The organism is Pseudomonas sp. 86_A (assembly GCF_017491705.1).
Lineage (GTDB): Bacteria > Pseudomonadota > Gammaproteobacteria > Pseudomonadales > Pseudomonadaceae > Aquipseudomonas > Aquipseudomonas koreensis.
The window spans coordinates 1-229838 of record NZ_JAFGYS010000007.1 but is presented as its reverse complement, the minus strand read 5'-3'; the positions used below and the strand labels follow the sequence as shown (position 1 = coordinate 229838).

At 59.9% G+C, this 229838-nt stretch carries 200 protein-coding genes and 1 pseudogene (1 of these 201 running past the window's edge); 114 read left to right on the top strand and 87 right to left on the bottom strand.

Annotated elements, in window-relative coordinates; all coding sequences use genetic code 11:
- The 4 genes from J5M57_RS12865 to mnmC all read right to left on the bottom strand — a co-directional run.
- On the bottom strand, positions 1–319 hold the beginning of the coding sequence (locus J5M57_RS12865) for an osmoprotectant NAGGN system M42 family peptidase (RefSeq protein WP_064588644.1). The gene continues 872 nt to the left of window position 1, outside the view; 319 of the gene's 1191 nt are visible here — the first part of the coding sequence; its start codon is at positions 317–319; its stop codon lies off the left edge, out of view.
- Between the two features lie 113 nt (positions 320–432).
- A complete protein-coding gene (ngg, locus tag J5M57_RS12860) occupies positions 433–2181 on the bottom strand; it encodes an N-acetylglutaminylglutamine synthetase (RefSeq protein WP_207848087.1) in 1749 nt (582 codons plus the stop codon).
- A 3-nt stretch (positions 2182–2184) separates the two neighbouring features.
- A complete protein-coding gene (locus tag J5M57_RS12855) occupies positions 2185–3957 on the bottom strand; it encodes an N-acetylglutaminylglutamine amidotransferase (RefSeq protein ID WP_169842070.1) in 1773 nt (590 codons plus the stop codon).
- A gap of 149 nt (positions 3958–4106) precedes the next feature.
- Positions 4107–6086 carry a bifunctional tRNA (5-methylaminomethyl-2-thiouridine)(34)-methyltransferase MnmD/FAD-dependent 5-carboxymethylaminomethyl-2-thiouridine(34) oxidoreductase MnmC gene (gene mnmC / locus J5M57_RS12850; RefSeq protein WP_207848088.1) on the bottom strand — a complete coding sequence of 660 codons (1980 nt, stop codon included), beginning with the start codon at positions 6084–6086 and terminating at the stop codon, positions 4107–4109.
- 355 nt (positions 6087–6441) lie between these two features.
- On the opposite strand from mnmC, the gene pap reads away from it, so the two are divergent.
- Both pap and J5M57_RS12840 read left to right on the top strand, forming a co-directional pair.
- A complete protein-coding gene (gene pap / locus J5M57_RS12845) occupies positions 6442–7956 on the top strand; it encodes a polyphosphate:AMP phosphotransferase (protein ID WP_064588640.1) in 1515 nt (504 codons plus the stop codon).
- A gap of 103 nt (positions 7957–8059) precedes the next feature.
- Positions 8060–9244 (top strand): thiolase family protein, encoded by a 1185-nt coding sequence (locus tag J5M57_RS12840; RefSeq protein ID WP_207848089.1) that lies wholly within the window; start codon positions 8060–8062, stop codon positions 9242–9244.
- Positions 9245–9376: 132 nt separating this feature from the next.
- Here the strand turns inward: J5M57_RS12840 and J5M57_RS12835 are convergent, their stop codons facing one another.
- Complete coding sequence (locus J5M57_RS12835; RefSeq protein WP_169842067.1) at positions 9377–9565, bottom strand: DUF6316 family protein; 189 nt, start codon at positions 9563–9565, stop codon at positions 9377–9379.
- Positions 9566–9775: 210 nt separating this feature from the next.
- Between J5M57_RS12835 and J5M57_RS12830 the strand changes: the two genes are divergently transcribed.
- Entirely contained in the window at positions 9776–10729 is a 954-nt protein-coding gene (locus J5M57_RS12830) for a DMT family transporter (protein WP_207848090.1), read from the top strand.
- Positions 10730–10816: 87 nt separating this feature from the next.
- Here the strand turns inward: J5M57_RS12830 and J5M57_RS12825 are convergent, their stop codons facing one another.
- The gene (locus J5M57_RS12825; protein WP_064588635.1) at positions 10817–12211 is read right to left on the bottom strand and encodes a class II fumarate hydratase; all 1395 of its coding nucleotides are present in this window, start codon (positions 12209–12211) and stop codon (positions 10817–10819) included.
- Between the two features lie 193 nt (positions 12212–12404).
- Between J5M57_RS12825 and J5M57_RS12820 the strand changes: the two genes are divergently transcribed.
- The 5 genes from J5M57_RS12820 (at position 12405) to J5M57_RS12800 (ending at position 16863) form a co-directional block, all read left to right on the top strand.
- Positions 12405–12923, top strand: coding sequence for a DUF2059 domain-containing protein (locus J5M57_RS12820; RefSeq protein WP_003226938.1), 519 nt, complete (start codon positions 12405–12407; stop codon positions 12921–12923).
- Positions 12924–12935: 12 nt separating this feature from the next.
- Complete coding sequence (locus J5M57_RS12815; RefSeq protein ID WP_064588634.1) at positions 12936–13235, top strand: BolA family protein; 300 nt, start codon at positions 12936–12938, stop codon at positions 13233–13235.
- A gap of 238 nt (positions 13236–13473) precedes the next feature.
- Complete coding sequence (locus tag J5M57_RS12810; protein ID WP_083368269.1) at positions 13474–14415, top strand: rhodanese-related sulfurtransferase; 942 nt, start codon at positions 13474–13476, stop codon at positions 14413–14415.
- Positions 14416–14450: 35 nt separating this feature from the next.
- Positions 14451–15053: a DsbA family protein gene (locus J5M57_RS12805; RefSeq protein ID WP_169842429.1), complete on the top strand. Its 603-nt coding sequence runs from the start codon at positions 14451–14453 to the stop codon at positions 15051–15053.
- Complete coding sequence (locus J5M57_RS12800; protein ID WP_207848091.1) at positions 15046–16863, top strand: ABC transporter ATP-binding protein; 1818 nt, start codon at positions 15046–15048, stop codon at positions 16861–16863. Before J5M57_RS12805 ends, J5M57_RS12800 begins: the two co-directional genes overlap by 8 nt.
- Position 16864: 1 nt before the next feature.
- Here J5M57_RS12800 and J5M57_RS12795 read toward each other — a convergent pair whose 3' ends face one another.
- Positions 16865–21607: a hypothetical protein gene (locus J5M57_RS12795; RefSeq protein WP_243435105.1), complete on the bottom strand. Its 4743-nt coding sequence runs from the start codon at positions 21605–21607 to the stop codon at positions 16865–16867.
- A 108-nt stretch (positions 21608–21715) separates the two neighbouring features.
- Between J5M57_RS12795 and J5M57_RS12790 the strand changes: the two genes are divergently transcribed.
- Positions 21716–24175, top strand: coding sequence for an EAL domain-containing protein (locus J5M57_RS12790; protein WP_207848092.1), 2460 nt, complete (start codon positions 21716–21718; stop codon positions 24173–24175).
- A gap of 46 nt (positions 24176–24221) precedes the next feature.
- Positions 24222–25016, top strand: a complete 795-nt coding sequence (locus tag J5M57_RS12785; RefSeq protein ID WP_064588629.1) for an iron-containing redox enzyme family protein — start codon at positions 24222–24224, stop codon at positions 25014–25016.
- A gap of 138 nt (positions 25017–25154) precedes the next feature.
- On the opposite strand, the gene J5M57_RS12780 is transcribed toward J5M57_RS12785, so the two are convergent.
- The 5 genes from J5M57_RS12780 to J5M57_RS12760 all read right to left on the bottom strand — a co-directional run bounded on the left by J5M57_RS12780 (position 25155) and on the right by J5M57_RS12760 (position 30132).
- Positions 25155–26081: a GGDEF domain-containing protein gene (locus J5M57_RS12780; protein ID WP_064588628.1), complete on the bottom strand. Its 927-nt coding sequence runs from the start codon at positions 26079–26081 to the stop codon at positions 25155–25157.
- Positions 26082–26443: 362 nt separating this feature from the next.
- Positions 26444–27184, bottom strand: a complete 741-nt coding sequence (locus J5M57_RS12775) for a YciK family oxidoreductase (protein ID WP_064588627.1) — start codon at positions 27182–27184, stop codon at positions 26444–26446.
- A gap of 181 nt (positions 27185–27365) precedes the next feature.
- Entirely contained in the window at positions 27366–28037 is a 672-nt protein-coding gene (mupP, locus tag J5M57_RS12770) for an N-acetylmuramic acid 6-phosphate phosphatase MupP (protein WP_064588626.1), read from the bottom strand.
- Between the two features lie 4 nt (positions 28038–28041).
- Complete coding sequence (gene ubiG / locus J5M57_RS12765; RefSeq protein ID WP_047598712.1) at positions 28042–28740, bottom strand: bifunctional 2-polyprenyl-6-hydroxyphenol methylase/3-demethylubiquinol 3-O-methyltransferase UbiG; 699 nt, start codon at positions 28738–28740, stop codon at positions 28042–28044.
- Positions 28741–28797: 57 nt separating this feature from the next.
- Positions 28798–30132, bottom strand: coding sequence for a TRZ/ATZ family hydrolase (locus J5M57_RS12760; protein WP_207848093.1), 1335 nt, complete (start codon positions 30130–30132; stop codon positions 28798–28800).
- A 108-nt stretch (positions 30133–30240) separates the two neighbouring features.
- Between J5M57_RS12760 and mtnA the strand changes: the two genes are divergently transcribed.
- The 24 genes from mtnA (at position 30241) to J5M57_RS12640 (ending at position 62304) form a co-directional block, all read left to right on the top strand.
- On the top strand, positions 30241–31317 hold the full coding sequence (gene mtnA / locus J5M57_RS12755) for an S-methyl-5-thioribose-1-phosphate isomerase (RefSeq protein WP_207848094.1): 1077 nt from the start codon (positions 30241–30243) through the stop codon (positions 31315–31317).
- A gap of 425 nt (positions 31318–31742) precedes the next feature.
- Positions 31743–34397: a DNA gyrase subunit A gene (gene gyrA / locus J5M57_RS12750; RefSeq protein WP_007963619.1), complete on the top strand. Its 2655-nt coding sequence runs from the start codon at positions 31743–31745 to the stop codon at positions 34395–34397.
- A gap of 240 nt (positions 34398–34637) precedes the next feature.
- Positions 34638–35723: a 3-phosphoserine/phosphohydroxythreonine transaminase gene (gene serC / locus J5M57_RS12745; protein WP_207848095.1), complete on the top strand. Its 1086-nt coding sequence runs from the start codon at positions 34638–34640 to the stop codon at positions 35721–35723.
- The gene (gene pheA / locus J5M57_RS12740; protein ID WP_003226907.1) at positions 35723–36817 is read left to right on the top strand and encodes a prephenate dehydratase; all 1095 of its coding nucleotides are present in this window, start codon (positions 35723–35725) and stop codon (positions 36815–36817) included. Before serC ends, pheA begins: the two co-directional genes overlap by 1 nt.
- Before the next feature lie 12 nt (positions 36818–36829).
- The gene (gene hisC / locus J5M57_RS12735) at positions 36830–37942 is read left to right on the top strand and encodes a histidinol-phosphate transaminase (RefSeq protein ID WP_207848096.1); all 1113 of its coding nucleotides are present in this window, start codon (positions 36830–36832) and stop codon (positions 37940–37942) included.
- Between the two features lie 28 nt (positions 37943–37970).
- Positions 37971–40178, top strand: a complete 2208-nt coding sequence (locus J5M57_RS12730; RefSeq protein WP_243435107.1) for a bifunctional prephenate dehydrogenase/3-phosphoshikimate 1-carboxyvinyltransferase — start codon at positions 37971–37973, stop codon at positions 40176–40178.
- The gene (gene cmk, locus J5M57_RS12725; protein WP_015093983.1) at positions 40175–40864 is read left to right on the top strand and encodes a (d)CMP kinase; all 690 of its coding nucleotides are present in this window, start codon (positions 40175–40177) and stop codon (positions 40862–40864) included. Before J5M57_RS12730 ends, cmk begins: the two co-directional genes overlap by 4 nt.
- A gap of 119 nt (positions 40865–40983) precedes the next feature.
- On the top strand, positions 40984–42666 hold the full coding sequence (gene rpsA / locus J5M57_RS12720) for a 30S ribosomal protein S1 (RefSeq protein ID WP_207848098.1): 1683 nt from the start codon (positions 40984–40986) through the stop codon (positions 42664–42666).
- Positions 42667–42874: 208 nt separating this feature from the next.
- On the top strand, positions 42875–43153 hold the full coding sequence (locus J5M57_RS12715) for a hypothetical protein (protein ID WP_169842058.1): 279 nt from the start codon (positions 42875–42877) through the stop codon (positions 43151–43153).
- A gap of 151 nt (positions 43154–43304) precedes the next feature.
- The gene (ihfB, locus tag J5M57_RS12710; protein ID WP_003189779.1) at positions 43305–43601 is read left to right on the top strand and encodes an integration host factor subunit beta; all 297 of its coding nucleotides are present in this window, start codon (positions 43305–43307) and stop codon (positions 43599–43601) included.
- A 27-nt stretch (positions 43602–43628) separates the two neighbouring features.
- Positions 43629–43868, top strand: a complete 240-nt coding sequence (locus J5M57_RS12705; RefSeq protein WP_169842057.1) for a lipopolysaccharide assembly protein LapA domain-containing protein — start codon at positions 43629–43631, stop codon at positions 43866–43868.
- A 224-nt stretch (positions 43869–44092) separates the two neighbouring features.
- Positions 44093–45169: a dTDP-glucose 4,6-dehydratase gene (gene rfbB, locus J5M57_RS12700; protein ID WP_169842056.1), complete on the top strand. Its 1077-nt coding sequence runs from the start codon at positions 44093–44095 to the stop codon at positions 45167–45169.
- A complete protein-coding gene (rfbD, locus tag J5M57_RS12695) occupies positions 45166–46059 on the top strand; it encodes a dTDP-4-dehydrorhamnose reductase (RefSeq protein WP_169842055.1) in 894 nt (297 codons plus the stop codon). The genes rfbB and rfbD overlap by 4 nt, the downstream gene beginning before the upstream one ends.
- Positions 46056–46946 (top strand): glucose-1-phosphate thymidylyltransferase RfbA, encoded by an 891-nt coding sequence (rfbA, locus tag J5M57_RS12690; protein ID WP_169842054.1) that lies wholly within the window; start codon positions 46056–46058, stop codon positions 46944–46946. Before rfbD ends, rfbA begins: the two co-directional genes overlap by 4 nt.
- A 54-nt stretch (positions 46947–47000) precedes the next feature.
- Positions 47001–47924 (top strand): glycosyltransferase, encoded by a 924-nt coding sequence (locus J5M57_RS12685; protein WP_169842053.1) that lies wholly within the window; start codon positions 47001–47003, stop codon positions 47922–47924.
- Positions 47921–48883: an SDR family oxidoreductase gene (locus J5M57_RS12680; protein ID WP_169842052.1), complete on the top strand. Its 963-nt coding sequence runs from the start codon at positions 47921–47923 to the stop codon at positions 48881–48883. Before J5M57_RS12685 ends, J5M57_RS12680 begins: the two co-directional genes overlap by 4 nt.
- Positions 48880–49899, top strand: coding sequence for a glycosyltransferase family 4 protein (locus tag J5M57_RS12675; protein ID WP_169842051.1), 1020 nt, complete (start codon positions 48880–48882; stop codon positions 49897–49899). The genes J5M57_RS12680 and J5M57_RS12675 overlap by 4 nt, the downstream gene beginning before the upstream one ends.
- Positions 49900–50336: 437 nt before the next feature.
- On the top strand, positions 50337–51164 hold the full coding sequence (locus J5M57_RS12670; protein ID WP_169842050.1) for an ABC transporter permease: 828 nt from the start codon (positions 50337–50339) through the stop codon (positions 51162–51164).
- Positions 51154–52572, top strand: a complete 1419-nt coding sequence (locus J5M57_RS12665; protein WP_169842049.1) for an ABC transporter ATP-binding protein — start codon at positions 51154–51156, stop codon at positions 52570–52572. The genes J5M57_RS12670 and J5M57_RS12665 overlap by 11 nt, the downstream gene beginning before the upstream one ends.
- A gap of 2 nt (positions 52573–52574) precedes the next feature.
- Positions 52575–55007, top strand: coding sequence for a methyltransferase domain-containing protein (locus J5M57_RS12660; RefSeq protein ID WP_207848099.1), 2433 nt, complete (start codon positions 52575–52577; stop codon positions 55005–55007).
- Positions 55004–58822 (top strand): glycosyltransferase, encoded by a 3819-nt coding sequence (locus J5M57_RS12655; protein WP_207848100.1) that lies wholly within the window; start codon positions 55004–55006, stop codon positions 58820–58822. The genes J5M57_RS12660 and J5M57_RS12655 overlap by 4 nt, the downstream gene beginning before the upstream one ends.
- Complete coding sequence (locus tag J5M57_RS12650; RefSeq protein WP_207848101.1) at positions 58823–60079, top strand: hypothetical protein; 1257 nt, start codon at positions 58823–58825, stop codon at positions 60077–60079.
- A gap of 24 nt (positions 60080–60103) precedes the next feature.
- A complete protein-coding gene (wecB, locus tag J5M57_RS12645) occupies positions 60104–61204 on the top strand; it encodes a UDP-N-acetylglucosamine 2-epimerase (non-hydrolyzing) (RefSeq protein ID WP_169842046.1) in 1101 nt (366 codons plus the stop codon).
- On the top strand, positions 61204–62304 hold the full coding sequence (locus tag J5M57_RS12640) for a glycosyl transferase (RefSeq protein ID WP_207848102.1): 1101 nt from the start codon (positions 61204–61206) through the stop codon (positions 62302–62304). Before wecB ends, J5M57_RS12640 begins: the two co-directional genes overlap by 1 nt.
- Positions 62305–62473: 169 nt before the next feature.
- On the opposite strand, the gene J5M57_RS12635 is transcribed toward J5M57_RS12640, so the two are convergent.
- Positions 62474–63607 carry an acyltransferase gene (locus J5M57_RS12635; protein ID WP_207848103.1) on the bottom strand — a complete coding sequence of 378 codons (1134 nt, stop codon included), beginning with the start codon at positions 63605–63607 and terminating at the stop codon, positions 62474–62476.
- A gap of 256 nt (positions 63608–63863) precedes the next feature.
- Between J5M57_RS12635 and J5M57_RS12630 the strand changes: the two genes are divergently transcribed.
- The 4 genes from J5M57_RS12630 (at position 63864) to fabF (ending at position 68606) form a co-directional block, all read left to right on the top strand.
- Entirely contained in the window at positions 63864–65858 is a 1995-nt protein-coding gene (locus tag J5M57_RS12630; protein WP_207848104.1) for a nucleoside-diphosphate sugar epimerase/dehydratase, read from the top strand.
- Positions 65859–65968: 110 nt separating this feature from the next.
- Entirely contained in the window at positions 65969–66304 is a 336-nt protein-coding gene (locus J5M57_RS12625) for a helix-hairpin-helix domain-containing protein (protein ID WP_207848105.1), read from the top strand.
- A 212-nt stretch (positions 66305–66516) separates the two neighbouring features.
- A complete protein-coding gene (locus J5M57_RS12620) occupies positions 66517–67314 on the top strand; it encodes an SDR family oxidoreductase (RefSeq protein ID WP_169842041.1) in 798 nt (265 codons plus the stop codon).
- A 17-nt stretch (positions 67315–67331) separates the two neighbouring features.
- Complete coding sequence (fabF, locus tag J5M57_RS12615; RefSeq protein WP_207848106.1) at positions 67332–68606, top strand: beta-ketoacyl-ACP synthase II; 1275 nt, start codon at positions 67332–67334, stop codon at positions 68604–68606.
- Here fabF and J5M57_RS12610 read toward each other — a convergent pair.
- The 3 genes from J5M57_RS12610 to eat all read right to left on the bottom strand — a co-directional run bounded on the left by J5M57_RS12610 (position 68603) and on the right by eat (position 71086).
- Positions 68603–69160 carry a TetR/AcrR family transcriptional regulator gene (locus tag J5M57_RS12610; protein WP_169842039.1) on the bottom strand — a complete coding sequence of 186 codons (558 nt, stop codon included), beginning with the start codon at positions 69158–69160 and terminating at the stop codon, positions 68603–68605. The two genes, fabF and J5M57_RS12610, sit on opposite strands and share 4 nt — an antisense overlap.
- Before the next feature lie 172 nt (positions 69161–69332).
- A complete protein-coding gene (locus J5M57_RS12605; RefSeq protein ID WP_003226857.1) occupies positions 69333–69500 on the bottom strand; it encodes a DUF2897 family protein in 168 nt (55 codons plus the stop codon).
- Between the two features lie 221 nt (positions 69501–69721).
- Positions 69722–71086, bottom strand: coding sequence for an ethanolamine permease (eat, locus tag J5M57_RS12600; RefSeq protein ID WP_207848107.1), 1365 nt, complete (start codon positions 71084–71086; stop codon positions 69722–69724).
- A gap of 400 nt (positions 71087–71486) precedes the next feature.
- Here eat and kdpF point away from each other — a divergent pair, with 400 nt between their 5' ends.
- The 6 genes from kdpF (at position 71487) to J5M57_RS12570 (ending at position 79615) form a co-directional block, all read left to right on the top strand.
- The gene (gene kdpF / locus J5M57_RS12595) at positions 71487–71576 is read left to right on the top strand and encodes a K(+)-transporting ATPase subunit F (protein ID WP_007963673.1); all 90 of its coding nucleotides are present in this window, start codon (positions 71487–71489) and stop codon (positions 71574–71576) included.
- 8 nt (positions 71577–71584) lie between these two features.
- On the top strand, positions 71585–73279 hold the full coding sequence (kdpA, locus tag J5M57_RS12590) for a potassium-transporting ATPase subunit KdpA (RefSeq protein WP_207848108.1): 1695 nt from the start codon (positions 71585–71587) through the stop codon (positions 73277–73279).
- Positions 73280–73289: 10 nt separating this feature from the next.
- The gene (kdpB, locus tag J5M57_RS12585; RefSeq protein ID WP_064588597.1) at positions 73290–75353 is read left to right on the top strand and encodes a potassium-transporting ATPase subunit KdpB; all 2064 of its coding nucleotides are present in this window, start codon (positions 73290–73292) and stop codon (positions 75351–75353) included.
- A gap of 195 nt (positions 75354–75548) precedes the next feature.
- A complete protein-coding gene (kdpC, locus tag J5M57_RS12580) occupies positions 75549–76094 on the top strand; it encodes a potassium-transporting ATPase subunit KdpC (RefSeq protein WP_083368298.1) in 546 nt (181 codons plus the stop codon).
- Positions 76095–76216: 122 nt separating this feature from the next.
- Positions 76217–78868 (top strand): sensor histidine kinase KdpD, encoded by a 2652-nt coding sequence (locus J5M57_RS12575; protein ID WP_207848109.1) that lies wholly within the window; start codon positions 76217–76219, stop codon positions 78866–78868.
- Between the two features lie 48 nt (positions 78869–78916).
- Positions 78917–79615, top strand: coding sequence for a response regulator (locus tag J5M57_RS12570; RefSeq protein WP_003226844.1), 699 nt, complete (start codon positions 78917–78919; stop codon positions 79613–79615).
- Positions 79616–79750: 135 nt separating this feature from the next.
- On the opposite strand, the gene J5M57_RS12565 is transcribed toward J5M57_RS12570, so the two are convergent.
- Positions 79751–80788, bottom strand: a complete 1038-nt coding sequence (locus tag J5M57_RS12565) for a patatin-like phospholipase family protein (protein WP_064588594.1) — start codon at positions 80786–80788, stop codon at positions 79751–79753.
- 217 nt (positions 80789–81005) lie between these two features.
- Here J5M57_RS12565 and J5M57_RS12560 point away from each other — a divergent pair, with 217 nt between their 5' ends.
- The 3 genes from J5M57_RS12560 (at position 81006) to J5M57_RS12550 (ending at position 83145) form a co-directional block, all read left to right on the top strand.
- Positions 81006–81284, top strand: a complete 279-nt coding sequence (locus J5M57_RS12560) for a hypothetical protein (RefSeq protein WP_007963692.1) — start codon at positions 81006–81008, stop codon at positions 81282–81284.
- A 79-nt stretch (positions 81285–81363) separates the two neighbouring features.
- Positions 81364–82128 carry a CHAD domain-containing protein gene (locus J5M57_RS12555; protein ID WP_207848110.1) on the top strand — a complete coding sequence of 255 codons (765 nt, stop codon included), beginning with the start codon at positions 81364–81366 and terminating at the stop codon, positions 82126–82128.
- 222 nt (positions 82129–82350) lie between these two features.
- Entirely contained in the window at positions 82351–83145 is a 795-nt protein-coding gene (locus J5M57_RS12550; protein WP_207848111.1) for an acyl-CoA thioesterase domain-containing protein, read from the top strand.
- A 1-nt stretch (position 83146) separates the two neighbouring features.
- Here the strand turns inward: J5M57_RS12550 and J5M57_RS12545 are convergent.
- The 3 genes and pseudogenes from J5M57_RS12545 to J5M57_RS12535 form a co-directional block, all read right to left on the bottom strand.
- Positions 83147–83500 (bottom strand): annotated as a pseudogene (locus J5M57_RS12545) (terminase).
- 185 nt (positions 83501–83685) lie between these two features.
- Positions 83686–85167, bottom strand: a complete 1482-nt coding sequence (locus J5M57_RS12540; protein ID WP_083368303.1) for a methyl-accepting chemotaxis protein — start codon at positions 85165–85167, stop codon at positions 83686–83688.
- A 214-nt stretch (positions 85168–85381) separates the two neighbouring features.
- Positions 85382–86188: a TatD family hydrolase gene (locus tag J5M57_RS12535; protein ID WP_169842033.1), complete on the bottom strand. Its 807-nt coding sequence runs from the start codon at positions 86186–86188 to the stop codon at positions 85382–85384.
- 237 nt (positions 86189–86425) lie between these two features.
- Here J5M57_RS12535 and J5M57_RS12530 point away from each other — a divergent pair, with 237 nt between their 5' ends.
- The 3 genes from J5M57_RS12530 (at position 86426) to J5M57_RS12520 (ending at position 88947) form a co-directional block, all read left to right on the top strand.
- Positions 86426–87847 (top strand): transglycosylase SLT domain-containing protein, encoded by a 1422-nt coding sequence (locus J5M57_RS12530; protein WP_207848112.1) that lies wholly within the window; start codon positions 86426–86428, stop codon positions 87845–87847.
- A gap of 108 nt (positions 87848–87955) precedes the next feature.
- A complete protein-coding gene (locus tag J5M57_RS12525; protein WP_003226822.1) occupies positions 87956–88390 on the top strand; it encodes a DoxX family protein in 435 nt (144 codons plus the stop codon).
- A gap of 248 nt (positions 88391–88638) precedes the next feature.
- Positions 88639–88947, top strand: a complete 309-nt coding sequence (locus J5M57_RS12520; RefSeq protein ID WP_003226820.1) for a hypothetical protein — start codon at positions 88639–88641, stop codon at positions 88945–88947.
- Here J5M57_RS12520 and J5M57_RS12515 read toward each other — a convergent pair.
- Positions 88944–89828: an AraC family transcriptional regulator gene (locus J5M57_RS12515; RefSeq protein WP_169842031.1), complete on the bottom strand. Its 885-nt coding sequence runs from the start codon at positions 89826–89828 to the stop codon at positions 88944–88946. The two genes, J5M57_RS12520 and J5M57_RS12515, sit on opposite strands and share 4 nt — an antisense overlap.
- Before the next feature lie 440 nt (positions 89829–90268).
- Between J5M57_RS12515 and J5M57_RS12510 the strand changes: the two genes are divergently transcribed.
- The 10 genes from J5M57_RS12510 (at position 90269) to J5M57_RS12465 (ending at position 100609) form a co-directional block, all read left to right on the top strand.
- Positions 90269–91147: an acetaldehyde dehydrogenase (acetylating) gene (locus tag J5M57_RS12510; protein ID WP_207848113.1), complete on the top strand. Its 879-nt coding sequence runs from the start codon at positions 90269–90271 to the stop codon at positions 91145–91147.
- Positions 91131–92228: a 4-hydroxy-2-oxovalerate aldolase gene (gene dmpG, locus J5M57_RS12505; RefSeq protein WP_169842029.1), complete on the top strand. Its 1098-nt coding sequence runs from the start codon at positions 91131–91133 to the stop codon at positions 92226–92228. Before J5M57_RS12510 ends, dmpG begins: the two co-directional genes overlap by 17 nt.
- Before the next feature lie 41 nt (positions 92229–92269).
- On the top strand, positions 92270–92653 hold the full coding sequence (locus J5M57_RS12500; protein ID WP_169842028.1) for a cupin domain-containing protein: 384 nt from the start codon (positions 92270–92272) through the stop codon (positions 92651–92653).
- A 179-nt stretch (positions 92654–92832) separates the two neighbouring features.
- Entirely contained in the window at positions 92833–94209 is a 1377-nt protein-coding gene (locus J5M57_RS12495; RefSeq protein WP_169842027.1) for a phenylacetate--CoA ligase family protein, read from the top strand.
- Positions 94202–95071: an ATP-grasp domain-containing protein gene (locus J5M57_RS12490; RefSeq protein WP_207848114.1), complete on the top strand. Its 870-nt coding sequence runs from the start codon at positions 94202–94204 to the stop codon at positions 95069–95071. Before J5M57_RS12495 ends, J5M57_RS12490 begins: the two co-directional genes overlap by 8 nt.
- Positions 95068–96312, top strand: a complete 1245-nt coding sequence (locus tag J5M57_RS12485) for an ATP-grasp domain-containing protein (protein ID WP_169842025.1) — start codon at positions 95068–95070, stop codon at positions 96310–96312. Before J5M57_RS12490 ends, J5M57_RS12485 begins: the two co-directional genes overlap by 4 nt.
- Entirely contained in the window at positions 96312–97505 is a 1194-nt protein-coding gene (locus tag J5M57_RS12480; protein WP_169842024.1) for an aminotransferase class I/II-fold pyridoxal phosphate-dependent enzyme, read from the top strand. Before J5M57_RS12485 ends, J5M57_RS12480 begins: the two co-directional genes overlap by 1 nt.
- A 2-nt stretch (positions 97506–97507) precedes the next feature.
- Entirely contained in the window at positions 97508–98461 is a 954-nt protein-coding gene (locus J5M57_RS12475) for an NAD(P)-dependent oxidoreductase (protein ID WP_169842023.1), read from the top strand.
- Positions 98458–99405 (top strand): fatty acid desaturase, encoded by a 948-nt coding sequence (locus J5M57_RS12470; RefSeq protein ID WP_169842022.1) that lies wholly within the window; start codon positions 98458–98460, stop codon positions 99403–99405. Before J5M57_RS12475 ends, J5M57_RS12470 begins: the two co-directional genes overlap by 4 nt.
- The gene (locus J5M57_RS12465; RefSeq protein WP_207848115.1) at positions 99392–100609 is read left to right on the top strand and encodes an MFS transporter; all 1218 of its coding nucleotides are present in this window, start codon (positions 99392–99394) and stop codon (positions 100607–100609) included. Before J5M57_RS12470 ends, J5M57_RS12465 begins: the two co-directional genes overlap by 14 nt.
- 48 nt (positions 100610–100657) lie before the next feature.
- Here J5M57_RS12465 and J5M57_RS12460 read toward each other — a convergent pair whose 3' ends face one another.
- On the bottom strand, positions 100658–101104 hold the full coding sequence (locus tag J5M57_RS12460; protein ID WP_169842427.1) for a VOC family protein: 447 nt from the start codon (positions 101102–101104) through the stop codon (positions 100658–100660).
- Positions 101105–101239: 135 nt separating this feature from the next.
- Between J5M57_RS12460 and J5M57_RS12455 the strand changes: the two genes are divergently transcribed.
- From J5M57_RS12455 to J5M57_RS12435, 5 genes are all read left to right on the top strand, one after another.
- On the top strand, positions 101240–102772 hold the full coding sequence (locus J5M57_RS12455; RefSeq protein ID WP_169842020.1) for an ATP-binding cassette domain-containing protein: 1533 nt from the start codon (positions 101240–101242) through the stop codon (positions 102770–102772).
- Between the two features lie 128 nt (positions 102773–102900).
- Complete coding sequence (locus J5M57_RS12450) at positions 102901–104055, top strand: radical SAM protein (protein WP_207848116.1); 1155 nt, start codon at positions 102901–102903, stop codon at positions 104053–104055.
- Between the two features lie 30 nt (positions 104056–104085).
- Positions 104086–105453 carry an ATP-grasp domain-containing protein gene (locus J5M57_RS12445; protein ID WP_207848117.1) on the top strand — a complete coding sequence of 456 codons (1368 nt, stop codon included), beginning with the start codon at positions 104086–104088 and terminating at the stop codon, positions 105451–105453.
- A 4-nt stretch (positions 105454–105457) separates the two neighbouring features.
- Positions 105458–106186: a 2OG-Fe dioxygenase family protein gene (locus tag J5M57_RS12440; RefSeq protein WP_207848118.1), complete on the top strand. Its 729-nt coding sequence runs from the start codon at positions 105458–105460 to the stop codon at positions 106184–106186.
- Positions 106180–107418 (top strand): MFS transporter, encoded by a 1239-nt coding sequence (locus tag J5M57_RS12435; protein WP_169842016.1) that lies wholly within the window; start codon positions 106180–106182, stop codon positions 107416–107418. Before J5M57_RS12440 ends, J5M57_RS12435 begins: the two co-directional genes overlap by 7 nt.
- 45 nt (positions 107419–107463) lie before the next feature.
- Here J5M57_RS12435 and greB read toward each other — a convergent pair whose 3' ends face one another.
- Genes greB through J5M57_RS12420 form a run of 3 tightly spaced genes read right to left on the bottom strand, consistent with a single transcriptional unit; the run spans position 107464 to position 111166 of the window.
- Positions 107464–107934, bottom strand: a complete 471-nt coding sequence (gene greB / locus J5M57_RS12430) for a transcription elongation factor GreB (protein ID WP_207848119.1) — start codon at positions 107932–107934, stop codon at positions 107464–107466.
- 44 nt (positions 107935–107978) lie between these two features.
- Positions 107979–110483: an ABC transporter permease gene (locus J5M57_RS12425; protein ID WP_207848120.1), complete on the bottom strand. Its 2505-nt coding sequence runs from the start codon at positions 110481–110483 to the stop codon at positions 107979–107981.
- Positions 110483–111166, bottom strand: a complete 684-nt coding sequence (locus J5M57_RS12420; protein WP_007908572.1) for an ABC transporter ATP-binding protein — start codon at positions 111164–111166, stop codon at positions 110483–110485. The genes J5M57_RS12425 and J5M57_RS12420 overlap by 1 nt, the downstream gene beginning before the upstream one ends.
- Positions 111167–111176: 10 nt before the next feature.
- Between J5M57_RS12420 and J5M57_RS12415 the strand changes: the two genes are divergently transcribed.
- From J5M57_RS12415 to J5M57_RS12405, 3 genes are all read left to right on the top strand, one after another.
- On the top strand, positions 111177–111782 hold the full coding sequence (locus J5M57_RS12415; RefSeq protein WP_169842013.1) for an arylesterase: 606 nt from the start codon (positions 111177–111179) through the stop codon (positions 111780–111782).
- Between the two features lie 57 nt (positions 111783–111839).
- The gene (locus tag J5M57_RS12410) at positions 111840–112133 is read left to right on the top strand and encodes a hypothetical protein (RefSeq protein WP_003226812.1); all 294 of its coding nucleotides are present in this window, start codon (positions 111840–111842) and stop codon (positions 112131–112133) included.
- A 136-nt stretch (positions 112134–112269) separates the two neighbouring features.
- Entirely contained in the window at positions 112270–113241 is a 972-nt protein-coding gene (locus J5M57_RS12405) for a L,D-transpeptidase family protein (protein ID WP_207848121.1), read from the top strand.
- Positions 113242–113364: 123 nt separating this feature from the next.
- On the opposite strand, the gene oprI is transcribed toward J5M57_RS12405, so the two are convergent.
- Positions 113365–113616, bottom strand: coding sequence for an outer membrane lipoprotei OprI (gene oprI / locus J5M57_RS12400; protein ID WP_025113130.1), 252 nt, complete (start codon positions 113614–113616; stop codon positions 113365–113367).
- A gap of 634 nt (positions 113617–114250) precedes the next feature.
- Between oprI and J5M57_RS12395 the strand changes: the two genes are divergently transcribed.
- Complete coding sequence (locus tag J5M57_RS12395; RefSeq protein WP_003226804.1) at positions 114251–114532, top strand: GNAT family N-acetyltransferase; 282 nt, start codon at positions 114251–114253, stop codon at positions 114530–114532.
- 60 nt (positions 114533–114592) lie between these two features.
- On the opposite strand, the gene J5M57_RS12390 is transcribed toward J5M57_RS12395, so the two are convergent.
- Both J5M57_RS12390 and J5M57_RS12385 read right to left on the bottom strand, forming a co-directional pair.
- Complete coding sequence (locus J5M57_RS12390) at positions 114593–115669, bottom strand: 3-deoxy-7-phosphoheptulonate synthase (protein ID WP_169842011.1); 1077 nt, start codon at positions 115667–115669, stop codon at positions 114593–114595.
- Between the two features lie 129 nt (positions 115670–115798).
- The gene (locus J5M57_RS12385; RefSeq protein ID WP_169842010.1) at positions 115799–116242 is read right to left on the bottom strand and encodes a PilZ domain-containing protein; all 444 of its coding nucleotides are present in this window, start codon (positions 116240–116242) and stop codon (positions 115799–115801) included.
- Between J5M57_RS12385 and J5M57_RS12380 the strand changes: the two genes are divergently transcribed.
- From J5M57_RS12380 to cysB, 5 genes are all read left to right on the top strand, one after another.
- Positions 116241–116627, top strand: coding sequence for a thioredoxin family protein (locus J5M57_RS12380; RefSeq protein WP_207848122.1), 387 nt, complete (start codon positions 116241–116243; stop codon positions 116625–116627). The two genes, J5M57_RS12385 and J5M57_RS12380, sit on opposite strands and share 2 nt — an antisense overlap.
- On the top strand, positions 116628–117584 hold the full coding sequence (locus tag J5M57_RS12375) for a putative 2-dehydropantoate 2-reductase (RefSeq protein ID WP_207848123.1): 957 nt from the start codon (positions 116628–116630) through the stop codon (positions 117582–117584).
- A gap of 29 nt (positions 117585–117613) precedes the next feature.
- The gene (locus tag J5M57_RS12370; RefSeq protein WP_064588580.1) at positions 117614–118519 is read left to right on the top strand and encodes a 5'-nucleotidase; all 906 of its coding nucleotides are present in this window, start codon (positions 117614–117616) and stop codon (positions 118517–118519) included.
- A 98-nt stretch (positions 118520–118617) separates the two neighbouring features.
- Positions 118618–119121: a universal stress protein gene (locus J5M57_RS12365; RefSeq protein ID WP_064588579.1), complete on the top strand. Its 504-nt coding sequence runs from the start codon at positions 118618–118620 to the stop codon at positions 119119–119121.
- A 113-nt stretch (positions 119122–119234) separates the two neighbouring features.
- Entirely contained in the window at positions 119235–120209 is a 975-nt protein-coding gene (gene cysB, locus J5M57_RS12360) for an HTH-type transcriptional regulator CysB (protein WP_007908591.1), read from the top strand.
- A 9-nt stretch (positions 120210–120218) separates the two neighbouring features.
- Here cysB and J5M57_RS12355 read toward each other — a convergent pair whose 3' ends face one another.
- On the bottom strand, positions 120219–120701 hold the full coding sequence (locus J5M57_RS12355) for a GreA/GreB family elongation factor (RefSeq protein ID WP_169842007.1): 483 nt from the start codon (positions 120699–120701) through the stop codon (positions 120219–120221).
- Between the two features lie 2 nt (positions 120702–120703).
- The gene (locus J5M57_RS12350) at positions 120704–121114 is read right to left on the bottom strand and encodes a hypothetical protein (RefSeq protein ID WP_083368312.1); all 411 of its coding nucleotides are present in this window, start codon (positions 121112–121114) and stop codon (positions 120704–120706) included.
- Between the two features lie 124 nt (positions 121115–121238).
- Here J5M57_RS12350 and earP point away from each other — a divergent pair, with 124 nt between their 5' ends.
- The gene (gene earP, locus J5M57_RS12345) at positions 121239–122381 is read left to right on the top strand and encodes an elongation factor P maturation arginine rhamnosyltransferase EarP (protein ID WP_207848124.1); all 1143 of its coding nucleotides are present in this window, start codon (positions 121239–121241) and stop codon (positions 122379–122381) included.
- 48 nt (positions 122382–122429) lie between these two features.
- Complete coding sequence (locus tag J5M57_RS12340) at positions 122430–122999, top strand: elongation factor P (protein WP_003226785.1); 570 nt, start codon at positions 122430–122432, stop codon at positions 122997–122999.
- Positions 123000–123079: 80 nt separating this feature from the next.
- Here J5M57_RS12340 and J5M57_RS12335 read toward each other — a convergent pair whose 3' ends face one another.
- Complete coding sequence (locus J5M57_RS12335) at positions 123080–123499, bottom strand: organic hydroperoxide resistance protein (protein ID WP_064588575.1); 420 nt, start codon at positions 123497–123499, stop codon at positions 123080–123082.
- A 331-nt stretch (positions 123500–123830) separates the two neighbouring features.
- Positions 123831–124295: a MarR family transcriptional regulator gene (locus J5M57_RS12330; protein WP_169842005.1), complete on the bottom strand. Its 465-nt coding sequence runs from the start codon at positions 124293–124295 to the stop codon at positions 123831–123833.
- A gap of 157 nt (positions 124296–124452) precedes the next feature.
- Between J5M57_RS12330 and J5M57_RS12325 the strand changes: the two genes are divergently transcribed.
- Positions 124453–125202, top strand: a complete 750-nt coding sequence (locus J5M57_RS12325) for a sulfite exporter TauE/SafE family protein (protein WP_207848169.1) — start codon at positions 124453–124455, stop codon at positions 125200–125202.
- Here J5M57_RS12325 and J5M57_RS12320 read toward each other — a convergent pair.
- Entirely contained in the window at positions 125192–126046 is an 855-nt protein-coding gene (locus J5M57_RS12320; RefSeq protein ID WP_047295460.1) for a LysR substrate-binding domain-containing protein, read from the bottom strand. The genes J5M57_RS12325 and J5M57_RS12320 overlap by 11 nt on opposite strands.
- Positions 126047–126142: 96 nt before the next feature.
- Here J5M57_RS12320 and J5M57_RS12315 point away from each other — a divergent pair, with 96 nt between their 5' ends.
- A complete protein-coding gene (locus tag J5M57_RS12315; protein ID WP_064588572.1) occupies positions 126143–126364 on the top strand; it encodes a DUF1127 domain-containing protein in 222 nt (73 codons plus the stop codon).
- 64 nt (positions 126365–126428) lie between these two features.
- Positions 126429–127655, top strand: a complete 1227-nt coding sequence (locus tag J5M57_RS12310) for a winged helix-turn-helix domain-containing protein (RefSeq protein ID WP_207848125.1) — start codon at positions 126429–126431, stop codon at positions 127653–127655.
- An 86-nt stretch (positions 127656–127741) separates the two neighbouring features.
- Here the strand turns inward: J5M57_RS12310 and J5M57_RS12305 are convergent, their stop codons facing one another.
- Complete coding sequence (locus tag J5M57_RS12305) at positions 127742–129088, bottom strand: 3-deoxy-7-phosphoheptulonate synthase class II (protein WP_041069567.1); 1347 nt, start codon at positions 129086–129088, stop codon at positions 127742–127744.
- Positions 129089–129241: 153 nt separating this feature from the next.
- On the opposite strand from J5M57_RS12305, the gene J5M57_RS12300 reads away from it, so the two are divergent.
- The gene (locus J5M57_RS12300) at positions 129242–129997 is read left to right on the top strand and encodes a spermidine synthase (protein ID WP_169842003.1); all 756 of its coding nucleotides are present in this window, start codon (positions 129242–129244) and stop codon (positions 129995–129997) included.
- Positions 129998–130111: 114 nt separating this feature from the next.
- Here J5M57_RS12300 and J5M57_RS12295 read toward each other — a convergent pair whose 3' ends face one another.
- A complete protein-coding gene (locus J5M57_RS12295) occupies positions 130112–130903 on the bottom strand; it encodes a crotonase/enoyl-CoA hydratase family protein (RefSeq protein ID WP_207848126.1) in 792 nt (263 codons plus the stop codon).
- Positions 130904–131327: 424 nt separating this feature from the next.
- Here J5M57_RS12295 and J5M57_RS12290 point away from each other — a divergent pair, with 424 nt between their 5' ends.
- On the top strand, positions 131328–133001 hold the full coding sequence (locus J5M57_RS12290) for a DEAD/DEAH box helicase (protein ID WP_169842001.1): 1674 nt from the start codon (positions 131328–131330) through the stop codon (positions 132999–133001).
- Positions 133002–133169: 168 nt separating this feature from the next.
- Here the strand turns inward: J5M57_RS12290 and J5M57_RS12285 are convergent, their stop codons facing one another.
- A complete protein-coding gene (locus J5M57_RS12285; RefSeq protein ID WP_207848127.1) occupies positions 133170–133937 on the bottom strand; it encodes a class III extradiol ring-cleavage dioxygenase in 768 nt (255 codons plus the stop codon).
- Positions 133938–134040: 103 nt separating this feature from the next.
- On the opposite strand from J5M57_RS12285, the gene J5M57_RS12280 reads away from it, so the two are divergent.
- On the top strand, positions 134041–134685 hold the full coding sequence (locus J5M57_RS12280; protein ID WP_207848128.1) for a thiopurine S-methyltransferase: 645 nt from the start codon (positions 134041–134043) through the stop codon (positions 134683–134685).
- Between the two features lie 183 nt (positions 134686–134868).
- Here the strand turns inward: J5M57_RS12280 and htpX are convergent, their stop codons facing one another.
- Positions 134869–135756 carry a protease HtpX gene (gene htpX / locus J5M57_RS12275; protein WP_045122567.1) on the bottom strand — a complete coding sequence of 296 codons (888 nt, stop codon included), beginning with the start codon at positions 135754–135756 and terminating at the stop codon, positions 134869–134871.
- A gap of 305 nt (positions 135757–136061) precedes the next feature.
- Complete coding sequence (locus J5M57_RS12270; RefSeq protein WP_207848129.1) at positions 136062–137273, bottom strand: pyridoxal phosphate-dependent aminotransferase; 1212 nt, start codon at positions 137271–137273, stop codon at positions 136062–136064.
- A 223-nt stretch (positions 137274–137496) separates the two neighbouring features.
- Here J5M57_RS12270 and msrB point away from each other — a divergent pair, with 223 nt between their 5' ends.
- From msrB to J5M57_RS12255, 3 genes are all read left to right on the top strand, one after another.
- Positions 137497–137892 carry a peptide-methionine (R)-S-oxide reductase MsrB gene (gene msrB / locus J5M57_RS12265; RefSeq protein ID WP_169841998.1) on the top strand — a complete coding sequence of 132 codons (396 nt, stop codon included), beginning with the start codon at positions 137497–137499 and terminating at the stop codon, positions 137890–137892.
- 101 nt (positions 137893–137993) lie between these two features.
- Positions 137994–138479 (top strand): glutathione peroxidase, encoded by a 486-nt coding sequence (locus tag J5M57_RS12260; protein WP_064588563.1) that lies wholly within the window; start codon positions 137994–137996, stop codon positions 138477–138479.
- Positions 138476–138937 (top strand): MarR family transcriptional regulator, encoded by a 462-nt coding sequence (locus J5M57_RS12255; RefSeq protein WP_207848130.1) that lies wholly within the window; start codon positions 138476–138478, stop codon positions 138935–138937. The genes J5M57_RS12260 and J5M57_RS12255 overlap by 4 nt, the downstream gene beginning before the upstream one ends.
- Here the strand turns inward: J5M57_RS12255 and J5M57_RS12250 are convergent.
- Positions 138921–141242: a response regulator gene (locus J5M57_RS12250; protein WP_207848131.1), complete on the bottom strand. Its 2322-nt coding sequence runs from the start codon at positions 141240–141242 to the stop codon at positions 138921–138923. The genes J5M57_RS12255 and J5M57_RS12250 overlap by 17 nt on opposite strands.
- 166 nt (positions 141243–141408) lie before the next feature.
- Here J5M57_RS12250 and J5M57_RS12245 point away from each other — a divergent pair, with 166 nt between their 5' ends.
- Positions 141409–142299, top strand: coding sequence for an ATP-binding protein (locus J5M57_RS12245; RefSeq protein ID WP_064588560.1), 891 nt, complete (start codon positions 141409–141411; stop codon positions 142297–142299).
- Positions 142296–142778, top strand: a complete 483-nt coding sequence (locus J5M57_RS12240; protein ID WP_064588559.1) for a GAF domain-containing protein — start codon at positions 142296–142298, stop codon at positions 142776–142778. The genes J5M57_RS12245 and J5M57_RS12240 overlap by 4 nt, the downstream gene beginning before the upstream one ends.
- Here J5M57_RS12240 and J5M57_RS12235 read toward each other — a convergent pair whose 3' ends face one another.
- From J5M57_RS12235 to J5M57_RS12200, 8 genes are all read right to left on the bottom strand, one after another.
- Positions 142779–145724, bottom strand: a complete 2946-nt coding sequence (locus tag J5M57_RS12235; protein WP_207848132.1) for an HD domain-containing phosphohydrolase — start codon at positions 145722–145724, stop codon at positions 142779–142781. It lies immediately after the preceding gene.
- Between the two features lie 48 nt (positions 145725–145772).
- Complete coding sequence (locus tag J5M57_RS12230) at positions 145773–149417, bottom strand: transporter substrate-binding domain-containing protein (protein ID WP_207848133.1); 3645 nt, start codon at positions 149415–149417, stop codon at positions 145773–145775.
- Positions 149418–149424: 7 nt separating this feature from the next.
- The gene (locus tag J5M57_RS12225; protein WP_041069609.1) at positions 149425–150051 is read right to left on the bottom strand and encodes a response regulator transcription factor; all 627 of its coding nucleotides are present in this window, start codon (positions 150049–150051) and stop codon (positions 149425–149427) included.
- A 344-nt stretch (positions 150052–150395) separates the two neighbouring features.
- Entirely contained in the window at positions 150396–151724 is a 1329-nt protein-coding gene (locus tag J5M57_RS12220; RefSeq protein ID WP_207848134.1) for a deoxyguanosinetriphosphate triphosphohydrolase, read from the bottom strand.
- A gap of 76 nt (positions 151725–151800) precedes the next feature.
- Complete coding sequence (locus J5M57_RS12215) at positions 151801–152964, bottom strand: EAL domain-containing protein (protein WP_207848135.1); 1164 nt, start codon at positions 152962–152964, stop codon at positions 151801–151803.
- A 124-nt stretch (positions 152965–153088) separates the two neighbouring features.
- Entirely contained in the window at positions 153089–153427 is a 339-nt protein-coding gene (locus tag J5M57_RS12210; RefSeq protein WP_064588518.1) for a hypothetical protein, read from the bottom strand.
- Positions 153424–153810, bottom strand: coding sequence for a phage holin family protein (locus J5M57_RS12205; protein ID WP_064588517.1), 387 nt, complete (start codon positions 153808–153810; stop codon positions 153424–153426). Before J5M57_RS12205 ends, J5M57_RS12210 begins: the two co-directional genes overlap by 4 nt.
- Positions 153811–153812: 2 nt before the next feature.
- Positions 153813–154127: a YqjD family protein gene (locus J5M57_RS12200; RefSeq protein ID WP_064588516.1), complete on the bottom strand. Its 315-nt coding sequence runs from the start codon at positions 154125–154127 to the stop codon at positions 153813–153815.
- Between the two features lie 304 nt (positions 154128–154431).
- Between J5M57_RS12200 and J5M57_RS12195 the strand changes: the two genes are divergently transcribed.
- Entirely contained in the window at positions 154432–155640 is a 1209-nt protein-coding gene (locus tag J5M57_RS12195) for an ammonium transporter (RefSeq protein WP_102354008.1), read from the top strand.
- On the opposite strand, the gene J5M57_RS12190 is transcribed toward J5M57_RS12195, so the two are convergent.
- The gene (locus J5M57_RS12190; RefSeq protein ID WP_083368328.1) at positions 155637–157349 is read right to left on the bottom strand and encodes a monovalent cation:proton antiporter-2 (CPA2) family protein; all 1713 of its coding nucleotides are present in this window, start codon (positions 157347–157349) and stop codon (positions 155637–155639) included. The genes J5M57_RS12195 and J5M57_RS12190 overlap by 4 nt on opposite strands.
- Positions 157350–157550: 201 nt before the next feature.
- On the opposite strand from J5M57_RS12190, the gene J5M57_RS12185 reads away from it, so the two are divergent.
- From J5M57_RS12185 to J5M57_RS12175, 3 genes are all read left to right on the top strand, one after another.
- Positions 157551–157787 (top strand): glutaredoxin family protein, encoded by a 237-nt coding sequence (locus J5M57_RS12185; RefSeq protein WP_207848136.1) that lies wholly within the window; start codon positions 157551–157553, stop codon positions 157785–157787.
- A 164-nt stretch (positions 157788–157951) separates the two neighbouring features.
- Positions 157952–158269 (top strand): hypothetical protein, encoded by a 318-nt coding sequence (locus J5M57_RS12180; RefSeq protein ID WP_064588512.1) that lies wholly within the window; start codon positions 157952–157954, stop codon positions 158267–158269.
- 80 nt (positions 158270–158349) lie between these two features.
- Complete coding sequence (locus tag J5M57_RS12175) at positions 158350–159240, top strand: pseudouridine synthase (RefSeq protein WP_169841990.1); 891 nt, start codon at positions 158350–158352, stop codon at positions 159238–159240.
- A gap of 76 nt (positions 159241–159316) precedes the next feature.
- On the opposite strand, the gene J5M57_RS12170 is transcribed toward J5M57_RS12175, so the two are convergent.
- Both J5M57_RS12170 and mobA read right to left on the bottom strand, forming a co-directional pair.
- Positions 159317–159538 carry a YgdI/YgdR family lipoprotein gene (locus J5M57_RS12170; protein ID WP_064588511.1) on the bottom strand — a complete coding sequence of 74 codons (222 nt, stop codon included), beginning with the start codon at positions 159536–159538 and terminating at the stop codon, positions 159317–159319.
- 78 nt (positions 159539–159616) lie between these two features.
- A complete protein-coding gene (gene mobA, locus J5M57_RS12165; protein WP_169841989.1) occupies positions 159617–160219 on the bottom strand; it encodes a molybdenum cofactor guanylyltransferase MobA in 603 nt (200 codons plus the stop codon).
- 80 nt (positions 160220–160299) lie between these two features.
- On the opposite strand from mobA, the gene moaB reads away from it, so the two are divergent.
- Together moaB and glp are read left to right on the top strand one after the other, a co-directional pair.
- On the top strand, positions 160300–160839 hold the full coding sequence (moaB, locus tag J5M57_RS12160) for a molybdenum cofactor biosynthesis protein B (RefSeq protein WP_064588509.1): 540 nt from the start codon (positions 160300–160302) through the stop codon (positions 160837–160839).
- Positions 160823–162049: a gephyrin-like molybdotransferase Glp gene (gene glp, locus J5M57_RS12155; protein WP_207848137.1), complete on the top strand. Its 1227-nt coding sequence runs from the start codon at positions 160823–160825 to the stop codon at positions 162047–162049. Before moaB ends, glp begins: the two co-directional genes overlap by 17 nt.
- 56 nt (positions 162050–162105) lie before the next feature.
- Here the strand turns inward: glp and J5M57_RS12150 are convergent, their stop codons facing one another.
- Positions 162106–162414: a hypothetical protein gene (locus tag J5M57_RS12150; RefSeq protein ID WP_169842425.1), complete on the bottom strand. Its 309-nt coding sequence runs from the start codon at positions 162412–162414 to the stop codon at positions 162106–162108.
- 318 nt (positions 162415–162732) lie between these two features.
- Here J5M57_RS12150 and yegS point away from each other — a divergent pair, with 318 nt between their 5' ends.
- Positions 162733–163650 (top strand): lipid kinase YegS, encoded by a 918-nt coding sequence (gene yegS, locus J5M57_RS12145; RefSeq protein ID WP_169841987.1) that lies wholly within the window; start codon positions 162733–162735, stop codon positions 163648–163650.
- Here yegS and J5M57_RS12140 read toward each other — a convergent pair.
- From J5M57_RS12140 to J5M57_RS12130, 3 genes are all read right to left on the bottom strand, one after another.
- On the bottom strand, positions 163634–164293 hold the full coding sequence (locus J5M57_RS12140) for a response regulator transcription factor (protein ID WP_169841986.1): 660 nt from the start codon (positions 164291–164293) through the stop codon (positions 163634–163636). The two genes, yegS and J5M57_RS12140, sit on opposite strands and share 17 nt — an antisense overlap.
- Positions 164290–165183, bottom strand: a complete 894-nt coding sequence (locus J5M57_RS12135; protein ID WP_064588505.1) for a sensor histidine kinase — start codon at positions 165181–165183, stop codon at positions 164290–164292. The genes J5M57_RS12140 and J5M57_RS12135 overlap by 4 nt, the downstream gene beginning before the upstream one ends.
- A gap of 490 nt (positions 165184–165673) precedes the next feature.
- Positions 165674–166144 carry a hypothetical protein gene (locus J5M57_RS12130; protein WP_207848138.1) on the bottom strand — a complete coding sequence of 157 codons (471 nt, stop codon included), beginning with the start codon at positions 166142–166144 and terminating at the stop codon, positions 165674–165676.
- A 453-nt stretch (positions 166145–166597) separates the two neighbouring features.
- On the opposite strand from J5M57_RS12130, the gene J5M57_RS12125 reads away from it, so the two are divergent.
- Entirely contained in the window at positions 166598–167533 is a 936-nt protein-coding gene (locus tag J5M57_RS12125; RefSeq protein ID WP_025113180.1) for a chemotaxis protein CheV, read from the top strand.
- 200 nt (positions 167534–167733) lie between these two features.
- Complete coding sequence (locus J5M57_RS12120; RefSeq protein ID WP_207848139.1) at positions 167734–168540, top strand: MOSC domain-containing protein; 807 nt, start codon at positions 167734–167736, stop codon at positions 168538–168540.
- Positions 168541–168610: 70 nt separating this feature from the next.
- Here J5M57_RS12120 and J5M57_RS12115 read toward each other — a convergent pair whose 3' ends face one another.
- The 8 genes from J5M57_RS12115 to J5M57_RS12080 form a co-directional block, all read right to left on the bottom strand.
- Positions 168611–168895 carry a pyrimidine/purine nucleoside phosphorylase gene (locus J5M57_RS12115; RefSeq protein ID WP_003226701.1) on the bottom strand — a complete coding sequence of 95 codons (285 nt, stop codon included), beginning with the start codon at positions 168893–168895 and terminating at the stop codon, positions 168611–168613.
- 114 nt (positions 168896–169009) lie between these two features.
- Positions 169010–169552 carry an exonuclease domain-containing protein gene (locus J5M57_RS12110; RefSeq protein ID WP_064588502.1) on the bottom strand — a complete coding sequence of 181 codons (543 nt, stop codon included), beginning with the start codon at positions 169550–169552 and terminating at the stop codon, positions 169010–169012.
- Between the two features lie 70 nt (positions 169553–169622).
- The gene (locus tag J5M57_RS12105; RefSeq protein ID WP_207848140.1) at positions 169623–171584 is read right to left on the bottom strand and encodes an acetyl/propionyl/methylcrotonyl-CoA carboxylase subunit alpha; all 1962 of its coding nucleotides are present in this window, start codon (positions 171582–171584) and stop codon (positions 169623–169625) included.
- 119 nt (positions 171585–171703) lie between these two features.
- Entirely contained in the window at positions 171704–172501 is a 798-nt protein-coding gene (locus tag J5M57_RS12100) for an enoyl-CoA hydratase-related protein (protein WP_207848141.1), read from the bottom strand.
- Positions 172498–173655, bottom strand: a complete 1158-nt coding sequence (gene atuD / locus J5M57_RS12095) for an acyl-CoA dehydrogenase family protein (protein WP_207848142.1) — start codon at positions 173653–173655, stop codon at positions 172498–172500. Before atuD ends, J5M57_RS12100 begins: the two co-directional genes overlap by 4 nt.
- A 30-nt stretch (positions 173656–173685) precedes the next feature.
- Positions 173686–175302, bottom strand: a complete 1617-nt coding sequence (atuC, locus tag J5M57_RS12090; protein WP_083368337.1) for a geranyl-CoA carboxylase subunit beta — start codon at positions 175300–175302, stop codon at positions 173686–173688.
- 3 nt (positions 175303–175305) lie between these two features.
- Positions 175306–176175, bottom strand: a complete 870-nt coding sequence (locus J5M57_RS12085; protein ID WP_083368338.1) for an SDR family oxidoreductase — start codon at positions 176173–176175, stop codon at positions 175306–175308.
- 12 nt (positions 176176–176187) lie between these two features.
- Positions 176188–177978, bottom strand: coding sequence for an acyclic terpene utilization AtuA family protein (locus J5M57_RS12080; protein WP_207848143.1), 1791 nt, complete (start codon positions 177976–177978; stop codon positions 176188–176190).
- 183 nt (positions 177979–178161) lie between these two features.
- On the opposite strand from J5M57_RS12080, the gene J5M57_RS12075 reads away from it, so the two are divergent.
- From J5M57_RS12075 to J5M57_RS12065, 3 genes are all read left to right on the top strand, one after another.
- Positions 178162–178785 carry a TetR/AcrR family transcriptional regulator gene (locus tag J5M57_RS12075; RefSeq protein ID WP_064588495.1) on the top strand — a complete coding sequence of 208 codons (624 nt, stop codon included), beginning with the start codon at positions 178162–178164 and terminating at the stop codon, positions 178783–178785.
- Between the two features lie 92 nt (positions 178786–178877).
- Complete coding sequence (locus J5M57_RS12070; protein ID WP_207848144.1) at positions 178878–179675, top strand: transporter substrate-binding domain-containing protein; 798 nt, start codon at positions 178878–178880, stop codon at positions 179673–179675.
- A gap of 84 nt (positions 179676–179759) precedes the next feature.
- Entirely contained in the window at positions 179760–180773 is a 1014-nt protein-coding gene (locus J5M57_RS12065; RefSeq protein ID WP_207848145.1) for a GNAT family N-acetyltransferase, read from the top strand.
- 96 nt (positions 180774–180869) lie between these two features.
- Here J5M57_RS12065 and J5M57_RS12060 read toward each other — a convergent pair whose 3' ends face one another.
- The gene (locus J5M57_RS12060; RefSeq protein WP_027613402.1) at positions 180870–181424 is read right to left on the bottom strand and encodes an RNA polymerase factor sigma-70; all 555 of its coding nucleotides are present in this window, start codon (positions 181422–181424) and stop codon (positions 180870–180872) included.
- 369 nt (positions 181425–181793) lie between these two features.
- On the opposite strand from J5M57_RS12060, the gene J5M57_RS12055 reads away from it, so the two are divergent.
- On the top strand, positions 181794–194792 hold the full coding sequence (locus J5M57_RS12055) for a non-ribosomal peptide synthetase (protein WP_207848146.1): 12999 nt from the start codon (positions 181794–181796) through the stop codon (positions 194790–194792).
- A gap of 180 nt (positions 194793–194972) precedes the next feature.
- Positions 194973–195785: an alpha/beta fold hydrolase gene (locus J5M57_RS12050; protein ID WP_207848147.1), complete on the top strand. Its 813-nt coding sequence runs from the start codon at positions 194973–194975 to the stop codon at positions 195783–195785.
- A gap of 82 nt (positions 195786–195867) precedes the next feature.
- Here J5M57_RS12050 and dsbG read toward each other — a convergent pair whose 3' ends face one another.
- The 4 genes from dsbG to J5M57_RS12030 form a co-directional block, all read right to left on the bottom strand.
- A complete protein-coding gene (gene dsbG / locus J5M57_RS12045) occupies positions 195868–196638 on the bottom strand; it encodes a thiol:disulfide interchange protein DsbG (protein ID WP_169841976.1) in 771 nt (256 codons plus the stop codon).
- A complete protein-coding gene (locus tag J5M57_RS12040) occupies positions 196614–197483 on the bottom strand; it encodes a TlpA disulfide reductase family protein (RefSeq protein ID WP_064588489.1) in 870 nt (289 codons plus the stop codon). The genes dsbG and J5M57_RS12040 overlap by 25 nt, the downstream gene beginning before the upstream one ends.
- Positions 197483–199216, bottom strand: a complete 1734-nt coding sequence (dsbD, locus tag J5M57_RS12035; RefSeq protein ID WP_207848148.1) for a protein-disulfide reductase DsbD — start codon at positions 199214–199216, stop codon at positions 197483–197485. Before dsbD ends, J5M57_RS12040 begins: the two co-directional genes overlap by 1 nt.
- A 125-nt stretch (positions 199217–199341) precedes the next feature.
- Positions 199342–200025 carry a hypothetical protein gene (locus J5M57_RS12030; RefSeq protein WP_207848149.1) on the bottom strand — a complete coding sequence of 228 codons (684 nt, stop codon included), beginning with the start codon at positions 200023–200025 and terminating at the stop codon, positions 199342–199344.
- A 284-nt stretch (positions 200026–200309) separates the two neighbouring features.
- On the opposite strand from J5M57_RS12030, the gene J5M57_RS12025 reads away from it, so the two are divergent.
- The 5 genes from J5M57_RS12025 to J5M57_RS12005 all read left to right on the top strand — a co-directional run bounded on the left by J5M57_RS12025 (position 200310) and on the right by J5M57_RS12005 (position 204788).
- Positions 200310–200990: a response regulator gene (locus tag J5M57_RS12025; protein WP_007969056.1), complete on the top strand. Its 681-nt coding sequence runs from the start codon at positions 200310–200312 to the stop codon at positions 200988–200990.
- Positions 200990–202312 carry an ATP-binding protein gene (locus J5M57_RS12020; RefSeq protein WP_083368346.1) on the top strand — a complete coding sequence of 441 codons (1323 nt, stop codon included), beginning with the start codon at positions 200990–200992 and terminating at the stop codon, positions 202310–202312. Before J5M57_RS12025 ends, J5M57_RS12020 begins: the two co-directional genes overlap by 1 nt.
- Before the next feature lie 126 nt (positions 202313–202438).
- Positions 202439–202924: a GNAT family N-acetyltransferase gene (locus J5M57_RS12015; RefSeq protein WP_207848150.1), complete on the top strand. Its 486-nt coding sequence runs from the start codon at positions 202439–202441 to the stop codon at positions 202922–202924.
- A gap of 143 nt (positions 202925–203067) precedes the next feature.
- On the top strand, positions 203068–204480 hold the full coding sequence (locus J5M57_RS12010) for an aspartate aminotransferase family protein (RefSeq protein ID WP_207848151.1): 1413 nt from the start codon (positions 203068–203070) through the stop codon (positions 204478–204480).
- A gap of 83 nt (positions 204481–204563) precedes the next feature.
- Positions 204564–204788 carry an MbtH family protein gene (locus J5M57_RS12005; RefSeq protein WP_016985437.1) on the top strand — a complete coding sequence of 75 codons (225 nt, stop codon included), beginning with the start codon at positions 204564–204566 and terminating at the stop codon, positions 204786–204788.
- 145 nt (positions 204789–204933) lie between these two features.
- On the opposite strand, the gene J5M57_RS12000 is transcribed toward J5M57_RS12005, so the two are convergent.
- Genes J5M57_RS12000 through J5M57_RS11965 form a run of 8 tightly spaced genes read right to left on the bottom strand, consistent with a single transcriptional unit; the run spans position 204934 to position 211194 of the window.
- Positions 204934–205848, bottom strand: coding sequence for a zinc ABC transporter substrate-binding protein (locus tag J5M57_RS12000; protein ID WP_207848152.1), 915 nt, complete (start codon positions 205846–205848; stop codon positions 204934–204936).
- Positions 205849–206748 (bottom strand): metal ABC transporter permease, encoded by a 900-nt coding sequence (locus J5M57_RS11995; RefSeq protein WP_064588482.1) that lies wholly within the window; start codon positions 206746–206748, stop codon positions 205849–205851.
- Positions 206748–207593 (bottom strand): metal ABC transporter ATP-binding protein, encoded by an 846-nt coding sequence (locus J5M57_RS11990; protein ID WP_243435109.1) that lies wholly within the window; start codon positions 207591–207593, stop codon positions 206748–206750. Before J5M57_RS11990 ends, J5M57_RS11995 begins: the two co-directional genes overlap by 1 nt.
- Entirely contained in the window at positions 207590–208519 is a 930-nt protein-coding gene (locus tag J5M57_RS11985) for a metal ABC transporter substrate-binding protein (RefSeq protein WP_064588480.1), read from the bottom strand. The genes J5M57_RS11990 and J5M57_RS11985 overlap by 4 nt, the downstream gene beginning before the upstream one ends.
- 35 nt (positions 208520–208554) lie before the next feature.
- Positions 208555–209130, bottom strand: a complete 576-nt coding sequence (locus tag J5M57_RS11980) for a DUF6162 family protein (RefSeq protein ID WP_207848154.1) — start codon at positions 209128–209130, stop codon at positions 208555–208557.
- Complete coding sequence (locus tag J5M57_RS11975; protein WP_207848155.1) at positions 209127–209468, bottom strand: hypothetical protein; 342 nt, start codon at positions 209466–209468, stop codon at positions 209127–209129. The genes J5M57_RS11980 and J5M57_RS11975 overlap by 4 nt, the downstream gene beginning before the upstream one ends.
- Positions 209465–210007, bottom strand: coding sequence for a hypothetical protein (locus J5M57_RS11970; protein ID WP_064588477.1), 543 nt, complete (start codon positions 210005–210007; stop codon positions 209465–209467). Before J5M57_RS11970 ends, J5M57_RS11975 begins: the two co-directional genes overlap by 4 nt.
- A complete protein-coding gene (locus J5M57_RS11965) occupies positions 210004–211194 on the bottom strand; it encodes a PepSY domain-containing protein (protein WP_064588476.1) in 1191 nt (396 codons plus the stop codon). Before J5M57_RS11965 ends, J5M57_RS11970 begins: the two co-directional genes overlap by 4 nt.
- A gap of 407 nt (positions 211195–211601) precedes the next feature.
- Between J5M57_RS11965 and leuC the strand changes: the two genes are divergently transcribed.
- On the top strand, positions 211602–213020 hold the full coding sequence (leuC, locus tag J5M57_RS11960) for a 3-isopropylmalate dehydratase large subunit (protein WP_207848156.1): 1419 nt from the start codon (positions 211602–211604) through the stop codon (positions 213018–213020).
- Positions 213017–213631 carry a 3-isopropylmalate dehydratase small subunit gene (gene leuD / locus J5M57_RS11955; RefSeq protein ID WP_207848157.1) on the top strand — a complete coding sequence of 205 codons (615 nt, stop codon included), beginning with the start codon at positions 213017–213019 and terminating at the stop codon, positions 213629–213631. Before leuC ends, leuD begins: the two co-directional genes overlap by 4 nt.
- A 127-nt stretch (positions 213632–213758) precedes the next feature.
- Here the strand turns inward: leuD and J5M57_RS11950 are convergent, their stop codons facing one another.
- The 4 genes from J5M57_RS11950 to soxR form a co-directional block, all read right to left on the bottom strand.
- Complete coding sequence (locus J5M57_RS11950) at positions 213759–214709, bottom strand: LysR substrate-binding domain-containing protein (protein WP_207848158.1); 951 nt, start codon at positions 214707–214709, stop codon at positions 213759–213761.
- A gap of 23 nt (positions 214710–214732) precedes the next feature.
- On the bottom strand, positions 214733–215608 hold the full coding sequence (locus J5M57_RS11945) for an alpha/beta fold hydrolase (RefSeq protein WP_083368357.1): 876 nt from the start codon (positions 215606–215608) through the stop codon (positions 214733–214735).
- Positions 215609–215815: 207 nt separating this feature from the next.
- The gene (locus tag J5M57_RS11940; protein WP_207848159.1) at positions 215816–216274 is read right to left on the bottom strand and encodes a VOC family protein; all 459 of its coding nucleotides are present in this window, start codon (positions 216272–216274) and stop codon (positions 215816–215818) included.
- A gap of 106 nt (positions 216275–216380) precedes the next feature.
- Complete coding sequence (soxR, locus tag J5M57_RS11935) at positions 216381–216830, bottom strand: redox-sensitive transcriptional activator SoxR (RefSeq protein WP_064588470.1); 450 nt, start codon at positions 216828–216830, stop codon at positions 216381–216383.
- Between the two features lie 94 nt (positions 216831–216924).
- Here soxR and J5M57_RS11930 point away from each other — a divergent pair, with 94 nt between their 5' ends.
- Positions 216925–217290 carry an antibiotic biosynthesis monooxygenase gene (locus tag J5M57_RS11930; RefSeq protein ID WP_064588469.1) on the top strand — a complete coding sequence of 122 codons (366 nt, stop codon included), beginning with the start codon at positions 216925–216927 and terminating at the stop codon, positions 217288–217290.
- Here J5M57_RS11930 and J5M57_RS11925 read toward each other — a convergent pair.
- From J5M57_RS11925 to msuE, 4 genes are all read right to left on the bottom strand, one after another.
- The gene (locus J5M57_RS11925) at positions 217287–218390 is read right to left on the bottom strand and encodes a sigma-54 dependent transcriptional regulator (protein WP_169841963.1); all 1104 of its coding nucleotides are present in this window, start codon (positions 218388–218390) and stop codon (positions 217287–217289) included. The two genes, J5M57_RS11930 and J5M57_RS11925, sit on opposite strands and share 4 nt — an antisense overlap.
- Positions 218391–218413: 23 nt before the next feature.
- Positions 218414–219601, bottom strand: coding sequence for an acyl-CoA dehydrogenase family protein (locus J5M57_RS11920; protein WP_207848160.1), 1188 nt, complete (start codon positions 219599–219601; stop codon positions 218414–218416).
- Between the two features lie 131 nt (positions 219602–219732).
- Entirely contained in the window at positions 219733–220878 is a 1146-nt protein-coding gene (gene ssuD, locus J5M57_RS11915) for an FMNH2-dependent alkanesulfonate monooxygenase (protein WP_207848161.1), read from the bottom strand.
- Positions 220879–220888: 10 nt separating this feature from the next.
- On the bottom strand, positions 220889–221452 hold the full coding sequence (msuE, locus tag J5M57_RS11910) for an FMN reductase (RefSeq protein ID WP_169841960.1): 564 nt from the start codon (positions 221450–221452) through the stop codon (positions 220889–220891).
- A gap of 392 nt (positions 221453–221844) precedes the next feature.
- Between msuE and J5M57_RS11905 the strand changes: the two genes are divergently transcribed.
- From J5M57_RS11905 to J5M57_RS11890, 4 genes are all read left to right on the top strand, one after another.
- Complete coding sequence (locus J5M57_RS11905) at positions 221845–222102, top strand: hypothetical protein (RefSeq protein ID WP_169841959.1); 258 nt, start codon at positions 221845–221847, stop codon at positions 222100–222102.
- Positions 222103–222202: 100 nt separating this feature from the next.
- Positions 222203–222817 carry a LysE family translocator gene (locus J5M57_RS11900; RefSeq protein WP_064588463.1) on the top strand — a complete coding sequence of 205 codons (615 nt, stop codon included), beginning with the start codon at positions 222203–222205 and terminating at the stop codon, positions 222815–222817.
- Between the two features lie 205 nt (positions 222818–223022).
- A complete protein-coding gene (locus J5M57_RS11895; RefSeq protein WP_207848162.1) occupies positions 223023–224189 on the top strand; it encodes an aminotransferase class V-fold PLP-dependent enzyme in 1167 nt (388 codons plus the stop codon).
- 56 nt (positions 224190–224245) lie between these two features.
- A complete protein-coding gene (locus J5M57_RS11890; protein ID WP_207848163.1) occupies positions 224246–226054 on the top strand; it encodes an aminopeptidase P family protein in 1809 nt (602 codons plus the stop codon).
- 48 nt (positions 226055–226102) lie between these two features.
- Here J5M57_RS11890 and J5M57_RS11885 read toward each other — a convergent pair whose 3' ends face one another.
- Together J5M57_RS11885 and J5M57_RS11880 are read right to left on the bottom strand one after the other, a co-directional pair.
- Positions 226103–226699: a 2-hydroxychromene-2-carboxylate isomerase gene (locus tag J5M57_RS11885; RefSeq protein ID WP_169841957.1), complete on the bottom strand. Its 597-nt coding sequence runs from the start codon at positions 226697–226699 to the stop codon at positions 226103–226105.
- A gap of 36 nt (positions 226700–226735) precedes the next feature.
- Positions 226736–227464, bottom strand: a complete 729-nt coding sequence (locus J5M57_RS11880) for an SDR family oxidoreductase (RefSeq protein ID WP_207848164.1) — start codon at positions 227462–227464, stop codon at positions 226736–226738.
- Between the two features lie 92 nt (positions 227465–227556).
- On the opposite strand from J5M57_RS11880, the gene J5M57_RS11875 reads away from it, so the two are divergent.
- Entirely contained in the window at positions 227557–228135 is a 579-nt protein-coding gene (locus J5M57_RS11875) for a TetR/AcrR family transcriptional regulator (protein ID WP_064588458.1), read from the top strand.
- A 1-nt stretch (position 228136) separates the two neighbouring features.
- Here J5M57_RS11875 and J5M57_RS11870 read toward each other — a convergent pair whose 3' ends face one another.
- Entirely contained in the window at positions 228137–228418 is a 282-nt protein-coding gene (locus J5M57_RS11870; RefSeq protein WP_169841954.1) for a hypothetical protein, read from the bottom strand.
- A gap of 169 nt (positions 228419–228587) precedes the next feature.
- A complete protein-coding gene (gene rhtA / locus J5M57_RS11865; RefSeq protein ID WP_207848165.1) occupies positions 228588–229475 on the bottom strand; it encodes a threonine/homoserine exporter RhtA in 888 nt (295 codons plus the stop codon).
- Between the last annotated feature and the right edge of the window lie 363 nt (positions 229476–229838).

Here is a 229838-nt window from a genome sequence, read left to right as displayed (position 1 = left end):
TACCCTCGGCAAACCGGCTCGACCAGCAGCCGACCGGGGCCAAGGTCAGGCGCCCGTTATCTTTCACTGCGCGCACGGCGGCGCCAATGGTGTCGAGGTGCGCGGAGACGGCGCGGTCAGGGCTGTTTTTCTTGCCCTTGAGGGTGGCGCGGATCGTGCCGCGCCGGGTCATCTCGAAGGGGATGCCGAGTTCTTCCAGACGCTCGGCAACGTAGCGCACGATGGTATCGGTGAACCCGGTAGGGCTGGGAATGGCGAGCATTTCCAGGAGGACTTTCTGCAGGTAGTTCAGATCCGGTTCGGGGATTTGTGTGGTCATGGAAACTCCTGATGGGTTGAGCACATCGATGGTTTCGATGAGGGGATTTGTGTTGCCTGTCATGGCCTCATCGCTGGCTTGCCAGCGATGGGGCCGGTTCAGGCTCTACATGATCAAGAAACCGCCGGCTGACTGTGCGGAAACAGCAAATCGACAAAGCGCTCCGCCGTCGGCTGCGGTTCGTGGTTGGCGAGTCCCGCGCGTTCGTTGGCTTCGATGAACACGTACTCCGGTTGATCGGCCGCCGGCACCATCAGGTCGAGGCCGACCATCGGAATGTCCAGCGCCCGCGCCGCACGCACGGCGGCATCGACCAGGGTCGGATGCAGAATCGCGGTGACATCTTCCAGCGTGCCACCGGTGTGCAGATTGGCCGTGCGGCGCACGAACAGATGCTCGCCGGCCGGCAGGATGCTGCTGTAGTCATAACCGACCGCGTGCAGGGTGCGCTGGGTTTCGTGGTCCAGCGGGATCTTGCTCTCGCCACTGGTGGCCGCTTGCCGACGGCGGCTCTGGGCCTCGATCAGCGCACCAATCGAATGGTGCCCGTCACCGACCACTTCGGCCGGACGGCGAATCGCCGCCGCCACCACTTCAAAACCGATCACCAGAATTCGCAGGTCCAGCCCTTCGTGGAAGCTTTCGAGCAACACGCGGCTGTCAAAACGCTTGGCGGACTCGATGGCTTGCTGCAACTCTTCGATGCTCTGCAAATCCACCGCCACGCCCTGGCCCTGTTCACCGTCGAGTGGCTTGACCACCACCCGTTGATGCTCGTCGAGAAACGCCAGGTTGTCGTCGGCATTGCCCGCCAGTTGCTGCGAAGGCAACTGCAGGCCGGCGGCTTTCAACACTTTGTGGGTCAGGCTTTTGTCCTGGCACAGGCTCATGCTGATCGCGCTGGTAAGGTCGCTCAGCGATTCGCGGCAACGCACCCGGCGCCCGCCATGGCTGAGGGTGAACAACCCGGCTTCGGCATCGTCCACTTGCACATCGATGCCGCGCCGATGCGCTTCCTCGACGATGATCCGCGCATAAGGATTGAAGTTGGCTTCCGGCCCAGGACCCAGAAACAGCGTCTGGTTGATGCCGTTCTTGCGCTTGATGGCGAACGTCGACAGGTTGCGGAAACCGAGCTTGGCGTAGAGGTTCTTGGCCTGGCGGTTGTCGTGCAGCACCGACAGGTCCAGATAGCTCAAGCCGCGGCTCATGAAATGCTCGACCAGGTGCCGCACCAGCACTTCGCCGACACCGGGCCGCGAACATTGCGGATCCACCGCCAGGCACCACAGGCTGCTGCCGTGTTCCGGGTCGTTGAAGGCTTTCTGGTGATTGAGGCCCATGACGCTGCCGATCACCGCGCCGCTGTCTTCATCTTCAGCCAGCCAGTACACCGGGCCGCCCTGATGATGCGGGGTCAGCCGCGAGGCATCGATCGGCAGCATGCCGCGCGCCTGATACAGCAGATTGATCGCCTGCCAGTCCGCTTCGCTCTGCGCCCGGCGGATGCGGAAACCGCGAAACACGCGGGTGGCCGGGCGGTAATCGCTGAACCACAGGCGCAGGGTGTCGGACGGGTCGAGAAACAATTGTGTCGGTTCCAGACCGAGAATCTGTTGCGGCGCGGCGACGTACAGGGCGATATCGCGCTCGCCGGGCTGCTCGTTGAGCAGTTCCTGGGCCAGCGTCGCCGGGTCAGGAAAGGTGTGACCGATGAGCAACCGGCCCCAGCCGCAATGCACGGCGATCGGCTCGGCGCCGAGTTTGCTGCCGTCTTCGGCCAGGCGCGCCTGCAAGCGTTCATACGACGGTGTCTGACCGCGCAACAGGCGTTGGCTGATAGCCGTGGCGTGAGGTTTCATCGATCAGATTCCTTGTTCACTGAGCCACAGGTTCAGGGCCGCCAGTTGCCACAGTTTCGAACCGCGCAACGGCGTCAGTTGGCCTTGCGGATCGGTCAGCAGTTTGTCGAGCATGGCCGGGTTGAACAGGCCGCGATCCTGGCTCGGATCCAGCAGCAGTTCGCGTACCCAGTTCAAGGTGTCGCCTTGCAAGTGCTTCAGGCCTGGGACCGGGAAGTAGCCTTTCTTGCGGTCGATCACTTCACTTGGAATGACCAGGCGTGCCGCTTCTTTCAGCACCTGTTTGCCGCCGTCGGGCAGCTTGAACTGGCCGGGGATCCGCGCCGAGAGTTCCACCAGGCGATAGTCGAGAAACGGCGTGCGTGCTTCCAGGCCCCAGGCCATGGTCATGTTGTCGACGCGTTTGACCGGGTCGTCCACCAGCATCACCGTGCTGTCCAGACGCAGGGCTTTGTCGACCGCTGCATCAGCACCGGGTTGAGCGAAATGTTCCTTCACGAAGTCGCCGGCCGCGTCATTGGCGGTCAGCCATTTCGGTTGCACGGTGGCGGCGTAGTCGTCGTAGCTGCGGTCGAAGAACGCCGCGCGATAGGCCGCATACGGATCGGCCGCACCATCGACTTGCGGGTACCAGTGATAACCGGCAAACAACTCGTCCGCGCCCTGGCCGCTTTGCACCACTTTGCAGTGCTTGGCCACTTCGCGGGACAACAGATAGAACGCGATGCAGTCGTGGCTGACCATCGGCTCGCTCATCGCGCGGAATGCAGCGGGCAGTTGCTCGATGATCTCTTTTTCGTCGATGCGCAATTGATGGTGTTGGGTGCCGTAGTGTTTGGCGATCAGATCCGAATACTGGAATTCATCGCCACGCTCGCCGCCGGCATCCTGGAAACCGATGGAAAAGGTCGACAGGTTTTCCACGCCGACTTCGCGCAACAGGCCGACGAGCATGCTCGAATCGACACCGCCGGACAGCAGCACGCCGACATCCACCGCCGCCCGTTGACGGATCGCCACGGCTTCGCGGGTGCTGTCGAGCACGCGGTCACGCCAGTCTTCGAGGGTCAGGTTTTTCTCGTCGTCGTGTGGGCCGTAAGGCAGGGTCCACCAGGTTTTCTGCTCGGTGCGGCCATCGGCTTCAACGCGTATCCAGCTCGCTGGCGGCAGCTTTTCGATGCCAGCGAGCAAGGTGCGTGGCGCGGGCACTACCGCGTGGAAATTCAGGTAGTGATTGAGCGCCACCGGATCGAGGATCGGGTTGATGTCGCCACCCTTGAGCAGCGCCGGCAGGGCCGAGGCAAAGCGCAGGCGCTGGCCGGTGCGCGACAGGTACAGCGGCTTCACGCCGAGACGGTCGCGAGCGATGAACAGGCGCTGGGCATCGCGCTCCCAGATGGCAAAGGCAAACATGCCGTTGAGCTTTGGCAGCAGCGCTTCGCCCCAGGCGTGGTAGCCCTTGAGCAGCACTTCGGTGTCGCCACCGGAATAGAAGGCGTAACCGAGCGCTTCGAGTTCGGCGCGCAGTTCCGGGAAGTTGTAGATCGCGCCGTTGAAGGCCAGGGACAAGCCGAGTTGGCTGTCGATCATCGGCTGCGCCGAGCCGTCCGACAGGTCCATGATTTTCAGGCGACGATGGCCCAGGGCAATCGGCCCTTGGGCATGGAAGCCCCACGCGTCGGGGCCGCGAGGGGCCAGGTGATGGGTGATTCGCTCAACGGCTGCAAGGTCTGCAGGTTGATGATCAAAACGTAACTCGCCAGCTAATCCGCACATAAGTCCTTACCGGTTTTTCCGTTGGGGAGGGTTGATTCCGAGTTCGACCAAAATGGCCGGTACTCAGAAACTGACCCGCTGCAGATGTGGGAGTTTTAGAACGATGAGTTATAAGAGGGGGCGACTGACCAGCGGCCAGTCGCGATTTTTCACTTGCCGCGAATCAACTGGCGCAGCGCGAAACGGTTGGGGTGACAGGCCTCGGCGACGCTTCTGGGCAGTGGCAGCGGCTCGTTGTCCAGCCATGCCGCAAGCAGTTCGCCGGACAGCGGCGCGGTGATCAGCCCCCGTGAGCCATGACCACTGTTGACGTACAGACCGTCGAGCCACGGGCAGGCGATGTCTGGCACTTGTCGCGCATCCTTGCTCAACGCCGCGTAGGCCTGAGTGAAGGCTGCGCGGTCGGCGAGGGGGCCGACGATCGGCAGATAATCGGGACTGGTGCAGCGGAACGCGGCGCGTCCCTCCAGTGTTTCCGCCGGCAGTTCGTTGATGTGCAGGCGCGCGACCAGATCGCTGGAGATCTCTTCGAGCATCGCCAGATTGCCCAAGTGTTCGGCAGTGGTCGGGGTCAGGTCGTCGCTGTTGAAGTCGAAGCTGGCGCCGAGGGTGTGCTCGCCAAGGCGTGCCGGCGCCACATAACCTTCGGCACAGACCACGGTGGTCAGTGCCTGACTCTCGGCGGTTTGCGCCAGGCGCGTGATCTGCCCGCGAATGCGTTTGAGCGGCAGCTCGGCACTTTGCGCAAAGCGTTTGATCTCCGCGGCGCCGGCCAACACCACCACCGGGGCGCTGGCGAGCAGGCGCTCGCCGTCGAGGGCCTGCCACTGACCCTCGACCTGGCGCAGTTCCAGCGCATGGTGATGCTTGAGCAATTCGATGTTCGGTTGTGCGGCTTGCATCTGGCACAGCGCTGGCGGATGCACCCAGCCGCCTTCGGGGTAGTACAAGCCGCCGTGGCTCAGTCCGATCCCGGCCTGCGTTTCGGCTTGCGGCTGATCGAGCCAGTGCACCAAGTCTTCCGGGAATGCTGCTGCCAGTTGCGCCTGACGCTCGGCTTCCTTGGCATTGAAGGCCAATTGCAGCACGCCGCAATCGTCCCAGTCCGTGCCGCGTTGCAGGGTTTCCAGCAGCCGGCGGGTGTAGCCGAAGCCGCTGACGATCAGTTGTGACAACGCCGTGCCGTGGGCCGACAACTTCAGGTACAGCACGCCCTGCGGATTGCCCGACGCCTCCTGCGCCACGGCCTCGTGACGCTCCAGCAGACTGACTTGCCAGCCGCGCGCGGCGAGACTGGCAGCGGTCGCACAGCCGGCCAGCCCGGCGCCGATCACCAGCGCCCGCCGCTCACCGCTCAGCGGGGCAGGGCGGGCGAACCACGGTTTGTCCGGCAGCGGGGGCGCGACGTCCTGCGGCCAGCCGAGAAACGCGCCACGCAGGATTTCCCACTTGTGGCCGATGCCCGGCGTGCGCTTCATCTTGAACCCGGCGGCATTGAGCAAGCGCCGCACCCAGCCAGTGCTGGTAAAGGTGCTGATGGTCGAGCCGGGCGCGGCCAGTCGCGCGAGTTCGACGAACAGTTCGGCGGTCCACATGTCCGGGTTCTTCGCAGGGGCGAAACCGTCGAGAAACCACGCGTCGATCTGCGCATCGAGTTGCGGCAACTGCTCCAGTGCATCGCCGATCAGCAGCGTCAACGTCACCCGGCCATTGCCGAGAATGATCCGCTGAAAGCCCTTATGGATCGCCACGTATTGTGTCAGCAACTGATCGGCCAGCGGCTTGAGCTCCGGCCACAAGGCCAGCGCCCGTTGCAGATCCGCCGGACTCAGCGGGTACTTTTCGACGCTGACGAAATGCAGCCGTGCGCCGGCCACCGCGTGCTGCTCGAACAACTGCCAGGCGCAGAGAAAATTCAGCCCGGTGCCGAACCCGGTTTCGCCGATCACCAGTCGCCCGTGCGCCGGCAGCGCGGCAAAGCGCTCGGCCAGACGGTTCTGTTCGAGGAACACGTAGCGGGTCTCGTCCAGCCCCGACTGGTCGGAAAAATACACATCATCGAACACCCGCGAACGCGGGCGTCCCTGGTCATCCCAGTCGAGTTGGGCGTGGGGCAATACAGGTTTCATGGCAGGCTCGGCAACGACAAGGCGGCCATTCTAGCTGATCGCGGGGAGGGTGCTTGATCCATGGCAAGGCTTGGTTGTGCAGTCTCGAAGACAATCGATGATTTGAGACGAAAGGCGGGTTTCTTTGTGGCGAGGGAGCTTGCTCCCGCTGGGGTGCGCAGCAGCCCCGAAACCTGCGACCGCAATTTGTCTGGAGGACCGTGGTTGCAGGTCTTGCGTCTGCTGCGCAGCCGAGCGGGAGCAAGCTCCCTCGCCACAGGTTTTCATTCATTTAACTCAACTTCGTGGGGGAATTTCCCCTCCATCGCCATGCCCAATCCGCTAGTCTTGCTGAATCCTGGAAGGAGCCGTCCCCATGTTTGAATCCGCTGAAATCGGTCACGCCATCGACAAAGAGACTTACGACGAGGCTGTGCCGGCGCTGCGTGAAGCATTGCTGGAAGCGCAGTTCGAGTTGCAGCAGCAGAAGCGTTTCCCGGTGATCATTTTGATCAACGGCATCGAAGGCGCCGGCAAGGGCGAAACCGTCAAGTTGCTCAACGAGTGGATGGACCCGCGCCTGATCGAGGTGCGCACCTTCGATCAGCAGACCGACGAAGAACTGGCGCGGCCACCGGCCTGGCGTTACTGGCGGATGCTCCCGGCCAAGGGGCGGATGGGCGTGTTCTTTGGCAACTGGTACAGCCAGATGCTTCAGGGGCGGGTCCACGGTTTATTCAAGGATCCGCGTCTGGATCAGGCGATCAACGCCGCCGAGCGCCTGGAAAAGATGTTGTGCGACGAAGGTGCGCTGATCTTCAAGTTCTGGTTTCACCTGTCCAAGAAACAGATGAAGGCGCGCCTCAAGGCACTGGCCGACGATCCGCTGCACAGCTGGCGCATCAGCCCGCTGGACTGGCAGCAGTCGCAGACCTACGACAAGTTCGTCAAGTACGGCGAGCGCGTGTTGCGCCGCACCAGCCGCGACTACGCGCCGTGGCATATCATCGAAGGCATGGACGCCAATTACCGCAGCCTGGCGGTCGGCAAGATCCTGCTCGAAGGCCTGCAAAACGCGCTGAAGCGTCCACAGGTGCAGACCGAGGAAGTCAACGCCGCTCCCCTGGGCACCGCTGTCGATCAACTGAACCTGCTCGACAGCCTCGACCTGAACCAGCAGCTGGACAAGAAAGACTACGAAGAACAACTGATCACCGAGCAGGCGCGCTTGTCCGGGTTGATGCGTGACAAACGCATGCGCCGCCACGCCTTGGTGGCGGTGTTCGAAGGCAATGATGCGGCGGGCAAGGGCGGGGCGATTCGCCGGGTGGCGGCGGCGCTCGATCCGCGTCAGTACAGCATCGTGCCGATTGCCGCGCCGACCGAAGAAGAGCGCGCGCAGCCGTACTTGTGGCGCTTCTGGCGACACCTGCCGGCGCGCGGCAAGTTCACCGTGTTCGACCGCTCTTGGTATGGCCGGGTGCTGGTGGAGCGGGTCGAGGGCTTTTGCAGCCCGGCCGACTGGCTGCGCGCGTACAGCGAGATCAATGACTTCGAAGAGCAGATCGCCGACGCCGGAGTCATCGTCGTCAAGTTCTGGCTGGCGATCGACAAGGACACGCAGATGGAGCGGTTCCAGGCCCGGGAGCAGATTCCGTTCAAGCGCTTCAAGATCACCGAAGACGACTGGCGCAACCGCGACAAGTGGGACGCCTATCGCGCGGCCGTGGGCGACATGGTCGACCGCACCAGCACCGAGATTTCGCCGTGGACGCTGGTCGAGGCCAATGACAAGCGCTGGGCGCGGGTCAAGGTGCTGCGCACGATCAACCGCGCGCTCGAAGAGGCGTTCAAGAAGTCCGACAAGCATGCGAAAAAGCACAAGGACTGAGCCGATGGAGGCGCATACGCGGGGTGAATGATTGTCGCGGTCGGCGGCGGGGTGGACTTATGCTCGGTTCACTCTCTTCCGACAACAACAATTGAGGTATGCCATGCGTGAAGTGGTGATCGTCGACAGCGTGCGGACCGGCTTGGCCAAGTCCTTTCGCGGCAAGTTCAACCAGACCCGTCCGGACGACATGGCAGCCCATTGCGTCAACGCGCTGCTGTCGCGCAACGACATCGACCCGGCCAGCGTCGAGGATTGCATTGTCGGCGCCGGCTCCAACGAAGGCGCGCAGGGCTACAACATCGGCCGCAACGTAGCGGTGCTCTCGCGCCTGGGCACTGGCGTGGCGGGCATGACCCTCAATCGCTTCTGTTCCTCGGGGTTGCAGGCGATTGCGATTGCCGCCAACCAGATCGCGTCGGGTTGCAGCGACATCATCGTTGCCGGTGGCGTCGAGTCGATCAGCCTGACCCTGAAAAGCGTCAACACCGATCACCTGATCAATCCGCTGCTCAAGCAGCAGGTGCCGGGCATCTATTACACGATGGGCCAGACTGCCGAAGTGGTGGCGCGCCGTTACCACGTCAGCCGTGAGGCGCAGGATCGTTACGCACTGCAAAGCCAGTTGCGCACCGCCCAGGCGCAGGCTGCCGGCCTGTTCAATGATGAAATCGTGCCGATGGCGGTCAAGTACCGGGTCGAGGACAAAAACAGCGGTGAGGTGCAGATTCTCGACGGCAGCGTCGATCACGACGACTGCAACCGCCCGGACACCACCTATGAAAGCCTCGCCGGCTTGAAGCCGGTGTTTGCCGAGGACGGCTCGGTGACGGCCGGCAATTCGTCGCAACTGTCTGACGGTGCGTCGATGACCCTGGTGATGAGCCTGGAAAAAGCCCTGCAACTGGGGCTCAAACCCAAGGCGTTTTTCCGTGGTTTCACCGTGGCCGGTTGCGAGCCGGACGAGATGGGCATCGGCCCGGTGTTCTCGGTACCGAAATTGCTCAAGGCCAAGGGCTTGCAGGTGGCGGACATTGATTTGTGGGAACTCAACGAGGCGTTTGCTTCGCAATGCCTGTACGCCCGCGATCGGCTGGAGATCGATAACGAAAAGTACAACGTCAACGGCGGCTCGATTTCCATCGGCCACCCGTTCGGCATGACCGGTTCGCGGCAGGTCGGGCATCTGGTGCGCGAGTTGCAGCGGCGCAATCTGCGCTACGGCATTGTGACCATGTGTGTGGGCGGCGGGATGGGGGCGACGGGGTTGTTTGAGGCGGTGCGCTGACGGGCCGACACAATCCTTGTGGCGAGGGAGCTTGCTCCCACTGGGCTGCGGAGCAGACCTGGATTTTCCCGGTAAAGCCTGAAGCGAGGGCCGCTTCGCGCCCCAGCGGGAGCAAGCTCCCTCGCCACCGGTTTACGCTGTCTGCGCCTGCATCCGCGCGATATACGCTTTTATCTGCTGCTCGGCTTTCTCTGGACTGTCGAACGGCCCCTCAAGCGTGTTCTCCCGCGTACAGAAAAACAGTTCGCCATTGACCCGACACAACCGGTCGCTGCGAAAGTGCGTAGCGGGGGCGCTGTCCTGGGCGCGCATTCCGTACATGATCGGCCTCCTTGAGTGATGCGCTGAAAGGGATCCAATGAGCTTATGCCTGAAGCACTTGGCGCGCCCGGCCAGGCGATCAACGGTGATCCGTCAATTTAATGCTGCGACCTGCACAGTTTCATTAGCGGCCTGGCCCGAACTGTCCCTGTGTTGCACCTGCGTGCGGGCCTAGAATGACTGCTCTTGTCAGCAGGCATTGGGGTTCGCATGCACATTTCATCCGGTCGCTGGGTTTACGGTCTATTCCTGGCGCTGCTGACCGCTTTTCTGTGGGGCATTTTGCCGATCAAGCTCAAACAGGTATTGCAGGTGATGGACCCGATCACCGTGACGTGGTTTCGCCTGTTGGTCTCCGGCGGTTGCCTGTTCATTTATCTGGCGGCCACCCGGCGCCTGCCGAGTCGCAAGCAGCTCGGGCCCAAGGGCGGCTGGCTGGTGCTGATGGCGGTGCTCGGGCTGGTGGGCAACTACGTGCTGTACCTGATGGGCCTCAATCTGCTCAGCCCCGGCACCGCGCAACTGGTGGTGCAGATGGGACCGATCATGTTGCTGATCGCCAGCCTGTTTGTGTTCAAGGAGCGTTTCAGCATCGGTCAGGGCATTGGCCTGGCGGTGCTGTTGATCGGGTTTGTGTTGTTCTTCAATCAGCGCCTGGCCGAATTGCTTACTTCATTGTCGGACTACACCGCCGGTGTGTTGCTGGTGCTGTTGGCGTCGACGGTCTGGACTTTCTACGCGCTGGGCCAGAAGCAATTGCTCACGGTGTGGAATTCGCTGCAGGTGATGATGGTGATCTACCTGTTCTGCGCCGTGTTGCTGACGCCATGGGTGCATCCGCTCGAAGCGCTGGCGTTGAGCCCGTTGCAGGGCTGGCTGCTGCTGGCGTGCTGCATGAACACGCTGATTGCCTACGGCGCCTTCGCCGAGGCGCTGGCGCATTGGGAGGCATCGCGGGTCAGTGCGACGTTGGCGATCACGCCGTTGGTGACCTTTGCGGCGGTGGCGCTGGCGGCGTGGATGTGGCCCGAGTATGTGCACGCCGAGCAGATCAATGGTCTGGGCTACGGCGGGGCGGTCCTGGTGGTATTGGGGTCGGCGCTGGTGGCGTTGGGGCCGTCGTTGATGGCCGGGCTGAAGGCGCGGCGGATGCGAATGGCCTGAAAAGCAAAAGATCGCAGCCTGCGGCAGCTCCTACAATGGGAATGCGTTCCCCTGTAGGAGCTGCCGCAGGCTGCGATCTTTTTGCTGTTAGCCCTTGGCGCCAGCCTCGATCATGTTCTCCGGCCGCACCCACGCATCGAACTCTTCATCGGTCAGATACCCCAGTTGCAGCGCCGCCTCTCGCAAGGTCAGGCCTTCGCTGTAAGCCTTCTTGGCGATTTCCGCCGACTTGTCGTAACCGATGTGCGGGTTCAGTGCCGTCACCAGCATCAGCCCGCGCTCCAAGTGTTTGGCCATGACTTCGGCGTCTGGCTCGAGACCGGCGATGCAGTGCTGCTGGAAGTTGCTGCAACCGTCGGCGAGCAGGCGGATCGACTGCAGCACATTGTGGATGATCACCGGCTTGTACACGTTCAGTTGCAGGTGACCCTGACTCGCCGCGATGCCGATGGTGACGTCGTTGCCCAGAACCTGGCAGGCGAGCATCGACAGCGCTTCGCACTGGGTCGGGTTGACCTTGCCGGGCATGATCGAGCTGCCCGGTTCGTTGGCCGGCAGCTTGACCTCGGCAAACCCGGCGCGGGGACCGGAGCCGAGCAGGCGCAGGTCGTTGGCGATTTTCATCAGGGCCACGGCGAGGGTCTTCAGGGCGCCGGACAGGCTGGTCAGCGGTTCATGCCCGGCCAGTGCGGCAAACTTGTTCGGCGCAGTGACAAACGGCAGACCGGACAGCGCGGCGAGTTCGGCGGCAATCGCTTCGCCAAAGCCGTGCGGTGAATTCAGGCCGGTGCCGACTGCGGTGCCACCCTGCGCCAGTTCACACACGGCCGGCAGCGCGGCGCGGATCGCCCGTTCGGCGTAATCCAGCTGCGCGATAAAACCCGACAGCTCCTGACCGAAGGTGATCGGCGTCGCGTCCATCATGTGCGTGCGGCCGGTCTTCACCAGTTTCATATGGCGTGCCGCCAGTTCAGCCAGACCGCCGGACAGCTCGGCGATGGCCGGCAACAGTTGCTCCTGCACGGCTTTGGCGGTGGCGATGCTCATGGCGGTGGGGAAGCAGTCGTTGGAGCTTTGCGAGCGGTTGACGTGATCGTTGGGGTGCACCGGCGTCTTGCCGCCGCGCGGGTTGCCGGCCAGTTCGTTGGCGCGGCCGGCGATCACTTCGTTGACGTTCATGTTGCTCTGGGTGCCGCTGCCGGTCTGCCAGACCACCAGCGGGAACTGGTCGTCGTGCTGGCCGTCGAGGACTTCGTCGGCGGCCTGTTCGATCAGGCGGGCGATGTCGGCGGGCAGGTCGCCGTTGCGGTCGTTGACCCGAGCGGCGGCCTTCTTGATCAGGGCCAGGGCGTGCAGGACCGGCAACGGCATGCGCTCCTGACCGATGGCGAAGTTGATCAGCGAGCGTTGCGTCTGAGCACCCCAGTAAGCGTCGTCCGGGACTTCGATCTGGCCCAGGCTGTCAGTTTCGATACGGCTCATCGTGCACACTCCTGTTGGTCTGTTTGCGCAGTTTAGGCCCGGTCAGGCCCAGGTGGTTCCCTCGAACCGATTGTTGACCGGTAAAACCCGGCCAATCAAGCATGGCAAGGGCCGGGGGTTGAGCCACGAGGTTTTTTAGGCGCAGAATGGTCGCCCTTGGGGTTTTACCTCGCTAGCTAGAAAAGGAAACTCGATGACTCGTCTTCGTGCCATCTGTACCGCGGTTGCACTGGTTTGCGCCAGCGGCCAGGTGCTTGCCGATACCGCCAGCCACAACGCCAGTGCCGAAGCTTTCCTGACCCTGGCGCACGCTGACAAACTGGGCACTCCGGTGTACATGCAAGTGCAGCAGATGTTTGCTCAGCGCTTTGAACAGACCAAAGCCCCGGAATCCAAGAAAGCCGTACTGGAAACCTACCAGGCCAAGGCCAACGCCGCCCTGGACCAGGCCATCGGCTGGAACAAGCTCAAGCCTGACATGGTCAAGCTCTACACCAGCAACTTCAGCGAATCCGAGCTCAAGGACCTGGTCGCGTTCTACCAGTCGCCACTGGGCAAGAAAGTCCTGGAAAAAATGCCACAGCTGACCCAGCAATCGGCCCAGATGACCCAGGCCAAACTGGAAAGCGCCGTCCCTGTCGTCAACAAGCTGCTCGACGACATGACCAACGAGCTGGCACCGAAAGGCGCTGCGCCGGCCAAGAAGAAGTAAGCGGAGTTCGTGATGACCATGCAACAACGCATCGAATCGACGCTGGGTCTGCTTCAGCCTGAGCATCTGCAGGTGCTGGATGAAAGCCACATGCACAGTCGCGGGTTACAGACCCACTTCAAGGCGGTGGTGGTCAGCGCGCAGTTCGAAGGCCTGAACCGGGTCAAGCGCCACCAGAAAGTCTACGGCACGCTCGGCGAGCTGATGGGCGAGTTCCATGCGTTGGCGCTGCACACCTACACCCCGCAGGAATGGGCAGAGATTGGCGCCGCTCCGGCGTCGCCGACCTGTGCCGGCGGTAGCAAACACTGAGGATTGCGAGGGCTGTTGTGGCGAGGGAGCTTGCTCCCGCTGGAGTGCGCAGCACTCCCAAGATGCGAGTTTTGCGACTGCTTCGCAGCCGAGCGGGAGCAAGCTCCCTCGCCACAGGGTTTCGACAGATCCTAAAACCGCTGTGTTTTTGCTAGAATCCGCAACGCGCCGCTACCCGGCGCGTTTTTTTTTGAATCCGGTTCACCCTTTGCGAGGGTAGCCACCTGGAGAAATACCCATGACACAACCGATTGTCGTGGCGGCACTGTATAAGTTCGTCACCCTCGAAGATTACGTTGACCTGCGCGAGCCACTGCTGCAAGCGATGGTCGACAACGGCATCAAAGGCACGCTGCTGATTGCCGAAGAAGGCATCAACGGCACCGTGTCCGGCAGCCGCGAAGGCATTGATGGCCTGCTCGCCTGGCTGAAGAACGACCCGCGCATGATCGACATCGACCACAAAGAGTCGTACTGCGACGAGCAGCCGTTCTACCGCACCAAGGTCAAACTGAAAAAAGAGATCGTCACCCTCGGCGTCGAAGGCGTGGACCCGAACAAAAAGGTCGGCACTTACGTCGAGCCGCAGGACTGGAACGCGCTGATCAGCGACCCGCAAGTGCTGCTGATCGACACCCGCAACGACTACGAAGTGGCGATCGGCACCTTCGAAGGCGCCATCGATCCGAAAACCACCAGTTTTCGAGAATTCCCCGACTACATCAAAGAGCACTTCGACCCGGCCGTGCACAAGAAGGTCGCGATGTTCTGCACCGGCGGCATTCGCTGCGAGAAAGCCTCGAGCTACATGCTGGGCGAGGGTTTCGAAGAGGTCTACCACCTCAAGGGCGGCATCCTGAAGTACCTCGAAGAGGTGCCGCAGGAAGAAACCAAGTGGCAGGGCGACTGCTTCGTGTTCGACAACCGCGTGACCGTGCGTCACGACCTCAGCGAAGGCGACTACGATCAATGTCATGCCTGCCGCACACCGGTCAGTGTTGAAGATCGTGCCTCCGAGCATTACGTGGCCGGCATCAGCTGCCCGCACTGCTGGGACAAGCTGAGCGAGAAAACCCGTCGCAGCGCCATCGATCGGCAGAAGCAGATCGAACTGGCCAAGGCGCGCAACATGCCGCACCCGATCGGCTACAACTATAAACAAGCATCCACCGAGGCTTAATCATGTCTGCGCGCCTGCTCTATGTGATGGATCCGATGTGTTCCTGGTGCTGGGGTTTCGCTCCGGTTGCCAAGGCATTGGTCGAGCAGGCGCAGGCAGCCGGGGTGGAGCTGCATCTGGTGGTCGGCGGGTTGCGCACCGGCAGCGGTGCGGCGCTGGAGCCGACCACGCGGCGCTACATTCTTGAACATTGGCAGGCGGTGGCCGAGGCCACCGGCCAGCCATTCAAGTTCGAAGGTGCATTGCCCGACGGTTTTGTCTACGACACCGAGCCCGCCTGCCGGGCGATCGTCACCGCGCGCAGTCTGGCGCCGGATTGCGCGTGGACACTGGTGGGACTGATTCAGCAGGCGTTCTACCAGCAAGGGCGCGACGTCACCCAGGCCAGTGTGCTGGTGGAGCTGGCCGAACAGGCCGGCGTGCCGCGTATCGAATTTGCTGCGCTGTTCGATCACGCCGAACAACACAAGGCGACTCAGGCTGATTTCAGCTGGGTACAGGATCTGGGCATCGCCGGGTTCCCGACCCTGCTCGCCGAACGCAATGGCCAACTGGCGCTGCTGACCAATGGCTATCAACCGCTCAGTGAGCTGTCGCCATTGCTCGGCCGCTGGCTGGAGCGCGCAGCCTGTGCCTGACCGGGCCGATGACACGCCAGCCGTAAAGCGTGTCGACCGGCTGAGCTGGGCAGAAGTCCGGAGCCTGGCACTTCATCACAAAAAATCCCTGTGGATCGCCAACGGCGTGGCCGTGCTGGCGACGCTGTGCAGTGTGCCGATTCCGTTGCTGTTGCCATTGCTGGTGGACGAAGTCCTGCTCGGCCATGGCGACGCCGCGCTGAAAGTCATGAACCACGTGCTGCCGTCGATGTGGCAGCAGGCGGCGGGCTACATCGGCCTGATGCTGGTGGTCACCTTGACCCTGCGTTGCAGCGCCCTGTGTTTTGGCGTGTTGCAGGCGCGGCTGTTTGCGCGGCTGGCGAAGGACATCGTCTACCGCATTCGCGTGCGCCTGATCGAGCGCCTCAAGCGCATCTCCCTCGGGGAGTACGAAAGCCTCGGCAGCGGCACGGTGACCACCCATCTGGTCACCGATCTGGACACCCTCGACAAATTCGTCGGGGAAACCCTCAGCCGTTTTCTGGTGGCGATGCTGACCCTGGTCGGCACCGCCAGCATCCTGATGTGGATGCACTGGAAACTGGCGCTGCTGATCCTGTTGTTCAATCCGCTGGTGATCTACGCCACGGTGCAGTTGGGCAAGCGGGTCAAGCACCTGAAGAAACTGGAGAACGACAGCACCTCGCGTTTCACTCAGGCCCTGAGCGAAACCCTCGATGCGATCCAGGAAGTGCGCGCCGGCAACCGTCAAGGGTTCTTCCTCGGACGGCTCGGATTGCGCGCGCAGGAAGTGCGCAACTACGCAGTCAACTCACAGTGGAAGACCGATGCGTCGAACCGCGCCAGCGGTCTGCTGTTCCAGTTCGGCATCGATATCTTTCGCGCCGCCGCCATGCTCACGGTGCTGTTCTCCGACCTGTCGATCGGCCAGATGCTCGCGGTGTTCAGTTACCTGTGGTTCATGATCGGTCCGGTCGAACAACTGCTCAATCTGCAATACGCCTACTACGCGGCGGGCGGTGCGCTGTCGCGGATCAACGAACTGCTGGCGCGCGATGACGAGCCGCAGTACCCGGGCGGCGTCGATCCGTTCAAGGGCCGGGAAACCGTGGGCATCGAGGTGCAAGGGCTGAGCTTCGGTTACGGTGATGAGTTGGTGGTGGATCAGATGAACCTGTCCATTGCCCCCGGGGAAAAAGTCGCGATTGTCGGCGCCAGTGGCGGTGGCAAAAGTACCTTGGTGCAGCTGTTGCTGGGGCTGTACACGCCGTCGGCCGGCACTATCCGCTTCGGCGGTTCGACCCAGCAGGAAATCGGCCTGGAGCTGATTCGCGAAAACGTCGCGGTGGTGCTGCAGCATCCGGCGCTGTTCAACGACACGGTTCGGGCCAACCTGACCATGGGCCGCACGCGCAGCGACGAAGCCTGCTGGCAGGCACTGGAAATCGCCCAGCTCGAGGCGACCATCCGCGCCTTGCCGGAAGGCCTCGACAGCATTGTCGGACGTTCCGGCGTGCGCTTGTCCGGTGGTCAGCGCCAGCGCCTGGCGATCGCGCGGATGATCCTCGCCGAGCCGAAAGTGGTGATCCTCGACGAGGCCACCTCGGCCCTCGATGCCGCCACCGAGTACAACCTGCATCAAGCCATGGCGCGTTTCCTCAATGGCCGCACCACGTTGATCATTGCCCATCGCCTGTCAGCGGTGAAGCAGGCGGACCGCGTGCTGGTGTTCGATGGCGGGCAAGTGGCCGAAGATGGCGATCACCAGCAACTGATCGCGGATGGCGGCTTGTACGCCAAGCTGTATGGCCATCTGCAACGGATCTAGATCAACTCCACAACACCTGCAACGCGCCCGCTGAACCGTCGTGGCCGAACTCTTTCATGACCACGGCGCATGACTCGCACGGGCGCATGGTCGTGGCGACATCGACAGAGCGCAGCTCCTTGGGGTCGGGGTATTTTTCCCTGATCACCTGGATCAGCTTGCTCTCACTGTCCAGCGACGTGGGGCGGGCGGACATGGCCGGCCGGTAGGTGTCGATGTCCTTGATGGTCAGCGGCACTGCCAGCAACTGGCCCCGCGGAGTGACCGTCAGCGACGTCTTGGGAAAGCTGCTGCTGTAGTCGATGTTGATGTAGGTGGTGTCGCCGATGCGCACATGGTTGGCGCCCAGATGGCGGAATAACGGCAAGCGGGTGGTCGTGCCCTGTGTACCCGAGACACTGACATAAACCTCGCGCTGACCGCTCACCGTGGTGACTTCGGCGTAGGCAATGTTGCGCGCGTTGAGCGGCCTCTCGTATCGCGGCAGCAGGTTATGCAGCTTCTGCATCGACTGGTCGATGCGCAGCGCGGTGTCAGTGTTCTTCGGCGAGACGGTGGGTGACAGAAACAGCGTGTCGAAGATTTCTGCCGTCCGCAGGCGAAAGGCCTGCGGCGCTTCCTTGCTGCGTGTCCAGCTGCTGGCGCCATTGGGCAGGCGGGTGACGATCATGCGTGTGGAGTGATCGAACATCAGCGCCTCCCCGGGGCTGGTGTCGACTTTCAGCCATTTCAGGTTGGCCGGCGGATGGGTGGACGTACCCAGGGGAATGGCCAGGTCCTCCATGGTTTTCATCGCCCGCTCGACGGCCTCGAGGCCATGGATGCGCACGATGTTGTTGGCGTTCAACGAGCCGGTATACACCGTCAACAGTTCGGCGCCCAGCGTACCGTCTGCCATGTCGGCGGGGAGCAGGCGGGTGAAGCTCAATTGATTGCCCGGTACCTGGCCTTTTTTGATCGTCGCCTGGTAGTACTCCTGAGTATTGACCCGAAAGAACACGTAGCTGGCCGAGTCATCGATGGCGGGCAGCATGATTGCGCCGACTCGGTGCGAGTCATTCAGACGGTCATACGTGGCGCCGATGTCCAGACGTGCATAAATGCCTTTGCGAAATTGCAGCGTCGCGTTGATCTGCCGCTTGGGCACAAGTCTGCCGCCTGTGAATCCCAGCCGGGCAAGGTCGCCGCGAAACAAGGTCGAGCGGCCATCAATGATCGAGTAAAGCTTGCTGTCGACGGCCATGAACTCGCCGCGCTGGTTGGGCAGCGGAGCGGGAGTTGAAAGCCTGTCGCCGAACCATGGCGCATACCCCTTGGTCTTGTCGATGCTACCGATGGCCGGCGTCGGCGCGGGCTCGCCGGTGACGTAGCTGGCGAGGCAATCAGGCGAGCTGCCCGGCATGCGGCGCGGTCGGCAATAGGGCAGGGTCCATTGCTTGCTGTCGTCGAGCATGTCGACGCGACGCAGTTCATCGCCGTCCAGCCGATAGGGCACATCGTCAATGAATACCGTGGAACGGCCGTCAACCTCCAGCAACTGATGCACCCGTGAATCGTCTGCGAGTTCGACGAAAATCTCCTCGTCGGTCTTTTTCAGCGGGCTGTAGTGGGAGCGGCCGAAGGACACCTGATGCCGTTCTGTTGTCAGCGCTGGCCCAAAAGGCTGGCCTGATAGCGGATCGACCAGAAAGTGGCGATTTCCTGGCCCGCCGATTCGACGGACCGGGACGTCTTCAATGCCCTTGATCACGGCCAGTCGGTCAGCGTGGTTCAGCGGCTGCCAGCGTCCGGGGGCGGTGGCCTGCGGCAAGTGGCTGAGCAGGTCGTAGTCGTCTGCTCGTCCAGCCAGTTTTTTCAACTGGAACAAGGCCTGATTCTCCAGGGCAGCAACCGCGCGCCCGGCGCTTTTCACCCCACGCGCGGACAACCGCACCAGGTCGGGCAGGCCATCCAGCGGATTGAGGTTTTTCAGCGTGTCGGTAAGGAATTTGCGTGACAGCTTGGTAAATCCCGGAATCGTCGCGCGAATGCTCATTTTGCCGGCCTGGACCGCGAGCCTGATACTGCCGGCGGCGAATTTTCCCAAGGGAATGCCGAAGGACACGATATCGATTATCAGACCGATGGCGCCCATGACGCGGTCACCATACTGGTCCGACATGAGGTCCTCCAGGCTGCCCCAGAATGGAATGAAAGGCTTGATGCTGTGTAACCAGTGTTTGCGGTTACTGTCGCGTTCGAACGCCGTCACGCCGAAAGCGTCTTCGCGCATTTTCGCCTCATCGGTATAGAACCAGTGATGGGCGATATAGCTGGCAATCGCCGCGCAGCGAGCGGAAGACAACGTCAGCTCGTGGGTCATCTCAAGGTGTACAACCGGGAGTGGATGCGGCAGCTCGGGGGTGTCATTCAGGGCATCAAGAATGCCGACGCACCTTGCGTCGGGCGCAGGCTTCTTGCCTTGTTCATGGGCTTTCCAGTCGAACGGCAAGGGGCGAGCCTTGAACCGGGAAATCAATTGTTCGCGGGTTCGCCCTCGTTGCGGCTCAAGCGCTGGCGTGAATCGGCCACCTTTGAGGCCCTTGTTCAGATCCGGGCGGGGGCGGATCACGCCGGCACGGGGTATGCACTCGATGAAGCGCACGGTTGGGCCACAGGTCACTTGCAGGACAAACCCCATGCGTACTCTGAACGGCAATCTGTTCTTCGCGTTTTCAAGCAAGGCTGGAACGAGCCGGGTTGCCTTGCGCAACGTCAGGATCTGGATCTGCCCGTGCTCAAGGGCCTGGCGATCTTCCCAGGGCAGCGTCGCCAGTTGGCATTTGATCAGGTGCTCGTAAGCGGCTCTGGTCTTGGTCAGGTAGTTAGTGAACCGTTGGTCGAACAGTTTGCCGATGTCGGGCAGCGTGCGGTTTGATGGAAGCACCGACGATCGGTTGTTCGCGGTGGCAGAGGCCAAAGTGCCCGTTTGCACCACGTTTGCAGCGTTCAGACTGATCCATTCACTGGCGGTCCGACCATTGGTGGTGACGTACCATTTTGTGCCGGGCGTCAGCCCGCCGGAGGCGTAGACCTCAGGCAATGGCCAGTGTGGTTGGGGCACATCGGGGCCATCGATCAGGGCGCGCGTGCTGCGTGTTGTGGTGCGCGGAGCGTTACGCATCAAGCGTACGTTCAAAAGCAAGCTCGTCCTCACCCACAGATCATTGGACGCCGCCACCCTCAGTTGCTCTTTTGCCAGTTGCAGACGTTGGGGTGGTTCCAGGCTCAGTTGGACAATGGTCTGGTTCAGCTGCGTATTGTGTGCGTCCAGTGCCTTGATCGCTTCCAGCTGATTGTCGTGCGGCGCTGTGCCGGGTGAGTTGGTTACCGTCGCGCCAGTGGCTGCGGCCCAGCGCATGGCGGCCGGGATGCGGGTGAGGGTGATCAACTGCAGCTCGGCTTCAGTGGCGTCGGCGCTTCTTTTCAGCGGCAGATCGACCAGTTGCTGGAAGGTCAGGCGCTGCAGCAGACCCGGGTCGAGTGTCTGGGCCAGATGCACACCGTGCACGAAGTTGACCCAGACCGGTGAGGTGCAATAGGGCAGATCGGGCGGAATATCGCGCACTTGAAACTCGATGGGAAACCAGGGTACGCAGAGTCGTCCCAGCAGGGCCTGCTCGGTCGGGGTGGTGGCGCGTAACGACGTCATCAGGTGTTGCAGGAAATCCTTGCGGATACCCGCGTAGCTCCGGCCATGATTGGCAGGGTTCTGCAGATCGTAACCAACGATGCTCTGCGGTGCCTCGGCAGGCGTCAGCTCATACCAGATCCGCAAGGCTTCAAGTACCAGGCGTGCAGCGGTGTCCGGGGCGGTGGGTTCATCCGCTGCCGCGCCGTACCAGTTCAGGGTTTTCAGCAGGCGCAGGCCAGTATCGCGTGCCGTGGGCGTGGCGAGCATGGCGGCGAGGCAGGCGGTAGGGGTGGTTTGCAGTTGGTGAGCCGTCAGCGCAGGTTTTACCTCGCCGATCAGCCGTTCGATAACCGAGCCGGCTTCATCGCCAAGAAGCTCGCTGATGATCAAGCTGACGGCGTAATGCTCGCTGGGGTCGATCAGCGTGCCGAGTGGCGTGCCCTGTTCAAGATTGAGTCGGTGGATGGCGCGTTTTTCTTCAATCTCTTCCGTAAGCCGGACCAGGCTCGCCTCGGTTTGTCTGGCCGGAACGCTGAGACCATAAAACTTCAGTACCTGAGGCAAGGGCAGCAAGCTGTCGGAGCGAAGATGTCCGCCGATGCTCAGGATCGCTCGTTGAAAGGACTGAACGCTGCTAAGTAACTTTTCAGTGTCGCTGATTTTGTAGGTGGTGGTGCTGCCATCAAGGAGGGTCCCGCTAATAACGCACTGTTCGCCAATGCTGTCGACTTCCGTGGGCCTCCCTTCAACGGTTCGCAGGTATTTGGACAGTTCGTTGTCTCCCGGCGAAGTGAGCAGCGACTGCCAGCGATTTCGCGCGTGAGCGTGCTCGATGGATAACGGCGAATGGCTGCGCGGTGAAAAGTAGAAATCGCCGAGCGAGGTGGCGTGACTTTTTACGTCATGCAGGGCGCTTAACAGCGCCGTATATTCAGCCTGTTGGCCGGCCTGACGTTGTAACGGCGTGGGCGTGGGCGTGGAAGTCGTTGAGGTCGTCGAAGTCATGTAAAGGGCTCTTGAGTGAGAAAGAGCCGCAGTGTCAAACCTTCGCTTGCCGGCTGTGCGGTACATACGTATCGCAGGTTCATTCGCGTCCATGCTTGCCGGAAGGGTAATCGCCCCCTAGGCTAGCTTGAGCGGTCTCCTCTTGAAGTTGGCAGTGCGTGCACAAAGGACCTCATGAAGCAAAAAAGGACTCTCGGAACGCCACGGTTGTTGGGCATCGTCTGGCCATTTATTGCCGTCGTGTTATTTCAGGCGTTATTGGGGGGCGTGAGTCTTTACGTCCTGTCGGCCGTTCGCGGCTATGTGGCCGGTGAGAGCCTGTGGTCCAAGGGCCAGAAGGACGCCATCTATTACCTGAACCTCTATGCCGATAGCCGCGACGAGGCGATCTTTCTCAAGTACAAGGACGCGATTGCCGTGCCGCAGGGCGGTCATGAGTTGCGTCTGGCCCTCGATCGACAGCCACCGGACCTGCAGGCGGCGCGGGAGGGGATCCTCAAGGGGGGCAACCATCCCGATGACGTCTCGAGCCTGATCTGGCTGTACCTCAATTTTCGCCATTTCAGTTATCTGGAAACCGCGATCGACCGCTGGACGATTGGCGATGCCTATCTGGTCCAGCTGGACAATGTCGCGCGTGAGATGCATCAAGGCATCAGCCAGAACGTCGCGACAGCGGCTGACATCCAGCGCTGGAAAGCACGGATCTTTGCCATCAACGACGGCGTGACGCCGGCGGCCAAGGCGTTCAGTGATGCCTTGGGTGAAGGTTCGCGGATGATCCTGCGGCTGCTGCTGTTCACCAATCTGGCCACAGCGCTGGGGTTGATCGTGCTGGCACTGTTGCGTACCCACAAACTGCTCAAGCAACGCCACGCCTTCGCCCAGGCGCTGCAACTGGAAAAGGATCGGGCGCACATCACCCTGCAATCGATCGGCGACGGGGTGATCACCACCGACGTCAACGGCGCGATCGATTACATGAATCCGGCGGCCGAGGCCATGACCCACTGGAAGGCCGAGCACGCCGCGGGCCTGCCCCTGGCCGCGCTGTTCAACCTGCTGGACGACAATGCCCAGACTGAAGGGCTGACGCTGATCGAGCATATCCTCAGCGGCAAACTGGTCGGCGGCAGCGAGCACTCGAAGCTGATTCAGCGCCTGGACGGCAGCACGGTGTCTGTGACGCTGGTCGGTGCACCGATCCGCAATGCGGAAAAGATCAGTGGCACGGTGCTGGTGCTGCACGACATGACCCAGGAGCGGCAATACATCGCCAACCTGTCGTGGCAGGCGACCCATGATGCGCTGACCGGTCTGGCCAACCGCCGCGAGTTCGAATACCGCCTGGAGCAGGCGCTGCACAACCTGACGCGCCAGACTGGCCGGCATGCGCTGATGTTTCTTGACCTGGACCAGTTCAAACTGGTCAACGACACCTGCGGTCACGCCGCTGGCGATGAATTGCTGCGGCACATCTGCACACTGTTGCAGTCCGGCCTGCGCGAGGGCGACACCCTGGCGCGGCTGGGCGGAGACGAGTTCGGCATTCTGCTGGAAAACTGTGCGCCGGAGGCTGCAGAAAAAATCGCCGAGAGCCTGCGCCAGACCGTGCAGAACCTGCACTTCGTGTGGAAGGGCCGGCCGTTCTTGACCACGGTGAGTATCGGCCTGGTGCACATCGCCCAGACCCCGACCACCCTTGAGACTTCGCTGCGCGCGGCCGACATGGCGTGCTACATGGCCAAGGAGAAGGGCCGTAACCGGGTGCAGGTCTACCACGCCGACGATTCGGAATTGTCCTTGCGCTTCGGTGAAATGGCCTGGGTGCAGCGCTTGCACATGGCGCTGGAAGAAAACCGCTTCTGCCTGTATGCCCAGGAGATCGCCCCGTTGGGCGCCACGGCGGACAGTGGCGGGCACATCGAAATTCTCCTGCGCCTGCATGACGAGGCTGGTCGGATGATTCTGCCGGACAGTTTCATTCCGGCGGCCGAACGTTATGGCCTGATGAGTCAACTTGACCGTTGGGTCGTCGAAAATGTTTTTAAAGTCATTGCCCAATGTATTGCCGAACAACATGAAGGCCCATTGGCAATGTGTGCGATTAATCTTTCAGGCATTACTATCGGAGATGACGCGTTCTTGCACTTTCTGCGCGAACAGTTTGTTAATTACGCCATACCACCTGAAATGATTTGTTTTGAAATTACCGAAACCAGTGCAATTGCCAATCTCGGTAGTGCAATTAGATTTATTAATGAACTCAAAGGCTTAGGTTGTTACTTCTCGCTCGATGACTTTTGTGCCGGAATGTCTTCATTCGCTTATTTGAAACATTTGCCTGTAGACTTCCTGAAGATCGACGGGAGTTTCGTAAAGGATATGCTGGACGACCCGATTAACCGTGCAATGGTCGAAGTGATCAATCACATCGGACATGTCATGGGTAAGCAGACAATTGCCGAGTTTGTTGAAACAACCCAGATCGAGCAGGCATTGCTTGAAATCGGGGTGGATTACGCTCAGGGTTACGTCATCGAACGCCCGCAGTTGTTTACCTGCGACAGTTTGCAAAGTCGGCCCGCCAGACCGCAGCCGTTGTTGTTCAAGGCGCCTGGCACGTTCCGTTGAAATCTCTTGCCGATCCTTACAATCACAAATCAAAAGGAGCCGAACAGTGATCGACACATTCAACCGAACCGGACCACTCATGGAAGCTGCAAGTTATCCAGCCTGGGCACAACAGCTCATTCTGGACTGCAGCGAGAGCAAGCGCCGGGTTGTTGAACATGAACTGTATCAACGCATGCGCGATAACAAGCTCAGCGCCAAGACCATGCGTCAGTACCTGATCGGGGGCTGGCCCGTTGTTGAACAGTTTGCGTTGTATATGGCGCAGAACCTCACCAAGACCAAGTTTGCCCGCCATCCTGGGGAGGACATGGCGCGCCGCTGGTTGATGCGCAACATTCGTGTGGAACTCAACCATGCCGACTACTGGCTGAACTGGAGTCGCGCGCACGGGGTCAGCCTTGAGGATCTACAAGCTCAGCAAGTGCCGCCCGAGTTGCATGCGTTGAGTCATTGGTGCTGGCACACCAGTTCGGCGGATTCGCTGATCGTCGCCATCGCGGCCACCAACTATGCCATCGAGGGCGCGACCGGTGAGTGGTCGGCGCTGGTCTGCTCTACGGGTGTGTACGCTGCGGCGTTCCCCGAAGAGGAGCGCAAGCGCGCCATGAAGTGGCTGAAGATGCACGCCCAGTATGACGACGCCCATCCGTGGGAAGCGCTCGAAATCATCTGCACCCTGGCGGGCATGAACCCGAGCCAGGCGTTGCAGACCGAGCTGCGCCAGGCGGTGTGCAAGAGCTACGACTACATGTACCTGTTCCTTGAGCGCTGCATGCAGCTGGAAACTACCGAGCGCGCGATCCACGGTCGTGAACGTCTGGCGTTGGTAGAGAGCTGATTCAAGGTCTGACGCATAGCAAAAAATGTGGGAGCAAGCCGGCTCGCGAAGAAGGCGTCTCAGTCAACACGGGTTTGACTGATTCATCGCTTCGCGAGCTGGCTCGCTCCCACACTGCTTTGTACTGTCTGAAAGGACTCAGCCCGCCATCGCCAGGCGATTACGTCCCTCGCGCTTGGCCACATACAACGCGCTGTCGGCGCGGCGCAACAGGCTGTCGGCCGACTCCCCCGGCAGCAGGGTCGAGCAGCCGAGGCTGACCGTCAGGTCGATCAATTGGCCGTCGGCGAAATATTCCGCAGTCTGCGCGGCATGGCGCAACCGCTCGCCGACCATCGCCGCCGCTTCCCGGCCGGTATTGGACAGCAGGATCAGAAACTCTTCCCCGCCATAGCGAAACACCATGTCGACGTTGCGCAGCTGGCCCTTGATCGACGCCGCCACCGCTTTGAGTACGTCGTCCCCGGCGCTGTGCCCGTGGCTGTCATTGACCCGTTTGAAGTGGTCGATGTCGAGCATCAGCACCGACAACGGTTGCAGGTGCCGTCGGGACATGTCGATCTCGCGTTGCAGGGTCTGTTCCATGGCGATGCGGTTGCCGGTCCCGGTCAACGGATCGCGCAGCGCGCTTTGGGTCGCCGCGCGGTAGAGCAGGGCGTTGCGCATCGGGAACAGCAGCGACGACAGCAGCGATTCGAGATTGCCCTGGTCTTGCTCGGTGAAGCGCTGGTTGCGGCGAAATACCAGTTCGCCCAGGTGCTCGCCTTCGTGGCTGAGGCTATAGCTGACCGAATGGTGACCGCGGGCGCCGAACTCCAGGCGCAAGTCGCTGCCCGAATGCACGTAGCTCAAGGCATCCAGCGGCACCAGGCGTTGGACTTCGCGGAAAAACAGACCGAGGATTCGTTGCGGCTCAAGACTGGTTTGCAGTTGCAGGCTCATTTGTTGGCGCAGTTGCGCCAGGCTGGCCGGGCGTTCCAGAAGCGGAGGCAGCTGACCAAAGCCCAGGCGTTGCAATTTGGCACTGTCAAAGTCAATTGCATTGGTCTGGGAAGGTGATTTCATATGGCGTGAGCCCCTAAGCAGTAAGTCTGTCTTACAGGCTGGGTGAGAGCGGCTATGGGCTGCGCGTCATACTGATCCATCAGTCCCGTAGGACATTTGGCGTAAGTTTAGTCTGCCTGATGACGATTAGTCAGCTATCGAAATCGGCCTTGCCCCAGTGCCTTCACACGGCATGCTTTGAGGAAAATTAGAGCGAAAGTCATGCCATTCGGTTCATGTAAATTAAAACCGTTATAAATCAATCGGATGGCTTTTTGCTTTGAGGTTTAGTGGCGGTTATTTGACCAAAGTGTGACGGCGGGAGGCGGCAAATGTATGCCGCGACGGTAATCCGCCACGGCAACAAAAGCGACGTATGGCAGTTATTGCGCGTTGAATGCCTGGCCATTGATGCCCGTGCTGTCCGGGCCCATCAGGTACAGGTAGACCGGCATGATCTCTTCCGGGGTCGGATTGTTCAGCGGGTTTTCCCCCGGGTACGCCTGGGCGCGCATGCTGGTGCGGGTGCCGCCCGGGTTGATGCTGTTGGCGCGAACCGGCGCCACGCCGTCAACTTCATCGGCCAGGGTTTGCATCAGGCCTTCGGTGGCGAACTTCGATACGCCGTAGGCGCCCCAGTAGGCCCGGCCCTTGCGTCCGACGCTGCTGGAGGTGAACACCACCGAGGCATCCTGCGACAGCTTCAGCAGCGGCAGCAGGGTGCTGGTCAGCATGAACATGGCGTTGACGTTGACCTGCATGACGCGCATGAAATTTTCACCCGACAGCTGTTCGATCGGCGTGCGCGGACCAATGATCGAGGCGTTGTGCAGCAGGCCGTCGAGATGGCCGAACTCGGTCTCGATCATCGCCGCCAGCTCATCGTACTGATGCGGCAGGGCGGTTTCGAGGTTGAACGGGATCACCGCCGGCTGTGGATGGCCCGCCGCTTCGATCTCATCGTAGACCTGCGTCAGATTGGCTTCGGTCTTGCCCAGCAGCAGCACGGTGGCGCCGTGGGCGGCATAGGTTTTCGCGGCAGCCGCGCCGATGCCACGACCGGCACCGGTGACCAGAATGACCCGATCCTTGAGCAATTCGGGACGGGCGGTGTAATCAAACATAAAAACCTCTCCATAAGGCGAATGCTGAACTCTGTGGCGAGGGAGCTTGCTCCCGCTCGGCTGCGAAACAGTCGTAGCGTCAGCCAGTACGGTGTGCCTGAGAAAATGCGGACTCAGGTAAAAAAGGGGCCGCTACGCGGCCCAGCGGGAGCAAGCTCCCTCGCCACAGGGGTGTGTCAGGTCAGCAGCTGCAAAGTGCGCTGTCGAGCACCTTGCGCAATTCCAGCGGATGATCCACCACCACGTCCGCGCCCCAGTGCCGCGGGTTGTCGTCTGGGTGGATATAGCCGTAGGTCACGGCGCAGGTCTTGGTGCCGGCATCGCGCCCGGATTCGATATCACGCAGATCATCGCCGACGAACAGCACCGTCGACGGATCCAGATCAAGCATCTTGCACGCAAGGATCAAGGGCTCCGGGTCCGGCTTGCTGTTTTTCACGTGATCCGGGCAGATCAGCAGCGCCGAACGCTCGGCCAGCCCCAGTTGCTGCATGATCGGCTCGGCAAAGCGCACCGGTTTATTGGTGACCACGCCCCAGATCAGGTTGGCCCGCTCGATATCGGCGAGCAGTTCGCCCATGCCGTCGAACAGCTTGCTGTGCACGGCGCAACCGGCCAGGTAGCGTTCGAGAAACTCAAGACGCAGCGCTTCAAAGCCCGGCGATTCCGGATCCATTGAAAAGGTCACGGCAACCATCGCTTTGGCGCCGCCGGAGATTTCATCGCGGATGTGCTTGTCGTTCATCGGCGGCAAGCCACGGTCCGCGCGCATCGCCTGACAAATGGCGATGAAGTCCGGCGCGGTGTCGAGCAGGGTGCCGTCCATGTCGAAAAGGACTGCTCTGATGGTCATCGGCTTATTCCTCGCGCAGGGTCTGGATCATGTAGTTGACGTCAACGTCGTTGGCCAACTTGTAGTGCTTGGTCAGCGGGTTGTAGGTCAGGCCGATGATGTCCTTGACGGTCAGGCCGGCGATGCGGCTCCAGGCGCCGAGCTCGGACGGGCGGATGAATTTCTTGAAGTCATGGGTGCCGCGCGGCAGCAGCTTCATGATGTATTCGGCACCAATGATGGCGAACAGGTAGGCCTTCGGGTTGCGGTTGATGGTCGAGAAGAACACTTGGCCGCCCGGCTTGACCATGCGGTAGCAGGCGCGGATCACCGAGGATGGATCCGGTACGTGTTCGAGCATTTCCAGGCAGGTCACGACGTCAAACTGCTCAGGCATTTCCTCGGCCAGGGCTTCGGCAGTGATCTGCCGGTATTCGACGCTGACGCCGGATTCCAGCTGATGCAGCTGCGCAACCGCCAGCGGCGCTTCGCCCATGTCGATGCCCATTACCGTGGCGCCGCGCTGGGCCATGGCTTCGCTGAGGATGCCGCCGCCGCAACCGACGTCGAGGACTTTCTTGCCGGCCAGATTGACCCGCTCATCAATCCAGTTGACGCGCAGCGGGTTGATGTCGTGCAGCGGTTTGAACTCGCTTTCGCGGTCCCACCAGCGATGGGCCAGGGCTTCGAATTTGGCGATTTCGGCGTGGTCGACGTTGCTCATGATCAATTCCTCTAAAACTTGAAAAAGGCTGTAGCCGCGGAGTGTGCTCCGCGGTGTTTACGATTCGGTGTGGCCGCTGATGCGCTGGCCCCAGGCCCGGGCGGTGGCGCCCAGCTGTTGTTCGTCCATACGTGTCAGGTGCCGGTCGTCGAGCAGTTGTTTGCCGGCGACCCACAGGTGTTTCACGCAATCGCGACCGGTGGCATAAATAAGCTGCGAAACCGGGTCATAGACCGGTTGCTGGGCCAGGCCGGACAGGTCGAAGGCAACGATGTCGGCGGCTTTGCCGATTTCCAGCGAGCCGACCTGCGTTTCGATCCCCAAGGCCCGGGCGCCATTGAGCGTGGCCATGCGCAACGCGCGGTGCGCGTCCAGCGCAGTGGCCGAACCGGCGACGGCTTTGGCGAGCAGGGCGGCGGTGCGGGTTTCGCCGAGCAGGTCGAGATCGTTGTTGCTCGCCGCGCCATCAGTGCCGACGGCCACATTGACCCCGGCCTGCCACAGACGCTCCACCGGGCAGAAACCACTGGCCAGCTTCAGGTTCGATTCCGGGCAGTGGATCACGCTGGTGTTGCTTTCTACCAGCAATGCCAGATCGTCATCGCTGATCTGGGTCATGTGCACGGCCTGGAAGCGCGGGCCGAGCAGGCCCAGCCGACCGAGGCGGGCCAGTGGCCGCTCACCGCGATGCTCCAGCGCTTGCTGCACTTCGAAGGCGGTTTCGTGGACGTGCATGTGGATCGACGCGTCCAGCTCTTCGGCGATCACGCGGATTTTCTCGAGGTTCTCGTCGCCCACGGTGTAGGGTGCATGAGGACCGAAGGTGATCTTGATCCGTTCGTGATGCTTCAGATCACCGAACAGCTCAACGCCCTGACGAATGGCCTCATCGGCGCTGGCAGCCCCGGGAATCGGGAAATCGAGGATCGGAATCGCGATCTGGGCGCGAATGCCGCTGTTGTGCACGCGTTCACTGGCGACTTTCGGGAAGAAATACATGTCCGAGAAACAGGTGATGCCACCCTTGATTTGCTCGGCAATCGCCAGATCGGTGCCGTCACGGACGAAATCTTCATCGACCCATTTGGCTTCGGCCGGCCAGATGTGATTTTCCAGCCAGGTCATCAGCGGCAGGTCGTCGGCCAGGCCACGGAACAGCGTCATCGCTGCGTGGCCGTGGGCGTTGATCAGGCCCGGGGCGAGCAGCACGTCCGGCAGTTCGCGGGTTTGCGTGGCGTTACACTTGAGTGCTTCGGCGCGTGGGCCGATAAACACGATGCGACCGTCGCGGATGCCCAGCCCGTGCTCCTTGAGCACCACGCCAGCGGGTTCGACGGGTACCAGCCAGGTCGGCAGCAATAATAAGTCGAGCGCAATGGCAGGTTTCGGCATCGAGGGTCGGTTCCAGTGCTTTTGTAAAGGATGGCGAAGTATACCCGAGCGTCTTCGCGGGGGGATCGCTATAATCGGCGGCTTTTGTTCATGAGTGCGGGGTGAGGGATGCGCGATCGACTGTTGGCTGCGGAGAAAGTGAAGGCCATCGATTGGCGAGATGGCGCGCTCCACCTGCTGGATCAGCGTATTTTGCCGTTCGAGGAAACCTGGGTTGCCTACACCAGCGCCGCCGGCGTGGCTGAGGCGATTCGTTCGATGGTGGTGCGCGGCGCGCCGGCCATCGGCATCAGCGCAGCCTATGGCATTGTGCTGGCGGCCCGTGCCCGCGTGGCCGAAGGTGGCGACTGGTATGCGGCGCTGGAAGAGGATTTCGCCTTGCTGGCCGACTCCCGGCCGACGGCGGTCAACTTGTTCTGGGCGCTGAACCGCATGCACGATCGACTGGATCGTCTGAAGGACAATGCCGATCCGCTGGTGGCGCTGGAGGCCGAGGCGATCGCCATTCACGAAAGCGATCGCGAAGCCAACCTGACCATGGCGCAACTCGGCGTCGACCTGATCCGCAAACATCAGGGTAATGCCCAGGCGATCCTGACCCACTGCAACACCGGCGCGCTGGCCACTGGCGGTTTCGGTACGGCGCTGGGGGTGATTCGCGCCGCTTATCTCGAAGGCATGGTCGAGCGCGTCTATGCCGATGAAACCCGGCCGTGGCTGCAGGGCTCGCGCCTGACCGCGTGGGAGCTGGCGAACGAGGGCATCCCGGTCACGCTCAATGCTGACTCCGCCGCTGCACACATCATGAAAACCAAAGGCGTGACCTGGGTGATTGTCGGCGCTGATCGCATCACCGCCAATGGCGACGTGGCGAACAAGATCGGCACCTACCAACTGGCGGTCAACGCCATGCACCACGGCGTGCGGTTTATGGTGGTAGCGCCGAGTTCGACCATCGACATGAATCTGGCCAGTGGCGACGACATCCCGATCGAGGAGCGTGACGGCGCCGAGCTGCTGGAAGTCGGTGGCAAGCGCGTGGGGGCGGACGTCGAGGCGTTCAACCCGGTGTTTGACGTGACCCCGGCGGATCTGATCGATGCGATCGTCACCGAGAAGGGCATCGTCGAGCGTCCGGACACGGCGAAAATGGCCCAGTTGATGTGCCGCAAGCGCCTGCATTGATTGGCTGTGGCGTCTGCAAGGACGCCATCGCTGGCAAGCCAGCTCCCACAGGATTTGTGTCTTATGCAAAACCTGTGGGAGCTGGCTTGCCAGCGATGAGGCTCTAAAAGTCAATAAACATCCCCAAACCAAGCCTCAAATCTGCATTCAAAGAAGCTCAGAGCTTCTCTCGTCCCCTTTACGCCTGTCATCGGTCAACTAACTATGCTCCATGCGCATCTGGGGGATAGGTGCGTGGCGGCTCTTGTGATAACATCCGGCGTTTTCCGAGGCAGCTTCACGGAGCTGTCTTTACTGCGCAAATCCACGGTTCAATTTGTTGATTTGTCGTAAGTCGGCGCACGGCACTCGGCCTGCCCCGACGAGCTTCGTACATCCCATATGGATATGACGAAGTTTCACCAGAAAAAGGAATCAGGCTTCTCATGGGCGAACTGGCCAAAGAAATCCTCCCGGTCAATATCGAAGACGAGCTGAAACAGTCCTACCTCGACTACGCGATGAGCGTAATCGTCGGCCGTGCACTGCCGGATGCGCGCGATGGCCTCAAGCCCGTGCACCGTCGCGTACTGTTCGCGATGAGCGAGCTGGGCAACGACTTCAACAAGCCGTACAAGAAATCTGCCCGTGTTGTCGGTGACGTGATCGGTAAGTATCACCCGCACGGTGATACGGCGGTGTACGACACCATCGTCCGCATGGCTCAGCCTTTCTCCCTGCGCTACCTACTGGTTGACGGTCAGGGCAACTTCGGTTCGGTCGACGGCGACAACGCTGCCGCCATGCGATACACCGAAGTGCGCATGACCAAACTGGCGCACGAGCTGCTGGCCGACCTGCACAAGGAAACCGTGGACTGGGTGCCGAACTACGACGGCACCGAGATGATCCCGGCGGTGATGCCGACGCGCATCCCTAACCTGCTGGTCAACGGTTCCAGCGGTATCGCCGTGGGCATGGCGACCAACATTCCGCCGCACAACCTCGGTGAAGTCATCGACGGTTGCCTGGCCCTCATCGACAATCCCGAGCTGACCGTCGATGAGCTGATGCAGTACATCCCCGGTCCGGACTTCCCGACTGCCGCGATCATCAACGGTCGCGCCGGCATCATCGAAGCCTACCGTACCGGTCGCGGCCGCATTTACATGCGTGCGCGCTCGATCATCGAAGACATCGACAAGGTCGGTGGCCGTCAGCAGATCGTTATTACCGAACTGCCTTACCAGCTGAACAAGGCGCGTCTGATCGAGAAGATCGCCGAGCTGGTAAAAGAGAAGAAACTCGAAGGCATCACCGAGCTGCGCGACGAGTCCGACAAGGACGGTATGCGCGTCGTGATCGAACTGCGTCGCGGCGAAGTGCCTGAGGTGATCCTCAACAACCTCTACGCCCAGACCCAGCTGCAATCGGTATTCGGCATCAACATCGTCGCGTTGATCGACGGCCGTCCACGCATCCTGAACCTCAAGGATCTGCTGGAAGCCTTCGTGCGTCACCGTCGCGAAGTCGTTACCCGTCGTACCGTTTTCGAGCTGCGCAAGGCCCGCGAGCGTGGTCACATTCTCGAGGGCCAGGCCGTTGCCCTGTCGAACATCGACCCGGTCATTGCCCTGATCAAGGCTTCGCCGACGCCGTCGGAAGCGAAAGAAGCGCTGGTCAGCACGCCGTGGGAATCCTCGGCAGTGGTGGCGATGGTGGAACGTGCCGGTGCCGATTCGTGCCGTCCGGAAAACCTTGATCCGCAATACGGTCTGCGCGAAGGCAAGTACTTCCTGTCGCCAGAGCAGGCGCAAGCCATTCTGGAACTGCGTCTGCACCGTCTGACCGGTCTGGAGCATGAGAAGCTGCTGGCCGAGTATCAAGAGATCCTCAACCAGATCGGCGAGCTGATCCGCATCCTCAACAGCGCCGTGCGCCTGATGGAAGTGATCCGCGAAGAGCTGGAAGTGATCCGTGCCGAATACGGCGACGTGCGCCGCACCGAAATTCTCGATGCGCGCCTCGACCTGACCCTGGGTGACATGATCCCGGAAGAAGAGCGCGTCGTGACCATTTCCCACGGCGGCTATGCCAAGACGCAGCCATTGGCTGCGTACCAGGCGCAACGTCGCGGCGGTAAAGGCAAGTCGGCGACTGGCGTCAAGGATGAGGACTACATCGCTCACCTGCTGGTTGCCAACAGCCACACCACGCTGCTGCTGTTCTCCAGCAAGGGCAAGGTGTACTGGCTCAAGACTTATGAAATTCCGGAAGCGTCCCGCGCCGCCCGTGGTCGTCCGCTGGTCAACCTGCTGCCGCTGGATGACGGTGAATACATCACCACCATGCTGCCGGTCGAGGAATACACCGAAGGTCACTACATCTTCATGGCAACTGCCAATGGCACCGTCAAGAAGACCCCGCTGGAATCCTTCAGCCGTCAGCGCAGCGTCGGTCTGATCGCGCTGGAACTGGACGAAGGCGACGTGCTGATCTCCGCGGCCATCACCGATGGCGAGCGCGAAGTGATGCTGTTCTCCGACGGCGGCAAAGTGACGCGCTTCAAAGAGTCCGACGTCCGTGCCATGGGCCGTACTGCTCGTGGTGTGCGCGGCATGCGTCTGCCGGAAGGTCAGAAGCTGATTTCGATGCTGATCCCGGAAGAAGGCAGCCAGATCCTCACCGCTTCCGAGCGTGGTTATGGCAAGCGCACCGCGATCACCGAGTTCCCTGAGTACAAGCGTGGCGGTCAGGGCGTGATCGCCATGGTCAGCAACGAGCGTAACGGCCGTCTGGTCGGTGCGGTTCAGGTGCTCGACGGCGAAGAAATCATGCTGATCTCCGATCAGGGTACCCTGGTACGTACCCGTGTCGACGAAGTGTCGAGCCTGGGTCGTAACACTCAGGGCGTGACCCTGATCAAGCTGGCCAAGGATGAAACCCTGGTCGGTCTGGAGCGGGTTCAGGAGCCATCGGAAGTCGAAGGCGAAGAGCTTGAAGGTGAAGAGGGTGCCGAGTTCGAGGGAGATGTCGTGATCGACGACGTTGCCGAGGACCAGCAACTCGACGCCGCAGCTGACGAAGAGCCGCAGGAATAAGCGGACAAGCGAGGGGGCGGATGAAAATTCGCCCCCTTGTTATTTGTCCGGTATGAAACATCGGAGATCTCTTGTAGGAGTGAGCCTGCTCGCGATGCAGGCGCCGCGGTGCATCTGAACTACCGCAGTGATGCAATCGCGAGCAGGCTCACTCCTACAGGGTGATGTGCTTCAGGGCCGTTCCGGTGTCGACGATTAATGCGATTTAATGCGTGATATCAAATCAGAGCGAGATTGGATGTGAGCAAGCGAGCCTATAACTTCTGTGCCGGTCCTGCGGCGCTTCCTGAAGCTGTCCTGCAACGTGCTCAGGGTGAACTCCTTGATTGGCACGGCAAGGGTCTGTCGGTCATGGAAATGAGCCATCGCAGCGATGAGTTCGTGTCCATTGCCACCCAGGCCGAGCAGGATCTGCGTGACCTGCTGAATATCCCGTCGAACTATAAAGTGCTGTTTCTGCAGGGTGGCGCGAGCCAGCAATTCGCGCAGATTCCGCTGAACCTGTTGCCTGAAGGCGGCAGCGCCGACTATATCGATACCGGTATCTGGTCGCAGAAAGCCATCGAAGAAGCCTCGCGCTACGGCCACGTCAATGTTGCCGCCACTGCCAAGCCTTACGACTATTTCGCCATCCCGGGCCAGAACGAGTGGAACCTGTCGAAAGACGCCGCTTATGTTCACTACGCGCCGAACGAAACCATCGGCGGTCTGGAATTCCAGTGGATCCCGCAAACCGGTGATGTGCCGCTGGTGGCCGACATGTCCTCGGACATCCTCTCGCGCCCAGTGGATATCTCGCGTTTCGGCATGATCTACGCCGGCGCGCAGAAGAACATCGGCCCGAGCGGCATCGTGGTCAACATCGTTCGCGAAGACCTGCTGGGCAAGGCCCGTGCCCTGTGCCCGACCATGCTCGATTACAAGGTTGCGGCCGACAACGGCTCGATGTACAACACCCCGCCGACCCTGGCCTGGTACCTGTCCGGCCTGGTATTCCAGTGGCTGAAAGAGCAGGGCGGCGTCGAAGCGATCGCCAGGCTCAATGACGTCAAGCAGCGCACGCTGTATGACTTCATCGACGCCAGCGGTCTCTACAGCAACCCGATCAACAAGTCGGACCGCTCGTGGATGAACGTGCCGTTCCGTCTGGCTGACGATCGTCTGGACAAGCCGTTCCTCGCTGGTGCAGATGCGCGCGGTCTGCTCAACCTCAAGGGCCACCGCTCCGTGGGCGGCATGCGCGCCTCCATCTACAACGCCGTCGACATCACCGCCGTCAACGCGCTGGTGGCGTACATGGCTGAATTCGAGAAGGAACACGGCTGATGTCCGAGCAAGAACTCAAGGCACTGCGCGTTCGCATCGACGCTCTGGACAGCAAAGTCCTCGAGCTGATCAGTGAGCGTGCGCGTTGCGCCCAGGAAGTCGCGCGAGTAAAGATGGCCTCGCTGGCCGAAGGCGAAGTGCCGGTGTTCTATCGTCCCGAGCGTGAAGCTCAGGTGCTCAAGCGGGTGATGGAGCGCAATCAGGGGCCGCTGGGCAACGAAGAGATGGCGCGGCTGTTCCGCGAAATCATGTCCTCGTGCCTGGCGCTCGAGCAGCCGCTGAAAGTGGCGTACCTCGGCCCTGAAGGCACCTTCACCCAGGCGGCGGCCATGAAGCACTTCGGCCACGCGGTGATCAGCAAGCCGATGGCGGCGATCGACGAAGTGTTCCGTGAAGTGGCGGCGGGTGCGGTGAACTTTGGCGTGGTCCCGGTGGAAAACTCCACCGAAGGCGCGGTCAACCACACCCTCGACAGCTTCCTCGAGCACGATATGGTGATCTGTGGCGAAGTCGAGCTGCGCATTCACCATCACCTGTTGGTCGGTGAAAACACCAAGACCGACAGCATCAGCCGCATCTACTCCCACGCCCAGTCGCTGGCCCAATGCCGCAAGTGGCTGGACGCGCATTACCCGAATGTCGAGCGCGTGGCGGTGTCGAGCAACGCCGAAGCGGCCAAGCGGGTCAAGGGCGAGTGGAACTCGGCGGCGATTGCCGGCGACATGGCGGCAGGCTTGTATGGCCTGACGCGTCTGGCCGAGAAGATCGAAGACCGTCCGGACAACTCGACGCGCTTCCTGATGATCGGTAACCAGGAAGTGCCGCCGACCGGCGACGACAAGACTTCGATCATCGTCTCGATGAGCAACAAGCCTGGCGCGCTCCACGAGCTGCTGGTGCCGTTCCATGACAACGGGATCGACCTGACCCGGATCGAAACCCGTCCGTCGCGCAGCGGCAAATGGACCTACGTGTTCTTCATCGACTTCGTCGGCCACCACCGTGATCCGTTGATCAAGGGTGTGCTGGAAAAGATCAGTCAGGAAGCAGTAGCACTCAAAGTGCTGGGTTCCTACCCGAAAGCAGTTCTCTAAGGGCGGTAGCAAATGAGTGGCAACTTCCTCGCTCTGGCACAGCCGGGCGTGCAACAACTTTCGCCGTACGTTCCGGGCAAGCCTGTGGACGAACTGGCGCGCGAGCTGGATCTGGATCCGGCGAAAATCGTCAAACTGGCGAGCAACGAAAACCCGCTGGGCGCCAGCCCGAAAGCGCTGGCCGCAATCCGCGAGGAGCTGGCCGAGCTGACCCGTTATCCGGATGGCAACGGCTTTGCGCTGAAATCCCTGCTGGCCGAGCAGTGCCGCGTCGAGCTGAACCAGGTCACCCTGGGTAACGGTTCCAACGACATTCTGGAGCTGGTGGCGCGTGCCTATCTGGCGCCGGGTCTCAACGCCGTGTTCAGTGAGCACGCGTTCGCCGTTTACCCGATTGCGACCCAGGCCGTCGGCGCCGAGGCCAAAGTGGTTCCGGCCAAAGACTGGGGGCATGATCTGCCGGCGATGCTTGCGGCCATCGATGCCAATACCCGCGTGGTGTTCATCGCCAACCCGAACAACCCGACCGGCACCTGGTTCGGTGCTGAAGCGCTGGACGAGTTCCTGCAGGACGTACCGGAGCATGTGCTGGTGGTGCTGGACGAGGCGTACATCGAGTACGCCGAAGGCAGCGATCTGCCGGACGGTCTGGATTTCCTCGCGGCGTACCCGAACCTGCTGGTGTCGCGCACCTTCTCCAAGGCCTACGGTCTGGCGGCGCTGCGCGTGGGTTATGGCTTGTCCACCGCGGTGGTTGCGGACGTGCTGAATCGCGTACGCCAGCCGTTCAACGTCAACAGCCTCGCTCTGGCCGCTGCCTGTGCGGCATTGAAGGACGAAGAGTATCTGGCGCAAAGCCGTCAGCTCAACGAATCCGGCATGCAGCAGTTGCAGGCGGGTTTCCGTGAGTTGGGTCTGAGCTGGATCGAGTCCAAAGGCAACTTCATCTGTGTCGACCTCGGTCAGGTAGCCGCGCCGATTTTCCAGGGCCTGCTGCGTGAGGGCGTGATCGTGCGTCCGGTGGCCAACTACGGCATGCCGAACCACCTGCGGGTGACCATCGGTTTGCCGGTGGAAAACAGCCGCTTCCTCGAAGCGCTGCGCAAGGTTCTGGCTCGTGGGTGATGTCACTGCTCTGCAATCTGCTGCACCTATGATCGGTCGCCTTGTGGTGGTCGGTCTGGGATTGATCGGTGGTTCGTTTGCCAAGGGTTTGCGTGAAAGTGGGATCTGCCGCGAAGTGGTCGGGGTCGATCTCGACCCGCAATCGCGCAAGCTGGCGGTGGAGTTGGGTGTGGTCGATCGTTGTGAAGACGACCTGATCGCTGCCTGTCAGGGCGCCGACGTGATTCAACTGGCGGTGCCGATCCTGGCCATGGAGAAAGTGCTGGCCCGTCTGGCGAGTGTTGATCTGGGCTCGGCGATTCTGACTGATGTCGGCAGTGCTAAAGGCAATGTGGTGCGCGCGGCAACCGAGGCGTTCGGCGGCATGCCGGCGCGTTTCGTGCCGGGTCACCCGATTGCCGGTTCCGAGCAGAGTGGGGTGGAGGCTTCGAATGCCGAGCTGTTCCGTCGGCACAAGGTGATCCTCACGCCGCTCGAGCAAACCGATCCGGCGGCGCTGGCGGTGGTTGATCGCTTGTGGCGCGAATTGGGCGCCGACGTTGAACACATGCAGGTCGAGCGTCACGATGAAGTGCTGGCTGCGACCAGTCATCTGCCACACCTGTTGGCCTTCGGTCTGGTCGACTCGTTGGCCAAACGCAATGAAAACCTTGAGATCTTCCGTTACGCTGCCGGCGGTTTCCGCGATTTCACAAGAATCGCCGGAAGCGACCCGGTGATGTGGCACGACATCTTCCTTGCCAACCGCGAGGCTGTCCTGCGCACACTCGATACATTTCGCAGCGACCTCGACGCCTTGCGCGACGCGGTCGATGCAGGGGATGGGCACCAATTGTTGGGCGTCTTCACGCGCGCCCGGGTTGCCCGCGAGCATTTCAGTAAAATCCTGGCCCGCAGGGCCTATGTGGACGCTATGAATTCCAACGATCTGATTTTCCTGGCTCAACCTGGTGGCCGCCTGTCCGGTCGGATTCGCGTACCAGGTGACAAATCGATTTCCCACCGTTCGATCATGCTCGGCTCGCTGGCCGAAGGCGTGACCGAAGTCGAAGGTTTCCTTGAGGGTGAAGACGCCCTGGCCACCTTGCAGGCGTTCCGTGACATGGGCGTGGTCATTGAAGGCCCGCACCACGGTCGCGTGACCATTCACGGCGTCGGCCTGCATGGCTTGAAGCCTGCGCCGGGCCCGATCTATCTGGGCAACTCCGGTACCTCGATGCGCCTGTTGTCCGGCCTGCTGGCTGCGCAGGACTTCGACAGCACCCTGATGGGTGATGCTTCGCTGTCCAAGCGTCCGATGAATCGCGTGGCCAATCCACTGCGTGAAATGGGCGCCGTGATCGAAACGGCTGCCGAAGGTCGTCCACCGATGACCATTCGTGGCGGGCACAAGCTCAAAGGCCTGACCTACACCATGCCGATGGCCAGCGCGCAGGTGAAGTCCTGCCTGCTGCTCGCCGGTCTGTATGCTGAAGGTCAAACCACGGTTACCGAGCCTGCTCCGACCCGCGACCACACCGAGCGCATGCTGCGTGGTTTCGGCTATCCGGTCGGCGTTGATGGCGCTACCGCGTCGGTCGAGTCTGGCGGCAAGCTGACCGCGACCCACATCGAAGTGCCGGGCGACATTTCGTCGTCGGCATTCTTCCTGGTGGCAGCCTCGATCGCCGAAGGTTCCGAGCTGGTGCTGGAACACGTCGGCATCAACCCGACCCGTACTGGTGTCATCGACATCCTGCGCCTGATGGGCGCGGACATCACTCTGGAAAACCAGCGTGAAGTTGGCGGCGAGCCTGTGGCTGACCTGCGTGTGCGGGCGGCTAAACTCAAAGGTATCGAGATTCCGGAAGCGCTGGTGCCGCTGGCCATCGACGAATTCCCGGTGCTGTTCGTGGCAGCCGCCTGTGCCGAAGGCCGTACCGTGCTGACTGGCGCTGAAGAGTTGCGCGTCAAGGAATCGGACCGCATTCAAGTGATGGCGGACGGCTTGCTGGCACTGGGTGTGAAATGCCAGCCGACCCCGGACGGCATCATCATCGATGGTGGCCAGATCGGTGGCGGCGAAGTGCATGGTCACGGCGATCACCGTATTGCCATGGCCTTCAGTGTGGCTTCGCTGCGCGCCAATGCGCCGATCCGCATCCATGATTGCGCCAACGTCGCGACGTCGTTCCCGAACTTCCTTGCGCTGTGCGCGCAAGTCGGTATTCGTGTGGCTCAAGAGGCTCAGTCGTGAAAAACATTGCACCGGTCATCACCATCGATGGGCCAAGCGGTTCGGGCAAGGGCACGGTCGCCGGGATCCTGGCCAAGCGTCTGGGCTGGAACCTGCTGGATTCCGGTGCGCTTTATCGCCTGCTGGCGTTTGCGGCGCACAACCATGGTGTCGACCTGACCAATGAAGAGTTGCTGAAGAAACTGGCCGCTCATCTGGATGTGCAATTTATCGCGGCGACCGACGGTCAGTTGCAGCGCATCATTCTGGAAGGTGATGAAGTCAGCGACGTCATCCGTACTGAAAGCGTCGGTTCCGGCGCCTCTCAGGTGGCTGCGTTGCCGGCGGTACGCGAGGCGCTGCTGCAGCGCCAGCGTGCTTTCCAGGAGGCGCCGGGCCTGGTGGCCGATGGCCGGGACATGGGGACGGTGGTGTTTCCGGATGCCCCGCTGAAGATTTTCCTCACCGCCAGTGCCGAGGAACGAGCACGCCGCCGATATTTGCAGTTGAAGGGCAAAGTCGAGGGTGTTAGTCTGTCGAGTCTGCTAGATGAGATCCGTGCACGCGACGAGCGTGATACCCAGCGCGCAGTGGCCCCGCTCAAACCGGCGGCCGACGCGATACAGCTGGATTCCACGGAGTTGTCCATCGATCAGGTGCTTGAACGCATCATGAGCGAAATCGCCATTCGCGATATCGCCGGGTGACCAAGAAGGCCGCAGGGGACCAGTCATAGTTCTGCAGCGCTTCTTTTAAATGAAACTAACCCACACCGTCTGGGGTGTGGAGATGGGCGTATTCTTCGCCCTCATCTACAGGAATTAAAATGAGCGAAAGCTTTGCGGAACTCTTTGAAGAAAGCCTAAAGACCCTGAACCTTCAGGCAGGCTCCATCATCACCGGTGTTATCGTTGATATCGATTACCAAGCTCGCTGGGTAACCGTTCACGCTGGCCTGAAGTCTGAAGCACTCATCCCGCTGGAACAGTTCTACAACGATGCTGGTGACCTGACTATCAATGTCGGTGACGAAGTTCACGTTGCTCTGGATTCGGTTGAAGACGGTTTCGGTGAAACCAAGCTGTCCCGTGAAAAAGCCAAGCGCGCTGAATGCTGGATCGTTCTGGAAGCAGCCTTCGCAGCTGAGGAAGTGGTCAAGGGCGTTATCAACGGTAAGGTTAAAGGCGGCTTCACTGTCGACGTTAACGGCATCCGTGCGTTCCTGCCAGGTTCCCTGGTTGACGTCCGTCCAGTGCGCGACACCACGCACCTGGAAGGCAAAGAGCTGGAATTCAAGGTCATCAAGCTGGACCAGAAGCGCAACAACGTTGTCGTTTCCCGTCGCAGCGTCCTGGAAGCCGAGAACTCCGCCGAGCGTGAAGCTCTGCTGGAATCCCTGCAGGAAGGCCAGCAAGTCAAAGGTATCGTCAAAAACCTCACCGATTACGGCGCATTCGTCGATCTGGGTGGCGTGGACGGCCTGCTGCACATCACCGACATGGCGTGGAAGCGTATCAAGCATCCTTCCGAAATCGTCAACGTTGGTGACGAAATCGACGTCAAGGTTCTGAAATACGATCGCGAACGCAACCGTGTTTCCCTGGGCCTGAAGCAACTGGGCGAAGATCCATGGGTTGCTATCAAAGCCCGTTACCCAGAAAGCACTCGCGTTACCGCGCGTGTAACCAACCTGACCGACTACGGCTGCTTCGCTGAGCTGGAAGAAGGCGTTGAAGGTCTGGTACACGTTTCGGAAATGGACTGGACCAACAAGAACATCCACCCTTCGAAAGTCGTACAAGTCGGCGACGAAGTGGAAGTTATGGTTCTGGACATCGACGAAGAGCGTCGTCGTATCTCCCTGGGCATCAAGCAGTGCAAGTCGAACCCATGGGAAGACTTCTCTGGCCAGTTCAACAAGGGCGACAAGATCTCCGGCACCATCAAGTCGATCACCGATTTCGGTATCTTCATTGGTCTGGACGGCGGCATCGACGGTCTGGTTCACCTGTCCGACATCTCCTGGAACGAAGTGGGCGAAGAAGCCGTACGTCGTTTCAAGAAGGGCGACGAGCTGGACACCGTCATCCTGTCGGTTGACCCAGAGCGCGAGCGCATCTCCCTGGGCATCAAGCAACTGGAAAGCGATCCGTTCTCCGAGTACGTCTCGGTTAACGACAAAGGCGCTATCGTTAAAGGCACCGTGAAAGAAGTTGACGCCAAAGGCGCCATCATCGTTCTGGCTGACGACATCGAAGCGACCCTGAAAGCCTCCGAAATCAGCCGTGACCGCGTTGAAGACGCGCGCAACGTTCTGAAAGAAGGCCAGGAAGTTGAAGCCAAGATCATCAGTGTTGATCGCAAGAGCCGCGTAATCCAGCTCTCGATCAAGTCGAAAGACGACGCTGAAGAGAAAGAAGCTATCCAGAGCCTGAACTCCGTTCAGGATGCTCCAGCCGATACCACTATGGCTGCTCTGCTGAAGCAAGCAATGGCCAAACAGAACTAAGTTCTGCTTGATCATGAAAAAGGGCGACTTCGGTCGCCCTTTTTTGTGCCTGCGATTTGGTGCGGAACGCTTTGGGTGTGTTGGTTCTTTGGTGAAACCAATCGTTGTTCGTTGTGGTCTGTTTCTTTAATCGGATCAATCGCCTATTCGCGACTAAGCTGGGTATTAGTCGTGCAGTAGTCGGGCGTTGCCTGGCATAAGGAAGTGGATGAACAGATTTATAGTCTTCATGGCGGTGTTGGTGCTGGCCGGCTGCACAACGAGTGCGAAGACGCATGCAGTGCGTGGCGTCAGTGGTATCGAGATCGACTGCTCCGGCCTGGGTTCGGGGTGGGAGAAGTGCCAAAAGCGTGCGGCGAAGGAGTGCAAGGGGGCGGGTTACAAGGTGATCACCCGATCTGATCAGGCGAAGGATGAAGATGAATATCCGTTTGGCTTCAATCCCGCAGGCTACGTCACTCGAACCATGCTGGTCATGTGTCGTTGAGTGCGTGTTGTTCGGCTTGTGCCTTTGTGCGCTGAAAACGGGCGTGTCGGCGTCAAGGAAGATATGTCAATCCCTGGGCTGTTCAAAATCTTCCGGGCGTGCTAAAACCTTTCAAGCGCTGATCTAGCTGCTTGAAAAAGAAGGGAAAAATATGACGAAGTCGGAGTTGATCGAACGAATTGTCACCCATCAAGGGCTACTCTCATCCAAGGATGTGGAGCTGGCCATCAAGACCATGCTTGAGCAAATGTCCCAATGCCTGGCCACCGGTGATCGCATCGAGATCCGTGGGTTTGGCAGCTTCTCTCTGCATTACCGTGCGCCGCGTGTCGGGCGCAATCCGAAGACCGGTCAGTCGGTCAGTCTGGACGGAAAGTTTGTTCCGCATTTCAAGCCGGGTAAAGAATTGCGTGATCGGGTGAATGAGGAAGAGGAGGAGGGGGTTTGACAGTCGCTATCCTTCAAGGAGTTTCTGGTGCGTAACCTCAAGCGCGTACTTCTAGGTGTTTTCGCATTGTTGTTGGTGTTGGTGGTTCTGGCGTTTGTGCTTGAGAATCAGCAGTCCATCTCATTAATGTTCCTCGGTTTGGCAGGTCCCCAACTTCCAGTGTCTGTGGTGGTGGTCTTGGCACTGCTCGCCGGCATGCTGATTGGTCCGGTTCTGGGCTGGTTTTTGGGGCGTTCGTCCAGAGCTGCGCGCAAGCGTCTTGTCTAAGCGCGGCGGTCGCAAGGTATCCGTCAATTTTGGGTCGTCGCTTGTCCATATCCATTAGTAAAACGTTCATTAAGCTGTAAAATGCAACCCTTGTTCGATTGTGGTCTATTCCCGCGTCGATTCAGACTGACTCTGACAGAAGCCTCATATCTGATGGCTCTGCATTCATGGATTAGACAGTGCTCGTTGGTGCCACTGTCCGCAGCTCAAGGGTATGCTTTAGCGTGAAAATTCTAGTTACCGGCGGCGCCGGGTTCATCGGCTCGGCAGTCATCCGTCATATCATTTCCAACACTAACGACGCCGTCGTGAACGTTGATAAGCTGACTTATGCCGGTAACCTCGAGTCGTTGGCAGAAGTCAGCCTGGATCCGCGTTACGCGTTTGAACGCGTTGATATCTGCGACCGTGATCGGATCGACCGGGTTCTGCGTGAGCATCAACCGGATGCAATCATGCACCTGGCCGCGGAATCCCACGTGGATCGTTCGATCTCCGGTCCGTCCGAGTTTATCCAGACCAACATAATCGGCACCTATACCTTGCTGGAAGCTGCACGCCAATACTGGGCGGCAATGGATGATGCACGTAAGGCCAACTTCCGTTTTCACCATATTTCCACTGACGAAGTTTACGGCGATCTGGATGGCCCGGAAGAACTCTTCACCGAAACTACGCCGTATCAGCCGAGCTCGCCATACTCGGCCAGCAAAGCCAGTTCCGATCACTTGGTGCGTGCGTGGGCGCGCACGTATGGTTTGCCGACACTGGTCACCAACTGCTCTAACAACTACGGTCCGTGTCACTTCCCGGAGAAGTTGATCCCGCTGATCATTCTCAATGCGCTGGAAGGAAAACCGTTGCCGGTCTATGGCAAAGGTAATCAGGTGCGTGACTGGTTGTATGTCGAAGATCACGCGCGAGCACTGTACAAAGTCGTGACCGAAGGTGTCATTGGTGAGACTTACAACATCGGCGGGCATAATGAGAAGCAGAACATCGAAGTCGTCCATACCCTGTGTGCGTTGCTCGATGAGTTGCGACCGGATTCTGCTCACCGCCCGCACGCAAGTTTGATCACCTATGTGCAGGATCGCCCGGGCCATGATCAGCGCTACGCGATCGATGCCGGCAAGATCCAGCGCGAGTTGGGCTGGACCCCGGAGGAAACCTTCGAGACGGGTATCCGCAAGACTGTCGAGTGGTATCTCAACAACTCTGAATGGGTTGCCCATGTGAAGAGCGGCAGCTATCAGCAGTGGATCGACCAGAACTACGCCGGTCGTTCGGACAAGACATGAAGATTCTCCTGCTGGGAAAAAATGGTCAGGTCGGCTGGGAGCTGCAGCGCTCACTTGCTCCGCTAGGGGAGTTGGTTGCCCTTGATCGGCACCCGGTCGATGGTTTGAGTGGTGATCTGTCTGACCTCGATGCTCTGCGCGCGACTATCCGCAAAGTAAGGCCCGACGTTATCGTCAACGCTGCGGCCTATACAGCTGTCGATAAAGCCGAGTCCGAGACTGAACTGGCTGACCGTGTAAATGGTGAGGCCAGTCGAGTCATGGCGCAGGAGGCCGCATCCCTGGATGCCTGGCTGATCCACTATTCGACCGATTACGTATTCAGCGGCGAAGGTTCGACGCCTTGGCAGGAATGTGATGTCGTCGCACCTGTGAACCACTACGGCGCCAGCAAGTTGGCCGGTGAGCAGGCAATTGCGGCTTCTGGCTGCAGGCATCTGATCTTTCGTACCAGTTGGGTCTATGGTGCCCGCGGTAACAACTTTGCCAAGACCATGCTGCGTCTGGCCAAGGATCGCGAATCGCTGGGCGTGATTGCCGACCAGATAGGCGCTCCAACGGGGGCGGACCTTATTGCGGACGTGACTGCGTTGGCGATCCAGCAAGCGATGCATCGCCCGGCGTTGTCGGGCCTCTATCATCTGGCAGCTGCCGGTGAAGTGTCCTGGCACGGCTATGCCAGTCTGGTCATCGACTTTGCCAAGGCGCACGGTGAGGAGCTCGCTGTTACGGCCGTGAATCCGATTGATACCACTGCCTATCCAACACCGGCGCGCCGCCCTTTGAATTCGCGTTTGAATACGCAGAAGCTGCGCGACAACTTTTCTCTACACTTGCCGGATTGGCAAAGTGGTGTAACCCGAATGCTTATGGAAGTTCTGAATAAATGACCACGACAAATCGTAAAGGCATCATTCTCGCCGGTGGTTCGGGAACGCGTCTGCATCCGCTGACGCTTGGCGTGTCCAAACAGATGCTGCCGATTTACGACAAGCCGATGATCTTTTATCCGCTGTCGGTGTTGATGCTTGCGGGGATGCGCGAAATTCTGATTATCTCCACGCCGGACGATCTACCCTGTTTCCGTAAGCTGTTGGGCGACGGCAGTCTGTACGGCATCAAGCTGACTTACGCTGAACAGCCGAGTCCTGATGGTCTGGCGCAAGCGTTCATCATTGGCGAAGAATTTATTGGCAATGATCCTTGCTGTTTGATTCTGGGGGACAACATCTTCTATGGTCAGCACTTCTCCGACAACCTGCGGGCGGCAAGCACTCAGGCTGAAGGGGCGACGGTGTTTGGTTACCACGTATCCGACCCGGAGCGTTTCGGTGTTGTCGAGTTCGATGCGCAAGGGCGTGCCTTGAGTATCGAAGAAAAGCCGATGAAGCCGAAGTCCAACTACGCCGTGACGGGGTTGTACTTCTATGACAACCAAGTGGTCGATATTGCCAAAAGCATAAAACCTTCGGCTCGCGGCGAGTTGGAAATTACCGACATCAATCAGGCATACCTCGACAAGAAGATGCTCAATGTGGAAATGCTGGGTCGTGGTTTTGCTTGGCTGGACACGGGAACCCATGATTCGCTTCTTGAAGCCAGTCACTTCGTGCATACCATCGAGCAGCGTCAGGGTTTGAAAGTGGCGTGTCTGGAAGAGATCGCCTACCACAATGGCTGGATCACCGCGCAGCAATTGGGTGCTCAGGCTGATGCGTTGAAAAAAACCGGTTATGGGCAATATCTGCAGAAACTGCTGGACTCACCTTCACGCTGATTGGAAGGGAGACCCTTTCAAGATGAAGCGCTCAATCGGTGCAGCAGGGATTGCATGTCAGTAAAACATCCTCGAATTGCGGTTCTGCTGGCGGCCTATAACGGCATGCATTGGATCGAAGAGCAGTTGGCTTCGATCCTTGCTCAGGAAGACGTTGATGTAACCGTTTATATCAGCATTGATCCCTCCACGGACGGCACAGAGATTTGGTGCGAACAGTATGCGAGCGATCATGCCTCTGTGATCGTTTTGCCGCCAGCTGGCACTTTTGGTGGGGCGGCGCGCAACTTTTTCCGCTTGATCCGCGACGTCGATCTGGAGTGCTTCGACTTCGTGGCTTTTGCAGATCAGGATGATATATGGCGTCCAGGCAAGTTGGGGCGGGCGACATGTGTCATTCGCGACCTCCACATTGATGCCTATTCCAGCAACGTCACGGCATTCTGGCCGAATGGCAGTACCCATCTACTGAACAAGGCTCAGCCGCAGGTTGATTGGGACTTTTTGTTCGAGGCTGCCGGGCCGGGATGCACTTATGTGATGAGCAGGAAGCTCATTGACGCGCTCAAATCCTCAATGATCGCCAATTGGAAGCAGCTGCAGGATGTCAGTCTGCACGATTGGTACTGTTATGCCTTTGCTCGCAGTCATGGTTTTAGCTGGTATATCGATCCCGAGCCGTCCATGGAGTACCGCCAGCATCAGCGCAATCAGGTCGGCGCCAATAAGGGGCTCAGTTCCCTGATATCTCGTTACAAGACGATTCATGACGGATGGTGGTTCAATCAGGTTCAACTGATAGCCCGGTTGGTGGGGCGAGAAACCGATCCCTTTGTGCGCGGTTGGCTGAGTCTGCGCCGCACGCAACTATTGCGACTGTCATTCAACGCTTGGCGCTGCCGCCGTCGGCGGCGTGACAAGATGTTCTTCTTTTGCATTTGCTGGGCAACCGCGCTCATAGGAACGAAAGTAAAATGATGCCCCTGAATGTTTTAGTGACCGGGGCCAGCGGATTTGTGGGTGAAGCTCTGGTTATGCATTTGTTGGTCGGCAAGCGCTTTTGTCCTGTGGCGGCCGCACGAGGGCCTACTCGCTTGCAGGGATTGTGTCGCGTGATGCCCTTCGATCTGACTCGTGCCGAAGTTTTGCCTGCTTTTGAGGGGGTCCAGGTTGTGGTTCATGCTGCGGCCCGGGTACACGTCATGCGCGAAGCGGCTGCGGATGCGCTGGCCGAGTTTCGTGATGTCAATGTGCAGGGAACGCTAAAGCTGGCCCGGCAGGCAGCGAATTCGGGGGTCAAGCGTTTCATTTTCATCAGCTCGATCAAGGTCAATGGAGAGAGTACTTCTGCGGGGAAGGCTTTCAGGGCTGATGATCTTCCATCTCCTATGGATCCCTATGGTATCTCCAAATACGAAGCCGAGGAGGCGTTGATCAAGCTTGGTCGCGAAACCGGTATGGAGATCGTCGTCATTCGTCCACCGCTGGTGTACGGTCCAGGCGTCAAGGCCAACTTCATGAGTATGTTGGGTTGGCTGCACAAGGGAATCCCGCTGCCATTGGGGGGCATGCGGAATCGGCGAAGCCTGGTGTCGATAGGGAATCTGATCAGCCTGATCGTTGCCTGTATCGATCATCCTGCAGCAGCCAATCAGGTTTTTCTCGTCAGTGATGGCGAGGATCTTTCTACCTCGCAGCTATTGAGTCGATTGTCTCGGGCATTCGGGAGGCGGGCGCGGTTGCTGCCGGTGCCTGAATGGTTGCTCAAGCTTGCCGCTTCAATGTTCGGAATGCAGGCAGTCGCGCAACGCTTGTGTGGCTCATTGCAGGTCGATATCGACAAGAATCGCGAATTGCTTGGATGGTTGCCCCCGGTCAGTGTGGATCGTGCGATGCGCCAAACTGTTAATCATTTTTTGGATACCAGTGCTCAATGAATGTGTGGTGGCTGTTGGCGGCAGTATTTATTGTCTCTTGGGGGCTGACCTTCGTATTGCGCCGTTACGCGCTGTCCAAGCGTTTGATGGACATTCCCAATGAGCGTAGTTCTCACGTAGTCCCTACTCCTCGCGGAGGAGGGGTGGCGATCGTAATGTCCTTCGTTCTGGCTCTTCCTGCGCTTTACGGTTCTGGAATGCTTGAGTTCAACCTGTTTTGCGGGTTGCTTGGCTCTGGCCTGTTGGTGGCGCTGATCGGCTTTGCTGATGATCATGGGCATATCGCGGCCAGATGGCGATTGTTGGGGCATTTTTTGGCTGCTGTCTGGGCGTTGTACTGGATGGGAGGTATGGCGCCTGTTTCCATATTTGGCATGGACATTCAACTGGGATGGGCGGGAAGTGTGCTTGCAGCCATTTATCTCGTCTGGATGCTGAACTTATATAACTTCATGGATGGTATTGACGGAATTGCGAGTGTTCAGGCTATTTTTGTCTGTCTGGCAGGATGTGTAATTTCGTTGATGGCCGGAAATCAGTCTGTACTTTTTGTGAGTTTGTTTTTGGCCGGTGCAGTGGCCGGTTTCCTGCTTTGGAACTTTCCTCCGGCCCGTATTTTCATGGGCGATGCCGGAAGTGGCTTTTTGGGTGTGGTTCTGGGAGTTCTTTCGCTTTATGTGGCGTGGAGTAACTCCGCATTGATGTGGAGCTGGCTCATCCTCCTGTCCGTTTTTACAGTGGACTCAACTGTGACGTTGCTGAGAAGACTGGTGCGAGGAGAGAAGATTTACCAGGCTCATCGCAGTCACGCTTATCAATACGCTGCGCGGCATTTTGCCAGTCACAAGGTCGTTACACTGGCGGTGACTTGTATAAATGTTTTCTGGGTATTTCCTATGGCGGTTCTGGTCGCAAAGGATTATCTGGATGGTTTTACAGGTTTGATCGTAACCTGTTTGCCGTTGGTTTTTCTCGCGTTCAGATTTAGTGCCGGGAAAGCTGAATTGCAGGTTTGAAGCTTCTTGGAGCGCTTGTGGTTCGAGCCACAGACGATGCGTCAGCTTTGACCGCTGGCAGCCCTGCCATTGTCCGCAGAGGGCCAAACCTGTTAGGATTGCCGACTATTTTGATGCTGTGGATGCCCCATTCATCGGAGTTTTTATACGATGAATGACGGTTTATTTGTCGCTCTCATCGAAAAGGCGCGCGTTGGAAACGTTTCAACGAGGTTGACCCTGTTGCTCATGAGTCTTGTCGTTAAAACTGTGGGGCGTTCGAATTTTGGTCAAGGAAGCTAATGTCGGTCACATTTTATACCCGGGGACGATTCTCACGCAGGGGATGGTTTCAGGAGCTCCCGATTCCGGTGTGTTTTCGTAGCGGTTGCCGCTGTTAACTTGCCTCGATGGTCGAAAGAAAAAATGAAATTGACAGAAAACACAAAGGGCTACGCATGAACCCGCACGCTGTTCGCTCAACATCCCCCATTACATTGTTTCGTTCTATCAGAAAAAATCGTGGTTTGATATATAGCCTGGTTAAAAGAGATATTGCCGGAAGATACAGTGGCTCTGTTTTGGGGTTGTTGTGGTCTTTTTTTAACCCTGTCCTTATGTTGGCTGTTTATACTTTTGTGTTCAGTGTCGTGTTCAAGGCTCGTTGGGTTGGCGGAAGCGATTCAAAGGCTGAGTTTGCACTTGTGTTGTTTGCCGGTCTGATGGTGTTTAACTTGTTTTCAGAGTGTATGAACCGCGCTCCAAGTTTGATCCTATCGAATGTCAACTATGTTAAGAAGGTGATATTTCCATTGGAAATATTACCGATCGTGACGCTGGGGTCTGCACTTTTTCACCTGATGGTGAACTTTTTGGTTTGGCTGGTTTTCTATGTGATCTTCTACGGTGTGCCTCATCTCGGCGTACTGTTCTTCCCACTGATACTTTTGCCATTGGCCCTCATGACTCTCGGGGTCACTTGGTTCGTAGCTTCCCTCGGGGTATACCTGCGCGATGTAGCGCAGGTCATCAGTACGCTGGTACCGGTGCTGATGTTTTTGTCCCCGGTTTTTTACCCGCTGAAAAGCTTGCCCGAGCGCTTTCAGGCAGTAGTGCAAGTCAGCCCCATCACTGTCGCGGTCGAGCAAACGCGAGGTCTCATGTATTGGGGGGAATCCATGGACTGGCGGGTCTGGGGGCTCTATCTGTTGATCTCCTGTGCAATTGCATGGTTTGGTTTTGTTTGGTTCCAGAAGACACGAAAGGGGTTTGCAGATGTCCTCTGATGAGTACTCGATCCGCGTAAATGGTCTTGGTAAGTGCTACGAGATTTATGCGACGCCGCGTGACCGTTTGAAGCAGTTCATTATTCCACCGATTCAACGGTTGGTAGGACGTGAACCGTCGTCGTTTTGCCGCGAGTACTGGGCTCTGGAGAACATTTCGTTCGACATTCGCAAAGGCGAGGCTTTTGGTATTGTCGGCCGCAACGGTAGTGGGAAAAGCACGCTTCTCCAGTTGATCACAGGAACCATCGCACCGACGGTAGGTACTGTTGAAACTCGTGGCCGAGTCGCGGCACTGCTCGAGCTGGGATCGGGCTTCAACCCCGAGTTCACCGGCCGTGATAACGTCTATCTCAACGCCATGTTGCTCGGTATGACCCATGATGAGGTCGACGAGCGCTTTGACAAGATTGCAGCCTTTGCCGATATCGGCGATTACCTCGATCAACCGGTCAAGACCTACTCCAGCGGCATGTTGGTACGTTTGGCTTTCGCAGTGCAGGTTCAAATCGAGCCTGACATTCTGATCGTCGACGAGGCGCTGGCTGTTGGTGATGCGCTGTTTCAGAAACGCTGTTTTGGCCGGATCGAAAAGCTGCTTTCCGATGGCGTGACTCTGTTGTTTGTCTCCCATGATCAGGAGTCGGTTCGAACGCTGACCAATCGTGCGATCCTGCTCAAGGGCGGGCGAGAAGTTTCGATGGGTTCTGCCTCCCAGGTCCTGCTCGATTATCGCAAACTGCTGCACCAGGAAGAGTCGGATTATTTCTCCAAGTTGATGCAGCCTGCCGCAGAAACGGCGCAGGCTTCGGCTTCCAAACCTGCCGATTCGAGCGCTTCCAGCGAAGCGGAAACCGCACCTGAATCGAGCGAATCCTCTGAGAAAAGCCAGGCGCCAGCTGTCTCTGGACGCGCTGATCAGATGTCCTTCGGAGACGGGGGCGTTGAAGTGTTGTCTGTCGGCACATTCGGCACCGATGATGAGCCGTGCGCGGTTTTCTACCCCGGCGACGTCATTCGGATTCGGGTCAACTGTATTTCACATATTGATACTGACAGCATCAATGTCGGTGTTCGTATCCGCAGTCGTGAAGGGATAAAAATATATTCGTGGGGCACTTTGAACCAGGATATGCAGATTCTGGCTGGACTGCGTGAGGGCGAGCTTTTCTGGAAGCGTCAGCTCAAGGCAGGAGAGCAATTCCATGTCTGGCTGGAATGCGATTGCTCTTTAGGTTCGAACCTCTACGAGATTCAGGCATCCATTTCCTATGAAGGCAAGCCTGACTACACCGCCCAAAGAATTTTGCACTGGAAAGATGAAGCAGCATTTTTCCAGACACTGATGCGGCAGGATGAATACTTTTTCGGTGGAATATCCGACTTACATATGGCCGCCAGGTGGTAATGATGAGTCCAACTAATTCGATTGATTACAGCTCGTTCAATAACGATTACTGGGAAGACGTGATTGCCTCGGGTGAGAGCAATGGCGATTTTCGCGAGACATCCAGGTGGGTTGCGAAAACTTGCGGTGCCGGCTCTGTGCTGGATATCGGGTGCGGTCTGGGAGGGCTGGTCTCAGAACTCCTGTCGTTGGGCATCAATGCTGTTGGGGTGGATGTTTCGTCCCTTGCAGTGGCAGCCGCCAACAAACGTTTTCCCGAGCGGTTCAGCCTAGGATCGGCATTATCGTTGCCGTTCGCTGACAGCCAGTTTGACACCGTAGTTTCAACCAATTGTCTGGAGCATCTTCACGCTGAAGATGTGCCCGCAGCCTTGCGCGAGATGTACCGTGTATCTGCCCGGTATGTTTTTCTGCAGATAACAACGTCCGTTGAAGAAGGCGAGCGTTCTCTGTTGACGACCGCCAAGCGTGACTGGTGGGAGGCGCAGTGTTTCGAGGCCGGGTTCCGAAAACACGAGTTGTACTATCAGATCAATCCTTATGAAGCGCTGAACGAAGACGGGCGTCAGATATTCGTATTGCTGGAGAAGGTGCCTGCAGAGGCGCTGCGACATTACGATTTGTCGGTTCTGGTTGAAGAGCGGCTGCTCCATACGGACATGCTGCGTGAGGTCGGGCGACGTGGTGACGCGCACTGTATCCGTTATCAGAAGGCTGCCGAATTCGTGCGCCCGGGCGATCGTGTGCTGGACGTTGCGTGCGGCCTTGGTTATGGCAGCTACATGCTGTATGCCGCTTCGCAGGCCAAGTCGGTATTGGGTGTTGACCTGAGTGATTTTGGCATCGCTTATGCCAATGCCCACTATGGTCGCCCAGGCAAAGTCGAGTTCGAGGTCGGTGACGCTCAAGCGCTCAGCTCAATTGCGGATAACAGCATCGACTTCATTGCGGCATTCGAAACAATCGAGCATGTTCCCGAGCCAATGGAGTATCTGCTCCAGTTAAAACGCGTACTCAAACCGGGTGGCCGCGTGATGGTTTGCGCCCCGAATAACTGGGCGGACGAAACCGGTAAAGATCCGAATCCTCACCATTTGCATGTTTATACCTGGGAACGACTGGTGGAGGAGTGCGGTACGCATTTCCTGCTGGAACAAGGCATGTTGCAAACGGCGGGTGGCGCTATGAAGTGTCACCACTCCCCGCGAAAATGGGAGACTGTCCCGGTCGACCGCACGCCTGAGCAGGAAGCGGAGTGGGTCCTGGTGTTGGGCATGGCTGATCCGCTGGAAGGGATCTCGGTGCCGTATGAGGAAACGCAATGGGCGTTGCCTGACTCGCCTGAATTTTCGGTCAGTGCATTCGCCCGCGATTACCAGAACCCTTGGTTAGTGCGTGGAATGATTGCTCAGGGCCAACGCGCGCGTTCCGTTTCTTTGTTGCAGACCATGCAGGATCGGGTGTTGAACACCGCCGCCCCGGATTCGGTTGATTACGGTGCAGCGCTATGCGGCAAAGTTTATAACCAAGCCAAATTGGCTGATCTGCCTTTTGAACGCTATCAAGCGCTTTTGACCGACATTCGAAGTTTTGCAGCGATTGCCAATCCGTCTCCACATCAGCTGCGTTGGCAGGTCTCCCTGCTCTTTGCTGGTGGCGAACTTGCACGTGGACACGGTCGCTTCCAGGACGCAATCGAATGTTTCACTGCGTGCGCCAGCATTGATGTGATGGCTTACAGCCCATTGCTTGGTAACAAGGTCGTCGATGCGTTGTTCTGGTTGTCGGAGTTTGCTGTGGCCGACGGCGATGAGTCCGCGGCACGGAACTACCTGGTTCGCGCGATAGCCGAGGTGCAGCGTCTTGTTAGCGGGTCTTGGTTAAATATCAGTGGTGATCCTCAATCGCCACTGCCATTTGGGCTCGCGGAAGCGGCTCAGTTGCTGGACAAAGCGTCGCGAGCCGCTTACAAGCTTTCCGTTTTGGACAGTGTTGCGCTTCGCCCTGGACTGGTATACCAGGAATCCAGCGGCTTCTTCGAGCGTCAGCTCGTTGAGCATGACCAGAAACTCAACGACGTAAGCAACTCCGTCAGTCGCCTTATTGCAGCACTGGAAGAGAAAGATTCCGCGTGCCGGGGGCTGGTTGAGCAAATCAACACGCTGGAAAGTCGAACTCACGAGCTGGCTCGCGAAGTCGTTGCACAAGACAAGCATGCCCAAAGTCTTGCTCAGGAGGTAATGAGACTGGATGCGCATGCTCAGAGTCTTGCTCAGGAAGTCGTCAAGCAAGATGCCCATGCCCAGATGCTTTTAGGCGAAGTTGCCAAAAGAGATGCAGAAATCGTTCGTCTGTTGGCTCAAGGCAGCCAGGATTCGTTGCAGCCGTTATGGAAAAGAGTCCTGCGTGGGATTGTGCGGAGAGTTAGGAAATGAGTAACAAAATCACGAAAACCGGGATTGTCATTGTTTCCTACAATGCCTCCGAGGCAGTCAGGATCACGTTGGCGAGTATGCGACGTGCCTTTAATGAGTCTGCCTACAAAGTAATACTGGTCGATAACGCTTCGGAGTCTGGCGAGCGAGACAAGATTCGCGAAGCGATGTCCCATCATATTGCTGAAGTGGGGCCTTCGTGGCGCTATGTCGAGCAAGATACCAATTTGGGCTTTTCCGGCGGGAACAACGTCGGTATTTCCGAGTTTCTTGCCGACGAAGAAATTACTCATATCTGTTTGCTCAACAGCGATGTCATCGTTACGGATTTCTGGCTGGACAATCTGCTGGCAAGCGGGTCGGACCTTATCAGTGCGGTCACTAACAAGGCTGACGGCGAACAATGTGTTCCTGTCGACTATCAGTTGGAGTTTGCTGAGTGCCTGGATCATCGCACAGAGACTCTGCACGATAAGGTATATCAGCGCGTTTCCAATTTTGCCGAGCGCTGGAAATCAGCCTGGAAAGGCAATCTGGTTGAAACGGACGTAACGTTCTTTTGCGTTCTGGTGTCCAAGGCGGCCTTTGAAAAAATCGGTCTGCTTGACGATACGTTCTTCCCGGGCGGATTTGAAGATGACGATTATTGCCTGCGCGCACGTAACGCTGGTTACGAAATTCATTTGGCGCGAGATGTGTTTATCCACCACTGGGGATCGGCATCGTTTGGCCAGTTGCAATATCAGTATTTCAGCGAGCGAGCACAGCGCAACAAGGCATTCCTGGAACAAAAGCACGGCATAACCTGGCGTCGACGCCCGGAGAAGCCGATCGTCTCTTTTGCAATGGATGTCGAATTTGCGCTGTCGCATCAAGAGCTGCTTTCTTTGCAAGCTCCTTTTTTTGAGCTGTACGTAGACAATCTTGGGAAACAGATCAGCTACTTTGAGTCGGAATTCAGCAAACTGACCGAGGCGTTGGCAGCTCAGGGGCGTGTTGTGCCTGAGGCGCTCCTGAAGGCCGTGTCTTCTGCACGTTCCTATGGGGATTTGATCTCACTCTGGGATAAGGTCGTCGCGCGTATTCAGCGTGCATTGACGGGTGGGGTCGTAGGCGCCGACGAGGCTGCTGCGCTCAAAACGGATCTTGGAACCATCGCGACCGGGGTCTATGAGCGGGTGGATTGCAATTTCGCCATCCACACGTTCATCACCTCCCCAGCCGAGGACGGTACCAGCGGCGTCGACCTCCCGCCGCCGGCCACTTCTGCGGCATTTTCTGCACGCCCTGAAACCCGCCTGGGTCGGTTGCTGTGGTTCGTGCGCCGCAGCCTGAATTTCATTCTGAAGTTTGATGGCATCGTCTTCTTTGGCGGGTATTTCTACCCTGAGCGTCAAAGCGATGGTTACTTTCAGCGTATTCAGATTGTTGATCGCATGTTTGCTGATCGGTGGCGCGTCTATGTTGAAAGTGACGAGCTGAAGGGGCGCAACATTTGGTTTGATCGGCCTGAGCCTAATGTGCTGGTGCTGCGAATCAATGGTTCCAAGAAGCGCAGAATGCTCGTGCGCATGCTGGCCCTGATGGCCGTTCTGCGTTGCCGGAAAATTTACTTCCACAGTGTGTTGCGTATGTACGACAACCGCTTTGGCAAACTCATGCATCTGCCGTTCATTCGCAAGGCTATAGATATTCACGGTGTGGTGCCTGAAGAATTCCGTATGCACAACGATTTCTTCAGTGCTGTTCTTTACGAGAAGGAGGAGCGGCTTGCTGTAGAGAAGGCCGGTATCGTCATCGTTGTAACCGAAGCGATGAAGAACTATCTCCAGCAGAAGTTTCGAGGAGCACTGAAAGCACGTTCGGTTTCTTTCCCGATCTTCCCTCGCTTCACCCCGACACACGCAACCCGTCCGCTTATCGACGGCAAGCCGGTCGTGGTTTATGCGGGTGGCCTGCACAAGTGGCAGCAAGTTCCAAAGATGATTGATGCAATCATCCGCACTGCCGATCGGTGCAATCATCGCTTCTATTGCCCGGAGCCTCAGATTGTCAAAGACATGCTGCCGGCAGAGTTGCTGGGGTCTGTGGTTGTCGAGGGTAAAACCCACGCTGAACTGATGACGCTTTATCCGCAGTGCCACTACGGGTTCATCCTTCGGGAAGACATCATCGTCAACCGTGCGGCCTGCCCGACGAAGCTCGTTGAATACCTTGCAATGGGTATCGTGCCGATCGTCGACTGCGAAGACATTGGTGATTTCAAGACGTTGGGGATGCACTACATCACTCTGGAGAACTTCCTCGCCGGCAGTTTGCCTGATGAAGCAGAGCGAGTGGCGTTGGCAGAAGCGAACCTTTCGGTTTACGAGCGTTTGAAGGAGGTGCGCCAGACGGGCGCCGACCAGATCTTTGCCTATTTCACACCGCCAGTTCGTAACTCGCGCAAGCTGAATATGCGAAAAGTAAATGTGCGCCAGTTCGTTGCTGACATCGCGCGGCGCGTGCTGCCTGCGGGCACCCTCCAAGGGCGTGCTGCACGCAAGGTCTGGCGTGTTCTGCGTCCAATCCTGGGAAAGTCGCAACCGCTGGTCCAGACAGTCGACGTTAACCCTGCGTACGAAGTTGTGCATGAGACTCTGCCGACCTGTGACGTTTTGGTTCAAGTTGATAACTTTGAGGCTGGCGGTCTGGAAAATGTTGTCCTTGATCTCAACGAGACAATGATCAAGGCCGGGCTGCGTGTCGTGCTGCTTGTTCAGGGCACTCAAGGCGCGGCGGTCCAACGGGCCCGCGATACAGGTCAGATGGTGGTGTGCCGTCCTTACTCGGCGCAATCCCATGGCGAGTTGATCGACCAGTTGCAGCCCAAACTTGTCTTGGCTCATTACTCGTTTAGTGGTGCAGATGTCTACCGAGATAAAGGTATCGGGTTCGTGCAGGTCATTCACAATATTTACATGTGGCTCAACGATCAGCAGCGTCAGGAGTTTGCTTCGGTAGCGCAGAAGACAAGTGCTTTTGTTGCGGTATCGCAGCAAGTGAAGGATTACAGCGTTTCTCGTCTGGGCGTGCCCGCACAGAGCTGCGTGGTCATTCCTAACGGCATTGATTTCAAGCCATTCGACGAGCTGGACCGGGACACCGCACGTGCTCGCCTGCGTGCGCAGTACGGTATTGCTGACGATGAATTTGCTTTCATCGACATCGGTTCGATCAACCACCAGAAAAATCATCTGGGCGCCATCAAGGCGTTCGAGATTGCGGCACGCTCGACTGACAAACTTCGCCTGTTCATTCTGGGGCCGGTCTACGAACCGCAGTTGCTCGCCGAGATGCTCGCCTATGTCGAAGCGCACGGTTTGCAGGAACGTGTCACATATTGCGGCTCTGCGACCGAAGTTCATGAATACCTGGCCATGGCTGATGCTTTTACTTCCGCGACCTTTTTCGAAGGCGGGCCACTGACTTTGCTTGAGGCGATCAAAGCGAATATTCCGGTTGCCATGTCCAATGTTGGCTGTGCCTCGCACTTTGCAAAGCATGCTGGTATTGAGCTTGTCGATCCTGTTTATGACATGGCGCAATTCACCGGAAGCGTTACTGAGATGCGCTCCAACGCGCAGTTTGAACAGCGTCTGGCCGAGGCCATGTTGCGTGTCCTGAACAATGGCGTTCGTCCGCAATTCTCGGAACGTGAGCTTGAAGGACTCGACAAAGAGCGCACTTACCAACGTTACGTGAAACTCGTTCAGCAACTGATCGGTGGTCAAACACTGCAGGTGAGTGAACCTCTCTCGATGAAGCTCGGTTAAATGGCCAATCGTTCACGTATTTCAGTGCACTCACTGGCTCGCCGTTGTTTCTGGTTGTTGCCGGCTACCTTGCGTAACCGGCTGCACGGTGTTCGGCATGCGATTGTTCGATGGCTGCGCAGCCGTAGCGTGCGAACTTCGATCCGAGCCGGAGACCTGACAGGCGCCGAGTTTCAGAGCCAAGTGCTGAACGCAGCCAGCTATCGTCTTGTCGTCATTTTCGAAGCGAATGTCGACTGGGGGATAACGCTGTTTCAGCGTCCACATCACATGGCAATGGCACTGGGTCGTCTCAACTGTCTAGTTGTCTTTCAGACAACGGGTGATGACGTTCTGGGCTTCAGGCAAGTGGCCGAAAATGTATGGATCGCCAATGATGCGGCCGTGAATGCCATTCCCGGTGCGGTGCGCTGCTTTTACAGCACTTCACTTCTGGCCACTCGTGAGGCGATGGCGGTTGCACGTACTCGGGGCCGGGTGGTCTACGAATACATCGACCATATAGATGCCTCCATTTCCGGTGGCAAGGGCGCCATCCGTCGACTGCTTGATCTGAAAGCTGCTGCGTTTGAAGGGGAGGCCGATGTCATTGTCTCCTCGGCTACAGCTCTCCAGAAGGAGGCTCTGGCAGCTTGCGGGGACAGGCGTTGCGTGTGCGTCCCCAACGGCGTAGACGTGGCACATTATCGTGCGGCACAACAGGACGTCTCTGTCCCCCAGGCACTCACCGAATTCAGAGGTCGATACAGGCACATCGTCGGCTACTTTGGTGCCATTGCCCCATGGCTCTGGTATGAAATGGTCGAGCAGGTTTGCGCCGGGATGCCGGATGTGGGATTCGTGTTTATCGGGCCGGACTACAGCGGTTGCGTCCCGTTGTTGCCGCAGCGCGCGAATGTGCTTTATCTTGGTCCGATCAACTATGCCCAGCTACCTGCGTCTGCCCGCTTGTTTGACGCCTGCTTTATTCCGTTCAAGCCGGGCGATGTTGCGCGATCTACCTCTCCGTTGAAACTTTATGAGTACTTTGCGCTTGAGAAACCGGTCGTCGTGACGGCCGATATGAATGAGTGCACGGTTTATCCAGAGGTCTTCTCCGGTGGCGACGCTGCCGGGCTCACCGCGGCGATCCGCCAAGCGCTCAACGTCTGCAGCGATCAGGCGTATCGTGAGCGGCTACGTACCTTGGCTGATCAGAACAGCTGGGACGTCAGAGCGGCAGTCTATGCAGACAAGCTCCAAAGTCTCGAAAGCTAATAACTGATTTGTGGGAATACTCTTGTGAAACGAAAAATACTTTGCGTTGTTGGGACCCGTCCGGAAGCGATCAAAATGGCCCCGGTCATTCTGGCGTTGAAAAATGAGCCTTGGGCCGATGTGCGGGTTCTCGCTACCGCCCAGCATCGTCATATGCTTGATCAGGTCATGAGCTTTTTCGGTATTGAGCAAGACATCGACCTGAACATCATGCGCCCGAACCAGGCTCTGACCACGTTGACGGCGCGCCTGTTACTGGAAATGGATGATGTTCTGAGCGCCGAGAAGCCGGAGATCGTTCTGGTTCAGGGTGATACAACAACTGTAATGACCGTTGCCCTTGCCTGTTTCTACCACAGAATTCCAATTGGTCACGTAGAAGCTGGACTGCGCACCTGGGATATGCAGAACCCCTTCCCGGAAGAAGCCAACCGCGTCATCGCTGGCAAGCTCGCTCGCTGGCACTTCGCGCCGACCGAAGGCTCCCGTCAGAACCTTTTGCGCGAAGGCGTTCCAGACGCCGATATCATCGTCACGGGCAATACCGTGATCGATGCGCTGCTCATGACGGCTGCCAAGGATCTGGAATTGGGGATTGAGCTTGATCCAGGCAAGCGGCTGGTACTTGTGACCTCGCACCGTCGTGAAAACTTCGGTGAACCGTTCCTGAATATTTGCCGTGCGTTGCGCACCTTGGCCGAAAACAATCCAGACGTTCAGTTCCTGTATCCGGTGCATCCAAACCCTAACGTCAAGGATGTTGCCCATGAGTTGCTCGGCCCGGTTGCCAATTTTGTACTGTGCGATCCATTGGAATACGCCCCTTTCGTAGCGGCTATGAAGCGTGCTTATCTGATTCTGACTGACTCTGGCGGTGTCCAGGAAGAAGCGCCTGCATTGGGTAAGCCTGTACTGGTTCTGCGTGAAGAAACAGAGCGCCCTGAAGCGGTAGAGCACGGTGTCGTCAAACTGGTCGGCTCCAACTACGACGCAATCGTGAATGAAGCTCAACGTTTGCTGGACGACGAAACGGCCTATCGCGAAATGGCTCGTGGTGTTTCTCCTTACGGTGATGGGCATGGTGCAGAGCGCATCGTCAACGCGCTACGCGAGTACTTTAGCTGATGAGTTTGATTTATTTGTCGCCTGTTCCGTGGGCCAGTTTTTCCCAGCGCCCTCACAAATTTGTCGAGTGGTTTCACCGGCGCACCGGGCGACAAGTAATCTGGATCGAACCCTATCCAACCCGGTTTCCGAAACCCAGTGATCTGAAAAGAACAGGGGCAGTGGGGCAGGGAGCGCTTAAGGCCACGCCTCATTGGCTGAGGGTGATGACGCCACGTGCGCTGCCAATCGAGCCGTTGCCCGGGTCAGGCTGGTTGAACAGAGGGCTGTGGTCGACATTGATAGGGGAGGTGAAGGCTTTTCTGGGCGGACAAGAACCACTCATCGTCGTAGGCAAACCGTCAGTCTTGGCTTTGAAGTTTTTGGAGGTTTTCACTCCGAAACACTCAATCTACGATGCAATGGATGATTTTCCAGCGTTTTACTCTGGTTTATCCCGTTTGGCGATGTCTCGGCGAGAAGCTCAGTTAGTACAAGTCGTCGAAAAGGTCTGGGTATCCAGCACAGCATTGAAAGAGCGTTGGGAACAGAAAAAAGCAAATATTTGCTTCGTCCCTAATGCACTCGACGAGGCGTTATTGCCTCATCCGCGTCATTCTGGAATCGAGCGCGAGCGCAAAATTTTCGGATATGTTGGCACCATTGGCGCATGGTTTGACTGGGACTGGATTCTTGCACTGGCAAAACTCCGTGCCGGGGATATCGTGCGTTTGATTGGTCCGGTATTTACTCCTCCGCCTTTTGAATTGCCCTCAAACGTCGAGTTGTTGCCTCCCTGTGCCCATGCAGAGGCGCTGTCTGCAATGTGTGAGTTCGATGTCGGCCTGATACCGTTCAAGAACAGTGAGCTGACAGTTTCGGTTGATCCGATCAAGTACTATGAATACCGAGCCCTGGGGTTACCGGTTGTTTCGACGGATTTTGGCGAGATGAGGTTTCGCGAGGGCAGCACGGGCACATATATCAGCAAGTCACTGATGGATATTGCTCGCTTACTTGTTGTCGCTACAGAGTTTCGGGATGTCCGCGAAGCCAGTTTCACTTTTATTGCCGATAATACATGGTCTGCCAGATTCGACAGTGCAGATATCTTGCTGTAGTGCGTTAAATTCCGGGCTGTTCTGGCGATACTCCAAAATTCAAAGCTTTCTTTAAAGAGTCGCCCAGCAGGCGGGTGACTCTTCAGAGCAATTTCAAACATTCCCGACTGCTGGTGGGGCTCGTTTATTGCAAGCGCGAGAGCAGGCCAGGAATGTTTGTTCGGGTATTTTAACTATTTCTGCCTTGTTGCATGCTCGGCACAGGGTCATTGACTGATTTTGACTTGAACTTCCCAAGTGCTCGAAGAATAAGTTTTTGGGTCGGTTTTTCAATGACTCCGTGAGCCATGGCAGAGGCCACAATTGACGTTGCATAGTACGCAGCAAAAGTACCCACTGCGCTGAAACCTGCAGTCAGGAATGGATACATGTCAAAAACCCTGATGACGATCTGGTGAACCATATAGAGGGCGAAACTTATTTCGCCCAGGTAGACCAGAGGTCGGATTTGCAAAACTTTTGAAATTATTCCACGTTGTTGGGCCAGTACAACGATCAGAAATGCAAATGCCAAGGCGCCGCCACAGTTAATAGACCATATTGTTACTGGTGTATTGAGTTTGCCTGGAAGGTTAGAGAATAAGTGCAGATTTGGCGCCCACATGGCGAACCCAGCGAAGAGTACCGCAATCAATTCAAGGCCGCTAAAAAGCGCAGTAGAAGTTTGCGACTCTTTAAAGGTCTTTAGATAAATCTGATACGCCGCAATGCCAAGCATGAACTCGCTTAGTCTGGTTAACGGTGAAATATAAGTAGACCAGGTCATCAAGGCGCCATCGCTGTCCTTGAAGGAAACTAGCATGGTGGCAGTGATGGCGATTGTAATGGCGAGCTTTATTTTCCAGGTTTTTTCAATGTTCAGAATAAGCAGTGGAAAAATAGCATAGAAAAAGATTTCGTTGGATAAGCTCCAAGAAACTCCGTTCAATGAAAAGTACGTGGCCTGGTTGGGCACCCAGGATTGAAGGAGTGTGAAGTTCAGGATAGTGTCCCAAATAGGTATGCTGTAGCTGTAATGCTTCATTATGAATATCACGACTACAGCCGTGACTAAGTGCAGGGGCCAGATTCTCGCAAAGCGACTGGCGTAAAACATTCCCAGTTCACGTCCTGATGTGATGGTCTTATGCGTATGAGCCAGAATAAAGCCCGATAGTACATAGAACATTGATACCGCTTGTGTGAGCGCAAAGGTGTCGGCGAATGAAAAGCCACCGAAGCTGTGTTTTGAGTGGAATATCACAACAAGTGCGGCCGCGAAGAACCGTAAAGAGGTGAGAGTATTAATTTGTTTGGCGCGCATTTTTTCATCCTTTTTGCAGGCTGCGAAGGATGCCATGACAATGAAATCACCACAATGGCCGGGGCACTCCCCAAAACAGGAATTTACTGCTCAATCGCGATGCTGGCGTGCCGAACGGCAGCTATGCGATGAAATCGGAGAACGGATCAACCCCTTGAGTGTTAAACTTCCCAACGCAGGCGGAGGGCGATGCCTGCCAGACCTCTGACATCACCGCAGACCTATAAGCGAGATCAAACCTCGTCGGTAGAGATTTATGGATAAATTACGCACGATTTTACTGAGTCTACCTCGTCGGCATAAACGGCTGATTCAGATATCTACAGATATCCTGTTGGTCTGGGTTTCACTTTGGCTGGCCTTTATCGTCCGCCTCGGCCTGGACGATATGTACAACCCCTTGCGCGTTCACTTCTGGCTCTTCGCGTGCGCCCCTGTCATTGCCATTCCTCTTTTCATCCGATTCGGTATGTACCGTGCGGTCATGCGGTATTTTGGCAACGATGCACTTATTGCGATCATCAAAGCAGTGAGCCTTTCTTCGTTGATCCTCGCGTTGGTGGTTTACTGGTATAGCAATCACGAAACCGTCGTCCCGCGCTCTATCATCTTCAATTACTGGTGGCTCAGCCTTGTCATAATCGGCGGCTTGCGATTGTGCATGCGCCAGTACTTCATGGGCGACTGGTTTAACGCCGCCCAACATGTTCCCTTTACCAGTCGAGACGACGGGCTGACTAAAGTCGCGGTCTATGGCGCAGGTGTAGCTGGTAATCAATTGGTTGCAGCGTTGCGAATGGGTCGAGTGATGCGCCCGGTCGCTTTTATCGATGACGACCCTAGTATTGCCGATCGCTCCATTTCGGGCCTTCATGTATACAAGCCCAAGCACATTCAGCAAATGATCGACGTTACTGGAGCACAGGAGATTCTCCTCGCGCTGCCGTCCTCGACGCGTGCTCGTCGCCGGGAAATTCTCAACCTGCTGGAAGGGTTCCCGCTGCATATTCGCAGTGTGCCAAACTTCACTGATCTGGCCAGTGGTCGGGTAAAGGTCGATGACATTCAGGAAGTCGACATTGCCGACTTGCTGGGACGTGATGCGGTTCCAGCTCAAGCCGAGTTGCTCGAGCGCTGCATCAAAGGCAAGACGGTTATGGTGACTGGCGCCGGCGGGTCAATTGGATCCGAGCTTTGCCGTCAAATATTTTCACTGTCGCCAACCACGCTAATCTTGTTCGAACACAGTGAGTTCAATCTTTACAGCATCGTGTCAGAGTTGGAGCAACGCGGTTGCCGGGAGTCGCGGTCTGTTCGTCTCATTCCGATTCTTGGCTCAATCCGTTATCAGAGCAAGTTGCTTGATGTGATGAAATCCTGGAGCGTCGACACGGTCTACCACGCGGCAGCTTACAAACACGTACCGATGGTCGAACACAACATCGCCGAAGGCGTGTTGAACAATGTGATTGGAACGCTCAACACTGCTCAAGCGGCGCTGCAGTCGGGTGTTTCTAACTTTGTATTGATCTCGACCGACAAGGCCGTGCGCCCGACCAATGTCATGGGCAGTACCAAGCGACTGGCTGAAATGACACTTCAGGCACTCAGTCGTGAAGTGGCTCCAGTGTTGTTTGGCGACAAGGCCAATGTTTCCCGGGTCAACAAGACGCGTTTCACGATGGTACGTTTCGGCAATGTGCTGGGCTCGTCGGGATCAGTAATTCCGCTGTTTCACCGCCAAATCAAATCTGGCGGCCCACTGACTGTCACTCACCCGAAAATCACTCGCTACTTCATGACTATCCCTGAATCGGCGCAACTGGTTATCCAGGCCGGTTCCATGGGGCAGGGTGGGGACGTTTTCGTTCTGGACATGGGCGAGCCGGTAAAAATTGTTGAATTGGCAGAAAAAATGATCCATCTGTCAGGTTTGAGCATCCGCTCCGATCGCAATCCGCAAGGTGACATCTCGATAGAATTCACCGGCTTACGCCCGGGCGAAAAGCTCTATGAAGAGTTGTTGATCGGAGACAATGTTGCTGCAACCCCACATCCTATGATCATGTCTGCCAACGAGGATCATTTGCCGTGGGAGGTATTGAAGGTCAAATTGGGCGAACTGCTCTCGGCAGTGGACAAGGACGATTATTCCCGCGTTCGCCAACTGCTTCGCGAAACCGTCTCCGGCTACACCCCTGATGGCGAAATCGTCGACTGGATCTATCAACAGCGCCGTCTCGAACCCTGATTGTTTCACATTCTGTAATAGACGCATTTTTGACACCCGCTATCCATCGTCTAAGTTTGGAGAGCAGCTTCGGAAAAGCTGCTTTCTCAAACGATGATGGAGCGTCATTAATGCGTAACGGATTTTTCTACTCTCTGGTTTTTGCTTTGCTCACCAGTGCTTCAATCGCCGTAGTTGCGGCGCCTTCCGTTGTTCCGAACACAGATAACGCAACGATGGTGAGCGACACCGTGGCGACGTCTCCGAGTGAAAAGGTCGATCTCAACGGCGCGGATGCGGCAACGCTGCAAAAGCAGTTGTCCGGGGTGGGCGAGGCAAAAGCTAAAGCGATTGTTGCGTATCGTGATGCTAATGGGCCATTCGCCTCAGTAGATGAACTGCTGGAAGTCAAGGGCATCGGCAAGGCGATCCTGGATCGCAATCGCGACAAGCTGGAAGTGAACTAAGCTGATTGTTCAACGCCAAGGGGCCGGTCAATGACCGGCCTTTGTGTTTTCGGGGGCCTGAGATTACACAGAAGGGCGCGTTGCTACGTTTGTCGGCAAGCTTAAAATTACGGGTATCATATTGCCTTTAGATTATGCCTATAATAATTCCTGTCGCCTCCAGGCCATTGAGCCTTGGAGGCCAGATCCCAATCCGTTTCAGGAGCGCCCTCATGAGTCCAGTTCAATCTCAAGGTACAGCCCTCATCACCGGGGCTTCTTCCGGCATTGGTGCGGTGTACGCGCAGCGGCTGGCAGCGCGTGGTTTCGATTTGCTGTTGGTCGCCCGTGATCAGCAACGTCTGGAAACCGCTGCGAACCAGTTGCGCGAGGCCCACGGTGTAAAGGTCGAAGTGCTCAAAGCAGACCTGACGCAAAAGGACGATGTCCTCAAACTCCAGCAACGCTTGCGCAGTGATTCGGGCATCAGTCTGTTGGTGAACAACGCGGGCGTGGCGGCCGACGGTCTGCTGGCCAATTCTGACGCCGAGCAACTGGAGCGGCTGATTCAGTTGAATGTCACGGCCGTGACCCTGCTGGCTTCGGCGGCTGCCGCCAGTTTCACCAAAGCCGGTCGCGGCACGATCATCAACATAGCCTCGGTAGTGGCGTTGTTTCCGGAGCGCTTCAACGCGACCTACAGCGCCAGCAAAGCTTACGTATTGAGCCTGACCCAGTCGCTCAACAGCGAACTCGAAGGCACCGGCGTCAAAGTGCAAGCGGTGTTGCCCGGCGTTACCCGCACCGAAATCTGGGAGCGTTCCGGCATCGACGCCAGTGGCATTCCGGCGGAGATGGTGATGGAGGCTGGCGAGATGGTCGATGCGGCGCTGGCCGGTCTGGATCAGGGCGAGTTGATTACTATCCCGTCGCTGCCGGACGAAGGTGAATGGCAAGCGTTTGTACGTGCGCGGCATGTCATGGCGCCGAATCTGTCGCGCAGCTCGGCGGCTCAACGCTACAAAAACTGATCAGAGGTAACTGCGGTATGAGTCAGCGACGAATTGTTGTGACAGGCATGGGTCTGGTTTCGCCTTTGGGCAGTGATGTCGAAATTGTCTGGCAGCGTTTGCTGGCCGGGCGCTCGGGCTTGCGCAATTTGCCGGACGCGGTGAGCGCCGATCTGCCGACCCGGGTCGCCGGGATGGTGTCGACCGTGGCGGAGGATACCGAGGCCGGTTTTGATCCGGATCGCGCCACGCCACCGAAGGAACAGAAGAAAATGGACCGCTTCATACTGTTCGCCATGGAAGCGGCGCGCCAGGCATTGGCGCAGGCCGGTTGGCAACCGTCCGAGGAGCAGGATCAGGTACGCACCGCAACGATCATCGGCTCCGGTGTTGGCGGATTCGGTGCAATAGCCGACGCCGTACGCACGACCGACAGTCGCGGCCCACGTCGTCTGTCGCCGTTCACCATTCCGTCATTCCTGGTCAATCTGGCAGCCGGACATGTATCGATCCAGCACGCTTTGAAAGGCCCACTGGGTGCACCGGTGACTGCCTGTGCTGCCGGAGTCCAGGCGATTGGCGATGCTGCGCGGATGATTCGTGCCGGTGAAGCGGATATCGCTGTTTGCGGCGGTGCGGAAGCCTGTATTGACCGGGTCAGTCTGGCCGGTTTTGCCGCAGCCCGAGCGCTGTCCAGTGGTTACAACGACACCCCCGAACGCGCCTCAAGACCGTTCGACAGCGGTCGCGATGGGTTCGTGATGGGCGAGGGCGCCGGTCTGCTGGTGATCGAATCGCTGGAACATGCGCTGGCACGCGGGGCCCAGCCATTGGCCGAACTGGTCGGTTACGGCACCACTGCCGATGCCTATCACCTCACTGCCGGGCCGGAAGATGGCAGCGGTGCACGACGGGCGATGCAGTTGGCGCTGGCTCAGGCAGGTGTCGCGCCGGATCAGGTGCAACATCTCAATGCGCATGCGACGTCCACCCCGGTGGGCGATCTTGGCGAGTTGGCCGCCATCAAGGCGTTGTTCGGCACCGAGAATAAAATTGCCGTGACCTCGACCAAGTCGGCCACTGGGCATTTGCTCGGGGCAGCGGGCGGGCTGGAAGCGATCTTCACCTTGTTGGCTATCCGCGATCAGGTCGTGCCACCGACGCTCAATTTCGACAACCCGGACCCGGCGAGCGCAGGCGTAGACATCGTTCACGGCCAAGCACGTCCGATGCCGATCGAATATGCGTTATCCAACGGTTTCGGTTTTGGCGGAGTGAACGCCAGCGTGGTGTTCAAGCGCTGGCAGGCTTAATCCTGTGATTGCTTGAGGTGATCGCGAGTGACATCGAGGATGCGTTGGGCCAACTCGACGTCGGCGACACTGCGCGACAGCAACAGCGCGCCCACCAGCGTCGACATGATGACGATGGCCTGGTCGGCGCGGTTGTCGCCGTTCAGCGTATTTGCGATCTGATCCAGTCGACTGCTGAGCACATGATCACTGGTCGGGCTTGGCTGCCCGCGCAGGCCCAGTTCTGAAGAGATGGTCAGCAACGGGCAGCCTTCGTGTGGGGAGGTCTGATGCCATTCGGACAGGTAGGTGTCGATAAACGCGTGCAGCGGATTTTCCTGGGCAAAGATCTCGGCGCACAAGCCGTCGACTTGATCGCTCGCTGCCTGCAGGGCTTTTTCGACCAGTTCGTCCTTGGATTTGAAGTGTGAGTAGAAGCCGCCGTGGGTCAGCCCCAATGCTTTCATCAGCGGTTGCAGGCCGGTGGCGCCGATGCCGTCCTTGCGAAACCGCGCGGAGGCTTCCTTGATGATTCGCTGATGGGTCTGAGCTTTATGATCTTGCGAGTAACGCATGTGGAACTCTCCGCAACAAGACCGCCATCTTAACCAAGGAAAATGACATGGTGACTGTACTTCTACTGCTTAAAATTCGGTTGTTGAGTTCAATATGATCCTTATGTGCGAGTAACGGCAACGAAACGTGCCTAAAAAAACAAACCCCGCCGATTCAGGCGGGGTTTTTCGTTCAACGGTCTTGCGCGTCCTTGATGTCCGCTTCGGCATTGCGCTGCGCAACGCGCTTGCGTTCTTCGTCGGTCAGTTCGACCTTGTTGGCAGTGTCGCGCAGCATCATTAATCCGCCAACGATCGAGCCGATTGCAACGACCAGAATCAACCAGGCATACCAGGGCATAACGGCTCTCCTTAATGGCAGCTCGACGGGCGAGGATTTCGCCTGCAATGCTGCATACCACTTTTGAGCGAAGTCAGTTCGCAGTGGTTCCATTCTAGGCCCGAGATCCCCGCTACGCCTTAATTCCCTGTAGGCGCTGCCGAAGGCTGCGATCTGTTGACTTTGCTTTTTCAAAAACAAGATCAAAAGATCGCAGCCTTCGGCAGCTCCTACATGATGGGTTATTGGCCGGTCAGCATCGCATCGGCCGGAGCGTCAGCGCGCAACTGCCCGGTGAGCAGGAAGTAGCCGAAGCCGACTGCCATGAAACCGAGGAAAATCAGCCCGATCAGTGCGTTGAACCAGGCCATGGCGATCAGGCACACCACCGCCAGCACCAGTGCGATCAGCGGAATCAGCGGGTAGCACGGCGCACGGAAAGTACGCTCGAGATTGGGTTCGGATTTGCGCAGTTTGAACAGGCTGAGCATGCTCATGATGTACATCACGATCGCGCCGAACACGGCCATGGTGATCATCGCGGCGGTGAGGGTCATGCCGCCGAGGTTGATCAGGCCGTCGCTGTAGATCGCGGCAATGCCGATGATGCCGCCGGCGATGATTGCCCGGTGCGGGGTCTGGAAGCGCGACAGTTTCGCCAGCGAGGCCGGCAGGTAACCGGCGCGGGCGAGGGCGAAAAACTGTCGCGAGTAGCCGAGGATAATCCCGTGGAAACTTGCCACCAGACCGAACAGGCCGATCCACACCAGCATGTGCAGCCAGCCGGAGTTGTCGCCGACCACGGTTTTCATCGCCTGTGGCAACGGGTCGTTGATGTTCGCCAAGGTGCGCCAGTCGCCGACACCACCGGCGAAGAACATCACGCCCATCGCCAGCAACACCAAGGTCAGAATGCCACTGATGTAGGCCTTGGGGATTGTGCGCTTGGGATCCTTGGCTTCTTCGGCAGCCATCGCCGCGCCTTCGATGGCGAGGAAAAACCAGATCGCAAACGGAATCGCGGCGAACATCCCGGCAATCGCTGGCGCACCGAACACGTCGGAACCGGCCCAGCCATTCAGGGCAAAGCTGCTGAAGCTGAATGCCGGCGCGACCACGCCCATGAACACCAGTAATTCGATCACCGCCAGCACGCAGACGATCAACTCGAACGTCGCCGCCAGTTTCACTCCGAGAATGTTCAGGGTCATGAACACGATGTAGGCGCCGACCGCCGCGTGTTTCGGATCGAGTGCCGGAAACTGCACATTCAGATAGGCGCCAATTGCCAGGGCGATGGCCGGCGGTGCGAAGACGAATTCGATCAGCGTCGCCAGCCCGGCGATCAGTCCGCCTTTTTCACCGAACGCCCGTCGGCTGTAGGCGAATGGCCCACCCGCGTGGGGAATCGCCGTGGTCAGTTCGGTAAAGCTGAAGATGAAGCAGGTGTACATGGTGGCGACCATGAACGAGGTCACCAGAAAGCCCAGCGTGCCGGCCACGCCCCAGCCGTAACTCCAGCCGAAATACTCACCGGAAATCACCAGCCCGACGGCGATGCCCCACAGGTGCAATGTGCCCAGCGTGGGTTTGAGTTGTGTGTTCATGCGCATGCTCCCTGAACGGTTTGGAAAGCTCGGGGGAGGGCGTGTGCAGTGGGCGTGCCATTACTGTGAAACAAGTCGTAATGAGTTGAAAGCTGTCGTATCGGGGATGTTCGCGGCTGGATGCCAACATATTTGTGCGCCAGTTGGGTGCGTTGTCGCCAGTTATTGCGCTATCGCGAGCAGGCTCACTCCTACAGTTGAATGCATTCCAACTGTAGGAGTGAGCCTGCTCGCGATGGGGGTCTGAACATGCGCCGTTAAATTATGCTGTAAAGCCCGCATAAACCCACTCTTTACGCTTTCTTTATGCCCCGCTGCACCCCTCGGTCTCGTTCCTTTACAGCCTCCTTTCCGACAATGCCTCCACACGCGGCAATACGCCGTAACACGGAGATCTTCCATGAGCGTTCTGGACGGGGTGTCCCTGCTGTTGGCAGCCGGGCTGTTCATTTATCTGTTGGTTGCGCTGTTGCGCGCGGATCGGAACTAGGAGCGGCTATGCACAGTTATGACTATTGGCTGATCCTCGCGTTTTTTGCGGTGGTCTTGCTGCCGGCGCCGTTCCTCGGGCGCTTCTACTACAAAGTAATGGAAGGCCAGCGCACCTGGCTGACGCCGATTCTCGGCCCGGTCGAGCGTGGCTGCTATCGCATTGCCGGGGTTGATCCGCAGGCGGAGCAGAGCTGGCAGAAATACACGCTGGCCCTGCTGGCGTTCAACCTCGCCGGTTTCCTGCTGCTGTTCGCGATCCTGTTGTTCCAGGATCACCTGCCGCTGAACCCGCAAAACCTGCCGGGCCAGGAATGGACCCAGGCGTTCAACACCGCGGTCAGTTTCATGACCAACACTAACTGGCAGTCCTACAGCGGTGAAGCGACCCTCAGCTACCTGAGCCAGATGGTCGGTCTCACCGTGCAGAACTTCGTCAGCGCCGCCACCGGTCTCGCGGTGCTGGTTGCGTTGTGCCGCGGCATCGGGCGCAAGTCGGCCAAGACCCTGGGCAACTTCTGGGTCGACATGACCCGCGCCACCCTCTACGGCTTGCTACCCCTGTGCCTGCTGCTGGCGCTGTACCTGGTGTGGCAGGGCGTACCGCAGACCTTCGCGCAATATGTCAATGCCGTGACCATGCAGGGCGTCGATCAAGTGATCCCGCTCGGCCCGGCCGCCAGCCAGATTGCGATCAAGCAACTGGGCACCAACGGTGGTGGCTTCTTCGGTGTCAACTCGGCGCATCCGTTCGAGAACCCGACCGCCTGGAGCAACTTGTTCGAACTGGCGTCGATCATTCTGATTCCGGTGGCCCTGGTGTTCACCTTCGGCCATTACGTCAAAGACCAGCGTCAGAGCCGCGCAATCGTCGCCTGCATGCTCGCACTGTTCCTGATCGGCGGCGCGACGTCGCTGTGGGCCGAATATCAGCCTAACACTGCGCTGAATAACGTTGCCGTCGAACAGACCGCGCCGCTGGAAGGCAAGGAAGCACGCTTTGGCACCACCGCCACTGTGCTGTGGTCGGTGACCACCACCGCCGCGTCGAACGGTTCGGTCAACGGCATGCACGACAGCCTCAACCCGCTCAGCGGCATGGTCGCGCTGGTCAACATGATGGTCGGCGAAGTGATCTTCGGCGGCGTCGGTGCCGGGCTCTACGGCATGTTGCTCAACGTGCTGATCGCGGTGTTCCTCGCCGGCCTGATGATTGGCCGTACGCCGGAATACCTCGGCAAGAAACTGCAGGCGCGCGAGGTGCAATTGCTGGTGGTGACCTTGCTGGTGATGCCGGTGGGCGTACTGGTGCTCGGCGCCATCGCGGCGGTCCTGCCAGGTCCGGCGGCGACCATCAGTAATCCAGGCCCGCACGGTTTCAGCCAGTTGCTGTACGCCTACACCTCGGCCAGCGCCAACAACGGTTCGGCGTTCGGTGGCCTGAGTGCCAACACGCCATTCCACAACCTGATGCTCGGTCTGGGCATGCTGATCGGCCGCTTCGGTTACATCCTGCCGGTGCTGGCACTGGCCGGCAGCCTGGCGATGAAGAAAACCGCGCCGATTGGCCAGAACAGCTTCCCGACCCATGGTCCGCTGTTCGTGACCCTGTTGACCGTGACCATTTTGCTGGTGGGCGGCCTGACCTTCCTGCCAACCCTGGCGCTCGGCCCGATCGCCGAACACCTGAGCATGGGCTTCTAAGGAATCCATCATGAATATGCATGTTCCTGCAAAACCTGCGGTGCCGACCAAGTCGGCAGAAGCACCGAAAACCGCGATCTCGGCGCTGTGGCGCCCGGCGCTGGTGCAAGCCTTCGTCAAGCTCGACCCGCGTCAGCTGGTGCGTTCGCCGGTGATGCTGGTGGTCGAACTGACCGCGATCTTCACCACCGTGCTGTGCTTCATTCCGGACAACGTCGTGCCGACTTTCGTCGCCGCGCAGATTGCCCTGTGGCTGTGGTTCACCGTGCTGTTCGCCAACTTCGCCGAAGCCTTGGCCGAAGGTCGTGGCAAGGCCCGCGCCGACAGCCTCAAGGCGGGCAGCGAAGGTCTTAGTGCGCGGCGCAAACTGGCCAATGGCAGCTTCCAGGTGGTGCCTGCCGCCAACCTGCGCAAGGGCGATGTGGTGCGCGTTGAAGCCGGGGAGATGATCCCCGGTGACGGCGAAGTCATCGAAGGGATCGCGGCGGTCAACGAAGCGGCGATCACCGGTGAATCGGCGCCGGTGATTCGCGAGTCCGGCGGCGACCGCTCGGCGGTCACCGGCAACACGCGTCTGGTGTCCGACTGGTTGTTGGTGAAGATCACCGCCAACCCGGGTGAATCGACCCTCGACCGCATGATCGCACTGGTAGAAGGCGCCAAACGCCAGAAAACCCCGAACGAAATCGCCCTCGACATCCTGCTGATCGGCCTGACCCTGATCTTCCTGCTGGTGGTGGTGACCCTGCAACCGTTCGCCCACTTCGCCAACGGCAGCCTGCCGCTGGTGTTCCTGGTGGCGCTGCTGGTCACGCTGATTCCGACCACCATCGGTGGCCTGCTGTCGGCCATCGGTATCGCCGGGATGGATCGTCTGGTGCGCCTGAACGTGATCGCCAAGTCCGGGCGTGCGGTGGAAGCGGCCGGTGACGTGCACGTGCTGCTGCTGGACAAGACCGGCACCATCACCTTCGGTAACCGTCGTTGCAGCGCGGTGTACGCCGCGCCCGGTGTCAGTGGTCGCGATCTGGCCGAAGGCGCCTTGTTCGCCTCGCTGGCAGACGAAACCGCCGAGGGCAAATCCATTGTCGAATACCTGCGCGGTCTGCACCCGCAAACCGAGCCGGCGCTGGATACCTTGACTGCCGTGCCGTTCAGCGCTGAAACCCGCTTGTCCGGTGTCGACTATCAGGGCCGCGTGTACCGCAAGGGCGCTGTGGATTCGCTGCTGGCCTTCCTCGGTCAACAACGCTCCGATCTGGCCCCTGCGCTGTCGCGGGAAATCGACAAGATCGCCCAGAGCGGCGGCACCCCGTTGCTGGTCTGCGCCGACGGCAAACTGCTCGGTGCTATCCACCTCAAGGACGTGGTCAAGCCAGGCATTCGCGAGCGCTTTGCCGAGCTGCGCAAACTGGGGATTCGCACCGTGATGGTCACCGGTGACAACCCGTTGACCGCAGCGGCCATCGCCGCTGAAGCGGGCGTCGATGACGTGCTCGCCGAAGCCACCCCGGAGAAAAAACTGGCGCGCATTCGCCTTGAGCAGAACGACGGTCGTCTGGTCGCCATGTGCGGCGACGGCGCCAACGATGCCCCGGCGCTGGCTCAGGCTGACGTCGGCATGGCGATGAACGACGGCACCCAGGCAGCACGCGAAGCGGCAAACATGGTCGACCTCGACAGCGACCCGACCAAGCTGCTGGACGTGGTGCAGATCGGCAAGGAATTGCTGGTGACCCGTGGCGCGCTGACGACCTTTTCCATCGCCAACGACGTGGCCAAATACTTCGCGATCCTGCCGGCACTGTTTGCGGCGATCTACCCGCAACTGGGCGTGCTGAACATCATGCACCTGACCAGTCCGCAGAGCGCGATTCTCTCGGCCATCGTCTTCAACGCCCTGATCATCGTGGTGCTGATTCCGCTGGCCCTGCGCGGTGTGCGCGTGCAGGCGGCGAGTGCGGCGGCATTGCTGCGTCGCAACCTGCTGATCTACGGACTGGGCGGGATTCTGGTGCCGTTCGTGGGGATCAAGGCGATCGACATGCTGCTGACGGCGCTGCATCTGGTGTAACGACTGGCTGGCCGGGCGCTGCTTTTTGTGGCGAGGGAGCTTGCTCCCGCCGGGCTGCGAAGCAGACCCGACCCGGCCACCACGGATCGCCAGACACGCCGCATTGAACGCTTTACGACTGCTGCGCAGCCCAGCGGGAGCGAGCTCCCTCGCGACAGGTGGCGCAGCGTTGCCAATTTGGAAGAGGATTTTGCAATGTCCACAATGATACGTCCGGCCCTGAGCCTGCTGGTGCTGATGACCCTGATCACCGGCGTGGCTTATCCACTGGTGGTGACCGGCGTTGCGCAGGTCGCTTTCCCCGAACAGGCCAACGGCAGCCTGGTGCACGATGCCGACGGCAAGGTGCGCGGCTCGTCGCTAATCGCCCAGGATTTCGTCGGTGATGCGTGGTTCCATCCGCGTCCTTCGGCGGGCGCCTTCGCGACCGTTTCCAGCAGTGCCAGCAACTTTGCGCCGAGCAATCCGGCGCTGGCCACTCGCGTGATCGATGACGCCCACAAGTTGCAGGTGCCAGGCCAGGGGCCGGTGCCATTGGCGTTGCTGACCACCTCCGGCAGCGGCCTCGATCCACACTTGCCACCGGCGGCAATTGCCTATCAACTGGCGCGTGTCGCGGCCGCTCGCAACCTGCCGGTGTCGACCTTGCAGCAACTGCTCGATGCGCACATCGAACAGCCGCTGGTGGGGCCACCGGTGGTGAATGTGCTGGAGTTGAACATGGCACTGGAAAAGCTGTAGATCAAAAGATCGCAGCCTGCGGCAGCTCCTACAATGGATCGGCGTAAGCCCTGTAGGAGCTGCCGAAGGCTGTGATCTTTTAATGCCTCACCTCAATTTCAAACCGAACAAGGCAAACCCCGATGAGTGATTCCGGCCGCGCCGACGCGCTGTTAGCAGACCTGCCCCGCGACGGCCGTGGCCGGCTCAAAGTCTTCCTCGGCGCCGCCCCCGGTGTCGGCAAGACCTACGCCATGCTCCAGGCCGCGCACACGCAATTGCGTCAGGGCGTGAAAATCATCGCCGGCGTCGTCGAAACCCACGGCCGCGCAGAAACCGAAGCGCTGCTCGGCGGCTTGCCGCAGCAGCCTTTGGTGCGCTCGGAATACCGTGGCGTGATGCTCGAAGAAATGGACCTCGATGGCCTGCTTGCGGCCAAACCGAAACTGGTGCTGGTGGACGAGCTGGCCCACACCAACGCCCCCGGCAGTCGCCACGCCAAGCGCTGGCAGGACATTCAGGAACTGCTCGCCGCCGGCATCGACGTCTACACCACGGTCAACGTCCAGCACCTGGAAAGTCTCAACGATCAGGTGCGCGGCATCACCGGTGTGCAGGTGCGCGAAACCCTGCCGGACTGGGTGCTGCAGGAAGCCTACGAACTGCTGTTGATCGACCTGCCGCCGCGCGAGCTGCTGGAGCGTCTGCGCGAAGGCAAGGTCTACGTGCCGGAACAGGCGCGGGCGGCGATCGATGCGTTTTTTACCCAGACCAACCTCACCGCGCTGCGCGAGCTGGCGATGCAAACGGCGGCCGCGCAGGTCGATAACGATCTCGCCCAAGGCTATCGCCAATTGGGCCAGGCCGCCCCGGCGGTGCGTGGACGTCTGCTGGTCGGCGTCGACGGCGATGCGCAGGCTGAACGCCTGGTGCGTCACGCCAGCCGCGTCGCCCAGCGTCGGCATTTGCCATGGAGTCTGGTGCATGTCGACAACGGCACGGTGCGCGACGAGCAGTCGCGGCTGCGCCTGCAAAGCGCCCAGCAATTGGCTGAACGCCTGGGCGGCGAAGTGGTGTTGCTGCGTGCCGGTGAAGTGGCGAAGACCCTGATTCAGCATGCCGCCGAACGCCGCGCCAGTCTGGTGCTGGTCGGCCAGTCGCGGCCGAGTCTGCGTCGTCGTCTGTTCGGTGGCGGGCTCGCCGCGCGTTTGCTGCGGCAGGCTCACGGCCTGGAAATCAACGTCCTCGACAACGACCATGATCACCCGCAACCGCGCCAGCGGATCACGCCGACGCTGGTCTGGTTCGACTATGCGCTGGCGCTGGTGGCCACGGTGTTGGCCAGTGCGCTGGCGTGGGCGGTGTCGAGTCTTTTGCCGTTGCCGAACATCTCGCTGGTGTTCCTTGCGGCGGTGCTGCTGGTGGCGGTGCGCAGTAGCCTGGGGCCGGCGCTGGCCTGCGCGGCGTTGTCGTTCCTGACTTACGATTTTCTGTTCATCCCACCGAATTTTTCCTTCGCCATCCAGCGCGAAGAAGATGTCCTGACCTTGCTGTTTTTCCTGCTGATGGCGGCGCTCACCGGCAACCTCGCCGCACGCCAGCGCCGGCAGTTGCAGGCCCTGCGCGACACGCAGGAAGAAACCAGCGAACTGCTCGACCTGTCGCGCAAACTCACTGCCGCGACGGACCGTCAGGCGGTGATCAGCGCTGCCGCGCAGCACCTCAATGGCTGGAGTGATCTGCAGTTGTGCCTGCTCAATCGAGACGGGCAGGGCGGCTGGAAAGTCGAGACCGGCGGGCCGCTGGAATTTACCGAATCCGAACGTGCTGCCGCCGACTGGGCCTGGCAGCACGATCAACCGGCGGGCATGGGCACCGGCACGCTGCCTTTCGGTCGCTGGTGGTGGTGGCCGCTGTCGGTGGAGGACGGGCCGCTGGCGTTGCTCGGGGTTTGCGCCAAAGAGGGTCAGACCTTGAGCGGCCAGCGTCGACGCCTGCTCACCGCATTGAGTCAGCCACTGGCCCAAGCCCTGGCCCGGGCGCAACTGGCGGATGATCTGGAGGCTGCGCGCCTGCACGGCGAAACCGAGCAATTGCGCAGCGCGCTGCTGGCCTCGGTGTCCCACGATTTGCGCACACCGCTGACCGCCATGCGCGGCAGCATCGACAGCCTGCTGGCCCTCGGGGAAGCCATTCCGCTGGAGGATCGTCGGGAGTTGCTCGAAGGCACCCGCGATGAAGCCGAACGCCTCGACCGCTACATCCAGAATCTGCTGGACATGACTCGTCTCGGCCACGGTGCGTTGAAGCTGGCGCGCGACTGGGTGGCGCCGGCCGACATTGTCGGCAGTTCGCTCAATCGCCTGCGTGCGGTGCTGGCGCCGTTGCAGGTCAGCACCGATGTGCCGGCCGAGTTGCCGCTGCTGTTCGTGCATGCGGCGCTGATCGAACAGGCGCTGGTCAATGTGCTGGAAAACGCTGCACGCTTCTCACCACCGCACGGTCGCTTGCAACTGAGTGCCGGCGCGAAAGACGACGAGATTTTCTTTACGGTCAGCGACGAAGGCCCGGGGATCCCCGAGGACGAGCGGGCGAAGATTTTCGACATGTTCTACACCGCCGCGCGCGGTGATCGCGGCGGGCAGGGCACCGGTCTGGGGCTGGCGATCTGTCAGGGCATGGTCGGCGCGCATGGCGGGCGGATCAGCGTCGCCGACGGCATCGACGGGCGCGGCACCAGCATCACCCTGCACCTGCCATTGCAGACGCAACCGGGAATGGACAATGAAGCCTGAGCCCGGCTGCGCTACTCTCTTGCCAATCTTTTGTGTTGATGTGAATTCATGAGCCAGACCGCGACCATTTTGGTCATTGATGACGAACCGCAGATCCGCAAATTCCTGCGCATCAGCCTCGCCTCGCAAGGCTACAAAGTGCTGGAGGCTGGCACCGGTGCTGAAGGCCTGGCCCAGGCGGCGCTGAACAAACCCGACTTGCTGGTGCTCGATCTCGGCCTGCCGGACATGGACGGCCAGCAGGTGCTGCGCGAGTTTCGCGAGTGGGCCACCGCGCCGGTGCTGGTGCTCTCGGTGCGGGCCAGCGAAGGGCAGAAAGTCCAGGCGCTGGATGGTGGCGCCAACGACTACGTGACCAAGCCGTTCGGCATTCAGGAATTTCTCGCCCGGGTCCGCGCCTTGTTGCGTCAGGCGCCGGCCGGTGAGGCCCAGCAAGCGGCGCTGACGTTCGGTCCGCTCACCGTGGATCTGGCCTATCGGCGGGTGTTGCTCGACGGCGTCGAAGTGGCGCTGACCCGCAAGGAGTACGCGGTGCTGGCGCAACTGGCGCGGCATCCGGGGCGGGTGATCACCCAGCAGCAATTGCTCAAGGACATCTGGGGGCCGACGCACACCGAGGACAGCCACTACCTGCGGATTGTGGTCGGGCATTTGCGCCAGAAGCTGGCGGATGATCCGACGCGGCCGCGGTTTATCGTGACAGAAGCGGGGGTTGGGTATCGGCTGTTGAGTGAGAATAGTCTGTAGGTTTTGTATGGTCTGTTCTGGCCTCATCGCGAGCAGGCTCACTCCTACAAGGTTTTTGTGAACGACGCAGATTCGATGTAGGAGTGAGCCTGCTCGCGATGAGGGCTTTACATCCAGCAGAGACCTTTCAGTGACTCAACCCTGCTCACTGTCATACCGATCCAGCGTATCCCGCGCAATCTCGCGTCCCAGCGCGATCAATTCCGGCGCCTTGTAGAACTCGAAAAACCGGCATACGCGCTTCGGCACGTTGATCAGGATGTCCGGCGGATACCCGGCAATCTTGTATTGCGCCAGCGAGGTCTGCATCACCTCGAAACTCTGGTTGATCAGGTCCAGCAGTGACGCGGGCCCGACGTTGTCGATGATGAACGAGCCCGTAGCGGATTTCGGTGCGCCCTCACGCTCGGGCGCAGCAGCCGGTTGCTGGGCTTCGGGTTCGGCACCTTCCAGCCAAGGGTTGATGTCCGCCGCCTCGGCCCTCAAGGCTTCCTGTTCCAGGCGCAATAATTGTTCGGCCTGGGTGCGACGGAATGGCATCTTCGAACCCAGCGAACTGAGTAAACTGTCGAAGCGCGAGCGAAACGCCGGCGGACGCTGGATCACCGGCAATTTGTAATGGCGCTGGTTGGTCGAGTTGAGATTGACCGCAATGATCAGATCACAGTGGCTCGACACCACCGGGACGATCGGCAACGGGTTGAGAATGCCGCCGTCGACCAGCATCCGGTTGCCCTGCATCACCGGGGTGAACAGGCTGGGAATCGCCGCCGAGGCGCGCATCGCCTGATGCAGGCAGCCTTCCTGGAACCAGATTTCCTGCTGGTTGGTGAGGTCGGCAGCGACGGCGGTGTAGGGGATGCGCAGGTCTTCGATGTTGATCTCGCCGACAATCTTGCGGATCTGCCCGAAGACCTTTTCGCCACGGATCGCCCCGAGGCGGAAGCTCACGTCCACCAGCCGCAGCACGTCCAGATAATCGAGGGTCTCGATCCAGTTGCGGTACTCCTCGAGTTTGCCCGCCGCATAGATCCCGCCGACCACCGCGCCCATCGAACATCCGGCAATGCAGGCAATGTCGTAACCGCGTCTTTCGATCTCCTCGATGACCCCGATATGGGCATAGCCCCGGGCGCCACCGGAGCCCAGCACCAGTGCGACACGCTTTTTCATCAAACTTCCTCCCCGACAAGGTTGCACAATGCACCCATCCGGGGGCGCGCGACAATTGGCAGGGTCGTTCGAGGCGGCAGGGGCGTCGTTTTTTCGATACGCCGTGACCACTCGGCGTTATGCTTTCGTCACCGCAGATTCATGGGGCGCCAAGGCACTTTTTCCTCGCCACACCGTCTTAACTGCACGACTGTTGACCTATTTTGAGGTGTAAGTGATGAAAGCCTGGATCTGTGTGCCGTTGATCGCGCTGGCATTGGCCGGTTGCGCTGGCAAGACTGCTTATCGTGACAGCTGTGGCAGTCAGCTGGATGCGGCGTGGCATGAACTGGACCTGGCCAAGGCCGAAGGGTTTGCCGGCACGGTCAGCTACTCCAAGGCGCTGTCGTTGCTGACGGCTGCCAAGACCCAGCAGCAATTCGAAGGCTTCGAAGGCTGCAGCAACAAGGCCGAGAAAGCCCGTTTCTATATTCGCGAATCCCGCGCCGGACGCTAAGCTGCTGACGTAACGCAAGGATGCGGCTGTCTTGCAACGGCAGACTTGTGTTTCAGGCCATTGGAATCAGGAGCGAGTGATGTCGGCGTTGGTGGATCGGTTGGTGGCTCATGTCCTGAGCATGGAAGTACGGCTGCTGGCCTGTCAGGCGCGTTTGACCGCGCGGACCGACCCTGAGGCGCTGCACGACTTGCGCACCACGGTGCGGCGCTTGCGCAGCCTGCTCCGGCCACTGCGTGGTTTGCCCGGTGTCGAGCAACTGGAGGGTGCCGCGTCGGCGGTGGGCCAGTTGACCACGCCGTGGCGCGACCGTGAGGTGCTGGCGGCGTATCTGCTCAAGCACGATCAACCGCAAGCGGCGCAACGGCGCTTGGCGCAAATGGCCGAAGCCTATCCGACCCTGGCCGCGAGCGCGGAAGTGGCGTCGCTGCTGATCATCCTCGATGCCTTCCCACGATTCCTGCGCGCTTCCGAGCGCCAGGGCTTGCTCAAGGGCCTGGGCACGCGCATCGAAAAACGCCTGCACAAGCAATGGAAAAAACTCGACGAGGCGCTGCACGATCCGGCCCACGACCGACATCGTTTGCGCTTGCTGATCAAGCGCGTGCGCTATGGCATCGAAGCCTATCCGGAACTGGATCGTCTGGCCAAACCAGCGCTGGAACGGCTGAAGTCGGCGCAGGGCGCACTGGGCGACTGGCACGATTGCTGGCAGTGGCTGGCGCGGGCCGAGCAGGAAAGCGATCTGCAACCCTGCGTGGCGACCTGGCAGGCCGGCCTGATCAAGGCTGAAGCCAAGGCGGACCGGGTACTGGAAAAGCTCAGTTCAAGCTGCTTCAAATAATCCTGATATCACCTGAACCCCTGCAGGCGCTGCCAAAGGCTGCGATCTTGGCTTTTGAAGGTCAAACGATCGTAGCCTTTGGCAGCGCCTGCAGGGGTTTTTCTTTGAACAGGAAATCGGGGTAAGGCCTTTCTGTCAGTCCATTTGACCGGAATAGACGCTGCGGTGCTCTGCCATGCTGGTTAAGATCGCGGCATCCACATTTCGCTTGCTGAGGTTGTCATGCGCTTTTCCGATCTGCTCGAGGCGGTCCGTCGCCAGCCAGAACTGACCATTCCCGCCGAGTGGGGCCAGGGCCGGGCCAGCTTCGGTGGCCTGGTGGCGGCGCTGCAATACGAAGCCATGCGCGCGAAAGTGCCGGCGGAGCGCCCGGTGCGCTCGCTGGCGATCACCTTTGTCGGCCCGGTCGAGCCAGAGGTGCCAGTGAGTTTCGAAGTCGATGTGTTGCGCGAAGGCAAGGCGGTCAGCCAAGTGTTGGGCCGCGCCCTGCAGAACGGTCAGGTGGTGACGATCGTGCAAGGCAGCTTTGGTGCGTCACGACCTTCGGAGGTGGCAGTTGCCGCGTATCCGCCAGCCGAAATGAAGCACTGGGAAGAATGCCAGGAACTGCCCTATATCAAGGGCGTGACCCCGGAGTTCATGCGTCATCTGGCCATGCGCTGGAGTGTCGGCGGCATGCCGTTCACCGGCAATCAATCGCGGCAGATGGGCGGCTGGGTGCGTTTGCGTGGGGAGGTCAAGGAAGAGCCGGTCAATGAGGCGCATCTGCTGGCGCTGGTGGATGCATGGCCACCGGCCCTGTTGCCGTATCTGAAGAAGCCGGCACCGGGCAGTACGCTGACCTGGACCATTGAATTCGTGCAGCCGCTACGCGACTTGAGCACGCTGGACTGGTGTAAATACCTGGCGGACATCGAGTACGCCGCCGACGGTTACGGCCACGTCGCGGCCAAGCTGTGGAGCGCGGAGGGAGAGTTGATCGCCATGAGTCGGCAGACCGTGACCATTTTTGCCTGACTCAATGCCGACGCTGGCGCTCACGCCAGGCGCACCACCAGCCGCCGCTGAGGAAAAACCGGGGAAAGGTCAGGAACGGTTAGACCAGCAAGCGTGACACGGCATTCTGACGATCACTGGCTTGCGCTTCCAGGCTGTGGCCGTGGCGTTGCAGACCCAGCGCCGCGACGATCCCGATCACGCCGATGGCGACACTCGCCAGGCTCAGGCTGAACACCCCGGAGACGATCAACAGAAACGCGACGATGAACAACGGCACGGCAATCAGCTGCAACACCAGATTGGTCGGGTGCTGGTGATTGTTCGGGTACGCGCGCCATTGCCACGCGGGAAGATTGGGGTGACGTTTGCCCATGTTGGCTACTCCTCGATCCATGTTGAACACATGGTTGAAGAATAGGCCGGGGCGGGTGGGGCGGCGAATCAAGGTTGGCTATTGGCATCATAGTAATGATGCAAAAAAGATCGCAGCCTTCGGCAGCGCCTACATTGAAATGCGTACAGCTGCAGGAGCTGCCGAAGGCTGCGATCCTTTGATCTTCAGAGCTTCAACTGCCCGATTGCCTTGCTCAACTCCCCGGCCAGCGTCGCCAGTTCATTACTGGTGGTCGCCGAATCCACCGTCTGCTGCACGGTGTTCTCGGTCACATCACGAATGCTCACCACGGCGCGATTCATCTCCTCGGCCACCTGACTCTGCTGCTCCGCCGCCACCGCAATCTGCGTGTTGCTCTCGCGCATCTGCGCCACCGCGCCAGTAATTTCCGCCAGCGCCTCGCCCGCCTCCTGCGCCTGTTGCACGCAGTCGTCGGCCTTGTACGAACTCTCCTGCATGAAGTCCACCGCATCGCGGGTACCGGCCTGCAACGCCGAGACCATGGTGGTGATTTCATCGGTGGAGGTCTGCACGCGCTTGGCGAGGTTACGCACCTCATCGGCGACCACGGCGAAGCCCCGGCCCATCTCGCCAGCACGAGCGGCTTCGATGGCGGCGTTGAGGGCCAGCAGATTGGTTTGCTCGGCGATGCTGTGAATCACGCTGACCACACCGTTGATCTTCTGGCTATCTTCGGCCAGGCGCTGGATCATCTCCGCAGTCTGCTGCACGCCGCTGGAGAGTCCGGCAATCGACTGCTGCACGCGGCTGACCACTTGTTGGCCGCTGCCAGCGAGGCCATCGGCGGTCTGCGAAAGATCGCGGGTGGCGCCGGCGTGCTGGGCGATGTGATAAACCGTGGCAGTCATTTCATTGATCGCGGTGGCAGCCTGATCGGTTTCGCTCTGCTGACCGAGCATGCCGTGGCGCACTTCGTTCATGCTCGCCGCCAGACGCGCAGCGCCGACGTCCAGTTGCCGCGCGGTGTTGGCAACCGTCGTGACCACCCGCTGATAACCGGCCTGCATCGCGTTGAACGCATTGGCCATCTGCCCGACTTCATCCTTGCAAGCCAGCGGCACACGGGCCGAGAGATCGCCGCTTTTCTCGACATGCAGCATCACGTCTTTCAGCGTGTTGAGTTGGCTGAGCAGGAAGCGGATCAGCAACTGCGAAGCGCCGAGCATCGCCAGCATCAGGATGAACACGGCAACGGCGTAGTTGGCAAAGCGTTCACTGAACACTTGCGCCAGGCTGGGGCCGTAGGCGATGACCGCAACTTGCTGGCCGTCGGCACGGCTGAACACGTCGGCGCCCATCAACGGGTTATTACCGAACAGCGGCAGGTGATTGATCTCGTTCCAGCCGTTGTTGTCGCTGATCTCCAGCACGGGCTGGTCGTTGAGGCGCGGCGCTTCCCCGCGTTTGAACGTCAACACCTGATCGCCTTTGGGCAACGCCTGCCCGGCCGGCCAGGCCTTGAGCAATTGCGCCTGAGCCTGAGCAGAGGTTTTGGACGCTTGGCTGCGGGCCTGTTGCTCGAGTTGCACGGCATACAGCACCAGCAGCAGGGTGGTGACGAAGGCGACCGCGTTGACCGCCCAGAATTTGTATTTCAGCGAGATGTTGCTAAGCCAGGCACCCATGGAGGTCTTCTCTGATAGCGGAAACAGTTTTGGCAAGGTGCCAGCATTGTGCCGCTACGCAGTTCTGCAGATCTTGATACGGGTCAATAGACCGCACCGTGCCGCCCTTGTAGGAGTGAGCCTGCTCGCGATGGCGGTGAATCAGCTGACATCGTTATCGACTGACACACCGCCATCGCGAGCAGGCTCACTCCTACATTGGGCTTCGGCTGTGTCAGGAGAGGGATGGGAGGTTGAAGAATGCGCGAGCACAAGCGGTTGAATGCGCCGCCAGATCCTCCTCTGTCTCGCCCCGATGCAACGCCACTTCGCGCAACACTTCGGTCAGATACGCCGGTTCATTGCGGCCATTTTTCGGCTTCGGGCGCAAAGTGCGCGGCAGCAGGTACGGCGCGTCGCTTTCGAGCATCAGTCGTCCGCGCTTGATCTCTTTGACCAGCGGGTGCAGATGCGTGCCCCGGCGCTCGTCGCAGATCCAGCCGGTGATGCCGATGTGCAGGTCCAGGTCCAGATAACTGAACAGGGCTTTTTGTTCGCCGGTGAAGCAATGCACCACGGCGGCGGGCAGTTGATCGCGGAAGTCCCGGAGGATTTCCAGCAGGCGCTGGCTGGCGTCACGTTCGTGCAGGAACACCGGCAATTGCAGTTCTACCGCCAGCGCCAGATGTTCTTCGAGGACCTTTTCCTGTTGCGGACGCGGCGAGAAATCGCGGTTGAAGTCCAACCCGCATTCACCCACGGCGACCACGTTTTTCTCTTGCAGCAGGCTGCGCAAACGGCGCGCGCTGTCGCCGTTCCAGTCGCTGGCCGAATGCGGGTGAATGCCGGCGGTGGCGAACAGCCGTTGACCGCTGTCATCCAGTTGCTGGCACAGCTCCAGCGCCTGCTCGCTACCCTCGACGCTGGTGCCGGTCAGCACCAGTTGGCAGACCCCGGCAGCGTAGGCGCGGTCGAGCACGGCCTGATGTTTTTCGGCGAAACTGGGATTGGTCAGGTTGACGCCGATATCGATGAGTTGCATGGTTGCTACCTCGGGCCGAAGGCCGGAAAGCATACCAGAGCTGTAGATTCATAAGAAAAGCCAAGAACTACAAAGAGTTATAGCTGTCTCTTGATGCCGTGACGCAGTCCGGGTTGGCAGAATTGCCATCACTGTGCCAGTCTCTCGCACTTTGCCAGCGCTCCAGGCGCTCTGTTTTCGTCGGTGTTTGCGACCGTTCAGCGGTGAAAAACACCCCGTATTCTTTCCGGAGAGTGGATGCATCGTCCCTCGGTTTTGCTCCTGTTGTGTGCGTCGCTGCTGCTGCCGATAACGGCGGTTGCGCGCCTGCCCGGGCCACTGCAAGCCGTGCCGGCCGCCAAGGTCCGCGACCTCACGGAGATACGCAGCAGCCGCGTGCTGCGGGTGCTGGTCAACCAGAGCCGCAACAGCTCCGGGGAGGTCCAGGGCCAGGCCATCGGTGTCGAATACCATCGCCTGCGCGCCTTCGAGCAATACCTCAATGGCCACGCCCGCGATGGCCAGGAAATCACCCTCAAGATCATTCCCAAAGCCAAGGATCAACTGCTCGGCGCCTTGCAGCGCGGCGAAGGTGACCTGGTCGCGCCTGGAGAACTGCTCGATCTGCAGCCGGGCCATGCGGTCGCCAGCAGTGAGCCGATTGCCCGCAACGTGCCGCTGGTGCTGGTTGGCATCAAGGGCGAGCGTCGCTACACCAAGGTCGAGCAGTTGTCGGGCAAGACCTTGGCGTTGCCCACCGGCAGCGCTGCCGGCGAGGCTGTCAGCCAGCTCAATCAGAAACTCGCGTTGCACAAACTGGCGCCGATCAAGATCGAGTGGGTCGATCCCACTCTCGCGGTCGAGGATGTGCTGGAAATGGTGCAGGGCGGGATATTTCACCTGACCATCGTCGAGCAACCCATCGCCGAGCGCTGGGGCAAGATCCTGCCCAAGTTGCGTTTCGATCGGCAGTTGATGATTAGCGAGCCGGGTGAGGAATATTGGTTCGTGCGCCGCGATACTTCGATGCTGCGGTCGAGCATCGATCGCTTCCTGGTCGGCTACAAGCGGCCGTCGAACGAGGATGTTGAATTTCTGCGGATCTATCGGCGCCTCTATCAAGTGCACTATCCGTTGGCCAAGGCAGACCGCCAGCGTCTGGAAAAACTGCGCCCGACCCTGCAGAAACACGCGGATGCGCAAAACATGGACTGGCTGAATCTGGCCGCGCTGGCGTTCAAGGAATCGGCGCTGCAACCCAGTGCCCGCGGTGGCGGCGGGCCGACCGGTTTGATGCAGATCACCCCGTCCGCGGCGCAGCGGGTTGGCGTCAACAACATCCAGAATCTCGATGCAAATGTGCAGGCCGGGGCCAAGTATCTGGCGATGATCCGCCGCAAGTTTTTCAACAGTCCGAAACTCAATGAGCGCGAGCGCATGGCGTTCACCCTGGCGGCCTACAACATCGGTCCGGAGCGTGTGCAAGGCATGCGTGCCGAGGCGCGGCGACGCGGGCTGAATCCGAACCAGTGGTTTTTCCAGGTCGAGCGCATCGCCATGGAGCAGGTGGGCATGGGCCCGGTCAGCTATGTTAATAGCGTGAACAAGTATTACTTGGCGTTCGACCGGGAGCGGGAGTCGTTGGAGCCCCGGGGCCAGAAAGTTGCCTCACGTAAATGATCGAATAAGTTGATGTTGATGGCGGAATAATTGCGCTTTTAACATGAATTTAACTGATTAATATAGCGGCCAATCCCAACACACTTCTCGCACAACAAGGAATGCACCATGAGCTCTCTGATCAACAAGGTTCTGTTCACCCGCGCCGGTTACGGCCTGACCATTCTGCGCATTGCTGTCGGCGTGATTTTCGCCGCCCACGGCTCGCAGAAGCTCTTCGGTCTGTTTGGTGGTTACGGCCTGGCGGGTACCGCGCAATACATGGACAGCCTCGGTTTGCACCCGGGTTACCTGATGGCGACGCTGGCCGGCGGTACCGAGTTTTTCGCCGGTCTGGCGCTGATCATCGGCCTGCTGGTGCGTCCGGCGGCGCTGGGTCTGACCTTCCTGTCGCTGGTGGCGATCTTCACCGTGCACATCAGCAACGGTCTGTTCATGGCCAACAACGGTTACGAGTTCGCCCTGGCGCTGCTCGGTGGCAGCCTCGCCGTAATGATCGAAGGCGCCGGCAAGCTTTCGGTGGATCGCGCCATCGCCGGTTGAACGCTCTGGCTCCAGCAAAAGGCCCGCATTGTGCGGGCCTTTTTTGTTGCGGCTGATTCTTGACACTCATCGGTCACGTTATCTAGGATGTTGCTCATGCGCCGATTTAAACAGCTACTTGCGGGGCGCCAGGTGACTAAGACAGTTGCCGTCAGAAGCCGGAACAGGGCTTCGAAATACCGCTAAAGCGCTGGTTCGGTGTTGCCTCTCACCTGCCATGCAGACTTTTGAGGCAGAGACACGACACGATGAATGCACTACGCCCTCCAGCACGTCCCGCGCCGATCACGGCACATATCACCCAGCGCAATCCAAAAATCCTGCTTGGCGGCAAACACCAGCCGACGCTGTTGCGTTATCTCGATGGCTGGCCACGTCGCAGCGGCGGGCCTGCCGCGTTCCTGATCCAGTTTGTCGAAGACGGCGAGTCCCTGGCACGTTTTGCCAGCGACAGTTTCGATCTGGCGGTGATTCAGGCGCCGAGCGCGGAAGACGCCCCGGAAATGATCAAGCAACTGACCCGCGTTGCGCGGCAAGGCTTGATCACCCGCCGCTAGGCACGCCGACCGTCCGCCCAGGATTCGAAAGCGGCGTGATCCAAAGCGGTCATCGCTACAGACGAGTGCGACCTGATACCGCGCAGCTTCAACCAGCGCGCAGGTGACAATCCGAAGGTTTTGGTAAAGTGGCGCGTCATATGGCTCTGATCGAAGAACCCGGCATTGATCGTCGCTTCTGTTAATGACTCGCCATTGGCCAAGGCGGCTTTCACCAGATCGAGCCGACGCATCGTCAGATAACGATGCGGGCTGGTCCCGAACAGACTTCTGAAATCGCGCGATAACGCCCAGCGGTCGCGGCCGACACTGTCAGCCAACTCTTCAATCGTGAGGGCGCTTTCCGTTGAATCATGGATGAGCATCCTGGCACGTTCCGCCGCGTTGTAATCATAAGAATGCGCTGGGGCGCAGACGCCGTGCACATCTTGCAGGACCATTGCCAGGTCGAAGATCGCATCGTCTTCTTGCAGGGGATCGTAGGGATGATCAACAGCTTGCAATAAGTTGGCGGTGGCATCGAATAGACGCCGGTCCATGCAAATGCCCTCGGCGACAAAGGGGAGGGGCTTGCCGCCAAGTACCCGTTGGATCAACGAGGGTTCAATCTGAAGAACCTGATAAGTGACGCCGTCCTCGGTCGCCGCAGCGCCCGAATGTTCTTCGTCCGGATGCAGTACAAACGTGCTACCCGGAAGGCTATGACGAACGGCGCCCCTATACGCGATGTTATGGACTCCTGACAGCGTCCGGCCGATCGAGTAGGTGTCATGTCGATGAGGGGTCGTCGACTTGGTCGACAGGTAGCCCTCAATGCGTTCGATCTTTGCGGTACAGGTGATTCGGCACTCTTTCTCTTTATTATGGGCGAACGACTGCACTACTCCTCCTTGAGCTACTGCTATAGCAACAACATCCTTTTAAACGACTGCGAACATTTGCCATCCGGCAGCGAAAGAACGAATCGTCCTGACGTTTATGATCGGCGACAGAATCTAGCACCCAATGAATGGACGTAACAACAACTTACTGAAAAAAGTTTGCGGCAGCCGGAGAAGCGTCGGGAAAGCACCGTAAACACTGGGGTTTGATTTTTTAATGCACCATTACCGAGCGTATGAAGATCTGCACAAACGTACAATACGTTTTGTGAGGATGTCCGGTAGTTTGAGTAAAGCTCGTTCAACGGCGAACGCCAGAACGTCGAGCAAATACCAATAATAAAATAGACGGCAGTCACCAAGTTCGTCAGAAAACAATGTGCTTGCCGCACATGCTAAGCATCCAAGGACGCGAAAATGGTATTTCCGGAGGATAAGGTATGAATGCGGATTCACATCCGGCGAGAGTGGCGATACTCGGATCCGGAAGCATCGGTATTGATCTGATGTTTAAAGTCCTGGCGTCAAAGAATCTGCAACTGGCATTTGTAGTGGGTCGCAACCAACATAGCGATGGGCTTGGTATTGCCAGATCTGCCGGCATAGAAACTTCAAGTGATGGCATTGAATTTCTCAAAGATAATGCTCAGCATTTTGATATGGTGTTCGATGCTACTTCTGCAGCAGCGCATGTTGTCCACAATGATTTTTTTGAAAAGAGTGGCACGTTCGCAATTGATTTGACACCCGCCAAGCTTGGCGCGTTATGTGTTCCATCGATCAATTTGCAAAACATAAAAAATACCCAGAACGTTAATTTGATCACTTGCGGTGGTCAGGCCAGTCTTCCTCTGGCTTATGCGTTGTCCCAGGCAGTACAAACAATTGATTATCTGGAAGTGGTCTCGACGATTTCCTCGCGAAGTGCCGGTATTGCTACGCGTGAGAATATTAATGAATACATGACCACGACCGAATACGCGTTGGGCCTGTTCACCGGGGCACGACAGACCAAGGCTGTGTTGAATATCAATCCCGCTGATCCGGGAATCTGCATGCAGACCACATTGTATGCCCGCGCAACGTATCAAGACTTTTCATTGATTGAGCAGCGGGTCGAACAGATGGTGCGTAATGTTCAGTCGTATGTTCCAGGTTATCAGTTGGTACTGCAGCCAATGGAAAATAACGGTTGTATTACACTCAGTCTGACTGTGCACGGCAGTGGAGATTACCTGCCCAGTTATGCCGGTAATCTGGACATCATCAATTGTGCGGCCATTGCTGTCGCCGAGCATAAATATGCTTCCATTGGATAACGAGGTCGGCGTGTCGGTCATTATCAGCGATTCCACTCTACGAGACGGCAACCATGCAGTCCGTCACCAACTTTCGTTGAATCAGGTTCGCGGTTATGCCGCTGCCGCAGAAAAAGCGGGAATCGACATAGTCGAAGTCGGTCATGGCAACGGCCTGGGGGGATCCTCCAGCCTGCTGGGATTTTCCGCAGCGTCGGACTGCGACATGCTGGAGGCCGCGCGGGGCCAACTCGTGCGCAGTCTGTTAGGGGTGCATTTTATCCCCGGCCTGGGCAAGTCCGCCGACATTGCCATGGCACTCGATATCGGTGTAGATGTGGTCCGTATCGCCAGCCATTGCACTGAGGCGAACATCACCGCGCGGTTTATCGAACAAACCAGAAATGCCGGCAAGACAGCCTATGGCGTGTTGATGATGGCGCACATGGCCAGTCCAGAGAAACTTCTGCAACAGGCACAATTGATGGAACAGTACGGTGCGCATGCCGTGATCATCATGGACAGCGCCGGTTATTCCAGTCCGGACATGGTTCGGGAGCGAATTCGTTTGCTGACCGGGAACTTGAATATTCAGGTGGGGTTCCACGGCCATAACAATTTGAGCGTGGCAGTGGCCAATACGCTGGTGGCAGTAGAAGCCGGCGCTGCGATTGTCGATGGCTGTATTCAAGGGTTTGGTGCAGGCGCAGGCAACACGCAACTTGAGCCCTTGGTAGCGATTCTTGAACGCAGTGGCGTGGCGATATCCACATCATTCGAGCGCATGGTCGAACTGGCTCAGGGCGCTGCAAAGTTATTGCAGCCGGAAACACCGCACATTCAGATTTCAAACATCGCCAGTGGCTTGTATGGGCTGTTCTCCGGCTACGTCCCACACGTCCAACGCGCGGCCAGGAAGTTTGGCGTCAACGAGTTCGAACTTTATCAGCGGCTGGCCGAGCGCAAGCTGGTTGCCGGGCAGGAAGATGTCATTGTCGAAGAGGCGAGCCGTCTGGCAACTGACGACATTCTCGACAAGATGACCCGGACCAGCGATATACCGGAATCGCTGGAAGTCTCGCTGATGAGTGCGCATCGCTAGTGCGTATTGGTAAAAATCCGCTACGGGTCTGTGAGGTTGTAATGTCTAGTTTGAATGCAAGCGGCTACGGTAGTTGGAGTGATGTGCCAAGAGAAGTTTTGAACGATTATATCGAGCGGCAGGTTGTTTCTGGCGATCAATTGATGATGGCAAAACTTTTTTTAAAGAAAGATGCGTTTGTTGCCGAACACCGCCATCCCAATGAACAGTTCACCTATATTCTTTCCGGTAAAGTCTTGTTTCGCTATGGGTTGAATATGGAGCATGAAGCCATTGTTGCTGCTGGTGAGGTGTTGCATATACCTGCAAATGTTCCACACAGCGCTTTGTGTCTGGAAGACGCTGTCGACCTGGATGTGTTCACACCGCTACGTGATGATTGGTTGAGAGCGGGTGGCAATGATTACTTGTCAGGGCAGTCCTGATTGGTTGAAGGCCGTAGGCTTATATAGGCCCTCGGAATAATAAAAAATTATTTTTTTGCACCGCTTTATTAGCTGCTATTAATGATTTGCACTCATGCATAACGCTTGAAGTGTCGGATATCGCTGCTTGCGATGGTCGGTGTTCTTATTCAATTAATTATAAAGTCAAGACAGTAATCATGAATAAAGCAATTACGTATACCGATGTCTATGAGCAGGCAGGAAGTCCTGTCGAACTACTAGATAATATCGTTCAAACGGCCATTTGGCCGGCGGAAACGCTCGAGCACCATCTTGAGTGTCTGCGAGAGTTTCATGACTCACGCAACATTTATCAGGATCTGGAAAATATCCGTCGCGAAATACTCGACAAGGCAACCTTGCGACGTTTGCAAACGCTGGTCGGATATGCCTATCAGCATATTCCTTTTTATAACCGGCTCTATCGTGGTGTCGGCTTTGAACCGGGCGATCTTAATTCTCTTGAAGTCTTTTCGACGTTGCCAGTCGTGTACAAGGCCGATTTGCAGGAAGTGTACGCCGAAGTGGCGGCGAATCCGTACGTGAAAATTAACTTCATGTCCAGGACGTCGGGGTCGACCGGCGTGCCACTGTCGGTCATCAACGATACTGATCGACAGCGTCACTGGTTCATCAAACGCCTGTTCATGTTTGAGCAGATGATGGGCGAGCGTCTCTCGCCAGAAGACTGGATGTACTCGATCTATTACGAGCCGTTTTTCCTGACGAGCATCTTCGGTGACTATAAAACATTTACCGTCGGCTTGAATGCCGATCCCCGGCAGGTGGTAGAGCATATCCGCAGAGTTCGACCAAAACTGATCACAGGCGTCGCCAATCACGTGTTGAAAGTGGCAAGGCTGCTGCCCGACGCAAAAGAGCTGGGGATTCTGGCGTTTACCACCAATAGTGAAAGTTCATCGACGGGTGAGCGAAGAGAAGTCGAGAAGCTGATTAACGTTCCGATACTGGACGAGTACTCATCGGAGGAGCTCGGCATCATCGCCTGGGAACAACGTGATGGCTCTTACATGGTGGCTGAAGACACAGTTCATGTGGAATTGGTGGCTGCTGAAGAGCAAAGCATGGAGCAAGTGGTGGGTACCGATTTGTGGAACTTCACCATGCCGAGAATCCGCTACAACCAAGGTGATTACGCGCAATGGAAAAACGCCGCGCCGGACATCGGGTTGAGACGTCTGGAGCGCATTATCGGACGTCAGGACATGAGCCTGACCAGCCCTATGTACGGCCAGATTGATCCTGGGCTGATCCTGGAAATTTCCGATACCACGCTGTTGCCCGAATCGGCAGGTGTCGCCGAATTTCGTGTTGTGCAAAAGACCCTACGGGAAGTTCACCTGCTCATTAAACCTGCGGGTGACGGACGGGATTGTGGGCATGCAGTCGAAGCATTTACGCAGCGATTCTTGCCGATATTTGGTTCAGATATCGATTTCAAGGTTTTTCTAGTGGATGAGCTGCCGCGTCTGGGCGTCAAGAAAAGATGCATTGTGAGGGAATACCGTGGTTAAGAATATTGGAATCATTCACGACGATATGCACCCGCTTCTGGATAGAATCGCGCAGCGCGTTATTGCCCAGGGGGCAACAGTACAGTTCATTCCCTACTCCGCACTGACGTTTGGATTTGGACCTCCTGAATGTTTGAAGGGAGTGGACGCGCTTTATCTGGATCGCATGGGCGAATTGACCCGCAGCTATTCGACACAGCTGGCATTGTTACCCAGCCTGCAGAAGTTGAGTGGCAATATCCCGATTATCAATGATCCGTCGCACTATACCGTCGCGCGCAACAAAGCCTTGACCGCCCAGGTATTCAAAGAACATGGGATACCAACTCCAGAAACTGCAATTGTCTACAACCTTGCTCAAATAGATGATCTGGTGGGTGTTGATACGCAGAAAAAATTTGTAGTGAAATCGATTCTCGGTTGCTGTGCCGACGATATTTATATCTATCCCGATGACAATAATCGATTAGCGATTGATGCGATGTTGGCGCGTGACGGCATGGCCATCATGCAGACTTTCATCGAGCGGAAAAACCGGTTTATCTGGCGGGTCGACGTCGTCAACGGCAAGGTGATTGTGTGCAATCAGCGCTTTGCATACAACACCGAAGACGAGTTGCCGATCTGTAATGGCACTCGCGGTGGCGAGATTATTTTTCTGCGTCCCGATGACTTACCGGCACACATTTATAACCTGGCGGTTGTCACCGTTCAGACGCTTGGTCTGGTGGTGGCTGGAGTCGATCTGGTCGAGGCGGATAACGGTGAGATTTATGTCATCGAAGTCAATCCGGAACCGGATATCACTCTCGACAAGTACGAACTTCCTAACTCTATTGCGGATTATCTGATCACATTATGAAAAAAGTTCTGGTTGTATCTTCGTCGTCTGATATTGAACAACGACTTGCTCGCATGCTGGAAAAAGGCGCCATTCCCCAGGAAGACTACTCGGTTTTCGTCGAGAAGTTTGGAGAAGAGTCGTCGGCTTCAGATGGACTGTTCAGCAATGTGTTTGCGATCGATGATCTGCGCAATCGCGTTGCAATTGATGCCGGTGTCGAACAGTGTCGCGCGTGGGGACCGTTCGATCTGGTAATTGCAACAGATGAATATTCGGTCATTTTGGCAGCTGAGTTGAGAGAACGCTTGGCGGTGCCTGGACCGAAAGTAAGCGAGATGCTCAAGTTTAGAGACAAAGTGGTGATGAAAGAATCACTGCTGGGGTCGAGCGTGCGCACGCCTGCACTCTATACCATTGATCAGCTGCTTGATGATCACAGTTTGTTGCCGGTAGTGGTCAAGCCACGATCCTATGCTGGCAGTAAAGGCATCAGTATCCTTTACACGCCGCAAGAGGTGGTTGAGCTGGCGAATACCTTCAAGGGAACGCTCACCGATAAAGATGTGGAATTCACCGAATTCTCTCTCGATGATCTGGAAATTGAGGAGTTCATTTCCGGTGAAATCCTGCACATTGATGGATACATTCTTGGTGGCGAAGTGATGTTCTGTGTGCCATCGCAGTATGTCGGAACTTGCCTTAATTACATCAATGGTCAGCCATTGGCTTCGCATTCGGTAGAAGATCGTGAAGAGCACAGGCGCTGGCTGGAGTTTTCAAAACAAGTGCACGCGGTGATGCAGTTGCCTGACGGCGCTTTCCATCTGGAAGCATTCTTGACCAGTAGCGGTGAACGAGTGTTTTTGGAGATCGGTGCTCGTCCCGGTGGTTGTTACATCGTGCCATCCATCGAATATGCAACCGGGCTGAATCTCGATGTGGCGCATATTCAGTGCCAATTGGGGATCGCCCCACAGATTCCAGGTGACGACAGCGAGCAGTTCGGCTGGGTTATTTTTCCCAAGCAAGCGCCCCAGTCTCACGCACCGAAGGTGGGTGAAGTGTGTATTCCGGATCTGAATGGATACTTGTCTCCGGCTTGGACTTTCATACCGACTGCCGAAGACGACTACACGGGTAACTTCTTCTCGTATACCTCGAACTTGGGCGCTTTTGTTTTCAATTCGCCAGACCATCAGTTGATGAAAGACACCTTGCAGCATTTGATGAAGAATTATCGCGTAGGGGCGCTGAGCTAATGAAACGTTCACCTGATCATAAAAACAAAAACCTCACTGAACTTGAAGTCTTCGGTCTGTCGGCACAGTACAACCTCGCAGACGGTCATAGCTATATTTCTGCGAAGACTCACTATCAGCCGGTTTTATCGGCACTGCCTGAGTTATGGAATCTGGCCGCCGACACCTCCGTTCCGCAAATGGAGAAAGAATTCAAAGACAAGTTCGCCGAATATTTCGGCCTGGACGGCCTTCGCCAACACGAATGTTTTTCCATCTGCCCGACGGCTTCCAACAGTATTGATATTGTCGGTGCATGGGCGCGAGCAATGGAATATCGCGTCGGTCTGGTGGAGCCTACATTCGATAATTTGGCGCAGCTGTTAAGGCGCCGCGAGGTCGAGTTGGAGCCTATTCCAGAGTCGACAATCAATGATATTCAAGCCTTGAAACAACTGATTCAGCAGAAGCAGCTGAATGCGGTGTTTTTGGTCAACCCGAACAACCCGACAGGGTTGGTCATCAATCAGTCGCTGATGACTGAGATCATCGATCTGTGCAAACAACTCGATGTCGTGCTGATCCTCGATACATCGTTCCGCTTTTGTCACAGAACGCACGTTGACGAATATGCCCTGCTCACCGAGAAAAAGCTGTCCTTTATCATACTCGAGGACTCCGGTAAGCAATGGCCAACCCTTGATACCAAAGCCAGCCTGTTGTCATACAGTGCTGATATTGCGCCTCTGATTCGCAATATCTACGAAGAGATCTACCTGTGCTCCTCGAATCTTTCCCTGAAACTGATCAGTGCATTTATCGAACATACGATCAGCCTGGGCGGGGTTTCGTATATCCACGGTCTGATCATGAAAAATGCACAAACGGTTCGGGAGCAACTGGCCAATACATTGGTGTCGATCGAGGAAGTCGATCCGGATTCGACCATGACGATCATGTGGCTGAACATTGAAAGAACCGGCATGACCGATCTTGAGTTGATCAACTATCTGGCTCAATACGACGTTGCCGCCTTGCCCGGCCGGTACTTTTACTGGAATAGCCATCACGTCGCTGGCCATGATCGCTTGCGTATTGCCTTGATGAAGCCGGATGAACAATTTGCGTTTTCCATATCCCGACTGCGGCATGCCCTAGAAGTGCTTGAGGTCGAAATTGCCGAGGCCCGGACACCTTGCCTGGAAGGGGCCTAGTCGTGAGAAAAGTTCTGATCACAGGTGACTTTGATATCCCGGCTGACGCGTTTTCAGAAGATTTCGAGTTGATCCATATCCGCCGCCCGCGTGACCTGCAACAGATCATCGATGTGCTGCCGGGGGTTGAGGACTATATTTTGGGTGGTCCCGAATATCTCTCGGCAGCAGTGATCAACGCGGCGCACGAGCTGGAAAATCTGGTCGTCATGGGCACGGGAACCTCCAGTTTCGTGGATATCGATTATGCGAACGAACGCGGAATCCGGATATTCAATACGCCTCATTTGAATGTCGGGGCGGTCGTTGAATTCACGCTGGCGATGATGACCGTATGTACCGCGCGAGTGTTTGAAAGCATTGCTGGTGTCAAGCAAGGCGGGCAGTGGCTGCAAACGCCACGGCCTTCGTTGAGCGCACTGAAGGTCGGCATTGTGGGGCTGGGAGCGATCGGCAAGGCGCTGGCGCGACAGTTGAAGCAGCGCGGCTGCGAGCAGGTGTGCTATTGGTCGAGAAATCGCGATATGCAACTGGAGGGAAGTCTCGGTCTTGAGTACAAAACGCTCGAGAGTCTGGCCAGTCACGTCGATATCGTTTGTATCCACCTGACTTATAGCGCGCAAACTCACGCACTGTTCGATTCGGTGATGCTGGACCGGTTGCGCCCTGATGCCACGATTTTCAATCTTTCCAATCCGAAAATCATCTGTCCGGCTGCTCTCAGGCAGTTCCTGTTAACGCACCCGGATGCTTTTTGCCTCATTGATGGTTACTACCATGAATGGTTCGAAAACAAAGGCCAGGCGGATGATCCCTTCGAGTTGCTGTCGTTACCGGCGCGCAATCTGGTGGTGACCTCGCACCTGGCTGCACAACAACAACAAGTGGTCGCCGAGATTTTCGCCCAGGCTGCCGCACGTGTCTGTCAGTTGGCAGCGCAGGAGGTGGTCCTGTGATCAGAGTCGAAGCGTCATTGCTCAAACGTTCGAATCGCTATGCCTACTCTCGGCTGATTGTCACGTTCGGTTTGCTCATTGTGTCATCGCTGTTATTGCTGCAGCCGATTAACGCCGTGTTCAAAGTATTGCTGGTGGCTGCCAACGGTTTCATGGTGGCCGGATTTTTTTCGGTCATACATTACTGTTGTCACGGAACGTTCTTTACCCAAAAGTATATGAACCGGCGCTTCGGTCAATTGTTGACGAGCGCGATGTTGATGAACTTTTCGGCGTACAAGTTTTTTCACATGCAACATCACCGACGCACTACCGTTGTCGGAGACTCCGAACCGGCTGGCGAGATTCGCAGTGTCTGGCAGTACTTCTGGTTTACTCTGAACTGGGATTACATCAGCGCTTTCGCACGGATGTCGATCGGCAGCCTGTTTGGTTACTTTCCTTTTTTTGTGCGCAGTGAGAAAGCGTGCCGAGAGGTGAAAGTCGACGCGTGGTTGTCACTGGGGTTCATGGTCACGATGCTCTGGGTGACATGGCTGTTTCCGCTGCAAGCATTGCTGGTGTACTGGCTGCCAGTGCAGTTGGCCTTTTCCTTGAACTTTTTTTATACGATTGGCGAGCACTCCGGCGTTGAGGCGTGTGATGATCCGTTACAAAACACTCAAACCTTTGCTCGTCAGAATCGGCTATTCAGCTTCTTCAATCACAACAGTAATTTTCATGCTGCACACCACTGTTTCCCGCAAGTGCCGCCCGACAATATTCCTGCGGCGCACACACTGATCGAAGAAAAACTGAAGCATCGACCCGTGGGTTACATCGAACTGAACGTTCAACTGTTACGCTCGCTGATCAAGAACCCACCGCGATCCGCACCTGCGCCGAACCCGGGACGAGAAACCAGTTTCTTCTACAAATTAGAGACCCGAAATGAAAGCAAGTAACTCACACCTCAAGAGTATGTGGGTGCTGCTCATTGGGAGCGCACTCAGCACCTTCGGTATCTTTCTTTCCATTCCCCTGGTCAGCATGCATGCCTATAACGTCTTTCATCTGTCGGTTTATGAAATAGGCCTGGTATCGGGTGTCTGGCCTGCAACAGTATTTTTCTTTGGATTCATCTGCGGAATGATCGGTGATCGTTGGGGGTATGTGCGCTCGATTCGCACGTCGGCGATCATCAATTGCGCAGCATTCCTGACCATGGCCGTGGCCAGGGATGTGGAAACGTTTGTCTTGGGTCTGGTGCTGTTCGGGATTGGCAAGTCCTTCTTTGACAGCACGATTCGTGCGGCCATGACCTGCGTTTGCCTTCCCCATGAGCGCGAAAAATATTTCCGTTTGCGCTACATGCTGATGAATATCGGGTGCGTTGTCGGGCCGTTGGTGGGCGTTTACGCCTACGAGTACATGGCAAGCGGCGCGTTTACTCTGACGTCGGTCGTTTATGTGGCCTTTTTTCTGCTGACAATGGGGTTCTTGCACATCAGTGATTTCAAGATTGAGCGCCAGGAAATCGCCCACACAACGTTTGGAAAGTTCAAGGTGCTCAAGGACTTCCGGTTGTTGTGCTGGGTTGCTGCATTTGCGCTGGTGCTGATGGCTTACGGCAGTTATGAGGCGTTCATGCCAATCATTGTCGAGCAGTCGGCAGGACTAAGGCCAAGCTTCGGCATTCTGGTTTCCTTGAATGCGGCGGTGGTGATCATCTTTCAGGTCATTCATCTTCGTTACATGAAGTGGTTGCCATTCAATCAGACGGTGATCGCCGGTATCGTTTTGCTGGTGGTCGGCTTCCTGATCTTTACTGTGGATGTAAATGTCTTCTTCATGAGCCTGCTGGCGGTGGTTGTGTTTTCCATTGGCGAGACATTGCTGTTCCCATGCTTTGAAGTATTCATGGACAAAATCGCTCCGGCGCATAACAAGGCCCTTTATTTTGGCGCCGGCGAAGTCAAACAGATTGGCTTCTTTTTGGGGCCTTTGCTGGGCGGCGTGTTATTCACGGCAGGCGGTAGTCATTTGTTGATCGTTTCGTGCGCCTTGTGCATCGCATTGGCCGCGGCGGCGTTGTATCAGGTGCACGCTTCATTGCGCAGCAAGCCTGTACCGAACACCGTCAGCGAAGCCGAACCCACTAATGGCTAGTTGGCTGGACTGAATGCGAGTCAGCACTGGAATGGCGCTGGCTCGTATTCAGTCCAGTTCGGATGACTGACTAGAGGCGCTACGCTCACCAAGGTTCTCCACCAGGCGAACCAGGTACCCATCCGGATCCTGGACCAGAAACTGGCACTGACCGACCTCTTTGGCACCCGCTCGATACCAGACGATTTCGCGCGGTAGAAACAAGGGCCATTGAGCGTTTTGCAGGCGATCGATGACGCTGTCGACGCAAATGACTTCGATCTGAAGGTTGATGCCTCTACCGAAAGGCGCCGCCAGTTCATCCGAAAGCCACTGTTGTTCGACGCTATTGTGTTGTTCCAGCATGATTTGCGCGCCATTGAGGTCAAGGTAGGCAAATCCCTCTTCTGGACGCTCATAGGCGATTTCGAAGCCGACCAGTGTTGTCCAGAAGTGCAGACTGCGTGGCAAATCGGTGACGATCAACTCGGGCACCAGTTTGTTTCGTATGAACATCTTTTTATTCTGCATGAGCCATCAGGTTGCGCAGTGTAGAAGCGCGTCGCGAAGGAAACAATCTGCAAGTACCTGTGTGGCATGACAGTTTTGCGCTGGGCAGATTTACGCAAACGGACCGATAAGAAGGGCCAAATGAGCAAACTCGTTTTACAGGATGTGGAACTCGGTTACGCCCGGCCATTGGTAGGTGATGTCAATCTGCGAATTGCCAATCAGGAAAAAGTCGGTGTTGTCGGAATCAACGGCGCGGGCAAATCCACGCTGATCAAATGTATTACCGGCGAACTTGAACCCTCTCAAGGCAGTGTTTCGACGCAACGCGGGTTGCGTATTGCGCATGTCGATCAACATGTGCCGGCGGCGTTGCTGGCCATTTCATTCCGGCAATGTGTGGCCCAGGCACTGCCGGCTGGCGACCTGGTTACTCGTGAGTGGGAAGTCGACTATATCCTCGATGTACTGCAAGTACCGGGGAGTGTTCGCCAGCGATGTCTGGTTGATCTGAGTGCCGGTTGGCAGCGTTTCGCCCTGATTGCACGAGCCTGGCTTGGTAACCCGGACATTGCCTTGTTGGACGAACCGACCAACTTTCTCGACCTGGAAAAAGTGCTGGTGCTCGAACGATGGATCCGCGATACCGCTGGTGATACGCCGATGATCATCGTCAGCCATGACCGACGTTTTCTCGACAACGTAACGGACTCGACGCTGTTTGTCAGGCCGACGCGTTCGCGCTTCATCAATCATCCTTACACTCGGGCTGTCGACTTGCTGGAGGCTGAAGACCGCGCCGACGAAAACCGTCGCGAGCGTGATGCCAGGCACCTTGAGCGAATGCGTAAAAGTGCCCATCAACTGCGTCAGATCGGGGTTAACAAGCACAGCGATACGGCACTCAAGCGGTCCGCGCAGCTTGACCGGAAAATCGAGGCGTTGGCCGACGCCATCCCCCGCGCGGTGCATGAGCAGCCTCGCGAGATTCAATTGAGCAACAGTGGCACGCATGCAAAAGTGGTGTTGGAGTTTCAGGATTTCACCTTGCGTACCCCGGACAATGATGTATTGCTCGGCATCGATGAACTGCGGATCTGGCAGGGCGAGCGGGTGGTCATTCTGGGGCGCAACGGCGCCGGAAAAACTCGCCTGATTCAGGCTGTTCACGCAGCCATCCTGGATCGTGACGCGGGAGCGCAGGCGGGGATTCGCATCCCCCCATCCATCTCCTGTGGATACGTCGACCATGCGATGCAGGCGCTGGATGCTCGCGCAACGCCACTGCAGTTCATCAGCGAGCGCTTTCGTCTGCATGAAAATCGCACCACATCGTTGCTCGTATCAACCGGCTTTGAGTTGGGGCTACATGGCCGGCCGATCGCTCAACTCAGCGCTGGACAACGGGTTCGCCTGCTGCTGCTGGTGCTGCGCCTGGAGCAACCGAACTTTTATCTGCTCGATGAGCCGACCAACCATGTCGATATCCAGGGCCAGGAAGCGCTTGAGCAGGAGCTGGTGCATCACCAGGCAACCTGTGTCTTTGCTTCGCATGATCGGGAGTTTATCGATCAGGTTGCGACGCGTTTTTTGTGGATCAAAGGGAAGCGACTGATCGAGGTGGACTCGGCGGAAGGTTTCTATCGCGAATTGCGTGAGATGTCCGTCGGTTAATCCGGACTGATAACAACCAAGAAATGAAGAGTGTTCTTGTGGAGCCTGTCGCTCTGCGAGTTGTGCGGGCTCATGTCAAGCAAAAGCCCATATTGAAAATAAAAACTGTTATATGAGGCGGCGGATATATGTCGATCTTTCAGAAAAATATTCACGGTTCCAGCCAATGGACAGATTGGCGCTGGCAACAGAAAAATGCAGTACGCGACGAGCCGGCACTGCGTGAAATCTGTGGTGGGTGGGATGAGGAGATGAGTGCTCATATCGAGCATAACTTGAAAGAGCGCAAGATGCAGATCACGCCTTATTACATTGATCTGATCATGAGTTCGCTCAACTCAAATCAAGTGACAGAACATCCGCTGTGGCGCCAAGTGGTTCCTTATTGGAATGATAATGCGCTGGGCGACTATGACGGTACTTCAGAGAATTGGGAGTTACATCATGAGATGAAAACCCCTATCTGTCAGCATAAGTACGATAATCGCGTGATCCTGCGGATGACCAATACCTGCAATGCTTATTGCCAGTTTTGTTTTGAGGCACTTCGTACCTTGCAGGTAGGGACGGAGAAACCCAACGCCAACTCCGACTCTTTCCTGGACTCGCTCGAATATATTCGCAATACCCCGGCAATCGAAGAAGTCATTCTCAGCGGCGGCGATCCACTGATGCTCTCTGATCGCAAACTGGAAGAAAATCTCGCTGCGCTGCGATCGATCAGCGATGACCTGCTCATCCGTATTCACTCGCGCGCCTTGAGTTTTAATCCATTTCGCGTGACCGATGAACTGGTGGCCATGTTGAAAAAATACAAGGTCAATGCTTTCGGCGTTCATGTGTGTCACCCGCTTGAGCTCAGTGCGGATTTCGCAAATGCAGTTGCGCGTATTCAAAGTGTGGTACCAATCGTTTTTTCGAACATGCCGTTGTTACGCGGTATCAACGATAATGAAGAAACCCTGCATAAGATGTTTATCGATCTGTATCGCATCGGGGTCAAACCCTACTACTTGTACCACTTCATGCCGTTTTCTCCCGGTGCTTCCGAGTATAAGGCTTCAATCAGCCACGCTATCGAGTTGATGAATAGTCTCAAGCGACGTGTGTCGAATATTGCCATGCCCGAATACGTACTTCCGCACGCCCAAGGTAAGTTTACCGTGCCGCTGTTGGACTTTGAGCAACCTGACGAACTGCCGCGTTTTGAATGGCGCGACGGCCAACGTTATTACTCTTTCAAGAACTGGAATGGGCAACTGTGCAGTTGGCACGATGCATAACCAGAACTTTGAACTCAAGCGGTGATCCCTATGAAACAAGACGCTATTTTATTCATTGATATCGATGAAAGTCCCTCTGCCCGTTACAGCTACCGCGAGCCGCATTTTGCGCAGGCTCGCTCACGTGGTCTGGCGTGCTTGATCGCCGCGGTATCCGGGCGTGATTACCTGGAACGTTTGGAGCAGGACAGTGACGAACTGTTCCTGCTCGAAGCGTTGCGCGAAGAGGCCATCCTTGATCTGGTCAAGGAGCTTGAAGGGAGGTACAGCGTTCGTGCCATTTTCTGTCATGCCGGGCACGCTTCTGCCCAAGGGCAGGTGGGCTGCATCGTTGCCCGGGTCTGTCGGCAGCTTGGCCTGGTGTATGCCTGTCCCGACGCAATCGCCGCCTGCAACAACAAGTTTTTGATGCGCCAGGTTCTGCATCGGCATGGACTTCGTTCCGTTCCATTCGCCCTCTGCAATAATCACCAGGAGCTAGAGGAGGGCGCAGCCCGCATCGGTTACCCGCTGATCGTCAAACCGGCGTTCGGAGGGGCTTCGGCGTTTATTCGAAAGTGTTCCAACTGGAGTGAGCTGAGCAGCCATTACACGCATTTTCTCGCGCATCATGGCGAGGCATCCTGCGCGGACTTCTATGGGTGCGCGCACGTATTACCCGACGATGATGGTCTCGCCCGTGACTATATTCCAGGTCAGAGCATTTTACTGGAAGGCTATATCTCTGGCGTCGAAGGCACCGTCGAGTGCGCGATCATCGGCGAGCGGGTTCATCCGGTTCTGATCAATGAGAAACTTTTGTTGACTGAGCGCAGCGGCACAGTGCTCGAGAACTTGCTGATAACACCACCGGCCTCTTTCACGGCAGGCGAATGTGATGAGATTCGACGATACGCCATCGATTGCTTGCGGGCTATCGGACTAACCAACGCTTTGGTGCATTTCGAGTTTCGGCTGACCGAACTCGGGCCTATTGTCATCGAAATCAATCCACGGCTGGGTGGTTTGTATGTCAATGCGGCTTTGCGCGATCTTGCGAAGCTTGATCCCTATCAACTCTATATCTCAGTGCTTCTCGGTGAGCAGGTGCGGGATGCCGAGCTGGAAGCTGCTGCGAAACAGGCTGCCGATTGCGCGCAAAGTTACTCGATGTTGGCGATTTACCCTCAAGAAAGCGGGTTCTTCAAGGGTTTTGCAGGTGTGGACTACCTGCAAGGGCATGACGCGGTGGTCGAGTACGCCGTTCAGGAGCCCGGCAGTCATATCGATGCCGATATCGAAGAACACTATTTGCTCAAATGCTGGGTCAAGGTCGACGGTGCCGCACAGGCTCATTCCCTGCATGACGCGGTGATGCACAACCTGAGTGCAATCATCGATAAACGGCACGCAGGGTAGCACTATGGAAATTTCACGTCTCTACGAACGCCTGACTCAGCATCACTACTGCCATGAGCCTGACTTTAATGAGTTGATCAGAATCGCGCCCGGTGACCGGGAAACATTCCAGGCGTACTGGGCGAATCTGATGCGCGACGATGCCTTCAAGGACTACACCCATCGTGAGCGGCGCATCTTGCGTTATCGTCTGTTGCCTTCAGGGCAACTGCAGATGGACAGAAACGCCGAATACACCTCGTCAGTGGTCTATCCCGTCAACTATCGCCAAGGGACGAACGCCCTGAGTTATGCAGAGGAGGGCTTCATTGCCCATCCTGTCTTGCAGCAACTGCTGGCTGCAGACATCGCGTTGATCGGCCCGAGATTGAAGAACCACATCTGGAGCATCGATATTCATCAGTTTCGCGTGAAAGCGGACAATGCGCTCAGCAGTCCGACGACTTCGGGTATTCACCAGGATGGCCTGGACTGGGTCTTCATGCACTTCATCGATGCGCAAAACACGATGGCGGTGGTATCTGAAGTCTTCGCCTCGCAGGCAGCCGAAAGTTGCCTGTTGCGTGTACCGATGGTGCAGTTCCTTGAGACCATTGTGATCGATGACAGCCTTGTCTATCACCGCGCCGGTGATGTCCGGCAGGTGGCAGGCCAGCATCCCGCCTGGCGTGATCTGCTGCTGGTCGGATTTCGACGCCTGCCCACCAATGAGGAGGCGTCCAGTCCATGCTGAATGAACCTGCGTTGATACAGTCTGCCCGCAATGGGCGTCTGCTGGTTTTTGCCCGGGGCGTTTCCGATTTCGGTGCTTTTCTCAACATGGTGGCGTTATCCACCTACGTTTATTGGCTAAGCCAAAGTGTGGTGTACGTCAGTGTCTTTCTGGCGTGTCGAGTAGTCGGTGGCATTGTTGCCAGTCTGTTCGGGACTTCGCTGTTCAGGCGATATGCCGGTCGGAGCACGTTGGTGGGACTTGATATCTCCAGGGCGCTTCTTTTGACACCGGTACTCCTGCTGTTGCCGGCACATCAACTAAGTGTCCTGCCGTTTATTGCGTTTGGCATCGGTTTGTGCAATTCGCTTTTTGCCATCGGGCTCAATAGTCAGCTACCGATCTGGATCGCTCCCGATCAGCGTGTGTCTACCAATGCCTGGCTGACTTCAGCGGCGGCGACCGGTGCCGTCGTCGGCAGTCTGATTTCCGGGTTGCTGATTGCCGGCTGGGGGTTTGAAGCGGTTTTTGCGACCAACATCGTCACTTATGTATTGGCGGCCTGCCTGATTCTGCCATTGCGCGCGTTGTATCCCGCCATCGCTCGACTGCACAAGGGACTCGCTGACGAATGGGGGGCATTGACGCAGGGTCTGGGCCGGTCACCGGTTTTGGCCGCGATGTTGCTCATCAGCCTCCTCGATACGCTTGGCAGCGCCGCGCACAATGTCGGCTTCCCAGTGCTGTCGCAGTACATCGGCTCGGGTTCGGCGAATACCGTTATGGGGTATCTGCTGGCCGTCTGGGCAGGCGGCAAGTTTGTCGGAGCACGGTTGGCCAGCACAGTGTTGAAGGGGCGGGGGATTCTGGCGATGGAGCGACTGTTCCTGGTGGGCGTGGCGCTGATGTCCACAGGATTTATCTTTACCTTTCAGCAAGCACAGTTGTGGCTGGCATTGATGTTTATCGTCTGGGCGGGCCTGGGTGATGGTATCGCTGAGGTTGCGTTGATCTCCCGTGCCCAAAGCGAGCCTGACGCATTGCGCCTGCCATTGTTCAGCTTGCTGACGCTCGTGCAGATGACCGGTTTTGGTGTAGGGATGCTGATCGTCGGACCTTTCTATGTAATGTGGTCGCCGGCACAGGTGATCGTACTGTTCCACGGCTTACCGTTGACCGCGCTGCTCGTCGCCGGGTTATGGATGTATTTCAAGCGTCGACGATTCAGTGCAAAGACTTTGCTGGAGGAGTAAGACGCAGCAGACGAGTGAGTGGGTCGACGGCGGTGGAACGTCGACTCACTTGTAAGTGATTTTGTTGACATACCAGGTCACTTCACCGGTTGGTGTGTGGACGATCACTTCGTCGCCTTCTGCTTTCTTCAGCAACGCTCGGGCCATCGGTGAGTCGATGGATATGTAGTCGTTGCGAGCGTAGATCTCATCGTAGCCGACGATGCGAAACGTCTTGATCTCGCCGTCGTCATTTTCAACCTCGACCCAAGCGCCGAAAAACACTTTGCCCTCTTGTTCCGGCGAATAGTCGACCACCCTGACGTCTTCCAGCCGCTTGCGTAAATATCTGACCCTTCGATCGATTTCTCGCAGCAACTTTTTGTTGTACTGGTAATCAGCGTTTTCGCTGCGATCTCCGAGAGACGCCGCCCACGTAACCTTTTGCGTGATCTCGGGCCGATAGACGCGCCACAAGTGGTCAAGCTCGGCCTTGAGCGCGTCGTGGCCGCCGCGAGTGATGATATTTGTGGCCAAGCGGCCTCCTTGAAAATCCTCGGGATCGAGACGACTGGAGTCTATCAACCCTCACGCAGTACTGTCAGCGGACTTGCGTTGAGCGCCCGGCGCGTGCCAAACACACCAGCACCGCCAATCAGCACTGCACCAATCAAAGGCAGCAACATCAGCCACGGATGCGGATGCCATGGCAGATCGAAGGCGTAGCGATACAGCACCAGACTCACCACTTCCGAGCCAATGGCTGCCAGCAAACCACTGACCGCCCCGAGCAAGCCGAACTCGATGCGCCTGGCCTTGATCAGCAACTGCCGTTCCGCACCCAGTGCGCGCAACAGCGCGCCTTGGCGAATGCGTTCATCCAGCGTTGCCTGTAAACCGGAGAACAACACTGCCATCCCTGAGGCCAACACGAACAACAACACATACTCCACCGCCAGGGTGACCTGAGCGAGGATGCTGCGCAGTTGTTCGAGCAAGGCTTCGACCTGCAGGATGGTCACCGCCGGGAACGCTCGCGACAGCTCGACGATCTGCTGATCATGACCCGGCGCCAGGTAGAAACTGGTCAGGTAGGTGGCCGGCAGATCCTTCAACGTGCCGGGCTGGAAGATCATGAAGAAGTTCGGCTGGAAGTTGTCCCAGTTGATCTCGCGCAAACTGGTGACCTTCGCTTCACGATTGACCCCGCCGACGCTGAACACCATGTGATCGCCGAGCTTGAGCTTGAGGCTCTCGGCGACTTTGCCTTCCACCGACACGCCCGGTACGTCATCCGAGGGTTGCTCGGTCCACCACGAACCGGCCGTGAGTTTATTGCCGGCCGGGAGGTCGGCGGCCCAGGTCAGGCTCAGGTCACGCTGAACCGCGCGGTCGCCGGCCGAATCCTTGCTGACGATCTGCTGCACCGGTTCGCCATTGATGCTGATCAGCCGTCCCGGCACCACCGGGTACAGGGGCGCCGCTTGTGCGGAGACGTTGACCAAGTGATCGGTGAAGGCCTGTTTGTCCGCCGGCAGGATGTTCAGGGCGAAATAGTTCGGGGCGTTTTTCGGCAACTGGTTTTGCCAGGTGTCGAGCAGCTCGCCACGCAGCAGGGCGATCAGCGCCATCGACAGCAGGATCAGACCGAACGCCAGCGATTGCCCGGCAGCGGCCAGCGGATGACGCAACAACTGGCCCAGGCCCAGGCGCCACGGCAGCGATGCCCGGGCCAACAGGCGACGCAGGCTGTTCAGCAGCAACAGCAACAGCCCGCCAAGAATGAGCGCCGCCACGACGCCTCCCCCGAGCAGGGCGAAGGTCAGCAGCAGGTCGAGACTCAGGCGCCACATGATCAAACCAAGTGCGCCTAATGCTGCGCCATAAACCATCCAGGTGCTCGACGGAATCGGCAGCATGTCGCGGCGCAGCACTCGCAGCGGTGGCACCCGCCCCAGCGCGGCAAGCGGCGGCAGGGCGAACCCGGCGAGCGCCACCAGCCCGGTACCGATCCCGGCCAGCGCCGGAAACAGTCCACCCGGCGGGACGTCCGCCGGCAGCAGATCATGCAGCAGGGCAAACAGTCCCAGTTGTGCCAGCCAGCCGATCACGGCGCCGCTAAGGGCGGCGAACAGACCCAATACAGTCAATTGAATGCTGAACAACAGCATGGTTTCCCGACGCGACAAGCCGAGGCAGCGCAGCAGGGCACTGGCATCGAAGCGGCGAATGGCAAAGCGGTTGGCCGATAAGGCCACGGCCACGCCGGCCAACAACACCGCGACCAGACTCGCCATGTTCAGGTAGCGCTCGGCCTTGCCCAGCGCACCGCCGATCTGTCGGTTGCCATCGCGGGCATCCTGAATTCGCTGGTTTGCCGCCAGTCCCGGTTTGAGCAGTTGCCGATAGGTTTCCAGCGCCTGCGGTTCGCCGCGCCACAGTTCGCGGTAGCTGACCCGGCTGCCGGGTTGCACCACGCCGGTGGCGGCGAGGTCGTCGAGGTTGATCATCACCCGAGGCGTGAGGCTGTAGAAATTGCCGGCGCGATCCGGCTCGTAGGTCAGCACGCGGGTCAGCTTCAGGGTCTTCATGCCGACATCGATGCTGTCGCCGATCTTCAGATCCAGCGCGGTCAGCAGGCGTGCTTCGACCCAGGCTTCGCCGGGTTGCGGTTCACCGCCAGAGGTTTGCGGAGCAAACGGGGCCGGGGCACTTTTCAGTTCGCCGCGCAGCGGGTAGGCGCGGTCGACTGCTTTGATACTCGATAACTGAATGCCGTTGTCAGTGGCGACGACACTGGAAAACTCGACAATCTGCGCGTGAGCCAGACGCAACTCGGTGCCGCTCTTGATCTGTTCCGCGCGTGCCGGCGAACTGCCTTCCAGCACCAGGTCGGCACCAAGGAACTCGGTGGCGCGCAGCATCATGGCGCCATTGAGACGGGCGCCGAAATAGCCGATGGCAGTGCTCGCCGCCACTGCGACGACCAGGGCGAAGAACAGCACGCGCAATTCACCGGCGCGGGCATCGCGCAGCAATTGGCGGATGGCGAGACTGAACAGACGCAACAGCGGCAGACGTGCCATCAAGGCTCCAGAGGGGCGACCAGCAGCCCGGCTTCAAGTCGGATCAGGCGCCGGCAGCGATGGGCCAGGCGTTCGTCGTGGGTCACCAGCACCAGGGTGGTGCCGCGTTCCTTGTTCAGTTCGAACAGCAAGTCGCTGATGCGCTCGCCGGTGTGGCTGTCGAGGTTGCCGGTGGGTTCGTCGGCGAACAGCACGTCCGGCTCGGCAGCGAAAGCCCGGGCAATCGCCACGCGCTGCTGTTCGCCACCGGAGAGCTGGCGTGGCGAGTGCGTCAGGCGCTGGCCGAGGCCGACCCGTTGCAGCAGTTCAGTGGCGCGCTCGCGGGCGTCTTTGCGACCATCGAGTTCCAGCGGCAGCATGACGTTTTCCAGTGCATTTAGGCTGTCGAGCAACTGGAAGGATTGAAAGACGAAACCCACGTGTTCGGCACGGATGCGTGCGCGCTGGTCTTCGTCGAGATTGCTCAGGCCTTGCCCGGCGAGGATGACTTCGCCGCTGCTGGGCAAGTCGAGGCCGGCGAGCAGGCCGAGCAGGGTGGATTTGCCGGAACCGGACGCGCCGACGATGGCCAGGCTGTCGCCCTTGTTCAGTTCCAGGCTGAGTTCGTGCAGGATGGTCAGTTCACCTTCCGCGCTGGGAACCACTTTGCTAAGGTTCTTCGCGGTGAGAATGCTTGCGCCCATGGAGAATCCGATGCGTGTGTGGTTTTTGAGTGCTGGCCTGGCCTTGATGTGCATGGCCCAGAACGCAGCGGCGGGTACTGTCCTGATCGTTGGCGATAGTATCAGCGCCGGTTTCGGACTGGATACCCGCTTGGGGTGGGTATCGCTGCTCGAGCAACGGCTCAAGCAGGAGGGTTTTGATGACGAAGTAGTCAATGCTTCCATCAGTGGCGACACCAGTGCCGGAGGCCAGGCGCGGCTGCCGGCGCTGCTTGCAGAGCATAAGCCGGAGCTGGTGATCCTCGAGCTGGGCGGCAATGACGGCCTGCGCGGAATGCCGCCAACGCAATTGCAACAAAACCTTGCGGCGATGATCGACAGCTCGCGCCAGAGTGGCGCCAAGGTGCTGCTGCTCGGCATGCAACTGCCGCCCAACTACGGCAAGCGTTACACCGATGCCTTCGCCAAGGTTTACGGCGAGCTTGCCGACGAGAAAAAGATCCCGCTGGTGCCGTTTTTCCTCGACGGTGTGGGTGGCCATCCCGACCTGATGCAGGCCGACGGACTGCACCCGGCGGCCGGGGCTCAGGGCAAGTTGCTGGAAAATGTCTGGCCGACGCTAAAACCGCTGTTATGAGGCTTTTCTAGTGGCAGGCTTTCGGCTAATGTGGCGCCCCCTTATTTGGAGCCCCCGATGCCGCGTCCTGCCTGGTCCCTGTTTGCCTACCAACTGATCGAGCCTGACGAACAGCTGGATCTGTTCGCCTGCCAGGAAGTACGGGTGCATCTGGTGACCCGTCAACTGGAACTCGGTGGCTCGGCAGACCGCACGTTGTGTGGCAGTCTGCTGCCGGCACAACCGCGCTGGTCGAGTGTGGATCGCCGGGTGTTCCAGGATCAGCGCCTGTGTTCGTTGTGCCGCGCGATCCTTGAGTCGCAGAAGCGTGGCACCTCGCCGATCTGGCCTGAGTTGCGTTTCGAGCTTTAGGATCAAAAGATCGCAGCCTGCGGCAGCTCCTACATGAAGACTTCTGGCTGCCCATCGGCGCATCTCCCCGAATTATCGAGGTGCGGTGTACAATCGCGCTCTTATACCCTTGTTGATCATGCGAAGGATTTTCCGGATGTTGCCGCGCTTTCCTGCCGTCACCCGCTGCCTGTCACTTGCCGCCCTGTGTGTGGCCGGTCCCGTTGCTGCATTGGAGTTTCCCCTGCCACCACCCGGTGAGGACATCATCGGCCAGGTGCAGGTGATCAAGGCCAAGTACGAAGACACCTTCGCTGACCTGGGAACCAAATACGACCTGGGCTATTCGGAAATGGTCGCGGCCAACCCGGGCGTCGATGCCTGGCTGCCCGGTGCCGGTACGGAAATCGTCCTGCCGACGCGATTCATCCTGCCGCCGGGTCCGCGCGAAGGCATCGTGATCAACCTCGCCGAATACCGCCTTTACTACTACCCGAAAGGCCGGAACGTGGTGTACACCTTCCCGCTGGGTATCGGCCGTGAAGGCTGGGGTTCGCCGATCGCGCGCACCACCATCACCGCCAAGACGCCGAACCCGACCTGGACCCCTCCAGCGTCGATCAAGGCCGAGCACGCCGCCGATGGTGATCCGCTGCCGAACGTGGTGCCGGCCGGTCCTGACAACCCGCTGGGGCCGTTCAAGTTCACTTTGGGCACGCCGGGCTACCTGATCCACGGTTCGAACAAGAAGTTCGGCATCGGCATGCGCACCAGCCACGGCTGCTTCCGCATGTTCAACAACAACGTGCTGGAAATGGCGGCGATGGTGCCGGTCGGCACTTCGGTGCGCATCCTCAACGACGCGTACAAGTTCGGCAGCAGTGGCGGCAAGGTCTATCTGGAAGCGCACACGCCGATCGACGACAAGGGCAACCCGTCGGTGGTCGACAAGCACACGGCGGTGATCAACGCGATGCTCAAGCGCGAAGACGCGACCAGCAACCTGCGCGTGAACTGGGATGTAGTGCGTGATGTGGTGGCGGCCGAAGATGGCTTGCCAACCGAAATCGGCACGCCGAATACCTCGGCACCGATTGTCTCGAGTACGCCGATCGACCTGCAGCAATAAGATCGATCCCGACCCGCCGATGCGTGAAGCGTCGGCGGGTTTTTTATTGCCCGGACAAAAGCTGCAGGCACAAAAAAGCCGACCCAGAAACTGGGTCGGCTTGATAACAATCCCGAGGGATTATTACTTGCGGCTAGCTTTGTCCAGCATACGCAGAGCACGCTCGTTAGCTTCGTCAGCAGTCTGTTGTGCTTTTTGAGCAGCAGCCAGAGCTTCATCAGCTTTACGGTATGCTTCGTCTGCACGAGCTTGAGCGCGAGCAGCTGCGTCTTCAGTAGCGGTCAGACGTGCTTCGGTTTCTTTCGATGCGCTGCTGCAACCGGTAGCCAGAACTGCGGCCAGAGCCAGAGCAGAGAATTTCAGAACGTTGTTCATCGTGTTCCCCTTCAAGGACTTTCAATTAAGTGGCTTTCTCCTCCGATTGAGGAAATAGCCGGCGTACATACTACCCATTACTTGTAGTAAGTAAACTGACGTAGCGCAAGAAGCAAAAAAAATTGTAGGCGTTGATTCTTTTTCGAGCAACTTTTAACGGGGCTGTATAAAAAATATCCAGCTGCAAGCCCCGGCTTGAGCCGGTTAATCAGAAAAAGTTCCCATTGCCTGTACAGTTTTTGCCGTCTTGCACCAAGTCTGTCTAGATGAATTCGTCTACACTTTTGTTCCGATTTTGCATGACACCTCACATATCTTTGTCCCTCTTGAGGTGACTTTAAAGAAGAGGCTGCGTCTTAAGTCTCGACATCCGGCAATGTTCAGGTGAGCGCACTGGGAGATCGTCCCCGCGCCTGCCGCTGCGCCCCTCGGAGTCACCCGGTCAACGAGCATGATGACGAGCGCACCTTGAGCATTTTTGCCAATGGTGCCTACTATTTAGCAGGTGCTCGGTTGCGCGAGATCGGTGTGGCTCTTCTCGGTGTCCATCAGGCACGGGGTGGCGTAGATGTTCCTTCGCCGGAAAAACATCGGTAAGGTAGGGGTCAGAATTCAAGACCCGCGAGGAGTAGTGATGAGCGAGGCGTTGTCCATCCACCATGACCAGGCTGGTCATCAGTTCGAGACCAATGTGGACGGTCATCGTGCCTACCTGACCTATATGGATCTGGGGAAACAGACCCTGGATATCTATCGCACCTTCGTGCCCAACGCCTTGCGTGGCCGAGGCATTGCGGCAGCGCTGACCGAAAGTGCGCTGCAATACGCCGAGGAAATGGGCTACACGGTGATCCCGTCGTGCTCCTACGTCGAGCGCTACATGGAACGTCATCAGCGACGCGCCGCCAAGATCTGAACAGCACACACAAAAACGCCGGGCAATGCCCGGCGTTTTTTTATGCCTGCGAAACGCTGATCAGCTGCGCTGACGTTTCGGCAGAACATCCTTGAGCTTGGCGTGCATGCTGCGCAGGGTGTTCTCGGTGGCGGTCCAGTCGATGCAGGCGTCGGTGATCGACACGCCGTATTGCAGGTCGGCGAGGTCTTTCGGGATCGCCTGGCAGCCCCAGTTCAGATGACTCTCGACCATCAGGCCGATGATCGACTGGTTGCCTTCGAGGATCTGGTTGGCGACGTTTTCCATTACCAGCGGTTGCAGGGCCGGGTCCTTGTTGGAGTTGGCGTGGCTGCAATCGACCATGATGTTCGGCTTGATCTTCGCTTTGTTCAGCGCCTGCTCGCACAGGGCGACGCTGACCGAATCGTAGTTCGGCTTGCCGTTGCCGCCACGCAGCACCACGTGACCGTAGGCGTTGCCCTTGGTGGTAACGATCGACACGCCACCTTCCTGGTTGATCCCCAGGAAGCGGTGCGGGCTGGAGACCGACTGCAGGGCATTGATCGCCACGGTCAGGCCACCGTCGGTGCCGTTCTTGAAGCCGACCGCCGAGGACAGGCCCGAAGCCATTTCACGGTGAGTCTGGGATTCGGTGGTACGTGCGCCGATGGCCGACCAGCTGATCAGGTCCTGCAGGTACTGCGGGGAGATCGGGTCGAGGGCTTCGGTGGCGGTCGGCAGGCCTTTTTCGGCGAGGTCCAGCAGCAACTGGCGACCGATGTGCAGACCGTCCTGGATCTTGAACGAGTCGTCCAGGTACGGATCGTTGATCAGGCCTTTCCAGCCGACGGTGGTCCGTGGCTTCTCGAAATACACGCGCATGACCAGATACAGGGTATCGGAGACTTCCGCCGCCAATTCCTTGAGGCGGTCAGCGTATTCGTGGGCAGCCTTGATGTCGTGGATCGAGCACGGGCCGATCACTACGAACAGACGGTGGTCGGTGCCATCAAGAATGTTGCGAATGACTTCGCGGCCCTTGGTGACGGTGCGCAGGGCAGCATCGCTCAGAGGGATATCACGCTTGAGCTGATCGGGAGTGATCAGGGTCTCGTTAGAGGCGACGTTTAGGTCGTTGATCGGTAAATCAGCCATCGTTTACTCGTCAGGTCACGGGTGCCGGCCGCCAGCGATCCCCGCGCGGCGGAGCACAGCAGATTTAAGCGCGTCGGGGAGCCGAACCTTAGCGCGTCAGACGCGGCTCGACAATGGGCAGACGCCGCTTTAATCCAGCGCTGGCTGGGCAAAAGCCTTGCGCACGCTGTCGTGGGAGAACTCGTCGGCGTGTTGTTCGACCCATTGCAGGGCCAGCGCCTGAATATCCTGCAGGTCGTCGTGGGCTTCGTTCATGCGGCAATAGCGTTCGATCTGGCACACCTGTTCGCCCATCCGGGCGCTGAACAGCGTTTGCTCATCGGTGAACGCGATCCCCACCAGATAGCCTTTTTTGCGCCGCAGGCACCACGCCACATAGCCCGGATAACAGATGTCGGCGTTGAGCGTCGGCATGCGCACCTCAAGGGCGGTGCCGTGGCGCCAGGCACGGTGATAATTGCAAGCGATCCCGCCGAGGCTGATAGTGTGCAGCTGTTGCCTGGAAATGCACTCGGGCTTGAGTAACGTTAACTCGACAGGCACTTCGTCCGGATGAGGAATGAAACGTCCCATGAGCACAGACTCCCTGTGTCGGCCATTTGACATTGTTTCCCCCAGTATAGTGGTCGAATCGCAGCTGACCGATTTCGACGCCGACCAGCGGCTGCTGGCGATGAGCGGCATTTCGCTGGTGATTTTCACCAGCGTCGGCTGTTCCAGCTGCCGCTATGCCAGAGAGGTGTTGCCCGGCTTCGAGCTGGCGGTCGATCGCCTGTGTTGGATCGATGCCGGTGACAACGGCGGATTGGTGGAGCGCTATCAGGTCTTTCATTTGCCGGCGCTGTTTGTGGTGCGCGACGGCGAGTTCTTTGGGGCATTGCATACGCGCCTGACCGCCGATGCGCTGAACGCGGCCGTGGCGCAGGCGCTGGGGCGAATTGCAGAGGAGTTGCCATAGATGGTGGACGCAGACAACAAACCGGTGATTGGGATCATTGGCACCGGGGCAATCGGCGGGTTTTACGGCTTGATGCTGGCGCGAGCCGGTTTCGATGTGCACTTTTTGCTGCGCAGCGAATTCTCGGCGGTGGCCGAACGTGGTTTGCAGGTGGACAGTGCGGTCCACGGCAGCCTGACGCTCAACCCGGTGCAAGCCTACGCCAGGGCTGAAGACATGCCGGCCTGCGAGTGGCTGCTGGTCGGCGCCAAGACTACCAGCAGCGCCGGGCTGGCCCCGGCGATCATTGCAGCAGCCAAACCCGGCGCGAAGGTGCTGGTGCTGCAAAACGGTCTGGACGTCGAAGACAGCCTGCGGGAGTTACTGCCCGACTCCCTGCATCTGCTCGGCGGTCTGTGCGTGATCTGCGTGCATCGCGAAGGGCCGGGGCACATCACCCATCAGGCACTGGGCGCGGTCAACGTCGGCTACCACAGTGGCCCGGCAACGGACGACGCGGCGCGCATGGCGATCGTCGAGGCGGGTGCCGGGCTGTTCCGTGCCGCCGGCATCGATTCCCAGGCGATGCCCAACCTGCAACAGGCTCGCTGGCAGAAACTGGTCTGGAATATTCCCTACAACGGTCTCTCGGTAGTGCTTGGTGCCGGCACCACGCCGCTGATGGCCGACGCTGACAGTCGCGCGCTGATCCAGGCGTTGATGGCTGAAGTGGTGCTGGGCGCCAAGGCCTGTGGTCACGATATGCCGCCCGGTTATGCCGAGTACCTGTTCATGATGACCGAGAAGATGCCCGACTATTGGCCGAGCATGTACCACGATTTTCTGCACAAACGGCCGCTGGAGCTGGAGGCGATTTATGCCCGGCCATTGGCGGCAGCCAAGGCGGCGGGGTGTGAACTGCCGCGTATCGAAGCGTTGTATCGCACGTTGAGTTTTATCGACCGACGCAACACCTGAGTCGGTTTTTTGCGGGAGTGGGGGAAGGCATGGCCAAGAACATCGATGACAAACTGGTGCTGGCGATTTCGTCTCGCGCCTTGTTCGACCTGAGCGAGAGTCACAAGGTCTACCTGTCGGGCGGCGTCGAAGCCTATCGGCAATATCAGATCGAACACGAAGACGAGATTCTCGCGCCCGGCGATGCCTTTCCGCTGGTGGAAAAACTTCTGAGCCTCAACAGTCGCCTTGACCGTGCCCGGGTCGAGGTGATTCTGGTTTCGCGTAACAGTGCCGACACCGGTCTGCGCGCTTTCAACTCGATTCATCACTATGGGCTGGACATCTCCCGGGCGGCCTTCGTCGGCGGGCGCAGTCCGTATCCGTACCTCAAGGCCTTCGGCTGTGACCTGTTTCTGTCCACGCATGCCGAGGATGTGCGCGCCGCGCTGGACGCCGGATTTGCGGCAGCGACGATTCTGTCCGGTGGCGCCAGCCGTGCCGCCAGTGATGAGTTGCGCATTGCCTTCGACGGCGACGCGGTGCTGTTTTCCGATGAGTCCGAGCGCATTTATCAGTCCGGCGGGCTGGAGGCGTTTCAGGCCAAGGAGCGAGAGGCGGCGCGCGAGCCCTTGCGCGGCGGGCCTTTCAAAGGCTTCCTCGCGGCGCTCAATGCGCTGCAACGCGAGTTCCCCGAGAACGACTGCCCGATCCGCACCGCGCTGGTCACTGCGCGTTCGGCGCCGGCCCATGAGCGGGTGATCCGCACCTTGCGCGAGTGGGACATCCGTCTCGACGAATCGCTGTTCCTCGGCGGGCTGACCAAATCGGCATTTCTCGAAGCCTTTGCCGCCGACGTGTTTTTCGACGATCAGGCCGGCCATTGCGAACTTGCCCGCGAAGTGGTCGCCACCGGTCACGTGCCTCACGGCATCAGCAACGAACCATCGATCTAAAGCCCCAGTGCTTCAAGACGTTGCGTCACACGTCGTACTCGCCAAGGCACTGCTAAGCTGAATCAAATCTCCGCCATGTTGGCACGCGAGGAGGTCACATGATTCGTTCGATGCTGTATGCCACTGACCTGGGTCTGTACGCACCGTTAGTGATGCAGCATGCCCTGGCGTTGGCGCGAACATTCAATGCCGACTTGTATGTGGTGCATGCGGTGGAGCCCATGGGGCTGTTTGCCGAGTCGGTGTTGCAGAGCTATCTCGACGAGCAGGCGTTGAACGAATTCCACAGTCAGGGTCTGAAAACTGTCATCGCCAGCATCGAGCAGCGGGTGCTGGACAGTTTTCGCGAAGAGCTGGGCGAAGAGGGCGAGCAGGATCTGCAGCGGATTTGTGCGGTTCGGGTGGTGCAGGGCGATCCGTCGCAGGTGATTCTCGACCAGGTGCAGAAACTCTCGGTGGATTTGCTGATCGTAGGCACTCACAGCCACGGTGTGGGGGTGGAAACCCCTTTGGGGCGCACGGCGACTCGAGTCCTGCAATTGGCCAAAGTGCCGGTCTATCTGGTGCCGTTGGTGGAGCGTCGGCGCCGGGGGGATCGCTGAAGCGGGAATAATGGCGCTTTGATAAAAAAGTTCTAGATTTATTCATCAAACCATTAATATAGTTATATACCGTCGCTGATGCCCGTGGCGTCTACCTGCTTTGAGGGATACATATGAAGCTTCAACAATTGCGCTACATCTGGGAAGTGGCGCACCACGACCTCAACGTTTCCGCTACAGCCCAAAGCCTTTACACCTCGCAACCGGGTATCAGTAAACAGATCCGCCTGCTGGAAGACGAACTGGGCGTTGAAGTGTTCGCCCGCAGCGGCAAGCACCTGACGCGCGTTACCCCGGCTGGCGAGCGCATCATCACCACCGCTGGCGAGATCCTGCGCAAGGTCGAAAGCATCAAGCAGATCGCCCAGGAATTCTCCAACGAGAAGAAAGGCACCCTGTCGATCGCCACCACCCACACCCAGGCGCGTTATGCACTGCCGCCGGTGATCAGCAATTTCATCAAGCAATACCCGGACGTGGCGCTGCACATGCACCAGGGTTCGCCGATGCAGATCGCCGAGATGGCCGCTGACGGCACCGTCGATTTCGCCATTGCCACCGAAGCGCTGGAGCTGTTCGGTGACCTGGTGATGATGCCGTGCTATCGCTGGAACCGTTGTGTGGTCGTGCCGCAGGGCCACCCGCTGACCAAGCTGCCGAAGCTGACCCTCGAAGCGCTGGCCGAATATCCGATCGTGACTTATGTATTCGGTTTCACCGGCCGTTCGAAACTCGACGAAGCCTTCAGCCATCGTGGCCTGACGCCGAAAGTGGTGTTCACCGCAGCTGACGCCGACGTGATCAAAACCTACGTGCGCCTCGGCCTGGGCGTGGGCATCGTGGCCAAGATGGCGGTCGACACCAAACTCGACAACGACCTGGTGGTGCTGGATGCCAGCGAGCTGTTCGAGTCGAGCATCACCAAGATCGGTTTCCGTCGCGGCACCTTCCTGCGTGGTTTCATGTGCGACTTCATCGAGAAGTTTGCCCCGCACCTGACCCGCGAAGTGATGGCCAAGGCCATCCAGTGCCACAACAAGCAGGAGCTGGAAGAGCTGTTCGACGGTGTCGAACTGCCGGTCCACTAAGACCCCGCCTCAGAGCACCTCGGTGACAGCGAACTGTTGCCGGGTGCCCGCCACCAGAATCTCCACCTCATCACCTTCGAGCTTGCCCAGCAGGCTTTTACCCAGCGGTGAGCGCGGGGTGATGACGGTAATCGGCTGACCCACCACATCGACTTTCAGGCCCGCCGCATCCGGGGCCAGGAACAGCCATTGCTCGCGACCCTTTTCGTCTTCAAGGCCGAGCAGGGCGCCGACCTCGATGCCACGATTTTCGTCGTAGGCACGCAACGTCAGGTTCTGGCACAGCGCCAGCGACTGACGGATTTCCTCGACCCGTTTCGCCTGTCCCGCCGCCAGATACGACGCCTCGAGCCCGAGCGTGTCGTACTTGTTCTCAGCGATGTTCTCTTCGTGGGTCGCGGTTTCGTACGCGGTCTGCGCGGCGCGTTCGGCGATGTCGAGATCGACGCGCAGTTTGTCGAGGATCAACTGGTGGACAGTGTGCTTGTTCATGATCAATCGCAGAATTGCAAAACGTTGGCGCGGCTCTTTTCGCTCGGCGCGGTCTGATCCTGTTGCAGCCAGAACTGGCATTTGGGGTTCGACTGATTGCGCGTGCTGCCGCGCGCCTGATCGAGCCGTGCCTGCTGCTCGTTCTTGCGCAGGTTCTCTTCGTACTGCTCGAACAGCGGACTCTGTGGCGCAGTGTCCGGTTGGACCTGGACGGTCGCGGGTGGCCTGGCCAGTTGCTGCACCGCCTGAGCGACGGGCGCCAGTTGTTCGGTGAACACGAAACGCGAGAGCAGCCAGCAGGTCAGGGCGATGGCTAGAAAGCCCAGCCACATGCCCAGGGCGATACTGCCGGTCAGTCGCAGCGCACTGAGCTGAACAGGCAACGGACGACGCGGGTTGGGACGGTAGGGCATGGCGGCCTCCTGGCGGATGATTGCGGGCAAGTGGCGATTGTCGCACGAAGATTAATCGCCGTCGGCTCTTCTGCGCGAGGTCATTTATGCGGACAATCAGCGCTTTTGCCAACGGGAGTCTTGCATGCCGGTACCGAAAACCCGCTGGGATATTTTTTGCACCGTAGTCGATAACTATGGCGACATCGGCGTGACCTGGCGTCTGGCCCGGCAACTGGTGGCCGAACAGGGGCTGGCGGTGCGCCTGTGGGTCGATGACCTGCGCGCCTTCGAGCGCATCTGCCCCGAGATCGATATCCACCTGGCGCAGCAATCGCAGCAGGGCGTCGATGTTCGGCACTGGCCGAGCGACTGGCCGAATACAGAGGCGGCGGACGTGGTGATCGCCGCGTTCGCTTGCCAGCTGCCGTCCGCGTACATGGATGCCATGGCCGAGCGACAACGGCCGCCGCTGTGGATGAACCTTGATTACCTGAGTGCCGAAGACTGGGTCATTGGTTGTCACGGTTTGCCCTCGGTGAAATACAAATCGGTGCAGAAATTTTTCTTCTTTCCCGGTTTTCAGCCGGGCACTGGCGGGTTGCTGCGTGAGCAGGGTTTGCTGGAGCGCCGTCGCGCGTTTCAAGCGGATGACGAGGCGCAGCGACAATTCCTGCAGCATCTGGGGATCGAGCGCGCACCGGGTGCACAACTGATTTCACTGTTTGCCTATGAGAATGCCGGTCTCGCCAGCTGGCTGGACGTGCTGGCCGCCGATGATGCGCCAACCCATCTGCTGGTGCCGGAAGGGCGGATTCTCGGTGATGTCGCACGCTGGCTCGGGGTTGATTCGCTGGAGGTCGGCGATCTGAACGTGCGTCAGGCGCTGACGGTGCAGGTGCTGCCGTTCGTCCGTCAGGATCAATACGACCAGTTGCTGTGGTGCTGTGACTTCAATGCGGTGCGTGGGGAAGATTCGTTCGTCCGGGCGCAGTGGGCCGGGCGGCCGATGCTCTGGCACATCTATCAGCAGGACGAAGACATCCATCTGGACAAGCTCGATGCCTTCCTGGCGCTGTATACGAAAGGGCTTTCGCCGGCGGCGGCCGAGGCGATGAATGGTCTGTGGCGGGCGTGGAGTGCCGGGCAACCGATCGGCGAGTACTGGCTAGAGGCCCGTAAACACTGGCCAGAACTGCAGGAAAACGCCGAGCAATGGTGTCTGGAACAAGGCTTGCAGGCGGATCTTGCCACGGCGCTGGTACAGTTTTACCTAAATTGGATATGATACGCGGCCTAGATTTTTGTAAATCCCATCCAAATTCGGATATTCGCAATGAAAACTGGTAAAGAACTCAAACCCGGTACCGTGATCCGTATCGACAACGATCCTTGGCTGGTTCAGAAAGCTGAATTCACCAAGTCGGGCCGTAACAGCGCGATCATGAAGACCAAGCTGAAGAACCTGCTGACCGGTTACAAGACCGAAACCGTTTACGGTGCGGACGACAAGCTGGACGACGTGATCCTCGACCGCAAAGAAGCGACCCTGTCCTTCATCAGCGGCGACACCTACACGTTCATGGACACCACTGACTACACCATGTACGAACTGAACGCCGAAGACATCGAAAGCGTTCTGCCTTTCGTTGAAGAAGGCATGACCGACGTTTGCGAAGCCGTGTTCTTCGAAGAGCGTCTGGTTTCCGTAGAACTGCCGACCACCATCGTGCGTCAGGTTGACTACACCGAAGGTTCCGCTCGCGGTGACACTTCCGGCAAGGTGATGAAGCCTGCCAAACTGAAGAACGGTACCGAGCTGTCGGTTGCTGACTTCATCGAAATCGGCGACATGATCGAAATCGACACCCGCGAAGGCGGTTCCTACAAAGGCCGTGCCAAATAAGCACTGCTTTTCGCGGAAAGAAAAAGCCCGACCATTGAGTCGGGCTTTTTTTGCCTGGCAGAAAGATCAAAAGATCGCAGTTACACGGTGGTGTGCAGGCGTACGTCAACGTTGCCACGGGTGGCGTTGGAGTAAGGGCAGACCTGATGCGCCGCTTCGACCAGGCTCTGTGCATCCGCTTGCTCGAGGCCCGGCAGGCTGATGTGCAGGTCGATGTCCAGACCGAAACCGCCGGGGATCTGGCCGATGCCGACGTGCGCGGTGATCGAGGCGTCGTCGGGGATCTTGCGTTTGGTCTGGCTGGCAACGAACTTCAGCGCACCGATGAAGCAGGCCGAGTAACCGGCAGCGAACAATTGCTCAGGGTTGGTCGCGGCACCACCGGCACCACCGAGTTCTTTCGGGGTGGCGAGTTTGACGTCGAGAATGTTATCGCTGGATATCGCACGACCGTCACGGCCGCCAGTGGAGGTTGCGATTGCAGTGTAGAGAGCTTGCATGGTGTGGGCCTCGTTGAGTGTGTATTTCTGCGCTAATTATTTGCGCGCTAAGTAAGTGCGAAGTGAATGTATCGCGCGAATATTTAGTGCGCAAGATAAATTTTTGAGCAGACTGAATCTCGATGCTGTAACGGAGCTGTCGATCACCTTGAAAGTGAAGATTTAGAGCGGCTGGTGGGGATATCGGGGGACTGAAAATATTTTTTCAGGTGACGCGCTCCCTTGTAGGAGTGAGCCTGCTCGCGATAGCGGCGAGACAGGCACCACAGAAGTCGACTGAACCACCGCTATCGCGAGCAGGCTCACTCCTACAAGGTGGGCAGCGTTGTTATCAGGTCAAGCTGTCCTGCAAATGACTGCGCAGCGCTTGCAACTCCGCTTGCAGCTTCTGCAGGCGTTCCAGAGAAAAGCCGCTGGCGCCGAGGATGCATTGCGGGACCGTCTGGGCTTTTTCTTTCAACGCTCGGCCTTGCGCGGTCAACTCGACAATCACCACACGCTCATCCTCGCGACTGCGCGTGCGGCTGAGCAAACCTTCGCCTTCCAGGCGCTTGAGCAGGGGCGTCAGCGATCCCGGATCGGTCAGTAGTCGAGTGCTGATTTCTCCGACGGTCAAACCATCCTTCTCCCACAGCACCATCATCGCCAGGTACTGCGGATAGGTCAGGCCGAGCGCTTGCAGCAGCGGCTTGTAGACCTTGGTCATCATCAGCGAAGTGGAATGCAGGGCGAAGCAGGCCTGGTTGTCCAGCAGCAGGTGATCGCAGTTGTCGGGGGTGTCGCGTTCGGTGGTCATGCTAAAGCCTTGTTCGATGATGGGCTCGAATCTAGCGTCCGAATGTTTAATGCGCCAGATAAATCTCCTGACGCTAGTGGTGGCCCAGCTCGCGCTGCAGCGCCAGATGCCAGCCTGGACTGGTAGGATGGGTCGCCTGACGGATGAGGACATCGCTGTGATCGAGTTTTTGTTGTACCTGCTGTTTGGCGCCGCCCTTGGCACATTGGGCGGCATATTCGGCATAGGCGGTGGTTTGATCGCGATTCCGCTGCTGGGCGTGTGGTTCGGCCTCGACCAGCAGATTGCCCAAGGCACGGCGCTGGTGATGGTGGTGCCCAATGTGATGCTGGCGCTGTGGCGTTATCACCAGCGCAATCGCATCGAGCTGCGCCATGCGTTGCCGTTGGCGGTCATGGGCTTCTGCTTCGCCTGGATCGGGTCGATCTGGGCGGTGGGCATCGATGCGCAAACCATGCGCATCGGCTTTGTCGCCTTCCTCGTGGTGCTCTCGGCGTACAACCTGCTGAAGATGTTCGGCAGGCGACCCGCAGCGACCTCCGAAATGCGTTACTCCTGGCCATGGCTCGGCGTGCTCGGCGCGGCGTCCGGAACCATGGGCGGTCTGTTCGGGGTCGGCGGGGCCGTGGTGGCGACGCCGGTGCTGACCAGCCTGTTCGGCACCAGCCAAGTGGTGGCCCAAGGGCTGTCGCTGGCCCTGGCGTTGCCAAGCACCGGGGTGACGCTGGTGACCTACGCAGTGCATCACGAGGTGGACTGGATGATCGGCCTGCCGCTGGCGATCGGCGGACTGGCGAGCATCAGTTGGGGGGTGAAAGTCGCCCACGCCATGCCGGAAAAGCTGCTGCGCGGGCTGTTCTGCGGTTTCCTGGTGCTGTGTGCGGTGATGCTCGCCTTTAAAGTTTGAAGCCTTCGACGATGTGCTCGGCCAGGCACTCGGTGATCGGCGACGGATTGTTCAGGTTGCGGATCAGCATGATGCTGGCCTCGGGCAGCAACGGCAGGTCTTCGTTGGCACCGAGAATGCGCATGTCCGGGGTGATCAGGCTTTCCAGTTGCGCGGTGATCGCCAGGCCCGCGCTCACCACGGCCATCAGCGCCGACAGGCTGGTGCTGTTATAGGCGATGCGGTAGTCGCGACCCATCGCGTCCAGCGCATTGCACGCCCACAAGCGGCAGAAACAATCACTGTTGAACATCGCCAGCGGCAACGGCGTCTGCTCGTGGGCGCTGAAATTTTGCGCCTCGGCCCAGACGAAACGTTCTTTGCGCAGCAACTGGCCGATCTCGTTGCCCGGCTCGCGGGTGACGATCGACAAGTCCAGGTCGGTGCGTTGCAACAGTTGTTTGCTGGATTCGCAGTGCACTTCGATCTGGATCAGCGGATAGAACTGGGCGAAGCGCGAGAGGATCCCCGGCAGGAAACGCATCACGTAATCGTCCGGCGTACCGATGCGCACGGTGCCGACCATGTGCGGCTCGCGCAGGGTGTTGAACACTTCACTGTGCAACTTGAGGATGCGTCGCGCATACCCGAGCAGCACTTGGCCCTCGGCAGTCAGGCGCACCTGGCGTCCATCACGCTCGAACAGTTGCCGCTGCAGCACGTCTTCTTCCAGTCGCTTCATCTGCATGCTCACCGCCGATTGCGTGCGGTTGACCATTTCGCCGGCGCGGGTAAACCCGCCCTGATCGGCAATCGCGACGAAGGTGCGCAGGACATCGGTATCGATACTGGGGTAGGCCGACAATTGATGAATCTCCGTGATGAATGCCATCAGAAACATTCGTTGGATTGATCTTAGCGCCAGGGCGAGACTTGAGCCATCCACAAGGAGGGCAACACGATGAAAGGTCAAAGAGAGTATGTAGACGACACAAAATTTTCCGGCCACGGCCATATCGTTTCCGACCTGCTGCATAAGTTCAGCCGCTGGTACGAACTGCACCGTGAACGCGAGTTGCTCGCCAGTCTGAGCGACGAAGCGCTGAAGGACATCGGGGTCAGCCGTGCCGACGTCGAACACGAGGCTGTCCGGCCGTTCTGGGACGATCCGATGCATAAATGATCAGGGCTTTACTACACAAACCACTTTCAGGTGAGGTAGGTTGCGAGCAGACAAGGAGATGTTCATGCCCGCGACTCTGGCCTTTTCCCTCAAACAGGCGCGACGTCTGGCGCTGGCTGCCCAAGGGTTCAACGGGCGCCAGCCGCCCACCGTCCGCGCGCCGCAGGTTAACCGGCTGATCGAACGGCTGGGCCTGCTGCAGATCGACTCCGTCAACGCTGTGGTGCGCTCGCACTACCTGCCGCTGTTTTCCCGTCTCGGTGCCTATTCCTCTGATTTGCTCGACCAGGCCGCCTGGAGTTCGGGGCGCCGTCGTACGCTGTTCGAATACTGGGGGCATGAAGCGTCGTTGCTGCCGCTGGCGATGTATCCGTTGCTCGGGTGGCGGATGCAGCGCGCCAAACGGGGCGAGGACATTTATCAACAACTGGCGAAGTTCGGCCGTGAGCAACAGGACGTTGTTCGCCGCGTGTTGCGCACGGTTGAGGCGCAGGGCGCGTTGGGTGCCGGCAGTCTGTCGACCCGCGAAGACAAGGCCGGGCCATGGTGGGACTGGAGCGCGGAAAAGCAGGCGCTGGAATGGTTGTTCGCAGCCGGTGAAGTGACCGTGGCCGGGCGTCGCGGTTTTGAACGTTTATATGATTTGCCGGAACGGGTGATCCCGGCGTCGATCCTGCAGCCGCCGCTGCCGGATGAAGCCAGCGCACAGCGCGGCTTGCTGCTGCACGCGGCCCAGGCGCTGGGTGTCGGCACGGAAAAGGACCTGCGGGATTATTTCCGCTTGAACCCGGGAGATGCGCGACCGCGTCTGGCGGAACTGGTCGAGGACGGGCAATTGCAAACCTGCGAAGTCGCCGGTTGGCGGCAGATCGCCTATTGCCTGCCGGAGCCGAAAGTGCCGCGCAAAGTCATCGCCAGCGCGTTGTTGTCGCCCTTCGATTCGTTGATCTGGGAGCGCAGTCGCACTGAGCGATTATTCGATTTCCGCTATCGATTGGAGATCTACACGCCGCAGGACAAACGGGTCTACGGCTATTACGTGCTGCCGTTTCTGTACAACGAGCGGATTGCTGCGCGGGTCGATCTGCGTGCGGAAAGAGCGTCGGGACGCCTGGCGGTGCATGCGGTGCACGAGGAAGAGCCGGGGCTGGAGGATGAAGGGATGCTGGCGCTGGCGTTGAATTTGCGGCGGATGGCCGATTGGCTGGGGCTTGCGCGAGTGCAGCTCAATTGTCAGCGCGAGAGTGCGGGGCGGTTGCGGGTGGCATTGGCTCAGACCGGCGGTGACTGATCTGACACCATCGCGAGCAGGCTCACTCCTACAAGGGAACGCATTCCAATGTAGGAGTGAGCCTGCTCGCGATAAGGCGACGCGGTTTAGCGGCGAACCTGCTTCAGCGTTTCGGCAATCAAAAACGCCAGTTCCAGCGACTGATCGGCATTCATTCGCGGATCGCAGTGGGTGTGATAACGATCCGACAAACCATCTTCAGTGATCGGCCGCGCACCGCCAATGCACTCGGTGACATTCTGCCCGGTCATCTCGATATGAATCCCGCCGGCATAAGTGCCTTCGGCTTCGTGCACCTGGAAGAACTGTTTCACTTCGCCGAGGATCTGCGCGAAGTCGCGGGTCTTGTAGCCGCTGCTGGCCTTGATGGTGTTGCCGTGCATCGGGTCCGAGCTCCACAGCACCTGCTTGCCCTCACGCTGCACCGCACGGATCAGCGCCGGCAGGTGATCGCCGACCTTGTTCGCGCCCATGCGGGCGATCAGGTTCAGGCGACCCGGATCGTTGTCCGGGTTGAGCACATCGATCAGGCGGATCAGGTCGTCCGGGTTCATGCTCGGGCCGACCTTCACGCCAATCGGGTTGTTCACCCCGCGCAAGAATTCGACGTGGGCGCCGTCGAGCTGACGGGTGCGGTCGCCGATCCACAGCATGTGCGCCGAGCAATCGTAGTAATCGTTGGTCAGGCTGTCGCGACGTACGAAGGCCTCTTCGTAGTTCAGCAGCAGCGCCTCATGGGCGGTGAAGAAACTGGTTTCGCGCAGTTGCGGCGAGCTGTCCATGCCGCAGGCGCGCATGAACGCCAGGGTTTCATCGATGCGGTCGGCGAGGTGGCTGTACTTCTCGGCCAATGCCGAGTTGGCGATGAAGTCCAGGTTCCACTTGTGCACCTGATGCAGGTCGGCAAAACCGCCCTGAGCGAAGGCGCGCAGCAGGTTCAGGGTGGCGGTGGACTGGTGATAGGACTGCAGCAAGCGCTCCGGATCCGGCACGCGACTCTTTTCGTCGAAACCGATGCCGTTGACGATGTCGCCACGGTAGGCCGGCAGGGTCACGCCGTCGAGGGTTTCGTCATTGGCCGAACGCGGTTTGGCGAACTGGCCGGCCATGCGCCCGACCTTGACCACCGGGCAGCCGGCGGCGAAGGTCATGACGATCGCCATCTGCAGCAACACTTTGAAGGTGTCGCGAATCTTCGCCGCGGAGAACTCGGCGAAGCTTTCCGCGCAATCGCCACCCTGTAGCAGGAACGCCCGGCCCTGAGTCACTTCGGCAAACTGGCGACGCAACTCGCGGGCTTCGCCGGCAAACACCAGCGGCGGGTAGCTGGCCAGCGTCTGCTCGACCTGGCGCAAGTGCGCGGCGTCGGGGTATTGGGGTTGTTGCTGGATCGGCAGGGCGCGCCAGCTGTCAGGGCTCCAGGGTTGGCTCATCACGGTCTCTAATTGGTTCTACGCACGGGAAGCCCATGGTAGCAGCAATTAGTGCGTGACCTGCTCCCGCCCCATCACCGACAATCGCCGCTTTGCCACGGTGCCAGAGCGGTGCCATCGCGTCACCGCGCCCGGTGACCATCAGGAGACGAAATGACTGAGGAGCGCGTCGAGCTGTTGCTCGCCGAGGTACAGGATGAGTTCGGCGTGATTCGCGTGCTGGAAGTGGCCGATTACCGCTTTCTGGAGTTCGGCGATGCCATCGAACAGAGCTGCGTGTTCACCGCCGATCCGAGCTGGCTCGAATACGACTACACCCGGGCGATGCTGATTGGCGCGTTGTGTCACGAACAACCGGAGAGTGCGCTGTTCCTCGGCCTCGGTGCCGGCACGCTGACTCAGGCCTGCCTCAAGTTCTTGCCGCTGGAAGACGTCGAAGCCATCGAACTGCGTCCGGATGTACCGCGCCTGGCCATCGAATACCTGGGGCTGGATGACGACCCGCGCCTGTATATTCGGGTCGGCGATGCGCTGGAATTGCTGCCGACGGCCGAGCCTGCGGATCTGATCTTCGTCGACCTGTATACCGACGTCGGCCCGGGTGTCGGGCATCTGGCCTGGAGTTTCCTCGGTGACTGTCAGAAACGCCTGAATCCGGGCGGCTGGCTGGTGATCAACCAGTGGGCCACCGATGACGGCAAGCCACTGGGTGCGGCGTTGTTGCGCGGGCTCTATCACCGGCATTACTGGGAACTGCCGGTGAAGGAGGGCAATGTGATTCTGATTGTGCCGGCGGACCTCGATCAGGCACTCGACATGCAGGCCCTGACCGCCCGGGCCGAAGCGCTGGCGCCACGGTTGGGGTATTCGTTGCAGTCGTTGATCAAGGCTATTCGCCCGGCGACCTGAGTGGCGACTCGGTTAATTGTAGGAGCTGCCGAAGGCTGCGATCTTTTGATCTTGTTTTTAAAAATCAAAGTCAAAAGATCGCAGCCTTCGGCAGCTCCTACAGGGGGCAGTTCATCAGATTCCTTTGAAAATGCCCGGCCGGCGTTCCACCAAAGATCTCACCCCCTCCTTGGCATCCTCACTGCCCAGCAACTTCTTCACCAACGCCGGCAACCCCTGCGCCGCCGCGGTCTCACCTTCATAGCGCGCCTGCCGCGCCGACATCAGCGTCGCCTGCACGCCCAGCGGTGCCTGCCGGGCAATCCGCTCGGCCAGTTCGATTGCCCGCGGCAACAGATCTTCGCTGGCCATCACTTCCTGCACCAGGCCAAGGCGCAACGCATCATACGCATCGAACTCATCACCGGTCAGCAGCCAGCGCATGGCATTGCCCCAGCCGGCCACCTGATGAAAACGTAACGTCGCACCACCAAAAGGAAATATCCCACGCTGCACTTCCATTTGGGCGAAGCGGGTATTGCTGGCGCAGAGGTTGATGTCCGCTGCGAGCATCAACTCGATGCCAATGGTCAGGCAGTAGCCCTGCGCGGCGACAATCACCGGTTTGTTGACCCGTGGCCCGACGAACACGCCCCACGGGTCGCAACCACCGGTCGGCACCACCCAGCCCTGCGCCAGCGCCGAGCTGGCATTCACCAGATCCAGACCGGCGGTAAAGTGCTCGCCATGGCCGAACACCACGGCCACCCGAGCTTCACTGTCGGCCTCGAACTCGCCATAGGCCATGCTCAGCGCGTTGAGCAGGTCGAGATCGAACGCGTTGCGTTTGGCGGCGCGATCCAGGCCGATCAGGTAGACATGACCACGACGTTCACGGCTGACGCGGCCGGGGCAGGGCTGATTCATGGGTAAATCCTCGGGCAGGAAGGGCGGGTGCAGCGACGGTATGCCGCACATCGGTGAATCGTTTAAGCGGCTTCACCCGCAGGGCCGGGCCTTTTGAAAAATAGACCTTCGCACGATTATCCGCAAAACCCCGTTACACAGCGGTGACACACGGATTCAGACGATAAAAAAAGCTCCCTTTTTGGGCAAAATCCGGTATAGTGCGCGCCGGCCTTTAACCGGGCCGCGTTTAGGTAGCGCAATTTCCCGAAGTCAGCTTCGGCTGCACGTCCGCATTGCGGGCTCTTCCCGGACGATTCTTTTTTTCATTCATTCGTTTTCGCAAATCCCCGCCGACAAAGCTGCCAGGGCGACTCTTGAGTCTCAACACGGCATGCGCAGCTTTGGAGCATGGGTCTTTGCGGATGCACTTAGAGGCAGACCCATGACCCAGGAAACCGGCGGATTCGCCGCTTTTAATCTTAACCCGAATATTCTTGCAGCCGTCGCAGCGACCGGCTACGAAGAGCCTTCGGCGATTCAGCAGCAATCGATCCCGATCATCATGGCCGGCCAGGACATGATTGGCCAGGCGCAAACCGGTACCGGTAAAACCGCCGCGTTCGCACTGCCTATTCTGCACTGCATCGATCCTGCCAAGCGCGAACCGCAAGCCCTGATCCTGGCGCCAACTCGAGAGTTGGCGCTGCAAGTAGCAACCGCTTTTGAAACCTACGCCAAGCAAATGCCAGGCGTCACCGTTGTCGCCGTTTACGGCGGCGCGCCGATGGGCCCGCAACTCAAGGCTATCCGTAACGGCGCACAGATCGTTGTCGCCACTCCGGGCCGTCTGTGCGACCACCTGCGTCGCGACGAGAAAGTCCTGTCGACCGTGAACCACCTGGTTCTCGACGAAGCTGACGAAATGTTGAAACTGGGCTTCATGGATGACCTGGAAGTCATCTTCAAGGCTCTGCCAGCGACCCGTCAGACCGTTTTGTTCTCGGCTACCCTGCCGCAGTCGATCCGCGCCATTGCCGAACGCCACCTGCGCGATCCGCAACACGTCAAGATCCAGACCAAGACCCAAACCGTTACCGCGATCGAACAGGCTCACCTGTTGGTTCACGCTGACCAGAAGACTTCGGCCGTTCTCAGCTTGCTGGAAGTGGAAGATTTCGACGCTCTGATCATGTTCGTGCGCACCAAGCAAGCGACCCTGGATCTGGCCAGTGCCCTCGACGCCAAAGGCTACAAAGCCGCTGCGCTGAACGGTGACATCGCCCAGAACCAGCGTGAGCGCGTCATCGACTCGCTGAAAGATGGCCGTCTGGACATCGTTGTGGCGACCGACGTTGCTGCCCGTGGTCTGGACGTTCCGCGCATCACCCACGTGTTCAACGTGGACATGCCGTACGATCCAGAGTCCTACGTTCACCGTATCGGCCGTACCGGCCGTGCCGGTCGCGAAGGCCGTGCACTGCTGCTGGTGACTCCACGTGAGCGCCGCATGCTGCAGGTGATCGAGCGTGTAACCGGTCAGAAGGTTGCCGAAGTGCGTCTGCCGGACGCTCAGGCTGTTCTCGATGCCCGCATCAAGAAACTGACCAACAGCCTGTCGCCGCTGGTTGCTGATGCCGAATCGACTCACGGCGAACTGCTGGATCGTCTGACCGCCGACATCGGTTGCACCCCGCGTGCCCTGGCTGCGGCTTTGCTGCGCAAGGCTACCAACGGTCAAGCGCTGAACCTGGCTGCGATCGAGAAGGAACGCCCACTGGTGCCGAACAACGCACCGCGTGGCGACCGTCCTGAGCGTACCGGTGATCGTCCGGATCGTGGTGACCGCGAGCGTCGTGCGCCAATGCCTTTGGGCGAAGGCCGTGCCCGTTGCCGTACCGCGCTGGGTGCGCGTGACGGTATCGCCGCCAAGAACCTGCTGGGCGCCATCCTCAACGAAGGTGGTCTGGCCCGCGAAGCGATCGGTCGCATCCAGGTGCGTGACAGCTTCAGCCTCGTCGAGCTGCCGGAAGATGGTCTGGACAAGCTGCTGACCAAGCTGAAGGACACTCGCGTCGCTGGCAAGCAGCTGAAACTGCGTCGCTACCGCGAAGATTGATCCGCTCTTGGGCTGATTGATCGAGCATAAAAAATCCCCGACTGGTTCGGGGATTTTTTATGCCTGTCTGAAAGATCAAAAGATCGCAGCCTTCGGCAGCTCCTACACAGGGTGTACTCATTCCCCACTGTAGGAGCTGCCGAAGGCTGCGATTTTTTGATTCTGCGTTTATCCGAAGCGATAGATATCCATGCCTAACGCACCCATCGTGAATCCCCGGTGCGCCACGCTGAATTCGCCCCCCGCACCCCGTGCGAAATACAACGGCAACAAGTGCTCATCGCTCGGATGGCTGCGCACCGCGTTCGGCGCCTGCTGACGGTAATCGTGCAGCGCTGCTTCGTCATTGGCCGCCAGCTTGTCGATCATCCAGTCACGAAAATCCCGTGCCCACGGTTCGACGCTTTCCGGGCCGGCGTGCCAGTCCAGTTCGCGCAGGTTGTGGGTGATGCTGCCGGAGCCGATCAGCAAAATGCCCTGATCGCGCAGACTCGCCAGTGCTCGTCCGACCTGGGTTTGCAGCGCCGGGCCGCGGCGACTCGGCAGCGACACCTGCACCACCGGAATATCCGCTTGTGGATACATCAGCGACAGCGGCACCCACACCCCGTGGTCGAACGGTCGTTGCGGGTCGAGGCGTGCTGGCAGATGCGCGGCCTGCAGCAATTGGGCGACGTCGGCCGCCAGTTGCGGATCGCCGGGTGCCGGGTACTGGACTTCGAACAGAGCGCGCGGGAAGCCGCCGAAGTCGTGCCAGGTTTCTGGGTGCGGGTTGCTACTGACCAGCAGCTCCTGACTGTCCCAGTGGGCGGAAACAATGACGATGGCTTTGGGTTTTGGCAGCTCGGCCGCCAGGCGCGCGAAGGCCGGGCCGCTGGCGCCGGGCTCCAGCGCCAGCATTGGCGAGCCGTGGGAGATAAACAGGCTGGGAAACATGGAAAGGTTCCTGAGCGGTAAGATGGCCCATCTTCAGTCAGTTTATTGATCTAAATCTAATATAAGTTTTAACGCCTTTTGATCGATTTTTTTGGGGTGATGCATGCAGCCTGAGTTTTGGCACAAGAAGTGGGAATCCAATCAGATCGGCTTTCATCGGCCTGAGGTGAACCCGTATCTGCAGCAGCACTGGGCGGTACCGACAACGGCGCGAGTGCTCGTGCCGTTGTGTGGGAAAAGTCTGGATTTGACGTGGCTGGCCGGGCGCGGTCATCAGGTGCTTGGGATCGAACTGTCGGAAAAGGCCATCGAGAGCTTTTTCAATGAGCATCAGGTGCAGCCGCAGATCAGCCAGAAGGGTGCGTTCAAGGTCTATCGCGGTGACGCCATCGAGTTGTGGTGCGGCGACTTTTTTGCGCTGACAGCGAGCGATGTAGACGATTGCACCGCGTTATACGACCGCGCCGCGCTGATCGCCTTGCCAGCGCCGATGCGTGAACGTTATGCGGCGCATCTTCAGCAGATCCTGGCGCAGCGTGTGCAAGGGCTGTTGATTACGCTGGATTACGATCAGGCGCAGATGCCAGGGCCACCGTTTGCGGTGGGGGATGATGAAGTGCAGCGGTTGCTGAGCGAAGTCTGGCAGGTGCAGGTGCTTGAGGAGCAGGATGTGCTGGCAGAGAGTGTCAGGTTCCTGCAGGCGGGCGTGACGCGGTTGGAGGAGCGGGTTTACCGGGTTTCCTCCTGATAGATTTTTGCTGACAGTGCCGGCCCCTTCGCGAGCAGGCTCGCTCCCACACTGGACCTGTATACAACAATCCAATGTGGGAGCAAGCCTGCTCGCGAAGAGGTCATCAGCAACAACCATTATTCGTATGTATAAAAAAGGCCCGCATCACTGCGGGCCTTTTTCATGGTCACACCGGTCAAATCAACCGCGACGACGCAGGGCGTCGATACGCTCTTCCAGCGGCGGGTGGCTCATGAACATGCGGGCAAAGCCCTGTTTGATGCCACCGTTGATACCAAAGGCGTTCAGGGTGTCCGGCATGTGCACCGGCAGGCCCTGTTCGGCGCGCAGGCGTTGCAGGGCGCCGATCATCGCGTTGGTACCCGCCAGACGTGCGCCGGCTTCGTCGGCGCGGAATTCGCGTTTACGCGAGAACCACATGACGATGGCGCTGGCGAGAATGCCCAGTACCAGTTCGGCGAAGATGGTCGCCACGTAGTAGGCGATGCCTTGGCCTTCTTCGTTCTTGAAGATCACCTTGTCGACGAAGTTGCCGATGATCCGCGCAAAGAACATCACGAAGGTGTTCACCACGCCCTGGATCAGGGCCAGGGTGACCATGTCACCGTTGGCCACGTGACCGATTTCGTGGGCCAGCACGGCTTTCACTTCATCCGGCGAAAAGCGCTCGAGCAGGCCCTGGCTGACCGCGACCAGCGCGTCGTTCTTGTTCCAGCCGGTGGCGAAGGCGTTTGCTTCGTAGGCCGGGAAAATACCGACTTCGGGCATCTTGATCCCGGCTTCGCGGGACAGTTGCTCGACGGTTTGCAGCAGCCATTGCTCATGCCGGGTGCGTGGCTGGGTGATGATCTGGGTGCTGGTGCTCATCTTCGCCATCCACTTGGAGATGAACAGCGAGAACAGCGAACCGGCGAAACCAAAGACCGCACAGAAAACCAGCAGCTGACTGAGGTTGAGATCAACCCCGTTGGCCGCCATGAACCCGTTGAAGCCGAACAGGCTCAGGGTGATGCTGGCTATCAGCACGACCGCCAGGTTAGTGGCCAAAAACAGCAGGATGCGCATCATGGTTGTAGAAATCTCCTCAAGCTAAAGATGTAGCGTACTGCGGGGTATATAAGGTGCGGCACCGGGTGATTCAACCGAGTGACTATTTCAAACTGTGTCCTACAGCGCATTGCGGGGTCTGCAGGTCATTGCCCACGATCAAAACCGAAAGGGCTGACAGGCAGCCGCCTCCCGCCGCCATTACGTCAGACGCGTTTAAGCCATATGAATCGCAAGTGTAGAAGGCGCAGCGAGGCGGGGGAGGGCAGAAGTGTTGCTGAATCAGACAGTGCGCAACGTGGGGGCCGTTGCGCACTGTTGGCCGGTTATTGGCGGTAGGATTTGAGGAAGTTGCCGATGCGGCCGATGGCCATCTCGAGATCGTCGATACGCGGCAGCGTGACCACGCGGAAGTGATCCGGCCACGGCCAGTTGAACGCCGTGCCTTGCACCACCAGCAGCTTCTCGGAGAGCAGCAGGTCGAGGACGAATTTCTCGTCGTTGTGGATTGGGCAGACCTTCGGGTCGATCCGTGGGAACGCATACAGCGCGCCCATCGGTTTCACGCAGCTGACGCCCGGAATGTCGTTGAGCAACTCCCAGGTGCGGTTGCGCTGCTCGAGCAGGCGACCTTGCGGCAGCACCAGATCGTTGATGCTCTGGTAGCCACCGAGGGCGGTCTGGATCGCATGCTGGCTCGGCACGTTGGCACACAGGCGCATGTTGGCCAGCATGTCGATGCCTTCAATGTAGCTCTGGGCATTGTGTTTCGGCCCGGAGATGGCGATCCAGCCGGAGCGGAAACCGGCTACGCGGTAGGATTTCGACAGGCCGTTGAAGGTCAGGCACAGCAGGTCCGGGGCCAGCGAAGCGGTGCAGATGTGCACGGCGTCGTCGTAGAGGATCTTGTCGTAGATCTCGTCGGAGAACACCACCAGGTTGTGCGCGCGGGCGATTTCCAGCATCCCCAGCAACACTTCCTTCGAATACACCGCGCCGGTCGGGTTGTTCGGGTTAATGATCACCATGGCCTTGGTGTTCGGGGTGATCTTGGCCTTGATGTCGGCCAGATCAGGGAACCAGCCGGCCCCCTCGTCGCACAGATAATGCACGGCGTTGCCGCCGGCCAGGCTCACGGCCGCGGTCCACAGCGGGTAGTCCGGGGCCGGTACCAGCACTTCGTCGCCGTTGTTGAGCAGCGCCTGCAACGACATCACGATCAGTTCGGACACGCCGTTGCCCAGGTAGATGTCTTCAATGCCGACACCTTCAACGTTTTTTTGCTGGTAGTACTGCATCACCGCTTTACGGGCGCTGAACAGACCTTTGGAGTCGCTGTAGCCCTGCGCCGTCGGCAGGTTGCGGATCACATCCTGGAGAATTTCGTCCGGCGCTTCGAAACCAAACGGCGCCGGGTTGCCGATGTTCAGCTTGAGGATGCGCTGGCCTTCCTCCTCCAGACGTTTGGCGTGCTTGAGCACCGGGCCGCGAATGTCGTAGCAGACGTTGGCGAGCTTGTTCGATTTGCTGAACTGCATGGCGATGTGATCCCGAAAATGAACGATCCAGACGGCGGATGGCCAACCGTACTGGGATTCCTGCGTCTTCGCACAGGCGGAGTCTTGCGCCCTGGCGCCGAGAATCCGTTTGAATGCGCCCGGTCTGGCTGCCAGACTGGCGTGTGACGAGGCGCAATCATACGTGCCACCCGATCCGTGGAAAAGGTACAGATCGGGCTTTTTCAGCCGCTGAGGTGTGATGATGGAAAAGTTGGAAAAAACCCTGGAAGAATGGCGTGCGATGCTCGACCCGGAGCAGTACAACGTGTGCCGTCTCAGTGCGACCGAACGGCCGTTCTCCGGCAAATACAACGCCACCAAGACCGCCGGTGTCTATCACTGCGTCTGCTGCAACGAGGCGCTGTTCGATTCCACGACCAAATTCGATTCCGGCTGCGGCTGGCCGAGTTTCTACGCGCCGATCGGCGAAAGCGCCATGACCGAAATCCGCGATACCAGCCACGGCATGATCCGCACCGAAGTGAAATGTGCCAAATGTGATGCGCATCTGGGACACGTATTCCCTGACGGACCGCCGCCGACCGGTCTGCGCTATTGCATCAACTCGGTGTGCCTGAATCTCGAGCCGCGCGAATAATCGAGCGGGCGACCTTCGGGTCGCCTTTCGGAGAATTAAATTGCACACAATTTAATTGCTCGCTATGTTTTGCTTTTCCCGATAACCCGCGGAGCCAACCCATGAGCGCCAACCTGCTGAATATCCCGGTCACCAACATCAAGGGTGAGCAAAAGACCCTCGCCGATTACGCTGGCAAAGCGGTGCTGGTGGTCAACACCGCCAGCAAGTGCGGTTTCACCCCGCAATACAAAGGCCTGGAAGAGCTGTGGCAGACCTACAAGGATCAGGGCCTGGTGGTGCTGGGTTTCCCGTGCAATCAGTTCGGCAAGCAGGAGCCGGGCAACGAGGGCGCGATCAGTGAGTTCTGTGAGCTGAACTACGGCGTCAGTTTCCCGTTGTTCAAGAAGATCGACGTCAACGGGGCCGACGCGCATCCGCTGTTCGTGCAGTTGAAAAAGCGCGCTCCGGGCCTGCTCGGCTCTCAAGGCATCAAGTGGAACTTCACCAAGTTCCTGATTGGCAAGGATGGTCAACTGGTCAAGCGTTTTGCCCCGACCACCAAGCCGCAGGAGCTGAGCGGCGAGATCGAAGCCCTGCTCAAATGAACAGCCTGCCCGTCGATTCGCTGAAGCTCGACAGCCAGTTGTGCTTCAAGCTGTACGCCGCGTCCCGGGCGGTGATTCGTGCCTACAAACCGATGCTCGATCAGCTTGGCCTGACTTACCCGCAGTACCTGGCGATGCTGGTGCTGTGGGAATGGCAGGACAGTGCGCCGGAGCAACCGACGGTGAAGGCCTTGGGCGAGCGCCTGGCGCTGGATTCCGGCACGCTGACGCCGCTGCTCAAGCGTCTTGAGCAGCTGCAGTTGGTGCAGCGCCAGCGCTCGGCGCGCGATGAACGCGAAGTCCACCTGAGCCTGACCGCGCAAGGGCAGGCGCTGCGCGAACAGGTCGGGCCACTCAAGGCCCGCTTGTTGTGCGACAGCGGGGTGGACCTCGATCGGCTCAACGATTTGCGCAACGGTCTCGATCACCTGCTGGGCCAGATCAAAGCACTGTCGTAGTCGGGATCCACTGGTCGAGCAGCGCCGCCAGCTCTTCGCGGCGGAACGGCTTGGCCAGGTAATCGCTCATGCCGGCGGCGCGGCACCGCTCGCGTTCCTCGGACATGGCGTTGGCCGTCAGCGCGACGATCGGCAGATGCGGCCAGCGCCCGCTCTGGCGGATCTGCCGGCTCGCTTCGTAGCCGTCCATCACCGGCATGTTGCAGTCCATCAGCACCAGATCGAATTCATCGTGTTCCAGTTGATCGAGCGCTTCGGCGCCGTGGGCCGCGACCACCACGTCGCAGCCGAGTTTGCCGAGCATGCCTTTGGCCACCAGTTGGTTGACCGGATTGTCCTCCACCAGCAGCACCTTGCCGCGCCGTCGGACCGGCAGGTTCTCGAGGCGCGCATCGTTGATTGTGGTGACATCGGCCAGCAGGATGCGCCGCAGGATCTGATACAGCGCGTTGCGCGCCAGCGGCCGGGCCTGTTGCTGCAACGGGGCGAGCGCGGCGGCCTCTTCCCCGGGCATGAAACTGCCGTAGGCGGTGACCACCAGGATCGGTGTGCTGACGGTCGGGCGCAGACTGAACAGGCACTCCGGGCAATCGGTGATCACCAGGTCGGGCGACAGGCCCAGCAACGGATCGTCCATGGTGCGCTGTTCATAGGTCACGCTCCACACCGGCAGCAAGGTCTTGAGCAACTCTGCCAGCCCGCTGCTGGAGGCGGTGATCGCCAGGACCTTGCCGTGCAGCGGTGGCGGCATGACCGCCCGGGTGTGGCATGGCAGCGGCAGCTCGGCGCAGAACTGACTGCCGAAACCGGCTTCGGAACTGATGGTCAGTCGGCCCTGCATGGCTTCGCACAGGTTGTAGGTCAGCGCCAGACCGAGGCCGGTGCCACCGTACTGACGGGTGATGCCGGCGCCGGCCTGGGTGAACGGCTGGAAGATCTTCACCTGAGCGTCCTGGGCGATGCCGATCCCGGTATCGCAAACTTCGATGCGCACCCCGTCCTGATGGGCGGAGAGGCGCACATCGACCCGGCCGAACCGGGTGAATTTCAGGGCATTGGACAACAGGTTGCTGACGATCTGCCGCACCCGGGTCGGATCGCCCAGCACCAGCGCCGGGAAATGCGGGTCGATCAGGCACGTCAGTTCGACACTGGGCGCCGCATTCTGCGACAGCAGGTTGGCGGTGTCCTCGACCAGCGAGCCGAGGTCGAACGGGATGTGTTCAAGCTCCAGTTGCCCGGCATCGAACTTGGACAGGTCGAGAATATCGTTGAGCAACTCCACCAGAACCTTGCCCGAGTCATGGGCAATCGACAGCTGTTGCTGCTGCTCGGCGTTCAGCGGTCCGTCGAGGGAGAGGGCGATCATTCCCAGCAAGCCGTTGAGCGGCGTGCGGATCTCGTGGCTCATGTTGGCGAGGAACGCCGAACGCGCTTCGGCCATGTCCAGTGCGGTGCTGCGGGCGATTTCCAGCTCCTGGTTGGACTGGCTGAGCCGCGCGTTGATGGCCTTGAGTTCGGCGGTGCGGGCCGAGACGATGTGCTCCAGTTGCCCGAGGTAATCGGTCAGGCGGTTTTCGGCGTTGCGCCGTTGCTGGATTTCTGTGGCGATGTTGTCGAACTGCTGGTTGGCAACCCTGACCAGTTCGCCGATTTCGTCATTGGCGTGTCCGGCCGGGCATTCCAGCTTGGTCGGCTCTGCGCTGCGCGCGTCGCGTCCGCTGAGTTCGCGGATCAGCCGTACCAGTGGCTTGGTCAGCATTACGTAGAACAGCGCCAGGAGAATCCCGGTGAGGATCAGGCTGCGGGCAAAGCCGTTGAGCAGGGTCACCTCGGCGCGGCGCAGGAAGCGGCTGCCGAAGGCGTAGGTGTCGACTTCCAGGCTCAGCGTGCCCAGCGATTCGTTGGGCAAGTGATCGAGGTACAGGCGGTCTTCGAACTGGCGCTTGGCGCCGAACAGGAAGTCGCTGATCACCCGATAGCCGCTTTGCAGCTCCGGGCGTTTGACGCTGGCCAGTACATTGCCGTTGTTGTCGGTCAGCTGCGCAGAGATGATCGCCGGCGAACGCAACAGGCCCAGGGTCAGTTCCTGAGCCAGTTCCGCGTCGATGTTGTAGGCGATCCGCGACGCCGGATTGTGGCTGATTTCCAGCAACGACAGGATTTCACGGTTGATGGAGGCGTCTTCGCTGGCATAATCGATGCCGATTTGCAGCAGGCTGAGCAGCGTGCCCAGAATGAACCCGACCAGCACAGTGAATCTGGCTTGCTTGTAAGACAGCCGGTGGGTGAATTTGATATCCATGGGGTGTTGAACCACTTCCGTTTCCCTTCGCTGCTCAAGCATAGTCGATCATGTATGGATACCGAGGTTCCCGAATCGCCTTGTAACAAGGCCCGAGCGGGGAGTTGAGATCTGTCTGTCGTCGCTGGATCGACATCATCACTGTGAACGTGCCCGAGGAGAAGACGTGGATTCCCGATTGAATGCTTTTCTTGAACGTGCCGAGTCGGTTCTGGCGCGGATCGAACCCTTGCTGCCGGCGCCGCGTCCGCTGATCGACTGGGGCACTTGCCTGGCGGCGCGCTGGCAACGTGACGGGCGCAGTGGGTATCTGCTGCCGCTGGAAGTCAGCCTCGACATGCGCCTGTCCGACCTGATCGGTGTCGACCGGCAACTGGAGCAACTGGGGCGTAACACCCAACAGTTTCTCGATGGCATGCCGGCCAACCACGCGCTGCTGTGGGGCTCGCGCGGTACCGGCAAATCCTCGCTGGTGCGCGCGTTGTTGGCCGAGCACGCCGACGCCGGCCTGCGTTTGATCGAGATCGAGCGCGATCATCTGGCGGATCTGCCGCGCGTGGTCGAGCAGATTGGCAAACTGCCGCAGCGCTTTGTGCTGTTCTGTGATGACCTGTCGTTCGAATCCGGCGAAGGCGATTATCGCGTACTGAAAAGCGTGCTCGACGGCTCGCTCGAACAAGCCCCGGACAACGTCTTGCTGTACGCCACCTCCAACCGTCGCCATCTGGTGCCGGAGAAGGAAAGCGACAACGAAAACTGGAAGCGCGTCGACGGCGAACTGCACCCCAGCGAAGCGGTGGAAGACAAGATCGCGCTGTCGGATCGCTTTGGCCTGTGGCTGTCGTTCTATCCATTTACCCAGGAACACTTTCTCAACGTCGTCGAACACTGGATCGGCCAGTTGGCGGCCAAGGCCGGACTGAGCTGGCAGCGTGACGAAGCGCTGGACATTCTCGCTGTGCGCTGGGCAACCGGGCGCGGCAATCGCAACGGACGTTGCGCGTACCAATTCGCCCGTTACTGGGTGGGACTGAAATTGCTGGAGCACAAGGCATGATTGATTTGCAACAAAGCGGCCAGGGCCTCGAAGGCTATGGCCTGTTGGCCGCGCAACTGGAGTCGCTGCTGGCGGACGAGCGCGATTTCATCGCCAACGCCGCGCAGTTTTCGGCGTTCCTGTTCAACCAGCTCGATGACCTGAACTGGGCTGGCTTTTACCTCAATCGCAACGAAGAACTGGTGCTTGGCCCGTTCCAGGGCCAGATCGCCTGCGTGCGCATTCCGTTCGGGCGTGGCGTATGCGGCGCGGCGGCGGCCAGCCTGCAGACCCAGCGTGTCGAAGACGTGCATGCCTTCCCCGGGCACATCGCCTGCGACAGCGCCTCGAACAGCGAGCTGGTGGTGCCACTGGTCAAGGACGGTCGACTGATCGGCGTGCTCGATCTCGACAGCCCGAAACTGGCGCGTTTCGGCGTGGACGATCAGGCCGGTATCGAGCATCTGGCGGCCATTTTCCTGCGTCTGACCGACTGCTGATCAGGCGCTCAGGCCAGCCTTGCGCAACAGGCTGGCCGGTTCCACCGCATCGATCTGCCGTGGGTCGAGAAACCGCGCGGCGTACTGCATGTACACCCCGTCGTTGATGAACAGCCCGAACAATTCGGCATCGATGTGCGCCTCGCGGCACATGGTGGCCATGATCCCCAACGCCTCGCTCAGGGATTTGGCCTTCTTGTAGGGGCGGTCAGCCGCGGTCAGTGCTTCGAAAATATCGGCAATCGCCATCATCCTTGCCGGCAGGCTCATCTCCTCGCGCTTCAGGCGTTTGGGGTAACCGCTGCCGTCCATTTTTTCGTGATGCCCGCCGGCAATTTCCGCGACGCTGTCCAGGTGCCCGGGGAAGGGCAGGTGGCTGAGCATCAGAATCGTCTGCACCATGTGGTGATTGATGATGTAGCGCTCTTCGCGGGTCAGCGTGCCGCGGGCAATGCTCAGGTTGTAGAGTTCGCCGCGGTTGTATTTGTAGCGCGGCACATCCAGTTTGAACCCCCACGGATTGTCCTCCGGAATCAGTTCGCTGTCGGCGCGTTCGATCAGGTGTTCGGGTCTGTCCGCCAGCAGCGGTTCGCTGACCGGCAGCGTCGGCGCCGGCGTGCGCGTCTGCCGGCGGTTCTCCTCCCAGGATACGCCGAGACGATCATCGAGGGTGCGCGTCCAGCGGCGTTCGGCAATGCGCTCAAGGCGTTGCAGATCGGCTGGCGCCATGGCCTCACCGCCAAGATTGCAGCGGGCGACAAACGCAAAGTCGTCGTCCAGCTCCGTCAGCGTGGTCTCTCGTCGCTCTCTCAGTTGTGCCTCGTCACCGCCCAAGGCCAGCGCCTGCCAGTAGCTGATCCAGGCGTCGCGCTTGAGCACTTCGAAGCGTGTGCGGATTTCGTGGATGCGGTCGTTGAGGGTTTCCAGTTTGGTGGCCTTGTCGACGACATACTCCGGCGTGGTGACCTTGCCGCAGTCATGCAGCCAGGCGGCGATGTGCAGGGCTTCCCATTCGTCTTCGTTTGGCTGATAGCCGCGAAACGCCGGGGCCTGACTGGCGGCAGCGGCCTGCGCGAGCATCAGCGTCAGTTCCGGGACACGTTGGCAGTGACCACCGGTATACGGACTCTTGGCGTCGATCGCACCGGCCAGCAACTGGATGAACGCATCGAGCAACTGCTTCTGCTTCGCCTGCAGGCGCTGGCTTTCGATGCTGACCGCTGCAGCGCCGGAGACCGCTTGCAGAAAGGCGATGCGGTCCGGGCGCAGTTTCTCCAGGTCCTGGGCGCTGCCGCTGTCATTGATCAGCAGAATCAACAGACCGATGGTCTCGTTGTGCCGATTGCGCAGGCGAATGCCGATCAGATGAATGCGCGGCGACTGCATTGCCAGCAGCACTTTCTGCAAGTCGCCGGCCTGGTCGAAGCCAAGGCTGGTCACCACGTTGTCAGCATTGCTCAGTTGCTGGAACCACGCCGGCCCCTGACCCGCCAGAAGCTCGCCGCCCAACACATTGAACGCACCCGGTTCCTGGGAGACGCCGTCGATCACCAGCCCATAAGGTTCCATCCGGTTGCCATCGCTTTCGCGCAAATAGATCAAGCCTGCCTGGGCCTGGGCGATCCGCACCGTTTCAAACAGCACCCGTTGCAGCAGGGGGGCGAAGCGGGTTTCGGCGCACAGGCTGTCGGTGATGCGGAAGAAACTGGCGAGCGTGTCCTTCATCCGCGCCATCGACAGGCTCAACTGGTCCACCTCCAGCACCGGCGAGCGACGGGTGACCGGAAAGTTGAAGTCGAAACTGCGAATCGCGTCGGCTTCCTTGACCAGCGCGTGCAGCGGCTTGACCAGAATCCGCGATATCAGCCAACCCAGCGGCAGGCACAACAGCAACGTCGCAAGGGTGATCAGCGCGCCTTGCCAGCGCATGCGGTAGGCGTCGGCGAGCAACTCGTTTTCCGGCACCAGCAGGGCCATCTGCAGTCCTTTCGGCCCGCCTTCCTGCAGATGGGTGCGGGCGACGATCCAGTGACGGCCATCGACGTCCAGCCGTTTGCCCTGATGCGCGGTGGACAGCAGCGCGTGCAGACCAGGGCTCAGGTCGGCGGCCTTGGCCAGGCGGGCGCTGCTGTCGTCGACAATCAACCGGCTGCTGTCCGGATAGGCCACGGCATTGCCATCGGCGTCGAACAGCACGATTTCGGTGGAAGGGGTGACTACATGTTTGATCAGAGTGGCCGACAGCGCGGCCAGGGTCAGGTCAGCGCCGATTACCGTCGTTTCGCTGCTGCGTCGGGCCAGGGTGGTGCCGACGTTGTGCGTGGAGAAAAACACATAGGGTTCGGTGGTGATCTGATCGCCCTGCGCCAGCGCGTTGCGGTACCAGTTGCGGGTGCGCGGGTCGTAGCGATCGTCGGGGTTGTCCTGGCGTCCGACCGGGTTCAGCGACTCATCGAAGAACAACGACTGTGAGGACGCAGTGCCACTGGCCGCGTGTTCGATGCTCCAGACCTGATAGGCCGCTGCCGGAGGCGCCTTGAGCAGGGTCTTCAGGGCGCTGGTGCGCAAGGGGCGCACCATGAAAAAGTCGCCGTTGCCGTACCCCAGATACAGTGACGCGAGGTTGGTGTTGTCCTTGAGCGACTGGCTGAACGGCTTGAGCAGTGCCAGACGCTGTTGCAGATTTGCAGCCTCGGCCGCCTGGTTGACCGACAGCAGGCTCAGCAGATGCCGGATCGGTTCGTAGGTGGCCTGCAGGTCCAGGCGCACGTCCTGTTCGATGCGATTGAACAGGTTTTCGCTGCTCGACAGGATGATCCGGGTGGTCTGGCGATAATTGAACAGTCCCAATACGACGCCGGTCAGCAACAGCAGAAAGGTGAACATGACGCTGATGTGCACGTGCAGAGGAAATCGGCGTTGATCCGGGCGCAGTGGGCTGGGCATTGCTGACTCTCCATTGAAGTAAACACACTGCTCAGCGCCAAAGCATAGTTAAGGCTCGGTCATTGTGCTTTTTTCAAGCGAGTCCATTTGTTGCTGCAAGGCCTGCTCCAGTTCGACCATGGCGGTGTCCGTGGCCTGAATGCAGCGCACGATCGTGGGCAAAGGCGAGCCGGGTGTGCAGGCTTGTTCGAGTGCCTCGCAGTGGGCTATCAGGCGCGACGCCTGAGCGATCCGGGCTGCGCCCTTGATCTTGTGCGCCATCATCGCCAGCGCCTCACGATCATTATGCGGGGCCAGGTCCAGCAATTCGTGTCGATCAAGGCGGCTGCTCTTGAGCAACTCCGCGAGCAGGCGTCGGGTCTGAAGCGGGTTGCCGCCCGTCAACTGATTCAGCCCGAGGGCATTGTAGGCAGGCTCGGGTGCCACGGGTTGCAAGCCGTTGACCCACTGGCTCAGCGCGCTGAGGCTCAAGGGTTTGAACAGGCAGTCATCCATCCCGGCCTGTTTGCAGCGTTGTACTTCCTCAGGCTGCGCGTTGGCCGTGAAGCCCAGCACCGTGCACGGCGCGCGCCCCGTGCGTTGCTCGTGCTGGCGGATGGCGGCGGTCAGCTCATAGCCGTTCATCAGCGGCATGTTGCAGTCAGCGATGACCAGGTCGAATTCGCCGGCCTGCCACTGTTCGAAGCCGCTGCGCCCCTCTTCGGCCAGGCTGAAGCGATGCCCGAGAAACTCCAGTTGCTGGCACATCAGCAAGCGATTGGCCGGGTGATCATCGACCACCAGGATGTTCAGCGGTGTAAAGGACGTACGAACCGGCGGCTCGGCTTTCACCGGGGTGGCTTTGCAGGGCAGGGTTTGCAGGGGCAGCGACAGGCAGACCTGGGTGCCGATGCCGGGCTGGCTGCTCAATTGCAACTGGCCACCCATCATTTCGCAAAGGTTACGGCAGATGACCAGCCCCAGACCCGCGCCGCTGCGGGCCTGCTGACGGCCATTTTCGGCCTGGGCGAAGGGTTCGAACAGACGCTGTTGATCTTCGATACAGATCCCGACGCCGGTGTCCTGGATCGTCAACTGAATGAGCGAACACTTGCCCGGGCCGTTGGGCTGCACATCCAGCGTCACCCGCACTTGCCCGCACTCGGTGAATTTGATCGCGTTGCTGATGAGGTTGGAGAGGATTTGCTTGAAGCGTAACGGATCCAGTTCGACATCGACCTGGAGTCCGGGGGGATTGACGGACAAGGCCAGGGCAAGGTTTTTCTGGCGGGCCAGGCCGTCGAAGATCCTCACCACCGATGCCACCGTCTCCACCAGATTGACCCGCTCCGGACTCAGGCTCAGGCGCCCGGACTCGATTCGGGCGATATCGAGGATGTCACCGATCAAGCCCAGCAGGTCCTTGGCCGAGCAGTAGGCCGTTTCGATCGATGCGCGGTCCGGGTGTTGCGCGGCCATGCGCTCGAGCGTCAATTCGAGCATGCCGATGACGGCGTTCATCGGCGTACGGATTTCGTGGCTCATGGTGGCCAGGAAGGTGCTTTTGGCGCGGTTGGCTTTGTCCGCCTGTTCCTTGGCCATGCGCAATTCATCGAACAGTTGGCGGCGCTCGCTGATGTCGATCCAGCCGCCGATGATCCCTTGTACATCGCCGCTGGAATCGCGGTACGGCAGGATCCAGTGGTAGATCGTCAGCCGCCGGCCGCCAATGTGCAATGGACGGTCCAGCACCAGCGGCGTGCCTTCGGCCATGACCCGCTGGTAGTCCGCCTGAAACGCTTGTGCTTCGAAGGCATTGCTCAGAGTGCCCTGCATGACGCTTTTGCCGATCACATCTTCGCGCTTGGCGTTGAAGGCTTCGAGGTAGCTGTCGTTGCAGCTGTGCAGCAGGCCTCGGCGGTCACGCACATAAATCGGGTGCGGCGTGCCATTGACCAGTGAACGCATGAACTCGAACTGATCGTTCAAGGCGCGCTCGGCCGCCTGGCGCTGCTTGATCTGCCGACGCATGTAGGCATTCCACAGCAGTGACAGCACGAGCAACAGACACGCTGCGCCGATCAGTTGATAGAACAGGCGCTGGTAGTGATGCCAGTTGCCTTGCGCGGCGTTGGAAAAACCACGCCAGCGACTGTTGATGACCCCCAGCTTCTCGGGCGTGATGCTCAGCAGCGCCTTGTCGAGGATCGACGCCAATTCGGTGTTGTCGCGGGCGGTGGCCAGCGAAAAAGCCGCCTGGCGGGTGCCCAGGGTGGTGGTGATCTGCAACTGATGCTCGAAGATCCGCGACGCAATCAGGTAGTTGGCGATTACCAGCGAGGCGACGGCGCCATCGACCTTGCCTTCGGCGAGCAAGGTCGCAGCACCGAACGTATCGGAGGTTTCAGTCAGGTGAATATTGGGGAACTGGCGGCGCAGATAATCGGTCATGGGATTGCCTTGGGCGATTGCCAGGTATCGGCCCTTGAGCTGAGTGGGGTGCGTCGGGCTGTCGGCGGACTTGCGTGTCAGCAGGACATAGGAGTTTTCCAGGTAGGGCCGACTGAACAGCAGGGACTGTTCCCGCTCGGGACTGGGCAACAGCGCGGCGATGAGGTCGGCCCGATGCTGCTTGATCTGCTCGATCATGTCGCCGTCGCTGCGGCTGCGCACCAGTTCGAAACGCATGCCGGTACGCAGGCGCAGCAATTCGAGCAAGTCTGCGGTGATGCCCCGCAGATTGCCGTCGCTGTCGAAGAATGTCAGCGGGGCGAACGCCTCATTGACGACGACACGCAGCACCGGATGTTGCTTGAGCCACTGCTCTTCATGGTGAGTCAGTTGCAGCTTCTGGTCGGTCAGCAGGATGTCGCTGCCGGCGCTCCAGCGCTTGGCGATGCTGTCCCGTTCACTGGCCGGGACGGCCTGCAGCGCGGTGTTGATGACTGCAAGGAGTTGCGGATTGTCCGCGCGGACGGCAAAACTGAAACCGTGGGCTTCCTGTTTGCCGAAATTGGCCATGCGAATGTTGTTCAGATAGCCCTTGTTGATCATGTAGTGAGTGGAAATGGTGTCGCCCAGAAACACGTCGGCCTGATCGAAAGCCACCGCGTTGATTGCATTCTGATAGGACGGGTAAGACGTCAGGATGGCTTTGGGGTACATCGCCTTGACTTCACTCTGCGGCAGGTAGTGATAAACCATGCTCAGCCGCAGTCCGGCCAGGCCTTCGGTGAGTGTGCGGGTTTCGCCTTCGCGGGTGACCAATACCGGTTGATCGATCGCGTAGGGAGCAGACAGCGCGACGTTTGCGGTGCTCGCCTCGAAACCGTTGGCGGTGCCGAGCATATCGACCTGTCCGGCGACCAGCGCTCGTAGAGCAGCGTCCCTTGAGGCAAAGCGTTTGACCCGGATCGGCAGATCGACGGCCTGACCGACGAGGCCGGCGTAATCGGCGGTGAAACCTTCGTAATCGCGCCCGCTGGCGGTCATGTCGAACGGTGGATAATCCGGTGCGGAAGTGCCCAGGACCAGTTCGCTGCGACTCTGCAACCAACGGCGTTGCGCCGGTTCCAGAGATACGGAGAGCGCCTCCTGGCTCGAACGGCTGCGCAGCACGTAGTCTTGCGCCGGCACGAGGTCGGCATGGACCTGAGTCGTCAGGCACAGGCTTGCGCACAATCCAGCGAGATAGATCTTTAAACAACTGGGCATTGGGCTCTCACACTAGCGCGTTGCGTTTGGCCATCTCGATAAGTTCCACCAGGGATCTGGCCTTGAGTTTCTGCATCAGGCGTTTCTTGTAGGTGCTGACGGTCTTGTTGCTGAGAAACATGCCTTTGGCGATTTCCTTGTTGGTGCGACCTTGGGCAAATAACTGCAGAACCATAAGTTCGCGGTCATTGACGGATTTGAACAGTTCCAGTTCGGCATAGCGCACATCGTCGCTGCGTACGGGATTCAATGCCTGGCTGGGGAAATAGTTGTAACCGGAAAGTACAGCCTTGATCGCGCTGACCAGTTCGCTCAAGTCTTCTTCCTTGCAGACATAACCGGATGCACCGGACTGCATGCAGCGAATACCGAACAGGGTCGGGCATTGTGCCGTCAGCACCAGGGTCTTGAGCGGGGTGCCCATGGCGTTGAAGCGGGCGAGGACTTCGAGCCCGTCGAGTTTGGGGATGCTGATATCGAGGATGATCAGGTCGGGCATGCATTCGCGGACCATCTGCATGGCATCGACCCCGTTATCGGTTTCGCCGACGACCTTGTAACCTTCATGTTCGAGCAGCATTCGAACGGCAAGTCGGATGACGGGGTGATCATCGACAATAAAAACGGAGTTCATAATCAAATCCCATACGTGCGCGAATAAAGCGCGCACCTTAGCTCAGATAAATGAGCGGCCGTATGAACTCACAGCGCTTTAGCAGCAATATAGGATAAGTCCTACACACTTAAAGGATTTCGACTACGATCAAGCTCTTTGTCGCGTAAGGAAGTGTTGGAGTTATTTGTTTAACTGAATGTTTAAGTTGCATGGTGATTGTTGAATAAACAGCGTTTTCCTGAGTTGTTTCGCGGTCAAACGGCTTACGTTTCGATCCTGGCAACGATGGGTTACAGCATCAGCGGTTTAACGGATAAACCGCTCAACCGGGCAGGGGCGCTGACCGGTTGAAAGGTGTGCGATCAATGACTGGAGCGACCGGTCATTTCCAGCGCCATGTCACTGGCGTAGCTGTCGGTCATCCCGGCAATGAAGTCGATCATGCGCAGAAAGGACGCGTGCAGCGGTCCGTGGGGATCGGGCGCATTGTTGCCCAGCAGGTCGAGGATGCGCCGGCTCTTGAACGACGGCGTGCGACCACCGTGTTGCTCCAGCGCGGCGCCGCAGAACGCGTTGAGGAGAATTTCCAGGGTGGTGTAGGCGCCGATTTCATGCAGCGTCTTGCGCTTGTCCTGGAAGATCTTCTTGCGGGCGATGTCCTTGGCGTTGAGCACGCAACGTTTGGCCGGACCATGCATGTGCTCGACGAGGTCACCGTGCAGGGTGCCGGCCAGCAGTGCGTCCTGCTGCTCGACGAACGCCCGGGCGGCGGCATTGGTCAGGTGTTCGATGGCCTTGCCGCGCAGGATCGCCAGTTTGCGTCGGCGCGAATCCTGCGGGCCGAGCTGGCGATAAGTCTCCGGCAGGTCATCACCGACCAGGCCGAGCAGCAGCGATTCGACTTCCGCGTACTCCAGCAACTCCATTTCCAGGCCATCTTCAAGGTCGATCAGCGCATAGCAGATGTCGTCGGCAGCCTCCATCAGATACACCAATGGATGACGCGCCCAGCGCTGGTCTTCCAACTGCGGCAGGCCGAGCTTGTGGGCGATCTGCTCCAGCAGCGGCAGTTCGCTCTGATAGCAGCCGAACTTGTGTTTCTTGTAGCCCAGCGAGTCAGCATGACGCGCGGTCCACGGGTATTTCAGATAGGTGCCAAGGGTGGCGTAAGTCAGGCGGGTGCCACCGTCGAACTGATGGTATTCAAGCTGAGTCAGCACCCGGAAACCTTGCGCGTTGCCCTCGAAATTGAGGAAGTCCCCGCGTTCGGCTTCGCTCATTGCGTCGAGCCAGCCGCGCCCGGCCGCTTGCTGGAACCAGTGACGAATCGCGTCCTCACCGGAATGGCCGAAGGGCGGATTGCCGATGTCGTGGGCCAGGCAGGCCGACTGCACCACCATGCCCAGGTCGCTCGGTTCGCACCAGTCGGGCAGGGCGTTGCGCAGGGTTTCACCGACACGCATGCCCAGCGAACGGCCCACGCAACTGACTTCCAGCGAGTGGGTCAGGCGGGTGTGGATGTGGTCGTTACTGGAGACCGGATGCACTTGGGTCTTGCGTCCCAGACGCCGGAAGGCGCCGGAGAAGATGATGCGGTCATGGTCTTTGTGGAACGGGCTGCGGCCCAGCTCTTGCGGGCTGTGCAGCGGTTTTCCAAGGCGTTCGCGGTTGAGCAGGGTCTGCCAATCCAAGGCTGGTTCTCTCCGTCGGTGACTGGGATGACTGTGGCCCTAGCTTCCCGGTTCGAGCCTGCACCTGCAAGCGGAACTACAGGCCTGCAGCATCGATATCGATCAGCAGCAGGCGTTCGCCGTTGTCAAAGAACTGGCCGGCAGTCAGGCAATACTGATTGCTGGTGGCATCGCGATAGGTATTGGACAGGGTCAGGCGTCGCTCTTCCCAGCCTTCGGCCAGCAAATGATAGAAGTACGGACGCCATGACCAGTTGTGCCCCAGGTAACGGTTGTCGGCAACCCAGCCGCTCTGGCGCCACTCAAGGTTCGGCGTCAGTTGCGTGCCGTGGCGGTCGCATTGGTAGAACCGCAGCAGCCACGGATAGTCGGTCAGTTGGGGCAGCGCACTGAGCGGCGCGTGGCTCTGCGCCCAGGTCTGGAGGATCGCCATCAGTTCCGCGAGTTGCTGGCGCATCTGCATCAGGCGCCCGCGTTCGGCCAGCTTCTGTCGCACGTAACGCTGGCGCAGTTCGGCGAAACGCTGCACGAAGGCATCCGTTGCATAGAACGCCTCCTGCGCCCGGGCGAACAGAAAGCCCTGCACATAACGCGATCCGCATTCGAGGGCGAAATTCAGCTGAGCCTCGGTTTCCACGCCTTCGGCAATGATCCAGCAGCCGGTCTTCTCGGCCATTTGCGCGAGTGCCTTGACCACGTCACTGCTCGGCCCGCCCAGTGCCGCCGCCTGAAACAGGCGCATGTCGAGTTTGAGAATGTCCGGCTGCAAGGCCAGCACCCGGTCGAGCTGCGAATAACCGGCGCCGAAATCGTCGATGGCGATGCGTGCACCGGCGTCGCGATAGCGGGCGACCACGTCGGCCAGGCGCTGGCTGTTGCCGCCCAGTTCGGTGATTTCGAAGACGATGCGTTGCGGATCGACCCCGTGGCGCCGCATCTGTTTGAAGCTGGGCAGCGGCTGATCCGCGCGCAGGCGACTGATCCAGCGCGGCGACATGTTCAGGCTGAGAAACCACTCGGCGGGGGCTTCATGCAAACGGCTCAAGGCATTGTCGCGAATCTGCCGGTCGAGGCGCCGCAGGGCGATGGCGGGTATGCGCGGGTTGGCGAACAATGGCCCGACCGAGGTCAGTTGACCGTCCGACTGGCGCAGGCGACCCAATGCTTCGACGCCTGCAATACGTCCGGTGGCGGTATCGATGAAAGGCTGAAAGCAGGCGAGCGGTTGCCCGTCGATCACGGGGCCTCCTTAGTCGTTCTTGTTCTGGATGAACCCGCCGACCGGGTAGGCGCGCGGTATTGGACCTCCGGATAAGGACGTCCATCCCGCGGGTATTGCAAGAATGCAGCCAGATGTTACGGGCTCAGCGTTTGCTTGAGCTCAGCATCACCAGTTTGATCAGCGGCCCGAGACTGGTGCCCAGACGTATCAGCCGGGTCAGCCCACCGACGCCACCGCTTTTCGCGCCTTTGCCGGTGATAAAGCCCAGCAGCGTGACGGCGGCCACGCCCCACAGTGGCGCGTGCTTGATGCCGAAACCGCCTTGCAGGTTTTGCGTCATGCCGCGCATGCGCTGCAAGGGTTGCAGCACTTGCCCGGCTTCATGGCGGATTTCCTGGCGATGCATTTCCATGCGCAGGCGGATCAGCGCCTTGCGCATTTCCCGGCGTGAGCCGTTGTGTGGCAGTTCAGGCAGGCTCATGGCAACAGGCGCTCCCGATCGTTGGCCAATTCTTCCAGGGTGCCGTGGAAGGGTGAGGATTCATCGAAGATCGCGGCCTTGAGGCGCAGTGCGCAAAAGATCGCCGCCAGGGTGTAGAACACACACAGGCCGATGATCCCGGCCAAGCGATAGGTGTCCCACAGCAGGATCAATACCAAAGCTGACAGGCCGACCAGCAACAGCAACGCGAACACCAAAGCCAGCCCTGCGAACAGCAGCAGGCTGACGGTGCGTGACTTTTGCTCCTGCAGCTCGATGCCGAACAGCTCGACATGGCTGTGCAGCAAGCCAAGAACGGCGGCGCCCAGACGCCGCGTGGAGGAGGATGTGCCCGACCCCAGGCCGGATTCGCCGGTCGACATGATCAGCGCCGAGTGGCCAGCAGGCCAATCAGGAAACCCACCCCGGCGGCGATGCCTACCGACTGCCATGGGTTGGCCGACACGTAGTCTTCGGTGGCGGTGACGGCGGCCTGGCCGCGATCGCGCAGGGTGTCTTCGGTCTGCTTCAGGGTTTCGCGGGCGCGCAGCAGGCTGTCATGGATCTGGTCGCGCAGCTCATCGGCCTGATCGCCTGCCAGAGTCGCGGTGTGCTCGAGCAAGCGCTCAGTGTCGGCGACCAGAGTCTGGAAGTCGTTCATCAGGATTTCTTGAGCAGTCTTTGCCTTGATGCTGGCCATGGGTGGATCTCCGTAAGTGGCGTTTGAAGCGTTCGAGTATGAGCCTTGCGCGAAGGTTCAGTACAAATGACTGGTACAGCTTTTGCTATGTCGTGGTGCGTTCTGCGTCCGCCGTGCGCTGTTGGCGGGCGTACAGGCTGCAAAACCTTAACTCAAATAATCCGGGTTCGTGTCAGACATCGACCTTGTGCGCCAAAGCGGGTCATCGCAGCTCCAGTGCGATGCCTGGCGTGGCACAGCTTGGTGCGTGAATGGTCGGCGCGAACCGCTTTGGTGCCTTTTTAGCCTTCAGGTCTGCCTCTTTATGGAAAATCTGCAAAGCGCTGTGGACACGCTGGTTCACAGCTCCAACACGTTGTTCATTCTGATCGGTGCGGTGATGGTGCTGGCGATGCACGCCGGTTTCGCCTTCCTCGAAGTCGGCACGGTGCGCCAGAAAAACCAGGTCAACGCCCTGTCGAAGATCCTCAGCGACTTCGCAGTCTCGACCCTCGCCTATTTCTTTATAGGCTATTGGATCTCCTACGGGGTGACCTTCATGCAACCGGCGGCGGTGCTGAGTGCCGATCACGGTTATGGTCTGGTGAAGTTTTTCTTTTTGCTGACCTTCGCCGCAGCGATTCCGGCGATCATTTCCGGCGGCATCGCCGAACGCGCGCGGTTCGTTCCGCAACTCTGCGCCACGGCGCTGATCGTGGCGTTCATTTACCCGTTTTTCGAAGGCATGATCTGGAACGGCAACTACGGTCTGCAAGCCTGGCTGACGGCGCGGTTCGGGGCGGCGTTCCATGATTTCGCCGGTTCGGTGGTGGTTCACGCCATGGGCGGCTGGCTGGCGCTGGCCGCCGTGCTGTTGCTCGGTCCGCGCAACGGCCGTTATCGCGACGGGCGGCTGGTGGCATTCGCGCCGTCGAGCATTCCGTTTCTGGCGCTGGGTTCGTGGATTCTGATTGTCGGCTGGTTCGGCTTCAACGTGATGAGCGCGCAAACCTTGCAGGGCGTCAGCGGCCTGGTTGCGGTCAACTCGTTGATGGCGATGGTCGGCGGCACCGTGGCGGCGCTGATTGTCGGGCGCAATGACCCGGGCTTTCTGCACAACGGCCCACTGGCCGGGCTGGTGGCGATCTGCGCCGGTTCCGACCTGATGCATCCGGTCGGCGCGTTAGTCACCGGAGCAATTGCCGGTGCGCTGTTTGTCTGGTGCTTTACCGCGGCGCAGGTCAAATGGCGTATCGACGATGTGCTGGGGGTCTGGCCGTTGCACGGATTGTGCGGGGTGTGGGGCGGCATCGCCTGCGGCATTTTCGGCCAGAGCGCGCTCGGCGGCCTGGGGGGTGTCAGCCTGATCAGCCAGTTGATCGGCACCGCTCTCGGTGTGGTGGTCGCGCTGATCGGCGGATTCGCCGTCTACGGTTTGATCAAGGCGTTGCATGGTCTGCGCCTGAGCCAGGAACAGGAGTATTACGGCGCCGACCTGTCGCTGCACAAGATCGGCGCGGTGAGTCAGGACTAAGTTTCCTTGTCGTCGGTGCCGGGGTAAAAACCGTGCAACAGGCGATAGCGGTTGATGCGCACCTGATCGACGTTCTCTTGCACCTGATGGGCTGGCAGACCGAGCATGATCAGTGCGTGAGAGGCGAGCATCAGGCTCGACTCCAATAGCTCCGGCACCACTTCGGTGGCGCCGGCGGCTTTGAGTTCGGCCCATTGGCTGTCGTCGCGAGTGCGCACCAGAATCGGGATCTGCGCATTGAGCCTGCGGGCCTCCTTGAGGATTCGCAGGCTGATGTCGCTCTGGTCCACGGCGATCACCAGCAGCCGGGCGCGCAACAGGCCGACGGCAGTCAACAGATCGCCGCGCGACGAGTCGCCGTAATGCACCTCGCTTTCGCCGGACGCGGCTTCCTGCACCCGCACCGGATCGTTGTCCAACGCGATATAAGGCTGATGGGCGTTGCGCATGAAGCGACCGATGGACTGGCCGACACGGCCGTAGCCACAGATCACCACGTGTTTATTCAAACCGGCGTTGAGCGCACTGATCTCTTCGATTTGCGCTTCCTGGTTCGGCTTGCGGTGCAGGCGCAATGCAATTTTCGGTGCCGCGCGCAGCAACAACGGGGTCAGCAGCATCGAGCAGAACGTTGCCGCCAGCAACAGGGCGCCCAATTCGGCAGGCAGCATCTTGTTCTGCTGCATCTGTGCCATCAGGGCAAAGCAGAACTCACCACCCTGGGCCAGGGCCAGGCCGCTGCGCCAGGCGGTTTCGTGATCGCTGCCGCGCCACTTCACCAGCAGCGCCACGACCGTGCCTTTGATCAGCATCAGGCCGAGGGTCAGGCCGAGAATCAACAGGCTGTGGCTGACGAACAGTTGCAGGTCGATCAGCATGCCGATGCTGACGAAAAACACCCCGAGCAGAATGTCGCGAAAGGGCCGGATGTCGGCCTCGATCTGATGACGATAATGGCTCTCGCCCAGCAGCATGCCGGCCAGAAAAGCGCCAAGGGCAGGGGACAGGCCCAACAGGTGCGTCAACCATGCGGTCAGCAGCACAATCACCAGCGCCAGCAGTACGAACAATTCCGCCGAGCGCGATGCAGCCACTTCATGGAACAGCCGTGGCAGCAACCAGCGGCTGGCCAGCAGCAGACCGAAAAACAGCACCACGGTTTTCACCAGCGTCAGCGGCAAGGCCCAATACCAGGCTTGCGCGCTGCTCCCGGCGAACACCGGCACCAGGGTCAGCAACAACACCGCGACCACGTCTTGAAACAGCAAGACCCCGACCGCGTTCTGCCCGTGACTGCTGAACACTTCGCCCAGACTGCTCAACTCCTTGGTGACTATCGCCGTCGACGACAACGACAGCCCGGCGCCGAGTAACAGGGCCGGAGTCACTGGCATGCCCAGCAGGATCAGCACCAGCCCCAGCAGTCCGGTGCTGAGCAAGACTTGCTGGCTGCCCAGACGAAACACCACTTGGCGTAGCGCGATCATTTTCGACAGGGAAAACTCCAGGCCCAGCGAGAACAACAGGAACACCACGCCCAGTTCGGCCACGTCCGGCAGGTGCTCGCTCTCGTTGACCCAGTTGAACGCGGTCGGCCCCACCATCAGGCCCACGCAGAGATAGCCCAGCACCGGCGGCAAGCGCAGACGGCGGAACAGGGCAATCATCACCAGGGATGAGGCGAGGATGATCAGCAGGTTGGCAAACACAAGGCACTCCGATGTCGGGCTCAGGCTTCTCAAGCGTAGAGGCAAAAAGCCCGGGAGCATCGCCTGATTGGCGTTTGGCCGAGCTGATTTGCGTCAGGCTTTTGCTGATTCTTCGCCGTGTTCGGGCCTTTGTGTTGCTGCGGCTCGACGGGTTTTCGAGGCAGGCCTAGAATGAACGCTCATTTTTCCGGTTGATCGATCATGCCTCCTGAATGTCAGTTGTTCGGCACCTTGGGATGCCATCTGTGTGAGTTGGCAGAGGCCGAGTTGATGCCGCTTGTCGAGCATGGGCTGCTGGTGGAACTGGTGGATATTGCCGATGATGAATCCTGGTTCGAGGCTTACAGCCTGCGGATTCCGCTGCTGCGCCGGGTCGATACCGGTGCGGAACTGGGCTGGCCGTTCAATGCCGATCAGGTAGTGGACTTCCTGAGCTGAGCCGTCTGTTCGCTGACGCGCCACGGTTTCCGCTGGTCGTGACGGGCATCGTTCCCTTGGCACTCTGCGGTTTATTCGGTTACTGTATGCGCATACAGTAATTGGATGGGCCTGCTGCTTTGGATGACCTGAGCAGGTGAATCCGGCAGTCAGAGGGACGAACCGTGGTCAATGTCGAACAGTTGAAGAACAGCGTGAACCGGATGTCGGTTGACGTGGTGCGCGAGGCGGTCCTCGAGCTGCGCTTGGACGGGCTGGTCACGGAGGGCAAGACGCCTTTCAACAAACTGCACTTCAACACCTGCTTTGCCGAAATCGAGGCGCTGTTCCAGCGTGCCGGTTATCACAAGCAACTGGACGTGGTCGGTTATCAGGGGTTGTTGTACGCCTTGTATGACCCGGGGCGTTGGGAGGCGGTCGATGTGCTGCGCTGGCTCAAGGAATTCACCGAAGCCGCAGCGCTGAAGGCGATCCCGGCCTGAGGCGGGCAGGGAATCTGCGCTAGGTTCGTATCGCTCGGTGTTGGATAATGCCGGCCTGCATTGAGGGTTCGAATTTCCGTATGTCCACACCAACATTTTCCGCTGCTCAAAATCAGGCCAGCACCCTTTACCTGCCGCCGGGCACCTGGCTGACCGTGCTTGATTGCCTGTGTGAGCATTTCAGGGCGATCAGTCGCGAGCAATGGCTGGACCGGATCGCCCGCGGGCGGGTGCTGGATGGCCAGGGCCAGCCGATTGCGCTTGACCTGCCATACAAGGAAGGCCTGCGCATTCACTACTTCCGTGAAGTGCCGGATGAGAAGCCGATCCCGGTACTCGAGTCGATCCTGTATGCGGACGAACATCTGGTGGTGGCGGACAAGCCGCATTTCCTGCCAGTGACACCGGCCGGCGAGTATGTCGAGCAGACGTTGCTGCGCCGACTGATCCGGCGCCTGGACAACCCGCATCTGGTGCCGCTGCACCGCATCGACCGGCACACGGCAGGGCTGGTGATTTTCTCGGCCAACCCGCAGACCCGTTCGGCTTATCAGTCGTTGTTCCCGACGCGGCAGATCGATAAACGCTATGAAGCGATCGCCCGTGCGCTGCCTGAGCTGGAGTTTCCCCTGGTGCACAAAAGCCGACTGGTCGACGGTGAACCGTTTTTCCGCATGCAGGAAGGGCCGGGTGTCGCCAATACGGAAACGGCGGTGGAAGTGCGGGAAAAGAACGGTGATCTGTGGCGCTACGGCCTGTACCCGGTGACCGGCAAGAAGCATCAGTTGCGGGTGCACATGACCGCGTTGGGGGCCAGCATCTGCAATGACCCGTTTTATCCAGACGTGTTGAAAGACGCTGAGGATGACTACGCCAATCCGTTGAAGCTGCTGGCGCAGGGGCTGCGGTTTGTCGACCCGGTAACGGGTGAAGAGCGTTCATTCGAGAGCCAGATCACCCTGCAGTGGTGATGTCACCCGCTTTTCCGCGCCCATGAAAAAGCCCGCAGCAATGCGGGCTTTTCTGTATCCGGTATCGACCTGAAGCTTACAGCTCTTTAACGGTACGAACCTGATCCTTGTTGAGGCGGGTCTCTTTGCCGTCGAGCTGTTTGAACTCGTAGAAGCCCGAATCTTCGTCGTATTTCGGGGTGTCGACGGCCTGGATTTCGCGACCGTCATTCAAGGTGATCACTGTTGGCGAGGAGCAACCAGCGAGCGTTGCCAGGCCCAGTGCGAGCATGAAAGTGGCGAGGGTCCGTTGAGTCATGAGTGTGTCTCCGAATGGGAATACTTTTGGTTACTGAGCTTGAGACGTATACAAGGCGTGAGAGTTCCTTGAATGCTGTCAGTCTGACACAGTGTTATGCGCATTTAACAGTTCGGGGGTGTTCAGGTTGGCCAGTCGCGGGTCATTGTCCGGGCATTGCAGGGCCGTGGCGTCGAGGTTGCGCATGATCCGGCCGGGGCTGCGCTCACCAGCGTTCCAGGCGGCTTCGAAGGCGGGCAGCAGGGCCACCGGAATCACGCACAGCAGGGGCTCCCAGTGGTCGTCATGACGCAACATTAAAGGTTTTTCAGGAAACCGGGCGGCGGTTTCGCGCATGCCGTGCAGCAGTTCAGCGTCAATGCGCGGTACGTCGCAGGGCAGGACCAGCAGCTGTGGCAAGCGCGCAGCCTTGAGCCCGGCGAGGATCCCGGCCAATGGTCCGGGAAAGTCGCCTTCTTCATCACTCACCAGTTGGTCGGCGAACGCCGCATAACGTTCATGATTGCGGTTGCAGGAGATGATCAGGTCTTCGGTCAGCGGCCGCACCTTGCGCTGCAGATGCGCTATCAGTGGTTCACCCTGCCATTCGATCAGACCCTTGTCCTGGCCGCCCATGCGCTGCCCGCGTCCTCCCGCCAGGAGCAGAATGGAGCAGGGGGGCAATGGCGTATTCGAGGTCATGCGGCTCTCCAGTGGGCGGCGAAAAATTCAGGCGCTGTGATATAACACCGGGCTGTTTCCCCTACAACTGGACGAGCCTAATGAAAGCCAAGGCCGATGTACCTTTTGCACCGCTGAACATTGCGGTGCTGACTGTCAGTGATACCCGAACCCTGGAAACCGACACCTCAGGCCAGGTCTTTGTCGACCGTCTGACCGCTGCCGGTCATCGCCTGGCGGAACGGGTCCTGCTCAAAGATGATCTGTACAAGATCCGTGCGCAAGTGGCCCACTGGATTGCCGAAGACGTGGTGCAGGTCGTGCTGATTACCGGCGGCACCGGTTTCACCGGGCGTGACAGCACGCCGGAAGCCGTGGCGTGCCTGCTCGACAAGCAGGTCGACGGATTTGGTGAATTGTTCCGCCAGATATCGGTGGCGGATATCGGAACATCGACCGTGCAATCGCGGGCGCTCGCCGGTCTGGCCAATGGCACCCTGGTGTGCTGCCTGCCCGGTTCGACCAATGCCGTGCGCACCGGTTGGGACGGCATTCTGGCGGAGCAACTGGATTCGCGGCACCGTCCATGCAACTTCGTAACGCACCTGAAACAGGCGGCGCCTTGTGAATCCCGTGGGTAAGCCGGGCAAGACCGGCAGCCTGATGCCTGTTGAAGATGCACTGGTTCGCCTGCTGGCAATGGCCGATGCCACGCCGATTGTCGAGCACGAGTTCCTGCCGTTGGCTGAGGTCGAGGGGCGGGTGCTGGCCGACGACTTGATCTCGACACTCGACCTGCCGCCCTGGCCAAACAGTGCCATGGATGGTTACGCGCTGAACCTGGCTGACTGGACCGGAGAACCGCTGCCTGTCAGTCAGAAGGTGTTCGCCGGGCAGGCGCCCGAAGCATTGAAGCCCGGCACCTGTGCGCGAATCTTCACTGGTGCGCCTGTGCCTGCCGGAGCGGATTGCGTGCAGATGCAGGAAAACGCCGAGGTTCAGGACGATGGCCGGGTGCGTTTTACCGAAACCATGAGCGTCGGCCAGAACATTCGCCCGCAGGGCCAGGAAACCACCGTCGGTGAGTTGATCCTGCCGGCAGGCACCCGGTTGGGACCGATCGAGCAAGGTTTGGCAGCGTCGTTGGGGTGCGCCGGGTTGAACGTGGTGCGCAAGGTGCGGGTGGCGGTGCTGTCCACCGGGGATGAGCTGGTCGAGCCTGGCCAGGCGTTGGGGCCGGGGCAGATCTACAACAGCAATCGGGTGGTGTTGTGCAGTTGGCTGCAGCGCCTGGGATGCGAAGTGATCGATGCCGGCATTCTCCCGGATAATCTGGAAACTACCCGTGCCCGTCTGGGCGACTTGCAGGATGTCGACCTGATCCTCTCGACGGGCGGCGTCTCGGTTGGCGAAGCGGACTTCCTTGGCATCGCGTTGCGGGAAGAAGGCGAGCTGGCGCTGTGGAAACTGGCCATCAAACCGGGAAAACCGCTGACGTTCGGTCATTTCCGTCACGTGCCGGTCATTGGTCTGCCGGGTAACCCGGCTTCGACGCTGGTGACTTTTGCCTTGCTCACGCGGCCCTACCTGTTGCGCCGTCAGGGTGTGCAGGATGTCGAGCCGCTGAAGTTCACGGTACCGGCAGGTTTCGTCTGGCCGGTGGCCGGTAATCGGCGTGAATATTTGCGGGGCCGACTTGAGCAGGGGCAGGCAATCATCTACCGCAATCAAAGCTCAGGGGTGTTGCGCAGTGCAGCCTGGGCCGATGGATTGGTCGAAGTGAGGGAGGGCCGGACGCTGGTAGAAGGCGATCAAGTCGTCTTCATTCCTCTGAGTGATCTGCTCGGCTGATCCCGTCCAGCCAGTGCAGGCTCGACCCATACAGCGTCGATGCCTGCATTCCCCGATCAATGGCTCATCAGTGTGACCAACTGATCGAACCGGCTGTTGGCAACCCAGCCCAGCAACCCCAAAACAACGGCCATGGCACCTGCCGAATAGGCGAGACGGTGTTTGATGGTTTTGACATCACTGCGGACTTCGTCCATGTCCCGGCGAATGTATTTGAGGTGGGTTTCCAGTTCGGTCACACGCGGTTCCATATCTACATCTCCAGTGCTTCTAGCGCTCTTTTTGAAATCGGGTGTGTGACTGGCGCGGCTTTCATTAAGGGGGGCGACCGGACTGGTTGAAATTCTGGCTTCATGGCTGTGCATGGAAATGTCCGTCAGCTGTTTCAAATGTCAGCTCGCTAACCTTTCCATGATTCAAACAGTTGCCAGCCCCGAGGGTGTATCCACTCATTACCTGCACATCCTTGTGTTGTTAAATCGAAGATTGATGCCACCTGCACACGGTGAATCAATGATCGTGATGGGTCAATTGAGCCGATTCCTCACATGTTGTAAGAAAAAATACCGCTGTGTAGGACGCTGCAGGTCAGACGCTTGAATTAAAAGTGAATCTTGCGGCTTTTTTGCGTGCGTCAGTGGTCAAGATAGTTCATACCGATTCAATCTTGGGGAGTGACCGTTATGAGTGAACGCAAGGCGCTGTTGATTCTGCATGGCAAGCAGGCACTCAATGAGGCGGTTCGCGCTGCCGTCGAAGGAAAGCGCAAGCAGGGCTGGGAGCTGGCGGTACGGCTGACCTGGGAGGCCGGTGATGCGCAGCGGTTGGTGCACGAGGGACTGGCGGCTGGCTACAAACAGATTATTGCCGGCGGCGGCGATGGCACGTTGCGCGATATTGCCGAGGCGCTCGCCGCCCATTCGCACCAGGCCAGCCTGGTGCTGTTGCCGTTGGGGACGGCCAACGATTTTTCCCGCGCTGCCGGGATCCCGCTGGAGCCGGCCGAAGCCCTGGAGCTGCTGGATGTGCCACCGCGAAACATTGATCTGGGCGCAGTCGGCGAGCAGATCTTCCTTAACATGGCGACGGGTGGTTTTGGCAGCCAGGTCACGGCCAATACCTCTGAAGACCTGAAAAAGGTGCTCGGCGGGGCGGCCTATCTGTTTACCGGTCTGTCGCGTTTCAGTGAGTTGCATGCGGCCTACGGCGAACTGCAGGGGCCGGATTTTCACTGGAGTGGCGAGTTGCTGGCGCTGGGCATCGGCAACGGTCGCCAGGCAGGTGGCGGGCATGAATTGTGTCCGCAAGCCCTGGCGGATGACGGGCTGCTGGATATCAGCATCCTGCCGGCGCCGCAGGAGCTGGTCGGCACGCTGAAAAGTCTGCTCAGTGACGGCTTCGGCCTCGACAATATGTTTGTCCGGGCCCGGTTACCCTGGGTTGAAATCAAGGTCGCCGAGGGCCTGAGCATCAATCTTGATGGCGAGCCGCTGGAAGGCGACAGCCTGCGCTTCGAGGCACGTCCGGGCGCCTTGCAGGTGCATTTGCCCGAGCATTCGCCGTTGCTGGGCGGCGCCCGGTCGATCAGTCGTCGAGACTGATGATCTGCTCGCGCACTGCGAACAGCACCAGACCCGCCACATCGTAGATCTGCAGGCGTTTCATGATCTGCGAGCGGTGGGTTTCGACGGTCTTGATGCTCAGGCCCAGGCCGTTGGCGATTTCCCGGGTGGACTTGCCACGCACGATCAACCGCAGGATTTCCAGCTGACGTGCTGTCAGATTGTGCGTGTCGGCCACTTCCGGCTGGTTTTTCTGCGTGCGGGTCAGTGCCTGGTTGATCACGGTATGAGCAATCGCCGGGCTCAGGTAGCGCTCGTTGTTGCGCAGGGCTTCAAGGGCGTGTTCAAGCTCGGTGGCTGTGGTGTCCTTGAGTAGATAACCGTGCGCACCGGATTCCAGTGCCTGCATGATCAACGCCGGATCGGTGTGCATCGACAGGATCAGCACCTTGCTCTGTGGGCGCACCCGCTTGAGCCGTTGCAGGGCTTCCAGTCCACCGGTTTCCTTCATCGAGATATCCAGCAACACGATGTCAGGCGTCAGTTGCTCGACCATTTCGAGCAACTGCGAGCCATCGCTGGCTTCGCCAACGACCGCGTAACCGGGAATGTCGAGCACCAGAGCGCGCACGCCGGCCCTGATCAGCGAGTGGTCATCCACCAGAAGTAAGTTACAAGTCAACGCATAACCTTATTCGTACTGGCCCGCTCGAGTGCACGGGGCGCCCAGGGGAATAGTGCTTCGATTTGAGTGCCTTTGCCCGGCTCGCTGATGACATTCAGCGTGCCGCCCAGCTGTTCGATTCGCTCGGCCATCCCGGCCATGCCACGTTGTCCTTCGCGGCCCGGGTCGGCGGCAGGCGCAAATCCCAGACCATCGTCGCTGATGAACAACGTCAGGCCTTGCGGCAGGCGTTGTACGCGGATCAGCAGGTTTTTCGCCTGCGCGTGACGCAGAATGTTGGTGACCGCTTCCTGGGTAATGCGAAAAGCGGCGACCGCCATTTCTTCCGGGATGCCATTGAGTCGCTGCTGGCAGTCGAGGCTCCAGTGGACCGAGGAGTTGGCCAGCGTCTTGAGCAGGTGCGCGCGCAGGCTGGCTTCGAGGCCGAGGCTGGTCAGTTGCCGCGGATTGAGAATGGCTGACACATCGCGCACCTTGTTCAGGGTTTCTTCAAGGGTGTCGCAGAGTGTCGAGCATTGCTCTTGCAGATCCTGCGGCAGGCGTCTCTTGAGCCACTCGCTTTGCAGCTTGGCGGCGGTCAGCAACTGGCCGATATCGTCATGCAGTTCGCGGCTGAGACGGTGCCGCTCGTTTTCCTGAACTTCGAGTAGACGGTCCGCGAGTTCCTGGGGCTGGAACTTGATCGATTTGCGCGACAGCCGATATTGCACCCATACACACGCGGTGGCGGCCACGTTCAACAGCAGCAGACCCAATGACAGTGGCGCGGACAGACCATAGGTCAGCAGGCTGCCGACGGTGGCGATGACACACAATATGAGTGTGAACCGGCGTGCATTTTCCCGGGAGGGTGGCCATGTGGTGATTGACTTGAGGCTGGCGTACATAACGGATGGAGCCAATGGATGTTCGCTGCGGGTAGACCGGCCGGTGGCGGGCGGATCTCTGTCTGAAAATGCTGTCAATTATGTTATTGATTTTAACGAGGTTCAGTGAACGATATTGACCGCCAACTTCGGTGGATGCCTGTCACTGAATCACTATGCCATTAATTGGGAGCAACTAATGGTCGGCATAATACCACTTAAGATACCGTTGGTCGCGTTTGCCATATATGTCCAATGAGTCAGGAAAACGCCCTGTTGGACGTGAGTTCCATTATGGAGAAAACTCGCTTTATTCTGCTCGATGGATACCGATATTGCCTGAAGTTGCTCGTTATACAGACACAGGCAAACCCTGAGGCGGCGGGAAAATATCCGCGACTGTCAGGTGTGATTATTTAGTTCGGTTTGTCGCTGGCAGGTATGAACTATTCATTTGCGACATTCAGCAATCCGGATCTACAACCTCGATTTACGCATTGATAGCGGCAAATCAGGCCTGGCGCTCCGAGTAGGACGCAAGCAATGGCGAAGGGGTCGAGAGTTGCGGTTGAAACTGGCTTTGACTGACCTGGAATGCAAAGGCTTCGATCAGGGATGTCTGCTCGCTGTTATCCAGACTCAACTGGCCGGTGTTCTGATCGACCAGCTCGATTTGCCAGGCCATCAGGGTGAAACAATCCTTGAGCGCATCCAGGGCCTGGGCGTGCAGATCAATGTGATCCGGTGCGTGATTGAGCAGGCTGTGAATGTGCAGGGAAAACTCGGAGATCGCTTCCAGTGCCAACGCTTCAGCCCGGCTCGCAAGCTTGAGCAGGGTGCTGCGCATGCAGTCGATGGCGTCCTTGTCGTTGCTGATCAGTTGCAGGTGACTCAGGCATTCTTCGGACTTGGCCAGGAGTGTTTCAGCCTCGACAAGAAATTCGGGAAAGCGTTGTGCCCAGTCTTTGCGGTCGATTGGCATGCTTATCTCCACAGCGTCATGTCTGATGAGGGAATGCCGTGTGTGTCGACGATCGTGAATCGTCGCGAGACCGCGCCCCGGCGTGCAAGTGCACAGACTGAGGGTGTCGAGAGGATACGTTTCCACCGAACTGCGATCGCACACAATAGCCTGACTCCGTTCATGCAATGAGAATGGCGTCACATTAATGGCTATTGGATATTGCGAACATCAGGTTGGGCCTGATTGTTACTAGGGGATTCCCTTACACGCGGGAACCTGTGGCGCAAACCGTGGTCGCGCCAAAAGAGAATGTAGCAGATGAAAACACTGGGTCAGTAAAGCATGATGTTAATGTGACATCAATGCTCGTGTATGGCATTTTGATAGTAATTTTTACGGGGATCAAGATTCGCCATAAACAGCCGATAACCCCTCTTAGTGAATTCATCAGAACAAGCCCAGGAGTCATTGATGGCCGGCATTCTCGACACGGTAGACCAACGCACGCAACTGGTGGGTGAGAATCGCCTGGAAATTCTCATGTTTCGACTGGCCGGACGCCAATTGTTCGCGATCAACGTGTTCAAGGTTCAGGAAGTTCTGCAACTGCCGAAGCTGACCCTGATGCCGCAGCGCCACCCGTTTGTCTGCGGCGTGGTCAACCTGCGCGGCCAGACGCTGCCGGTGATCGACCTATCCCAGGCGATCGGCATGCGCCCGCTGGTGCCGGGTCCGAACAGCACCATCATCGTCACCGAGTACAACCGTTCGGTGCAGGCCTTCCTCGTCGGTGGCGTGGATCGCATCGTCAACATGAACTGGGAAGCCATCCTGCCGCCGCCGACCAGCGCCGGACGCCAGCATTACCTGACTGCGATCAGTAAGGTCGACGAGCAACTGGTGGAAATCATCGACGTCGAGAAAGTCCTCGCCGAAATCGTCCCGTACAACGCCAAGGTCTCGCGCGACAAGCTCGATGATCCGGTGCTGGAGCGTGCCCGCGGTCGTGAAGTGCTACTGGTGGACGACTCCAACGTCGCGCTGTCGCAATTGCGCGACACCCTCGGCCAGCTCGGGGTAAAAATGCACATCGCCAGCGATGGCCTGAAGGCGCTGAACATGCTCAAGGCCTGGGCCGATACCGGCGTGAACATGACCGACAAGCTGCTGATGGTGTTCACCGACGCGGAAATGCCGGAAATGGACGGTTATCGCCTGACCACCGAAATCCGCAACGACCCACGTCTGCGTGGGCTGTACGTGGTGCTGCATACCTCGCTGTCCGGCAGCTTCAACGACTCGATGGTGAAGAAGGTCGGCTGCGACAACTTCCTCTCCAAGTTTCAGCCAGACAAGCTGGTCGACGTGGTGCGCCAGCGTCTGATGCTCGATGAAGTGCCGGCCTGAAGAAACGTCCTATAGCGAGGGGATTTATTCCCGACGGACTGCGCAGCAGTCCTGCTTTGTTGTTGCGAGTGGGGCCGCTTCGCGCCCCATCGGGGATGAATCCCCTCGCCACAAACTATCTTTGCAGGGGCGTGCATCAGCCTTTGATTCGCAGATAAAGCTCGTATAGGGTGGCTTTTTTAGCCACCAGGAAGCTGGCCATGCTGCGTCTGAGCGCGCTTTATCGTTACCCGTTGAAATCCGGCAAGCCTGAAATTCTGCAATCGATTGGCCTGGACAAACTGGGCCTTGAAGGAGACCGCCGCTGGATGCTGGTGGACGAGGCCAGCGGGCGCTTCCTGACCCAGCGCGCCGAAGCGAAAATGGTCCAGCTGTCGGCACTGTGGAATGCGCAGGGCGGTCTGACCCTGAGCGCGCCCGGGCATGCGGCACTTGATGTGCCGTTACCCGAGGCGGATTCCGACCTGCGCGGCGTGACCATCTGGCGCGATACCTTGCGCGTACCGGATGCCGGTGACGAAGCGGCCCGTTGGGTCAGTGATTTCATTGGCAAACCCACCCGGCTGGTGCAGGTGCCACTGAACCGCGCCCGCCTGACTCAGGACGGTTATGGCCGCGAGGACGATCAAGTGGCATTCGCTGATGGCTTCCCGTTGTTGCTGATCGGGGAGGCGTCGTTGCAGGATCTGGCGCAAAATGTCGGGCGGCCGCTGGAGATGCTGCGGTTCCGGCCAAATCTGGTGATCGAAGGCAGCGCAGCGTTCGCCGAAGATGGCTGGAAGCGCATTCGCATCGGCGATGTCGAGTTCCGTGTGGTGAAACCCTGCGCGCGGTGCATTCTGACCACGATTGATCCGCAAACCGGTGAACGCAATGCCGATCGTGAACCGCTGGCGACCCTGCAGAAACTCCGTGCCCAGGCCGATGGCGCGATGTTCGGCCAGAACCTGGTCAACGACAGCAATGGTCAGCTGGAAGTCGGGATGCCGGTGGAAATCCTCGAGTAACCGGCCCTGAAATGAAAATGCCCGTGTCCTGGGACGCGGGCATTTTTTTGCGCCGGAAAAAACCGTGGGCTTAGCCGCGGTATTCGCACAGGTAAGCGGTGTCGACGGCGACTTTCAGCTGGAACTTGCTGTTGGCCGGGACGTTGAACTGGCTGCCGGCCGCGAAGGTTTCCCAGTCGCTGCTGTCTGGCAGTTTGACGGTCAGGGCGCCGGAGACCACGTGCATGATTTCACGCTGAGCGGTGCCGAATTCGTATTCGCCCGGGGCCATGACGCCAATGGTCGCCGGACCTTCAGCAGTGCCAAAAGCGATCGACTTGACGGTGCCGTCGAAGTACTCGTTGACTTTGAACATGGGCGATTCCTCTCGAAAAGGGCAAAAAAGGGTTAAAAAAGGCTGGCCAGTATGCACAACGCTCCTGGCGCCGTCACCTGCCCGGCGCGTGTCTGGCAAGTTCCCGCCCTGACTCTAGAGTGGCAACACCAGCGGCAACAACCGTGCGGTATTGCGTGCGTCTTCCAGCGCCCGGTGCTGTTGACCGCTGAACTGCATGCCCGCCAGTTGCAGCGCACCATTGAGCCCCAACGGCCGATCCAGGCGCCGGGCCTTGGCAAAGCGCTGTTTGAGGTTCATGTGCGGCACCCGGCTCAACACGCTGTCGAGTTGCAGGCGCTGCCATTCCTGGAGCAATTGCTTGCGGTCGTAGTCACCCCAACTGACCCAGCCCTCGAGCCGCGTCTGGTGCTGGCCCAGCCAGCGTTCGAAGGCCGGCCAGACCTCGTTCAGTGGCTGCGCGGCGTCGATATTGGCCTGAGTGATGTGCGTGAGCTCACGGCAGAACGCCGTCAACAACGGCCGCCGGGTGGGTTTGACGAAGCGCTGAAAGTGATCCTGCTCGCGACCGGCACGATCGACCAGCGTGGCGCCGATTTCGATGATTTCCATTTCCGTAACCGGCCAGCCACCTTCATCGGTGGTGGCTTCCAGATCAATGACCAGCCAATGGGGCATCGCAGGTTTCCTGATTTACGCGTCCTGATAGATCAGAGCGTAGTCAAACCTTGCGTTTGCGCCTGGCGACTCACTCGACCTGCAACAGAACCTGACGATTCTTTACCTGATCGCCGACCTTGACCTGCACCCGCATGAGCACGCCGTCGATGCCGGCCTTGAGCGGGTGCTCCATTTTCATTGCCTCCAGCACCACCAGCAACTGACCTTTGCTGACCGGGCTGCCTTCGCTGACCAGCACGTCGACGATGGCACCGTCCATCGGCGCCTTCAGCGTGCCGGAGCTGACGCTGCTCTGACTGCTGACCCGCGCATGAGTTCGATCCTCCAGCCGCAGGTTGCCCGGATGGGTGAACAGCCAGAGTGCTTCACCCTCCAGTCGGTAGGCGTGACGCTGGCGCAGGCCATCGATCTCCACGGTCACTGAGCGCGTGTCGCCATCGATAACCTTCAGGATCAGCGAACGCTCCATCACAGTGACGGTGAAGCGCCCGTCGCTGCCCGCCAGCAGTTGCAGCGCCCAGTCCTGCTCTTCAAGGCCGAGGCGGTAATTCAGCGGTACTCCGGCATTGTTGCGCCAGCCCTTGAGCGATGCCCGATGCGCTTGCGCGCCTGACTGATAAAACAGCACGGCAGCGATGGCCAACTCCTCGGCACCGGGGGTGTAGGCGTGCAGGCAAGGGTGATCGGTGAAATGTTGGGCGATGAATGCGGTGCTGAATTCGCCGCTGATGAACTGCGGATGTTGCAGCAGGCTGTCGAGCAAACGTTGATTGCTCTGTACGCCGAGCAGCACGCTGTCCTGCACCGCACGCAGCAACTTGCGCCGCGCCTCTTCGCGGGTGGCGCCGTGGGCGATCAGTTTGCCGAGCATCGGGTCATAGAACGGACTGATCGACTGACCTTCACGCAAGCCATGATCGATCCGCGCCCCCGGGTTCAAGGCTGGTTCCCAGGCTTGAATAAGCCCGGTCTGCGGCAGGAAATTCTGCGTCGGGTCTTCGGCATACAGACGCACTTCCATGGCGTGGCCGTTGAGGGTGACCTGATCCTGGGTCAAGGGCAGCGGCTGCCCTTCGGCGACGGTCAGTTGCCAGGCGACCAGGTCCAGCCCGGTGATCAGCTCGGTGACCGGATGCTCCACCTGCAGACGGGTATTCATTTCCAGAAAATAAAATTGCCCACGGGCATCGAGCAGAAACTCGACCGTGCCGGCGCCGACGTAATTCACCGCGCGGCCAGCCTTGAGCGCCGCTTCGCCCATGGCCTGACGCAACGCCTGCGTCATGACCGGGCAGGGCGCCTCCTCGATGACTTTCTGGTGGCGCCGCTGCACCGAGCAATCGCGTTCGCCGAGGTAAACCAGGTTGCCGTGGCAATCGCCGAACAGTTGCACCTCGACGTGCCGTGGTTCGATCAAGGCCTGTTCGAGGATCAGTTCGTCACTGCCGAAACCGTTCAAGGCCTCGGAGCGCGCCGTGCGCAATTGCGCCGGCAGTTCGTCGCTGTTGTGCACCAGACGCATGCCGCGCCCACCACCGCCGGCGCTGGCCTTGATCATCAGCGGATAACCGATGCGTTCGGCTTCGCGCAGCAAGGTGGCGTCGTCCTGCGCCGCGCCTTGATAGCCGGCGATGCACGGTACGCCGGCGTCGAGCATGGCGATTTTCGACAGGCGCTTGCTGCCCATCAGCTCGATGGCCTCGGCACTTGGGCCAATAAAGGTCAGGCCAGCTTCTTCGCAGGCGCGGGCGAACCCGGCATTTTCCGAGAGGAAACCGTAGCCGGGGTGGATCGCGTCGGCGCCGCTGCGGCGCGCGGCGTCGAGGATCGCCGGGATGTTCAGGTAGGACTGGTGCACCGGTGCCGGGCCGATGTTCACCGCTTGGTCGGCCATCTGCACGTGCAAGGCCTCGGCGTCGGCGTCGCTGAACACGGCGACGGTGCGATAGCCCAGGGCCTGGGCGGTGCGCTGGATGCGGCAGGCGATTTCACCGCGGTTGGCGATCAGGATTTTGTGGAGGGTGGGCATGGTCTTGTTCCTGAAATTGTGGCGGTGAATGTGTTGGCCTCATCGCGAGCAGGCTCACTCCTACAGGTTTTGTGAACGACGCAAATTCCCTTGTAGGCGTGAGCCTGCTCGCGACGCTTTCAAAGGGCCCACTTCGGTTTACGCTTTTGCACAAAAGCCAGGGTGCCCTCGATCCCTTCTTCGCCAGTCACCGCGTCGCTGAACCATTGCGCCGCCTCATCCAGCAATTCACTCGACGGCTGCCCGGCACTGGCGAGCAGCAGTTTCTTGGTCATGGCATTCGCTTCGGGCGCGCAGCACAGGACATGATCGAGCACTTCGTCGAGGCGCTCGGCCAGCGCTTGCGGGTCTTGCTCGACAAAATGCACCAGGCCCAGACGCCGCGCCTGATGGCCGTCGAAGCGTGCAGCGGTCAGCGCCAGTCGGCGGGTTTCGGTCAGGCCGATGCGCTGCACCACGAACGGCGCGATTTGCGCCGGCAACAGACCGAGGCTGGTTTCCGGCAGGCCGAACTGCGCCTGGTGATCGGCCATCGCGATGTCACTGACGCAAGCCAGTCCGAACCCGCCGCCGAGCACCGCGCCCTGCAATACGCTGATCAGCACTTGCGGAGCGTGTTGCGCTTCTTGCAGCAGGGCGCCGAACGCACGGTTCAACGCGCGGTAGGCGTCGGCCCCCTGCGCACGGGCATTGGCCATGTCCTTGATGTCGCCACCGGCACAGAAATGCCCGCCGGCGCCACTGAGCACCAGGGCGCGCACGCGGCGATCGTTCCGCACTGCCGCCAGTACCGCGCGCAGTTCGGCGACCATCTGCAGGCTCATCGCATTGCGGCTGTCCGGGCGATTGAGGGTGATGTGCAACACGCCGCCATGTTGCTCCAGCAGCAGGGTCTGGCAGTCGGGCAGGGGGCTCATTTCTTTTTCCCCGGCAGGATGCCCATCAGTTTGCAGATGATCCCGAGCATGATTTCGTCGGCGCCGCCGCCAATCGACACCAGCCGCACATCGCGGTAGGCGCGGGCCACCGGGTTGTCCCACATGAAGCCCATGCCGCCCCAATATTGCAGGCAGCTGTCGCTGACTTCACGGCCGAGGCGTCCGGCCTTGAGCTTGGCCATCGACGCCAGCCGGGTCACGTCCTGGCCTTTGATGTACTGCTCGGTGGCCTGATACACCAGCGCCCGCAGGCATTCGATTTCGGTCTGCAGTTCGGCGAGGCGGAAGTGGATCACCTGATTGTCGATCAGCGCGTTGCCGAAGGTCTTGCGTTCCTTGCAGTACTCGATGGTGCTGTCGATGCAGTATTCCAGGCCCTTGATCATGTTCGCCGCGCCGAACAGGCGTTCCTCCTGGAACTGCAGCATCTGCATCATGAACCCGGCGCCTTCGTGGCCGATGCGGTTGCGCTGCGGCACGCGCACGTTGTCGAAGAACACCTGGGCGGTTTCCGAGCTGCGCATGCCGAGCTTGTCCAGGTGCGAGCTGAGGCTGATGCCCGGGGTGTTCATCGGCACCATGATCAGCGACTTGTTGATGTGCGGCTTGTCGTCCGAGGTGTTGGCCAGCAGGCAGATGAAGTCGGCGCTCGGCGAGTTGGTGATCCACATCTTGCTGCCGTTGATCACGTAGTCGTCGCCGTCCTTGCGCGCGGTCGTCTTCAGCCCGGCGACGTCGGAGCCGGCGCCGACTTCCGAGACGCCGATGCAACCGACCTGCTCACCGCTAATCGCCGGACGGAGGAATTGTTCACGCAACTCATCGGAGCCGAAGCGGGCCAGCGCCGGAGTGCACATGTCGGTCTGCACGCCGATCGACATCGGAATGCCGCCGCAATGGATGGTGCCGAACTCTTCGGCGGCGACAATCGAGTAGCTGTAGTCGAGGCCCATGCCACCGAATTTTTCCGGTTTGGAAATCCCCAGCAGACCGAGGTCGCCGGCCTTGCGGAATATCTCGTGGATCGGAAAACGCCCGGCCTTTTCCCACCCATCGACGTGAGGATTGATCTCGTGCTCGACAAACTGGCGAACGGTGCGGCGCAGTGCTTCGTGTTCCGGGGTGAAGATCATTTTTATTGTTCTCCTTGGGATCCGTGGCAGTCAGAAGCGGCTGACGCCGAAGCTGTTGGGTTGCAGCGTGCGGATGTCGGCCTCGTGGCAGATATCCAGCAGGTAGCCGAGCAGGGTGCGGGTGTCGCGCGGGTCGATCAGCCCGTCGTCCCACAGGTTGGCGCTGCCGTAGAGCGCAGTGGACTGGCTGTCGAGCTTCTGCGCGGTGACCTGTTCGAGCATGTCGAGCATTTTCGGGTCCGGTGTCAGGCCGTCCTTGAGCTGCTTGGCCTCGGTGACAATGCGCAAGACTTTGCCGGCTTGTGCGCCACCCATCACCGCGGTGCGGCTGTTGGGCCAGGCGAAGATGAAGCGCGGATCGAGGCCACGCCCGCACATCGCGTAGTTGCCGGCACCGTAGGAGCCGCCGACGACCATCGTCAGTTTAGGCACCCGCGCATTGGCCACCGCTTGGATCAGTTTCGAGCCGTGCTTGATCACGCCTTGCTGTTCGGACTCGGTGCCCACCATGAACCCGGTGGTGTTGTGGAAGAACAGCAGCGGCGTCTGACTCTGGTCGCACAGCTGAATGAACTGCGCGGCCTTGCTCGCGCCGGCCGGGGTGATCGGGCCGTTGTTGCCGATCAATCCACAGGCGCGGCCCTGGATTTTCAGTTGGCCGCACACGGTCTGTTGATCGAACTCACCTTTGAATTCGAGAAAGCAGGATTCGTCTGCAATGCGCGCGATGATTTCGCGCACGTCATAGGGCTTTTTTGGGTCGTCGGGAATCAGTCCGAGCAGTTCATCGATGGGGTAGAGCGGCTCTTTATATTGTGGCTCCGGCAGCCACGGCAGTTGCTCGTTCCACGGCAGCATGCGCAGGATCTCGCGCACCAGGCGCACGCCGTCGGCATCGTTTTCCGCCAGGTATTCGGCGGTGCCGGCGACCTGCGCGTGCATCTCGGCGCCGCCCAGTTCTTCATCGGTGGCGATTTCACCGGTCGCGGCTTTGAGCAGCGGCGGCCCGGCGAGAAACAGTTTGGCCTTGCCGCGCACCACCACCACGTAATCCGACAGCCCCGGCTGATACGCGCCACCGGCCGTGGCCGAGCCGTGCACCACGGTGATCTGCGGCAGGCCCATGGCCGACATCCGTGCCTGATTGGCAAAGCTGCGCGCGCCTTCGACAAAGATCTCGGCGGCGTAGTTGAGATTGGCGCCGCCGCTTTCGGCCAGGGTGATCACCGGCAGTTTGTTTTCCTGGGCGATCTGTTGCAGACGCAGGGATTTTTTCAGTCCGCTTGGCGAGATCGTGCCGCCCTTGATCGCACTGTTGTTGGCCACCACCAGTGCGCGCACGCCGGACACGTAGCCGATGCCGGCGATCAAACCACCGCCAGCGGCGCTGCCGTCCTTGTCGTCGTGCAGTTTGTAGCCGGCCAGGCTCGCCAGTTCGAGGAACGGTGCGCCGGGGTCGAGCAACAGGTTCAGGCGTTCGCGGGGCAGAAGCTGTCCGCGCTTGGCGAATTTGGCCTTGGCTTCGGCGGCCTTGTTCAGCAGGTTCTGTTCCAGTTGCTGGACGTGCTCGATGGCCGTGAGCATCGCTGCGCGGTTGCGGGCGAATGCTTCACTGTGCGGATCGAGTTGGGACTGGATCTGCGGCATGGCTTACTCCTTGTCCTTGAGCACGTCGGGCAAGTACGCCCGATGGAAACCGTTGAACGACTCGCTGTGGCTCGCCTTGTGCAGCGGCCACGCGCGGCTGCCGAGGCTCGCGGCGCCATCGATTTTCAAGGTGCTGCCACTGATGAACGCCGCCGCCGGACTGAGCAGGAAAACAATCGCCGCGCTGACTTCCGATTCGGTGCCGATGCGCTTGAGCGGCACGTGTTCGCGCAAGGTCGGGATCACCGCTTTGAATGCGCCTTCGTAGGTGTCCATGCCGCTGGAGGCGATCCAGCCCGGCGCCACCGCATTGACCCGCACCCCGGCGTAGCCCCATTCGAACGCGGCAGTCTTGGTGAAATTGTCCATGCCTGAACGTGCTGCGCCCGAGTGGCCCATGCCGGGCATCCCGCCCCACATGTCGGCGAGCATGTTGACGATGTTGCCGCCGTGCTTGCTCATCGACTGGTTGAACACTTCCCGGGCCATCAGAAAGCCGCCGACCAGATTGGTGCGCAGCACGGTTTCAAAGCCTTTCTGATTGATCGAGGCCAACGGCGACGGGTACTGGCCGCCGGCATTATTGACCAGGCCGTGGATCGGCCCGTGTTCGGCGATCAACCCGGTAACCAGCTGCTTCACCGCGTCTTCGTCACGGATATCGCAGGCTTGCCAGTGGGCGCGGCCGCCGTCTTCGGCGATTTCGGCGGCGACCTTTTGCAGCTTTTCCGGTTTGCGCCCGACCAGCAGCACCGTGGCCCCGAGGGCCGCCAGTTCATGCGCGGTGCAGCGCCCGATACCGCTGCCGCCACCCGTAACGATGATGGTCTGGCCGCTGAACAGATCGGCTTTGAAAATCGATGCGTAAGCCATGAAGCCCAACCTCTAGTCGAGTTGTTCGGCGATGCTCTGCGGCACCGGGATCTGGATTTCCAGCAATTGCTGGGCGAAGGCCTTGCCCTGCGGGTCGATGCGCAGACTCGCGACACCGCCGCCGCCGAGGGCGTTTTCCAGCAGGAAGTTCAGGCTGTGGGTGCCGGGCAGATACCAGCGTTCAACCCGACCGTGAATCGGGTCGAGCACATGGCGCATCCAGTCGACGATCACTGCCGGGGTCAGCGCTTCGGCGATCCACGGCAGGTATTCCGGCCGGCGCGGCAGCACGCCGATATTGCTGTGGTTGCCCTTGTCACCGGAGCGCGCCACCGCCAGTTTCACCAGCGGCACACTGGCGTCGGCACGGCCTTGGGGTTTGGGTGGCTGGTCCGGGGTTGGCAGGTCGTGGCTGTCGAGTGGCGCCTGCGCGGGCAGGGTGCAGGGATGCTGTTCAGCGGCCATGTCGACGTGCAGGGAACAGACCGTTTTATCGATCAGGAACGAGAACAGGCGGATCAGCGGGTACACCGTAGGGCGCCCGCCAACGATGCCGGTCAGCCCCGGTGCCATGCCGGTGGCGGCTTGGGCGATCTCCCGGGAGAACAGCACCAGCGCCTGTTTCTGTGGATGGCGCACGGCGAGTTTGATCACCACCTCGCGGCTGTCGCGGCGCTGGCCGTGAGGGCCGTAGGTGGCTTCGCTGCCGAGCAGTTCGATGTCGACTTCACTGTAGGGCGGCCAGCCGCGCTGGCTGAACATTTCGGCAGTCTTGTCGATGATTGCCTGACTGACGCGGCGCGCCTTGTCCACCGCATCGATGCCGGCGATCAGGCAACTGGCGGTGCAGCGAAAGCCGTCCGGCCAGGTGGCGCTGACCTTGTATTTGTCGCTCGGTGGCAGGCCTTTGGCACCGTGCACATGCACCGCGTTCTTGCCTTGTTGCTGAAGTTTGACCTGGCTGAAATCGCAGACCACGTCCGGCAACAGATACGCCTGCGGGTCGCCGATTTCGTAGAGCATCTGTTCGCCGACGGTCAGCGGGGTCACCAGGCCGCCAGTGCCTTCGGCTTTGCTGACGATGAACTGGCCGTCGGCGCTGACTTCCACGATCGGAAAACCGATGTGTTCGTAATCCGGCACGTCGCGCCAGTCGGTGAAATTGCCCCCGGTGCACTGCGCGCCGCACTCGATGATGTGCCCGGCCAGCGCGGCCTGGGCGAGTTTGTCGTAGTCGTGCCACGCCCAGTCGAATTCATGCACCAGCGCCGCACTGACCACCGCGCTGTCGACCACCCGCCCGGTGATGACGATGTCGGCGCCCAGACGCAACGCCTCGACGATGCCCGGCGCGCCCAGGTAGGCATTGGTTGACACGCACATCGGCGGCAGCGGCGTGCCGTTGAACATCTCATGGATGCCCTGCGCGGCGAGTTGCTTGAATTGCGGTTGCAGGTCGTCGCCCAGCAGCACGGCGATTTTCAGCGCCACACCGGCCTTGTCGCAGGCCGCTTGCAGGGCGGCGGCACAAGCTTGTGGATTGACCCCGCCGGCGTTGCTGATGACGCGGATGTGCTGTTCGGCGAGTTGCGGCAGCAGCGGCGCGAGCACTTCGATGAAGTCCGCGGCAAACCCGGCCTGCGGGTCCTTCATGCGGGCGCCGGCCATGATCGACATGGTGATCTCGGCCAGGTAATCAAACACCAGATAATCCAGGCGTCCGCCTGTCACAAGCTGAGCGGCAGCGGTGCTGGTGTCACCCCAGAATGCGCTGGCGCATCCGATGCGAACGGTGGTTGGCATGGTTGTCTCCGACTCAGGAACCTGCGACAGAAGTGTCTGGAGGCTACCAAGCAAGCGCTTGGTTTGTAAACAGCTGAAATAACTTCTGCCCAAGCGCTTGCTTGGTCGCGGCCCGCGGCTTAAATTGCGCGCAACCCTGCGTGTTCAGGGGGCAACAGACTGATCTACTGTAGGAGAGAACGGGTGGACGAGCAAAAAGCCCTGAGGGTCATGCGCGAACTGGTCGACCAGGGCCAACTGACCGACCCTGACAGCGCCCGCGGCAAACTGCTGCAGGTCGCCGCTCACCTGTTTCGCAACAAGGGTTATGAACGCACCACCGTGCGCGACTTGGCCGGCGCGGTGGGGATTCAGTCCGGGAGCATTTTTCATCACTTCAAAAGCAAGGATGAAATCCTCCGGGCGGTGATGGAAGAGACCATCCGCTACAACACCGCGTTGATGCGCGCCGCGCTGGCCGACGCGAGCAACGTGCGCGAACGGGTGCTGGCGCTGATCCGCTGCGAGTTGCAGTCGATCATGGGCGGCAGCGGCGAAGCCATGGCGGTGCTGGTCTACGAATGGCGTTCGTTGTCCGAAGAGGGCCAGGCCAAAGTCCTGGCCCTGCGCGATGTCTACGAAGATATCTGGCTGCAGGTGCTGGGCGAAGCCAAGGCGGCCGGGTTCATTCGGGGTGATGTGTTTGTAACCCGACGTTTTCTCACGGGCGCGCTTTCCTGGACCACCACCTGGTTCCGTGCCGGCGGCAGCCTGAGCCTCGATCAGTTGGCCGATGAAGCGCTGATTCTGGTGCTCGAAGAGCGCTGACCCACTGTCTAACCGGCCGGGAAACTGGCTAACTGGGCGAAACCGCCTAGCTTGAATGCATTGATCGGTATTTTTTCGGGGAGTGGGGTGTTTTGAAGTCTTCGCCAATTCGGATGGCCACGGGTCTGGTACTCGTCGCGCTGACGGCATTTTCAGGGTTGCCTGCACAGGCGGCGCAACTGGTTCGAGTGGGCGCCGCGCACTTTCCGCCTTACACCATCCGCCCGGAAAGCGGTGCCGACACCGGACTGTTGCCGGCATTGGTCGAAGCGCTCAATAAGTTACAGACGGACTATCAGTTTGTCCTGGTACCGACCTCGATTCCCCGGCGCTTCGGCGACCTGAAGGAAGGTCGCACCGACATGGCGATTTTCGAAAACCCGGACTGGGGCTGGAGGGACATTCCACACACCACGGTGGATATGGGCCTGGAAGATGCCGAAATTTTCGTCGCGCAGAACCAGGAAGGTCGCCAGCAGAACTATTTCGCTGACCTCAAGGGCAAGCGCCTGGCGCTGTACAGCGGATATCACTATGAGTTCGCCAACTTCAACGCCGACCCCAAATACCTCACGGATACTTTCAACGCCACGCTGACCTACTCCCACGACAGCAACCTGCTGATGGTCCTGCGCGGGCGCGCTGATATCGCCCTGGTGACGCGCTCCTACCTGTCCGATTACTTGCTGCGCAATGAAAAAGTGCGCAAAGCGTTACTGGTGTCGCAGCGCATCGACCAGATCTACCACCATTACGCGATTCTGCGCCCGACCGCGCCCATCACCGGCGAGGCCTTCGCCAGGCTGCTGCAGGGTTTGCGCGACAACGGGAAGATGCTGGAGATCTTCGATCCGTACAAGATTGCCGTAGTGCCGGTGCCGCGCCCCTGAGCGATTTTCCTCCGCGCGGCTAAATTTCCGCGCTCGGCTCACGTCCCATCGTTGAACTGTCGACGATTATCGTGAGCCCGACCCATGTCCAATCTGAATGACCTGACTGTCCTGGCCTTGCCTTCGGGCAGCCAACTGCTAGCCGATGCCACCGAAAGCCGTTTGAGTCTGAGCCTGGACGGACAGCCGCTGATTCGCCTGCGGCTGGACCGTGAAGGCAACGGCCCGATCCAGCTCGATGAGCGTTTCACGCTACCGCCCGGCCTGGCGTTGTGGGCGGCGTGCTATTGGTTGTTCGCCCGCGAGCCGGAGCGTCAGCAACTGATCTGGCAACTGGATCAACCACCCACCGAAGCCTTGCTCAGCGGTCTGCTGGTCAGCACCGAGGTCGCTGGCGAGTATCGATGCGAACGCACGCTGTTCTGGCAACTGCCGCAGCCATGGCTCGGTGCGTCGCTGAGCGGCAGCTACCCGCAACACATGGTCATCAGCAATGGCAAGCGCCATCCGCTGCGCCCGGTCAAGCCGCGTGGCGAGGTCTATCGGCGTTTCGATGCGCGCCTCGGCGCGTGGATTTCCCTGCGCACGGTGGAGATCGAGCAGGATCTGGCGCGTTTCAATCGCTGGCAGAACAACCCTCGGGTCGCCAGTTTCTGGCAGGAAGAGGGCAGTCTCGAGCAGCATCGTGAATACCTGAGCAAGCTTGAGGCCGATCCTCACACCTTGACCCTGATCGGCTGTTTCGATGATCAACCCTTTGCCTACTTCGAAGCCTACTGGGCCAAGGAGGATCGCATCGCGCCGTTCTACGACGCCGACGATTACGACCGCGGCATTCACATGTTGGTGGGGGAGGAGGGACACCGTGGTCCGCACAAGGTCGCGAGCTGGTTGTCGGCCCTGGTGCACTATCTGTTTCTGGATGATCCGCGCACCCAGCGCGTGGTCGCCGAACCGCGTGCCGACAACGCGAAGATGATCGGTCACATGCACAACCAGTGCTTCCACTGCGAGAAGGAGTTCGACTTCCCGCACAAGCGTGCGGCGTTGATGATTCTGGGGCGTGAGCGGTTTTTTGATCGGTGCAAGTTGGCGTAAAAGCAAAAGATCGCAGTCTTCGGCAGCTCCTACAGAGGCAAACATTGCATGTAGGAGCTGCCGAAGGCTGCGATCTTTTTTTGCGATGAACCGGGCTTAACGACGACCCATCGAAGCCGCATCCCCACGACTGCCCGATACCTTGCGGCAGTGCACCAGCGCATCGCGAATCATGAAGTTGACCAGGGTCGGCGAGACGCCGAGTTCTTTGGCGATGTCCTTCTGCGGCACGCCATGCAGGCGGTACATCTCGAAGGCATAGCGAGTGCGGCTTGGCAGTTCGGTCAGCGCGTCGGCGATGTGTTCCAGGGTCGAGAAGTTGATGTGTGAGGTTTCCGGCGAAGCGCCCTGAATGACCACGTTCAACCCTTCCTCTTCGGGGCCCGAATACTTCTGCTCCAGCGCCTGCTTGCGGTAGTGATCGATGGCGAGGTTACGCACGATCTGGAACAGGTAACTCAATTGCGCCTTGATCGACGAGGTGATCGGTGGGGCCGACTGCAACCGGAAGAACGCATCCTGCACCACGTCTTCGGCGCGCGAACGGCAGCCGGTAATGCGCGCGGCAATTTTCACCAGAATCAGTCGATTGTCGACGAAGGCCTGAAGTAGCGGTGAATCGCACCTGCTTGTGGATACTTGTTCCGTCATGGAAATCACCTTGCTGCCAATAGGTTAGTGGGACGGCTGGGGGAGGGGCCGTCCTACACATCGAGCGACAAATTATGTTGAATGATAATGATTGTCAATTGAGAAAGAGAAGTAATGCTCCGTAAAGGTGCGAAGCGAGAACTGCGACACACCGCCACACGCCCGCCCCGGTTGGCGATCCCGCCCGCCGACTAATTATTTCCAGACGTCATCCGTTCTCATTGGTGAATGGCTCCGGCTACCCAGCCCCGGCCAGCCAGCATTTCCAAGCCTTGCGTGGTCGGCACAGACCGCGCCCCGCACGCCTCCAGACAGGCGTGACGCAGCACATCGATTCCATTAGCAAGCCGAATTCAGGCAGGAAACCTCATGACCGACGCGTTCGAACTCCCCAGCACCCTGGTCCAAGCCCTCCAGCGCCGCGCGGCCCTGACACCGGATCAACTGGCCTTGCGTTTTCTCGCCGAAAACCCAGAGCAGGCTGTGGTGCTGAGCTACCGCGAACTCGATCAGCGCGCCCGCAGCATCGCGGCCGCGTTGCAGGCTGAAGCCGGATTCGGCGAGCGTGCGGTACTGCTGTTCCCCAGCGGCCCGGATTACGTCGCGGCGTTTTTCGGTTGCCTGTATGCCGGCGTGATCGCAGTGCCGGCCTATCCGCCGGAGTCCGCCCGCCGTCATCATCAGGAGCGCCTGCTGTCGATCATTGCCGACGCCGAGCCGCGCCTGCTGCTGACCAGCGCCGACCTGCGCGATGCCCTGCAGCAGATCGAGGGCGCGCCGCCGTTGCTGTGTGTCGACACGCTCGACAATGCGCTGGCCGAAAACTGGGTCGAGCCGAACCTGCCGCCAGAGCACATCGCCTTCCTGCAATACACCTCTGGCTCCACCGCGCTGCCCAAAGGCGTGCAGGTCAGCCACGGCAACCTGGTGGCCAACGAGCTGTTGATTCGCCACGGCTTCGGCATCGATGTGAATCCTGACGACGTGATCGTCAGCTGGCTGCCGCTGTACCACGACATGGGTTTGATCGGCGGTCTGTTGCAACCGATCTTCAGTGGCGTGCCGTGCATCCTGATGTCGCCGGCGTACTTCCTCGGTCGCCCGTTGCGCTGGCTCGAAGCGATCAGCGAATACGGCGGCACCATCAGCGGCGGCCCGGATTTCGCCTACCGTCTGTGTAGCGAGCGCGTCAGCGATTCCGCACTGGAGCGCCTCGACCTGAGCCGCTGGCGCGTGGCCTATTCCGGCTCGGAACCGATCCGACTCGACACCCTTGAACGCTTCGCCGAAAAATTCACCGCGTGCGGTTTCAGCGAAAGCAGCTTCATGGCCTCCTACGGTCTGGCCGAAGCGACCCTGTTCGTCGCCGGCACACCGCGCGGCACCGGCATTGCGGCGCTGCGCGTGGACGATCAGGCGCTGGCGCAAAATCGCGCCGAGCCGGGCGAGGGCAGCCCGATCATGAGTTGTGGCATCAGTCAGCCCGATCATGCGGTGCTGATCGTCGAGCCGAGTAGCCTCGAAGCACTGGCCGACAACGCCGTCGGCGAAGTCTGGGCCACGGGTCCGAGCATCGCCCATGGCTACTGGCGCAACCCCGAAGCCAGCGCCAAGACGTTCGTCCAGCACGCCGGCCAGACCTGGCTGCGCACGGGCGACCTGGGCTTTATTCGCGACGGTGAGCTGTTCATCACCGGGCGCCTGAAAGACATGCTGATCGTGCGCGGTCACAACCTGTATCCGCAGGACATCGAGCAAACCGTCGAGCGCGAAGTGGAAGTGGTGCGCAAGGGCCGGGTCGCGGCATTCGCGGTCACTCAAAATGGCGAAGAAGGCATCGGTATCGCCGCAGAAATCAGCCGCAGTGTGCAGAAAATCCTCCCGCCCGAGGCGCTGATCAAAGCCATCCGCCAAGCGGTGGCCGAGGCGTATCAGGAGGCGCCGAGTGTGGTGGTGTTGCTCAATCCGGGCGCGTTGCCGAAGACCTCCAGCGGCAAGCTGCAACGCTCGGCGTGCCGCAATCGTCTGGCCGACGGCAGCCTCGACAGCTACGCAGTGTTCCCGTCTGCCAGCGAATTCGCTGAAAGCGCGGACACCTCGGCGTCCGGGCTGGAAGCGCTGATCGGCAAGATCTGGGCCGAGCAACTCAACCTCAAACAGGTCGCTGCCGACGACCACTTCTTCCTGCTCGGCGGCAACTCGATTGCCGCCACGCAAGTGATCGCCCGGGTGCGTGAAGAGCTGGCGCTGGAGTTGAATCTGCGTCTGTTGTTCGAAGCCCCGACCCTGTCGGCATTCGCCGCTGCCGTGGCGCAACAGCAGCAGGACGGCGGCAGCGCCCAGGGCGACATCGGCGTGTTGTCGCGCACTGAAGCGCTGCCGCAATCGCTGGCGCAAAACCGTCTGTGGATCACCTGGCAACTCGACCCGCACAGCAGCGCCTACAACATTCCCGGCGCTCTGCGTCTGCGCGGTGAACTGGACGAAGACGCACTGCGCGCCAGCTTCCAGCAACTGATCGAACGCCACGAATCGCTGCGCACACGCTTCTTCGAACGTGACGGTGTAGCGCTGCAACAGGTCGAGGCGGCGCCTGAATTCAACCTGCAATTGATCGACATCAGCGACTTGCCGGCGTACGAGCGCGAAGCCCGTGCGCAGCAGATCCGCGAAGACGAGGCGCGCACGCAGTTCGATCTGGAAAAAGGCCCACTGCTGTGGGTGACGCTGGTGCGGCTCGACGACGAAGATCACCAGTTGCTGGTGACGCTGCACCACATCATCGCCGACGGCTGGTCGCTGAACGTGCTGATCGACGAATTTTCACGCCTGTACGCCGCGGCAACCCAAGGCCAGCGCGCCGACCTCGCGCCACTGCCGACCCAATACGCCGACTACGGTAGCTGGCAGCGTCAATGGCTGGCGCAAGGCGAGGGCGAGCGGCAACTGGCGTACTGGAAAGCCCAGTTGGGCGATGAGCATCCGGTGCTGGAACTGGCCACCGACCACCCGCGCTCGGCCAGGCAATTGCACAGCGCCGCCCGCCACAGCGTGCGCCTCGGTGTCAGCCTCTGCGACGCGATCAAGCAGACTGCCCAGGCGCACCAATCGACGCCGTTCATGCTGTTGCTCTCGGCGTTCCAGAGCCTGCTGCATCGCTACAGCGGTCAGCGCGAGATTCGCATCGGCGTGCCCAACGCCAATCGTCCACGCCTGGAAACCCAAGGCCTGATCGGCTTCTTCATCAACACCCAGGTGCTGCGCGCCGAGGTCGATTCGCGCCGGTCGTTTGTCGAGTTGCTGGCACAGACCCGCGAAGCGACACTCGGCGCTCAGGCGAATCAGGATCTGCCTTTCGAACAACTGCTCGAAGCCTTCCCGCAGGCCCGTGAGCAGGGGCTGTTCCAGGTCATGTTCAACCACCAGCAGCGCGACTTGAGTGCGCTCAAGCGCCTGCCCGGGCTGCTCGCCGAAGAACTGCCGTGGCACAGCCGCGAGGCCAAGTTCGACCTGCAACTGCACAGCGAAGAAGACCGCAACGGGCGCCTGACCCTGTCCTTCGACTACGCCGATGAATTGTTCGAAGCGGCGAGCATCGAGCGTCTGGCCGAACACTTCAGCAACCTGCTGCGCGCCGTCTGCGAGCAACCGCAACAGGCGATCGGCGACCTGCAGCTGCTGACCCCGTGCGAGCACGAACAGCAGCACGCATGGAGCGTCGCGCCGTGCACCCCGGCACAACAATGGCTGCCGGAATTGCTCAACGAACAAGTGCGCCAGACCCCGAACCGCACCGCGCTGGTGTGGGACGGCGGCAGCCTCGATTTCGCCGAATTGCACGCCCAGGCCAACCGCCTCGCACACTACCTGCGCGATAAAGGCGTCGGCCCGGACGTGTGCGTGGCTATTGCCGCCGAGCGTTCGCCGCAACTGCTGATCGGTCTGCTGGCGATCATCAAGGCCGGCGGCGCCTACGTGCCACTGGACCCGGATTATCCGGCCGAACGTCTGGCCTACATGCTCCGCGACAGCGGTGTCGAACTGCTGCTGACTCAGACCGCATTGCTCGACCGTCTGCCGGCCAGCGACGGTGTCAGCGTGATCGCCATGGACGCGCTGCACCTGGAGAACTGGCCGAGCCAGGCGCCGGGTCTGCACCTGCACGGCGATAACCTCGCCTATGTGATTTACACCTCCGGTTCCACCGGCCAGCCGAAAGGCGTCGGCAACACTCATGCGGCGCTGGCCGAACGTCTGCAGTGGATGCAGAACAGCTATCGCCTGAACGACACCGACGTGCTGATGCAAAAAGCGCCGATCAGTTTCGACGTGTCGGTGTGGGAATGCTTCTGGCCGCTGATCACTGGCGCGCGTCTGTTGATTGCAGGTCCGGGTGAACATCGTGATCCGCATCGCATCGCCCAATTGGTTCAAGTCTATGGCGTGACCACGCTGCACTTCGTGCCGCCGTTGCTTTCGCTGTTCATCGACGAGCCGCTGAGCGCCGAATGCACCAGCCTGCGTCGGCTGTTCTCCGGCGGTGAAGCGCTGCCGGCGGAACTGCGTAACCGGGTGCTGGCGCAACTGCCGGCGGTGCAATTGCACAACCGTTACGGACCGACGGAAACCGCGATCAACGTCACCCACTGGCACTGCACCCGCGCCGACGGCGAGCGGTCGCCGATTGGCCGCCCGCTGGGCAACGTGATCTGCCGCGTCCTCGACGCCGACCTCAATCCCGTGCCGGCCGGTGTGCCGGGCGAACTGTGCATCAGCGGCATCGGCCTGGCCCGGGGCTACCTCGGTCGCCCGGCGCTGACTGCCGAGCGTTTCGTCGTCGATCCACTGGGCGAGCACGGCGCTCGCCTGTACCGCACCGGTGACCGTGCACGCTGGACGGCAGACGGCGTGATCGAATACCTCGGGCGTCTCGATCAGCAAGTCAAACTGCGTGGCTTTCGCGTCGAACCGGAGGAGATCGAAGCGCGCCTGCTGGCTCAAGACGGCGTCGCCCAAGTCGTGGTGCTGGTGCGGGAAACCGCGGTCGGCGCGCAACTGATCGGCTACTTCACCGCTGTCGATGCCAGTGAAGATCAGGACGTGCAGATCGCCCGCCTGAAAACCGCGCTGGCCGCCGAGCTGCCGGAATACATGGTCCCGGCGCAACTGCTGCGTCTGCACGCAATGCCCCTGAGTCCGAGCGGCAAGCTCGACCGCCGCGCCTTGCCCGAGCCGCAGTGGCAAGTGCGCGAGCACGTCGAGCCGGTCACCGAACTGGAACAACAGATCGCCGCGATCTGGCGCGAAGTGCTGGGCCTGGCGCGGATCGGTCTGCGCGATGACTTCTTTGCCCTCGGCGGGCACTCGCTGCTGGCCACGCAAATCATCTCGCGCAGCCGTCAGGCCTGCGACGTCGAGCTGCCGCTGCGCGCCTTGTTCGAGCACAGTGAACTGGGCGCTTTCGCCGAGCAGATCCGGTTGATCCAGGCCAGTGGCCGCACCAACAAACAGCCGCCGATCGACAAGGTTGATCGCAGCAAACCGGTGCCGTTGTCGTATTCGCAGCAGCGCATGTGGTTCCTCTGGCAGATGGAGCCGGACAGCCCGGCGTACAACGTCGGCGGCATGGCGCGCTTGCGTGGTGTGCTGCATGTCGAGCGTTTCGAGGCCGCATTGCAGGCGCTGATCCTGCGCCACGAAACCCTGCGCACCACCTTCCCCAGCGTCGATGGCGTGGCGCGGCAGCAGGTGCATGCCGACACCGGTATGCGCATGGGCTGGAAGGACTTCTCGAAACTGCCGGCTGATCAGCGTGAACAGAAAGTCCAGCAACTGGCCGACGCCGAAGCGCACCTGCCGTTCGATCTGGAAACCGGGCCGCTGTTGCGCGCCTGTCTGGTGAAGACCGCCGAGCACGAGCATTACTTTGTCCTGACCCTGCACCACATCGTCACCGAAGGCTGGGCGATGGACATCTTCGCCCGCGAACTCAGCGCGCTGTACGAAGCGTTCGTCGATGACCGCGACTCGCCGCTGGAGCCGCTGCCGGTGCAGTACCTGGACTACAGCGTCTGGCAGCGCAACTGGCTGGAGTCCGGTGAGCGTCAGCGTCAACTCGACTACTGGACCGCGCAACTGGGGCGCGAACATCCGCTGCTGGAACTGCCTGGCGACCGTCCGCGTCCGCCGGTGCAAAGCCATCAGGGCGAACTGTTCCGCTTCGACCTCAGTGATGATCTCGCTGCGCGGGTGCGGGCGTTCAACGCGCAGAACGGTCTGACCCTGTTCATGACCATGACCGCCGCACTCGCCACCTTGCTCTACCGCTACAGCGGCCAGACCGACCTGCGCATCGGCGCCCCGGTGGCCAACCGTATCCGCCCGGAGAGCGAAGGGCTGATCGGCGCGTTCCTCAACACTCAGGTGCTGCGTTGCCAGCTCGACGGCCAGATGTCGGTCGGCGAATTGTTCGAGCAGGTGCGCCACACGGTGATCGAAGGCCAGTCGCATCAGGACCTGCCATTCGATCATCTGGTCGAAGCCCTGCAGCCCCCGCGCAGCGCCGCGTACAACCCGCTGTTCCAGGTGATGTGCAACGTGCAGCGCTGGGAGTTCCAGCAGAGCCGCATGCTCGCCGGGATGACCGTCGAGTACCTGGCCAACGATGCGCGGGCGACCAAGTTCGACCTCAACCTGGAAGTCACTGATCTCGATCACCGCCTCGGTTGCTGCCTGACCTACAGCACCGATCTGTTCGACGAGCCGACCATCGCGCGCATGGCCCGGCATTGGCGCAATCTGCTGGAAGCGTTGATCGCTGATCCGCAGCAGCGTCTGAGCCAATTGCCAATGCTCGCGGCGCCGGAGCAACAGCAACTGCTCGACAGCCTTGAGGTCGAGCCGGGCGAGCGTCGTCTCGACCAGTGCATCCATCACCTGTTCGCCGAGCAGGCACTGGCCCGCAAAGATGCGCCGGCCCTGACCTTCTCCGGACAGACCCTGAGCTACGCCGAACTCGACGCCCGCGCCAACCGTCTGGCCTGGGCGCTGCGCGAGCGCGGTGTCGGCCCGCAAGTGCGGGTCGGTCTGGCGCTGGAGCGCTCGCTGGAAATGGTCGTCGGCCTGCTGGCGATCCTCAAGGCCGGCGGTGCTTACGTGCCGCTGGACCCGGAATACCCGATCGACCGCTTGCATTACATGATCGAAGACAGCCGCATCGGGCTGCTGCTCAGCGATCGGGCGATGTTCAACGCGCTCGGCGATTTGCCGCCGAGAGTCGCGCGCTGGTGCCTGGAAGAGGACAGCGCGGCGCTGACGGATTACCCGGCGACCGAACTGCCTTTTATCAGCCTGCCGCAGCATCAGGCGTACCTGATCTACACCTCGGGTTCCACCGGCAAGCCGAAAGGCGTGGTGGTGTCCCACGGTGAAATCGCCATGCATTGCCAGGCAGTGATCGCGCGTTTCGGCATGCGCGCCGACGACTGTGAACTGCACTTCTATTCGATCAACTTCGATGCCGCCACCGAGCGTCTGCTGGTGCCGCTGCTCAGCGGCGCGCAGGTGGTGCTGCGGGCGCAAGGGCAGTGGGACGCGGAAGAAATCTGCGGTTTGATTCGGACGCACCGGATCAACGTGCTCGGCTTCACCCCGAGCTACGGTAGCCAGTTGGCGCAGTTCCTCGCCACGCAGAATGAAACTCTGCCAGTGCGGATGATCATTACCGGCGGCGAAGCGCTGACGGGCGAACACTTGCAGCGGATTCGCGCTGCGTTCAAACCGAGCCTGTTTTTCAATGCCTACGGCCCGACCGAAACCGTGGTCATGCCGCTCGCCAGTCTGGCGCCGGAGGTGCTGGAAGAGGGCGCCGGCAGCGTGCCGATCGGCAGCGTGATCGGCGACCGCGTGGCGTATATTCTCGACGCTGACCTGGCGCTGGTGCCACAAGGCGCGACCGGCGAATTGTTTGTCGGCGGCGCGGGTCTGGCGCAGGGATACCATGACCGTCCGGGTATCAGCGCCGAGCGCTTTGTCGCTGACCCGTTTGCCGCCGATGGCGGACGCATGTACCGCACCGGAGACCTGGTGCGCCAGCGTGCCGACGGGCTGGTGGAATACCTGGGGCGGATCGACCATCAGGTGAAGATTCGCGGTTTCCGTATCGAACTGGGCGAGATCGAAACCCGTCTGCTCGATCACGCGTCGATCCGTGAAGCGGTGGTGCTGGCGCTGGATGCGCCGAGCGGCAAACAACTGGTGGCCTATCTGGTCAGCGAAGTCGCCGAGCAAGGTGAAGCACAACAGGCCGAACTGCGCGAAGCACTGAAGGCGCACCTCAAGGCGCAACTGCCGGATTACATGGTGCCGACGCACTTGATCCTGCTGGCGAGCATGCCGCTGACCGCCAACGGCAAACTCGACCGCCGCGCCTTGCCGGCGCCGGACCCTGAGCTGAACCGTCAGGACTACGTCGCGCCGAGCAATGCGCTGGAGCAGACCCTGGCGCAGATCTGGTGCGAAGTGCTCAACGTCGAGCAGGTCGGTCTCAACGACAACTTCTTCGAACTCGGTGGCGATTCGATTCTGTCGATTCAAGTGGTCAGCCGGGCGCGGCAGCAGGGCATTCATTTCAGCCCGCGGGATCTGTTCCAGCATCAGACCGTGCAGACCCTCGCCGGGGTCGCCAGCCGCAGCGAACAGGTGACGGCCGAACAAGGTCTGGTCAGCGGTGAGTCGGCGCTGACGCCAATCCAGCACTGGTTCTTCGACACTGCAATCCCGCAGCGTCAGCACTGGAACCAGGCCTTGTTGCTGGAGCCGAGTGTGGCGCTGGAACCGCATCGTCTCGAGCAGGCGCTGCTGGCCGTGATCGAGCAGCATGACGCCTTGCGTCTGCGCTTCACCCAGAGCAACGATCAGTGGCAGGCAACGCATCAACCGGTGTCCGACGCCGAGGTGTTGTGGCAGGTGCGGGTGGCGGCGATGGACAAGTGCGAAGCATTGTTTGCCGATGCACAGCGCAGCCTCGATCTGCAAACCGGTCCGCTGCTGCGCGCGTTGCTGGTCGATGGTCCGCAAGGTCAGCAACGCTTGTTCATCGCGATCCATCACTTGGTGGTCGACGGCGTGTCGTGGCGCGTGCTGCTCGACGATCTGCAAACCGTGTATCGCCAACTCGATGCCGAACAGTCGGTGAAACTGCCGGCGAAAACCAGTGCCTTCAAAGACTGGGCGGCACGCTTGCAGGCCTACGCCGGCAGCGAATCGCTGCGCGAAGAGCTGAGTTGGTGGCAGACGCAACTGGCCGGGCCGAGCGCCGACCTGCCTTGCGAAAACCCCCAGGGCGGACGGCAGCACCGGCATGCGCAAACCGTCAGCGTGCGCCTTGATGCCGAGCGCACTCAACAACTGTTGCAACAGGCGCCGCGTGCCTATCGCACGCAGGTCAACGACCTGTTGTTGACCGCGCTGGCCCGCGTCTTGTGCCACTGGAGCGGGCAGCCTTCGGCGCTGATTCAACTCGAAGGCCACGGCCGCGAAACCCTGTTCGACGAGATCGACCTGACCCGCACCGTCGGCTGGTTCACCAGCGCCTATCCATTGCGCCTGACCCCGCACACCAGCGAAGAGGCTGCCGAGCTGAGCGCTTCGATCAAGGCGATCAAGGAACAACTGCGCGCGGTGCCGCACAAAGGCCTGGGCTATGGCGTGCTGCGTTATCTGGCCGATGACCTCAGCCAGCGCAGCATGGCGGCGTTGCCGAACGCGGCGGTCACCTTCAACTACCTCGGCCAGTTCGACCAGAGTTTTGCCAGCGACGCGCTGTTCCATCCACTGGACGAAGCAGTCGGCGCGGCCCACGACCCGCAGGCACCGTTGCCCAACGAGTTGAGCATCGACAGTCAGGTGTATGGCGGTGAACTGTTGCTGCGCTGGACTTTCAGCGCCGAGCGTTACGAGGTGCAGACCATCCAAGCGCTGGCCGATGCCTACCTCGGCGAACTGCAAAGCCTGATTGCCCATTGTCTGCACGATTCGGCTGGCGGCCTGACGCCGTCGGACTTCCCGCTGGCGAAGTTGACCCAGGCGCAGCTCGATGCGTTGCCGGTGCCGGCGGCGCACATCGAAGACGTCTATCCGCTGACGCCGATGCAGGAAGGCATGCTCCTGCACACCTTGCTCGAACCGGGCACCGGTCTGTACTACATGCAGGATCGCTACCGCATCAACAGCGAACTCGATCCCGAGCGTTTCGCCCAGGCGTGGCAAGCGGTGGTCGCCCGTCACGAAGCGTTGCGTGCGTCGTTCTGCTGGAACGTCGGCGAAGACATGTTGCAAGTGATCCACACCCCGGGGCGCACGCCGATCGAGTACCTGGACTGGAGCGCCGTTGCCGAAACCGAGCAAGAACCGAAGCTGCAGGCGCTGCTCAAAAGCGAGCGCGAGGCCGGCTTCGATCTGCTCAATCAGGCGCCGTTCCACCTGCGTCTGATCAAGGTCGGCGCGGCGCGCTACTGGTTCATGATGAGCAACCACCACATCCTCATCGATGCCTGGTGCCGCTCGCTGCTGATGAACGATTTCTTCGAGATCTATACCGCCCTCGGTGAGGGGCGCGAAGCACAGTTGTCGGTGCCGCCGCGTTACCGCGATTACATCGCCTGGCTGCAACGCCAGAGCCTGGCCGAGGCGCGCCAGTGGTGGCAGCAGAACCTGCAAGGTTTCGAACGCACCACGCCGATCCCGAGCGACCGGCCGTTCCTGCGTGAACACGCCGGCGAAAGCGGCGGCATGATCGTTGGCGACTGCTATACCCGCCTCAATATCGAGGACGGTGCGCGTCTGCGTGAACTGGCCCAGGCCCATCAGTTGACGGTGAACACCTTTGCCCAAGCAGCATGGGCGCTGGTGCTGCGCCGTCTGAGCGGTGATCGCGACGTGCTGTTCGGCGTCACCGTGGCCGGGCGCCCGGTGGAGATGCCGCAGATGCAGCGCACCGTTGGTCTGTTCATCAACAGCATCGCGCTGCGGGTGAAAATGCCTGAAGACGACCAGCGCAGCAGCGTGCGCCAGTGGTTGAGCGCTCTGCTCGACAGCAACATGCAACTGCGCGAGTACGAATACCTGCCGCTGGTGAACATCCAGGAACAGAGCGAACTGCCGAAAGGCCAGCCGCTGTTCGACAGCCTGTTTGTGTTCGAGAACGCGCCGGTGGAAGTCTCGGTGCTGGACCGTGCGCAGAGCCTCAATGCGACTTCGGATTCGGGTCGAACCCACACCAACTTCCCGCTGACGGCGGTGTGCTACCCGGGCGATGACCTCGGTCTGCACCTGTCGTATGACCAGCGTTACTTCGACGAATCGACCATTGAACGCATGCTCGGCGAGTTCAAGCGGCTGTTGCTGGCACTGGTCGAGGGTTTCCATGGCGACATGGCCGATCTGCCGCTGCTGGGTGCCGAGGAGCAGGAGTTCCTGCTGCACGGTTGCAACCAGAGCGCGCACGATTATCCGCTGGAGCAGAGCTACGTGGCGCTGTTCGAAGCGCAGGTTGCAGCGCACCCGCAACGCATCGCCGCCAGTTGCCTCGATCAGCAACTGAGCTATGCCGAGCTGAACCACAACGCCAACCGACTCGGCCATGCACTGGTCGCGGCCGGGGTGCAGAGGGATCAACCGGTGGCGCTGCTGGCGGAACGTAACCTCGACCTGCTGGGAATGATCATCGGCAGCTTCAAGGCCGGTGCCGGTTACCTGCCGCTGGATCCGGGTCTGCCGAGCCAGCGTCTGCAACGCATCATCGAACTGAGCCGCACGCCGTTGCTGGTGTGCACGGAAGCCTGCCGCGAACAGGCGCAGACCTTGCTCGATGAATTCAGCTGCGCCAATCGCCCACGGTTGCTGGTCTGGGAAGAAGTGCAGGCGCTGGCGACGGTGCTGCACAACCCGGGCATCTACAGTGGCCCGGACAACCTGGCGTATGTGATCTACACCTCGGGCTCGACCGGCCTGCCGAAAGGCGTGATGGTCGAGCAGCGCGGCATGCTCAACAACCAGTTGAGCAAGCGCCCGTACCTCGATTTGAGCGACGCCGATGTGATCGCACAGACCGCGTCGCAAAGCTTCGATATTTCGGTCTGGCAGTTCCTCGCCGCGCCGCTGTTCGGTGCGCGGGTGGACATTGTGCCAAACAGCATCGCCCATGATCCGCAGGGTTTGCTGGTGCACGTGCAGGCCCAGGGCATTACCGTGCTGGAGAGCGTGCCGTCGCTGATTCAGGGCATGCTCGCCGCCGAGCGCCTGAGCCTCGACGGCCTGCGCTGGATGCTGCCGACCGGCGAAGCGATGCCGCCGGAACTGGCGCATCAGTGGCTGTTGCGTTATCCGCAGATCGGTCTGGTCAATGCCTACGGCCCGGCAGAATGCTCCGATGACGTGGCGTTCTTCCGTGTCGATCTGGCTTCGACCCGTGGCAGTTACTTACCGATCGGTACGCCGACCGACAACAACTTGCTCTATCTGGTCGATGGCGCGCTGGAACTGGTGCCGTTGGGCGCAGTGGGTGAGTTGTGCGTCGCCGGTACCGGGGTCGGTCGCGGTTATGTCAGCGATCCGTTACGCACTGCGCCGGTGTTCGTGCCGAACCCGTTCGGTGCGCCGGGCGAGCGTCTGTATCGCACCGGTGACCTGGCGCGGCGTCGCAGTGACGGGGTGCTGGAGTACGTTGGCCGGGTCGACCATCAAGTGAAGATTCGCGGTTATCGCATCGAACTGGGCGAGATCGAGGCGCGTCTGCACGAGCAACCGGAAGTCCGCGATGCGGCGGTGGGTGTGCAGGAGGGCGTCAATGGCAAGCATCTGGTCGGCTACCTTGTCGCTGCGGATTCGGCACTGAATCCGAGCGAACGACTGGAGCGGATCAAGCAACGCCTGCGCAGCGAGTTGCCGGAATACATGGTGCCGCTGCACTGGTTGTGGCTGGATCAGTTGCCGCATAACGCCAACGGCAAACTCGACCGCAAGGCCCTGCCGGCGCTGGAGATCGGCCAGTTGCAGAGCCAGGATTACCTGGCCCCGCGCAACGAGCTGGAACAGACCCTGGCCGACATCTGGGCCGAGGTGCTCAAGGTCGACAATGTCGGTGTGCGCGACAACTTCTTCGAGCTGGGTGGTCATTCGCTGCTCGCCACGCAGATCGCCTCGCGGGTACAGAAAACCCTGCAACGCGACGTGCCGCTGCGGGCAATGTTCGAGTGCAGCACCGTGCTGGAACTGGCCGAGTACATTGAGGGCCTGGCGGCCAGTGACATCACCGAGGACAAGGCGGATCGCTTGAATGATCTGATGGCGGAGCTGGAGGGGCTTTAATCTCCGGCGTCTGTTGCGGCCTCATCGCGAGCAGGCTCGCTCCCACATTGGAAATGTGTTCTTCCTGTAGGAGTGAGCCTGCTCGCGATTGGGCTGCAGATTTTCAGACCTTTACACGGTTGACGATCAACAACCGGCAGCTCAGTCTGCCGGTTCTCTTTTTCATCGCGGGGGTGGTCGATGCCTTTCTTCACGGTTGACGGACAAGCGCTGCACTACATTGATCAAGACACCGGCCCGGCCGTGCTGCTGGCGGGCAGTTATCTGTGGGACACCGCCATGTGGGCACCACAGATCGCTGCACTGGCGCCGCACTACCGGGTGATTGCTCTGGATCTGTGGGGCCACGGCGAATCCGGCACGTTGCCGCCAGGCACCGCGTCGCTGGATGACATTGCGCGGCAGGCCGAGGCGTTGCTCGATCATCTGGTTATCGATCAGGTCACGTTGGTCGGACTGTCGGTCGGCGGCATGTGGGGCGTACGCCTGGCGTTGTCGGCACCGCAGCGGATCAATGGCCTGGTGCTGATGGACACGTACGTCGGCGTGGAGCCGGAGCCTACCCGCCAGTATTACTTCTCGCTGTTCAAACAGATCGAGGACAGCGGCGAGATCTCCGAGCAACTGCTGGACATCGTGGTGCCGATCTTCTTCCGTCCGGGCATCGATCCGCAGTCAGCGCTGTATCAGGACTTGCGCGCCAAACTGGCGGCGTACAGCACTGATCGCCTGCGCGACAGCATTGTGCCAATGGGGCGAATCACGTTCAGTCGGGATGATCGGTTGCCGCGTCTGCGCGAGTTGAACGCCGCGACCACGCTGGTGCTGTGCGGCGATCAGGACAAACCACGACCGCCGTCAGAGGCCAAGGAGATGGCGCAGCTGATCGGTTGCCCGTGGGTGCTGGTGCCGGAGGCGGGGCATATCTCCAGTCTGGAGAATCCCGAATTTGTCACTGAGGCGTTGCTCGCCTTTCTGGCTGAGCGCCATTGAAAAGATCGCAGCCTGCGGCAGCTCCTGCAGAAAACGCGTTCCCATGTAGGAGTTGCCGCAGGCTGCGATCTTTTGATCTGGCTTATTCAGGCCCGAGAATCTTCGCCAGTTTGTCCGGCGAAGGCGCGCCTTGCTGCTGTTGCAGCTCACCCTTGTCGTCCATGTAGAAGATGGCCGGCGTCGCCTGCAACTCCAGGTCTTCCATCAACTGCATGTTGGCCGCGAGTTTGGTCTGCACCGCCGCCGGAATATCTTTCAGTGGCTTGAGGGTGCTGGCCTTGCCAGCCTTCTCGTGGTCTTCCAGCGCCTTGGCCGGGTCTTTCGCCGCCAGCAGGGCAGCGGATTTCGCCGGGCTGTCTTCGCGGATGATCCCGACCATGATGTGCCGCAGTTGCACCTTGCCGGCCTTGACCCATGGCCGCGCCTGTTCCCAGAACATGTTGCAGTACGGGCAGTTCGGATCACTGAACAGGTACACCGTGCGCGGTGCGTCCTTGTTGCCGTCCTGAATCCAGTTGCTGGCTTCGAACTTGCCCCAGATTTCCTTGGCCATCGGCGCGTAGACCATTTTCTGCAGCGGTTCGCTGCTCAGGTCCTTGCCGTCGGCGTCGTACAGATTGCCCAGCAACACGTGTTGGCCGTCCGGCGTCAGGTACAGCGCCATGCCACGGTTCTGGTACTGCGCCGCATAGCCGCGCAAGCCGTCCGGGGCGTCGAACTGGCCGACGATTTTTGCGCCCTTGGCTTCGATCTGCTTGATCGCGGCGGGCAATTCTTCGGCGGCCTGTACCGACGGCAGGTGCAGCAGGGCAGTGCCCAGAGTCAGCGTCAGCAGGTGGCGGAGGCGGGGCATGGCAGTTTCCTTGCAGAGGTGGCCGGTGCGGCGGTTGGATTGGGGCTGTCGAAGTTTTCCAGGGCGCGCGCCAGACTGGCGTTCGACAGTTCGCCCAGGTGGCTGCTCAGCAGGCGACCATCAGGGCTATAGAACAGCGTAGTCGGCAGCGCCATGGAACCCACTGCCTGACCGAGTCGGCCGCTGCGGTCGAACAGCACGTTGTTCAGACTCAAGCCCTGTGTTTCGAGAAAAGTGGCAACGCTTTGCATGCTTTCGGCCTGATTGACGAACAGAAAAGTCAGGTCCGGGCGTTGTTGCTGGGCGTTTTCCAGCACGGGCATTTCCCGCCGGCACGGCGGGCACCAGGTGGCCCACAGGTTGATCACCAGCGGACCGCCCTGATAATCGCGGAGCTGGATGGTCTCCCCGGCAGCGTTGCGCAAGGTGATCTCCGGCAGCCGAGTGCCTTGTTCGTAGATGTTCAACGACAGGGTCGCCAGCAGCCAGAACAGCACACCGCTGGCCACGCCGAAACCCAGCGGCCGCCGCAGGCCCGGGCGGCGCCAGCCGCGATACAGCGCCGCCAGCAACAGTACGATCACCCCCGGCCAGGCGAGAAAGCCGCCATCGCGCAGGTCGATGATCTGCCACGGATCGTTGCGATAATGGCCCCAATACAACGCGACAAACGCCACGCGCGCCGCGAGCAGGCCCAGCAGAAACAGGCTGAACAGCGCCGACTCGGGGTTATCGCCGCCACGCTTGGCGACCCGCCAGCCGACAAAGGTCGCCAGCGCCAGGGCACTGATCAGCAGCAGGTGGTTAAGCGCGATGGCAAAGGTGCCGAGGGTGAACGTCAGCATTAATTGGCGTCTCGGGTGGTGGTCCAGCGTTGCAGGAAGGTATCGGCATCGACCTCACCGGTGATGCGCTGGCTGCGCCGTTCTTCGCCGTCGGCGCCGATCCAGACGAAACTCGGTGGCCCCGGGACTTTGTAGCGGCCCAGCAGTTCGCGGCTGGCGGCATTGTCGGCGGTGACATCCAGGCGCAGCAGACGCACATCGCTGAGTGCCTGCATCACCGTGTCCTTGCCGAACACTTGTTTCTCCATGACTTTGCACGACACGCACCAGTCGGCGTAGTAGTCGAGCAATACCCACTGACCCTGGGCCTTGGCGGTATCGAGCTCACGTTGCAGCGCTGCCGGATCCTTGATCGTGGTGAACGCGTCATGCCCGCTCGGCGTGGCGCTGGCAACCCGGCCGGCGCTGTACACCTGCAACGGCTGATACGGATCGTCACTGCCGCCGGCGGCACCGATCATCAACAGGCTGCCCCACAGACCGAGCAGCAACGAACTGGCGCCGAACACCTGAGCGACACGTCCAAAGCCTTCGGATTGTTTCCAGGCGCAGAACGCGGCGATCAGCAGCAGCGCGCCACACAGGCCCAGCCATAGCGAAGCATCCAGCACCGGGCGCAACATCAGCAGTGCAGTCGCCAGGAACAGGAAACCGAAGATGCCCTTGAGCAGGTTCATCCACGCGCCGGGTTTCGGCAGGAAGCGGTTGCCGACGGTCACCAGCAGCAACAGCGGCACACCGATGCCAATGCCCAGTGCGAACAGAATCAGCCCACCGTGCAACGCATTGCCACTCTGCGCGATGTACAGCAAGGCGCCGGCCAGCGGCGCGGTCATGCATGGACCCACCAGCAGACCGGACAAGGCGCCGAGCACCCCGGCACCAATAAGGCTGCCGCCGTTGCGGCTGCGCGAGGCGTGTTCGAGGCGATCACGCACCGCCACCGGCAATTGCAATTCGAAGAAGCCGAACATCGGCAACGCCAGCACCACGAACACCAGCGCGAACGCACCGAGCAGCCAGGGGTTCTGCAACCACGCCTGCAGGTTGGCGCCGAGCAGCGCGGCGACCACGCCCATCGCGGCATACACCAGCGCCATGCAGATCACATAGCTGCTGGCCAGGGCGAACCCGCGACGTGGCGTGGCGCCGCTGCCGACGATCATCCCCGCCAGAATCGGCAACATCGGCAGCGAGCACGGGGTAAACGCCAGCAGCAGGCCAAGACCGAAGAACACCAGCAGGCTCCAGCCCAGTGCGCGCTGTTCAAGGCTGCTAGCCAAGGCCTGATCCGGCGCTTCATTGCCGGCGGTTGGCGTCGCTTTGCCGCCCAGCTCAATCACCCGGGTTTGCGGCGGATAACACAGACCGGCATCGGCGCAGCCCTGATAACTGACCTTGATCTGACCGCTGGCCGTGGCCGGGACTTTCACCTCCAGCCCCTGGCGGTATACCGGTTGTTCACCGAAGAATTCGTCGCTGTGGGACTCACCTTCGGGCAGAGCCGGCTGTTGTTCGGCCTTCAGGCCATCGAACTTCAGGCGCTTCTGATACAGGTAGTAGCCGTCGGCGATCTGCCAGAACAGCTGGGTTTCCCCGGATTCCAGGCGTTCGGAGGTGAGCACGAATGCTTTATCGACCGGGAGAAACTCCGGTTTGGTGTCGAATGGATTGTTTCCCGCCTGGGCCAGGCCGGAGATCAGCAGTGCAAACAAAAGAAAAAAATGACGCATGGAGGAGCCTTGTCCCTGTGCAAGTCTGGTGCACAGTGGCGGGTGGCGATTAACCGATGATTAACCGCCCCGCACGATGTCGGATGGGCGACCCGACGCCGATTCACTGGTGCCTGCGAGTGGCCTCAGTCTTTCAGCAGCCCGGGCCAGGTGGATTCGGAGATTGTATACGGGCCAAATACTTTTTTCGCGCCCTGTTCATAACGCAGGTACTGGTTGTCGTTGAGGAAAACATAAAAGTAAGTGTCGAAGGTCGGGTAGTCGTTGGTGGCGGCAGTCATCATTCGGCCTTTATATTCTTCCAGCGGTGCCCACGGCGAATCTTTGAGTGGCAGCACTTCCAGGTATTCTGAATAAAGGTCGTAGATCAGATAGTTGCCGTTATTCAGCAGGAACCAATAAGTTTCTTTGGTGGCCGAACTCTCGGCCCACATCACGCCGACGATTTGATAGTAGTAAGGAAGTAACTTTACCCAGGTGGATTTTGCCACGGAGGTTTTCGACAGGGCTGTGTCGGACCTCTGGCTGATCTCACAGACGCTGGGTGTATCACCCTCGTCGTAGAACATCCAGAGGGTATCGATGCCACCGTTATAGCTGCGGGTTGTCGTGGTGAAACCAAAGCGCAGATCGGCAGCAGCCTTGTCCAGGCCTTCCCAATGACCGTCAACGGACTTGGGGTAGCCGGAGAGCACTTTATTGTCCTCGAAATCGAAGCGGGCATAGGTGTTCTTTTCTTTGAAAAAGAAATAAATACGATCGGGGCCGGTGCGCCAGTCAACCGCAATGAAGTTTTTGCCAATGGTCATGTTTAAAGTTCTTTTAATAAAATATTGATTGAGAGTGATGGTGGTTTGTTGTTTCTGTGTTGCGGGCCAAGATTAGTTATCGGTTTTATATTTGTACAGCGTGGGGGTGTTGTTAGTTGTTTCGTTAGTTGCTGTTTGGGTTTGATTTTTTAATCGGTATTAGTTGTTGTGGCCAGACAAGTTTCGATCAAACAGGTCGGGGCCTGCCGCCTGCGTTGTGGCTCTGCCATAATTGCGGCTTAATCCTGCTCTGTTTGACTCACCTTTTTTCTCAGGGAATCGCCATGCACGTACTGGTTTGCGAAGACGATGAATTGATCGCCAGCGGTATCGTTGCCGGGCTCACAGCCCAAGGGCTCACCGTGGAGCACGTCAATACCGCTTCCAAGGCGCGGGCGATGCTCAAGGTCGCCGAATTCGACGTGATGGTGCTCGATCTCGGCCTGCCCGACGAAGATGGTCTCAAGTTGCTGCAACAACTACGGCAACAGGGCCTGGAAATTCCGGTGCTGATTCTGACCGCGCGCGATTCGGTGACTGACCGGGTCGATGGCTTGCAGGCCGGGGCTGACGATTACCTGCTCAAACCGTTCGATCTGCGCGAGCTGTTCGCCCGCCTGCAAACCCTGCTGCGCCGGGTCGCCGGACGCAGCGTCAACCTGATCGAACACGGCGCACTGACCTACGATCCGAGCAGCCGTGAAACCACCCTGGCCGGGCAGCCGGTGGACTTGTCGCGCCGCGAGCAATCGCTGTTGCAGGCACTGTTGCACAACCGTGGCCGGGTGCTGTCCACCGAGCAATTGAAGGACAGCGTCTACGGCTTTAATGACGAGTTGGAGAGCAACGCCCTCAACGTGCACATCCATCACCTGCGCAGCAAACTCGGCAAGGGCATCGTCGAAACCGTGCGCGGTCTGGGCTATCGCCTTGGACCGGCCGATGGTGGAGAGCAACAGAAGTGATGAGTCTGCGTCTGCGCCTGAGTCTGACCCTCGGCGCCGCGTTCGCCCTGATCTGGGCCCTGGCCGCGGCCTGGATGCTCAGCGACTTGCGCAATCAGATGATGTTTTCCCTCGACCAGCGTCTGGTGGCGTCGGCGCGCATGGTCGCCGGCCTGCTGGAGCAATTGCCGGCGCTGCCGAGCAAGGGCGAGGGCACCCATTTCAGTGCCGAACAGTTGAACATTCCCGGCGGCATGGCCTGTCAGGTCAGTTCGTTACGCGGGGAGATTCTGGCCCGCAGCCACAGCAGCCCCGAGCAAACCCTGGAAGCCGAGAAAATGGGCTTCCACGACCAGATGATCGATGGCGCGCCGTGGCGCAGTTTCACCCTCGCGCGGGGTGACGTGCGGATCACCACCGCTGACCGCCAGATCGAGCGCGAAGCCCTGAACATGTCGATCCTGCTGGCGGCTTCGGTGCCGGTCGGCGTGGCGTTGCTCGGTTGTCTGTGCCTGTTGTGGCTGGGTATCGGTCAGGGTCTGGCGCCGCTCAATCGCCTGCGCGAAGCCCTGATGCGGCGTAATGCCGACTCGCTGGAGCCGCTGCAATTGCAGTCGTTTCCCAGCGAGCTGAAACCGCTGCTCGATACCCAGAACCAATTGTTCCAGCGCATCGGCAAGACCATCGAGCGCGAGCGGCGGCTGACCGGTGACGCCGCCCATGAACTGCGCAGCCCGCTGACGGCGATCAAGACCCACTTGCAAGTGGCGCGCATGACCGAAGGCAGCGCCCGCGATCAGTCGCTGGCCCGGGCCGAAGAGGGCGCCGATCGTATGCATCGCACGCTGGAGCAACTGCTGTTGCTGGCGCGGGTCGAGGGCAGCCTGTCGTTCGACGACGGTGTGCAGTGCAGCGCCGAGCAGGTGGCGAAACTGGCGATGCAGGATGCGGCCGGCGGCGAGCGCCAGCGAATCAAACTGCACTTGCCGACAACCTTGTCCAGCGCACCGGTGCAAATGCCGGCGGTGCTGTCGATTGCCGCGCTGCGCAATCTGCTCGACAACGCTCTGCGCCATACCCCGGCGGACGCCGCGGTGGAGTTGAGCCTGGAAACGGTCGGCCAGCGCGCACGTTTCGTCGTGCGTGACCATGGTCCGGGGATTGCTGCGCAGGATCTGCAGCATCTGACCCAGCGCTTCTGGCGCAACGGCCAGAGCACCGGCTGCGGCCTCGGCCTGGCGATTGTGCAAGCCATCGTCCAGCGCTGTGCCTGCACCCTGCATTTCGACAGTCGTCCGGATGGCTTGCGGGTGGAACTGACGATGCCGCTGCAACCGGTCTGAAAACTCAACAACCTCTGTAGGAGCGAGGTTTGGGCACATCAAATGTAACGTCTGCGCATTGGTGATCCGCCGGTCGCAGCGTTATGGTCGGGGCTGCTCTGACTCAATGGATTGAGGGACCGCAGCATGCAAGCACCGATCTGCATCTACCCGGCGACACCGGCCGACGCCGGTATCATCAGCCGTATCATCGAGCGTTCGATCCGCGTCGGGTGTGCGCTCGAACACCGCAACGACCCGCAACTCGTCAGCCGCTGGATCGCCCGGCAATCCGCCGACGTCATCAGCGCTCGGCTGGCCGACCCGCATTGCTACCTGAACATCGCCTTGCTGCAGGACAAACCGGTGGGTGTCGGCATGGCCACGGCCCGCGGCAACATCGGCTTTTGTCATGTGCAGCCGGAATGGTTTCGCCGTGGCGCCGGGCGGGCGTTGCTGACGGATCTGGAAGGCTGGCTGCGGATGCGCGGCGTGCCGCAGGTGAGCATCGCCAGCACCCGCACCGGTGCGGCTTTTTATCGGCATCTGGGTTACTGCGAAGCGGCGTCACCCGCCAGCGAGCAGGGCTTGCACTGCGTGGCGTTGCACAAGCCATTGCCAGTGCCCGGCTGACAACTCGATCAGGGGTCTAAATCCTCGCCGCGCTTAAGCGTTTCCAGAACAGGAAAACCTGCATGTGCGCCCCGCGACCGGAACGCGCACCTGTGCGGTGTGCTGTTTTGGTCACTATCCATAGCGTATTGAGGGGTCGAGAGATGTCAGTCGCCACCAGCCTTATCGAAGAGTCGTCGGCCCGGGTTACTTCGGCGCCGGCCGAAACGTTGTACCAGTTCAATGAATCTCCACTGCTGGCCCGCCAGAGCCAGCAGGAATCCAACGCCCGCAGCTACCCGCGCCGCATTCCGCTGGCACTCAAGCGCGCCAAGGGCCTGTATGTCGAAGACGTCGAAGGCCGCACCTTCATCGATTGCCTGGCCGGTGCCGGCACCTTGGCCTTGGGCCACAACCACCCGGTGGTGATCGAGGCGATCCAGCAAGTGCTGGCCGATGAATTGCCGCTGCACACCCTCGACCTGACCACGCCGGTCAAGGATCGATTCGTCCAGGATCTGTTCGGCCTGCTTCCGTCAGCGCTGGCGGCCGAAGCGAAGATTCAGTTCTGCGGCCCGACCGGCACCGATGCGGTGGAAGCGGCGTTGAAACTGGTGCGCACCGCCACCGGGCGCAGCACCGTGCTGTCCTTCTCCGGCGGCTATCACGGCATGAGCCAGGGTGCGTTGAGCCTGATGGGCAGCCTGGGGCCGAAGAAGCCACTGGGTGCGTTGCTCAGCAACGGTGTGCAGTTCATGCCGTTCCCGTATGACTACCGCTGCCCGTTCGGCCTCGGCGGCGCGGCGGGGGTCAAAGCCAACCTGAGCTACCTGGAAAACCTGCTCAACGATCCCGAAGCCGGGGTGCAGTTGCCGGCGGCGGTGATTGTCGAGGCGGTGCAGGGTGAGGGCGGGGTGATTCCGGCCGATATCGAATGGCTGCGCGGCTTGCGCCGGATCACCGAGAAGGCTGGCGTGGCGCTGATCGTCGACGAGATCCAGAGCGGTTTTGCCCGCACCGGCAAGATGTTTGCCTTCGAACACGCCGACATCGTCCCGGACGTGGTGGTGTTGTCCAAAGCCATTGGCGGCAGTCTGCCGTTGGCGGTGGTGGTCTATCGCGACTGGCTCGACACCTGGCAACCGGGCGCTCACGCCGGCACGTTCCGGGGCAACCAGATGGCGATGGCGGCCGGTTCTGCGGTGATGCGTTATCTGCTTGAGCACAAGGTCTGCGAACACGCTGCGGCCATGGGCGAGCGTCTGAGTGAGCACCTGCGCATCCTGCAACGCGACTTCCCGCAACTGGGCGATATTCGCGGTCGGGGCCTGATGCTCGGCGTTGAACTGGTCGACCCTGACGGTGCGCCAGATGCCCTCGGTCACCCGCCGGCCTTCGCCCGCCTGGCGCCGCTGGTGCAGCGTGAATGCCTCAAGCGCGGATTGATTCTGGAGCTGGGCGGCCGGCATGGCGCGGTGGTGCGTTTCCTGCCACCGCTGGTGATCACCGCAGCGGAAATCGACCGCGTCGCGGAGATCTTCGGCCGGGCCTTGGCCGCCGCCACGGCCGCCGAGTAAATTTTTCGCCGCGCCCAACGTTCTTTCTACATACCCGGCTGCACCCGGTGTGCAGCCCACCCTTACCGTGATGGAGAACCAGCATGACGTCAGTATTCGACCGCGAGGACATCCTCTTTCAGGTCGTGGTCAACCACGAAGAGCAATACTCGATCTGGCCGGACTACAAGGCCGTGCCACAAGGCTGGCGCACCGTGGGCAAGAGCGGCTTGAAAAAGGAATGCCTGGCCTACATCGAAGAAGTCTGGACCGACATGCGTCCGCTGAGCCTGCGCCAGAAGATGGAAGGGCAGGCGGCTGCTCAGTAAGCCGACAGGCAAAAACAAACCCGCTGGACTGGTGACAGTCAGCGGGTTTTTTCATGGCCTGCAAAAGATCGCAGCCTTCGGCAGCTCCTACAGGGTGTGTGTGTATTCCCGTGTAGGAGCTGCCGAAGGCTGCGATCTTTTGATCTTAGGCCGAAGGCCCGCCGCTCAACCCCTTGAGCAGCAAATCCACATTCCCCTCCAGCTCCGCCACCGGATCCGCCGCATCGGTGCTCAGCACCAGCAGATGACTGCCCGACTCGGCAATCGCCGCTTTCACCGCATCTGAAGGCTGACGATGATGCAGCACCAGCGCCACGTCGTTGTCCTTGAGTGTCGCCGTGAGTTTCTTCAGGTCTTGCGGCGTCCATTCGGCATCCGGGCGTGGATCCTGGCCGATCAGCTCCAGATTCAGGCTGCCGATCAGGTAACCGAAGTGATCGCTCAGGCTCATGACACTGAGGTTGTCGGCCTCGGCCAGACGCGCTTCGCTGTCGGCGCTGAGCTTGAGCAAGCGCTGTTTCAGCGCTGCCAGATTGGCCTCGATCTTCGGCTTGGCGGACGGTGCCAGGCGCACCAGATCCGCTGCCATCACGTCGGCCATGCGCCCCATGTTGTTGCTCGCCAGCCACGGCTGACTGTTCAAGCCATCGACTTTCAGCCCCGGTTGCACGGCAATCCCGGGCAGGGCGCCATCGACCGGGCGCGCCGCGTCGACCTCGACAATACGAATGTTGCTGCGCCGGGCAATCGGGTACAGCGGATCATCGGCCCACAGCGAGCGCACGCCGATCACCGCGTCGGCCTCGCTCGCCAGTTTGCCCAGTGCCGGCGCGCCGCGACCGGTGAAATACGCGGTCTGGCGGCTGCCCGGCAGATTCGCCGGGGCCGCGCGTTCGAGGCTGACGTCGGTGCCGTTGAGCAGCACCTCGCCCAACCCGTAGGTGATTGGCAACGAGGCCAGCACGCGTAACGGCTTGGCGTTTTCGGCAGCCATCAAAGGTGTACAGACCACGCCGCACAGAGCGAGGGCCAGGGGCAATTTGCGCAGTGAGAAAGCCATTTATCCAAGGTTCCCTTTCAGACTCGGAACAACCCCGCGCGCAACGGCGGCGAGGGCGAAGGCAATGCCGGCGACCAGAATGATCGCGGCGCCGGACGGAATCGGCAGATCGAAGACGATCGGCGCGAGAATCCCGCACAAGGTGCTGACGGTGGCAATCAGCACCGAGCACCAGAAGAAGCCCTTGAGCGACTGGCTGAGCAAGCGCGCCGCGGCGGCCGGAATCACCAGCAGTGCACCGACCAGGATCGCGCCGATGACCTTCACTGCGGCGACGGTGATCAGCGTCACCAGAATCACGAACAGATAATCCAGGGCCTTTACCGCGACGCCGCGCACCGCCGCCAGTTGCGGGTTGAAACTGGCGAGCATGATCCGGTTGTACAGCGGCAACGCCAGGGCCATGACCAGCGAACCGACGATCGCCAGCACCAGCAGGTCATTGCCGTTGACCGTCAGCACTGAACCGAACAGCACGTTCTCCAGAATGTGCACGTTGATCTTGCCAGCCAGGATCAGCAGCAGGCTCGCCCCCAACGCCAGCGACACTGAAAGGAACACGCCGATCAGCGTATCCGGCGCCAGACCGGTGCGATTGCGCAGGTAGTTGAGCAGGATGCCGAACAACAGGCAGTAGCCGAACAGGCTGCCGTACGGACCGGTGTAGGGTTCGCCGAGCAGAATGCCGATGGCCACGCCGGTCAGCGCCGCGTGGCCGACGGCTTCGGAGAAAAACGCGAAGCGCTTGACCACTACCAGCGTGCCGAGGCCACCGAGCACCGGGCCGATCAGCAGACCGGCGAGCAGCGCATTGACCACAAAACCATAGGCCAGCGCCTCCGGCAGATAACCGGCGGTGGCCCAGCCCTGAACCATCAAACGAAAGGCTTCGTAACTCATCAGACCGCGCTCCGTGGATGGGTGGAAAACAGCGTCAGCAGACGCTCCGGGGTCAGCGCCTGTTGCGGCGTGGCGTCGAACAGCACGCGACGGTTGAGGCCGGTAACCCGGTCGGCCAGACGCTTGACCGCCTCCAGATCGTGCTCGATCCACAGCACGGTGATGCCGGCCGCGCGCCAGTCGCCGAGCAGGCGTTCGAACACCTGGATCCCGGCTTCATCGAGCGCCGACATCGGCTCATCCAGCACCAGCAATTGCGGAGGTGGAATCAACCCTTGGGCGAGCAGCACGCGTTGCCGTTCACCGCCGGACAGCGCGCCCATGCGTCGTTTGCGTTTGTCCTGCATGCCGACCCGTTCCAGCGCCTCGCCAATGGCCTTGGCGTAATGCTTGCTCAGGCCGAGAAACGCCGGACGGCGCTGGCACATGGCGGCCATGAAATCGTCGACGGTCATCGGCAGGCCGCGATCGAACTCCAGCGCCTGCGGCACATAACCGATGGTGCCGGGCGCGCCGGGCCAGTGCAGGCTCAGTTGACCCTGATGGGGCATCTGCCCGAGCAACGTCTTGATCAGCGAACTCTTGCCGCCACCGTTGGGGCCGACCAGGGCGTGTACATGGCCGGGTTGGACCTGGAAGGTGACCTTGTCGAGAATTGTCGTGCGCCCGAGCGTCAGAGAGACTTGCGCAAACTCCAGAGTCGGTCCCAATCCTTGTGGGAGCGAGCCTGCTCGCGAATGCGGTGTGTCATTCGATGAAGATGTTGGCTGACCCGGCGCCTTCGCGAGCAGGCTCGCTTCCACAGGGGATTGGTGGGTATCAGAGAGGGTTTCTTTTACCGTCATGCCCCGGACTCCTGAATCGCCCGCACCACGGTGTTGAGGTTGCCGGTCATTTCTTTTTCGTACTTGTCGGCGGTGTATTCGCCGTAGGAAATGTGCGACAGCGGGTACAGCTTCACGCCGGACTCGCGCTGGATGGTTTCGACGTAGGTCGATGGAAAGTCCATCTCCGAGAAGATCACCTTCACGTCGAGTTCGCGCAGTTGGTCGATGGTCTTTTTCAACTGGCTCGGGCTCGGTTCGATGCCGTGGGCCGGCTCGACCACGGCGGTGACTTCCAGGCCGAATTCGCGCAGCAGATAGTCGTAGGCGGCGTGCACCGTGGCCACTCGCAGTTCGGCGTTGGGGGCCTGGGTCAGTTTGGCCAGGGCATCGGCGCGCATCTGCCGCAGGCGTTTGCCGTAGGCGCGGGCGTTCTGCGTGTAGGTCTTGGCGTTGTCCGGGTCGAGCTTGCCCAGTTCGCGGGCGATGTTGTTGACCTGGGCAATCGAGGCGCTGATCGACAGGAAGGTGTGCGGGTTGACCACTTTGCCCGCGCCGCGCGCGGCGGTACCGGTGGCGGCCAGCAGCGGCACGTTTTCGTTGGCTTCGATGGTCTTGATGTTCGGCGTTTCGCTGGCGGCGATCATGCGGTCGGCGAAATCGTCATGGCCGACCCCATTGAGCACGATCACGTCCAGCCCGCTGATGCGTTTGATGTCTTCGGCCCGTGGCTCATAGGCGTGCGGGTTGAAACCGGCGGGGATCAGCGGCACCACATCGGCCTTGTCGCCGACGATGTTCGCCACATAGCTGTAATACGGGTGCAGGGTGATGCCGATGCGCAGGCGTTTGGCGGGGTCGGCACTGACCAGCGGGCTCAGCAGGCAGGCACACAGACTCAACAGCAGCAAGCGCAGGAAGGGACGGCGAGGCGATGAAATAGACATGGGCAAGCGGTCTTCTCTGGGGTGAAGGCGAAGGTTCAGTGGCGATGTTCGCGGGTCACGCCGGCATCGAATCGGGCGACGATCTGCTTCCAGCCAGCGGCGGAGAGTGCGGCGTCGCTCAGTTCGGCGGGCGTCTGCAGATCGGCGTCGCGGTTGAGCCAGATGTCCGGCTCGGCATTGGCGTCGGCACTCAACAGCATCACGAACGAACCGGCGACGGCGGGCGCCTGGCTGTGGCCGAAATAGGCGCTGTCCGCCAGCAATTGCCAGGCATGGCTGCCACGGCTGACCGAACTGGCGTCCTGCGCGAATGGCGCGAAACCTTCCTCGGCCAGGGTTTGCGGGGTTGGCAGGCTTTGCTGCTCTTCACGCAGCAGGCGGATCTCGTCGAGGGTCACCCGCAGGTCGGCATAGATGCCTTGCTCGGCCGCGCTGAGGTCGCGCCGCGCATCGAGCTGATGGCTGGAAACCGGCTCCGGTTCATGGGATACCCCGCGCCACGCCACCACCGCAGCAGCGACCGCGAGAATCAGCAGACACAACAGCAGGACGTTAAGGGTTTCATGCCCGGCGCCGGCCGGGCGTACGACTTGGGTGGTGGGTGTGCTCATGGGGCCTCGATGTCCGCTTGGTCGATTTCCACGACGTGGCCGGGGCCGGCGTCGAACAGCACATAAAACTCGGCCGCCGGTTTCTTGAAGGTCAGGCTCGAGTCGGCGCCGAGCTTGCCCGGCAGCAGAATGGTTTCGTCGTAACCGATCACGTCCAGGGTCACCCCCGGCGCGCCGCTGCCATCGGAAAAACCGCCGGTGCATTTGATCTGCTCGGCATCGACGGCTTTGCATTGGCACATCGGGTTGTGGGCCAGGGCGCCGGCGCTGAAACCGCTGCACAGCATCAGCAATGCGGCGCGCCACCGCAGACGGGAAGGGCGTTGAACGCGGTTCATGGTTTGGCTCCTTGTTTGTTCAGCCAGGCGATCGTGGCGGGAGATGCCTGGCTCAGGGGAATAGAGGCCTGGTGCATGCTGCCGTCCCAGCCTTCCATGGTGATCCACAGTTCGGCGTCGGCCTGGGTCTTTTCCGCAACCGGCAATTGCGCGCCCATGCGATACGGGGTGCCGAAGAAGATCACCCCGGCGGCGCGCAGGCTGCGCGGTTTGCCGATGCGCAGGTAGGTGGCCTTGACCTGCCCGACGCAGGCGTCGCACAGGGCGGCGTTGAAATCTTTCATGTAACCGGCGGGGCCATCGGGATGCGGCGCTTCGTTACGCAGTTCGGCGAGGCGCAGGCTCCAGGGACCGACCTGGATGTCGCCGATCTCGTGCTCGCCCAAGCCGACGTCACCGCGAAACAACGCTGCATCGGCGAAATATTTAGGCATGAAGCCCAACGGAATCAGCAGCAGCAAGACGTTCAGGTGAAAGCGCCATTTATGCCAGAAACGGCGCAGCGCTGACGGCTGGGAAATGCGCTTGGACTGGCTCACAGGCTGACCTCCGCCGGTTCACGGCTGACGCTGGCGCTGCGGGCCTTCTTGTGCTCGCGCTTGAGCGCATTGGCGGTGGCCAGTGCGGTGCGCTTGGTCCAGATCAACAGGCCGCTGAGCACCATCATGCTCAGCAACAGGCCGAAGAAAAACCAGATCAGTTTGATCCACAGCCCGCCGAAATCACCGGTGTGCAACGGGCGCATCGATTCGGTGACGAACTCCAGCGAGGAGCGGTCGGAGATCAGCCGCGAGGCGGCCATGTCGCCGTTGTACGGGTTGAGCGTGGCGGTCTGGAACATCAGCGGATACCAGCCGCGCCCGCCGACACTCAGGTGGCTGTAGGCATTGCCTGGCATGCTGATGAAGCTGACTTCCAGTCCCGGGATTTTTTCCTCGGCGATCTGCACTGCCCGATCCAGACTGATGCGTGGCGGCGGGCCGGCATTGGCCGACATCGGCACGTCTTCGCGAGCCATCGCCGGAATGATCGGCTCGGTGGTGATGGACACCTGGTTATCGAACAGAAAGGCCTGGATCAGAAACCACGTGGCGGTGATGGAAATCACCGCAATGAACCAGATCGACCAGATGCCGCTCAGGCGATGGAAGTCGCCCCAGAAAATACGCGCGCCGTGGCGAAAACGCAGGGTGGGGTTGAAGAAGCCTTTCCAGAAACGCTTGTAGACCACCAGTCCGGTGACCAGCGAGGCGAGCATCGGCAGGCCAAGAAACGACACCAGGTACCAGCCCCAGCTGTAGCCGTTGGTGAACGGCACCAGCCACCAGCCATGCAGGGCGCGGGTGAATGCCTTGAAATCGAAATCCGGTGCCGGGCCTTGAATGACGCCTGTGTAAGGGTTGACGTAGACCGTTTGCGAGCGACCATCGGGGTAGCTGACCTCGACGTCCAGCGCGAAGTGTGACTCGTCGGGGCGGCTGATGCTTTCGACCAGCGTCTGCGGTTCGGCTTGTTTGATCGCGGCCAGCACCTGGTCGTAACTGAGCAGCGGCGCGTCGTCCGACGGCTGGCTGGCGCGCATCTGCGGGTTGGCCAGCCAGACGATTTCCTGACTGACCACCGCCAGCGTGCCGGTGACGCAGACGATCAGGACAAAAAACCAGATCGGCAGCGCGAGCCAGCTATGCACAAGGAACCACAGTTTGGAACGGGATTTCTTCGACATGATTGCGCGTCTTGATTGCGATGAAGGGCACGCGGCTACGGGCTTCGCAGCGCGGGTGTGCCTGAAAGGCGCGATCGTGGCGGTTGCCTGTGCGAACGGCCTGCATCTCTATAGGACGGATGAGCGGGACAAATCCCGATGGCTTATATGAAAGTAAATGTTTCGCAACTCCCTCGATCGCCACCCATCCCCTGTAGGAGTGAGCCTGCTCGCGATAGCGGTGATTCAGTTAATGAAGACGTCGATTGATACGACGCTATCGCGAGCAGGCTCACTCCTACAGGGGGCGTTCGGTGGTCAGGGGATCAAACACGATTCATGAACGCCGCCCTCACTGCCTGCCAATTGATGGCCGCCACCCGCTCCCTATGATGGAAATCACCGGATTCCCCTGAGCGAGCGCCTTGATGAGCCCCAGAACCCTCTATGACAAACACATCGATTCGCACACCGTGTGCCGCCTCGACGATCAGGGCCATGTGCTGCTGTATATCGATCGCCAAGTGATCAACGAATACACCAGCCCCCAGGCCTTCAGCGGTTTGCGCGCCGCCGGGCGCGAGGTCTGGCGGCCGGGCACGGCGCTGGCGGTGGTCGATCACGTCAACCCGACCACGCCGCTGCGGGTGGCGGCGATGCCTGATGCGGGTGGGGCGCGGCAGGTGGCGTATCTGGCGGAAAACTGCCGGGACTTCGGCATCGAACTGCTGGACATCCTCGACAAGCGCCAGGGCATCGAACATGTGATCGCCCCGGAGCAAGGCTTCATTCTGCCGGGCATGGTCATCGCCGCCGGCGACAGTCACACCACCACCTACGGCGCGCTGGGGGCGTTCGGGTTCGGTATCGGTACATCGGAGATCGAACACCTGCTGGCCTCGCAAACCCTGGTCTACAAGCGCCTGAAAAGCCTGCGCGTGACAGTCGATGGCGAACTGGCCCCGGGCCTGACGTCCAAAGACGTGATCATGGGGCTGATCGGCCGGATCGGTGCCTCCGGTGCCAGCGGTTACGCCATCGAATTCGCCGGTTCGACCATCGATGCGCTTAGCGTCGAAGCCCGCATGACCATTTGCAACATGGCGGTCGAGGCCGGTGCGCGGGGTGCGTTCATGGCACCGGACGAAAAAGTCTTCGCTTATCTCAAGGGCAAGCCTCGGGTGCCGCAGGGTGAGCTCTGGGAACGCGGGGTGCAGAAGTGGCGTGCACTGCGCAGCGATCCCGGCGCGGTGTTCGACCGCGAAGTGCACCTCGACGCCAGCCTGCTGGAGCCCATGGTCACCTGGGGCACCAGCCCCGATCAGGCGGCGGCGATCGGCGCGCGGGTGCCGGACCCGCAACGCCTCGACGATCCGATCCTGCGTCAGGGCATGCGCCGCGCGCTCCACTACATGGGCCTGGAACCGGGCATGGCGCTGTGCGATATCGTCATCAGTCATGCGTTCATCGGCTCCTGCACCAACGCGCGGATCGAAGACTTGCGCGATGCCGCCGCTGTCGTGCGCGGGCGGCGAGTGGCCGGGCATGTCCGGGCGATGATCGTGCCCGGTTCCAGCGAGGTCCGGGCCCAGGCCGAGGTCGAAGGCCTGGCGCAGATCTTCATCGATGCCGGGTTTGAATGGCGTCAGTCCGGCTGCTCGATGTGCCTGGCGATGAACGATGACGTGCTTGCGCCCGGCGACCGCTGCGCCTCCAGCACCAACCGCAATTTCGAAGGCCGGCAAGGTGCCGGCGCGCGCACCCACCTGATGAGCCCGGCGATGGTCGCCGCCGCTGCAATCAGCGGTCACCTGACCGACATTCGCCACTTTGGAGAACGCCCATGAGCCAGCAACCCTTCACTCAGGTCAGCGGTCGGGCCGCGCCGCTGCTCGCGGCCAACGTCGACACCGATGTGATCATGCCCAAGCAATTCCTCAAAGGCATCGACCGCCAGGGGCTGGATCGCGGGGTGTTTTTCGACCTGCGTTTTCTTGCCGACGGCACGCCCAACCCGCAGTTCGTGCTGAACCAGCCAGCCTGGCAGGGTGCGCGTTTTCTGGTGGTCGGGGCGAATTTCGGTTGCGGCTCCAGCCGTGAACACGCGGTCTGGGGGCTGCAGCAAATGGGCATTCGTGCGCTGATCGGCAGCCGTTTTGCCGGGATCTTTTATGACAACTGCCAGCGCAACGGGGTGTTGTTGATCACCCTGGATGAGGCGCAGGTTCAGCGCATCGGTAGGCTGGTGAGTCAGCCGGACACGGCGCAGATCAGTGTCGATCTTGAGGCGCAACAGATCCGTCTGGCGAACGGTGAGGTGATGGGTTTTCAGATTGATGACTTGCGCAAGACCGCGCTGCTGCTGGGGCTGGATGCAATTGGCAGCACTCTGCAGCGGCGCGAGCAGATCAAGGCGTTCGAGGGTGAACACCTGGCTGCCAACCCATGGCTGACCTGAACCCCCCACTAACCCTCTGTAGGAGTGAGCCTGCTCGCGATAGCTGTCATTCAGCCGATGATGATGTCGGCTGACACGACGCCATCGCGAGCAGGCGAAGGCCTACAAGGGTTTGGTGTTGGACCCGCTACAGCGACAAGTCTTTGAAATGCTCCTGCAAAAACTCCACACACGCGCGCAACTTCCCGGAGTTGGCCAGCCGCGTCGGGTACACCGCCCAGACATTGGCGCTCTGGCTGTAATCGGCCAGCACCGGCACCAATCGACCCTGTTCCAGCAACGGCTTCACATCCCACAATGAGCGCAGCAACACGCCGCGGCCGTCGAGCGCCCATTGCAGGACGATCTCGCCGTTGTTGGACGACAACGGTCCGCTGACCCGCACGCTTTGCGGCGTGCCGTCGCGGTCCAGGTGCCAGATGCCGAAGGCGTTGTCGCGCTCCTTGATCACCAGGCAATCATGCTGTTGCAAGTCGTCCAGTGTCTGCGGCGTGCCGTGGCGTTGCAGGTACTCGGGCGCGGCGCACAGCACCCGACGGTTGCTCACCAGTTGCCGGCCGATGTGCTGGCCGGGCAGGTCGTCGCCAACCCGGATTTCCAGATCGAAGCCCTCGTTGACGATGTCCACCGCGCGGTCGAACAGGTCGAGGCGAATCTGCAGTTGCGGATGAAGTTCGGCCAGTTGCGAAACGGCGGGCGCCACATGGTTGCGGCCGAAGCCGAAACTGCTGCAGATGTGCAAGCGCCCGCGCGGGCTGTCGTGGGCGTCGGCGAGGTCGTCGCGCAGTTGCTGGAAATCATCGAGGATGCGCAAGGCCCAGCGCTGCACCCGCTCGCCATCCTCGGTCAGCGACACGCGACGACTGGTGCGGTGTAGCAGGCGGGTACCGAGGGTCGATTCGAGGATCTGGATGCGTTTGCTGACGTAGGCCGGGGACAGGCCCAGCTCATCGGCGGCGGCCGCGAAACCGTTCTTGCGGATCACCGTCAGCAGCACGCGCAGGTCTTCGGGCAGGGGCACAGGATCTTGGTTCTGGGACATGTTGGCACGAGCACTGACGGCACAAGCCGCCAGCATAGCATCGGCAGGCAGGGCTCGATTCAGCGCAGGAACTCCAGGGCTTCGGCGAGCAACTGTTCAGGCACTTCCTCGGCCAGGTAATGCCCGGCCGGCAACGCCTTGCCGCTGACGTGGGTTGCTACTTGCTGCCATTCCTTGAGCGGATCGAAGCAGCGTCCGACCGTGCCGTCGGCGCCCCACAGGATGCGCAGTGGCAGATTCAGTTGATGGCCGGCGGCAATGTCGGCGCGGTCGTGTTCCAGGTCGATGGCGGCGCTGGCGCGGTAATCCTCGCAAATGCCCCGGGCGCTGCCGGGACGCTTGAGGCAGCGCAGGTATTCGCTGAACGCTTCCTCGGTGAACGGCTTGAGCCCGGCGCTGCGGCTGCCCATGACGCTGCGCAGATAGGTTTCGGGATCAGCTTCGATCAGGGTTTCCGGCAACGGTGCCGGGCGAATCAGGAAGAACCAGTGCCAATAGGCGCGAGCGAACGCTTCGTTGGTCTGCGCGTACATCGACAGGGTCGGGGCGATGTCGAGCAGCATCATTCGCTGCACCGCAGCAGGATGGTCGAGGGCCAGACGATGGGCGACCCGCGCGCCTCGGTCGTGGGCCAGTACCGCGAACTGCGCGAAGCCCAGCGCCTGCATCAACTCGAGGTTGTCCCTGGCCATTTCCCGCTTCGAATAATGGCGGTGTTGTTCATCGGCGGGCGGCCGGCTGCTGTCGCCATAACCGCGCAGGTCGGCGGCGACCACGGTGAAATGCTCGGCCAGTTGTTCGGCAATCTTGTGCCAGATCACGTGGGTCTGCGGGTGCCCGTGCAACAGCAACAGGCCCGGACCGCTGCCGCCGAGGCGGTAGGCGATGTCGACGCCGTTGACGTGGCGCTGGTCTTTGACGAATCCGGCAAACATCGGGTTGATCCTTGTTCAGGTGCGGGGTGGATGCATCCTGAAAGTGTCTGGCATTCGGGGCAAGGGGTGAAGCGTGGTGTGGCGGTTCATGAAGTGTGATGTATCCGCACTGGCCTCATCGCGAGCAGGCTCACTCCTACACTTGAAACGCGCGCCAATTGTAGGAGTGAGCCTGCTCGCGATAGGGCCAGCCCAAAACTGAAGATCTCAACCCTGTTCAAACATCTCCATCGCCCGTTGCTTGATCTGCTCCTCGGTCAGATCCTCCTTGCGCGAAGCCAGAAACCACAGGTGCCCATACGGATCCTTGAACGTGCCGCTGCGGTCACCATAAAACTGATCCTTGACCTCGGAGACCGACGTCGCCCCGGCTTCGAGCGCTCGCTGGAAGGATTTATCGACATCGGTGACATACAGGTGCAAACCGACCGACACGGCCTTTTCCGGACCGCTCAACGGCCCTTGATCGCACGGTGTGCCGAGCATGATCGCGCTGTCGCCAATCCGCAGTTCAGCGTGGCCGATGCGGCCGTCGGGCATGTCGAGGCGCATGACCACCGTGGCGCCGAAGGCTTTTTTATAGAACTCGATGGCTTCGGCGGCCTTGAGGATGCCGAGGTACGGGGTAATGCTGTGATACCCCTCGGGAATGGGTTTGACGCTCATGACGTTCTCCCTGTTCTTTGTTTTGTGAGGTGTACGGCTCCACCGGATTTGTGGAAGGTTCAATATAGAACTGTCTGCGCGGCCAGGATTTTTGCCCGACGAGCAGTCAACCGAGGAAATGCGCGCCCGGCCCTTGTTCACCGAGCACATCCCCCTGATTGCGCAGCGGACAGGCCTCCATCGACAGACAGCCACAGCCGATGCAACCGGTAAGCCGGTCGCGCAGCAGGGTCAACTGGTTGATCCGCTCATCCAGCTCGCGGCGCCACTGCTCGGACAGGACTTTCCAGTCCGCTGCGGTCGGTGCGCGGTCATCCGGAAGTCTCTTCAACGCCTCACCGATTTCCGCCAGCGGAATGCCCAGCCGCTGCGCGACCTTGATCAGCGCCACCCGACGCAACACTTCCCGTGGGTAGCGGCGCTGATTGCCGGCATTGCGCTGGCTCTTGATCAGGCCTTTGGTTTCGTAAAAGTGCAGGGCGGTGACCGCGACACCGCTGCGCGCGGCGACTTCGCCGACGGTGAGCTGCTTATGCAGGGTTTCTTTGCTGATCATTGGCAAAATCACTCTTGACCTTGACTTAACTAGAGGTTTTACCCTGCAGGCCTTCGAGTCGCAAGACGCGTCTTACGGTGAATGGGGACTTCTCATGCAAACGTCAGCGAAAAATCGCAGCTTTACCCAATTGATCGAATTCGAGATCGAACCGCGTCAGCAACCGGCGCTGGTGACGGCGCTGGCGCAGCAGACCGAGCATCTGGCGCAGCGCTATGCAGGTTTTGTCAGCGCCAGCGTCCAGGTCAGCGACGACGGTCGGCGGGTGCTGAGCCTGTTGCAATGGCAGAGCCGCGAGGCGGGGGAAGCGGCGTTCAGCCGTTTTGAAAGCGGTGAGCAGGATTTCTGGCAACTGATCCGCGCCCATCAGGCGAAAACCGTGATCTTCAATTCATTCCAGGTGTTGAGCAGCATCGCCCGCAGTCATGACGATGCGCTGCACTGCCATCTGGTGGGCTAGATCGACAACTGAATCAGGCGTTCGCCTTGCAGGTTCTCGCTGAGACGCCGCTTGTTCACCGCCAGTTCGCCGATCTTGATCAGTCGCGTGCGGGTGACGTTGCGGCTCAGCCCGAGCAGGGCGGCGGTGTGCACCTGGTTGTAATGGCAGAAGCGATAGGCGGCACGCAGCAGGGCATCTTCGACCTTTTCGTGGAGAGCACCGGCCTGTTGTTCGAAGAGTTTTTGAAACGCTCGCTCAAGCAACGCTTCCGGTGAATCGTCGGCGCTCGACTGCTGATCGTCCGGGCGCTCGATGCGCAGGTTCGACAGGCGCAAATCATCGCGTTCGATCACGCCGTTGCGGCAGATCAGCAGGGTGTGATGGATGACGTTTTCCAGTTCGCGGATGTTGCCCGGCCAACTGTAGCTGCGCAGTTTGTGCTCGGCGCCGGGGCTGATGCTGACCCGCCCGTAGCCCAGACGCTGACTGTAGGCTTCGATGAAATGCCGGGTCAGCGGCAGGATGTCGCCGGGCCGCTCGCGCAACGGGCTGAGTTCCAGATTGACCACGTTCAGGCGATAGAACAGGTCTTCGCGGAAGTTGCCGGCATTGATCGCTTTCTCCAGTTGCACGTTGGTCGCGGCCAGCACCCGCACATCGATCGGAATGCTCTTGCGCGAGCCGAGGCGCACCACTTCGCGCTCCTGCAATACCCGCAGCAGCTTGACCTGAATCGCCATCGGCAAATCGCCGATTTCGTCGAGGAACAAGGTGCCGCCGTCCGCCTCTTCGAACCAGCCGGCCTTGGCACTGAGGGCGCCGGTGAAGGCGCCTTTTTCATGGCCGAACAGTTCGGCTTCCACCAGCGACTCCGAGAAGGCCCCGCAGTTGACCGCGACAAACGGCCGATGACGACGGTTGCTCAGGTTATGGATATGCCGCGCCACCAGCTCCTTGCCGGTGCCGGTCTCACCGATGATCAGCACGCTGGCTTCACTCGGCGCGACCTGTTGCAGGTGCGCGAGCAGGGCCTGGGATTTCGGGTCTTCGAAGACCTGCGCGGTGGCGCGGATCGACGTCGCCAGGGCGGGTGAGGGCGGAAGGGTCAGCAGTTGCATGGCTCGCTCCAATACAGGAAAGATCAGGAATAGAACGTCGGCACCGGCAGCGCCTGGTTCAGCGCCCAGTCGCCCAGCTCATGGAGTTTGTAATCGAGCGGGTCGTGCAGGGTCTGCGTGCGCAGGTTGCGCCAGTGGCGATCCAGGCGCAGCGAGGCGTGGGTCGAACGCGCGCCGGTGACTTCGAACAATCGGCTGCAAATCTCCAGCCCCTGACGACTGGCGGCGACCTTGGCCGTGGCAATCGCCGTGGCCAGCTGCCCGCGTTCCTCGGCACTCAGGTTCGGGCCTTTGGCCCAAGCGTCATCGAGCAGTGCGGCGGCCCGTTCGACCAGCAGGCGAATGCCTTCCAGCGCCACCCAGAACTCGCCGTAATGGGCGAGCACGTATGGGTCTTCACGCACGTTGCGGGCTGCGGATTTGTGCCACAGGCGGGTCTCGCTCAGGGTGTATTGCCGGGCTTCTGCGAAGGCGCCTTCGGCGATGCCGAGAAACAGGTGGGTGAAGGTCAGTTGCGCGATCAGCGGACGCAGGCAGGCGAACGGTGTGCTCAACGGGCCGGGGTCGAGCAGCAGCTCGGATTCTTCGACCCGTACCCGTTCGAACGTGGCGCTGCCGCTGTCGGTCTGGCGCTGGCCGATGTTGTTCCAGTCATCGTGCAGGGTGATGCCGCTGCGACCGCTGGGGATCGCCGCGATCAGCAATTTGCCGCCGGCACTTTCGTCCACCGCCGAGGCGATCAACATCTGCGAATCGCTGGCGCCGGAACAGAAGCTTTTCTTCCCGGAAAACTCGCGCCAGCCACCGCAGTCCTTGACCACGGTGCGGGTGTCGAGCGGGTTGAGGGCGTTGCCCCAGAACCAGTTCTGCCGCGCGGTCTGTTCGAACCACGGCTGCCATTGTTCCGGGCGCGAGAACAGGCGCACGGTGGCGAGCATCAGGTGATGAAAGCCGAAGACATGGGCGATGGAACTGTCGACCTTGGCGAACTCGCGCACGACCTGCAGGGTTTCGCTCCAGCGCGCGCCGAGGCCGCCGTAGCGCGTGGGAATGCTCAGGGCCAGCAGGCCGCTGTCGCGCAGGGCATCGCGCTCGGCCTTCGGCGTACCGCCACGCTCGTCGCGTTCGACGGCGGTGAGGGCGAATTCGGCGGCCAGTTGGCGGGCAGTCAGCAGCGGGGAGAGCAGGGTGCTTTGTGGTTTGGCGGTCACGCGGTGTTCCTCATCAAATCGACGCGATTATCTGTAGGAGTGAGCCTGCTCGCGATGAGGTCAGCACAGTCGACATCACCGGCGCAGACACACCGCTTTCGCGAGCAGGCTCACTCCTACAGTGGGCGTTTTCAGGCCTTGGCTTGGGCGGGCAACACATCGTTGGCGATCATTTCGCCAAACGGCCCGGTGAGGTTGGTCACGCCGCGTCCGGCAAGGCTCGCGTACGGTTCCGGCAGCAGCGGGAACACCAGTTCGGCAAAGCGATAGGCCTCTTCCAGGTGCGGATAGCCAGAAAAGATGAAGCTCTCGATGCCCAGGTCCGCGTATTCCTTGATCCGCGCCGCCACTTGCTGCGGATCGCCCACCAGCGCAGTCCCGGCGCCGCCACGGACCAGGCCGACACCGGCCCACAGGTTGGGAGCGATTTCGAGGTTGTCGCGACGCCCGTCGTGCAACGCCGCCATGCGCCGCTGGCCTTCGGAGTCGAAGCGCGAGAAGGATTTCTGCGCCGCCTCGATGGTCTCGTCGCTGATGTGTTCGATCAGTCTGTCTGCGGCTTTCCATGCGTCTTCGGCGGTTTCGCGGACGATCACGTGCAGGCGGATGCCGAATTTCACCTTGCGTCCATGACGAGCGGCGCGTTCACGCACATCGGCGAGTTTTTCGGCGACGGCGGCGGGTGGTTCGCCCCAGGTCAGGTACACGTCGACTTGTTCGGCGGCCAGATCATGGGCTGCGTCGGACGAACCGCCGAAATACAACGGCGGATACGGTTTCTGCACCGGCGGATACAAGGCTTTGGCGTTCTGCACTTTCAGGTGTTTGCCCTCGAAATCCACCGATTCGCCTTGCAGCACCCGGCGCCAGATCTTGAGGAATTCGTCGGTGACTTCGTAGCGTTCGCTGTGGCTGAGGAAGCTGCCGTCGCCACGGTTTTCGTCGGGGTCGCCGCCGGTCACCACGTTGATCAGCAGGCGGCCGTTGGACAGTCGATCGAGGGTTGCCGCCATGCGTGCCGACACGGTTGGCGAGATGATCCCCGGGCGGATCGCCACTAGATAACGCAGGCGCTCGGTCAATGGCACCAGCGCCGAGGCGATCACCCACGAGTCTTCGCAGGAGCGCCCGGTGGGAATCAATACGCCGTGATAGCCGAGGCTGTCGGCAGCCTGCGCCACTTGTTTCAGATAGTTGAGGGTCACCGGGCGCGCGCCTTGCGTGGTGCCCAGGTAATGGCCGTCGCCATGGGTTGGCAGGAACCAGAAAACATCCATGCACAGCTCCTTAAGCGATTTTCAGCAACGGTTTGATTTGCGTGCCGAACAGCGGCGCGGCGCGTTCGGCGGCCAGGCGGATGCGCGCTTTCAGCGGCTCGCTGGTGATCTGGTAGTCGGCGAAATCGGCCTCGGTGGCGTACACCCCGATCGGCAGGGTTACGGCCTGGAAGAAACTGAACAGCGGACGCATTTGGTGATCGAGCACCAGCGCATGCCGCTCGCTGCCGCCAGTGGCCGCCAGCAGCACCGGGGTGTCGATCAGCGCATTGAGGTCGATCAGGTCGAACAGATGCTTGAGCAGGCCCGGGTAGGAACCGCGATACACCGGCGCCGCAACGATCAGCAGATCGGCCTGTTCGATGGCTTGCAGTTCGGCTTCGACCTCAGGGCTCAGTTCCTGGCGCGACAGCGCAGCACCCAGTGGGCGGGCGATGTCACCGAGTTCGATCAGGTGACTGTCGATCGACAGGTGCCCGGCCAGTTCGGCCAGCAGGGCTTGGGTCAGCACCAACGTGCGGGACGGACGCCAGGTGCCGCCGGACAGGGCGACGACTTTCAGGGGACGCGACATGATGAGTTCCTTTTTAGCAACAGTTGCTCAGCGAGCAGTGAGTCAGTGCCAAGGCTTGAGCAAGCGCTGTACCAATTCCTGAGAGGCCCGGTTTACCGGGGGTTGAGCGTTCTGGGGCAAGTCGGTTGTGCAGATTTCAGGCGGGTTTGCTGATCTGCTGTTGCCTGGGCAACAGTTGCTGGAGCAACAGTTGTTCGCCGTGTGAAGGGATTTATAACGGCTGTCTGTTATTCCGTAAAAGAACGTTAATCGATATTTATAGACCTTTAAGAGATATGAGGGGGTTAAAGCTGAAATCCTGATAGCCACTATTGAGCGTGTTGATTTTTGCCCGGGCGGGCGCGGGCGTAGCCTTTGTCCATCGACTCACACCGCTCGCCAGGACGCTCCCCATGAATCATTTACTGACTGTTTCGCTGCTGCTCGCTGTCTCCGTACTTGCCGGATGCGCCACCCACGTTTCCCCCGAACAAAGGCCCTACACCGCCGAAGAAACCCGCGAGCTGGCGATGGAAGCGCTGAACCGCGGCGGCTTGTCCTTCGACGAATACCATGCGAAGAAAGCCGCGCTGCTGGGCCAACCGCAATTCGACAAGAAAGCTGAAATGAGTGCCGGACGAGCCATACAGCTGCACGGTCGTCCAAGCTGATAGCAAACTGTACTGCTCGAAGTTTTACCCAACTGTCCGTGGGTTTGCGGGCTGGCGTGCGATAGGGTCAACACCTGAATGACCCCCACGGATTGCTCCCATGACCCTCTCGCTTGATCTGCTGTTGGGCTTTGCCCTGTTTGCCCTTGTCACCTCGATTACACCGGGGCCGAACAACACCATGTTGCTGGCGTCAGGGGTGAATTTCGGTTTCAACCGCACCATTCCTCACATGCTCGGCATCACCTGCGGTTTCTTCGTATTGGTGGTCGCAGTGGGCTTTGGCCTCGGCGCGGTGTTCCAGACTTATCCGCTTCTCTATACGGTGCTGCGTTATGTCGGCGCCGCGTATCTGCTGTATCTGGCGTGGAAAATTGCTCATTCGGGCCCGGTGGGCGAGGGCGTGGAAGGCGAGGCCAAGCCGATCAGCTATCTGGGCGCTGCCGCGTTTCAGTGGGTCAATCCCAAAGCCTGGATCATGGCCATCGGCGCAATCAGCACCTACACGCCGATGCAGGGTTACTTCACCAACGTCGTGGTGATCGCGGCGGTGTTCGCCATCATCAACCTGCCCAGCGTCGGCGTCTGGGCGGCGTGCGGCACGCTGTTGCGTAACGTGTTGAAGGACCCGCGCTGGTTGCGCGTATTCAACTGGGGCATGGCCGCGCTGCTGGTGATTTCCCTGTACCCGTTACTTCTCGAAAGCTTTCACTGACGCATTGCTTCAACCGCCGGCCCGATGCCTGTTAAGCTCGGCTTCAGGAGCGTTCCTACGCACTTTTAAATGAAGTTGTTCTTCTTTAACGGCATCCGATCAGGTATTGATGACGCTCTCGAACCGACGCGCAGCTCACAAGGCTGCGCTGTGCCGTTTGCAGACACGAGCCTCCTGATCCCGGAACACGCTCTGCGAGTCTTTTATGAATAAACGTCCGTTGTATTTCGATTACGCCGCCACCACCCCGGTGGACGAGCGGGTCATCCAGGTGATGATCGATTGTCTGGGGTTTCACGCTAACTTCGGCAATCCGGCCTCCAGCTCCCACGCCTTCGGCCAGCAGGCCCGGCAAACGGTTGAGCATGCCCGTCGGCAAGTCGCCGAACTGGTCGGGGCCGAGGCCCGGCAGATTGTCTGGACCTCCGGCGCCACCGAATCCAACAACCTTGCTCTTAAAGGCGTGGCCCAGGCGCGCGGTGTTGCCGGCGGCCACATCATCACCAGTCAGATCGAACACAAAGCCATCCTCGATACCGCCCGGCAACTGCAGGACGCCGGCGTTGCGGTGACCTATCTGGTGCCGGATGCCGAGGGTCTGATCACCCCGCAGGCCGTCAGCGAAGCAATGCGCGACGACACGTTTCTGGTGTCGCTGATGCTGGTCAACAACGAACTCGGCACGCTTAACGACATCCCGGCCATCGGTGAAGTCGTGCGTAGCCGTGGCGCGCTGTTCCATGTCGATGCGGCGCAGGGCGCCGGCAAAGTGGCGATCGATCTGCAGCAGTGGCCGGTGGACTTGATGTCGTTTTCGGCGCACAAACTCTACGGCCCCAAGGGCATTGGCGCGTTGTATGTCGGCCCGCGTGCAGAGCAGCGTTTGCAGGCGCAGATTCACGGAGGCGGTCACGAAGGCGGGCTGCGCTCCGGGACTCTGGCGACCCATCAGATCGCTGGCATGGGCGCAGCATTCGCTTTGGCCGCCGCCGAATTCGATGCCGAGAAGAAGTCCATCGTGGCCTTGCGCGAGCGCCTGCTTGAACAGTTGCTGAGCCTGCCGGGCGTGCGCCTTAATGGCAGCGTCAGCCAGCGCATCCCGCACACTTTGAGCCTGACCTTCAGCGAAGGTGAGTTCAACAGTGCGGCCTTGAGCCATTCGATCGCGTTTTCCGCGACCTCGGCCTGTAACTCGGCGAGCAACACGCCATCTCACGTGTTGCTGGCGCTGGGGCATGACGCCCGGCTGGCCGGTCGCACCATTCGCCTGAGCCTTGGCCGTTTCAGCACCGCCGACGATATCGACCAGGCGGCAGCACTGATCAAAGGCGCCTGCGCCAGTGCCCCGGCATTCTGGGCGACAGGGCTTTAACCAGCCGATTTCCACGGCTACGAACAATAACGATGAAGTGATTGGCAGGAGACATGATGAGTACCCAGACTTTGACCGAAGGAACGGTTCCCCAGCGCCTGGCGCACACCCGTGAACTGATGCGCCGCGAAGGCATCCATGCGTTGCTGGTGCCATCGGCCGACCCGCACCTCTCGGAATACCTGCCGGGCTACTGGCAAGGGCGGCAATGGCTGTCGGGCTTTCATGGCTCGGTCGGTACTTTGATCGTCACCGCTGATTTCGCCGGAGTCTGGGCCGACAGTCGTTACTGGGAACAGGCGACCAAGGAACTCAAGGGCAGCGGCATCGAACTGGTCAAGCTGCAACCGGGGCAGCCGAGCCCGCTGGACTGGCTGGCCGAGCAGACGCCGGAAGGTGGTGTGGTGGCGGTCGACGGTGCGGTGATGGCCGTCGCTTCGGCGCGGACCCTCAGCAGCAAGCTCGAAGCCCGTGGCGCGCGTCTGCGCACCGACATCGACCTGTTGAATGAAGTCTGGGCCGATCGCCCGAGCCTGCCGAACGCGCCGATCTATCAGCATCTGCCGCCGCAAGCGACGGTCAGCCGTGGCGAAAAACTCGCCAAACTGCGTGAGACCCTGCAGGAGCGTGGCGCCGACTGGCATTTCATCGCCACCCTCGATGACATCGCCTGGCTGTTCAACCTGCGCGGCGGTGATGTCTCGTTCAACCCGGTGTTTGTGTCTTTCGCGTTGATCAATCAACAGCAAGCGACACTGTTTGTGGCCTTGAGCAAAGTCGATGCCGAATTGCGTGCGGTGCTGGAGCGGGACGGCGTGACCCTGCGTGATTACCACGAAGTGGCCGATGCCTTGCGCGCGGTGCCGGGGGGCGCGAGCCTGCTGGTGGATCCGGCGCGGGTGACCACGGGGTTGCTGGATAACCTGGACAGCGGCGTGAAACTGGTCGAAGGCCTGAACCCGACCACCCTCGCCAAGTCGCAAAAGAGCGAAGCTGATGCGCAGCACATCCGCAAGGCGATGGAGCAGGACGGCGCAGCGTTGTGCGAGTTCTTTGCCTGGCTGGAGTCGGCCTGGGGCCGCGAGCGCATTACCGAACTGACCATTGACGAGAAACTCACCGCTGCCCGTGAGCGCCGTCCGGATTACGTGTCGCTGAGCTTCAACACGATTGCCGCGTTTAACGCCAACGGCGCAATGCCGCACTATCACGCTACCGAAGAAGAGCACGCGGTCATCGAGGGCGACGGCTTGCTGCTGATCGACTCGGGTGGCCAGTATTTGGGCGGTACGACCGACATCACCCGAATGGTCCCGGTCGGTACGCCAACGGACGAGCAGAAGCGTGACTGCACGCGGGTGCTCAAAGGCGTGATTGCACTGTCGCGGGCACACTTCCCGAAAGGCATTCTGTCGCCGCTGCTGGATGCCATCGCCCGCGCGCCGATCTGGGCGGAGAGCGTCGATTACGGCCACGGCACCGGCCATGGCGTAGGCTATTTCCTCAACGTTCACGAAGGCCCGCAGGTGATTGCCTACCAGGCTGCGCCGGCACCGCAAACGGCGATGCAGCCGGGGATGATCACCTCCATTGAACCGGGCACTTACCGCCCGGGACGGTGGGGCGTGCGGATCGAGAACCTGGCGATGAACCGCGAGGCGGGGAGCAGCGAGTTTGGCGAGTTCCTCAAGTTTGAAACCTTGACCCTGTGCCCGATCGACACGCGCTGCCTGGAGCCGTCCTTGCTGACGCAGGAAGAGAAACAGTGGTTCAACGCCTATCACGCTGAAGTGCGTGAGCGTCTGAGTCCATTGCTCGAGGGGGCCGCACTGGAGTGGCTGAACACGCGCACCGCAGCGATCTGAATGGCTGAAACCCAGGCGCTGCTGGCAGCGCCTGGGTTCTGCTCTTTTCTAAGCCTGACGCAGGGCTTCTTCGACGAAGTCGAGGCGGTCCTGACCGAAGAACAACTGATTGCCGATAAACATGCTCGGCGCACCAAACACGCCGCGTTTAACGGCTGTCTCGGTGTTGTCCTTGAGGGTTGCCTTGATCGTTTCGTCTTGAGTCAGGGCCAGGACTTCATCGGGATCGAAGCCATGTTTGTTCAATACCGCTGCAACGGTCGCCGGCTCATCGAGAGGGCGTCCCTCCACCCACAGTGCCTTGAACAGACAATCGATAAACGCCTGAAAGCGTTCCGGCTGGCGTAGCTGAACGCCGGTGACGGCGCGCATCAGCATCAGCGTGTTGATCGGGAAGTGCGGATTGAACTTCAGTGGCACGCCATAGCGTTTGGCGTAACGATCCAGATCCTGAAACATGTAGCGACCCTTGGCCGGAATCATCGCCGGTGAGGCGTTGCCGGTCGCCTTGAACACGCCGCCCAGCAGCATCGGAATGTAGATCAGCTCGCTATGGGTGTCGGCACAGATCTTCGGTAACTGGGTGTAGGCCAGGTAAGTGGCAGGACTGCCGAGGTCGAAATAGAACTCCACGGTTTTGCTCATCTTCGCTGCTCTCTGTTTATTGTTATGGAGGAGGGCTTACCAGCGTTCATTCCACGGGCGCAAATCCAGTTCGAAGGTCCAGGCATCCCGTGGCTGGCTGTGCAGATACCAGTAGTTTTCGGCGATGTGCTCGGGGTTGAGAATGCCGTCCTGATCCTTGGTCGCGTACTTCTCCGGAAAACTGTTACGGATGAAGTCAGTATCGATCGCGCCATCGACCACCACGTGGGCGACATGGATGTTCATCGGCCCCAACTCACGCGCCATGCTTTGTGCCAGTGCGCGGATGCCGTGTTTGGCGCCGGCGAACGCGGCAAACCCGGCCGCGCCGCGCAGCCCGGCAGTGGCGCCGGTAAACAAAATGGTGCCGCGCTGGCGGGTGACCATGCGCTTGGCCACTTCGCGGGCGTTGAGGAAACCGGAGAAACAGGCCATCTCCCAGATTTTGAAATACTTGCGAGCGGTTTCTTCAAGAATACTGCAAGGCACGTTGGCGCCGATGTTGAAGACAAACGCTTCGATCGGGCCGAGGCGGGTTTCGATCTCCTCAATGAGCGCAATGACGTCTTCCTCCTTGCGCGCGTCGCAGGCGAAACCGTGGGCCTCTCCACCTTCGGCTTGAATCGTCTCGACCAGCGGCTGCAGTTTGTCGGCACTGCGGCGTGTCACGCAGGCGACAAAGCCTTCTCTGGCAAAGCGCTTGGCGATTGCTCCACCGGTGGCATCGCCTGCACCAACAACCAACACGACCTTCTTGTTATTCATGGGTATATCCCTTTAGTAAACGATCGTTAAGTGAACGAACGTTATGCTAGGATCCGGGTAACGTCAAGGCGCTCGATCAAGAGGGTAAGCACATGCGGTATTCCGCCAGTCACAAGCTGGAAACCCGGGAAAAACTGCTGAACAGCAGTGCGCTGTCAGCCAAGCGTTCTGGATTTTCGACCGTTGGGGTCGATGGTTTGATGAAGGCGATCGGCCTGAGTGGCGCGGCGTTTTATAGCCACTTTTCGTCGAAAGACGCGCTGTTCACCGCCATCGTCGAACGTGAACTGTGCCAGAGCCTGGAGCGATTGGGCGGGAGGGGGGAGCAGGACCGCGAGCGGCTGCAGCGCTGTCTCAAGCAATACCTGAGCATGGCCCACGTCGAACAGCCCGAGTCGGGGTGCGCCTTGCCGACACTGGGGGCGGAAATTGCCCGTTCAGATGATCAGGTACGGGAGCAGGCAGAGTTGTGGATTTGTCGGCTGCAAGCCAGTTGGGCACAGATTCTGGAGAGTGACAGCCTGGCGTGGGCGATTCTGTCGCAATGCGTTGGAGCATTGGTGGTTGCGCGGATGCTGGTGACGCCGGCGATTCAGCAGACGGTATTGAAGTCCAGTCATGAGGAGATCGGGCGTCAACTGGCTGCTCGGCGAGACGAGCAGCCAGAATGATTCATTTGCAGATGACAATCATGCTTCGACTGGTATAACCAGCCGGGTTGAGACCGAACGGGTAGTCACCTGGCTCTTCCACGGCATCTCCGGATTTGGCGATGACCTTGTAGCCTTTCGGGGCACAAGTATTGGCGGCGCTGGTGTAGCACTTGTCCCAAGAGGACGACAGCCCGGAACAGTTGATGTGCAGCCCTTTTCGACCGTGCTTCACTTGAGTCTTGGAGGTCGCTGCGCACCCGGCAATAGCCAGTACAGCGATCAGTATCAAAATTCGTTTCATTCCCGTCCTTATGGTAGCCACGAGTCTGGCGCTCGGGTCTGCCTGTATTCGCTTGCGCTGTAAGCGTGTCGATGTCCCTGTCCGAAAAAATCCATGTCTGGCACTGAGTTAAGGGGTCTAAACATGGCCTAAATGAGCGCCAATTGCCAGACCTTCGTCAAATCCTGTTTCAATCTGCTGCAACGGCAGGCTTGGCGCTACTGCCCATGGTCATGGTTGCCCCGACGGAGGCCAGAATAATGCAGAGGATCGCCATCCATTGTGACAGCGTAAGGTACTCCTGCAGAAACAGCAGCCCCGACAGCGCGCCGAAGGCCGGTTCAATGCTCATCAAGGTGCCAAACGTTCGTGCGGGCATGCGGGTGAGGGCGACCATCTCCAGTGTGTAAGGCAGCGCGGTCGACAAAATGGCGACACCAATGGCAACAGGAATCAGTGAGGGCGTCAGCAAGGCAGCGCCGGCATGCACAATGCCGATCGGCGCAACAAACAGCGCGGCAATCATTACGCCCAGAGCTGCGGTGGTGACACCGTTGTCAGCGCCGGCCTTCTGGCCAAACAGAATATAGAGTGCCCAGCACACGCCAGCCCCCAAAGCATAACCGGCTCCGACCAGGTCAATGCCGGCAGTCGTCGCACCTGTGGGGATCAACAGGAGCAAACCGACCGCCGCCAAGGCAATCCAGAGAAAGTCGATGGCGCGACGCGATGCGTAAATGGCGACTGCCAGCGGGCCGGTAAATTCCAGCGCGACGGCGATGCCGAGCGGTACGGTGCGCAATGACATATAGAAGAGGAAGTTCATCCCGCCCAGTGCCATGCCGTAAACGATCACCGTGCGCAGGGATTGAGCGGTCAGCCTTGCTCGCCAAGGGCGCAGCAACAGCAGCATGATCACACTGGCGAATATGAGGCGCAGAGTGGTCGTGCCTTGAGCGCCAACCACCGGGAACATGCTTTTGGCTAGCGATGCGCCGGACTGAATAGATGCCATGGCTATCAGTAACAGGCCTACCGGAAACAGCATTGAGGCCAGAGAGCGAGGTTGGTCAGTCATTGCGAGGCATCATCCGAAGGTAAGAGCGGGGTATTGTTTTAGGTGTTGGGCAATATACTGCGCATTCACTGCTGTTGCATCTATATATAAGCAGGCTTTTTCGTAGTCTCGATAGAAAACTGAAATTAACGGTTGACGGCAGATTCCAGAGGTCTATAATTCGCCCCACTTCCGGCGCAGTCGAAACGGAAAACTCCTTGAGATTCAATGAGTTACGCAGTTTTCGACAGTGGCTGGCTTCAGTTCATTGAAGCCTGGAAGGAGTTGAAAGAGTGGTGATGTTTGGCTCTTTTAACGGTTCGATCTTCTCGGTCGAAAGCGGAGAAAAAGAGGTGTTGACAGCAGCGTGTAACGCTGTAGAAT

What these genes read in the sequence shown, in the direction of transcription:
- ngg (WP_207848087.1), bottom strand. Translation starts at nt 2,181, where the DNA reads ATGAAACCTCACGCCACGGCTATCAGCCAACGCCTGTTGCGCGGTCAG.
- J5M57_RS12855 (WP_169842070.1), bottom strand. Translation starts at nt 3,957, where the DNA reads ATGTGCGGATTAGCTGGCGAGTTACGTTTTGATCATCAACCTGCAGAC.
- mnmC (WP_207848088.1), bottom strand. Translation starts at nt 6,086, where the DNA reads ATGAAACCTGTATTGCCCCACGCCCAACTCGACTGGGATGACCAGGGA.
- pap (WP_064588640.1), top strand. Translation starts at nt 6,442, where the DNA reads ATGTTTGAATCCGCTGAAATCGGTCACGCCATCGACAAAGAGACTTAC.
- J5M57_RS12840 (WP_207848089.1), top strand. Translation starts at nt 8,060, where the DNA reads ATGCGTGAAGTGGTGATCGTCGACAGCGTGCGGACCGGCTTGGCCAAG.
- J5M57_RS12835 (WP_169842067.1), bottom strand. Translation starts at nt 9,565, where the DNA reads ATGTACGGAATGCGCGCCCAGGACAGCGCCCCCGCTACGCACTTTCGC.
- J5M57_RS12830 (WP_207848090.1), top strand. Translation starts at nt 9,776, where the DNA reads ATGCACATTTCATCCGGTCGCTGGGTTTACGGTCTATTCCTGGCGCTG.
- J5M57_RS12825 (WP_064588635.1), bottom strand. Translation starts at nt 12,211, where the DNA reads ATGAGCCGTATCGAAACTGACAGCCTGGGCCAGATCGAAGTCCCGGAC.
- J5M57_RS12820 (WP_003226938.1), top strand. Translation starts at nt 12,405, where the DNA reads ATGACTCGTCTTCGTGCCATCTGTACCGCGGTTGCACTGGTTTGCGCC.
- J5M57_RS12815 (WP_064588634.1), top strand. Translation starts at nt 12,936, where the DNA reads ATGACCATGCAACAACGCATCGAATCGACGCTGGGTCTGCTTCAGCCT.
- J5M57_RS12810 (WP_083368269.1), top strand. Translation starts at nt 13,474, where the DNA reads ATGACACAACCGATTGTCGTGGCGGCACTGTATAAGTTCGTCACCCTC.
- J5M57_RS12805 (WP_169842429.1), top strand. Translation starts at nt 14,451, where the DNA reads ATGTGTTCCTGGTGCTGGGGTTTCGCTCCGGTTGCCAAGGCATTGGTC.
- J5M57_RS12795 (WP_243435105.1), bottom strand. Translation starts at nt 21,607, where the DNA reads ATGTACCGCACAGCCGGCAAGCGAAGGTTTGACACTGCGGCTCTTTCT.
- J5M57_RS12790 (WP_207848092.1), top strand. Translation starts at nt 21,716, where the DNA reads ATGAAGCAAAAAAGGACTCTCGGAACGCCACGGTTGTTGGGCATCGTC.
- J5M57_RS12780 (WP_064588628.1), bottom strand. Translation starts at nt 26,081, where the DNA reads ATGAAATCACCTTCCCAGACCAATGCAATTGACTTTGACAGTGCCAAA.
- J5M57_RS12775 (WP_064588627.1), bottom strand. Translation starts at nt 27,184, where the DNA reads ATGTTTGATTACACCGCCCGTCCCGAATTGCTCAAGGATCGGGTCATT.
- mupP (WP_064588626.1), bottom strand. Translation starts at nt 28,037, where the DNA reads ATGACCATCAGAGCAGTCCTTTTCGACATGGACGGCACCCTGCTCGAC.
- ubiG (WP_047598712.1), bottom strand. Translation starts at nt 28,740, where the DNA reads ATGAGCAACGTCGACCACGCCGAAATCGCCAAATTCGAAGCCCTGGCC.
- J5M57_RS12760 (WP_207848093.1), bottom strand. Translation starts at nt 30,132, where the DNA reads ATGCCGAAACCTGCCATTGCGCTCGACTTATTATTGCTGCCGACCTGG.
- mtnA (WP_207848094.1), top strand. Translation starts at nt 30,241, where the DNA reads ATGCGCGATCGACTGTTGGCTGCGGAGAAAGTGAAGGCCATCGATTGG.
- gyrA (WP_007963619.1), top strand. Translation starts at nt 31,743, where the DNA reads ATGGGCGAACTGGCCAAAGAAATCCTCCCGGTCAATATCGAAGACGAG.
- pheA (WP_003226907.1), top strand. Translation starts at nt 35,723, where the DNA reads ATGTCCGAGCAAGAACTCAAGGCACTGCGCGTTCGCATCGACGCTCTG.
- hisC (WP_207848096.1), top strand. Translation starts at nt 36,830, where the DNA reads ATGAGTGGCAACTTCCTCGCTCTGGCACAGCCGGGCGTGCAACAACTT.
- J5M57_RS12730 (WP_243435107.1), top strand. Translation starts at nt 37,971, where the DNA reads ATGATCGGTCGCCTTGTGGTGGTCGGTCTGGGATTGATCGGTGGTTCG.
- rpsA (WP_207848098.1), top strand. Translation starts at nt 40,984, where the DNA reads ATGAGCGAAAGCTTTGCGGAACTCTTTGAAGAAAGCCTAAAGACCCTG.
- J5M57_RS12715 (WP_169842058.1), top strand. Translation starts at nt 42,875, where the DNA reads ATGAACAGATTTATAGTCTTCATGGCGGTGTTGGTGCTGGCCGGCTGC.
- ihfB (WP_003189779.1), top strand. Translation starts at nt 43,305, where the DNA reads ATGACGAAGTCGGAGTTGATCGAACGAATTGTCACCCATCAAGGGCTA.
- rfbD (WP_169842055.1), top strand. Translation starts at nt 45,166, where the DNA reads ATGAAGATTCTCCTGCTGGGAAAAAATGGTCAGGTCGGCTGGGAGCTG.
- rfbA (WP_169842054.1), top strand. Translation starts at nt 46,056, where the DNA reads ATGACCACGACAAATCGTAAAGGCATCATTCTCGCCGGTGGTTCGGGA.
- J5M57_RS12685 (WP_169842053.1), top strand. Translation starts at nt 47,001, where the DNA reads ATGTCAGTAAAACATCCTCGAATTGCGGTTCTGCTGGCGGCCTATAAC.
- J5M57_RS12680 (WP_169842052.1), top strand. Translation starts at nt 47,921, where the DNA reads ATGATGCCCCTGAATGTTTTAGTGACCGGGGCCAGCGGATTTGTGGGT.
- J5M57_RS12675 (WP_169842051.1), top strand. Translation starts at nt 48,880, where the DNA reads ATGAATGTGTGGTGGCTGTTGGCGGCAGTATTTATTGTCTCTTGGGGG.
- J5M57_RS12670 (WP_169842050.1), top strand. Translation starts at nt 50,337, where the DNA reads ATGAACCCGCACGCTGTTCGCTCAACATCCCCCATTACATTGTTTCGT.
- J5M57_RS12665 (WP_169842049.1), top strand. Translation starts at nt 51,154, where the DNA reads ATGTCCTCTGATGAGTACTCGATCCGCGTAAATGGTCTTGGTAAGTGC.
- J5M57_RS12660 (WP_207848099.1), top strand. Translation starts at nt 52,575, where the DNA reads ATGAGTCCAACTAATTCGATTGATTACAGCTCGTTCAATAACGATTAC.
- J5M57_RS12655 (WP_207848100.1), top strand. Translation starts at nt 55,004, where the DNA reads ATGAGTAACAAAATCACGAAAACCGGGATTGTCATTGTTTCCTACAAT.
- J5M57_RS12650 (WP_207848101.1), top strand. Translation starts at nt 58,823, where the DNA reads ATGGCCAATCGTTCACGTATTTCAGTGCACTCACTGGCTCGCCGTTGT.
- J5M57_RS12640 (WP_207848102.1), top strand. Translation starts at nt 61,204, where the DNA reads ATGAGTTTGATTTATTTGTCGCCTGTTCCGTGGGCCAGTTTTTCCCAG.
- J5M57_RS12635 (WP_207848103.1), bottom strand. Translation starts at nt 63,607, where the DNA reads ATGCGCGCCAAACAAATTAATACTCTCACCTCTTTACGGTTCTTCGCG.
- J5M57_RS12630 (WP_207848104.1), top strand. Translation starts at nt 63,864, where the DNA reads ATGGATAAATTACGCACGATTTTACTGAGTCTACCTCGTCGGCATAAA.
- J5M57_RS12625 (WP_207848105.1), top strand. Translation starts at nt 65,969, where the DNA reads ATGCGTAACGGATTTTTCTACTCTCTGGTTTTTGCTTTGCTCACCAGT.
- J5M57_RS12620 (WP_169842041.1), top strand. Translation starts at nt 66,517, where the DNA reads ATGAGTCCAGTTCAATCTCAAGGTACAGCCCTCATCACCGGGGCTTCT.
- fabF (WP_207848106.1), top strand. Translation starts at nt 67,332, where the DNA reads ATGAGTCAGCGACGAATTGTTGTGACAGGCATGGGTCTGGTTTCGCCT.
- J5M57_RS12610 (WP_169842039.1), bottom strand. Translation starts at nt 69,160, where the DNA reads ATGCGTTACTCGCAAGATCATAAAGCTCAGACCCATCAGCGAATCATC.
- J5M57_RS12605 (WP_003226857.1), bottom strand. Translation starts at nt 69,500, where the DNA reads ATGCCCTGGTATGCCTGGTTGATTCTGGTCGTTGCAATCGGCTCGATC.
- eat (WP_207848107.1), bottom strand. Translation starts at nt 71,086, where the DNA reads ATGAACACACAACTCAAACCCACGCTGGGCACATTGCACCTGTGGGGC.
- kdpF (WP_007963673.1), top strand. Translation starts at nt 71,487, where the DNA reads ATGAGCGTTCTGGACGGGGTGTCCCTGCTGTTGGCAGCCGGGCTGTTC.
- kdpA (WP_207848108.1), top strand. Translation starts at nt 71,585, where the DNA reads ATGCACAGTTATGACTATTGGCTGATCCTCGCGTTTTTTGCGGTGGTC.
- kdpB (WP_064588597.1), top strand. Translation starts at nt 73,290, where the DNA reads ATGAATATGCATGTTCCTGCAAAACCTGCGGTGCCGACCAAGTCGGCA.
- kdpC (WP_083368298.1), top strand. Translation starts at nt 75,549, where the DNA reads ATGTCCACAATGATACGTCCGGCCCTGAGCCTGCTGGTGCTGATGACC.
- J5M57_RS12575 (WP_207848109.1), top strand. Translation starts at nt 76,217, where the DNA reads ATGAGTGATTCCGGCCGCGCCGACGCGCTGTTAGCAGACCTGCCCCGC.
- J5M57_RS12570 (WP_003226844.1), top strand. Translation starts at nt 78,917, where the DNA reads ATGAGCCAGACCGCGACCATTTTGGTCATTGATGACGAACCGCAGATC.
- J5M57_RS12565 (WP_064588594.1), bottom strand. Translation starts at nt 80,788, where the DNA reads ATGAAAAAGCGTGTCGCACTGGTGCTGGGCTCCGGTGGCGCCCGGGGC.
- J5M57_RS12560 (WP_007963692.1), top strand. Translation starts at nt 81,006, where the DNA reads ATGAAAGCCTGGATCTGTGTGCCGTTGATCGCGCTGGCATTGGCCGGT.
- J5M57_RS12555 (WP_207848110.1), top strand. Translation starts at nt 81,364, where the DNA reads ATGTCGGCGTTGGTGGATCGGTTGGTGGCTCATGTCCTGAGCATGGAA.
- J5M57_RS12550 (WP_207848111.1), top strand. Translation starts at nt 82,351, where the DNA reads ATGCGCTTTTCCGATCTGCTCGAGGCGGTCCGTCGCCAGCCAGAACTG.
- J5M57_RS12540 (WP_083368303.1), bottom strand. Translation starts at nt 85,167, where the DNA reads ATGGGTGCCTGGCTTAGCAACATCTCGCTGAAATACAAATTCTGGGCG.
- J5M57_RS12535 (WP_169842033.1), bottom strand. Translation starts at nt 86,188, where the DNA reads ATGCAACTCATCGATATCGGCGTCAACCTGACCAATCCCAGTTTCGCC.
- J5M57_RS12530 (WP_207848112.1), top strand. Translation starts at nt 86,426, where the DNA reads ATGCATCGTCCCTCGGTTTTGCTCCTGTTGTGTGCGTCGCTGCTGCTG.
- J5M57_RS12525 (WP_003226822.1), top strand. Translation starts at nt 87,956, where the DNA reads ATGAGCTCTCTGATCAACAAGGTTCTGTTCACCCGCGCCGGTTACGGC.
- J5M57_RS12520 (WP_003226820.1), top strand. Translation starts at nt 88,639, where the DNA reads ATGAATGCACTACGCCCTCCAGCACGTCCCGCGCCGATCACGGCACAT.
- J5M57_RS12510 (WP_207848113.1), top strand. Translation starts at nt 90,269, where the DNA reads ATGAATGCGGATTCACATCCGGCGAGAGTGGCGATACTCGGATCCGGA.
- dmpG (WP_169842029.1), top strand. Translation starts at nt 91,131, where the DNA reads ATGCTTCCATTGGATAACGAGGTCGGCGTGTCGGTCATTATCAGCGAT.
- J5M57_RS12500 (WP_169842028.1), top strand. Translation starts at nt 92,270, where the DNA reads ATGTCTAGTTTGAATGCAAGCGGCTACGGTAGTTGGAGTGATGTGCCA.
- J5M57_RS12495 (WP_169842027.1), top strand. Translation starts at nt 92,833, where the DNA reads ATGAATAAAGCAATTACGTATACCGATGTCTATGAGCAGGCAGGAAGT.
- J5M57_RS12485 (WP_169842025.1), top strand. Translation starts at nt 95,068, where the DNA reads ATGAAAAAAGTTCTGGTTGTATCTTCGTCGTCTGATATTGAACAACGA.
- J5M57_RS12480 (WP_169842024.1), top strand. Translation starts at nt 96,312, where the DNA reads ATGAAACGTTCACCTGATCATAAAAACAAAAACCTCACTGAACTTGAA.
- J5M57_RS12465 (WP_207848115.1), top strand. Translation starts at nt 99,392, where the DNA reads ATGAAAGCAAGTAACTCACACCTCAAGAGTATGTGGGTGCTGCTCATT.
- J5M57_RS12460 (WP_169842427.1), bottom strand. Translation starts at nt 101,104, where the DNA reads ATGTTCATACGAAACAAACTGGTGCCCGAGTTGATCGTCACCGATTTG.
- J5M57_RS12455 (WP_169842020.1), top strand. Translation starts at nt 101,240, where the DNA reads ATGAGCAAACTCGTTTTACAGGATGTGGAACTCGGTTACGCCCGGCCA.
- J5M57_RS12450 (WP_207848116.1), top strand. Translation starts at nt 102,901, where the DNA reads ATGTCGATCTTTCAGAAAAATATTCACGGTTCCAGCCAATGGACAGAT.
- J5M57_RS12445 (WP_207848117.1), top strand. Translation starts at nt 104,086, where the DNA reads ATGAAACAAGACGCTATTTTATTCATTGATATCGATGAAAGTCCCTCT.
- J5M57_RS12440 (WP_207848118.1), top strand. Translation starts at nt 105,458, where the DNA reads ATGGAAATTTCACGTCTCTACGAACGCCTGACTCAGCATCACTACTGC.
- J5M57_RS12435 (WP_169842016.1), top strand. Translation starts at nt 106,180, where the DNA reads ATGCTGAATGAACCTGCGTTGATACAGTCTGCCCGCAATGGGCGTCTG.
- J5M57_RS12425 (WP_207848120.1), bottom strand. Translation starts at nt 110,483, where the DNA reads ATGGCACGTCTGCCGCTGTTGCGTCTGTTCAGTCTCGCCATCCGCCAA.
- J5M57_RS12420 (WP_007908572.1), bottom strand. Translation starts at nt 111,166, where the DNA reads ATGGGCGCAAGCATTCTCACCGCGAAGAACCTTAGCAAAGTGGTTCCC.
- J5M57_RS12415 (WP_169842013.1), top strand. Translation starts at nt 111,177, where the DNA reads ATGCGTGTGTGGTTTTTGAGTGCTGGCCTGGCCTTGATGTGCATGGCC.
- J5M57_RS12410 (WP_003226812.1), top strand. Translation starts at nt 111,840, where the DNA reads ATGCCGCGTCCTGCCTGGTCCCTGTTTGCCTACCAACTGATCGAGCCT.
- J5M57_RS12405 (WP_207848121.1), top strand. Translation starts at nt 112,270, where the DNA reads ATGTTGCCGCGCTTTCCTGCCGTCACCCGCTGCCTGTCACTTGCCGCC.
- oprI (WP_025113130.1), bottom strand. Translation starts at nt 113,616, where the DNA reads ATGAACAACGTTCTGAAATTCTCTGCTCTGGCTCTGGCCGCAGTTCTG.
- J5M57_RS12395 (WP_003226804.1), top strand. Translation starts at nt 114,251, where the DNA reads ATGAGCGAGGCGTTGTCCATCCACCATGACCAGGCTGGTCATCAGTTC.
- J5M57_RS12390 (WP_169842011.1), bottom strand. Translation starts at nt 115,669, where the DNA reads ATGGCTGATTTACCGATCAACGACCTAAACGTCGCCTCTAACGAGACC.
- J5M57_RS12380 (WP_207848122.1), top strand. Translation starts at nt 116,241, where the DNA reads ATGAGCACAGACTCCCTGTGTCGGCCATTTGACATTGTTTCCCCCAGT.
- J5M57_RS12385 (WP_169842010.1), bottom strand. Translation starts at nt 116,242, where the DNA reads ATGGGACGTTTCATTCCTCATCCGGACGAAGTGCCTGTCGAGTTAACG.
- J5M57_RS12375 (WP_207848123.1), top strand. Translation starts at nt 116,628, where the DNA reads ATGGTGGACGCAGACAACAAACCGGTGATTGGGATCATTGGCACCGGG.
- J5M57_RS12370 (WP_064588580.1), top strand. Translation starts at nt 117,614, where the DNA reads ATGGCCAAGAACATCGATGACAAACTGGTGCTGGCGATTTCGTCTCGC.
- J5M57_RS12365 (WP_064588579.1), top strand. Translation starts at nt 118,618, where the DNA reads ATGATTCGTTCGATGCTGTATGCCACTGACCTGGGTCTGTACGCACCG.
- cysB (WP_007908591.1), top strand. Translation starts at nt 119,235, where the DNA reads ATGAAGCTTCAACAATTGCGCTACATCTGGGAAGTGGCGCACCACGAC.
- J5M57_RS12355 (WP_169842007.1), bottom strand. Translation starts at nt 120,701, where the DNA reads ATGAACAAGCACACTGTCCACCAGTTGATCCTCGACAAACTGCGCGTC.
- J5M57_RS12350 (WP_083368312.1), bottom strand. Translation starts at nt 121,114, where the DNA reads ATGCCCTACCGTCCCAACCCGCGTCGTCCGTTGCCTGTTCAGCTCAGT.
- earP (WP_207848124.1), top strand. Translation starts at nt 121,239, where the DNA reads ATGCCGGTACCGAAAACCCGCTGGGATATTTTTTGCACCGTAGTCGAT.
- J5M57_RS12340 (WP_003226785.1), top strand. Translation starts at nt 122,430, where the DNA reads ATGAAAACTGGTAAAGAACTCAAACCCGGTACCGTGATCCGTATCGAC.
- J5M57_RS12335 (WP_064588575.1), bottom strand. Translation starts at nt 123,499, where the DNA reads ATGCAAGCTCTCTACACTGCAATCGCAACCTCCACTGGCGGCCGTGAC.
- J5M57_RS12330 (WP_169842005.1), bottom strand. Translation starts at nt 124,295, where the DNA reads ATGACCACCGAACGCGACACCCCCGACAACTGCGATCACCTGCTGCTG.
- J5M57_RS12315 (WP_064588572.1), top strand. Translation starts at nt 126,143, where the DNA reads ATGAAAGGTCAAAGAGAGTATGTAGACGACACAAAATTTTCCGGCCAC.
- J5M57_RS12310 (WP_207848125.1), top strand. Translation starts at nt 126,429, where the DNA reads ATGCCCGCGACTCTGGCCTTTTCCCTCAAACAGGCGCGACGTCTGGCG.
- J5M57_RS12305 (WP_041069567.1), bottom strand. Translation starts at nt 129,088, where the DNA reads ATGAGCCAACCCTGGAGCCCTGACAGCTGGCGCGCCCTGCCGATCCAG.
- J5M57_RS12300 (WP_169842003.1), top strand. Translation starts at nt 129,242, where the DNA reads ATGACTGAGGAGCGCGTCGAGCTGTTGCTCGCCGAGGTACAGGATGAG.
- J5M57_RS12295 (WP_207848126.1), bottom strand. Translation starts at nt 130,903, where the DNA reads ATGAATCAGCCCTGCCCCGGCCGCGTCAGCCGTGAACGTCGTGGTCAT.
- J5M57_RS12290 (WP_169842001.1), top strand. Translation starts at nt 131,328, where the DNA reads ATGACCCAGGAAACCGGCGGATTCGCCGCTTTTAATCTTAACCCGAAT.
- J5M57_RS12285 (WP_207848127.1), bottom strand. Translation starts at nt 133,937, where the DNA reads ATGTTTCCCAGCCTGTTTATCTCCCACGGCTCGCCAATGCTGGCGCTG.
- J5M57_RS12280 (WP_207848128.1), top strand. Translation starts at nt 134,041, where the DNA reads ATGCAGCCTGAGTTTTGGCACAAGAAGTGGGAATCCAATCAGATCGGC.
- htpX (WP_045122567.1), bottom strand. Translation starts at nt 135,756, where the DNA reads ATGATGCGCATCCTGCTGTTTTTGGCCACTAACCTGGCGGTCGTGCTG.
- J5M57_RS12270 (WP_207848129.1), bottom strand. Translation starts at nt 137,273, where the DNA reads ATGCAGTTCAGCAAATCGAACAAGCTCGCCAACGTCTGCTACGACATT.
- msrB (WP_169841998.1), top strand. Translation starts at nt 137,497, where the DNA reads ATGGAAAAGTTGGAAAAAACCCTGGAAGAATGGCGTGCGATGCTCGAC.
- J5M57_RS12260 (WP_064588563.1), top strand. Translation starts at nt 137,994, where the DNA reads ATGAGCGCCAACCTGCTGAATATCCCGGTCACCAACATCAAGGGTGAG.
- J5M57_RS12255 (WP_207848130.1), top strand. Translation starts at nt 138,476, where the DNA reads ATGAACAGCCTGCCCGTCGATTCGCTGAAGCTCGACAGCCAGTTGTGC.
- J5M57_RS12250 (WP_207848131.1), bottom strand. Translation starts at nt 141,242, where the DNA reads ATGGATATCAAATTCACCCACCGGCTGTCTTACAAGCAAGCCAGATTC.
- J5M57_RS12240 (WP_064588559.1), top strand. Translation starts at nt 142,296, where the DNA reads ATGATTGATTTGCAACAAAGCGGCCAGGGCCTCGAAGGCTATGGCCTG.
- J5M57_RS12235 (WP_207848132.1), bottom strand. Translation starts at nt 145,724, where the DNA reads ATGCCCAGCCCACTGCGCCCGGATCAACGCCGATTTCCTCTGCACGTG.
- J5M57_RS12230 (WP_207848133.1), bottom strand. Translation starts at nt 149,417, where the DNA reads ATGCCCAGTTGTTTAAAGATCTATCTCGCTGGATTGTGCGCAAGCCTG.
- J5M57_RS12225 (WP_041069609.1), bottom strand. Translation starts at nt 150,051, where the DNA reads ATGAACTCCGTTTTTATTGTCGATGATCACCCCGTCATCCGACTTGCC.
- J5M57_RS12210 (WP_064588518.1), bottom strand. Translation starts at nt 153,427, where the DNA reads ATGAGCCTGCCTGAACTGCCACACAACGGCTCACGCCGGGAAATGCGC.
- J5M57_RS12205 (WP_064588517.1), bottom strand. Translation starts at nt 153,810, where the DNA reads ATGTCGACCGGCGAATCCGGCCTGGGGTCGGGCACATCCTCCTCCACG.
- J5M57_RS12200 (WP_064588516.1), bottom strand. Translation starts at nt 154,127, where the DNA reads ATGGCCAGCATCAAGGCAAAGACTGCTCAAGAAATCCTGATGAACGAC.
- J5M57_RS12195 (WP_102354008.1), top strand. Translation starts at nt 154,432, where the DNA reads ATGGAAAATCTGCAAAGCGCTGTGGACACGCTGGTTCACAGCTCCAAC.
- J5M57_RS12185 (WP_207848136.1), top strand. Translation starts at nt 157,551, where the DNA reads ATGCCTCCTGAATGTCAGTTGTTCGGCACCTTGGGATGCCATCTGTGT.
- J5M57_RS12175 (WP_169841990.1), top strand. Translation starts at nt 158,350, where the DNA reads ATGTCCACACCAACATTTTCCGCTGCTCAAAATCAGGCCAGCACCCTT.
- J5M57_RS12170 (WP_064588511.1), bottom strand. Translation starts at nt 159,538, where the DNA reads ATGACTCAACGGACCCTCGCCACTTTCATGCTCGCACTGGGCCTGGCA.
- mobA (WP_169841989.1), bottom strand. Translation starts at nt 160,219, where the DNA reads ATGACCTCGAATACGCCATTGCCCCCCTGCTCCATTCTGCTCCTGGCG.
- moaB (WP_064588509.1), top strand. Translation starts at nt 160,300, where the DNA reads ATGAAAGCCAAGGCCGATGTACCTTTTGCACCGCTGAACATTGCGGTG.
- J5M57_RS12150 (WP_169842425.1), bottom strand. Translation starts at nt 162,414, where the DNA reads ATGCACAGCCATGAAGCCAGAATTTCAACCAGTCCGGTCGCCCCCCTT.
- yegS (WP_169841987.1), top strand. Translation starts at nt 162,733, where the DNA reads ATGAGTGAACGCAAGGCGCTGTTGATTCTGCATGGCAAGCAGGCACTC.
- J5M57_RS12135 (WP_064588505.1), bottom strand. Translation starts at nt 165,183, where the DNA reads ATGTACGCCAGCCTCAAGTCAATCACCACATGGCCACCCTCCCGGGAA.
- J5M57_RS12130 (WP_207848138.1), bottom strand. Translation starts at nt 166,144, where the DNA reads ATGCCAATCGACCGCAAAGACTGGGCACAACGCTTTCCCGAATTTCTT.
- J5M57_RS12125 (WP_025113180.1), top strand. Translation starts at nt 166,598, where the DNA reads ATGGCCGGCATTCTCGACACGGTAGACCAACGCACGCAACTGGTGGGT.
- J5M57_RS12120 (WP_207848139.1), top strand. Translation starts at nt 167,734, where the DNA reads ATGCTGCGTCTGAGCGCGCTTTATCGTTACCCGTTGAAATCCGGCAAG.
- J5M57_RS12115 (WP_003226701.1), bottom strand. Translation starts at nt 168,895, where the DNA reads ATGTTCAAAGTCAACGAGTACTTCGACGGCACCGTCAAGTCGATCGCT.
- J5M57_RS12110 (WP_064588502.1), bottom strand. Translation starts at nt 169,552, where the DNA reads ATGCCCCATTGGCTGGTCATTGATCTGGAAGCCACCACCGATGAAGGT.
- J5M57_RS12105 (WP_207848140.1), bottom strand. Translation starts at nt 171,584, where the DNA reads ATGCCCACCCTCCACAAAATCCTGATCGCCAACCGCGGTGAAATCGCC.
- J5M57_RS12100 (WP_207848141.1), bottom strand. Translation starts at nt 172,501, where the DNA reads ATGAGCCCCCTGCCCGACTGCCAGACCCTGCTGCTGGAGCAACATGGC.
- atuD (WP_207848142.1), bottom strand. Translation starts at nt 173,655, where the DNA reads ATGATCTTCACCCCGGAACACGAAGCACTGCGCCGCACCGTTCGCCAG.
- atuC (WP_083368337.1), bottom strand. Translation starts at nt 175,302, where the DNA reads ATGCCGCAGATCCAGTCCCAACTCGATCCGCACAGTGAAGCATTCGCC.
- J5M57_RS12085 (WP_083368338.1), bottom strand. Translation starts at nt 176,175, where the DNA reads ATGGCTTACGCATCGATTTTCAAAGCCGATCTGTTCAGCGGCCAGACC.
- J5M57_RS12080 (WP_207848143.1), bottom strand. Translation starts at nt 177,978, where the DNA reads ATGCCAACCACCGTTCGCATCGGATGCGCCAGCGCATTCTGGGGTGAC.
- J5M57_RS12065 (WP_207848145.1), top strand. Translation starts at nt 179,760, where the DNA reads ATGTCCAATCTGAATGACCTGACTGTCCTGGCCTTGCCTTCGGGCAGC.
- J5M57_RS12060 (WP_027613402.1), bottom strand. Translation starts at nt 181,424, where the DNA reads ATGACGGAACAAGTATCCACAAGCAGGTGCGATTCACCGCTACTTCAG.
- J5M57_RS12055 (WP_207848146.1), top strand. Translation starts at nt 181,794, where the DNA reads ATGACCGACGCGTTCGAACTCCCCAGCACCCTGGTCCAAGCCCTCCAG.
- J5M57_RS12050 (WP_207848147.1), top strand. Translation starts at nt 194,973, where the DNA reads ATGCCTTTCTTCACGGTTGACGGACAAGCGCTGCACTACATTGATCAA.
- dsbG (WP_169841976.1), bottom strand. Translation starts at nt 196,638, where the DNA reads ATGCCCCGCCTCCGCCACCTGCTGACGCTGACTCTGGGCACTGCCCTG.
- J5M57_RS12040 (WP_064588489.1), bottom strand. Translation starts at nt 197,483, where the DNA reads ATGCTGACGTTCACCCTCGGCACCTTTGCCATCGCGCTTAACCACCTG.
- dsbD (WP_207848148.1), bottom strand. Translation starts at nt 199,216, where the DNA reads ATGCGTCATTTTTTTCTTTTGTTTGCACTGCTGATCTCCGGCCTGGCC.
- J5M57_RS12030 (WP_207848149.1), bottom strand. Translation starts at nt 200,025, where the DNA reads ATGACCATTGGCAAAAACTTCATTGCGGTTGACTGGCGCACCGGCCCC.
- J5M57_RS12025 (WP_007969056.1), top strand. Translation starts at nt 200,310, where the DNA reads ATGCACGTACTGGTTTGCGAAGACGATGAATTGATCGCCAGCGGTATC.
- J5M57_RS12020 (WP_083368346.1), top strand. Translation starts at nt 200,990, where the DNA reads ATGAGTCTGCGTCTGCGCCTGAGTCTGACCCTCGGCGCCGCGTTCGCC.
- J5M57_RS12015 (WP_207848150.1), top strand. Translation starts at nt 202,439, where the DNA reads ATGCAAGCACCGATCTGCATCTACCCGGCGACACCGGCCGACGCCGGT.
- J5M57_RS12010 (WP_207848151.1), top strand. Translation starts at nt 203,068, where the DNA reads ATGTCAGTCGCCACCAGCCTTATCGAAGAGTCGTCGGCCCGGGTTACT.
- J5M57_RS12005 (WP_016985437.1), top strand. Translation starts at nt 204,564, where the DNA reads ATGACGTCAGTATTCGACCGCGAGGACATCCTCTTTCAGGTCGTGGTC.
- J5M57_RS12000 (WP_207848152.1), bottom strand. Translation starts at nt 205,848, where the DNA reads ATGGCTTTCTCACTGCGCAAATTGCCCCTGGCCCTCGCTCTGTGCGGC.
- J5M57_RS11995 (WP_064588482.1), bottom strand. Translation starts at nt 206,748, where the DNA reads ATGAGTTACGAAGCCTTTCGTTTGATGGTTCAGGGCTGGGCCACCGCC.
- J5M57_RS11990 (WP_243435109.1), bottom strand. Translation starts at nt 207,593, where the DNA reads ATGACGGTAAAAGAAACCCTCTCTGATACCCACCAATCCCCTGTGGAA.
- J5M57_RS11985 (WP_064588480.1), bottom strand. Translation starts at nt 208,519, where the DNA reads ATGTCTATTTCATCGCCTCGCCGTCCCTTCCTGCGCTTGCTGCTGTTG.
- J5M57_RS11980 (WP_207848154.1), bottom strand. Translation starts at nt 209,130, where the DNA reads ATGAGCACACCCACCACCCAAGTCGTACGCCCGGCCGGCGCCGGGCAT.
- J5M57_RS11975 (WP_207848155.1), bottom strand. Translation starts at nt 209,468, where the DNA reads ATGAACCGCGTTCAACGCCCTTCCCGTCTGCGGTGGCGCGCCGCATTG.
- J5M57_RS11965 (WP_064588476.1), bottom strand. Translation starts at nt 211,194, where the DNA reads ATGTCGAAGAAATCCCGTTCCAAACTGTGGTTCCTTGTGCATAGCTGG.
- leuC (WP_207848156.1), top strand. Translation starts at nt 211,602, where the DNA reads ATGAGCCCCAGAACCCTCTATGACAAACACATCGATTCGCACACCGTG.
- leuD (WP_207848157.1), top strand. Translation starts at nt 213,017, where the DNA reads ATGAGCCAGCAACCCTTCACTCAGGTCAGCGGTCGGGCCGCGCCGCTG.
- J5M57_RS11950 (WP_207848158.1), bottom strand. Translation starts at nt 214,709, where the DNA reads ATGCTGGCGGCTTGTGCCGTCAGTGCTCGTGCCAACATGTCCCAGAAC.
- J5M57_RS11945 (WP_083368357.1), bottom strand. Translation starts at nt 215,608, where the DNA reads ATGTTTGCCGGATTCGTCAAAGACCAGCGCCACGTCAACGGCGTCGAC.
- J5M57_RS11940 (WP_207848159.1), bottom strand. Translation starts at nt 216,274, where the DNA reads ATGAGCGTCAAACCCATTCCCGAGGGGTATCACAGCATTACCCCGTAC.
- soxR (WP_064588470.1), bottom strand. Translation starts at nt 216,830, where the DNA reads ATGATCAGCAAAGAAACCCTGCATAAGCAGCTCACCGTCGGCGAAGTC.
- J5M57_RS11930 (WP_064588469.1), top strand. Translation starts at nt 216,925, where the DNA reads ATGCAAACGTCAGCGAAAAATCGCAGCTTTACCCAATTGATCGAATTC.
- J5M57_RS11925 (WP_169841963.1), bottom strand. Translation starts at nt 218,390, where the DNA reads ATGCAACTGCTGACCCTTCCGCCCTCACCCGCCCTGGCGACGTCGATC.
- ssuD (WP_207848161.1), bottom strand. Translation starts at nt 220,878, where the DNA reads ATGGATGTTTTCTGGTTCCTGCCAACCCATGGCGACGGCCATTACCTG.
- msuE (WP_169841960.1), bottom strand. Translation starts at nt 221,452, where the DNA reads ATGTCGCGTCCCCTGAAAGTCGTCGCCCTGTCCGGCGGCACCTGGCGT.
- J5M57_RS11905 (WP_169841959.1), top strand. Translation starts at nt 221,845, where the DNA reads ATGAATCATTTACTGACTGTTTCGCTGCTGCTCGCTGTCTCCGTACTT.
- J5M57_RS11900 (WP_064588463.1), top strand. Translation starts at nt 222,203, where the DNA reads ATGACCCTCTCGCTTGATCTGCTGTTGGGCTTTGCCCTGTTTGCCCTT.
- J5M57_RS11895 (WP_207848162.1), top strand. Translation starts at nt 223,023, where the DNA reads ATGAATAAACGTCCGTTGTATTTCGATTACGCCGCCACCACCCCGGTG.
- J5M57_RS11890 (WP_207848163.1), top strand. Translation starts at nt 224,246, where the DNA reads ATGAGTACCCAGACTTTGACCGAAGGAACGGTTCCCCAGCGCCTGGCG.
- J5M57_RS11885 (WP_169841957.1), bottom strand. Translation starts at nt 226,699, where the DNA reads ATGAGCAAAACCGTGGAGTTCTATTTCGACCTCGGCAGTCCTGCCACT.
- J5M57_RS11880 (WP_207848164.1), bottom strand. Translation starts at nt 227,464, where the DNA reads ATGAATAACAAGAAGGTCGTGTTGGTTGTTGGTGCAGGCGATGCCACC.
- J5M57_RS11875 (WP_064588458.1), top strand. Translation starts at nt 227,557, where the DNA reads ATGCGGTATTCCGCCAGTCACAAGCTGGAAACCCGGGAAAAACTGCTG.
- J5M57_RS11870 (WP_169841954.1), bottom strand. Translation starts at nt 228,418, where the DNA reads ATGAAACGAATTTTGATACTGATCGCTGTACTGGCTATTGCCGGGTGC.
- rhtA (WP_207848165.1), bottom strand. Translation starts at nt 229,475, where the DNA reads ATGACTGACCAACCTCGCTCTCTGGCCTCAATGCTGTTTCCGGTAGGC.